The 230,686-nt window shown below is 74.1% G+C and carries 205 protein-coding genes and 4 tRNA genes (2 of these 209 running past the window's edge); 80 read left to right on the top strand and 129 right to left on the bottom strand.

The annotated features are described in order from the left end of the window. On the bottom strand, positions 1–1,162 hold the 5' portion of the coding sequence (locus NP048_RS03540; RefSeq protein WP_372456837.1) for a sensor histidine kinase. The gene continues 59 nt to the left of window position 1, outside the view; 1,162 of the gene's 1,221 nt are visible here — the first part of the coding sequence; its start codon is at positions 1,160–1,162; the stop codon falls past the left edge of the window. A gap of 147 nt (positions 1,163–1,309) precedes the next feature. On the opposite strand from NP048_RS03540, the gene phoU reads away from it, so the two are divergent. After that, positions 1,310–1,984 (top strand): phosphate signaling complex protein PhoU, encoded by a 675-nt coding sequence (gene phoU / locus NP048_RS03535; protein ID WP_227578107.1) that lies wholly within the window; start codon positions 1,310–1,312, stop codon positions 1,982–1,984. A 99-nt stretch (positions 1,985–2,083) separates the two neighbouring features. Here the strand turns inward: phoU and NP048_RS03530 are convergent, their stop codons facing one another. The 4 genes from NP048_RS03530 to NP048_RS03515 form a co-directional block, all read right to left on the bottom strand. Further along, positions 2,084–2,824 carry a phosphoglyceromutase gene (locus NP048_RS03530; protein ID WP_227578106.1) on the bottom strand — a complete coding sequence of 247 codons (741 nt, stop codon included), beginning with the start codon at positions 2,822–2,824 and terminating at the stop codon, positions 2,084–2,086. A 255-nt stretch (positions 2,825–3,079) separates the two neighbouring features. After that, the gene (locus NP048_RS03525; protein ID WP_227578105.1) at positions 3,080–4,414 is read right to left on the bottom strand and encodes a glycosyltransferase; all 1,335 of its coding nucleotides are present in this window, start codon (positions 4,412–4,414) and stop codon (positions 3,080–3,082) included. 82 nt (positions 4,415–4,496) lie between these two features. After that, complete coding sequence (locus NP048_RS03520) at positions 4,497–5,018, bottom strand: pyridoxamine 5'-phosphate oxidase family protein (RefSeq protein ID WP_227578104.1); 522 nt, start codon at positions 5,016–5,018, stop codon at positions 4,497–4,499. A 60-nt stretch (positions 5,019–5,078) separates the two neighbouring features. Then, positions 5,079–5,585 carry a DUF2867 domain-containing protein gene (locus NP048_RS03515; RefSeq protein ID WP_227578103.1) on the bottom strand — a complete coding sequence of 169 codons (507 nt, stop codon included), beginning with the start codon at positions 5,583–5,585 and terminating at the stop codon, positions 5,079–5,081. 51 nt (positions 5,586–5,636) lie between these two features. Here NP048_RS03515 and NP048_RS03510 point away from each other — a divergent pair, with 51 nt between their 5' ends. Continuing rightward, on the top strand, positions 5,637–6,209 hold the full coding sequence (locus NP048_RS03510) for a TetR/AcrR family transcriptional regulator (protein WP_227578102.1): 573 nt from the start codon (positions 5,637–5,639) through the stop codon (positions 6,207–6,209). 89 nt (positions 6,210–6,298) lie between these two features. Here the strand turns inward: NP048_RS03510 and NP048_RS03505 are convergent, their stop codons facing one another. After that, positions 6,299–7,381 carry a lactonase family protein gene (locus tag NP048_RS03505; protein WP_227578101.1) on the bottom strand — a complete coding sequence of 361 codons (1,083 nt, stop codon included), beginning with the start codon at positions 7,379–7,381 and terminating at the stop codon, positions 6,299–6,301. A 125-nt stretch (positions 7,382–7,506) separates the two neighbouring features. Continuing rightward, positions 7,507–8,823, bottom strand: a complete 1,317-nt coding sequence (locus NP048_RS03500; RefSeq protein ID WP_227578100.1) for an ROK family protein — start codon at positions 8,821–8,823, stop codon at positions 7,507–7,509. 99 nt (positions 8,824–8,922) lie between these two features. Here NP048_RS03500 and xylA point away from each other — a divergent pair, with 99 nt between their 5' ends. Both xylA and xylB read left to right on the top strand, forming a co-directional pair. Next, positions 8,923–10,113, top strand: a complete 1,191-nt coding sequence (gene xylA, locus NP048_RS03495; protein WP_227578099.1) for a xylose isomerase — start codon at positions 8,923–8,925, stop codon at positions 10,111–10,113. Between the two features lie 149 nt (positions 10,114–10,262). Next, a complete protein-coding gene (xylB, locus tag NP048_RS03490) occupies positions 10,263–11,702 on the top strand; it encodes a xylulokinase (protein WP_227578098.1) in 1,440 nt (479 codons plus the stop codon). A gap of 312 nt (positions 11,703–12,014) precedes the next feature. On the opposite strand, the gene NP048_RS03485 is transcribed toward xylB, so the two are convergent. From NP048_RS03485 to dacB, 21 genes are all read right to left on the bottom strand, one after another. Next, positions 12,015–12,356 carry a histone-like nucleoid-structuring protein Lsr2 gene (locus NP048_RS03485; protein WP_227578097.1) on the bottom strand — a complete coding sequence of 114 codons (342 nt, stop codon included), beginning with the start codon at positions 12,354–12,356 and terminating at the stop codon, positions 12,015–12,017. 84 nt (positions 12,357–12,440) lie between these two features. Next, positions 12,441–12,605, bottom strand: a complete 165-nt coding sequence (locus NP048_RS03480; protein WP_227578096.1) for a hypothetical protein — start codon at positions 12,603–12,605, stop codon at positions 12,441–12,443. A gap of 21 nt (positions 12,606–12,626) precedes the next feature. Further along, positions 12,627–14,144: a lysine--tRNA ligase gene (gene lysS / locus NP048_RS03475; RefSeq protein ID WP_227578256.1), complete on the bottom strand. Its 1,518-nt coding sequence runs from the start codon at positions 14,142–14,144 to the stop codon at positions 12,627–12,629. 39 nt (positions 14,145–14,183) lie between these two features. Continuing rightward, on the bottom strand, positions 14,184–15,143 hold the full coding sequence (gene nadC, locus NP048_RS03470; RefSeq protein ID WP_255620344.1) for a carboxylating nicotinate-nucleotide diphosphorylase: 960 nt from the start codon (positions 15,141–15,143) through the stop codon (positions 14,184–14,186). 603 nt (positions 15,144–15,746) lie between these two features. Then, the gene (locus NP048_RS03465) at positions 15,747–20,513 is read right to left on the bottom strand and encodes an endo-1,4-beta-xylanase (RefSeq protein ID WP_227578094.1); all 4,767 of its coding nucleotides are present in this window, start codon (positions 20,511–20,513) and stop codon (positions 15,747–15,749) included. 240 nt (positions 20,514–20,753) lie between these two features. Further along, entirely contained in the window at positions 20,754–25,907 is a 5,154-nt protein-coding gene (locus NP048_RS03460) for an endo-1,4-beta-xylanase (protein WP_256769440.1), read from the bottom strand. A 161-nt stretch (positions 25,908–26,068) separates the two neighbouring features. Then, positions 26,069–27,787, bottom strand: a complete 1,719-nt coding sequence (locus NP048_RS03455) for an L-aspartate oxidase (RefSeq protein WP_227578092.1) — start codon at positions 27,785–27,787, stop codon at positions 26,069–26,071. 23 nt (positions 27,788–27,810) lie between these two features. Then, positions 27,811–28,281, bottom strand: a complete 471-nt coding sequence (panD, locus tag NP048_RS03450; protein WP_227578091.1) for an aspartate 1-decarboxylase — start codon at positions 28,279–28,281, stop codon at positions 27,811–27,813. Beyond that, complete coding sequence (panC, locus tag NP048_RS03445) at positions 28,278–29,252, bottom strand: pantoate--beta-alanine ligase (protein ID WP_227578090.1); 975 nt, start codon at positions 29,250–29,252, stop codon at positions 28,278–28,280. Before panC ends, panD begins: the two co-directional genes overlap by 4 nt. Next, positions 29,249–30,295, bottom strand: coding sequence for a Rossmann-like and DUF2520 domain-containing protein (locus tag NP048_RS03440; protein ID WP_227578089.1), 1,047 nt, complete (start codon positions 30,293–30,295; stop codon positions 29,249–29,251). Before NP048_RS03440 ends, panC begins: the two co-directional genes overlap by 4 nt. Then, entirely contained in the window at positions 30,292–31,968 is a 1,677-nt protein-coding gene (locus NP048_RS03435) for a PH domain-containing protein (RefSeq protein WP_227578088.1), read from the bottom strand. Before NP048_RS03435 ends, NP048_RS03440 begins: the two co-directional genes overlap by 4 nt. Then, on the bottom strand, positions 31,965–32,486 hold the full coding sequence (locus NP048_RS03430) for a PH domain-containing protein (protein WP_227578087.1): 522 nt from the start codon (positions 32,484–32,486) through the stop codon (positions 31,965–31,967). The genes NP048_RS03435 and NP048_RS03430 overlap by 4 nt, the downstream gene beginning before the upstream one ends. A gap of 73 nt (positions 32,487–32,559) precedes the next feature. Beyond that, positions 32,560–33,054 (bottom strand): DUF3180 domain-containing protein, encoded by a 495-nt coding sequence (locus NP048_RS03425; protein ID WP_227578086.1) that lies wholly within the window; start codon positions 33,052–33,054, stop codon positions 32,560–32,562. Continuing rightward, complete coding sequence (folK, locus tag NP048_RS03420; protein ID WP_227578085.1) at positions 33,051–34,478, bottom strand: 2-amino-4-hydroxy-6-hydroxymethyldihydropteridine diphosphokinase; 1,428 nt, start codon at positions 34,476–34,478, stop codon at positions 33,051–33,053. Before folK ends, NP048_RS03425 begins: the two co-directional genes overlap by 4 nt. Further along, entirely contained in the window at positions 34,475–35,488 is a 1,014-nt protein-coding gene (gene folP, locus NP048_RS03415) for a dihydropteroate synthase (RefSeq protein ID WP_372456836.1), read from the bottom strand. Before folP ends, folK begins: the two co-directional genes overlap by 4 nt. A gap of 10 nt (positions 35,489–35,498) precedes the next feature. After that, positions 35,499–36,101 carry a GTP cyclohydrolase I FolE gene (gene folE, locus NP048_RS03410; RefSeq protein ID WP_372456842.1) on the bottom strand — a complete coding sequence of 201 codons (603 nt, stop codon included), beginning with the start codon at positions 36,099–36,101 and terminating at the stop codon, positions 35,499–35,501. A gap of 46 nt (positions 36,102–36,147) precedes the next feature. Then, the gene (ftsH, locus tag NP048_RS03405; RefSeq protein WP_227578084.1) at positions 36,148–38,199 is read right to left on the bottom strand and encodes an ATP-dependent zinc metalloprotease FtsH; all 2,052 of its coding nucleotides are present in this window, start codon (positions 38,197–38,199) and stop codon (positions 36,148–36,150) included. A gap of 142 nt (positions 38,200–38,341) precedes the next feature. Continuing rightward, positions 38,342–38,896, bottom strand: coding sequence for a hypoxanthine phosphoribosyltransferase (hpt, locus tag NP048_RS03400; RefSeq protein ID WP_227578083.1), 555 nt, complete (start codon positions 38,894–38,896; stop codon positions 38,342–38,344). Positions 38,897–38,971: 75 nt separating this feature from the next. After that, on the bottom strand, positions 38,972–40,042 hold the full coding sequence (gene tilS / locus NP048_RS03395) for a tRNA lysidine(34) synthetase TilS (protein ID WP_227578082.1): 1,071 nt from the start codon (positions 40,040–40,042) through the stop codon (positions 38,972–38,974). Between the two features lie 10 nt (positions 40,043–40,052). After that, positions 40,053–41,141 carry a zinc-dependent metalloprotease gene (locus NP048_RS03390; protein ID WP_227578081.1) on the bottom strand — a complete coding sequence of 363 codons (1,089 nt, stop codon included), beginning with the start codon at positions 41,139–41,141 and terminating at the stop codon, positions 40,053–40,055. A gap of 78 nt (positions 41,142–41,219) precedes the next feature. Then, positions 41,220–42,632 (bottom strand): D-alanyl-D-alanine carboxypeptidase/D-alanyl-D-alanine endopeptidase, encoded by a 1,413-nt coding sequence (gene dacB / locus NP048_RS03385; RefSeq protein WP_227578080.1) that lies wholly within the window; start codon positions 42,630–42,632, stop codon positions 41,220–41,222. Positions 42,633–42,780: 148 nt separating this feature from the next. Between dacB and NP048_RS03380 the strand changes: the two genes are divergently transcribed. Further along, positions 42,781–43,278 carry an inorganic diphosphatase gene (locus NP048_RS03380; protein ID WP_227578079.1) on the top strand — a complete coding sequence of 166 codons (498 nt, stop codon included), beginning with the start codon at positions 42,781–42,783 and terminating at the stop codon, positions 43,276–43,278. Between the two features lie 82 nt (positions 43,279–43,360). Here NP048_RS03380 and NP048_RS03375 read toward each other — a convergent pair whose 3' ends face one another. Then, positions 43,361–44,224, bottom strand: a complete 864-nt coding sequence (locus tag NP048_RS03375) for a PHP domain-containing protein (protein WP_227578078.1) — start codon at positions 44,222–44,224, stop codon at positions 43,361–43,363. Between the two features lie 68 nt (positions 44,225–44,292). Beyond that, the gene (locus NP048_RS19300) at positions 44,293–45,780 is read right to left on the bottom strand and encodes a C40 family peptidase (RefSeq protein WP_284439720.1); all 1,488 of its coding nucleotides are present in this window, start codon (positions 45,778–45,780) and stop codon (positions 44,293–44,295) included. Between the two features lie 485 nt (positions 45,781–46,265). On the opposite strand from NP048_RS19300, the gene NP048_RS03365 reads away from it, so the two are divergent. The 5 genes from NP048_RS03365 to NP048_RS03345 all read left to right on the top strand — a co-directional run bounded on the left by NP048_RS03365 (position 46,266) and on the right by NP048_RS03345 (position 51,756). Next, positions 46,266–47,585 carry a bifunctional o-acetylhomoserine/o-acetylserine sulfhydrylase gene (locus NP048_RS03365; protein WP_227578077.1) on the top strand — a complete coding sequence of 440 codons (1,320 nt, stop codon included), beginning with the start codon at positions 46,266–46,268 and terminating at the stop codon, positions 47,583–47,585. Positions 47,586–47,624: 39 nt separating this feature from the next. Continuing rightward, positions 47,625–48,935 (top strand): homoserine O-acetyltransferase MetX, encoded by a 1,311-nt coding sequence (metX, locus tag NP048_RS03360; protein WP_372456835.1) that lies wholly within the window; start codon positions 47,625–47,627, stop codon positions 48,933–48,935. A gap of 55 nt (positions 48,936–48,990) precedes the next feature. Then, positions 48,991–49,713, top strand: a complete 723-nt coding sequence (locus NP048_RS03355; RefSeq protein ID WP_227578076.1) for a maleylpyruvate isomerase N-terminal domain-containing protein — start codon at positions 48,991–48,993, stop codon at positions 49,711–49,713. Positions 49,714–49,788: 75 nt separating this feature from the next. Further along, on the top strand, positions 49,789–50,748 hold the full coding sequence (locus tag NP048_RS03350; RefSeq protein WP_227578075.1) for a zinc-binding dehydrogenase: 960 nt from the start codon (positions 49,789–49,791) through the stop codon (positions 50,746–50,748). Between the two features lie 9 nt (positions 50,749–50,757). Beyond that, on the top strand, positions 50,758–51,756 hold the full coding sequence (locus NP048_RS03345; protein ID WP_255620337.1) for an alpha/beta hydrolase: 999 nt from the start codon (positions 50,758–50,760) through the stop codon (positions 51,754–51,756). 21 nt (positions 51,757–51,777) lie between these two features. Here the strand turns inward: NP048_RS03345 and NP048_RS03340 are convergent, their stop codons facing one another. From NP048_RS03340 to NP048_RS03305, 8 genes are all read right to left on the bottom strand, one after another. Then, positions 51,778–53,124, bottom strand: a complete 1,347-nt coding sequence (locus tag NP048_RS03340; RefSeq protein ID WP_227578073.1) for a restriction system modified-DNA reader domain-containing protein — start codon at positions 53,122–53,124, stop codon at positions 51,778–51,780. Positions 53,125–53,401: 277 nt separating this feature from the next. Further along, on the bottom strand, positions 53,402–56,383 hold the full coding sequence (locus NP048_RS03335) for an FAD-binding and (Fe-S)-binding domain-containing protein (RefSeq protein WP_227578072.1): 2,982 nt from the start codon (positions 56,381–56,383) through the stop codon (positions 53,402–53,404). Between the two features lie 79 nt (positions 56,384–56,462). Then, on the bottom strand, positions 56,463–56,699 hold the full coding sequence (locus NP048_RS03330) for a hypothetical protein (RefSeq protein ID WP_227578071.1): 237 nt from the start codon (positions 56,697–56,699) through the stop codon (positions 56,463–56,465). Then, a complete protein-coding gene (gene feoB, locus NP048_RS03325; RefSeq protein WP_227578070.1) occupies positions 56,696–58,687 on the bottom strand; it encodes a ferrous iron transporter B in 1,992 nt (663 codons plus the stop codon). Before feoB ends, NP048_RS03330 begins: the two co-directional genes overlap by 4 nt. Further along, complete coding sequence (locus NP048_RS03320; protein ID WP_227578069.1) at positions 58,684–58,968, bottom strand: FeoA family protein; 285 nt, start codon at positions 58,966–58,968, stop codon at positions 58,684–58,686. The genes feoB and NP048_RS03320 overlap by 4 nt, the downstream gene beginning before the upstream one ends. 83 nt (positions 58,969–59,051) lie before the next feature. After that, positions 59,052–59,492 (bottom strand): OsmC family peroxiredoxin, encoded by a 441-nt coding sequence (locus tag NP048_RS03315; RefSeq protein WP_227578068.1) that lies wholly within the window; start codon positions 59,490–59,492, stop codon positions 59,052–59,054. Between the two features lie 67 nt (positions 59,493–59,559). Beyond that, complete coding sequence (locus NP048_RS03310; RefSeq protein ID WP_227578067.1) at positions 59,560–60,714, bottom strand: AAA family ATPase; 1,155 nt, start codon at positions 60,712–60,714, stop codon at positions 59,560–59,562. Between the two features lie 17 nt (positions 60,715–60,731). After that, complete coding sequence (locus NP048_RS03305) at positions 60,732–61,973, bottom strand: D-alanyl-D-alanine carboxypeptidase family protein (RefSeq protein WP_227578066.1); 1,242 nt, start codon at positions 61,971–61,973, stop codon at positions 60,732–60,734. A 127-nt stretch (positions 61,974–62,100) separates the two neighbouring features. Between NP048_RS03305 and NP048_RS03300 the strand changes: the two genes are divergently transcribed. The 4 genes from NP048_RS03300 to NP048_RS03285 all read left to right on the top strand — a co-directional run bounded on the left by NP048_RS03300 (position 62,101) and on the right by NP048_RS03285 (position 68,648). Beyond that, entirely contained in the window at positions 62,101–62,529 is a 429-nt protein-coding gene (locus tag NP048_RS03300) for a hypothetical protein (protein WP_227578065.1), read from the top strand. Between the two features lie 210 nt (positions 62,530–62,739). Continuing rightward, entirely contained in the window at positions 62,740–66,864 is a 4,125-nt protein-coding gene (locus NP048_RS03295; protein WP_227578064.1) for a S8 family serine peptidase, read from the top strand. 140 nt (positions 66,865–67,004) lie between these two features. Beyond that, positions 67,005–67,979 carry a DUF3806 domain-containing protein gene (locus tag NP048_RS03290; RefSeq protein ID WP_227578063.1) on the top strand — a complete coding sequence of 325 codons (975 nt, stop codon included), beginning with the start codon at positions 67,005–67,007 and terminating at the stop codon, positions 67,977–67,979. A 135-nt stretch (positions 67,980–68,114) separates the two neighbouring features. Beyond that, entirely contained in the window at positions 68,115–68,648 is a 534-nt protein-coding gene (locus NP048_RS03285; RefSeq protein WP_227578062.1) for a hypothetical protein, read from the top strand. Positions 68,649–68,666: 18 nt separating this feature from the next. Here NP048_RS03285 and NP048_RS03280 read toward each other — a convergent pair whose 3' ends face one another. The 6 genes from NP048_RS03280 to NP048_RS03255 form a co-directional block, all read right to left on the bottom strand. Continuing rightward, positions 68,667–69,641: a 5'-3' exonuclease gene (locus tag NP048_RS03280; RefSeq protein WP_227578061.1), complete on the bottom strand. Its 975-nt coding sequence runs from the start codon at positions 69,639–69,641 to the stop codon at positions 68,667–68,669. 140 nt (positions 69,642–69,781) lie between these two features. Next, positions 69,782–71,272 (bottom strand): hypothetical protein, encoded by a 1,491-nt coding sequence (locus tag NP048_RS03275; protein ID WP_227578060.1) that lies wholly within the window; start codon positions 71,270–71,272, stop codon positions 69,782–69,784. 116 nt (positions 71,273–71,388) lie between these two features. After that, positions 71,389–71,976, bottom strand: a complete 588-nt coding sequence (locus NP048_RS03270) for an RNA polymerase sigma factor (RefSeq protein WP_308054113.1) — start codon at positions 71,974–71,976, stop codon at positions 71,389–71,391. 177 nt (positions 71,977–72,153) lie between these two features. Beyond that, positions 72,154–73,785: a chromosome partitioning protein gene (locus tag NP048_RS03265; RefSeq protein WP_227578059.1), complete on the bottom strand. Its 1,632-nt coding sequence runs from the start codon at positions 73,783–73,785 to the stop codon at positions 72,154–72,156. Between the two features lie 164 nt (positions 73,786–73,949). Then, positions 73,950–74,384: an ATP-binding protein gene (locus NP048_RS03260; RefSeq protein WP_227578058.1), complete on the bottom strand. Its 435-nt coding sequence runs from the start codon at positions 74,382–74,384 to the stop codon at positions 73,950–73,952. An 84-nt stretch (positions 74,385–74,468) separates the two neighbouring features. Beyond that, positions 74,469–74,702 (bottom strand): PspC domain-containing protein, encoded by a 234-nt coding sequence (locus NP048_RS03255; protein WP_227578057.1) that lies wholly within the window; start codon positions 74,700–74,702, stop codon positions 74,469–74,471. Positions 74,703–74,881: 179 nt separating this feature from the next. Between NP048_RS03255 and ligD the strand changes: the two genes are divergently transcribed. Together ligD and NP048_RS03245 are read left to right on the top strand one after the other, a co-directional pair. Beyond that, positions 74,882–75,946: a non-homologous end-joining DNA ligase gene (gene ligD / locus NP048_RS03250; RefSeq protein ID WP_227578056.1), complete on the top strand. Its 1,065-nt coding sequence runs from the start codon at positions 74,882–74,884 to the stop codon at positions 75,944–75,946. A 104-nt stretch (positions 75,947–76,050) separates the two neighbouring features. Then, the gene (locus NP048_RS03245) at positions 76,051–77,388 is read left to right on the top strand and encodes a hypothetical protein (RefSeq protein WP_227578055.1); all 1,338 of its coding nucleotides are present in this window, start codon (positions 76,051–76,053) and stop codon (positions 77,386–77,388) included. Positions 77,389–77,506: 118 nt separating this feature from the next. On the opposite strand, the gene NP048_RS03240 is transcribed toward NP048_RS03245, so the two are convergent. The 9 genes from NP048_RS03240 to NP048_RS03200 form a co-directional block, all read right to left on the bottom strand. Then, positions 77,507–78,211 (bottom strand): LiaI-LiaF-like domain-containing protein, encoded by a 705-nt coding sequence (locus NP048_RS03240; RefSeq protein ID WP_227578054.1) that lies wholly within the window; start codon positions 78,209–78,211, stop codon positions 77,507–77,509. A 52-nt stretch (positions 78,212–78,263) separates the two neighbouring features. Then, positions 78,264–78,458, bottom strand: coding sequence for a hypothetical protein (locus NP048_RS03235; RefSeq protein ID WP_227578053.1), 195 nt, complete (start codon positions 78,456–78,458; stop codon positions 78,264–78,266). Positions 78,459–78,711: 253 nt separating this feature from the next. After that, positions 78,712–78,784, bottom strand: a tRNA-Thr gene (locus NP048_RS03230). 78 nt (positions 78,785–78,862) lie between these two features. Continuing rightward, positions 78,863–80,386 (bottom strand): alpha/beta hydrolase, encoded by a 1,524-nt coding sequence (locus tag NP048_RS03225; RefSeq protein WP_227578052.1) that lies wholly within the window; start codon positions 80,384–80,386, stop codon positions 78,863–78,865. A gap of 113 nt (positions 80,387–80,499) precedes the next feature. Continuing rightward, the gene (locus NP048_RS03220; protein WP_227578051.1) at positions 80,500–81,636 is read right to left on the bottom strand and encodes a DNA polymerase III subunit delta'; all 1,137 of its coding nucleotides are present in this window, start codon (positions 81,634–81,636) and stop codon (positions 80,500–80,502) included. Further along, a complete protein-coding gene (gene tmk / locus NP048_RS03215) occupies positions 81,633–82,355 on the bottom strand; it encodes a dTMP kinase (protein WP_372456841.1) in 723 nt (240 codons plus the stop codon). The genes NP048_RS03220 and tmk overlap by 4 nt, the downstream gene beginning before the upstream one ends. 85 nt (positions 82,356–82,440) lie before the next feature. After that, positions 82,441–83,454 carry a Gfo/Idh/MocA family protein gene (locus NP048_RS03210; protein WP_227578050.1) on the bottom strand — a complete coding sequence of 338 codons (1,014 nt, stop codon included), beginning with the start codon at positions 83,452–83,454 and terminating at the stop codon, positions 82,441–82,443. An 84-nt stretch (positions 83,455–83,538) separates the two neighbouring features. Beyond that, the gene (gene topA, locus NP048_RS03205) at positions 83,539–86,271 is read right to left on the bottom strand and encodes a type I DNA topoisomerase (RefSeq protein WP_227578049.1); all 2,733 of its coding nucleotides are present in this window, start codon (positions 86,269–86,271) and stop codon (positions 83,539–83,541) included. Between the two features lie 115 nt (positions 86,272–86,386). Next, positions 86,387–87,349 (bottom strand): phosphatase PAP2 family protein, encoded by a 963-nt coding sequence (locus NP048_RS03200; RefSeq protein ID WP_256769439.1) that lies wholly within the window; start codon positions 87,347–87,349, stop codon positions 86,387–86,389. 100 nt (positions 87,350–87,449) lie between these two features. Here NP048_RS03200 and NP048_RS03195 point away from each other — a divergent pair, with 100 nt between their 5' ends. Next, positions 87,450–88,226, top strand: coding sequence for a response regulator transcription factor (locus tag NP048_RS03195; protein WP_227578047.1), 777 nt, complete (start codon positions 87,450–87,452; stop codon positions 88,224–88,226). Here NP048_RS03195 and NP048_RS03190 read toward each other — a convergent pair. After that, complete coding sequence (locus tag NP048_RS03190) at positions 88,223–89,011, bottom strand: hypothetical protein (RefSeq protein WP_227578046.1); 789 nt, start codon at positions 89,009–89,011, stop codon at positions 88,223–88,225. The genes NP048_RS03195 and NP048_RS03190 overlap by 4 nt on opposite strands. A gap of 122 nt (positions 89,012–89,133) precedes the next feature. Here NP048_RS03190 and radA point away from each other — a divergent pair, with 122 nt between their 5' ends. Then, positions 89,134–90,555, top strand: coding sequence for a DNA repair protein RadA (gene radA, locus NP048_RS03185; protein ID WP_227578045.1), 1,422 nt, complete (start codon positions 89,134–89,136; stop codon positions 90,553–90,555). A 44-nt stretch (positions 90,556–90,599) separates the two neighbouring features. Continuing rightward, positions 90,600–91,676 carry a DNA integrity scanning diadenylate cyclase DisA gene (gene disA, locus NP048_RS03180; RefSeq protein ID WP_227578044.1) on the top strand — a complete coding sequence of 359 codons (1,077 nt, stop codon included), beginning with the start codon at positions 90,600–90,602 and terminating at the stop codon, positions 91,674–91,676. Positions 91,677–91,786: 110 nt separating this feature from the next. On the opposite strand, the gene NP048_RS03175 is transcribed toward disA, so the two are convergent. Then, complete coding sequence (locus NP048_RS03175; protein ID WP_227578043.1) at positions 91,787–92,419, bottom strand: hypothetical protein; 633 nt, start codon at positions 92,417–92,419, stop codon at positions 91,787–91,789. Between the two features lie 287 nt (positions 92,420–92,706). Between NP048_RS03175 and NP048_RS03170 the strand changes: the two genes are divergently transcribed. Then, on the top strand, positions 92,707–93,606 hold the full coding sequence (locus NP048_RS03170) for an HhH-GPD family protein (protein WP_227578249.1): 900 nt from the start codon (positions 92,707–92,709) through the stop codon (positions 93,604–93,606). 59 nt (positions 93,607–93,665) lie between these two features. Here NP048_RS03170 and NP048_RS03165 read toward each other — a convergent pair whose 3' ends face one another. Beyond that, the gene (locus NP048_RS03165) at positions 93,666–94,187 is read right to left on the bottom strand and encodes an amino-acid N-acetyltransferase (protein WP_372456834.1); all 522 of its coding nucleotides are present in this window, start codon (positions 94,185–94,187) and stop codon (positions 93,666–93,668) included. 47 nt (positions 94,188–94,234) lie between these two features. Beyond that, positions 94,235–95,215, bottom strand: a complete 981-nt coding sequence (locus tag NP048_RS03160; RefSeq protein WP_227578041.1) for a sugar-binding transcriptional regulator — start codon at positions 95,213–95,215, stop codon at positions 94,235–94,237. Positions 95,216–95,390: 175 nt separating this feature from the next. Between NP048_RS03160 and NP048_RS03155 the strand changes: the two genes are divergently transcribed. The 4 genes from NP048_RS03155 to NP048_RS03140 all read left to right on the top strand — a co-directional run bounded on the left by NP048_RS03155 (position 95,391) and on the right by NP048_RS03140 (position 102,644). Beyond that, the gene (locus NP048_RS03155; RefSeq protein ID WP_227578040.1) at positions 95,391–97,202 is read left to right on the top strand and encodes a glycerol-3-phosphate dehydrogenase/oxidase; all 1,812 of its coding nucleotides are present in this window, start codon (positions 95,391–95,393) and stop codon (positions 97,200–97,202) included. Positions 97,203–97,313: 111 nt separating this feature from the next. Then, positions 97,314–98,051: an MIP/aquaporin family protein gene (locus NP048_RS03150; protein ID WP_227578039.1), complete on the top strand. Its 738-nt coding sequence runs from the start codon at positions 97,314–97,316 to the stop codon at positions 98,049–98,051. Between the two features lie 41 nt (positions 98,052–98,092). Next, positions 98,093–99,613, top strand: a complete 1,521-nt coding sequence (glpK, locus tag NP048_RS03145; protein WP_227578038.1) for a glycerol kinase GlpK — start codon at positions 98,093–98,095, stop codon at positions 99,611–99,613. A gap of 208 nt (positions 99,614–99,821) precedes the next feature. Next, a complete protein-coding gene (locus NP048_RS03140) occupies positions 99,822–102,644 on the top strand; it encodes a fibronectin type III domain-containing protein (RefSeq protein ID WP_227578037.1) in 2,823 nt (940 codons plus the stop codon). 92 nt (positions 102,645–102,736) lie between these two features. On the opposite strand, the gene NP048_RS03135 is transcribed toward NP048_RS03140, so the two are convergent. The 5 genes from NP048_RS03135 to NP048_RS03115 all read right to left on the bottom strand — a co-directional run bounded on the left by NP048_RS03135 (position 102,737) and on the right by NP048_RS03115 (position 105,906). Then, positions 102,737–103,351, bottom strand: a complete 615-nt coding sequence (locus NP048_RS03135) for an ANTAR domain-containing protein (protein WP_227578036.1) — start codon at positions 103,349–103,351, stop codon at positions 102,737–102,739. Further along, a complete protein-coding gene (locus NP048_RS03130; RefSeq protein ID WP_227578035.1) occupies positions 103,348–103,653 on the bottom strand; it encodes an STAS domain-containing protein in 306 nt (101 codons plus the stop codon). Before NP048_RS03130 ends, NP048_RS03135 begins: the two co-directional genes overlap by 4 nt. 231 nt (positions 103,654–103,884) lie before the next feature. Next, entirely contained in the window at positions 103,885–104,502 is a 618-nt protein-coding gene (locus NP048_RS03125) for a DUF3618 domain-containing protein (RefSeq protein ID WP_227578034.1), read from the bottom strand. Next, positions 104,495–105,058: a phage holin family protein gene (locus NP048_RS03120; protein ID WP_348519184.1), complete on the bottom strand. Its 564-nt coding sequence runs from the start codon at positions 105,056–105,058 to the stop codon at positions 104,495–104,497. The genes NP048_RS03125 and NP048_RS03120 overlap by 8 nt, the downstream gene beginning before the upstream one ends. Next, on the bottom strand, positions 105,055–105,906 hold the full coding sequence (locus NP048_RS03115) for a hypothetical protein (protein ID WP_227578261.1): 852 nt from the start codon (positions 105,904–105,906) through the stop codon (positions 105,055–105,057). The genes NP048_RS03120 and NP048_RS03115 overlap by 4 nt, the downstream gene beginning before the upstream one ends. Before the next feature lie 546 nt (positions 105,907–106,452). Between NP048_RS03115 and NP048_RS03110 the strand changes: the two genes are divergently transcribed. Together NP048_RS03110 and NP048_RS03105 are read left to right on the top strand one after the other, a co-directional pair. Beyond that, on the top strand, positions 106,453–107,601 hold the full coding sequence (locus NP048_RS03110) for a zinc-dependent alcohol dehydrogenase (protein WP_227578033.1): 1,149 nt from the start codon (positions 106,453–106,455) through the stop codon (positions 107,599–107,601). 13 nt (positions 107,602–107,614) lie between these two features. Beyond that, positions 107,615–108,172: a hypothetical protein gene (locus NP048_RS03105; RefSeq protein WP_227578032.1), complete on the top strand. Its 558-nt coding sequence runs from the start codon at positions 107,615–107,617 to the stop codon at positions 108,170–108,172. Between the two features lie 54 nt (positions 108,173–108,226). Here NP048_RS03105 and NP048_RS03100 read toward each other — a convergent pair whose 3' ends face one another. Then, positions 108,227–109,258: a family 43 glycosylhydrolase gene (locus NP048_RS03100; RefSeq protein ID WP_227578031.1), complete on the bottom strand. Its 1,032-nt coding sequence runs from the start codon at positions 109,256–109,258 to the stop codon at positions 108,227–108,229. A gap of 153 nt (positions 109,259–109,411) precedes the next feature. Between NP048_RS03100 and NP048_RS03095 the strand changes: the two genes are divergently transcribed. The 3 genes from NP048_RS03095 to NP048_RS03085 all read left to right on the top strand — a co-directional run bounded on the left by NP048_RS03095 (position 109,412) and on the right by NP048_RS03085 (position 112,342). After that, positions 109,412–110,206: an exodeoxyribonuclease III gene (locus NP048_RS03095; protein ID WP_227578030.1), complete on the top strand. Its 795-nt coding sequence runs from the start codon at positions 109,412–109,414 to the stop codon at positions 110,204–110,206. A 76-nt stretch (positions 110,207–110,282) separates the two neighbouring features. Further along, positions 110,283–111,737 (top strand): DUF4190 domain-containing protein, encoded by a 1,455-nt coding sequence (locus tag NP048_RS03090; RefSeq protein ID WP_227578029.1) that lies wholly within the window; start codon positions 110,283–110,285, stop codon positions 111,735–111,737. 128 nt (positions 111,738–111,865) lie between these two features. Next, entirely contained in the window at positions 111,866–112,342 is a 477-nt protein-coding gene (locus tag NP048_RS03085; RefSeq protein WP_227578028.1) for a septum formation family protein, read from the top strand. Positions 112,343–112,347: 5 nt separating this feature from the next. Here the strand turns inward: NP048_RS03085 and NP048_RS03080 are convergent, their stop codons facing one another. Both NP048_RS03080 and clpB read right to left on the bottom strand, forming a co-directional pair. Continuing rightward, a complete protein-coding gene (locus NP048_RS03080; protein WP_227578027.1) occupies positions 112,348–113,031 on the bottom strand; it encodes a DedA family protein in 684 nt (227 codons plus the stop codon). A gap of 81 nt (positions 113,032–113,112) precedes the next feature. Further along, complete coding sequence (gene clpB / locus NP048_RS03075) at positions 113,113–115,704, bottom strand: ATP-dependent chaperone ClpB (protein WP_227578026.1); 2,592 nt, start codon at positions 115,702–115,704, stop codon at positions 113,113–113,115. A gap of 199 nt (positions 115,705–115,903) precedes the next feature. On the opposite strand from clpB, the gene NP048_RS03070 reads away from it, so the two are divergent. Together NP048_RS03070 and NP048_RS03060 are read left to right on the top strand one after the other, a co-directional pair. Further along, a complete protein-coding gene (locus NP048_RS03070; protein ID WP_227578025.1) occupies positions 115,904–116,560 on the top strand; it encodes a histidine phosphatase family protein in 657 nt (218 codons plus the stop codon). A 34-nt stretch (positions 116,561–116,594) separates the two neighbouring features. Further along, positions 116,595–117,896 (top strand): alpha/beta hydrolase, encoded by a 1,302-nt coding sequence (locus NP048_RS03060; protein ID WP_308054112.1) that lies wholly within the window; start codon positions 116,595–116,597, stop codon positions 117,894–117,896. Here the strand turns inward: NP048_RS03060 and NP048_RS03055 are convergent. Beyond that, on the bottom strand, positions 117,862–118,929 hold the full coding sequence (locus NP048_RS03055) for a cation diffusion facilitator family transporter (RefSeq protein WP_227578024.1): 1,068 nt from the start codon (positions 118,927–118,929) through the stop codon (positions 117,862–117,864). The genes NP048_RS03060 and NP048_RS03055 overlap by 35 nt on opposite strands. Before the next feature lie 110 nt (positions 118,930–119,039). On the opposite strand from NP048_RS03055, the gene NP048_RS03050 reads away from it, so the two are divergent. From NP048_RS03050 to NP048_RS03040, 3 genes are read left to right on the top strand one after another with little or no spacing between them, the layout of a single operon-like run. After that, positions 119,040–119,819 carry a VOC family protein gene (locus NP048_RS03050; protein ID WP_227578023.1) on the top strand — a complete coding sequence of 260 codons (780 nt, stop codon included), beginning with the start codon at positions 119,040–119,042 and terminating at the stop codon, positions 119,817–119,819. 22 nt (positions 119,820–119,841) lie between these two features. Further along, positions 119,842–120,573 carry a tRNA (guanosine(46)-N7)-methyltransferase TrmB gene (trmB, locus tag NP048_RS03045; protein ID WP_227578022.1) on the top strand — a complete coding sequence of 244 codons (732 nt, stop codon included), beginning with the start codon at positions 119,842–119,844 and terminating at the stop codon, positions 120,571–120,573. Beyond that, positions 120,570–121,304, top strand: a complete 735-nt coding sequence (locus NP048_RS03040; protein WP_227578021.1) for a LysR family transcriptional regulator substrate-binding protein — start codon at positions 120,570–120,572, stop codon at positions 121,302–121,304. Before trmB ends, NP048_RS03040 begins: the two co-directional genes overlap by 4 nt. A gap of 106 nt (positions 121,305–121,410) precedes the next feature. Here NP048_RS03040 and NP048_RS03035 read toward each other — a convergent pair whose 3' ends face one another. Next, positions 121,411–122,835, bottom strand: coding sequence for a hypothetical protein (locus NP048_RS03035; protein ID WP_227578020.1), 1,425 nt, complete (start codon positions 122,833–122,835; stop codon positions 121,411–121,413). Positions 122,836–123,162: 327 nt separating this feature from the next. Continuing rightward, a complete protein-coding gene (locus tag NP048_RS03030; RefSeq protein WP_227578019.1) occupies positions 123,163–125,646 on the bottom strand; it encodes a glycogen/starch/alpha-glucan phosphorylase in 2,484 nt (827 codons plus the stop codon). A gap of 174 nt (positions 125,647–125,820) precedes the next feature. Between NP048_RS03030 and NP048_RS03025 the strand changes: the two genes are divergently transcribed. Beyond that, entirely contained in the window at positions 125,821–128,409 is a 2,589-nt protein-coding gene (locus NP048_RS03025) for a helix-turn-helix transcriptional regulator (protein WP_227578018.1), read from the top strand. Here NP048_RS03025 and NP048_RS03020 read toward each other — a convergent pair. The 5 genes from NP048_RS03020 to NP048_RS03000 form a co-directional block, all read right to left on the bottom strand. Then, a complete protein-coding gene (locus NP048_RS03020) occupies positions 128,347–129,012 on the bottom strand; it encodes a signal peptidase I (protein WP_227578017.1) in 666 nt (221 codons plus the stop codon). The genes NP048_RS03025 and NP048_RS03020 overlap by 63 nt on opposite strands. After that, the gene (locus NP048_RS03015; protein ID WP_227578016.1) at positions 129,009–130,568 is read right to left on the bottom strand and encodes a DUF285 domain-containing protein; all 1,560 of its coding nucleotides are present in this window, start codon (positions 130,566–130,568) and stop codon (positions 129,009–129,011) included. The genes NP048_RS03020 and NP048_RS03015 overlap by 4 nt, the downstream gene beginning before the upstream one ends. 122 nt (positions 130,569–130,690) lie before the next feature. Continuing rightward, on the bottom strand, positions 130,691–131,239 hold the full coding sequence (locus NP048_RS03010) for an alternate-type signal peptide domain-containing protein (RefSeq protein ID WP_227578015.1): 549 nt from the start codon (positions 131,237–131,239) through the stop codon (positions 130,691–130,693). A 193-nt stretch (positions 131,240–131,432) separates the two neighbouring features. Next, on the bottom strand, positions 131,433–132,236 hold the full coding sequence (locus tag NP048_RS03005; RefSeq protein WP_227578014.1) for an ABC transporter permease: 804 nt from the start codon (positions 132,234–132,236) through the stop codon (positions 131,433–131,435). After that, positions 132,233–133,204, bottom strand: coding sequence for an ATP-binding cassette domain-containing protein (locus tag NP048_RS03000; protein WP_227578246.1), 972 nt, complete (start codon positions 133,202–133,204; stop codon positions 132,233–132,235). The genes NP048_RS03005 and NP048_RS03000 overlap by 4 nt, the downstream gene beginning before the upstream one ends. Positions 133,205–133,392: 188 nt before the next feature. Between NP048_RS03000 and NP048_RS02995 the strand changes: the two genes are divergently transcribed. Further along, positions 133,393–134,688, top strand: coding sequence for an MFS transporter (locus tag NP048_RS02995; protein ID WP_227578013.1), 1,296 nt, complete (start codon positions 133,393–133,395; stop codon positions 134,686–134,688). Between the two features lie 161 nt (positions 134,689–134,849). On the opposite strand, the gene NP048_RS02990 is transcribed toward NP048_RS02995, so the two are convergent. From NP048_RS02990 to NP048_RS02980, 3 genes are read right to left on the bottom strand one after another with little or no spacing between them, the layout of a single operon-like run. Then, the gene (locus NP048_RS02990; RefSeq protein WP_227578012.1) at positions 134,850–135,302 is read right to left on the bottom strand and encodes a GatB/YqeY domain-containing protein; all 453 of its coding nucleotides are present in this window, start codon (positions 135,300–135,302) and stop codon (positions 134,850–134,852) included. Positions 135,303–135,361: 59 nt separating this feature from the next. Beyond that, the gene (locus NP048_RS02985) at positions 135,362–136,528 is read right to left on the bottom strand and encodes an iron-containing alcohol dehydrogenase (protein ID WP_227578011.1); all 1,167 of its coding nucleotides are present in this window, start codon (positions 136,526–136,528) and stop codon (positions 135,362–135,364) included. A gap of 32 nt (positions 136,529–136,560) precedes the next feature. Then, a complete protein-coding gene (locus NP048_RS02980) occupies positions 136,561–136,908 on the bottom strand; it encodes a UBP-type zinc finger domain-containing protein (protein ID WP_227578010.1) in 348 nt (115 codons plus the stop codon). Positions 136,909–137,134: 226 nt separating this feature from the next. Here NP048_RS02980 and alr point away from each other — a divergent pair, with 226 nt between their 5' ends. The 4 genes from alr (at position 137,135) to NP048_RS02960 (ending at position 140,944) form a co-directional block, all read left to right on the top strand. Then, positions 137,135–138,343 (top strand): alanine racemase, encoded by a 1,209-nt coding sequence (gene alr / locus NP048_RS02975; protein WP_227578009.1) that lies wholly within the window; start codon positions 137,135–137,137, stop codon positions 138,341–138,343. Then, positions 138,340–139,344 (top strand): D-alanine--D-alanine ligase family protein, encoded by a 1,005-nt coding sequence (locus tag NP048_RS02970; protein ID WP_227578008.1) that lies wholly within the window; start codon positions 138,340–138,342, stop codon positions 139,342–139,344. The genes alr and NP048_RS02970 overlap by 4 nt, the downstream gene beginning before the upstream one ends. Continuing rightward, a complete protein-coding gene (locus NP048_RS02965; protein WP_227578007.1) occupies positions 139,341–140,405 on the top strand; it encodes an acyltransferase family protein in 1,065 nt (354 codons plus the stop codon). The genes NP048_RS02970 and NP048_RS02965 overlap by 4 nt, the downstream gene beginning before the upstream one ends. Positions 140,406–140,482: 77 nt before the next feature. Continuing rightward, on the top strand, positions 140,483–140,944 hold the full coding sequence (locus tag NP048_RS02960) for a hypothetical protein (protein ID WP_227578006.1): 462 nt from the start codon (positions 140,483–140,485) through the stop codon (positions 140,942–140,944). Between the two features lie 27 nt (positions 140,945–140,971). Here NP048_RS02960 and NP048_RS02955 read toward each other — a convergent pair whose 3' ends face one another. Both NP048_RS02955 and NP048_RS02950 read right to left on the bottom strand, forming a co-directional pair. After that, positions 140,972–141,220, bottom strand: coding sequence for a hypothetical protein (locus tag NP048_RS02955; RefSeq protein WP_227578005.1), 249 nt, complete (start codon positions 141,218–141,220; stop codon positions 140,972–140,974). A 220-nt stretch (positions 141,221–141,440) separates the two neighbouring features. After that, positions 141,441–141,513, bottom strand: a tRNA-Arg gene (locus tag NP048_RS02950). Positions 141,514–141,882: 369 nt separating this feature from the next. Between NP048_RS02950 and NP048_RS02945 the strand changes: the two genes are divergently transcribed. Continuing rightward, a complete protein-coding gene (locus NP048_RS02945) occupies positions 141,883–142,473 on the top strand; it encodes an SMI1/KNR4 family protein (protein ID WP_227578004.1) in 591 nt (196 codons plus the stop codon). A 21-nt stretch (positions 142,474–142,494) separates the two neighbouring features. On the opposite strand, the gene NP048_RS02940 is transcribed toward NP048_RS02945, so the two are convergent. Beyond that, positions 142,495–145,026 carry a PQQ-dependent sugar dehydrogenase gene (locus tag NP048_RS02940; protein ID WP_227578003.1) on the bottom strand — a complete coding sequence of 844 codons (2,532 nt, stop codon included), beginning with the start codon at positions 145,024–145,026 and terminating at the stop codon, positions 142,495–142,497. Between the two features lie 135 nt (positions 145,027–145,161). Between NP048_RS02940 and NP048_RS02935 the strand changes: the two genes are divergently transcribed. After that, positions 145,162–145,563, top strand: a complete 402-nt coding sequence (locus tag NP048_RS02935) for a GNAT family N-acetyltransferase (protein ID WP_227578002.1) — start codon at positions 145,162–145,164, stop codon at positions 145,561–145,563. A 317-nt stretch (positions 145,564–145,880) separates the two neighbouring features. Here the strand turns inward: NP048_RS02935 and NP048_RS02930 are convergent, their stop codons facing one another. Together NP048_RS02930 and NP048_RS02925 are read right to left on the bottom strand one after the other, a co-directional pair. After that, entirely contained in the window at positions 145,881–146,552 is a 672-nt protein-coding gene (locus tag NP048_RS02930; protein ID WP_227578001.1) for an NAD(P)H-binding protein, read from the bottom strand. 169 nt (positions 146,553–146,721) lie between these two features. Further along, a complete protein-coding gene (locus NP048_RS02925; RefSeq protein WP_227578000.1) occupies positions 146,722–149,682 on the bottom strand; it encodes an ATP-binding protein in 2,961 nt (986 codons plus the stop codon). Between the two features lie 21 nt (positions 149,683–149,703). Between NP048_RS02925 and NP048_RS02920 the strand changes: the two genes are divergently transcribed. Then, entirely contained in the window at positions 149,704–150,588 is an 885-nt protein-coding gene (locus tag NP048_RS02920) for a protein kinase domain-containing protein (RefSeq protein WP_227577999.1), read from the top strand. A gap of 51 nt (positions 150,589–150,639) precedes the next feature. Continuing rightward, positions 150,640–151,206 carry a LamG domain-containing protein gene (locus NP048_RS02915; RefSeq protein WP_227577998.1) on the top strand — a complete coding sequence of 189 codons (567 nt, stop codon included), beginning with the start codon at positions 150,640–150,642 and terminating at the stop codon, positions 151,204–151,206. 140 nt (positions 151,207–151,346) lie between these two features. On the opposite strand, the gene NP048_RS02910 is transcribed toward NP048_RS02915, so the two are convergent. The 7 genes from NP048_RS02910 to NP048_RS02880 all read right to left on the bottom strand — a co-directional run bounded on the left by NP048_RS02910 (position 151,347) and on the right by NP048_RS02880 (position 157,275). Further along, positions 151,347–151,436: transfer RNA gene (locus NP048_RS02910), tRNA-Ser, on the bottom strand. Between the two features lie 74 nt (positions 151,437–151,510). Next, positions 151,511–152,779: a threonine/serine exporter family protein gene (locus NP048_RS02905; protein ID WP_227577997.1), complete on the bottom strand. Its 1,269-nt coding sequence runs from the start codon at positions 152,777–152,779 to the stop codon at positions 151,511–151,513. A 125-nt stretch (positions 152,780–152,904) separates the two neighbouring features. Then, positions 152,905–153,999 (bottom strand): hypothetical protein, encoded by a 1,095-nt coding sequence (locus NP048_RS02900; protein ID WP_227577996.1) that lies wholly within the window; start codon positions 153,997–153,999, stop codon positions 152,905–152,907. Positions 154,000–154,348: 349 nt separating this feature from the next. Beyond that, positions 154,349–154,666 carry a hypothetical protein gene (locus tag NP048_RS02895; protein ID WP_227577995.1) on the bottom strand — a complete coding sequence of 106 codons (318 nt, stop codon included), beginning with the start codon at positions 154,664–154,666 and terminating at the stop codon, positions 154,349–154,351. Position 154,667: 1 nt separating this feature from the next. After that, entirely contained in the window at positions 154,668–155,096 is a 429-nt protein-coding gene (locus tag NP048_RS02890) for an NUDIX hydrolase (protein WP_227577994.1), read from the bottom strand. Positions 155,097–155,107: 11 nt separating this feature from the next. After that, complete coding sequence (locus NP048_RS02885) at positions 155,108–156,535, bottom strand: NAD(P)/FAD-dependent oxidoreductase (protein ID WP_227577993.1); 1,428 nt, start codon at positions 156,533–156,535, stop codon at positions 155,108–155,110. A gap of 131 nt (positions 156,536–156,666) precedes the next feature. Further along, complete coding sequence (locus tag NP048_RS02880; RefSeq protein WP_227577992.1) at positions 156,667–157,275, bottom strand: dihydrofolate reductase family protein; 609 nt, start codon at positions 157,273–157,275, stop codon at positions 156,667–156,669. Positions 157,276–157,385: 110 nt separating this feature from the next. Between NP048_RS02880 and NP048_RS02875 the strand changes: the two genes are divergently transcribed. Next, entirely contained in the window at positions 157,386–158,375 is a 990-nt protein-coding gene (locus NP048_RS02875) for a pirin family protein (RefSeq protein ID WP_227577991.1), read from the top strand. 112 nt (positions 158,376–158,487) lie between these two features. On the opposite strand, the gene NP048_RS02870 is transcribed toward NP048_RS02875, so the two are convergent. Both NP048_RS02870 and NP048_RS02865 read right to left on the bottom strand, forming a co-directional pair. After that, positions 158,488–159,264 (bottom strand): class I SAM-dependent methyltransferase, encoded by a 777-nt coding sequence (locus NP048_RS02870; RefSeq protein ID WP_227577990.1) that lies wholly within the window; start codon positions 159,262–159,264, stop codon positions 158,488–158,490. Between the two features lie 28 nt (positions 159,265–159,292). After that, complete coding sequence (locus NP048_RS02865; protein ID WP_227577989.1) at positions 159,293–159,931, bottom strand: Pr6Pr family membrane protein; 639 nt, start codon at positions 159,929–159,931, stop codon at positions 159,293–159,295. A 113-nt stretch (positions 159,932–160,044) separates the two neighbouring features. On the opposite strand from NP048_RS02865, the gene NP048_RS02860 reads away from it, so the two are divergent. From NP048_RS02860 to NP048_RS02845, 4 genes are all read left to right on the top strand, one after another. Then, a complete protein-coding gene (locus NP048_RS02860; RefSeq protein ID WP_227577988.1) occupies positions 160,045–160,647 on the top strand; it encodes a carboxymuconolactone decarboxylase family protein in 603 nt (200 codons plus the stop codon). A 10-nt stretch (positions 160,648–160,657) separates the two neighbouring features. Next, a complete protein-coding gene (locus NP048_RS02855; protein WP_227577987.1) occupies positions 160,658–161,551 on the top strand; it encodes an RNA polymerase sigma-70 factor in 894 nt (297 codons plus the stop codon). A gap of 56 nt (positions 161,552–161,607) precedes the next feature. Next, entirely contained in the window at positions 161,608–161,826 is a 219-nt protein-coding gene (locus NP048_RS02850; RefSeq protein WP_227577986.1) for an SCO4848 family membrane protein, read from the top strand. Between the two features lie 80 nt (positions 161,827–161,906). Beyond that, entirely contained in the window at positions 161,907–162,662 is a 756-nt protein-coding gene (locus tag NP048_RS02845; protein ID WP_227577985.1) for a DUF5995 family protein, read from the top strand. Here NP048_RS02845 and thiE read toward each other — a convergent pair. Beyond that, a complete protein-coding gene (gene thiE, locus NP048_RS02840) occupies positions 162,622–163,314 on the bottom strand; it encodes a thiamine phosphate synthase (protein WP_227577984.1) in 693 nt (230 codons plus the stop codon). The two genes, NP048_RS02845 and thiE, sit on opposite strands and share 41 nt — an antisense overlap. 115 nt (positions 163,315–163,429) lie before the next feature. Here thiE and thiO point away from each other — a divergent pair, with 115 nt between their 5' ends. Genes thiO through NP048_RS02825 form a run of 3 tightly spaced genes read left to right on the top strand, consistent with a single transcriptional unit; the run spans position 163,430 to position 165,836 of the window. Next, positions 163,430–164,635 (top strand): glycine oxidase ThiO, encoded by a 1,206-nt coding sequence (gene thiO / locus NP048_RS02835; protein ID WP_227577983.1) that lies wholly within the window; start codon positions 163,430–163,432, stop codon positions 164,633–164,635. Further along, positions 164,632–164,943 carry a sulfur carrier protein ThiS gene (gene thiS, locus NP048_RS02830; protein ID WP_227577982.1) on the top strand — a complete coding sequence of 104 codons (312 nt, stop codon included), beginning with the start codon at positions 164,632–164,634 and terminating at the stop codon, positions 164,941–164,943. The genes thiO and thiS overlap by 4 nt, the downstream gene beginning before the upstream one ends. Beyond that, entirely contained in the window at positions 164,940–165,836 is an 897-nt protein-coding gene (locus NP048_RS02825; protein WP_227577981.1) for a thiazole synthase, read from the top strand. The genes thiS and NP048_RS02825 overlap by 4 nt, the downstream gene beginning before the upstream one ends. 15 nt (positions 165,837–165,851) lie before the next feature. Here NP048_RS02825 and NP048_RS02820 read toward each other — a convergent pair whose 3' ends face one another. Continuing rightward, on the bottom strand, positions 165,852–167,066 hold the full coding sequence (locus NP048_RS02820; protein ID WP_227577980.1) for a ThiF family adenylyltransferase: 1,215 nt from the start codon (positions 167,064–167,066) through the stop codon (positions 165,852–165,854). Positions 167,067–167,197: 131 nt separating this feature from the next. Between NP048_RS02820 and NP048_RS02815 the strand changes: the two genes are divergently transcribed. From NP048_RS02815 to NP048_RS02800, 4 genes are all read left to right on the top strand, one after another. Next, positions 167,198–168,217, top strand: coding sequence for a LacI family DNA-binding transcriptional regulator (locus NP048_RS02815; protein ID WP_227577979.1), 1,020 nt, complete (start codon positions 167,198–167,200; stop codon positions 168,215–168,217). A 162-nt stretch (positions 168,218–168,379) separates the two neighbouring features. After that, a complete protein-coding gene (locus NP048_RS02810; protein WP_227577978.1) occupies positions 168,380–169,690 on the top strand; it encodes an ABC transporter substrate-binding protein in 1,311 nt (436 codons plus the stop codon). A gap of 33 nt (positions 169,691–169,723) precedes the next feature. Beyond that, on the top strand, positions 169,724–170,692 hold the full coding sequence (locus NP048_RS02805; RefSeq protein ID WP_227577977.1) for a carbohydrate ABC transporter permease: 969 nt from the start codon (positions 169,724–169,726) through the stop codon (positions 170,690–170,692). Continuing rightward, positions 170,685–171,524, top strand: coding sequence for a carbohydrate ABC transporter permease (locus tag NP048_RS02800; protein WP_227577976.1), 840 nt, complete (start codon positions 170,685–170,687; stop codon positions 171,522–171,524). The genes NP048_RS02805 and NP048_RS02800 overlap by 8 nt, the downstream gene beginning before the upstream one ends. A 63-nt stretch (positions 171,525–171,587) precedes the next feature. Here the strand turns inward: NP048_RS02800 and NP048_RS02795 are convergent, their stop codons facing one another. The 5 genes from NP048_RS02795 to NP048_RS02775 form a co-directional block, all read right to left on the bottom strand. Further along, complete coding sequence (locus NP048_RS02795) at positions 171,588–172,220, bottom strand: hypothetical protein (protein WP_227577975.1); 633 nt, start codon at positions 172,218–172,220, stop codon at positions 171,588–171,590. A 77-nt stretch (positions 172,221–172,297) separates the two neighbouring features. After that, positions 172,298–173,581, bottom strand: a complete 1,284-nt coding sequence (locus tag NP048_RS02790; RefSeq protein WP_227577974.1) for a type II toxin-antitoxin system HipA family toxin — start codon at positions 173,579–173,581, stop codon at positions 172,298–172,300. After that, entirely contained in the window at positions 173,581–173,820 is a 240-nt protein-coding gene (locus NP048_RS02785; RefSeq protein WP_227577973.1) for a helix-turn-helix domain-containing protein, read from the bottom strand. Before NP048_RS02785 ends, NP048_RS02790 begins: the two co-directional genes overlap by 1 nt. A gap of 109 nt (positions 173,821–173,929) precedes the next feature. Next, entirely contained in the window at positions 173,930–174,595 is a 666-nt protein-coding gene (locus NP048_RS02780) for a response regulator (RefSeq protein WP_227577972.1), read from the bottom strand. After that, positions 174,592–175,845: a sensor histidine kinase gene (locus tag NP048_RS02775; RefSeq protein WP_227577971.1), complete on the bottom strand. Its 1,254-nt coding sequence runs from the start codon at positions 175,843–175,845 to the stop codon at positions 174,592–174,594. Before NP048_RS02775 ends, NP048_RS02780 begins: the two co-directional genes overlap by 4 nt. Positions 175,846–176,009: 164 nt before the next feature. On the opposite strand from NP048_RS02775, the gene NP048_RS02770 reads away from it, so the two are divergent. Beyond that, entirely contained in the window at positions 176,010–177,548 is a 1,539-nt protein-coding gene (locus tag NP048_RS02770) for an alpha/beta-hydrolase family protein (protein ID WP_227577970.1), read from the top strand. Positions 177,549–177,827: 279 nt separating this feature from the next. Here NP048_RS02770 and NP048_RS02765 read toward each other — a convergent pair whose 3' ends face one another. Both NP048_RS02765 and NP048_RS02760 read right to left on the bottom strand, forming a co-directional pair. Next, the gene (locus NP048_RS02765; protein WP_227577969.1) at positions 177,828–179,645 is read right to left on the bottom strand and encodes an FUSC family protein; all 1,818 of its coding nucleotides are present in this window, start codon (positions 179,643–179,645) and stop codon (positions 177,828–177,830) included. 190 nt (positions 179,646–179,835) lie between these two features. Further along, complete coding sequence (locus tag NP048_RS02760) at positions 179,836–180,570, bottom strand: hypothetical protein (protein WP_227577968.1); 735 nt, start codon at positions 180,568–180,570, stop codon at positions 179,836–179,838. Positions 180,571–180,864: 294 nt separating this feature from the next. Between NP048_RS02760 and NP048_RS02755 the strand changes: the two genes are divergently transcribed. Next, positions 180,865–181,632, top strand: coding sequence for a lysoplasmalogenase (locus tag NP048_RS02755; RefSeq protein ID WP_227577967.1), 768 nt, complete (start codon positions 180,865–180,867; stop codon positions 181,630–181,632). A 29-nt stretch (positions 181,633–181,661) separates the two neighbouring features. Beyond that, entirely contained in the window at positions 181,662–182,159 is a 498-nt protein-coding gene (locus tag NP048_RS02750; protein ID WP_227578245.1) for a ribonuclease FAU-1 family protein, read from the top strand. 71 nt (positions 182,160–182,230) lie between these two features. On the opposite strand, the gene NP048_RS02745 is transcribed toward NP048_RS02750, so the two are convergent. Both NP048_RS02745 and NP048_RS02740 read right to left on the bottom strand, forming a co-directional pair. Beyond that, positions 182,231–182,470 carry a hypothetical protein gene (locus NP048_RS02745; protein WP_227577966.1) on the bottom strand — a complete coding sequence of 80 codons (240 nt, stop codon included), beginning with the start codon at positions 182,468–182,470 and terminating at the stop codon, positions 182,231–182,233. A gap of 265 nt (positions 182,471–182,735) precedes the next feature. Continuing rightward, positions 182,736–182,825, bottom strand: a tRNA-Ser gene (locus tag NP048_RS02740). Between the two features lie 86 nt (positions 182,826–182,911). Between NP048_RS02740 and NP048_RS02735 the strand changes: the two genes are divergently transcribed. After that, positions 182,912–183,802, top strand: coding sequence for a Sir2 family NAD-dependent protein deacetylase (locus NP048_RS02735; RefSeq protein ID WP_227577965.1), 891 nt, complete (start codon positions 182,912–182,914; stop codon positions 183,800–183,802). A gap of 191 nt (positions 183,803–183,993) precedes the next feature. Here NP048_RS02735 and NP048_RS02730 read toward each other — a convergent pair whose 3' ends face one another. Further along, on the bottom strand, positions 183,994–184,425 hold the full coding sequence (locus tag NP048_RS02730; protein ID WP_227578244.1) for a nucleoside deaminase: 432 nt from the start codon (positions 184,423–184,425) through the stop codon (positions 183,994–183,996). A gap of 352 nt (positions 184,426–184,777) precedes the next feature. Here NP048_RS02730 and upp point away from each other — a divergent pair, with 352 nt between their 5' ends. Further along, entirely contained in the window at positions 184,778–185,413 is a 636-nt protein-coding gene (gene upp, locus NP048_RS02725; protein WP_227577964.1) for a uracil phosphoribosyltransferase, read from the top strand. Positions 185,414–185,804: 391 nt separating this feature from the next. Next, the gene (locus tag NP048_RS02720; protein ID WP_227577963.1) at positions 185,805–186,188 is read left to right on the top strand and encodes a hypothetical protein; all 384 of its coding nucleotides are present in this window, start codon (positions 185,805–185,807) and stop codon (positions 186,186–186,188) included. A 181-nt stretch (positions 186,189–186,369) separates the two neighbouring features. Here NP048_RS02720 and NP048_RS02715 read toward each other — a convergent pair whose 3' ends face one another. Next, positions 186,370–190,317 carry a sigma-70 family RNA polymerase sigma factor gene (locus NP048_RS02715; protein ID WP_227577962.1) on the bottom strand — a complete coding sequence of 1,316 codons (3,948 nt, stop codon included), beginning with the start codon at positions 190,315–190,317 and terminating at the stop codon, positions 186,370–186,372. Between the two features lie 249 nt (positions 190,318–190,566). Here NP048_RS02715 and NP048_RS02710 point away from each other — a divergent pair, with 249 nt between their 5' ends. Both NP048_RS02710 and NP048_RS02705 read left to right on the top strand, forming a co-directional pair. Further along, positions 190,567–191,580 carry a hypothetical protein gene (locus tag NP048_RS02710; protein ID WP_227577961.1) on the top strand — a complete coding sequence of 338 codons (1,014 nt, stop codon included), beginning with the start codon at positions 190,567–190,569 and terminating at the stop codon, positions 191,578–191,580. 78 nt (positions 191,581–191,658) lie between these two features. Further along, positions 191,659–192,411 carry a phosphotransferase family protein gene (locus tag NP048_RS02705; RefSeq protein WP_227577960.1) on the top strand — a complete coding sequence of 251 codons (753 nt, stop codon included), beginning with the start codon at positions 191,659–191,661 and terminating at the stop codon, positions 192,409–192,411. Positions 192,412–192,510: 99 nt separating this feature from the next. On the opposite strand, the gene NP048_RS02700 is transcribed toward NP048_RS02705, so the two are convergent. Next, positions 192,511–192,807 carry a DUF1540 domain-containing protein gene (locus tag NP048_RS02700; RefSeq protein WP_227577959.1) on the bottom strand — a complete coding sequence of 99 codons (297 nt, stop codon included), beginning with the start codon at positions 192,805–192,807 and terminating at the stop codon, positions 192,511–192,513. Positions 192,808–193,077: 270 nt separating this feature from the next. On the opposite strand from NP048_RS02700, the gene NP048_RS02695 reads away from it, so the two are divergent. The 4 genes from NP048_RS02695 to NP048_RS02680 all read left to right on the top strand — a co-directional run bounded on the left by NP048_RS02695 (position 193,078) and on the right by NP048_RS02680 (position 196,054). Next, positions 193,078–193,920, top strand: coding sequence for a DUF4397 domain-containing protein (locus NP048_RS02695; RefSeq protein ID WP_227577958.1), 843 nt, complete (start codon positions 193,078–193,080; stop codon positions 193,918–193,920). A gap of 93 nt (positions 193,921–194,013) precedes the next feature. Further along, positions 194,014–194,670 (top strand): class F sortase, encoded by a 657-nt coding sequence (locus NP048_RS02690; protein ID WP_227577957.1) that lies wholly within the window; start codon positions 194,014–194,016, stop codon positions 194,668–194,670. Positions 194,671–194,727: 57 nt separating this feature from the next. Continuing rightward, positions 194,728–195,300, top strand: coding sequence for an RNA polymerase sigma factor (locus NP048_RS02685; RefSeq protein ID WP_227577956.1), 573 nt, complete (start codon positions 194,728–194,730; stop codon positions 195,298–195,300). Continuing rightward, positions 195,284–196,054: an anti-sigma factor gene (locus NP048_RS02680; protein WP_227577955.1), complete on the top strand. Its 771-nt coding sequence runs from the start codon at positions 195,284–195,286 to the stop codon at positions 196,052–196,054. Before NP048_RS02685 ends, NP048_RS02680 begins: the two co-directional genes overlap by 17 nt. 34 nt (positions 196,055–196,088) lie before the next feature. Here NP048_RS02680 and NP048_RS02675 read toward each other — a convergent pair whose 3' ends face one another. The 5 genes from NP048_RS02675 to NP048_RS02655 all read right to left on the bottom strand — a co-directional run bounded on the left by NP048_RS02675 (position 196,089) and on the right by NP048_RS02655 (position 201,815). Beyond that, positions 196,089–196,547, bottom strand: coding sequence for an arsenate reductase ArsC (locus NP048_RS02675; protein WP_227577954.1), 459 nt, complete (start codon positions 196,545–196,547; stop codon positions 196,089–196,091). 28 nt (positions 196,548–196,575) lie between these two features. Continuing rightward, complete coding sequence (locus NP048_RS02670; protein ID WP_227577953.1) at positions 196,576–196,977, bottom strand: ArsR/SmtB family transcription factor; 402 nt, start codon at positions 196,975–196,977, stop codon at positions 196,576–196,578. Then, positions 196,974–198,071, bottom strand: coding sequence for an ACR3 family arsenite efflux transporter (gene arsB / locus NP048_RS02665; RefSeq protein WP_227577952.1), 1,098 nt, complete (start codon positions 198,069–198,071; stop codon positions 196,974–196,976). The genes NP048_RS02670 and arsB overlap by 4 nt, the downstream gene beginning before the upstream one ends. A 39-nt stretch (positions 198,072–198,110) precedes the next feature. Continuing rightward, on the bottom strand, positions 198,111–199,664 hold the full coding sequence (locus NP048_RS02660; protein WP_227577951.1) for a SulP family inorganic anion transporter: 1,554 nt from the start codon (positions 199,662–199,664) through the stop codon (positions 198,111–198,113). A 189-nt stretch (positions 199,665–199,853) separates the two neighbouring features. Next, a complete protein-coding gene (locus NP048_RS02655; RefSeq protein WP_227577950.1) occupies positions 199,854–201,815 on the bottom strand; it encodes a right-handed parallel beta-helix repeat-containing protein in 1,962 nt (653 codons plus the stop codon). A gap of 233 nt (positions 201,816–202,048) precedes the next feature. On the opposite strand from NP048_RS02655, the gene helR reads away from it, so the two are divergent. Next, entirely contained in the window at positions 202,049–204,229 is a 2,181-nt protein-coding gene (gene helR / locus NP048_RS02650) for an RNA polymerase recycling motor ATPase HelR (protein WP_227577949.1), read from the top strand. Between the two features lie 277 nt (positions 204,230–204,506). Here the strand turns inward: helR and NP048_RS02645 are convergent, their stop codons facing one another. The 4 genes from NP048_RS02645 to NP048_RS02630 all read right to left on the bottom strand — a co-directional run bounded on the left by NP048_RS02645 (position 204,507) and on the right by NP048_RS02630 (position 207,228). Continuing rightward, positions 204,507–204,725, bottom strand: coding sequence for a CDGSH iron-sulfur domain-containing protein (locus NP048_RS02645; RefSeq protein ID WP_227577948.1), 219 nt, complete (start codon positions 204,723–204,725; stop codon positions 204,507–204,509). Next, the gene (locus tag NP048_RS02640; RefSeq protein WP_227577947.1) at positions 204,722–205,696 is read right to left on the bottom strand and encodes a glycosyltransferase family 2 protein; all 975 of its coding nucleotides are present in this window, start codon (positions 205,694–205,696) and stop codon (positions 204,722–204,724) included. Before NP048_RS02640 ends, NP048_RS02645 begins: the two co-directional genes overlap by 4 nt. Next, on the bottom strand, positions 205,693–206,763 hold the full coding sequence (locus NP048_RS02635; RefSeq protein ID WP_227577946.1) for an iron-containing redox enzyme family protein: 1,071 nt from the start codon (positions 206,761–206,763) through the stop codon (positions 205,693–205,695). The genes NP048_RS02640 and NP048_RS02635 overlap by 4 nt, the downstream gene beginning before the upstream one ends. Before the next feature lie 123 nt (positions 206,764–206,886). Further along, complete coding sequence (locus NP048_RS02630; protein ID WP_227577945.1) at positions 206,887–207,228, bottom strand: hypothetical protein; 342 nt, start codon at positions 207,226–207,228, stop codon at positions 206,887–206,889. 402 nt (positions 207,229–207,630) lie between these two features. On the opposite strand from NP048_RS02630, the gene NP048_RS02625 reads away from it, so the two are divergent. Continuing rightward, a complete protein-coding gene (locus NP048_RS02625; RefSeq protein ID WP_227577944.1) occupies positions 207,631–208,890 on the top strand; it encodes a DNA sulfur modification protein DndB in 1,260 nt (419 codons plus the stop codon). A gap of 56 nt (positions 208,891–208,946) precedes the next feature. Here NP048_RS02625 and NP048_RS02620 read toward each other — a convergent pair whose 3' ends face one another. The 4 genes from NP048_RS02620 to NP048_RS02605 all read right to left on the bottom strand — a co-directional run bounded on the left by NP048_RS02620 (position 208,947) and on the right by NP048_RS02605 (position 212,122). Next, positions 208,947–209,387 (bottom strand): cytochrome P450 family protein, encoded by a 441-nt coding sequence (locus NP048_RS02620; RefSeq protein ID WP_256769425.1) that lies wholly within the window; start codon positions 209,385–209,387, stop codon positions 208,947–208,949. Beyond that, entirely contained in the window at positions 209,351–209,785 is a 435-nt protein-coding gene (locus NP048_RS02615) for a hypothetical protein (protein ID WP_256769424.1), read from the bottom strand. The genes NP048_RS02620 and NP048_RS02615 overlap by 37 nt, the downstream gene beginning before the upstream one ends. 144 nt (positions 209,786–209,929) lie before the next feature. Further along, complete coding sequence (locus NP048_RS02610; protein ID WP_227577942.1) at positions 209,930–210,088, bottom strand: hypothetical protein; 159 nt, start codon at positions 210,086–210,088, stop codon at positions 209,930–209,932. Positions 210,089–210,196: 108 nt separating this feature from the next. Then, on the bottom strand, positions 210,197–212,122 hold the full coding sequence (locus tag NP048_RS02605; RefSeq protein ID WP_227577941.1) for an oxidoreductase: 1,926 nt from the start codon (positions 212,120–212,122) through the stop codon (positions 210,197–210,199). Between the two features lie 112 nt (positions 212,123–212,234). On the opposite strand from NP048_RS02605, the gene NP048_RS02600 reads away from it, so the two are divergent. Then, on the top strand, positions 212,235–212,783 hold the full coding sequence (locus tag NP048_RS02600) for a TetR/AcrR family transcriptional regulator (protein WP_227577940.1): 549 nt from the start codon (positions 212,235–212,237) through the stop codon (positions 212,781–212,783). 34 nt (positions 212,784–212,817) lie between these two features. Here the strand turns inward: NP048_RS02600 and NP048_RS02595 are convergent, their stop codons facing one another. Further along, positions 212,818–214,092, bottom strand: coding sequence for a PP2C family protein-serine/threonine phosphatase (locus NP048_RS02595; RefSeq protein WP_227577939.1), 1,275 nt, complete (start codon positions 214,090–214,092; stop codon positions 212,818–212,820). Between the two features lie 54 nt (positions 214,093–214,146). Between NP048_RS02595 and lgt the strand changes: the two genes are divergently transcribed. Next, complete coding sequence (lgt, locus tag NP048_RS02590) at positions 214,147–215,130, top strand: prolipoprotein diacylglyceryl transferase (RefSeq protein WP_227577938.1); 984 nt, start codon at positions 214,147–214,149, stop codon at positions 215,128–215,130. Between the two features lie 10 nt (positions 215,131–215,140). On the opposite strand, the gene NP048_RS02585 is transcribed toward lgt, so the two are convergent. Together NP048_RS02585 and NP048_RS02580 are read right to left on the bottom strand one after the other, a co-directional pair. Continuing rightward, the gene (locus NP048_RS02585; RefSeq protein WP_227577937.1) at positions 215,141–215,776 is read right to left on the bottom strand and encodes a transcriptional regulator; all 636 of its coding nucleotides are present in this window, start codon (positions 215,774–215,776) and stop codon (positions 215,141–215,143) included. Next, on the bottom strand, positions 215,773–216,156 hold the full coding sequence (locus NP048_RS02580) for a DNA-binding protein (protein ID WP_227577936.1): 384 nt from the start codon (positions 216,154–216,156) through the stop codon (positions 215,773–215,775). The genes NP048_RS02585 and NP048_RS02580 overlap by 4 nt, the downstream gene beginning before the upstream one ends. A gap of 56 nt (positions 216,157–216,212) precedes the next feature. Here NP048_RS02580 and NP048_RS02575 point away from each other — a divergent pair, with 56 nt between their 5' ends. The 5 genes from NP048_RS02575 (at position 216,213) to NP048_RS02560 (ending at position 221,574) form a co-directional block, all read left to right on the top strand. After that, positions 216,213–217,400 carry a PEP/pyruvate-binding domain-containing protein gene (locus NP048_RS02575; protein WP_227577935.1) on the top strand — a complete coding sequence of 396 codons (1,188 nt, stop codon included), beginning with the start codon at positions 216,213–216,215 and terminating at the stop codon, positions 217,398–217,400. A gap of 44 nt (positions 217,401–217,444) precedes the next feature. Continuing rightward, entirely contained in the window at positions 217,445–217,633 is a 189-nt protein-coding gene (locus tag NP048_RS19345) for a histidine phosphatase family protein (protein ID WP_308054111.1), read from the top strand. Continuing rightward, entirely contained in the window at positions 217,630–217,839 is a 210-nt protein-coding gene (locus NP048_RS19340; RefSeq protein ID WP_308054110.1) for a histidine phosphatase family protein, read from the top strand. The genes NP048_RS19345 and NP048_RS19340 overlap by 4 nt, the downstream gene beginning before the upstream one ends. Before the next feature lie 238 nt (positions 217,840–218,077). Further along, positions 218,078–219,784, top strand: coding sequence for a glycoside hydrolase family 27 protein (locus tag NP048_RS02565; RefSeq protein WP_227577934.1), 1,707 nt, complete (start codon positions 218,078–218,080; stop codon positions 219,782–219,784). Next, complete coding sequence (locus NP048_RS02560) at positions 219,781–221,574, top strand: family 43 glycosylhydrolase (RefSeq protein ID WP_227577933.1); 1,794 nt, start codon at positions 219,781–219,783, stop codon at positions 221,572–221,574. Before NP048_RS02565 ends, NP048_RS02560 begins: the two co-directional genes overlap by 4 nt. A 208-nt stretch (positions 221,575–221,782) precedes the next feature. Here the strand turns inward: NP048_RS02560 and NP048_RS02555 are convergent, their stop codons facing one another. The 7 genes from NP048_RS02555 to NP048_RS02525 all read right to left on the bottom strand — a co-directional run bounded on the left by NP048_RS02555 (position 221,783) and on the right by NP048_RS02525 (position 227,930). Next, the gene (locus NP048_RS02555; RefSeq protein WP_256769422.1) at positions 221,783–222,232 is read right to left on the bottom strand and encodes a beta-barrel domain-containing protein; all 450 of its coding nucleotides are present in this window, start codon (positions 222,230–222,232) and stop codon (positions 221,783–221,785) included. A 7-nt stretch (positions 222,233–222,239) separates the two neighbouring features. Continuing rightward, the gene (locus tag NP048_RS02550) at positions 222,240–222,710 is read right to left on the bottom strand and encodes a hypothetical protein (protein WP_227577931.1); all 471 of its coding nucleotides are present in this window, start codon (positions 222,708–222,710) and stop codon (positions 222,240–222,242) included. Between the two features lie 950 nt (positions 222,711–223,660). Next, on the bottom strand, positions 223,661–224,125 hold the full coding sequence (locus NP048_RS02545) for a hypothetical protein (protein WP_227577930.1): 465 nt from the start codon (positions 224,123–224,125) through the stop codon (positions 223,661–223,663). A 284-nt stretch (positions 224,126–224,409) separates the two neighbouring features. Beyond that, the gene (locus tag NP048_RS02540) at positions 224,410–224,880 is read right to left on the bottom strand and encodes a hypothetical protein (RefSeq protein ID WP_227577929.1); all 471 of its coding nucleotides are present in this window, start codon (positions 224,878–224,880) and stop codon (positions 224,410–224,412) included. A 284-nt stretch (positions 224,881–225,164) separates the two neighbouring features. After that, a complete protein-coding gene (locus tag NP048_RS19380) occupies positions 225,165–226,748 on the bottom strand; it encodes a hypothetical protein (protein WP_431355885.1) in 1,584 nt (527 codons plus the stop codon). After that, complete coding sequence (locus NP048_RS02530) at positions 226,745–227,215, bottom strand: hypothetical protein (RefSeq protein WP_227577928.1); 471 nt, start codon at positions 227,213–227,215, stop codon at positions 226,745–226,747. Before NP048_RS02530 ends, NP048_RS19380 begins: the two co-directional genes overlap by 4 nt. Before the next feature lie 247 nt (positions 227,216–227,462). Continuing rightward, a complete protein-coding gene (locus tag NP048_RS02525) occupies positions 227,463–227,930 on the bottom strand; it encodes a hypothetical protein (protein ID WP_256769421.1) in 468 nt (155 codons plus the stop codon). 333 nt (positions 227,931–228,263) lie between these two features. On the opposite strand from NP048_RS02525, the gene NP048_RS02520 reads away from it, so the two are divergent. Further along, complete coding sequence (locus NP048_RS02520; protein WP_227577926.1) at positions 228,264–228,635, top strand: cupin domain-containing protein; 372 nt, start codon at positions 228,264–228,266, stop codon at positions 228,633–228,635. Between the two features lie 42 nt (positions 228,636–228,677). Here NP048_RS02520 and NP048_RS02515 read toward each other — a convergent pair whose 3' ends face one another. Further along, positions 228,678–229,349, bottom strand: coding sequence for an alpha/beta fold hydrolase (locus tag NP048_RS02515; RefSeq protein ID WP_227577925.1), 672 nt, complete (start codon positions 229,347–229,349; stop codon positions 228,678–228,680). Positions 229,350–229,559: 210 nt separating this feature from the next. On the opposite strand from NP048_RS02515, the gene NP048_RS02510 reads away from it, so the two are divergent. Further along, positions 229,560–229,802: a helix-turn-helix domain-containing protein gene (locus NP048_RS02510; protein ID WP_227577924.1), complete on the top strand. Its 243-nt coding sequence runs from the start codon at positions 229,560–229,562 to the stop codon at positions 229,800–229,802. Then, positions 229,789–230,394, top strand: a complete 606-nt coding sequence (locus NP048_RS02505; protein WP_227577923.1) for a Clp protease N-terminal domain-containing protein — start codon at positions 229,789–229,791, stop codon at positions 230,392–230,394. The genes NP048_RS02510 and NP048_RS02505 overlap by 14 nt, the downstream gene beginning before the upstream one ends. 88 nt (positions 230,395–230,482) lie before the next feature. Here NP048_RS02505 and NP048_RS02500 read toward each other — a convergent pair whose 3' ends face one another. Next, positions 230,483–230,686, bottom strand: the final stretch of a protein-coding gene (locus tag NP048_RS02500; RefSeq protein WP_227577922.1) for an FAD-binding protein. 1,431 nt of this gene lie beyond the right edge of the window; 204 of the gene's 1,635 nt are visible here — the last part of the coding sequence; its start codon lies off the right edge, out of view; its stop codon occupies positions 230,483–230,485.

Raw genomic sequence — 230,686 nt, 5'->3', positions numbered from 1 at the left:
CGGCTGCGGGGGTGCCGGTGGTGTCGGCGGCGGCGGGCGCGGCGACGGGCAGGCGCAGCGTGAACGTGGACCCGCGGCCCGGCTGCGACCACACGGACACGTCGCCGCCGTGGTCGCCCGCCACGTGCTTGACGATCGACAGGCCCAGGCCCGTCCCGCCGGTGTCGCGCGACCGCGCCGGGTCCACGCGGTAGAACCGCTCGAAGACGCGCTCCTGCTCCGCCTCGGCGATGCCGACGCCCTCGTCGACGACGGCGACCTCCACCAGGTCGCCCCGGCGCCGCACGGCGACGCTGACCCGCGTCCCGTCGGGCGAGTACGCGACCGCGTTGTCGAGCAGGTTGCGCACGGCGGTGACCAGCAGGTTCCGGTCCCCGATGACGACGATGCCACGGTCGCCGCCGGACACCAGGCGCACCGCCTTGGCGTCGGCGGCCGTGCGCGCCCGGTCGACGGCCTCGGCGACCACGTCGTCGACGACGACCTCCTCGGCGTCGTCCAGGGCGCCCGCGACCTGCAGGCGGGAGAGCTCGATGATCTCGTGGACGAGCGCCGAGAGCCGGGACGCCTCGGCACGCATCCGCCCGCTGAACCGCCGCACGGCCTCCGGGTCGTCGGCCGCGTCCTGGACCGTCTCCGCCAGCAGTGACAACGCGCCCACGGGGGTCTTGAGCTCGTGCGACACGTTGACGACGAAGTCGCGGCGGACGGCCTCGAGCCGTCGTGCGTGCGTGAGGTCCTCGGCGAGCAGCAGGAGGTGGTCCGGCGTCACCTGGGCGACGCGCACCTGCAGGAGCAGCCGCGACGGGCCCACGGGGCCCCGGGGCACGTCGAGCTCCTCGTCGCGGATCACGCCGTCGCGTCGGACGTCGACGACCATGTCACGCATCGAGGCGTGCACCAGCTGCCCGTCGCGGACGACGCCGAGCGCGTACGCGGGCGGGCTGGCACGCACCACGCGGTCCTGCGCGTCGAGGACGACCGCGGCCGAGCGCAGCACCGCCAGCGTGCGCACCAGGCCGTCCTCGAGCTCCGGCTCCGCCCGCGGCGGCACCGTGCGCTGCTCCCGCTCGCTCCAGCGGAACGCACCGACCGCGACGGCGCCGACGAGCACGCCGATCAGCCCTGCGACCAGGGGCGCCGCCTCCAGGATCCAGTCCACGGCATCCACAGTAGGCCGCGCGTCCGGGCGCCTTGAGCCGTCGTCGGGCCCGGACGCCCAACGGCCGCCACGTGTTCACCTGCCAGGGGGCAGTCGTTCACCGACGCGTGCGACCGTGGCGGCCGCGACACCGACGAGAGGGAGCACATGCGGGACATCTTCGAGGCCGAGCTCACCCAGCTCGGCCAGGACCTGGTCGCCATGAGCGGCCGCGTCGAGCAGGCCATCAGCAACGCCGGCACCGCGCTGCTGACGGCCGACCTCCAGCTCGCGGAGTCCGTCATCGCCGACGACCTCGCGATCGACGCCCTCGAGCGCGACCTCGACGACCGGTGCGTGCGCCTGCTCGCGCAGCAGCAGCCCGTCGCGACGGACCTGCGGGTCGTCGTCTCGGCGCTGCGCATGAGCGCGTCTCTCGAGCGCATGGGAGACCTCGCCCGGCACGTCGCGCAGGTCGCGCGCGCCCGCTACCCCGTCGTCGCCGTGCCGACGGGCATGGAGGCCACGTTCACGCAGATGCAGGACGCCGCCGTGCGGGTCGCCCGGCGCGTGACCACCCTGCTCGGCACCCGGGACATGGCCCTCGCGGGGTCGATCGAGCAGGACGACGACCTGCTCGACGAGCTGCACGCGAGCACGTTCGCCTCGATGCTGTCCGGCCCGTGGGACCGCTCGGCGCAGGAGACGGTCGACGTCACGCTGCTCGGGCGGTACTACGAGCGGTTCGGCGACCACGGCGTGTCCGTCGCGCGGCGCATGGTCTACCTGGTGACGGGTGACGTGGCCGACGCGCTCGACCCGGCCGCCATGCGCGTGCGCTGACACCCCGATCGCGGGGCCCGTCGTGGTCCCGTGCACGCGAGAGGCGCCCGTCCCGGGGAGGGAGCGGGCGCCTCTCGTCGTTATGCGCGGTGGAGCGGGTCAGCGACCCTGGTTGGCGACCGCGGCGATCGCGGCCCTGGCCGCCTCCGGGTCGAGGTAGGTGCCACCGGCCTTGACCGGCCTCAGGGTCTCCTCGTCCAGCTCGTAGAGCAGCGGGATGCCCGTGGGGATGTTGATGCCGGCGATGGTCTGCTCGTCGATGTCGTCGAGGTACTTGACGATCGAGCGGATCGAGTTGCCGTGCGCGGCGACGAGGACGGTCTTGCCGGCCTTGAGGTCCGGCACGATCTCGGCTTCCCAGTACGGCAGCGCCCGCTCGAGGACCTGCGCGAGCGCCTCGGTGCGCGGGATCGGCTCGCCCGCGTAGCGGGGGTCGGCGTCCTGCGAGTACTCGGAGCCCAGCTCGATCTCCGGCGGCGGGACGTCGTACGAACGGCGCCAGAGCATGAACTGCTCCTCGCCGTACTCCTCGAGGGTCTCCTTCTTGTTCTTGCCCTGCAGGGCGCCGTAGTGGCGCTCGTTGAGACGCCACGACCGCTTCACGGGGATCCAGTGACGGTCCGCGACGTCGAGCGCGAGGTTGGCGGTCGTGATCGCGCGGCGCAGCAGCGACGTGTGCACGACGTCCGGCAGCACGCCCGCGTCGGTCAGCAGCGTGCCGCCACGCTTGGCCTCCTCGACGCCCTTCTCGGACAGGGGCACGTCCACCCAGCCGGTGAACAGGTTCTTGGCGTTCCACTCGCTCTCGCCGTGGCGGAGCAGCACGAGGGTGTAGGTCATGCCCCTCATCCTGCCGCAGCCCCGGGAGACCCGCAGGGACGTCCGTCCCCCGGTCCCCACCCCCAAGTTCGTGAGAGTGCAATCCAGCACCCACCCCAGGTGGTGACAGTGCAATCCAGCACCCTCCCCAGGTGGTGACAGTGCAATCCAGTCACCCTGGCGCCGGCGCGGCGTGTGTCTGCCGCGACTGGATTGCACTCTCACGCCCCGGTGGGGGACTGGATTGCACTCTCACGACCACGGTGGGGGTCGGGGTCAGCGGGTGGGCTCGGCCGCGATCTCGTAGACCTTGAGGACCTGGTCGGCGGCCGTGGGCCACGCGTAGCGCTCGGCCACCTTGCGGGCGCCGACGGCCCAGCGGGCGCGGCGCTCGTCGTCCGCGAGGGCGTCGGCGATCACGTCGGCCCAGTCCCGCGGGTCGTGGCCCGGCACCAGGCGGCCGGAGACGTCGTCGTCGACGACCGTCCGCAGGCCACCGACGTCCGCCGCGATCACGGGCGTGCCGCTGGCCTGCGCCTCGACGGCGACGAGCCCGAAGGACTCCGAGCGCGACGGCATCGCCACGAGGTCGGCCGCGCGGTACCAGGCGACGAGCTCGTCGCGCGGCGCGGGCGGCCGGACCACGACGTCGTCGTCGACGCCGAGGGTGACCGCCAGGGCACGCAGCTCGCGCACCGCGGTCAACCGCCCGGACGGGCCACCGAGCACGACGAGCAGCGGGACCGGGCGGCCGCTCGCGCGCAGCGCGCCGATCGCGCGGACCAGCACGTCCGGCGCCTTGAGCGGCTGGACGCGGCCGGCGAACAGCACCACGGGCCGGTCGGTCGGCAGCCCGAGCCGACGACGGGCCTCGTCGCGCGCTCCCGGAGGGCCGGGACGGAACCGGTCGAGGTCCACCCCGGGCTCGACGACGTGGACCCGCGCGGGGTCGGCCCCGTACAGCTCGACCAGCTCGCGCGCCTCGACCGGGGTCGAGGCGACCAGCGCGTCGGCGTCGGCGACGACCTGCTCCTCACCCACGACGCGCACGCTCGGCTCGGCGGTGTCCCCCGGGCCCAGGCTCGCGTTCTTCACCTTGGCGAGGGTGTGGGCCGTGTGCACGAGCGGCACCTCCCACCGCTGCGCTGCGATCGCCCCGACCTGACCCGACAGCCAGTAGTGCGAGTGCACGACGTCGTACCACCCGGGGCGGCGCGCGGCCTCGGACCGCAGGACACCGGCGGCCATGCCGCACAGCACGCCCGGCAGGTCGTTCTTGTCGAGCGCCTCGAAGGGGCCCGCCGGCACGTGGTGCACGAGCACGGGGGGTGTGACGCCGGGCGGCACGTCGTGGGCGAGCAGGACCTCGCGCGCGTCGTCGGCGGTGAGCGCGCGACCCTGCGCGTCGGTGCCGTCGAGCACGACCGTCTCCGGGGAGTCGGACCGCGTCGCGCGCGTGAACACCTCGACGCGGGCGCCGCGGGCCGCGAGCGCGTGCGCGAGCTCCAGGACGTACACGTTCATGCCCCCGGCATCGCCCGTCCCGGGCTGGTCGAGCGGGGAGGTGTGCACCGAGAGCATGGCGACGCGCGGCGCTCGGTCGGTGGTCACCGGACCATTGTCGCCCGGCACGGTGCCGTGCGCGCCACCGCACCGGGGCGCCGGTCGGCGGCGCGTGCCGTCCGCGGCCGGCTCAGGCCCGGGCGACGGGGACGCGACCCCGCGCACGCTCGGTGTCCGCCATGACGCGCAGCGGGACGCCGAGGCCGTAGGTCACGAAGTCGCCGTGGGGCGTGAGCCGCACCATCACGACGTCCCCGCGCTCGGCGTCCGGCTCGGTCAGCCCGCGCAGCAGGCGCCGGCGCACGTCGTCCGGGGCGTCGCCGACCGGCAGCACCTGAGCGGTCGCGGGGAAGGTGACGGTCGCGGGCGGGATCGGCGCGACCAGCGCGAGCAGCCCGCCACGGCGGACCGGGACCGTGACGGAGACCTCCGGCTGGTGCCGCAGGTGGGTCACCTTCCAGTCCCTCTGCGACGCGGCGAACCACAGGTCGTCGCCGTGCACGGCGGGGGTGACGCCGACGCTGCGGCCCTGCCCGTGCCTGTTGACCATCGCGACGACCATGAACGGCTGGCGGGCCAGCGCGCGCCACACCTGCTCGGTCGTCAGCGAAGGGCGGCCTGCCGCCGGCCGGTCCGTCTCGGGCTGCGGCATCGGGACTCCTCCACGGGTGCGGACGGCCCGGTGACCGTCGGGCGTGACGCTACCCCGGCCTCACCGGGTCACCGACCGGCGCACGGCCGCGCGCACGAGCGCCCGCGTCACGACGGGGTGCGCGAGCCGGACGGGGGCGAAGTAGGCGCGACCGCGCCAGCCGTGCAGCCGGACGGCCGTGACGACGCGCAGCAGGCGGCGCTGCGCGTCGACGCCCACGCCGACCCGGAAGTCCAGGTGGCGGTCGTCGAACGCGAGCAGCGCCTCCTCGCCCTGCACCTCACGCACCACGAACGTGTCGCGGGGCGCGGGTGGCACGCCGAGCGCCCGGACCGCGACCTGGCGCACGGCGAGCAGCGCGAGCACCCAGCGCGGGCCCCGCCGCACGTCGAAGACGGCTCGCGCCCACGCCACCGGGTCGGTGGCCGCACCGGGCGGCAACGGCACGACGAGGGCGTCGCAGTAGTCGGGGCGTGGCAGGTCCCGCAGCGCGAGCGACACGAAGGCGGGTGACGCACCGGGTGCGGGTGGCCGGGCAGGCGGGGCGGTGCCGGCGGGTGGTGTCATGACGGACCTCCGTACGGTGGCGTATGGACATCCGTACGGTAGCGTACGGACGTGCCCCGGTCACCCCGTCCCCCGCGTGTGACGCGCGACCAGTGGGTCGACGCGGCCTCGGAGGCCTTCCGCAGGGACGGCCTCGCAGGCGTGCGCGTCGAGGCCGTCGCACGCGCGCTCGGCGTCACGAAGGGCTCGTTCTACTGGCACTTCGACGACCGCAGCTCGCTGGTCGACGCGGTGGTCGAGCGCTGGGAGGCCGAGCAGACCGAGGAGGTCATCGCCCGCACCGCCGCCGACGGAGACCCGGTCGACCGCCTCGCGGCGCTGTTCACCGAGGTCGCCGCACGTGCCGCCCGCCGGGAGGGCGAGCGGCGGCTCTACCTCGAGGCCGCGGGCGAGGGCGTCCAGGAGGCGGTACGCCGGGTGACGGCGCGCCGCATCGAGCACGTCGCGGCACTGCTCGTCGAGGCGGGCGTCCCCGCGGACGTCGCGCAGCCTCGCGCCGTGATCTCGCTGGCGGCGGCCGTCGGCACCGACCAGCTCGCCGACGCCCTGCCTGCCTCGCAGCACCGCCGGTCGCTCGTCGCTGCCGCGCTCGAGATGGCGCTCGCTCCGCCGCGTCCGACCTGAGCGTACGACCGCCGGCCGCGCAGGCCCCGACGGCGAGGCGCCCGTCGCCGCCGACGAGTCGGGGATCGCCCGGTTGACGCCCGCGGGCGTCAGCGCGGAGCCACCTGGACCACGCACGCCGGTGAGGGCAGCTCCACCCGCGACACCTGCGCGCCGTGCGGGTCGTGCACGACGAGCGCGTGGGCGTCCTGCAGCGCGACGACCGTCCAGCCGTGCACGACCGCGAGGTGGCGCGGCGTCGGACCGCTCAGGGGCTGCGTCCGCGGAGCGCCGAGGGAGCCGTCGGCGTGCACGTCGAACACGCTGAGGACGTCCGGACCCCGCAGACCCAGCGCCCGCACCCCCAGGAGGAGCCGGTCGCCGTCGAGCAGGACGTGCGAGGGCGAGCGTCGCACGCCGTCGGCGGGCTGGCCCTCGGGCACCGCGGGGACGCGCTGCAGCACCGTGCCGGTGGCCGACGCCGCGTCCCAGAGCAGCACGTGGACGCTCGCGTCGAGCTCCCCGACGACGTACAGGTTCGCGCCGTCGGCCGCGAAGGCGACGTGCCGCGGGCCGGTGCCGGGTGCGAGCGTCGCGGCGACGCCGTCGGGCGTGAGCAGGCCGTCGACGCCGCGCGCGTAACGCCGCAGCTCGTCGGTGCCGAGGTCCGCGACGAGGACGTGCCGGCCGTCGGGCGTCAGCGCGACGAAGTGGGCGTGCGGCCCTTCCTGGCGATCGGTGTCCGGGCCGGTGCCGGCGTGGCCGAAGGTCTGCGCCGGCCTGCCGGAGGCGACGACGTCGGGGGCGAACGCGCCGTCGGTCGTCAGGGGCACGACGCCCAGGACGCCGTCGACGTAGTTGGCGACGTAGAGCGTGTCGTCGACGACGAGCAGGTGGCAGGGCGCCACGCCGCCGGACGTGACGGTGGCGTGCGCGGTCAGGCCGCCGTCGTCGTCGACCTCGAAGGCCGTCACCGACCCGGGGTCGCTCTCCCCCACGGCGTACAACCACCGGCCGCCCGGGTGCGTCGCGACGAACGTCGGCGCCGGGGTCTCGACGACCAGCCGCGGCTCGCCCAGGGCGCCGGTCGTCTCGTCGAGGCCGACGCGCCACACCCCCTCGCCCAGCCCGGCCGCGGTGCCGATGCCGGCGTGCGGAAAGGTGCCGATCCACAGGTCTGTCGCAGCGCTCACGCCAGGACACTACGCAACGACCCCCCACCCCGTCCCGACCACCCCTACCCCGACCCGCCGAACACGTACTTCGGCGGCTCATGGCCTCGCAGAAGCCGCCGAAGTGCGGTCTCGGCGACGGGACGTCAGGAGGTGGCCGCGAACCAGGGGGTCGGGTCGGAGACGACCGTGCGCAGGACCGCGAGCGCGCCGCCCGTCATCGCCGGGTAGTCCCCTGCGGCCGAGCGGCGGACGCTCGGGGCGGACCAGTCGGCGAAGATCACACGGTCGGCCAGCGCCTCGCGGACGACGTCCTGCACCTCGTCGAAGACGAGCCCGAACGTCCCGCCGAGCACGACCTCGCTGACGTCCACCACGTTGGCGACGGTCGCGACGGCCAGCCCGAGCCACCGTGCCGCACCCCGCACGGCGTCCCGAGCGCGGGGGTCACCGGCAGCCAGGGCCGCGACGACGTCCGCGAACGGCGCACCGGGTGCCAGCCCGGCCGCCTGGGCGATGGCGTCCTGGCCCGCGCGCTGCTCGAGCGACACGGGGCGTGTGCCGTCCGGGCCGCCGTCGACGACGACGTGCCCGATCTCGCCGCTCCAGCCGTGGCGACCGAGGAAGATCTCGCCGTCGAGCACGAGCGCGCCACCCACGCCCACCTCGCCCGACACGTACAGGAACGAGGGTGCGACCCGTCCGCGGCGCGCATGGGCCTCGGCGCGCGCGGCGAGGTTCGCCTCGTTGGCGACGCGCGGTGGCAGGTCCGCCAGGACGGGGTGCGCCGCGAGCCGGCCGACGACGTCGACGTCGCGCCACCCGAGGTTCGGCGCGTAGCGCAACGGCCCGGTGATGCGGTCGACGAGGCCGGGCACCGCGAGCGCGGTGCCGGCGACGCGCACACCGTCGGCTGCGAGCGACGCCAGGACCGGTGCGGCGAGGTTCGCGAGCCGGTCGAGCACGGCGTCGGGCTCGCTGCCGCGCAGGTCCGCACGCTCGACCGTCTCGACGAGCACACCCCCCGCGAGGTCGACGGCCCGCAGCCCGAGGTAGTCGACGTTGACCTCCATGCCGACGCCGGCGACACGACCGGGCGTGGGCTCCAGCGGCACGGCGGGCCGCCCGGCGCGCGCGACGACGACCGGGTCCAGCTCGCGGACCATGCCGGACTCGATGAGCAGGTCGACCAACCCGGTGACCGTGCCGCGCGCGAGTCCCGTCGACGCGGCGATCTGCGCCCGGGAGGGTGGCGACTGGGCGTCGACGACCTGCGCGAGCGTCACGGACAGGTTGTGGGCGCGCATCTGCGCCTGCCGTGCCGCGCGTCCGCGGTCGGGCACGCGTTCGGCAGCCCGACCCTCGCGTGTCCGCGGGTTGTCGGCGAGAGTGGTGGTACCCCGGGGCGCCGCGAACACGACGGCCTGCGCGGCAGCGCTCGATCCGTCGTCCGTGCTCGGCATGGCTTGACCCTACCGACTCCCGGGGATAAATTCATCCCGAGAACAAAACCCGGTCGCTCGACTGACGCGCGCCCGGTCCCCCTCGACGCGGAGGCCTCCATGGTTCGCAAGCCCACCCCTGAAGACAGGTTCTCCTTCGGTCTCTGGACCGTCGGATGGAACGCTCAGGACCCGTTCGGTGCCGCCACCCGCCCGTGGCTCGACCCGGTCGAGTCCGTGCACAAGCTCGCCGAGCTCGGCGCCTCGCACGTGACCTTCCACGACGACGACGTCGTCCCGTTCGGCTCCTCGGACGCCGAGCGCGAGAAGATCCTCGACCGCTTCCGCGGCGCGCTGGCCGAGACCGGCATCACGGTCGAGATGGTCACGACCAACACGTTCACGCACCCCATCTTCAAGGACGGCGCGTTCACGTCGAACGACCGTCGCGTGCGCCGCTACGCGCTGCGCAAGATCCTGCGCAACGTCGACCTGGCGGCCTCGCTCGACGCCGACACGTTCGTCATGTGGGGCGGCCGCGAGGGCGCCGAGTACGACTCCGCCAAGGACCTGTACGCCGCGCACCAGGCGTACGCCGACGGCATCGACACCGTCGCGGCGTACATCAAGGAGAAGGGCTACGGCCTGCGCATCGCGATCGAGCCCAAGCCCAACGAGCCCCGCGGCGACATCCTGCTCCCGACGATCGGGCACGCGCTCGGCCTCATCGCCAAGCTCGAGCACGGCGACATCGTCGGCCTCAACCCGGAGACGGGCCACGAGCAGATGGCCGGCCTGAACTACACGACCGGTCTCGCGCAGGCGCTGTGGGCGGACAAGCTGTTCCACATCGACCTCAACGGCCAGCGCGGCATCAAGTACGACCAGGACCTGGTCTTCGGCCACGGCGACCTGTTCTCCGCGTTCGCGACGGTCGACCTCGTCGAGAACGGCTTCCCCAGCGGCGGCCCCAAGTACACCGGCCCGGTGCACTTCGACTACAAGCCCTCGCGCACCGAGGACTTCGACGGCGTGTGGGCCTCGGCCGCCGCCAACATGTCGACCTACATCCTCCTCAAGGAGCGGGCGCAGGCGTTCCGCGCCGACCCCGAGGTCCAGGAGGCCATGGAGGCCGCCGGCGTCTTCGAGCTCGCCAAGCCCACGCTGAACGAGGGCGAGTCGCTCGAGGACTTCCTCGCGGACCGCTCCGCGTTCGAGGACTTCGACGTCGAGGGTGTCGCCAAGCGCGGCTACGGCTTCGTCCGCCTCAACCAGCTCGCGGTCGAGCACGCCATGGGCGCGCGCGGCTGATCGACGCACCACCCGACGCCCGGGGAGCCTCGCGCTCCCCGGGCGTCGTCCGTCCCCGGCACCCGACGTCCGAGCGGGCCGCAGGACGCCACCCCTCGGACACCCCACGCCCGGCAGACCCGGGCATCTGGCGCAAGGGAGCACATGCGATGACGCTCGTGGCAGGTGTGGACTCGTCCACGCAGTCGTGCAAGGTGGTCGTGCGGGACGCGCAGACCGGTGCGCTGGTCCGGCAGGGCCGCGCGAAGCACCCGGAGGGCACCGAGGTGCACCCGCACCACTGGTGGGACGCGCTGCAGACGGCCATCGCGGACGCGGGCGGTCTCGACGACGTCGAGGCGATCAGCGTCGGCGGGCAGCAGCACGGCATGGTCGTGCTCGACGCGGACGGCGAGGTCATCCGCGAGGCGCTGCTGTGGAACGACACGCGCTCTGCCCAGGCCGCGCGCGACCTGATCTCCGAGCTCGGTGACGGTGACGCCGCAGCCGGCGCGCAGGCGTGGGCCGACGCGATCGGGTCCGTGCCCGTCGCCTCGCTCACCGTGACCAAGCTGCGGTGGCTGCGCGACAACGAGCCGGAGAACGCCGCACGTGTCGCCGCAGTCGCACTCCCCCACGACTGGCTGACGTGGAAGCTCGCCGGCGGCATGGCCGAGGTCGGGTTCGACGGGCTCGTGACCGACCGGTCCGACGCGTCGGGCACCGGGTACTGGTCGCCGTTCAGCGAGGACTACCGCACCGACCTGCTCGAGCGCGCGCTCGGGAGCGTGCCGCGCCTGCCGCGCGTGCTCGCGGCCAACGAGGCCGGCCCCGTCGCGCCCGCGTTCGCGAAGAAGCCGGTCCTGGGCCCGGGCGCCGGCGACAACGCCGCTGCGGCCCTGGCGCTCGGCCTGCTGCCGGGTGACGTCGCGGTGTCGCTCGGCACCTCGGGCGTGGTCTCGGCCATCGCGTCCTCGCCGATCGCGGACGGCACCGGCCTCGTCACCGGCTTCGCCGACGCGACCGGCTCCTACCTGCCGCTCGCGGTCACGCTCAACGCGTCACGCGTGCTGGACGCGGCCTGCCGGATGCTCGGCGTCGACCACCCGGGGCTCTCGCAGCTCGCGCTGTCGGCCCCCGCAGGTGCCGACGGGCTCGTGCACATCCCCTACCTCGAGGGCGAGCGCACCCCCAACAAGCCGCACTCCACCGGTGCCCTGCACGGCATGCGCCTGGCCAACACGACGCCTGCGCACGTCGCGCGCGCCGCGGTCGAGGGCATGCTGTGCTCGCTCGCCGACGGCATCGACGCGATGCGCGCCGTGGGCGTGCCCGTCGAGCGCGTGTTCCTCATCGGTGGTGGCGCCCAGTCGCAGGCCGTGCGCCAGATCATCCCGTCGATCATGGGGGTCGACGTGCAGGTGCCGACGCCCGGCGAGTACGTCGCCGACGGCGCCGCGCGCCAGGCGGCCTGGGTGCTCTCGGGTGCGGACACGCCCCCGGCGTGGTCGGCGTCCACGGGCGCCGAGGTCATGACCGGCGAGCCGACGCCCGTCGTGCGCGAGCAGTACGCGGCGGCCCGCGACCTCACGGTCGACCGCCCGGCCTGACACGGGACTGGATCGCCCTCTCACCACGAGAGGGCGATTCAGCCCACCCCGGCCTGAGACTGGATCGCACTCTCACCACCAGGGGCAGCACCCCAGGGTCGTGAGAGAGCAATCCAGTACCCACCCCAGGTGGTGACAGAGCAATCCAGTCACGACGCCGGGTCGTGCGAGCGCGATCCAGCCGAACCCCCGCCCCGAGCGCGACTGGATTGCTCTCTCACGGGCGGGGGTGGGACGACGAAAGGGTCGGCACCGTGGTGCCGACCCTTTCGTGTGCGTCACGCCTGTCCGGCGTGACGTATGACGTGTCGCTCAGTGAGCGTCGTCGTACGCCTTCTTGACCTCCGCCGAGATGCGACCCCGCTCGGAGACCTGGAACCCGTTGGCCTTGGCCCACTCGCGGATCTCCTGCGCCTCGTTCGAGCGCGCGGAGCGCGGCGACGAGGACGTGGAGCGTGCCGAGCGACCGGAGGACCGGCCGCTCACCTTGCGTGCGCTGCCGACCCACTGCGCGAGGGCGTCACGCAGCTTGGCTGCGTTGTCCGCCGTGAGGTCGATCTCGTACGTCACGCCGTCGAGCCCGAACGTCACGGTCTCGTCCGCGGACCCGCCGTCGATGTCGTCGACGAGCAGGACCTGCACCTTCTGTGCCATGGAATGCTCCCGGGCATGGGGAAATTGCTGACACGCACACTGTCGCACCGCGTGTTTGTTCGCGTCAAACGGAGCGAAGAATTCTCAGGGTTCCGTGACGTCCGCCCGAGCCTGCTCCGCGTCCATGCGCGCGAGCGCCTGCCGTTCCGACCGGTCGGCGTTGATGATCGCCCGCATGCCGAACCAGAAGATGAGCCCCACGCCGACGGACGGCAGCAACGCCGCCAGAACTGCGCCCCAACCGTTCACGAATCCTCCATCAATGACACGTCAGACCTGCGGCTTCACGAGCGGGAAGACGATCGTGTCACGGATACCGTGACCGGTCATCGCGATGAGCAGGCGGTCGATTCCCATGCCCATGCCCCCCGACGGCGGCATCGCGTGCTCCATGGCGGTGAGGAAGTCCTCGTCGATGCGCATCGCCTCGTCGTCCCCCTTGGCGGCCAGCAGCGCCTGCGCTTCGAAGCGCTCGCGCTGCACGACCGGGTCGACGAGCTCGGAGTACGCGGTGGCGAGCTCCATGCCGCGGACGTACAGGTCCCACTTCTCGACCAGGCCGCGCTCCGTGCGGTGGTCGCGGGTCAGCGGCGACGTCTCCACCGGGAAGTCGCGCACGAACGTCGGCGCCCACAGCGTCGAGCCCACGTGGTGCTCCCACAGCTCCTCGACCATCTTGCCGTGGTTGCGCTGCGAGGGCGCCAGCTCGATCTCCGCGGCGGCCAGCAGGCGCAGGAGGTGCTCGTCGGACGTGTCGTGCGTGATCTCCTCGCCCAGCGCCTCGGAGAGCGAGCCGTACATCGTGAGCGAGGTCCACTCACCGCCCAGGTCGTACTCGGTGCCGTCGGCGAGCGTGACCACCGTCGTGCCGAGAGCGTCCAGCGCAGCGGTTTGCACGAGGTCCTGCGTGAGCGCCGCCATCGTGTCGTAGTCGCCGTAGGCCTCGTACGCCTCGAGCATCGCGAACTCCGGGGAATGCGTCGAGTCGACGCCCTCGTTGCGGAAGTTGCGGTTGATCTCGAAGACCTTCTCGACACCGCCGACGGCCGCGCGCTTGAGGAACAGCTCGGGGGCGATCCGCAGGAACAGCTCCATGTCGAAGGCGTTCATGTGCGTCTCGAACTGCCGCGCGGCCGCACCCTCCGGACGGACCTGAAGCATCGGGGTCTCGAGCTCGAGGAATCCACGCCGGTAGAAGTTCTCCCGCAGCGACCGGACGACCGCGGACCGCAGCCGCACCATCTCGCGCGCTCCCGGTCGCACGATCAGGTCGACATAACGCTGCCGGACGCGGGCCTCCTCGGACATCTCCGTGCCCTCGTACAAGTTCGGCAACGGCCGGATGGCCTTGGCCGCCATACGCCATTCATCAGCCATGACGCTCAGCTCGCCGCGGCGCGACGCGATGACGCGACCGTGCACGAAGACGTGGTCACCGAGGTCGACGTCCGCCTTGAACGCGGCCAGCGCGTCGGCACCGACCTCCTTCTCGCTGAGCATCGCCTGCAGCCGCGTGCCCGCGCCGTCCTGCAGCGTCGCGAACGCGAGCCTGCCCGTGTTCCGCAGGAACACCACGCGCCCGGCGACACCCACGACGTCGTCGGTCTCGGTGCCGGGCTCGAGGTCGGGGTACGTCTCGCGCACCTGCGCGATGGTGTGCGTGCGCGGCACCGACACCGGGTACGCCTCGACGCCCTCCTCGAGCAACCGCTCGCGCTTGGCCTTGCGGACCCGGATCTGCTCGGGGACGTCGTCAGCGGCGGGCTGGGCGACGTCAGGGTCCTGCACGGTTGCGGCGGGCTCGGTCGGTGCGGTCACCCCGTGATTCTACGGGCGCGGGGCAGGCTCCCGGGCGGGCACCGGAACGGCGGAGCGCTCGTCGGCAGAGACGTCGGCGGGGACGTCGGCGGGCGCCATCACGGATCGCGGGTCGAGGTCCAGCGCGACGTCGAGGATGGGTGACGAGTGCGTGAGCGCGCCCACGGACAGGTAGTCGACCCCCGTCAGCGCCACCTCGCGCGCCCGGTCCAGCGTGAGGTTGCCCGTGGCCTCCAGCTCGACGTGACCGGCGCTCCCCTCGCGTGCCCGGACGAGCGCCACCGTCGCCGTGAGCGTCGCGGTGGCCATGTTGTCGAGGAGCAGGAAGTCCGCCCCCGCGTCGAGCGCCTCGTCGGCCTGCTCGGGCCGGTCGACCTCCACCTGGATCGCGACGTCCGGGAACCGCTCGCGCACGGCGCGCACGGCCCCGGCCACCGACCCCGCGGCCACCACGTGGTTGTCCTTGACCATCGCGACGTCGAACAGGCCCATGCGCTTGTTGGTGCCCCCGCCGCACCGCACCGCGTACTTCTCGAGCGCGCGCAGGCCCGGCGTGGTCTTGCGGGTGTCGAGGACGCGCGCGCCGGTGCCGCTGAGGGCCTGCGTCCAGCGGTGGGTGTGCGTCGCGACGCCTGACGCCCGCGAGACGAGGTTGAGCAGCGTGCGCTCGGCGACGAGGAGCACGTGGGTCGGCCCGTCGAGTGTCGCGAGGACGGCACCCGCCTCGACGACGGCCCCGTCGTGCGCGTGCCACGTCACCGTGGCGCGCGGCAGGTCGAGCCGGTCGGCGACCTGGTCGAGCACCTCGGGGACGACCACGAGCCCGGCGATCGCACCGGCCTCGCGCGCCACCACGTCGGCGCGTCCGCGGGCGCGGGCGTCGACGGTGGCCTGGGTCGTGACGTCACGCCCCGGAGCAGGGCCGAGGTCCTCGTCGAGGGCCACCGCGACGAGGCGGGCGATCGCCAGCGGCTCGGGGCCGAGGTCGCCCGGAAGGACGGGGGCCCCCGGCTGCCGGTCGGTGGGGACGTCGTCCGCGCGCTGCAGCTCATCGGTCACGGGCACACGGTAGCCGGGCCGCAGCGACCGCCGCGGCCGGGCACGACAGAGCCCCGCCGGCTGCCAGGGGGGTGCAGCCCGCGGGGCTCTGCGTGGGCCGGGTGAGACGACGTGTCACCCCGGCCCACGGCTGCGATCAGTCCTGCCGCGGCGCGTCCCGCACCCCCGCCAGGGTCGTGCCGCGGCGGTCGGCCACGAGAGCCGTGACCGCTCCGACCTCGAGAGTTTCGAGCACCGTGCGGTGCCGGATCTGACCCATGGACGACGCTCCTTTGCGCACGAAAGTCTCATCGCTCGGTCACCGTATGCGGCGAGCTGCACAGACGCCAGAGGCCCGCGTGACACACGCTCGGATGGGGGCCGATTCGAGACCGACACCTTTCGACGCTAGGCCGTTCGGGTGAACGTGGCGGGCATGACGGGGCCCCGCCGGCTGTCAGGGGGGAACAGCCGGCGGGGCCCGGGGAGGGTCGCCGGTGAGGTGGTGGCCTCACCGGCGACGGGGGCGAGGGATCACCGCCAGACGACCACCGGGACCGCGATCAGGCTGGTCGTCGTGCCTGCGGCGTTGGACAGCTCCACGGTGTACTTGTAGACGCCCTTGGCACGACCCTCGAACCGCGTCCCGGCGTGCTGCGCGTTGCGGCCGTTCGGGGCCAGCGTCTGGGTGTCGACGAGCACACCGTTCTCGTAGAGCTTGTACGTGTCGGCGTTGGTGCCCCACCACATGTGCATGGACACCGTGTAGCTGCCGTTGCCGTCCCAGTTGTCGTGCACGACCACCGGGATCCCGGGGGCCGCCGCCACGACCCGCACGTCCAGCGGCCGGCTCGTGGTCGAGCCGTGCTGGTTGGTCGCCACGACCTCGTACGTGTACGAGCCGTTCACCTTGCCCGTGACCTCGAAGGTCGCGATCTGGGCACCCGGCGTCGCGTCGACGACCCGCTGCGTGGCGATCTGCGTGCCGTTCTCCAGGAGGGTCAGGGTGTGGGCGTTCTGCCCCCACCACACGGACGACTTGATCGTGAACGACCCGTCACCGTCCCAGTTGTCGTGCGACAGCAGAGGCTTGGCGGGTACGCCGGTCGCGGGACCGGGCTCGGGCTCCGCGGACACCAGCTGCACGACGCCCCAGCGGGCGTTCGACTGGTAGCCCGCACCGGTCGGGTCGGCCCAGTTGGTGATGCCCAGGCGTGCACCGCCCGAGGCGTCGTTGACCTGGTAGTCGACACCGTGGAACGTGTTGGTCCCGCCCTCGCCGAGCAGGTCGACGGCGAGCTCGACGAGGTAGCCCTCGTCGGTGCGCGACGTCGCGGTCTGCACGCGAGCCTGCTGCGCGGCCTCGTCCCCGGTCCCGAACGTCACCACGTTCTCCGCGGACACGCGGATCTGCATGTCCTGGGGCCGGTACGTGCCGTTCTTGTAGTTGCCGGCGTCGACGTAGACCTCGATCGAGTCCTGGATCCACGGGTCGGAGCCGGTCACGTCGATGTCGTCGTCGGCGACCTCGGCGAGGATGTAGAGCGTGTCGTCCGCCCACATCGTCCGGACCTCGGCGACCGCCGTGTCCGTGCCCGACACCTGCTTGGCGGTCGTGACGGCCTCCGCGTCGGCCCAGACGTCGTCGACGTCGCCGTCGACCTCCGGTGCCGTCGCGGCCTGCGGGGCCTCGAGGTAGGACAGCGCCTCGACGAAGGTCAGCGTGCCGGTCGCTCCGGCGTTCGCCCACCCCGTGACGTCCTCGCCGTCGACGACCCGCAGGTCGAACGACACGATGCTCCCGACCGCCGCGGCGTCGAGCGGCACGTGCACGACGGCCCGCCAGCCGCCGGTCCGGTCGGCGTCGACGCCTTCGACGTCACCCGACCCGTCGCGGGCGTAGGTGTACGTGGTGTCGCCCACCTGCACCTCGAGGGTGTCGGCGTCCCCGTCGACGTCCGCGAGCACCGTGAGGGTGTCCGCCGTCCAGCGGAGCTGGAACGCGCCCACCTCGCCGATGTCGTGCAGCCGCAGCTGCTGCCACTCGACCGCGGACGTGGCGTCCTCGTCGAGTGCGACCTGACCACCGAAGACAGTGGCCGTGCGGACACGGTCCGGCAGGTCCTGGTCGGCCGCGCCGTAGTACGCCGGCTTGGCCTGCAGGTTGTCGTCGAACAGCAGCGGTGCGCCGTTGTCGTTGACCCAGCTGCGGCCGTCGTTCAGGCCCCACACGGTCACCGAGAACATCGAGTCGGCGTGCGACCGGAAGATGTCGAACGCGTCGCGGTAGAAGTAGCCCTGGTCGATGAGCTTGGCGTCGGTGACCGGCAGGCCGGTGGCGACGTCGAGCTCGGTCACGGCCTGGACGACGTCCAGCGCCTCGAACCGCTCGATCGCGGCCTCGAGCGCCGAGACCGGCAGCGACAGGCTGACGTGGAACTGGTGGCCCACGCCGTCGACCGGCACCCCGCGGGTGAGCAGCCGCTCCACCAGCGCGAAGTAGCGGTCCTGCTTGCCGGACTGCTCGGTGTTGTAGTCGTTGATGAACAGCGCCACCGGACGGTCGGTGCCCGGCGCCGCGTACTCCTCGTTGAACGCCTCGTCGGCGTACTGGAAGGCGAGGTCGATGAAGTCCTCGCCGAGGATGCGGAACCACTCGGAGCGTCGCAGCCCGTCGGGGTTCTCACCGCCGTCGGACACGACCTCGTTGACGACGTCCCACGCGACGAGCGGGTTGGTGTCCGACCCGAACGCGCCGTAGGTGCCGGCCAGGTTCCCGGCGATGTCGAAGATGTGCGTGCGCAGACGCTCACGCAGCACCGTCCGGCCCGCGTCGTCGGCAGCCAGGGGCTCACCCGCCTCGTCCTGGAAGAACCACGCGGGCGTCTGGCTGTGCCACACGAGCACGTGCCCGTAGACCCTCGTGTCCGTCGCGGCGGCGAAGTCCATCAGCGCCGTCGCCTCGGGGTGGACCCGGAAGCCGCCCTCGGCGTCGTACCAGGCCTCGGGCTTCATGTGGTTCTCAGCGGAGATCTGGTTGAAGTGCCGCTGCGTGAGGGTGCCCGGGTCGCCCTGGGTCTCGCGGCTGTCGATCGCGACGCCCATGGGGAACGGCACGGTGTCCTTGAGGGGGGTGATGTCCTGGATCGCGACCGGCGCCGGCGTGCGGAACACGATGTCGTCGACGAGGAACGTCGACGTGTTGCCCGGGTTGCCGCTGTCCCACGCCGTCTCGAAGTAGACCTCGGCGGCCGTCTCGTACGCCGGGATCGAGAACTTGCCCGCGACCCGGGTCCACTCCTCCGTGACCCCCGTGATCGACACGAGGTTCCCGTAGTTGCTGGTCCCGCCGCTCTCGGTGCGGGCGCTGAGCGTCATGTCACCCGGGGTGCCGGCGAACCGGACCCACGCCTCGAACTCGTACGTGGTGCCCGCGGCGAGCAGGCCCGTGACGTCGTACTGCAGGCCCTGCCCCTGGTGGACACGGTCGGAGACCTGTGCGGCGTGCGCCGAGTCGTGGCCGCCCTCGACGACCCCGACCGTCGCGGCACCGTCCTCGGTGGCGCGCGGCGCCCAGCCCTGCAGGGTGCCGTCCTCGAAGTCGAAGGACAGCTCGACACCGGTGCCGTCCACGCCGCCCTGGGGCAGCGTGAAGGTCCAGCCGTCGGCGAGGCGCTCGGTCACGACCGTCTTCGTCGCCGCGACCGACGCGGCACGGTCTCCCCCGCCGTCGTGCACGAGCACGATGCGGCCCGGCTGCATGGCGGTGCGCAGGTTGGCCGTCAGCTCGGCCTCGTCCTGGGTGGCCCAGTCGTTGATCGTGTTGGACACCGCGAGCGGCTGCATGCCGAGCGCGACGGCCACGGGGATCGTCTGGCCCCACGAGCCGTTGGGCGCGCGGAAGTACGGGACCTTGGCCTCGGGGTCGCCGAGTGCCGTCCGGATGATCTCCAGGTTCGCCTTGAGGTCGGCCTCGACCTGCGCCTTGGTGTAGCCGCCCATGTCCGCCCACCCGCTCGAGTGGTTGCACAGGGTGTGCCCCTCGGACACGATCCGGCGCAGCAGGTCCGCGCCACCCGGCGCGGTGACCTGGGAGCCGATGACGCAGAACGTCGCCGGCAGGTCGTTCTCCGCGAGGAAGTCGAGCAGCTCGGTGGTGTCGGCGCCGTTGGGGCCGTCGTCGAAGGTCAGCGCGGCCACGTCGCCGGTGCCGCGTGCGGCGCCGACGGGCGTGCTGGTGGGGTTCACGGCACCGCCGGGGACGAAGCCCTCGAGGTCCGGCACCCAGTCGTCGGTGACGGCGCGGCCGGTGACGACCACGTCGTCGACGAGGAAGCTCGTCGTCGCGCCGGCCGCCTCGAGGTAGAGGTCACCGCCCGTGACGGCGTCGCCACGGGTGTAGGTGCCGGTCAGCTCCACCCACTCCTGGTCGGTGACGGCGACCGCGGGCGCGGCCTGCGTGTAGGCCTCGGGGACCTCGGCGACCGTCGCCTTGACGGTCGTCGCCTCCTCGCCCGGCGCGAGCTTCACCCAGGCGGAGATGTCGTACGTGGCGCCCGCGGCGAACAGCGAGGCGATCGGTGTCGCCGCGCCGTGCCAGTCGGACGTGCGGCCGGACACGAGCATGCTCGCCTCGCCGCCGTGCGCGTCGTCGGTCGTGCGCGCGACCGTGGCGGCGCCGCGGCCGACCCACGGCGCGACGTCCGCCTCGAAGTCGCTGGCCAGGACGACCTCGACCTCGCCGCCGGAGCCCTCGCGCGTGATCTCGATGTCGTCGACGAGGTAGGTGTAGGGCGTGCCTGCCACGGTGCCGGAGAGGTCACCGGTGCCCAGGTAGACGGAGCGCGTCACGTCCTCGGTGGGCGTGTACGTGCCGGTGACCGTCGTCCACGCGTCGTCGCTGATCGTGGTGTCGCCGACCCAGGTGTAGTCCGTGGCGACGACGAAGCGGATGCCTGCCGTGCCCTCGGTGCCCTCGGGGAGCTTCGCGCGCATCGTGAAGGAGTAGGAGACGCCGGCCTCGTACGCGACCTCGGGCGACGAGATGCCGTCGTAGTCGGTCGTGCGGTCGGCGACCTCGAGCGCCTTGCCGCCGTCGGCGTCGACGAACCCGAGGACGGGCTCGCCGCTGCGTGTCCAGTCGCCGGTGGTCTCGTCGTCGAAGTCCACGCCGAGGACCACCTGCGTCTCGGCGGCACCTGCCGTGGAGCCGATCGCCACGAGCGGCGCAGCCACGAGCGCGGCTGCCGCCGCGCCGATACCGATAGTTTCGAGCACCTTGCGGTGCCGGGTCCGACCCATTGACGCTCCCTTGCGCACGGAAAGTCCGATATCGGGACCACCGTACGCACAATGTTGGTCATCCGACCAGCCCGAGAGCCTCCAGGTACACAGATGGATGCAGGATCGAGATCGAAAGTTTCAGCAGGTCACCCCTTCGGGTGTCGTCCAGGCGCGACGAAGCCCCACCGGCAGGAGGGGAACCTACCGGTGGGGCTCCGTGGAGGGCGTCTCGGGATCGGGGCCCCGGGACGCCCCGGGTCAGCGGCCCAGCGTGCGACGCACCTCGGTGACGAGGTGCCCACGACGCCGGACGACGACCAGGACCGTCCCGGTGAGCAGGACCAGCAGGCCCAGCAGACCCAGGCCCAGGCCCGCACCCGTCGTGGCGAGACTGCCGCCCCGGCCCGGGGGCGTCCCCGTGGTGCCGGGCGCTGCGGCCGCCGCGGAGACGGTCAGCGCGCCCTCCGCCAGGACCTCGCCGCCGACCGCCGCGACGATCCGGTAGACCCCCGCGGGGGTGGTCGCCGGGATCGTCACCGTCAGTGACGCCGCACCGTTGCCGGCCACCACGACCGAGCCGAGGAGCGTCGCGCCCGCCGGCGCCACGGCCGCCGCCCCGACACCACCCGCGCCACCCGACGCGTTCGCGCCGTTGCCCATCGCGAGGACGACCTCGTCACCGGGCGTGAAGCCCTCCAGGTCGACCGTGACGGTCCCACCGGCCCTGACGGACGCCAGCGAGAGGCTCAGCTCCGGCGTGGCGTCCTCGTCCGGCGGCGTCAGCGCCGAGACGAGCTGTGCCACACCCCAGCGCTGCGGCGACTGGAAGCCCAGCCCCGTCGGGTCGGCCCACGTGCGCACCGAGGTGCGCGCGCCGGCCACGGCGTCGTTGACCTGGAAGTCCAGGCCGTGGAGCGTGCCCAGCCCGATGTACTGGTCGAGCATGTCGACGGCCGCCTCGACGCGGTAGCCCGTGGCCGTCTGCGCGACCTGCGACTCGACCCGCGCCCGGTGGAAGCCCTCGTCGCCCTGGCCGATCGTGACCTTGTTGGTCGCGTCGATCCGCAGGTGGAGGTCGTCGTACCGGAACGTCTGGTTCTTGAAGTTCCCGGCGTCGAGGAAGATCTCGAGCGAGTCCTTCTCGTGCGGCGCGACCGCCGAGGTGTCCGGGGTCTCGTCGACCACGTCCGCGAGGACGTAGAGCTTCGAGCCCGTCCACATCGTCCGGACCGTGGCGGTCGCCCCGGCCGTACCGCTCACCTGGGTGCGGGTCGAGACCGTCGCGGCCGACCCCCACACGTCGTCCACGGCGCCGTCGATCGTCGGCGCGGACGCCGCCTTCACGACCTCGACCGTCGACAGCGCCTCGACGAGCGACAGCTCGCCCAGGTGACCGGGGGCGTTCCAGCCGACGACGTCGACCCCGTCGAGCACCCGCAGGTCGAAGTCGAGCGTGTCGCCCTGTGCGGCCGTCACCGGCACGTGGACCACGACGCCCCAGCCGCCCGTGCCCTCGGCCACGACACCGTCGAGGTCGCCCGAGCCATCACGCGAGATGCGGTACGTCTCCTCGCCGACCTGCAGCTCGAGGATGTCCCACCGGTCGGCCACCTCGGCGTACACCGAGAGGTGGTCGGTGGCCCAGCGGGCCTGGAACGCAGCCTCGCCGTCGACGTCCAGCAGCGGGAGCTGCTGCCACGCGACGTCGTCGAACGCTGCGTCGTCGAGAGCCACGTCACCGGCGAACACGTTGGCGCTGCGCAGCCGCGCCGGCAGGTCCCCACCGAGGATGCCGTAGTACGCCGGCTTGGCCTGCATGCCCTCGTCGAACGGCAGCGGACCACCGTTGGAGTTGCGCCACGACCGCGTGTCGTACAGACCCCACACGGTGATCGAGAACATCTGCTCCTCGTACCGGTCGAACACCTCGAACGCGTCGCGGTAGTAGTAGCCCTGCTCGATGAACAGCGCCTCCGTCGCGGGCGTGCCCGTGGTGACGTCGAACTCCGTGACCGCCTGCAGCAGCCCCAGGCCCGAGAACCGCTCCAGCGCGGCCTCGAGGAACGACACCGGCAGCGAGAGCGATACGTGGAACTGGTGGCCCACGCCGTCGATCGGGACCTCACGCTCGATGAGGTCCGTGATCAGCCGGTAGTAGCGGTCCTGCTTGCTCTTCAGCTCGCTGTTGTAGTCGTTGATGAACAGCGAGATCCGGTCCGCGCCCGGCTCGAGGTACACCCCGTTGACGTACTCGTCGGCGTACTCGAAGGCACGGTCGACGAACTCCTCACCGAGGTACTTGTACCAGTCGCTGCGGCGCATGCCGTCGTCCGTGTCGTTGTCGGAGATCACCTCGTTGACGACGTCCCAGCCGACGACCGGGTTGGTCGGCGAGCCGAACGCGCCGTACTCGTCGTTGATCCACTTCGCGACGTTCTTGATGTGGGTCTCCATGCGCCCCCGGACGAGCTCGGCGCTCGCGTCGTTCACCGGCAGCGGGTTGCCCGCGTCGTCCTGGAAGAACCAGGCCGGCGTCTGCGCGTGCCACACGAGCACGTGCCCGTAGACCCGCAGGTCGTTGGCAACGGCGAAGTCCATGACCGCCTTGGTGTCCGCGCTCGGCGCGAACGTGCGGCCCTCGTACCAGTTCTCCGGCTTCATCGAGTTCTCGGCCGTGATCTGCTCGAAGTGCTTGGTGAGCAGCTGCGCGGCCGACCGGTACGTCTCGCGACCGTCGATCGCGACACCGAGCGGCACGCCCACCGACTCGAACAGCGGCGCCAGGTCGTCCTGGATCACCGGGTCGGGGCGCATCTGGAACGTGATGTCGTCGACGAGGAACGTCGACGTGTTGCCCGGGTCGTTGTTCGCCCACTTGGTCTCGAAGTAGACCTCCGCGGCGTTCGTGTACGACGGCATCGTGAACTGGCCCGACACCTGCACCCAGTCGTTCGACATCCCCGTCAGGGTCACGAGGTTCGGGTACGACGACGTGCCGGCGTTGACGTGGGCGCTCAGCGTGACGTCACCCGGGGTGCCCTCGAACTTGATCCAGGCCGAGAAGTCGTACGTCGCACCGACCTCGAAGATGCCGGCCACGTTGTGCTGCAGACCCTGGCCCTGGTGGATGCGGTCCGAGACGCGCGCCGCGTACTGCGAGTCGCGGCCCGGCGAGACGACCGTCACCGTGGGCGGACCGCTGCCGTTGTCGCGTCCGGTCCACCCCTGCAGGGTGTTGTCCTCGAAGTCCGCGTCGATGCTGCTCGACGGGACGTACGAGCCGTCCGCGCCACCCGTGGGCAGCGTGAACACCCAGCCGTCGGCGAGCTTCTCGGTGACGACCGTCCTCGTCGCAGCGACGGACGCGGCACGGTTGCCACCGCCGTCGTGCACGAGGACGATCTCGCCGTTCTTCATGGCTGCGCGCAGGTTCGCGGTCAGCGTCGCCTCGTCCAAGGGCTCCCAGTCGGAGATCGTGTTGACGACGCCGAGCGGCTGCATGCCGAGCGCGACGGCGACGGCCGCCGTCTGGCCCCAGCTGCCGTTGGGTGCACGGAAGTACGGGACCGGGGCGTTCGGGTCACCCAGCGCGTTGCGGATGATCGTGAGGTTCGCCTTGAGGTCGGTCTCGACCTGCGCCTTGGTCATGCCGCCCATGTCCGCGTACGTCGTCCCGTGGTTGCACAGCGCGTGCCCCTCGGACACGATCCGCTGCAGCATCGCGGCGCCACCGGACGCCGTGACGTTCTGGCCGATGACGCAGAAGGTCGCGACCAGGTCGTTCGCCGCCAGGAAGTCGAGCAGCGCGGCCGTGTCGGCACCGTTGGGGCCGTCGTCGAACGTCAGCGCCGCGGTGTTCGTGGCGCCCTCGGCCGAGCGGGCCGTGGTGACGGGCGTGGCGGTCGGGCGGACCGCACCGCCGGGCACGAAGCCGTCGAGGTCCGGGACCCAGCCGTCACCGGGGGTGGAGCCGACGGGCGGACCGACGATGGTCACGTCGTCGACGAGGAAGCTCGTCGTGACGCCGGCGGCCTCGAAGTACAGGTCACCACCGGTGACGCCCCCGGCGCGGGTGTACGAGCCGGTGAGGAGCACCCAGGCCGCGTCCGTGACGGTGACGGACGGTGCCGCCTCCACGTAGGAGGTGTCGGTCACGGGTGTCTCGGCGACCGTCATCTTCATGGTCGTCGCCGTCTCGCCCGGGGCCAGCCTGACCCACGCCGAGACGGTGTAGGTGCCGCCGGGGGCGAAGATCGGGTTGATCGGCGTCTGCGCGCCGTGCCAGTTGGCGAGGCGACCCGCGACGAGCATCGCGCCCGTGCCGGTGCGCGCGCTCGTGTCGCGCGTGAGGGTGGCGTTGCGGGGCACCCAGGGCGTCAGGTCGGACTCGAAGTCCGAGCTCAGGACCGTGACCGGGGCGGCGGGCACGGCCGGGGTCGTGCCGTCCGCGCCACGCGTGACCAGGATGTCGTCGACGAGGTACGTGTACCGCACGTCGGGCACGAGGGCGTCGGTCCCGAGGAACATGTCGATGCTCTCGTCGGCCGTCGGCGTGTGCGTCACGCTGACCGTGGTCCAGTCGTCGGCGTCGATCGTGCCCTGGGTGTTCCCGAGCCACGAGTCGGGCCCGACGAACCGGAAGCCGACGGAGCCCGCCGTGCCGGGCGCGAGGCGTGCCCGCGCGGAGATGGTGTACGCGACGCCCGCCTCGAGCGACATCGCGGGAGACCGGATGCCGTCCCAGTTGTTCACACGGTCCGCGACGCTCAGGTACCGGCCGACCGACACCTCGGTGAGGGTCGGGCCACCGTTCTGCGTCCAGCCGTCACGGTCGGCCGTCTGGAAGTCGACGGACGTCAGGACGACCGGCGGCGCACCGTCGACGCCTGCCCGCGTGATCGACAGGTCGTCGACCTCGTACGCATACGGTCCGGCGAGGTTGTCCGTGCCGAGGTTGACCTGACCCGTCCACGCGGTGGCGAAGGTGTTGTCGACCGTGATCGTCGTCCAACCGTTCGCCGTGATCGGGACCTGGGTGTTCCCCATCCACGTGTTGCCGACGAACCGGAAGCCGACAGAGCCGACGGTCCCCGCCGCGAGACGCGCGCGGGCCGAGAAGGTGTAGGTCGCGCCGGCCTCGTACGTCATCTCCGGGGCCCGGATCCCGTCCCAGTCGTTGGCCCGGTCCGAGATCCGCAGGGCCTTCTCGTGCTCGACGGAGAGCGCGGGGTCGCCGTTCCGCGTCCACGGGGACCAGGTGCCGTCCTCGAAGTCGAGGGACAGCACCGGCACCGGCCCGGCGGCTGTCGCGGACGTCAACGTCGTCCCGACCATCGGCGCTGCGACCAGGGCCACGACAGCGGCCGTCACACCGATACTTTCGTACACCTTTCGGCGTCTCTTGACGTGCATCGTCGCTCCCTTGCGCAGCACAGCACCCCGCACGTACGGGGCCGGACCCCCGAACCTACGGAGCCGTGCGGCAAAGCGGCAGACCTGGTCACCCGTTCAGAAGCGCGGGAGTCGTCCGATGTCTTGAGAAAGTTTCGGCCCATGGGAACGTGGCCATCGGACTATCCGACCGGGTGCGGCCCGATCTCGACCGTTCCGTCCGATCCGGAGTTCACTCCGACGCGCACGCGCCATTCCTCCTTGGTGAGCGGGAAGTCGCTCCGCGCGTGCCCCCCGCGCGACTCCTCGCGCGCCAGCGCCGCCAGCGCGAGGACCGTGGCCACCTGGTGCACGTTGGTCGTCTCCCACTCCGCGAGCTGCGGCTCCCCCAGCCGCCGGCCATCGTCGCGACGCTCGTGCGCGTCCGTCGGGATCGCCGCGAGCGTCGCCAGCGACCGCCGCAGTCCGTCGGCGGAGCGCAGCACGCCGGGTCCGTCCGTCGCGGCCCGCTGCACCCGCGCACGCGACGCCGCGGGGACCAGCGCCTCGGGTCCGGGCCGCGGGCTGGGGTCCACGCGCGGCAGGAAGCCGCCCTCGAGTCGGGCCGCGACGTCGCGCGCCGCGCGGTGGGCGAAGACCAGCCCCTCGAGCAGCGAGTTCGACGCCAGGCGGTTGGCGCCGTGCACGCCCGTGCACGCGACCTCCCCCACCGCGTACAGGCCCGTCAGGGAGGAGCGTCCGTCGAGGTCCGTCACCACACCACCGGAGTGGTAGTGCTGCGCGGGCGCCACCGGCACGAGGTCGGTGGCCGGGTCGATGCCGTGCTCCGCCAGGCGCTCGTGGATCGTCGGGAACCGCCGCGCGAAGAAGTCGGCGCCCAGGTGCCGCGCGTCCAGCCACACGTGGTCGGAGCCGGTGGCCGCCGTGCGCCGCACGATCGCGTGCGCCACGACGTCCCGCGGCGCCAGCTCGGCCAGCGGGTGCACGTCCGGCATGAACCGCACGCCGTCGGTGTCGAGCAGCAGCGCGCCCTCGCCGCGCACCGCCTCGCTCACGAGCGTCAGCTGACCCTTCACCCCCGTGCCCAGCCACAGCACCGTCGGGTGGAACTGCACGAACTCGAGGTCACCCAGCAGCGCGCCCGCCCGCAGCGCCGCGGCGATGCCGTCCCCCGTGGCCTGCGCCGGGTTCGTGGACGACCGGTACACCTGGCCGATCCCCCCGGTCGCGAGCACCACCACCGGGGCGAGCGCCGCGCCGACGCCGTCGCGGGACCCCTCCCCGATGACGTGCAGGGTCACCCCGGCCACGGCACCGGGCGCGCCGTCCGCACCCGGTGCGCCCGTCAGGACGTCCAGCACGAGCGCGTGCTCGACGACCTCGATGCCCGGGTCGTCCCGCACCGCCTCGATCTGCGCGACGAGCGCACGGGAGATCTCCGCACCCGTCGCGTCACCGCCCGCGTGCGCGATGCGGTCCGTCAGGTGCCCGCCCTCACGCGTCAGGCTGATCTCGCCGTCCGCGGTCGTGTCGAACACCGCACCGCGTGCCACCAGCTGGCGGACCCGGCGCGGGCCCTCGGTGACCAGGGTCTCCACCGCCCGGGGATCGCACAGCCCACCGCCTGCGGCGAGCGTGTCCTGCAGGTGCGCCGCCGGGGAGTCCGCGGGGTCGAGCGCGGCCGCGATGCCGCCCTGCGCCCACACCGTCGACCCCGAGGACAGCACGCCCTTGGTGACCAGGAGCACACGGCCCACACGCGTGCGCAGCTCGAGTGCGGCCGTCAGCCCGGCGATCCCCGAGCCGACGACGACCGCGTCGGCGTGCACGGTCCACCCCGGCTCCGGGGCCGCGAGACAGGTGGCGAGGCGGACGGACGGCAGGTCGGGCGTCACGAGCACGGACGGACAGTAGCGCGGGGCGGTCAGGACCCCGCGCCGCCGACCGCCTCGCGGCCACGTGCCATCGGGATCCCCGACGCCACCAGGCCGGTGCGCTCGGTCCACCCGTCCGGCACCTGGCCGGGGTCGTCGCCCAGGTCGACGGCCCGGTTGTCCGCGTCGACGAGCACGACGTGCGGCGTGTACGTCCGCGCCTCGGCGTCGGACATCGTGCCGTAGGCGATGACGATCACGACGTCACCGGGGTGCACCAGGTGCGCCGCCGCGCCGTTGACGCAGACCTGACCCTCGCCGGGCTCCCCGGCGATCGCGTACGTCGTCAGGCGGGCGCCGTTGGTGACGTCGACGACGTCGACCTGCTGGCCGGGCAGGATGTCCGCGGCCTCCAGGAGCTCCGCGTCGATCGTGATCGAGCCGACGTAGTGCAGGTCCGCGGCCGTGACGGTCGCGCGGTGCACCTTGCCGGTCATCATCGTGCGCTGCAGCGTCGTCACGCGACACCTCCGTCCGTGAGGTCCGCCGCGGGCGCCGCGGCAGCGACAGGCGCGCCGCGCAGCGTCAGCGGTGCGTTGTCGATGAGCCGCGTCGCACCGACGCGCGCCGCGAGGAGCAGCACGGCGTCCGACGTGCCGGCGTCGGCGGGCGCGAACGTCCCGGCGTCGACGAGCGCGACGTAGTCGACCGCGTCGTCGTCCGACAGTCGCTCGTCGAGCACCGCCCGCGCCGCGGCGACCACCGCAGCAGGTCCCTGCCCGGCCTCCGCGGCCCGCCGTCCGGCGTCCAGGGCCGCCGACAGCCCGAGCGCACGCGCTCGCTCCTCGGCCGTGAGGTAGGCGTTGCGGCTCGACAGCGCGAGCCCGTCCGCCTCCCGCACGGTCGCGTGCACCGCCACGTCCACCGGCACGTCGAGGTCGTGCACCAGACGACGCACCGCGGCGACCTGCTGCGCGTCCTTCTGCCCGAAGACCGCCACGTCGGGGCGCGTCAGGTGCATCAGCTTGAGCACGACCGTCAGCACGCCGTCGAGGTGCCCCGGCCGCGACTCCCCCTCCAGCAGCTCGCCCACGCGCCCCGCGGACACGCGCACCGTGGGTTCGCCGTCGGGGTAGACGACGTCGACCGTCGGGGCGAACACGACGTCCTGCGGGCGCAGCAGGCCGGGGCCGGACAGCAGCGCGAGGTCGCGCTCGAGGTCGCGGGGGTAGCGCGCAAGGTCCTCGGTGGGACCGAACTGCAGCGGGTTGACGAAGATCGTGACGACGACGAGGTCGGCCAGGGACCGCGCGTGCTCGACGAGTGCCAGGTGCCCTGCGTGCAGCGCGCCCATCGTCATGACGACGGCGCGCCGGTACGGCCGCCGCCCGGTGTCCGTCTCGGACCGCGGCAGCGACGAGGCGTCCTGCGCGGCGAGCGCCGCGGCCAGGCTGTCCCGGTCGCGCGCGAGCGCGGGGTGGGTGGTGCTCATGAGTCCTCCTGCGACGGGGTGCCGTCGTCCTCGGCCGGGCCGTCCTGCCCGGGTGGCCCCGCGGGCGGCGTTCCGTGGTCCCCCTGCTGCAACACCGACGGGGTCGTGATGATGCCCGCGAGCGCGTCCAGGACGTGCTGGGCGGCGTCCGCGCGGACCAGCCCGGCGCTCAGCGCACGTGCCGTCGCCGCGCGCGACAACGCACCGTAACCCGTCGGGACGTCCACCGCCCCGCTGGCCGCCCCCATCGCCGCGAGCACCGCGACGTGCTCCGCGACCGTGCCCGCGTCGCCCCGGCGCACCGGGCCGGTCAGTGCGGAGATCGCGCCGGCGCCGCCCTCCCCCGCGGCGTCCTCGGCGCGCAGCGCACCGTCGAGCGCGGCCTCCAGCAGGGGACGCAACACGTGCCCGGGTTCTTCGACGCCCGCCGCCCGCAGTGCCTGCGCCGCCTGGGCCACCAGCACCACCAGGTGGTTCGCGCCGTGCGCGAGCCCCGCGTGGTAGAGCGGGCGCTGGTCCTCCGCGACGACGACGGGCTCACCGCCGATCTCCACGACGAGCGCCTGGCCGATCGGCAGCACCGGGCCGGGCGCCGTGACGGCGAACGCGCAGCCGACGAGGCGCGACAGGTCGAGCGACGTGCCCGTGAACGTCATCGCGGGGTGCAGCGCGAGGGGGATGACGCCCGCGGCGCGAGCCGGGTCGAGGACAGCCGTGCCGAACCGCCCCGACGTGTGCGCGACGATCTGCCCGGCCTGCCAGGCACCGGTGTCCGCGAGGCCGCGGACCAGGGGCGCGAGCACGTCGTCGGGCACCGCGAGCAGCACGAGCTCCGCGCGCCGCACGACCTCCGGCACCTCGAGCACCGGGACCCCCGGCAGCAGCGTGGACGCGCGCTCGCGCGACTCCGCGGACACCGCCGAGACGCCGACGACCGGGTGTCCGGCGCCCCGCAGGGCGCTGCCGAGCACGGCGCCGACACGTCCGGCACCGACGATGCCGACACCCAGGCGCCCCGGCCGGGACGCGGCGTCCGCGCTCACGGCTGCGACTCCCGGGGGTCGGACGCCCGGTCGTCCTGCGGGCCGTCGGGCAGGTTCGTCGGCAGTGCGCCGGGCACGGCCGGCGGCAGCGCGTCGGCGCCCAGTGCGGCGTGCGGCGGCTGGGCGCCCGCCACCTCACCGGCACCACCGATCTTCGCGTCAGCGGCGCGCATCCACAGCTCCGGTCCGGCGACCGCGCGCGCCTCGCGTGCGCGGTGCGACTGCACCTCCAGCAGTGCGGCCGCGACGTGCTGGTCGAGGTGGTCGACGCGCGGCGAGACGGGTCCGGGGGTCGAGTGCGTGACGAACGACGCGAGCTGGAGGCGCCGCTGCAGCGGTCCCTGCTCGAGCCCGATGCTCTGCGTGCGCTCGTGCGGCACGACGACCACGCTGCGCCACCACCGGCCCGACCGCATGATCAGGGCGGTCCGGGTCACCAGGACGCCGTGCCGCCGCCAGCTCAGCGGGTCGAGCCAGCGCGCGCTGCGGGGTGCGGGCGTGAACCCGCCGTCGTCGTCGAGGCCCGTGAGGGCGGCGTCGAGCGTGGCCATCGGGTCGTCGACCCCGAGGTCCGGCAGGACGAGCCACAGGGCGATCCCGGCCTCGGCGCGCGTCGCCACCGGGTGCAGGACGGAACCCTTGTCGATGTCTGCCGTCACGCCGTAGCCGGCGACGTTGATCTGGACGCGCCACCAGTCGGGGCGTCGCCACAGCGGACCCTGGGTGAGGCGCACGGCCTGGACGCGCCCGGGCGGGACGGTCTGCGTGCGGGTCTCCGTCAGGCCGTGCCGCAGCCGGATGCCATCCGGTGACACCGCGGCACGGAACGTGGCGCCGGAGTTGATGCGGCCCCAGACGAACCCACCGGCTCCGAGGGCCGCGGGGACCAGCACGAACATGCCGCCGATGTCCCCGACGACGATGCTCACGACGATCATGACGACGACCCCGACGAGCAGGAACCACGGCGGGACGGACCACAGGATCGACCGGATCAGCCGGGGCATCGGCAGCTCGTAGACCTGGCGCTCGGGGGCGGCCGCGTAGACGGGCGGCAGGGTCGGCGTCGCACCGGCCGTGGCCGGGACCCCGTCCGGACCACCCTGCTGCGGCTGCGACGTGCCGGGCTGCGTGGCACCGTCGGACACCGCCTGCGGACCGACGCCGGCCGCGAGCGCGAGGATCTGCGCACGCAGCGCGGTCGCCTCCGACTCGCGCAGGAACGCGAGCTGCACGGCGGAGCCCGCACCCCCCGCGACCTCGAGGTTGAGCTGCGCGAGCCCCAGGAGCCGCGCGAGCAGCGGCTGGACCACGTCGACGGCCTGCAGCCGGTCGAGCTGCGCCTGCCGCTGCTGCCGGAAGAGCAGACCCGTGCGCAGGTGGACGGCGGTACCCGTGACGGCGTAGCGCATGACCCGCCACGCCAGGGCCGAGTACACGAAGCCCCCGATCCCCACGAGGAGGACGACACCCAGGATCACGAGCCACGCACGGCCCGGCCCGAGCGCGTCGGCCATGTCCCGCAGCATCTCGGACATCTGGAACCCGATGACCGCGATGAACGCGACCAGCACCTTCCAGCCGCGCAGCGCCGGTGTCACCGGGTGCAGCCGACGCCAGTCGTAGCCCTCCTCGTCGACCGGCTGCTGCGCGGGGCCCTGCAGCGTGCTCACAGCCCCGCCAACCGGGCCTCACCGCGCGACGCGAGCCGGTCGCGCAGGCGCGCCGCCTCGGCCGGCGGCAGACCCGGGATCGTCGCGTTGGTGCCGGGCGCCGCGGTGTGCAGCTCCACGGTGGCGATCCCGAAGCGCCGCGCGAGCGGGCCGGAGCTCACGTCGACGAACTGCATGCGGCCGTACGGGACGACGACCAGGGAGCGCAGCATGATGCCGCGACGGACCAGCAGGTCGTCGGCGCGCTCCGCGTAGCGCAGGGCACGCACCTGCCGGCGGACGAGCAGGGCGCTGAACCCGAGCAGCAGGGCGAGCACCGCGGGCGCCGCCCACAGCCACGGCACGTCGACGGCCGCAGCGACGGCCACGGTCGGCGCGAGCAGCACGACGGCCCAGATCGCCAGCACGACCAACCGTGCCGTCGCCAGTCGCGGTGACACCGCGGTCCACTCGACGTCGTGCAGGTCGAACGGGTCGGCACCGGGTGCCGCGTCGTGCGCCTCGGGATTCGTGGTCATGCGCTCATCCTCCCGCACCGGGAGGTGCCTGCGGGTCGGTCGCACGGCCGAGCGCCCGCGCGCAGGCGTGGTGTCAGCCGGCGGTCGGGTCGAGGTCGGCGCCGCGGGCCATCCTGGGCTCCTCCGCGTCGGGCGGGGGGATCCGGCACCAGTGCTCGACGACGAGCCCGACGACCGTCAGGGCGACCGCGCCGAGCACCGCGAGCCCTGCCGCGCCCGCGCGCGACAGGTTGCCCGGCACGTCGGCGTCCGTCAGCAGCGAGAGCGCCTGCCCGCCGTACCACCCGGTGAGCAGCGCGCCCGTGTAGCACGAGGCCTTCGCCAGGACGGCCGTCCGCGCGGCGCGCACGGGGTCCAGCGTCGGCCGCTTGCCGCGCTGGTACTGGCGCACCGCCCAGCCCATGGAGAGCACGACGCCGCCGATCACCAGCTCGACGAGGACGACGAGGCCCGGGACGTCGGGCGGCGTGGCAGCACCCCGCCCGACGATCATCTGCATCACCCACCAGGTGACGGCGGCGACGCCGACCGCGACCAGGACGAGCGTGCGCACGCGGGTCGCGCTCACGGCAGGTGCGCCTCCCCCACGCCGTCCGGCTCCGCGTTGGCCGCGGGCACCGGGGCCGTCAGCCAGTCCAGGGCCATCCAACGCACGCCGTCACGGTCGGGTGCCGTGGCCGCCAGCTGCGCGACGGGTCCGCCGCCCAGGCCCGGCAGGAACGCCTCGGGGTCCACCTGCGCCCAGGGCTGCAGCACGAAGGCGCGCTCGTGCGCCCGGGGGTGCGGCAGCTCGAGGTCGTCCGTGACGGCCTGCGTGGCGCCGTACACCACGATGTCGACGTCGAGGGTGCGCGGCCCCCAGTGCTCGAGCCGCTCGCGTCCGTGCCGCTGCTCGACGGCGTGGACGGCCCGCAGCAGGTCCCGCGGCGCCAGCGTCGTGCGCGTCAGGACGACGGCGTTGAGGTAGTCGGGCTGCTCGGGCCCGACGGCGGCGGTGCGGGCCAGGGGCGAGACGGCCACCACCTCGATGCCGGGGGTCGCGGCGATGTCGGCCACGGCCTGGCGGAGAGTCTCCTGCGCGGGGCCGAGGTTCGCGCCCAGGGCGAGGACCGCTCGGACCGGCTCCGCCGGGGGCTGGTCGAGCGCGTCGAGCACCAGCTCGCCCTCCTCGACGTCGGTGATCGGCGCCATGAGCTCGGTCCGGGCCGGGTCCGGGGCCGCGCTCACCGCGGGCATGACCCCGGTGGGCACCGCGCCGGTGGGCGCAGGCCCGACGACGACGGCGCCGCCGTCGGGGCCCTGGTCGTGACCGAGGCGCGACGCGTCCGGCACCGGGGCGGACGGCGCCCCGAGCGGGGGCGACGGCGGACCCGTCACGGGCTGCGCGGGTGCCGCGAAGGGCGGGAGAGGCGGGGCCGGTGGTGTCGGCGGCACGGGCGCGGCCGCCGGTGCGGGCGGCGCGGCAGGTGCCGGTGCGGCGGCCGCGGGGTCCGACGTGAGCGGCAGCGGAGCGGTGCGCGGACGCAGCCCGGCCTCGACGGGTCGGCGCAGCGGGCCCGTCGCGGGGCGGTACGGCTCGGCAGCGGGCAGCTTGGTGCGGTCACGCCGGATCGACACGACGACGTCGTCGAAGGGCACCGTGATGGGCGCGTGCGGCTTGTGCACGGACACGTCCACCGCCTGCACGTGCGGCAGGGCCAGCACGGTGGCCGCGATCCGCTCTGCGACGGTCTCCACGAGGTCCACGGCCTCACCCGCCAGCACGGCGGCGACGAGCTGTGCCGCAGTGCCGTAGTCGACCGTGTGCGCCAGGTCGTCGCCGGCCGCCGCGCGCCGGGTGTCCATGTGCACCACGACGTCGGCGACGAACGTCTGCCCCTCGCGCCGCTCGTGCTCGAACACCCCGTGGTAGCCCGTGGCGCGGACGCCCGTGAGCCGGATCTGGTCCAGCCGGCGCCCGCTGTCGTCGTGCACGTCGTCCTGCGCGTTCACCGTGCTCCTTCCCGTGCGGCACCCGTCGTCGCGTGCCGAGTCGTCGCGTCCTGCGTCGTGGGTCCTGTCGTCTGTTCCGCGGTCGCGCGGCCCGCCGTCGCGCGACCGGCTACGTCCTGCTGCGCGTCCCGCCACCGGGCGGCGACCCGGACCGCCGCGACCGACGCCCGCACCTCGTGGACGCGCACGGCCCACACCCCCGCGGCCGCGGCCAGCGCCGTCACCGCCGCCGTCGCGTCGTCGCGCGCGGCCGGCGGCGCGGGCGTCCCGTCGGGGCCTGCCATCAGGTGCCCGAGGAACCGCTTCCGGCTCGCGCCCACGAGCACGGGGTAGCCGTCCGCGACGAGCTCCGGCAGGTGCGCCAGCAGCGGCCAGTTGCTCTCCCCGGTCTTGGCGAAGCCGAGGCCCGGGTCCAGCACCACCTGCTCGTCGCGCACCCCCGCACCCCGCAGCACGGCGACCCGCTGCGCGAGCTCGCGGCGCACCTCGGCCACCACGTCGTCGTACGCGTCGTGCGCGTCCATGACGTCGGCGTGCCCGCGCCAGTGCATGGCGACGTACGCGGCACCCGTGCGCGCCACGACGGAGGCCATGTCGGGGTCCGCCAAGCCGCCCGAGACGTCGTTGACGAGGACGGCACCACGGTCCACGGCCTGTGCTGCGACCACCGCGCGCGTGGTGTCGACGCTGACGACCGCGCCGTGCGCGACGAGCTGCTCCACCACCGGCAGCACGCGGGCCAGCTCCTCCTCGACGGGGACGCGCGCCGCGCCGGGCCGGGTCGACTCACCACCCACGTCGAGGAGGTCCGCGCCCTCGTCCAGCAGGCTCAGGCCCCGCTCGACGGCACCCGCGGCGTCGAACCAGCGCCCACCGTCGGAGAACGAGTCCGGCGTGACGTTGACGACGCCCATGACCAGCGTGCGCGCAGGTGCGCGCACCGCGACGGGGAGCGCCGCGAGCCGGGACCCGATCCGGCCCGCACCCCGTGCGCTCACCCGCTCGTCCATGTCGGTCCCGTCAGCGCCCCGTGACCAGGCTCATGGCCTCGGCCCGGGTCGCCACGTCACGCATCTGCCCGCGCACCGCGGACGTCACGGTCCGCGAGCCCGGCTTGCGCACGCCGCGCATCGACATGCACAGGTGCTCGCACTCCACGACGACCAGCACGCCCCTGGGGTTGAGGACCTCGACGAGCGCGTCGGCGACCTGGGCCGTCAGCCGCTCCTGCACCTGCGGGCGACGCGCGTACACGTCGACCAGCCGCGCGAGCTTGGACAGCCCCGTGATGCGGCCGTCCGCGCCCGGGATGTAGCCGACGTGCGCGACGCCGTGGAACGGCACGAGGTGGTGCTCGCACGTGGAGTACACCTCGATGTCACGCACCAGCACCATCTCCTCGTGCCCGAGGTCGAAGGTGGTCGTGAGCACGTCGCGGGCGTCCATCGCCAGCCCCGCGAAGATCTCGCGGTAGGCCCGCGCGACGCGTGCCGGGGTCTCCCGCAGCCCCTCGCGCTCGGGGTCCTCCCCGACCGCCAGCAGCAGCTCGCGCACCGCACGCGCCGCGCGCTCCTCGTCGTACGGGCCCACGGCACGCCCGCTGTGGCCGCGGGTCGCGGAGATCGTGGAGGGCGCACCGACCGGGTCGGGGCTGGTCGCGTCCGTCACGTCAGTGCGGCCCGTCCATGTCCGGCGTGTCCTGCGGCGGGAGCTCGACGACCGCACCGGCCGGGTGCTCCGGGTGCGCCGCCGCGGCCTCGTCCTGCGGGATGACCGGGTGACCGTTCAGCGCCGCCTTCTCGGCCGGGGTCAGGACCGGGCCGCGGTCCGAGACCGCACGCTCGTCGCCGGACAGCCACACGTCGCGCGGCGGCCGCTTGACGACCGGGGCGAAGATCTGGGCGAGCTGCTCCTGGTTCAGCGTCTCCTTCTCCAGCAGCTCGAGCACCAGCGCGTCGAGGACGTCGCGGTACTCGACGAGCACGTCGCGCGCCTCGTCGTGGGCGCGCTCGATGAGCGCGCGCACCTCGACGTCGATGGACGCCGCCACGTCCTCCGAGTAGTCGCGCTGGTGGCCGACGTCGCGCCCGAGGAACATCTCGCTCGACTCCTGGCCCAGCTTGATCGCGCCGATCCGCGCGCTCATGCCGTACTGCGTGACCATCTTGCGGGCCGTCGACGTGGCCTTCTCGATGTCGTTGCTCGCGCCGGTGGTGGGGTCGTGGAACACGAGCTCCTCGGCGACGCGGCCGCCCATGGCGTACGCGAGCTGGTCGAGCAGCTCGTTGCGCGTCGTGGAGTACTTGTCCTCCATCGGCATGACCATCGTGTAGCCCAGGGCGCGCCCGCGCGGCAGGATCGTCACCTTCGTCACCGGGTCGGTGTACCGCATGGCGGCTGCCACCAGGGCGTGACCGCCCTCGTGGTACGCCGTGATCTTGAGCTCCTTGACGTTCATGACGCGCGTGCGCTTCTGCGGGCCGGCGATGACGCGGTCGATCGCCTCGTCCAGCGCCTCGTCGTCGATGACCTGCGCACCGCGGCGCGCGGTGAGCAGCGCCGCCTCGTTCAGGACGTTCGCCAGGTCGGCGCCGCTGAAGCCCGGGGTCCGGCGCGCGACGACCGCGAGGTCGACGCCCGGCGCCATCGGCTTGCCCTGCGAGTGCACGGCGAGGATCCGCTCGCGCCCCTTGAGGTCCGGCGGCTCGACCGCGACCTGGCGGTCGAAGCGGCCCGGGCGCAGGAGCGCGGGGTCGAGGATGTCGGGGCGGTTGGTCGCCGCGATGAGGATGACGTTCGTCTTGACGTCGAAGCCGTCCATCTCGACGAGCATCTGGTTGAGCGTCTGCTCGCGCTCGTCGTGCCCGCCGCCCAGGCCGGCGCCGCGGTGCCGGCCGACCGCGTCGATCTCGTCGACGAAGATGATCGCCGGGCTGTTCTCCTTGGCCTGCTGGAACAGGTCGCGCACGCGGCTCGCGCCGACGCCGACGAACATCTCGACGAAGTCCGAGCCGGAGATCGAGTAGAACGGGACTCCCGCCTCACCCGCGACGGCGCGGGCGAGCAGCGTCTTGCCGGTCCCGGGCGGGCCGTACAGCAGCACGCCCTTGGGGATCTTGGCGCCGACGGCCTGGAACTTGGCCGGCTCGGCGAGGAACTCCTTGATCTCCTGCAGCTCCTCGACGGCCTCGTCGACGCCCGCCACGTCCGCGAACGTGACCTTGGGCGACTCCTTGCTCACGAGCTTCGCCTTGGACTTGCCGAAGCTCATGACCTTCGAGCCGCCGCCCTGCATGTTCGACATCAGGAACCAGAACAGGCCCAGGATGATGATGAACGGCAGCACGAGCGTCAGCAGGCTTCCCCACCACGTCGGCTGCGGGACCTTCGAGGTGAAGCCCTCGGGCGGGTCCGCCGCCGTGATCGCGTCGACCACCTGCGGGCCCTGGGGCGTGACGTAGAAGAAGTAGACCTGCTTGCCCAGGTCGCCCTTCTCGTCCGGGTCGGGGTCGTAGGCCTCGCTCAGCGTGAGGTCGACGCGCTGCGTCCCCTCGGTGACGAGGGCCTGCTCGACCTTGCCCTCCTCGAGCAGCTCGAGTCCGACGGACGTGTCGATCTGCTGCACGGTGGGCATCTGGAGCATGCCGAAGGCCGTCAACGTCAGGGCGACGGCGAGGGCGACCCAGATGAAGGGGCCGCGGAAGAGACGCTTGAAGTTCATGGGCGATCGGGGCGTGGCCCCTCATCCTCCGCTCGACGGGACACTGTCCCTGAAAGTACACGCTGGACCCGTGCACGCCCGGTGGTGTTCGCCCAGGGCACAGGGGCCTGGCCGAGGCGCCCGGGGACCGGGCGCCCCTGCGTCAGGACTGGTAGACGTGCGGCGCGAGCGTCCCGACGAACGGCAGGTTGCGGTAGCGCTCGGCGTAGTCCAGGCCGTACCCCACGACGAACTCCGTCGGGATGTCGAAGCCGACGTACCGCACGGGCACCTCGACCTTGGCGGCCTCCGGCTTGCGCAGCATCGTGGCGATCTCGACCGTCGCCGGCCCGCGCGAGCGCAGGTTCGACAGCAGCCACGACAGCGTCAGCCCCGAGTCGATGATGTCCTCCACGATGAGGACGTGGCGGCCCGTGAGGTCCGTGTCGAGGTCCTTGAGGATCCGCACGACGCCCGACGACTTGGTGCCCGACCCGTAGGACGAGACGGCCATCCAGTCCATCGAGACGTTGCCGCGCAGCCGGCGCGCGAGGTCCGCCATCACCATGACGGCGCCCTTGAGGACGCCGACGAGCAGCAGCGGCTCACCTGCGTAGTCGGCGTCGATCTGCGCCGCCATCTCGTCGAGGCGCGCGTGGAGCTGCTCCTCGGTCAGCAGGACCCGCTCGAGGTCGTCACCCATGTCCGCCGCGTCCACCGCTCACTCCCGGTCGTCGTGCTGGTTCGTCGTGCTCGTCGGGCCACCGGCCCGCGGTCCCCAGGTGGGTTCGCGTCACCCGTCCTCGTCGGCCGCCGCGAACGGCAGGCCGAGGTAGAGCCTGCCACACGCGCGTGACGCGACCCGGCCACCGGGCAGGTGGACGGGACCCTGCCCCCGCCATGCGGTGACCAGTGCCTCCACGGCCAGCACCTGCACGCGCGCGAGCCCGCCCGGCGGGCAGCCGGCGCGGACCGCGGCGTCGTGCAGGGCGCGACGCCGGACCGCAGGGGGGGCCTCGGCGAGCGGCCCGACGTCGAGGACCACGTCACCCGCGCGCTCGCCCGCGGGGGCGTCGCGGACCGCCGCCGCGAGGACCTCGGCGGCTGCCGAGTCCACCGCGTCGGTCGCGTCCGCGAGCGCGTCCGCCGTCCGCGCCAGGGCCTGCGCGACACCCGGCCCGAGGACCTCCTCGAGCACCGGCAGCACCTCGCTGCGCACGCGGGAGCGCAGCGGCAGGTCTTCGCGGGCCACGGCACCTGCGGGCAGCCCCGTGGTCGCCGGGTCGCGGCCGTTGCCCGGGTCGTGCCACGGCACCAGCCCTTGCGCCGCGCACGCGGCCTCGGTGTCCGCGCGCCGGAGCGCCAGCAGGGGACGGCGCAGGCGCCCGCGCACGGGACGCATCCCGGCCAGCGCGCGCTCCCCCGACCCGCGGGCGAGCGCCAGGAGCACCGTCTCGGCCTGGTCGTCGAGCGTGTGGCCCAGGAGCACCGCGTCGGCGTCGAGGTCGTCGGCGACCGCGTCGAGCGCGGCGTAGCGGGCGGTCCGTGCGGCGGCCTCGGGTCCGCCGGCCGTCCCGACGTCGACCCGCACGACGCGCACGGGGTCGAGGCCGAGCGTGCGGCACGTGGCGGCGGCGGCGTCCGCGACGTCGCGCGACGCGGGGTGCAGGCCGTGGTCGACGACCACGGCGCCCGCCCGCCACGGACCGCCCGCCCGCGCCTCCCAGGCGAGGGCGGCCGCGAGCGCAAGGGAGTCCGCACCGCCGGAGCACGCCACGAGCACCGTCGCACCCGGGCCGAGGTCGCCGAGCGCGCGGCGCACGGCCACGCGCATGGCCGCGACGGCAGGCGCCGGCCCGGTCATCCGTGGAGGGTCATCCGTGGACGCGGCGGACCCACGCCTCGGGGTCGCTGATCTCCGCGGCGCTCGGCAGCGTCCCGGGGCCGCTCCACACCGCGTTCAGCCCGTCGAGCCCGACGCGGCCCCGCACGGCCCGCACGAACGTCGCGCCGTCGCGGTACTGCGCGAGCTTGAGGTCCATGCCGAGCACGCGGCGCACGAGCCCCTCCAGGCCCTTCGCCTTCGCGGCGTCGTCGCGTCGCCGCTCGAACGCGCGGCGGATCGACCGGACCGTCGGCACGACCGCGGGACCCACCTCGTCCATCATGACGTCGGCGTGCCCCTCGAGCAGGGCCATGATCGCGCCCACCTCGTCGAACACCTCACGCTGCCGCGGGGTCAGCAGCGACAGCACGCCGCCGTCGCCGTACGTGACGGCGCGCACGACCGCGCCCAGGACGTCGTCGAGCCGGGGCAGGCCGACGGCCTCGTGCTCGCCGTTGGGTGCGAGGTCCGCGAGGTCGGACAGCAGCTCGGCGGACCGCGTGCGCAGGTGGTCGGCGAGCCAGGGGGAGGCAGCGAACTGCAGGGCGTGCGTCTGCTCGTGCAGCGCCACCCACAGCCGGAAGTCGTGCCCGTCGACGCCGAGCTGGCGCTGCGTGGCCAGCACGTTGGGCGCGACCAGCAGGAGCCGTCCGGGCTGCCCGGGCTCCGCCGTGAACGGGTCGTACTGCCCGATGACCTTGCCGGACAGCAGCGCGAGGACGCCCCCGACCTGCGCCGCGGCGGCCAGCCGGGCGGCGTCGGGCACCTCGACGGGGGTGCCGTCGCGGCGGGTCGCCAGCGGCGCGGCCATCTGCGCGAACATCTCGGCGTTCGCGGCGGCCCAGCGCGGCCGGTCGACGACGAGGACGCGGGAGATCGCCGCGGGCTCACGGCCGTCGGCGGGTGTCAGGCCCGTCGCGTCGACCACGTGCCGGGCCGCGACGGCGGCCACCGCGCGCAGGTCGGTGACGAGCTCGACGAGGGTGGCACGGTCGGCGACGGGGCCGGGGGCGGCGACGCGGCCCGCCAGTCGCGCGGCAGCGCGCCAGTCGACGGGTCCGGGGGCGGTGGGCTGCACCGGCACACGGTAACCCGCGCGACGCCCCGGTGCGGGGCGAGGGCGGACGTCGAGGACGTCACGGGTCCTCGCGTGGCGTCAGCGGCAGCCGCAGGCCGCCAGCGCGGCGACGAACCCGTCGATGGCCTGCCGCGGCGCCCACTGCCCGCCCTCGGGCGTCTGGTCGGCCATGACGGCGAACACGAGCTGTCGGCGCTGGGCGTCCAGCACCGTGCCGGCGAGCGACGTGACGCGCGGCAGCGACCCGGTCTTGGCGCGCACCAGCCCCCGGGCGTCGGACTTCGTGTACCGGTCCGACAGGGTCCCCGTCAGGCCCGCCACCGGCATCCCGACGGCGACGTCGCGCAGGACGGGGTGGGCGGGGTCGGTCGTCAGCCGGACGATCTCGGCCAGCAGGGCCGGCGACAGCGACGAGCCCGCACCCAGGCCCGAGGCGTCGGCGAGCCGCGCACCCGTCACGTCGACGCCGAGCGTGGCGACCTGGCGCAGGACCGCCTGCGTGCCGCCCTCGAAGCTGGGTGGCAGGCCGGCGTCGAGCGCGACGAGGCGCGACACGACCTCGGTGATGGAGTTGTCTGACGTCTCGAGGAAGTAGTGCACGACGTCCACGACCGGGGCGGACTCGACACGCGCGAGCTCCGCGCCGTCGCCGGCCGACGGCACGCGCGCCGGGTCGCCCTGCACGCTCACCCCCGCCTCGGCCAGGCGCTTGGCGAAGATCTTCGCGGCCTGGATCGACGGGTCGGCCGACCGCGGCGCGTACTCGCCCTCGCGCAGCCGGCCGACGTCGACCGCGAGCGCCGTGACCGGTGCGACGAACCCCTCGCCCACGTTGGCGGGGTGCCACGCGGGGCTGACGGCGGGACCGGTGAACAGCGAGTCGTCCACGACGAGGCGCACGCTGGTCACGCCCTGCAGCGCGAGCGCCGCGGCGGTGCGGGCCGCGAGGTCCGCCAGGCCGGCCCGCCCGAGCGTCGAGCCGGGGTCGCCGGCGCCCGCCGCGAGCATCATGTCCCCGCCGCCGACGATCGCGATCGTGCCCTCGTCCACGCGCACGACGCGCGTCGCGAGCGTCGCGTCGGGGTCCAGCGCCGTCAGCGCGGCCACGCCCGTGAGGACCTTCGCGGTGGAGGCCGGCACGAGCCCGGCGTCCGCGGCGTGGGCCGCCAGCACCTCGCCGGTCAGCTGGTCCACGACGGTCACGCCCACGCTCGGACCGAGCCGCGGGTCGACCGCGAGCGCGTCGACCAGCGCCTGCACCTGGCCCGCCGCGGGCAGCGGGACCTGCGCGTCCAGGTCCCCCAGGGCGCGCGGCACGGCGGTCGGCTCGACGGCACCGGGTGCCGTCGGGAAGGGCAGGGGGTCGGCGACCGGCGGCGCGAGCGTGACGATCCCGGGCACGACGTCGTAGGCGTCGGCCGTCGCGTAACCGCCCGCTGCGAGCACCACGACGAGCGTCCCGACACCCGCCACCCGTGCCGCTGTGGTCATCGTCACCCGCCTCGTGGTCCCGCGGCCGGTACCGCCGCATCGGTGCGTCAGACTACTGTCCGTCACAGCGGCGCCCGGGGACGACGACGCGCCCACCGGCCGATCGACCCCCACCGCCGACGGGCGGGGACGCGTGGAGGAAAGCACAGTGGAGTTCGACGTCACGATCGAGATCCCCAAGGGACAGCGCAACAAGTACGAGGTGGACCACGCCACGGGGCGCATCCGCCTCGACCGGATGCTCTTCACCTCGACGCGCTACCCGGACGACTACGGGTTCATCGAGGGCACGCTGGGCGAGGACGGCGACCCGCTGGACGCGCTGGTCCTCCTGGAGGAGCCGACGTTCCCCGGGTGCCTGATCCGCTGCCGCGCGCTCGGCATGTTCCGCATGCGCGACGAGGCCGGTGGTGACGACAAGGTGCTGTGCGTCCCGACGGGCGACCAGCGCGCCGCGTGGCGCCAGGACATCGACGACGTGTCCGACTTCCACCGCCTGGAGATCCAGCACTTCTTCGAGGTCTACAAGGACCTCGAGCCCGGCAAGTCCGTCGAGGGCGCGCACTGGACCGGCCGCGCCGAGGCGGAGGCGGAGATCGAGCGCTCGCGCCAGCGTGCGATCGACTCGGGGTACTACCACCACTGACGCTGCCGCACCGGTGTGCGACCCGTGATCGGCACGGCCGTTCGTCGCGGCCGGTGACGGCAGCTGCTGGATCGCACGGGAGCTAGATCGCAGGGGAACGAACCCAGGGCTCCTCAGGCGTGCTCCCGGGGCGGAAGCCGACGTGCTCGAGCATCGCCGCGGCCTCGGGAAAGCCCGACGCGACGGCCTCCGGCGTGTGGGCGTCGCTGCCGAAGGTCACCGCCTTCCCACCCGAGTCGGCCCACCACTGCGGGATCCACGACCCGAGGCGTCGCGTGTTCATCTCGAGCGCACGACCACCCTCGGCGATCGACCGCAGCGCCGCACGGAACCCGTCCTCGAACACGCGCGGGTCGAACGGCCCTGCGGTGGCGACGGGCCACAGGCGGACCGCGTAGTCGATGTGGGTGACGACCTCGAAGGCCTCGGACCCCTCGACCATGGCGGGCACCTGCTCGAGGTAGGCGTTCATGACCTCGGCCGGGTCGTGCGTGCGGAACAACGTGTGAGGCTCTGCCAGGCCGTCGCCGAGGTCGAGCAGGTGCAGCGAGCCCAGAACCCGGTCGACGAGGTCCAGGTCGACGATCCCCGCCGCTCGGTCGCCCCAGAGATGGGGTTGCCCGAGCTCGACACCCGTGTGGATGCGAAGCTCGGGGAACTCGTGTCGCATCCGGTCGACGGCCTCCAGGTAGCCCGCCGCGTCGAAGGGTGCGAACTCGACACGGCCGGCATCGTTCAGCAGGTCCTGCTGATGGGGCATCAGGTCCTGGGGCTCCGCGTGCCACGTGTCAGGGAGGTCCAGGTGCTCGGTGAAGTAGATCGCCGCCAGCCCGATCCTCACGGCCTGCTCGCACGTCGCCCGCATCCGCCCGGCAGCGTGCGACCGAGGTCCTCCTGTGTCCCAGGACCACTCGCTGTGCACGTGGCTGTCAGCCGGCAGCGTCATGCCCCGCATCGTGCCCGACAGGCCTCCCACCGGGCATGCTCCGGCGGCCCGTGCCGCCGGGGGAGAGGTCAGGGCCGCCCGGCGAACGGCATGGTGCTCGACCAGCGCATCGACGTGACCCGCAGGGGCACGCCGGGCTTCGACGCCTCCATGATCTGACCGTTCCCGATCCACATCGCCACGTGGTAGATGCTGTTCGGGTCGTTGGCGTTCTCACCCCAGAACACCAGGTCCCCGGGGCGAAGCTGGTCGTAGCTGATCTTGAGGACCTGCTTGTACTGGTCGCGCGACGTGCGGTTGATGGTCACGCCGGCGGCACGCCAGGCCTGGCTGGTGAGGCCCGAGCAGTCGTAGCCGCTGGGACCCGATCCGCCGTAGACGTACGGCAGGCCGACCTTCGACTGCGCCCAGGCGGCTGCGGCCGCACCCGAGGCGGCGGATCCGCGCGACGTGCCGGTGCCGAGTCCGTAGCCGTTGGACGGGGCGGGAGCGGGCGCAGGAGCCGGAGCGGGGGCCGGTGCAGGTGCCGGTGCGGGTGCGGGGGCCGGTGCGGGGGCAGGAGCCGGCGCAGGGGCAGGAGCGGGAGCAGGAGCAGGTGCGGAGCCACCGCCCGGCGCGGGGGCGGGGGCGGGAGCAGCCCCCCCGCCGCCCTGGCTCGGTGCGGGTGCCCCGCCGGGCGTCGCCGCGGCGGGCGGCTGCGTCCGGTCGGCCTGGGCTGCGGCCTCGACCCGTGCGCGACGCTGGGCGTCGACGGCGTCCTGCCGGGCCCGCTCGACCTCGGCGCTCGTCTGCCGCGCGGCTGCGAGCGCGGCGATCAGCCCGTCGCGCTCGGCCTGGCCGGCAGCGAGGGACGCGTCGGCGTCGGACCGGGTGCGCTCGGCCGCGTCGAGCGCGTCCTGCGCGGCGGCGGCGGCGTCACCCGCGGCCTGCGCGGCGACGGCGGAGCGGCGCTCCATGGTGCTGGCGACGAGCAGCGTCGCCTGGTACTCCTGCACGGCCTCGTCGGCCTTGCCGGTCGCCTGGTTGAGGGCCGTGGTCCGGCGGGCGACGTCCTGGAACCCGTCGGCGGACAGCGCGGCCTGCAGCACGTCGCTCGCCCCGCCGGTGCGGGCGAGCTGGCGGGCGAACGTCACGAGCTTGCGTCGGGCCTCCTCGGCCTGCTCGGCGGCCTCGGCGGAGCGCCCGGCGGCGTCGCGGGCGCGGGTGCGTGCGGCGTCGGCGTCGACGACGGCCTGGGTGTACGACTCGGCGGCGCTCTGGACGGCGATCTCGGCCGACTCGGCGGAGGTGGCGAGCTGGGCGAGCCGGACCTCCATCTGGGCGACCGACTGCTGGGCGCGTCCGACGGCCGCGCGGGCGTCGCGCACCTCGTCCGTCGACGGCGCCGCGGCGGCCGGGGTCACGACCAGCCCGAGGGTCAGCAGCCCGACCGGCAGCACCGCCAGGCCGCGCGGGACCCGCCGCGCGAGGGGTCGACGCGCGGCACGAGCGCACGCCGCGTCGCGCCCTGCCGAGGGGGTCGGTCCGGGCTCGGGTGTCACGCCTGCGTCACGCACCCTGGGCACGCTACCTGTGGGTTTCCCACAAGAGAACACCTGTCACACCCGTCCCAGAAGTCACATCGTTGTGGTTCGGGAGCAACCCGGACAGACCTCCTCGGCCGATCGGGTGAACCGGGGTGCAGCGCGGTCGAGGCCGTGCGTCACGCACCCGCTGCTCCTCCTGCCGAGCGCCGTCGACCCCTGTGCCGAGCGTGCCGACGAGACGAGCGCGTCTTGAATGCTGAGACGGGCGTGTTGAGGAGTGGGACGCGCGTCGTAGTCTCCTGCCATGACCCGTCGAATGTGTCGCTGACCAGCGCACGTTCTCCCCTGCCCGCGAGCAGCTCCCGCCCCCCACGTCGAGGGATGTCGGCACCGCGGCAGGCCAGGGCACGGCACGTGCGCATCCCCCTGACCCCCCGCGGGCGGGCGTCGACGGCGCGCTCCTCGGGACGAGTCCCCCACCCCGACCGACCGGCAGCGCCGGTGAGGAGCACACCATGAGCAACGAGAGCTGGAGCTTCGAGACCCGCCAGATCCACGCGGGCCAGAGCGCCGACGCCACCACGGGGGCGCGCGCCCTGCCGATCTACCAGACGACGTCCTTCGTCTTCGACTCCGCCGAGCAGGCCGCCGACCGGTTCGCGCTCAAGGAGCTCGGGCCGATCTACACGCGCATCGGCAACCCGACCACCGAGGTCGTGGAGAACCGCATCGCCAACCTCGAGGGCGGCGTCGGCGCGCTGCTGCTCGCGTCCGGGCAGGCGGCCTCGACCTTCGCGATCCTCAACGTCGCCGAGGCGGGCGACCACGTCGTCGCCTCCCCCAGCCTGTACGGCGGCACCTACAACCTGCTCAAGCACTCGCTGCCCAAGCTGGGCGTCGAGACGACGTTCGTCACCGACCCGCACGACGCGCAGGCGTGGCGCGACGCGATCCGCCCCAACACCAAGGTCTTCTTCGCCGAGACGATCCCCAACCCGCAGGCCGACGTCCTCGACATCGAGCTGGTCGCGGGCGTCGCGCACGAGCACGGCGTCCCGCTCGTCGTCGACAACACCGTCGCGACCCCGTACCTGATCAACCCGCTGCAGTGGGGTGCCGACGTGGTCGTGCACTCGGCGACCAAGTACCTCGGCGGGCACGGCTCCGCGATCGGCGGCGTCGTCGTCGACGGCGGCACGTTCGACTACGCGCAGCACCCCGAGCGGTTCGCCAACTTCAACACGCCCGACCCGTCGTACAACGGCCTGGTCTTCGCGCGGGACCTCGGCGTCGGTGGCGCGTTCGGCGTGAACCTGTCCTACATCCTCAAGGCGCGCGTGCAGCTGCTGCGCGACCTCGGCGCGGCCATCAGCCCCTTCAACGCGTTCCTCATCGCGCAGGGCATCGAGACCCTGTCGCTGCGCGTCGAGCGGCACGTCGAGAACGCCCAGAAGGTCGCGCAGTGGCTCGAGTCGCGCGACGAGGTCCGCAAGGTCCACTACGCGGGGCTCGAGTCCAGCCCGTGGCACGCCAACCAGCTCAAGTACGCACCGCGCGGCGCCGGCGCCGTCCTGGCCTTCGAGCTCGACGGGGGTGCGGCGGCCGGGCAGGCCTTCGTGTCGGCGCTCGAGCTGCACTCGAACGTCGCCAACATCGGCGACGTGCGCTCCCTGGTCATCCACCCGGCGTCGACGACGCACAGCCAGCTCACGCCCGAGCAGCAGCTGCAGTCGGGCGTCACGCCGGGGCTCGTGCGCCTGGCTGTGGGCATCGAGCACATCGATGACATCCTGGCCGACCTGGACGCCGGCTTCCGCGCCGCCAAGGACGCCTGAGACCCTGCTCCCCGAGCACCGACGGAAGGCATCGGCCCGATGACGCAGCCCGACCCCCGCACCGACGCACCGGACCGCACGCCGCCGCGGCGTGCGATGCCCGGCGCGCAGGACGGTGCGGGGTCGGGCGGCCTCGCGGTCCCGGACCCGCTCGTCGGGCGGCGCGCACGCCGCGGCGCGACGCTCGGCAGCCGCCGCCCGCTGCCGGAGCGGCCGCCCATGCCCGCCAGCGCGGCGTGGCGCGACGGCTCCGACCCCGGCCGCCGGCAGTTCGCCGACCTCGGGCCGCTCAAGCTCGAGTCGGGCGGCCGCCTGCCCCAGGTCCGGCTCGCCTACGAGACGTGGGGCGAGCTCGACGAGGACGGCAGCAACGCGGTCCTCATGCTGCACGCCCTGACGGGCGACTCGCACGTCACCGGCGACGCGGGACCCGGGCACCCGACCCCGGGCTGGTGGCAGTCGATGGTGGGCCCGGGTGCCCCGATCGACACCGACCGCTGGTTCGTCGTCGCGCCCAACGTGCTCGGCGGGTGCCAGGGCTCCACGGGCCCGGCGTCGACCGCGCCCGACGGGCAGCCGTGGGGCAGCCGGTTCCCGCTGCTGACCGTGCGCGACCAGGTCGCTGCCGAGGTGCGCCTCGCCGACCTGCTGGGCATCGACTCGTGGGCGCTGGTCATCGGCGCGTCCATGGGTGGTCACCGCGTCCTGGAGTGGGCCGCCACGGCACCCGACCGGGTCGACGCGATCGCGGCGATCGCGACGTGCGCGCAGACGTCGGGCGACCAGATCGCGGGTTTCCACACGCAGCTCGCCGCGGTCGTCGCCGACCCCCGCTACCGCGACGGCGACTACTACGACGTCCCGGACGGCGAGGGGCCGCACGTGGGCCTGGGCATCGCCCGGCAGATCGCCCACCAGACGTACCGCTCGGCGGTCGAGCTCGACACCCGGTTCGGGCGCATCCCGCAGGGCGCCGAGGACCCGCTGGAGGGCGGGCGGTTCGCGGTGCAGTCGTACCTCGACCACCACGGCGACAAGCTCGCCCGGCGCTTCGACGCCAACAGCTACGTCACGCTCACGCGGACGATGATCACGCACGACCTGGGTCGTGACCGCGGCGGCGTCGAGGCGGCGCTCGCACAGGTGACGGCCCGTGCGCTGGTCATCGCGGTCGACAGCGACAGGCTGTTCACGCCCGAGCAGTCCGAGCGGGTCGTCAGCGCGATCCCCGGGGCACGGGCCGTGCGGTACGTGCACTCCGACTTCGGGCACGACGGCTTCCTCATCGAGGAGGACCAGGTCGGTCGGCACGTCGCGGACTTCCTGCGCGAGGAGGTCCGCCCGCGCTGACCTCCGCAGGGCAGACGCGGGCGCGCCGCCGCGCGGAAAGCGGCACCATGGGCGCATGCCCGTGGACGTCATGACTGCCGCCGCCGCCCTGCGGACCCAGTGGGACCGCCTGCACGACTGGGTCGGCCTCATGGCGGACCCACGTCTGGGCCGCGCGGAGTCGGTGCTCGAGGGCTGGACCATCGTCGAGCTGTGGGCCCACCTGGGCCGCGCGATGGACGCCCTCGCCGTGTGCACGCCGCTGCCGGCCGGCACCGTGCCGCTCACGCTCGCGGAGTACCTCGGCTCGTACCCGCACCGGGCCGCCGACATCGCCGAGACGACGCGGCAGCTCGCCGCCGAGCACGCGGCCGACCCCGTCGGCTACGTGACGGCGTCGGCCCGCGCCGCGTTCGCGACGCTGGACGCCCTCGGCGCGCACGACCCGGTCGTCCAGGCACGACGCGGCCCCGTGCGGCTGTCGACCATGACGCTGTCCCGGGTCCTCGAGCTCGTCGTCCACGGCGACGACCTGTACCGCTCGGTGCGCCGCGCCCGCAGCGCCGACGCCGTCCCCGACCCCGTCGACCCGGCCGCGCTCGAGCTCGTCGCCGACGAGCTGCTCGCGATCGTCCGGGCACGCGGCGGCTGGGACCTCGAGGTCGTGGACGCGCGCCGGTGGCTGCGTCTGGCCGCGGGCCGCGCCCCGTACGACGTCGACGAGCTCGCCCTCGCGCTGCAGGCGCGCTACACGTCGGACGCCGTGCCGGACCTGGGGCGCATGCTCCCGCTCCTCTGAGGCGCCGGTGCCCGACACGGCCTGACCAGCGCGGTCTCCTGTCGTCACGGCCCGCACGGCGGGCTAGCGTGAGGCATGCTCTCCGCGCGCGTCGTGTCCTTCCACCCCGACGACCCGCTGCGAGGGCTCGAGGTCGGCGACGTACCCGAGGCTGCCCCGCCGGACGGGTGGGCGACCGTCGACGTGCGCGCCGCGTCGCTCAACCACCACGACCTGTGGTCGCTGCGCGGCATCGGCCTGCGCAGCGAGCGGCTGCCCATGGTGCTGGGCACCGACGCGGCCGGTGTCGCCGCGGACGGGCGCGAGGTGGTCGTGCACGCGGTCGTCGGCGGCCCCGACGGGCGCGGCGTCCCGGCCGACGAGCCGCGCACGCTGCTGTCCGAGCGCTACCCCGGCACGCTCGCGGAGCGCGTCGCCGTCCCGGCGTGGAACCTCGTCGACAAGCCCACGGAGCTGACGTTCGCCGAGGCCGCGTGCGTCCCCACCGCGTACCTCACGGCGTACCGCATGCTGTTCCGCTCCGGTGCGGCCCAGCCCGGGCAGCGCGTGCTCGTGCAGGGCGCGGGCGGTGGCGTCGCCGTCGCCGCCGTGCAGCTCGGGTCCGCCGCGGGGCTCGAGATGGTCGTCACCGGCCGGGACCCCGCCAAGCGGTTCCGCGCCCTGGGGCTGGGCGCGGCGCAGGCGGTCGAGCCGGGCACTCGCGTGGGCCGGGTCGACGTGGTGCTGGAGACGGTCGGGCGGGCGACGTGGGAGCACTCGGTGCGATCCGTGCGCCCGGGCGGACGGATCGTCGTCGCGGGCCTGACCTCGGGCGACCCGGAGCCGGCGTCGCTGACCAAGGTGTTCTTCCAGGAGATCAGCATCGTCGGCGCGACCATGGGCACGCGGGACGAGCTCGGACAGGTCCTGGCGTTCCTCGCGCGCACGGGCGTCCGGCCGCTCGTCGACTCGACGTACCCGCTCGCACGAGCCGCGGACGGGCTGGCGCGCCTCGCGTCCGGCGCGCACGTCGGCAAGATCGTCGTCGAGGTCTGAGGCGTCGTGCTGCCCGCGCCCCCGGACGCCCCGCCGTGGGACGGTGCGGCCCTGACGACCGACTGGTCGCCCGACGCGCTCGGCGACGGGTTCGAGGCCCGGCGCCTGGACCTCGCCGACGACGACGAGGGCGAGGTCACCGCGACGCTCGTGCGCAGCACGCCGGACCCGGCCGTCCGCCCCGCGCGGGCCGTGCTCTACATCCACGGCTGGTCCGACTACTTCTTCCAGACGCCGCTCGCACGGTTCTGGCAGTCCCAGGGCGCCGCGTTCTACGCGCTCGACCTGCGCAAGTACGGTCGCTCGCTGCGGCCGCACCAGACCCCGGGCTACATCGACGACCTGCGCACCTACGACGAGGAGATCGGTCAGGCGCTCGAGGTGATCCGCTCCGAGCTCGGGTCCGTCGCGCGCGTCATGCTCATGGGCCACTCGACGGGCGGGCTCGTGCTGAGCCTGTGGGTCGCGCGGCACCCCGGGGTCGTGCACGGCCTGGTGCTCAACTCCCCGTGGCTCGAGCTGCAGGGGTCCTCGCTCATGCGGCACCTGTCGGGTCCGGCGATCACGCGGCTCGCGCGGTTCAACCCCAAGGCCGCCCTGCCCAACATCGACCCCGGCTACTACGCGCGGACCATCGCGGCGGGCGGGGAGTGGAAGGTCGACGAGCGCTGGCGGCCCACGCCGTCGTTCCCGGTGCGCGCCGGCTGGCTGCGCGCCGTCTTCACGGGACACGCCACCGTCGCCCGCGGCCTGGGGATCGACGTGCCGATCTTCACCGCGCTGTCCGACCGCAGCCTCATGAGCCCGCGGTGGAGCGAGGAGATGGGCTCGGCCGACATCGTGCTGGACACCGAGGCCATCGCCCGGCGCACCGTGCAGCTCGGGCCGCTCGTGACGACCGTGCGCATCGAGGGGGCGATGCACGACCTGACGCTGTCGGCGCGCCCGGCCCGTGACCGGTTCTACGCCGAGCTCACGCGCTGGCTCGTCGCGTACGGCTGGAGCTGAGCCGCAGGTCGCCCCGGCGGGTCACAGCGCGCCGGTGGCCTCCGAGAGCGTCGGGCCGCCGTCGCCCAGCCGCCACGCCCGCCACCCGTCGACGCCCTCGACGCCGGACACCGTCGCCGCCGCGACGTCCGGGTCGGCCACGACGCGCCCGTCGGGCAGCTCGATCATCCCGTCGGAGCGCAGCAGGGCGGAGAACCGCTGACCGCGGCGCTCGCGCACCCACACGAGCGTCGTCACGGCACGGCGCCGCTTGGCGAGCATCGCGAGCTCGGGGTACGGCCAGTCGGGACGCTGTGGCTGTGTGACGTCGTGGTCGGAGCGCTCCCCCACGGGCTGACCGCGCGGCGGGGTCGGCGCGTCCACGTCGGCCGGGCGCACACCGGCGCCGTCGACGACCGCCGCGCGCAGCCCGGCGACGGGCGTCAGCGTCGGCGGCCCCTCGAGCATCGACGCGGACGGCAGGACAGACGCGTCCCGCGGCCACTCGGTGACGTCGGGCCGGCCGGGGCCACCGTGGCGCGGCGCGTCCGCCGGGGGTTCCGGCGGCTGCGCCGTGGGGCCGGCCGTGCGGAACGGCAGGGGCGTCGGCTCGGTCACGCTCCCGCGCCGCCCGATGGGCGTGGGGGCGGGCGGCTCGGTGCGCTCCGGCGGGGTCACGGCGCGCAGCTCACCGGTCGGCAACGACTTGCCGCGCCCCGACGGCAGCCCGGTGCGGTCCGGCTCGTACGCCATCGCGGTCGCGAACGCTTCGCTCGAGCGCACCAGGCGCAGCGCGGTCGGCTCGACCGTGCGGCGCACCCCCTCGTGCAGGGCCAGCGGGGAGACCTCGAGCAGGCGCCGCTCGTCACCGCGGACGACACCGACCTGCATGACGTCGACCTGGTGCTCGCCGCCGCGCAGGAACCCCAGGGTGTCCGTGGCCTCGGCGGCCACCTCGGAGCACAGCAGCAGGAGCCGCACGCCCGTGCGCCCGCGCCCCGCGGCGGCGCCGAACGGCACGTGCTCACGGAACGCCGCGAAGTCGACGGCGAACCGGCTGGGGTCCACGTGGTAGGCGCGGGCCAGGTCGGCGGTCGTCATGCGGGCCGCCGCACCCCCGTGGCGCAGCGCCGCGACGATCGCGTCGTCGTCCAGCACCTGCGCGACGGCGACCACGACGGGGCGCCCGGCCGCGTCGAGGGCCAGCAGCTCGGGCAGCTCGGCGCGGTCGGACGAGCCGCGTGCGCGCACGACGAACAGCGGCTCGCCTGCGATCGCCGCGAGGTGGTGCGTGACCAGGGCCGTGACCTCCTGCGCGAACGAACCCGCGAGCGGCTGCATCGGCTGGACGAGGCGAGGGCGCCCGTCGTCGAGCTCGAAGATCGGCATGTCGCGTCCGGGCCTTCCTTGCACAAGCGGGGCGGTCGTGACGGTGACACGCCGCAGGCGCGGCGTGTGACACCGCCTGGACACTGTCCCACATCTCGGGCGGCCGGGTCAGCCCGTCAAACGGAGGACGGACAGTCCGTCCCACGTCCTGGTCCCCTGTCCAGAAGATCCCCCCACGGTCGGACGACACCCACCCCACCCCACCCGCCGAACTCACCTTTCGGCGGCTTCTGGAGCTCCGGTCGCCGCCGAAGGACGAGTTCGGCGGCCGGTCGTGTCAGGGGGTGGACGCCGTCCGGCCCGGGAGGCGGGAGGCCAGGAGCTCGGCGAGGTGCACACCCCGCACGTCCGCGAGCTGCTCGGCCTGCGTCCGGCAGGAGTAGCCGTCCGCCAGGTACACGTCACCCGGGGCCGCGGCGCGCAGCGCAGGCAGCAGCGCGTTCTCCGCGACGGCCACCGACACCTCGTAGTGGCCCTTCTCCATGCCGAAGTTGCCCGCCAGGCCGCAGCAGCCCGCGAGCGCGGAGAACGTCGCCCCCGCGTCGGTGAGCAGGCGACGGTCGGCCGTCCACGTCATGACGGAGTAGTGGTGGCAGTGCGGCTGGACGACGGCCGTGACGTCGGACAGGTCGGGGACCTGCCAGCGCTCGCCCGGGCCCACGGGTGCCGGCGCGGTCAGCAGCTCCGCGAGCGTGCGCGTCTCACGCTGCACCGCGACGGCCCGCGGGTCGTCCGGCAGCAGGTCGACGAGGTCGCTGCGCAGCACGGCCGTGCACGACGGCTCCAGCCCGACGATCGGGATGCCGTTGACCGCGAACGGTCCGAGGACCTCCAGCAGGTGCTCGAGCTGGTGGCGGGCGCCGTCGAGCTGGCCCGTGCTGATCCAGGTCAGGCCGCAGCAGGCGTCGTGGTCGGGCACCAGCACCTCGTAGCCCGCGTCGCGCAGCACCGCGACGGCCGCGTGCGCCACCGACGGGGCCAGCGTGTCGCTGAACGAGTCGGTCCACAGCAGCACGGGCGGGCGGGGTGCGGGGGCGCCGGCGTCGTCGGGCATCCCCGCCTCGTCGACCGCGTCGGCGGGCAGCGTCACGGTCGCGGCGTCCCGACGGCCGACGACGCGGACGTCGCCGGACCGCCGTCCCGCCTGCCGTGCCCACGCGCGGAACGGCACGGGCGCGAAGCTCACCATGCGACGACGGGTGTCCATCCCGCCGAGCGCCAGGACGGCCTTCGCGATCGGGCGCACGCCGAGCACCGCGTTCGCGAGCGACGCGAGCCCCGGCACCCCCGTGACGAGCCGGGCCCAGCGCGGCAACCAGCCCAGGGCGTAGTGGTTGACCGGCCGCAGCCGGCCCTTGTAGGTGCGGTGCAGCACCTCGGCCTTGTACTGCGCCATGTCGACGCCCGCGGGGCAGTCCGACGAGCACGCCTTGCAGCTCAGGCACAGGTCGAGGACCTCGTGCACCTCGGGCGAGGACCAGCCGCGGGACACGAGCGTGCCGTTCGCCATCTCCTGCAGCACGCGCGCGCGGCCCCGGGTGGAGTCCTTCTCGTCGTTGGTCGCCAGGTACGACGGGCACATGAAGCCGCCGGTCGCGGTGTTGTCGGCGCGGCACTTGCCGACGCCCACGCACCGGTGCACGGCCGTCGTCATGTCGCCGTCGTCGTGCGTGAACGCGAACCCGCCGGACCCGGCGAGCAGCGGCCGGGCCGCCGGACGCCGCAGGTCCGCGTCGAGCGGTCGGGGGCGCACCAGGACGCCGGGGTTCAGCAGGTCGCGCGGGTCGAACAGGTCCTTGACCGCGCCGAACAGCTCGATCGTGCGCGGCGAGTACATGACGGGCAGCAGCTCCGAGCGGGCGCGTCCGTCGCCGTGCTCGCCCGACAGCGAGCCGCCGTGCCGCGCCACGAGCACGGCGGCGTCCTCCATGAAGGCGCGCAGCGGGTCGCCGGACCGCGTCAGGGGGATGTCGAGGCGCAGGTGGACGCAGCCGTCACCGAAGTGCCCGTACGCCAGGCCGTCGACGCGGTGGTCGGCCATGAGCGCCTCGAGCTCGCGCAGGTACGCGCCGAGCCGCTCGGGCGGCACGGCGGAGTCCTCGAAGCCCGGCCACGCCTGCGCGCCGGACGGGGTCCGCCCGCCCAGACCGGCGCCGTCCTCGCGGATGCGCCACATCGCGGCCGCGTCCGGCCCCGGCGGGAAGATCCCGACGGCGTCGGTGCCCGCGTCGGCCGCGAGCGCGCGGGCCGTCGCCATCGCCTCGTCGAGGGTCGCGCCGCCGACCTCGCACATCATCCAGCCACCGCCGGGCGGCAGGTCGGGGACCGCGGCCGCGCCCTTGACGCGGCGCACCACGTCGACGAGCCGCGAGTCCATGCCCTCGATCGCCAGCGGGGCGTGCGCGAGCAGCGCGGGGACGGCGTCGGCGGCCGTGGGCATGTCCGGGTAGCCGAGCACGACGAGCACGGGCGCCGACGGCACGGGCACGAGGTTCACGGTCGCGCCCAGCAGGGTCACGAGCGTGCCCTCGGTGCCGACGAGCATCTTGGCCAGGTCGGTGCCGTTCTCGGGCGTCAGGTGCTCGAGGGAGTACCCGGACACCTGGCGGCGGAACCGGCCCAGCTCGGTGCGGACCACGTCGAGGTGGCTGCGCACCAGCGCGTCCAGGCCCGGGACGACGTCCAGCGCGCCCGCCCCGGCGCCGGCGGTGAACCGGCGTCCCGTGCCGTCGACGACGTCGAGCTCGACGACGTTGTCCGCCGTGCGCCCGAACGCCACGGCACGCGGCCCGCACGCGTTGTTGCCGATCATGCCGCCGAGGGTCGCGCGCGCCTGCGTCGACGGGTCGGGGCCGAACCGCAGGCCGTGCGGCGCGGCCGCCCGCTGCAGGTGGGACATGATGACGCCGGGCTCGACGCGGGCCGTGCGGGCCTCGGGGTCGATGTCCAGGACCCGGTTCACGTGCCGCGAGAAGTCCAGGACGATGCCCGTGCCGACCGCGTTGCCCGCCACCGACGTGCCGCCGCCCCGGGACGTCAGGGGCGTCCCGGTCTCGCGTGCCACGGACAGCGCCGCGAGCACGTCGTCGGTGTCCTGCGGGAACACGACGACCTGCGGGACCACGCGGTAGTTGGACGCATCGGTGGAGTACTCGGCCCGGCGCCGGGAGGAGTCGTCCACGCTCCCGCGCACGACGGCGCGCAGCGCGTGCGCGATGTCCCGGACGGCGGTCCCGCTCGTGTCGCTCGTCACTGCCACGATGGGCAGTCTCCCACCGACCACCCGGGACCCGCGCACGTGCCCACGTCCTCGACCCCGGGGCGTCGGGCGACCCACGTCACGGCCGGCCCGTCAGGGGGCAGCCGGCGCACGCGGGCGGGCGCGCGTCACGGGGCGGGCAGGTCCCGCACGGGGTGCGACCCAGTGCCGAGGACGACGTCTGGACGAGGCCGACGCGCGCCGCGTGGTCCAGGACCGTCTCGACGAGGCCCACGTCGACGCCCAGCTCGCGCGCGACCGTCGCCGGTCCCGCACCGCGCCCGGCCGCCGCGACGACGTCCGCCAGCAGGCTCACAGCCACACCCCCACCCGGAACACCGCCACGGCCAGCAGCCACGCGACCACCAGCTGGGCACCCACGCACCCGAGCGTCCAGCGCGCCCCGAACAGGCGCCACTGCTCCGCGACGGTCGCCAGGCACGGCGTGTAGGCGAGCACGAAGACCATGAACGCCGCCGCGGCCGCCGCGGCGTGACCACCGGACGAGACCTCGAACGTGGCGCGCAGCCGGTCCCCCAGGTCGCCCGACGCGGCCGGGTCGGCGGGCTCGTCGACCGCGTACGCCTGCGCGAGCGCGCCGACGACGACCTCCTTGGCGACGAATCCCGTCACGAGCGCCGCCGACGCGTGCCAGTCCCCGAACCCGGCGGGCGCCAGGACCGGCGCGACCGTCTGCGCGGCACGGCCGTACAGGGAGTCCGCGACCGGCACGTCTCCCACCGCGTGCCCACCGGCCACCGGCACCGCCAGCGCCACCCACACGACCGTGAGCGTGACGACGACGACCTGACCGGCCTTGGTGAGGAACGAGCGCACCCGCGCCCACGTCGACGCCGCGAGCGCACGCACCCGCGGCCGCTGGTAGGCCGGCAGTGCCAGCACGAGCGGCTCGCGGCGCAGGTCCCGGAACAGCGTCACGCGCAGCAGCAGGCCACCGAGCACGACGAGCGCGACGCTCGCGACGTACATGAGGAAGATCGCGGTGCCCGCCCGCTCGGGGAAGAACACCGACGCCAGCAGCACGTACACGGTCAGGCGTGCGGGGCACGACGTCCACGGCACGAGGAGCCCGACCAGGAGGCGCTGGCGCGCGTGCGGCAGCGTGCGGGTCGCGGCGAGCGCGGGCAGGTTGCAGCCGAAGCCGACGACGAACGGCAGCATCGCACGCCCGTCGAGGCCGATGGCCCGCATCGCGCGGTCGGCGACGAACGCCGCGCGCGCGAGGTAGCCGCAGTCCTCGAGCACGGCGACGGCCAGGAACATCAGCGCCATGAGCGGGACGAACGCCGCGACCGTGCCGACCCCGGCGAGCACACCGTCGACGAGCAGGCCCTCGAGCCAGGCCGGGGCGTGCACGGCACCGAGGGCGGACGTGAGCGCGTCGGCGAGCGCGCCGGTGACGACGCCGTCAACGGCCTCCATCAAAGGGGCGGCGGCCGCGGTCGCGAGCTGGAACAGCGCCCACACGACGGCGAGCAGGACCGGCACGCCCAGCAGCGGGTGCAGCAGGACGCGGTCGACGCGGTCCGACCACGTCCGCACGCCCGTGGGCGGGTGACCGCCCACCGACCGGACCACGGCGTCCACCCACGAGAACAGGGCATCGACGTCGTCGCCCGACGCGTCGCCCGGCTCCTCCGGCAGACGCAGCACGCCGCCCGCCGGACCCGCGGCGAGCGTCGTGACGACGGCGCGCGCGAGGTCGTCGGTGCCGCTCCCGCTGCGCGGGTGGACGGGCACGACCGGCACGCCGAGCCGGTCGGCGAGCGCGCCCGGGTCGATCTCGACGCCCCGCGTGCGTGCCACGTCGAGCATCGTCAGCGCGACCACGACCCGCAGGCCCTGCCGCGCGACCTGGCCCAGCAGGTACAGGGAGCGCGACAGCGCACCGGCCTCGACCAGGACCACCGCGAGGTCCGGACGCCCCAGCGCGCTCTCGCCGGCGACGACGTGGGCGCTGACCTGCTCGTCCGGGGTGCGCGCGAGCAGGCTGTACGCGCCCGGCAGGTCGACCAGCCGCAGCCGGCGGACCGCGTCCGCCGCGGGCATGGCACCAGGTCCGGCGGCGTGCCCGGCGGCGGGTCCGGGCCGCCACGTGCCGGCTTGCAGCTCGACGGTCGTCCCCGGCGCGTTGACGACGCGCTGCCGACCACCCGTGAGCGCGTTGAACAGCGTCGACTTGCCGACGTTGGGGTTGCCGACGAGCACGACGAGCGGCGCGTCGACCGTGGCCGTCGCGCCGCCGGCGGGCGTGCCGTGCGTCGGTGCGTCGTGGCAGCTCATGGCGTTCCGCCCGGCGAGCCCGTCGGGGACGTCGGACCGGCGGCGGGCGCCGCCGGGCCGACCACCGGGGCGACGCGGATGGACGCCGCGGTGCTCGCGTCGACCGCGAACCGGTCCGCGCCGACGCCCACCACGAGCCCGCCGAACGCGCCCCGCTGGGTGACCCGCAGCTCGCCGCCCGGCCGCACGCCCAGCTCCCGCAGCCGCACGCGCGGCCCCTCGTCGAGGTCGACGCTCAGCACGCGGGCGAAGGCGCCGGTCGGCACACTGCTCAGGTCCACGTGGCAAACCTAGACCGAAGGTAAGCCTTACCTCACGGGACCGAGGTCCCCGGCGACGAGCCGGTGGCTCGTGCTGCGGGCCGTCAGGACTCGAGCGCGGCGTCGAGCGTGATCTGCGTGCCCGTCAGGGCCTTGCTCACCGGGCAGCCGGCCTTCGCCGCCTCGGCCGCCTTCTGGAAGCCCGCGGCGTCCAGGCCCTCGACCTCGCCGCGCACCGTCAGCGCGATGCCGGTGATCCGGAAGCCACCCGCGGGGTCCGGGCCCAGGCTGACGTCGGCGGTCACGTCGAGCGCGACGGGCGTGCCGCCGGCCTCGGCGATGTCCGCCGAGAGCTGCATCGCGTAGCAGGACGAGTGCGCCGCGGCGATGAGCTCCTCGGGGCTCGTCGTCCCGCCGGCGTCGTCCGCCGCGCGCTTGGGGAAGGAGACGTCGTACGTGCCGACCTTCGAGCTGGTGAGCTCGACCTGGCCGCCGCCGTCCTGCAGCGTGCCGTTCCAGGCGGTCCGTGCGGTGCGCGTGGGCATGTCCACTCCTCGTACGTCGGTGGGCGGGCGCGGCCTGCGCCCACGTCCGACCCTAGGGGGCACGCCGTCAGCGTGCGCGCTCCAGGTGCGCCGCGACCACGTGCGGCGGGGCCCCGGCGGCCCGCAGCGCCCACGCGGCGCGTGCGTGCAGGGACCGCCGCTGGCCCTCGTCGAGAGCGGCGTACAGCGCGGTGCGCACGAGGTCGTGGCGGAACACGAGCCGGTCGCCGCGGGCGTGCACGACGCCTGCCGCCAGCCCGTGGCGCAGCGTGCGCCAGCACTCCGTGACCGGCTCGCCGGCGAGCGCGGCCAGGTCCCCGACGACGAACGACCCGCCGAGCACCGACGCCTGCGCGAGCATGGTCAGGACCTGCGGGCCGAGGTGCTGCACGTGCGCCCGCCCGACCTCGTCGAGCTCGTCGAGCCAGCCCGTGCCCACGGCCTCGACGACCCCGCCGCTGCGTTCGAGCACCCCGCACGCCTCAGCCGTGCGCATGACGTCGACGACGAGCCGCGGGTTGCCGCCGGTGGTCGCCAGGACGCCGCGCAGCGCCGGGCCGACCCGGGCGTTCAGCAGCCGTTGCGCGAGCTCGACGGTGGCCGCCGGCCCCAGCGGCCGCAGCTCGAGGTAGCGGGCGCCGGCACGCGTCCACCCGGCGACGACGACGTCGAGCTCCGCGCGGTGCGGCACGCCGCGCATCGTCATCACGGTCAGGGCCCGCGGGAGCGCACCCTCACCCGCGAGGGCCGCGAGCAGGTGCAGGGTGCAGGTGTCCGCGAGATGCACGTCCTCGAGCACCAGGACCCACGGCCCCTGCTCACCACGGCGACGCACGAGCGCTGCGAACAGCTCGTCGGCCCGGGCGAACCGCGCGGGTGCGTCGGCACGCTCGGGCGGCAGCACCTCGAGGAGCGCCGCGAGCTCGGCGACGACGGGGCCGGCGTCGTCGCGTCCGCGTGCGGGACCGAGGAGGGCGTCGGTGAGCAACGCGTAGGGCGCCGCCCCCGGCCCGACGGCCCGGCCCAGGCGGACCTCGACGCCGAGGAGCTCGGCGGTGCCCTGCAGCGCCTCGACGAGCCGCGTGCGTCCCACACCTGCCTCGCCCTCCAGCAGGACGGTCGCGCCGCCCCCCGTGGCGACGGACGAGAGGAGCTCGTCGAGGTCGTCGAGCTCCGCCCCGCGTCCGACGAGGGGGCGCGCCGGTGACGTCGGCTCGGTCATGCAGCCGATCGTATGACTCAGCCGACGTACTCCCAGTGCCACGGCTCCGGCTTGCTGCCGCCGGCCTGCGCCCAGCCGGGCAGCGTCCACTGGTACGCGGGGGCGTTCTCGCGCATCCACTGGTGCTGCGCGCTGCCGAAGGTCTGCACGCCGCCGGCGAGGTCGACCGCCACGCCCATGCCGTGGTTCGACGTGCCGGGTGTCGCGCAGAGCCTGCCCTTGGCGGCGCGGCACGCGACCTGGCCGCCGTACGAGCGGTAGGAGTCGGTGACCGCCAGCGGCGTCCCGAACCGTGCGGCGTACGCGGCACCGAGAGCCTCGAGCGCCTCGGCCGCGTCGCAGCGCAGCTGCGCACCGGCGGCGAACGACAGGCCGCACAGGGCCTCGGCGGGCACCTTGCCGTTCTGGTACCCCTGCAGGGACGCCTTCCACGCGGCGCGCCGGGCCGCCTGCTCGGCGGCGACGCGCTCGGCCTCGGCCGCGGCGGCCTGCTCGGCCACCTGCTGGGCCACCCGTGCCGCCTCCGCCTCGGCGCGCTTCTGCTCGGTCGTGGTGAGCACGACCTGCGCGGCCTCGCGGACGCGGTCGAGAGCCTCCCGCAGCGGCGCCGTCGCGGGATCGGTGACGTCGGGGAGCGTCGACCCGGTCAGCACGTCGGCGTCGGACGCCGCCTCGGCAGGCTCCTCCGGCGCGTCGGGGGCGGGCGTCTCGGGCTCGACGGTGGCCGCGTCGGGGGTGAGCGTGCTCGGCGTCTCGGCGTCATCAGTCGTGACGTCCGCGTCGGAGCGCTCGGCGTTGCGGGAGACGGAGCGCTCGCGGGGGACGACCGGCTCGACGTCGGCCTCCGCGATCGCCGCCTGGAGCTCGGCCGTGGCGGCGTCGAGCTCGGCGAGGGCGTCGTCCGGCACGGCGGCCTGCGTGGCCTCGGCCCGGACGCGCGAGACCTCGTCGACGGCGGCCATCGCGTCGTCGACCGCCTCGGCGCGCGACAGCGCCGCCAGGCCCGTCGGGGGGGCGTCGGCGGAGGCCCGCGCCAGGGTGCCCCCGGCGACGACGGATGTGGGGGCGCGCTCGTCCGCCTGGGCGGTCACGACGACGGCGCCCGTGCTCAGCACGAGCCCGAGCGCGACACCCCCCTGGGCGATGCGCCGGGGGACGCGGACGAGACTCAGGGCGCGGGGCATGGACGCCGACGCGGGGGCCGGGGCGGCGTGCCTGCCGCCCGAGCGCCGACGCAGACCGAACTTTCTGTCACTCACGCGAAACACGTTAAGTGTCTCGGACGGACGTCCAGACCACTTGAGGCCTCGAGCGCGCGAAGATGTTGTGCACATCCTGTTACCCAGCCGTCACACAATCGCGTCCCGAGTCGCCTACCCTTGGCCCGTGCCTGCAGACGACGTGCGGCCCGACCCGGTCGGCACCGTCCCCTCGACCCCCGCTCCCCCCACCGGCCTCGACGACCTCTACGACATCGCGCGGCTCGCGCGGCGCCTCGACGTCGAGCACGCCACGATCCGCGTCTGGCTCTCCCGCAAGGTGGCGTGGCTCCCGCAGCCCGACGGGCGGCTCAACGGTGGCGCCGTGTGGCGCGCGTCGACCCTCGAGGGCATCGAGGCCCGCCGGTTCCGGGGTCGACCCGGCCGCAAGCCGCGGTTCACGGCAGCGCCGGCCGCGGCGGACGTCCCACGGACGGGGTCGATCCCGATCGTCACCGCCCGCGTCATCGCCGAGCGCACCGGGGCCGCCGAGGCGACGCCACGCACGTCCGTCCCCACCCCGCCGCACGGCGTGGAGACGCTCGTCCCACGCTGACCACGGACCGCCCCACGGCCCCCGCCGCTGAACCGGGCGAAGCGTGCGAGGCGGATTTTGTGGAGATGACGTGACGAATCGGCTACTGGTCAGTAGCGTGCACCCCGTGCCCGGGCTGTGACAGCAGCCACACCCGGGTATGACGTCCCGGGGGTCCGCCGTCGTGACGCCTGCCCGCACCACTTCGTCCGACCCCCGGGATGAGACCGCATGCCACGTCGTCCGATCTCCGCGCTGACAGCCGTTTCCGTCGTCCTCGCCGGTGCCCTGCTGGGCGCACCCGCAGCCACGGCGGCGCCACCACCCGACGACCTGTCCGGCCTCGCCGTCGCGGGTGACGTCACGATCGACCGGGTCGAGGGCGTCGGCGACGCGCTCGCCGAGGCCGACGGGCACGTCACCGCCTTCGTCGAGCTGACCACCCCGTCCGGCGTCGAGGTCGCCGCCGACGGCGGGAGCCCCGCGCAGGTGCGCGCAGCGGCCGCCGTCACCCAGGCCACGGCCGAGGACGTCGTCCCGGCCGAGGCGTCGCCGAGCACCGTGCAGGCCGCGACCAGCGAGCCGCAGCGGCTCGCGACGACGACCAACCTCGTGTCCGGTGCCCTCGTGCTCGGAGACGCCGCGCAGGTGCGCGCGCTCGCCGACGACCCCGACGTGCGCTCCGTGCGCCTGGTCGCCGAGCGCACCCTCGACAACGCCGCGCAGGTCGAGTTCACGAAGGCCCTCGCGACGTGGCAGAGCACCGGGGTCCTGGGGACCGACGTCACCGTCGGCATCATCGACACCGGCATCGACTACACGCACGCCGACTTCGGCGGCCCCGGCACGGTCGAGGCGTACGAGGCCGCGTACGGCGCGGACGGCACCGGCCCGGTCCCGGCCGACGCGTTCGACCCCACCAAGTACCTCGGCGGCTACGACTTCGCCGGGCGGGACTACGACGCGGGCGGCGAGGCCGCGCAGCGCGTCCCCGCGCCCGACCAGAACCCCATCGACGTGCACGGGCACGGCACGCACGTCGCCGGCACCGCGGCCGGGTACGGCATCACCCCGGACGGCGAGACCTTCGACGGCGACTACACCGCGCTCGCGTCCGTGCTCGACTGGCCCGTCGGGCCCGGTACGGCCCCCGAGGCCGGGCTGTACGCCCTCAAGGTCTTCGGTGACGTCGCCGGCTCGACCGACCTCACGTCGCTCGCGCTGGACTGGGCGGCCGACCCGAACGGCGACGGCGCGTACGACGACCGGATCGACGTGCTCAACCTCTCCCTCGGGGCGGCCGGCGCACCCGCCGACGACCCCGAGTCGGCGCAGGTGGCCGAGCTCACCGCGCTCGGCACGACCGTCGTGCTGTCCGCCGGCAACGAGGGCGACGTCGAGGACATCGGCGGTTCGCCCGGCAACGGCGCCGCAGGCCTGACGGTCGCGTGGTCGGTCGGCAAGGACCTGGCGTTCGACGCGATGGAGGTCGTCGAGGCGTCCGACACCGGCCTCGTCGGGCAGCACGCCGGTCAGAACTCCGTCAGCTACGCCGGCGAGGACGTCACGGCCCCGGTCGCGTACGTCGGTGCGCGGTTCGACGGGTGCACCGCGTTCACGGCCGAGCAGGCCGCAGCCGTCGCCGGCAAGATCGCCTACCTGTGGTGGGACGACGACGACGCGACCCGCGCGTGCGGCTCGGGCCTGCGCTTCAACAACGCGACGGCCGCCGGTGCGGTCGGCGTGCTCCTGCCGACCGAGCTCCCGGTCTTCGCCGCCGGCATCGCCGGCAACACGGCCATCCCGGGCTTCCAGATGACGGCGGCCACCACCGACGCGCTGCTGCCCGAGATCGAGGCCGGCACGCTCGTCGCGCGCATCGACCCCGGGCTGGCCCTCAGCACGCGGCAGGACGTCGCGGCGGACACGCTCAGCCCGTCGTCGTCCCGTGGCGCGCACGGCTCCCTCGGCTGGGGCAAGCCCGACGTGGCGGCACCGGGACAGCAGATCGTGTCCGCGAACGTCGGCACGGGTACCGGAGCCTCGTCGAGCAACGGCACCTCCATGGCGTCGCCGCACGTCGCCGGCATCGCCGCCCTCGTCCGCGAGGCGCACCCGGGCTGGACGGCCGCGCAGATCAAGGCCGCCATCATCAACACCGCGACGCACGACGTCGCCACCGAGCCCGGTGGTGACCTGTTCTACGGACCGGCACGCGTCGGCTCGGGGCGGGTCGACGCGCTCGCAGCGGTCACCAACGAGACGCTGCTCTACAACGCCGAGCAGCCGCAGCAGACGTCCGTGAGCTTCGGCGTCGTGCCGCTCGCCGACAAGCCCGTGACGATCCGCAAGGCCGTCACCGTGCAGAACCTCGGCTCGACCGCCCGCACCTACAGCACGCAGGTCACGTCGAGCACGACGTCCGGCGACGCGACCATCACGGCGGCGCCCGCGAGCCTGCGGGTGCCCGCGGGCGGTACCGGCATCGTCACGCTGACGTTCACGGCCGACCCGGCCACCGTCGCCCGTGACATCGACCCGACGCAGCAGGAGGAGCAGATCTCCGGCACGCTGCGCGAGTACGTGTCCCAGGTGTCCGGCCGGCTCGTCCTCACGTCGGGCGACACCCAGTGGCGCCTGCCGGTGCAGGGCACGCCCCGGCCCACGACCGACATCGAGGCCGCGGACGTCACGTTCCCCGACCCGGCCGCCGGCACCGCCGAGCTCGTCTTCAGCGGGCGCGACACCCCGGCCTCCGGCTGGTACGGCCTGGCCAGCCCGCTGGTGCACGGCGCGGACTCCCCGCGCCTGGAGGCGTTGCCGGCGAACGCCCAGACGTCGCGCTCGACGATCGCGGCCGGTGACATCCGGCACGCCGGGTGGGCGTCGACCGCGCCCGCGGTCGCCGCGGCCGGCGGCGACCCCGCCGTCGACGGCTACCTCGGGGTCGGCATCGCGACCGACGCCGACTGGGCGGTCCTCGGGCACGCGCTGACGCCATGGGTCCTGCTCGACACCGACGGCGACGGCGAGACCGACGTCGTCTCGATCGCGAGCAAGCTCGTCGACACCGACTACTCGGTCGTGGAGACCTACGACTGGGAGACGGGCGACCTGATCACCGGGCCCGAGCTGCTCTACCCCTACGCGGGCGAGATCGAGATGGGCGCGTTCGACAACAGCACGGTCGTCGTCCCCGTCCCGCTCTCGGCGCTGGGCATCGAGCCGGGCACCACGGTGGGCGTCACCGCGCAGATGCGCAGCACGTACGCGTTCCCGGCCGACGGCATCGTGGACGAGGTCGAGTTCACGGTCGACCCCTACAACCCGCCGCTGTGGTTCGAGCAGAACCTCAACGCCGACTTCGTGTCGCAGGCGTTCGACGGTGCCACCGTCGAGGTGCACGGCGGCCCGGGCGCCGCGGACGCGGACATCCTCGTGCTGCACCACCTCAACGCCACGGGCGACCGCGCCCAGGTCGTCGGGGTGGACGTGCCCGAGGCCATCGGGACGACCACGACGCTCGACGTCGAGTCGGCCGGGACCGCCGGCGAGGAGACGCTGCTCCAGATGTCGGTCACGCCGGCGGAGGCCACCGGGACGTTCACGCTGTTCGACGGCGACACGGAGCTCGGCACCACCGAGGTCGTCGACGGCGCGGGCGTCTGGAGCACCACGACGCTGGGTGCCGGCACGCACCGGCTCCGCGCGCAGTACACGCCGGACACCCCGCGGTACGCACCGTCGACGTCCGACGTGGTCGAGACGGTGATCGCGGCGTCGACGTCGACCACGACGCTGCGCGTCACACCGGCAGTCGTCCGGTACGGGCAGCCGGCGACGGCGACCGTCACGGTGAAGGGGAAGAGCTGGGCGCCCTCGGGGACCGTGACGATCCGCGAGCGCGGCAAGGTGCTCGCGACCGCCGAGGTGACGGTCGACGGGCTCACGGGCACCGCGTCCGTCGAGCTGCCGCGCACCCTGGCGACCGGCACCCGTCGGCTCGTGGCGGTGTTCGAGGGCACCACCGACGTCGCACGGTCGGAGGGCACCGCTCAGGTGCGGGTCGTCCCGGGTCAGTCGCAGGTGACGCTCGAGACCCCGACGTGGACCGTGCCGCGGGGCAGCACGCCCACCGTCACCGTCCGCGTGGGCGGCGGCGAGGGCGCACCGGCAGCCACCGGTCGCGTCACCGTGCTGCTCGGCCTGCGGCCCGTGGGCACCTTCCGGTTGGTCGACGGCGCGGCCACCGTGAAGCTGCCGGCCATCCGGACGTCGGGCGTCGTCACGGCGCTCTACGCGGGTGACGGCGGGTACCTGCCGACCGGGACGGCGCACGTCATCCGCATCGGCTGACGTCACCCGTCCCGCGTCGAGCGGGCGTCGCCCGGAGGTCCGTCCGGGCGACGCCCGCTCCGACATGTCAAGGACACGTGCCCGAGCGCCGATGGTGCCGCATGGGACTGGACCGACGGACGCCGCAAGGGAGCGGATCCGTGCTGCCCACACCCCACGGACCGACCGACGGGCCGGTGCCCGCGGAGGCGCAGGACGACGCCGTGGCCGAGGGCAGCACGCCGGACGAGGTGGCGCTCCTGCGCGTCGTCGAGCACCTCGCGGACGTGCCGGACGGCGACCTGGAGCCGGGCGAGCCCGAGCAGGAGGGCGACGCGGACGACGCGGACCAGGACGACGCGGACGAGGACGAGCCGGCCACGGACGACGAGGACGAGGACGAGCCGGCGCAGGACGAGCCGGCCACGGACGACGCGGCAGCGAGCGAGCCAGCCCTGGACGAGCCGGCCACGGACGAGCCGGCAGCGGATGACACCGACGAGCCGGACGCCGACGCAGCCCTCGACGAGGACGCCGACGACGAGGTCACCGACGACGACGCCCCCGACGACGACGCCCCCGAGGTCACCGACGACACCCGGCCGCCGTCCGAGGACGCCGACGCCCGGGACGCGACGGCCGCGATCCCCACCACACCGCCCGCCGCGCCACCCGCGTACGAGCCCGGTCCCGTCGCGGCTGCCCTCTCGGACACCCGCCACCGCATCGACGAGCTCAACCCCGCCGAGCGCCTCTTCCTGGGTCAGCAGCGGGCCCTGGTCACCGGGCTGTGCCCCGGCCCCTGCGACGCAGCGGCCGTCAGCGCGCTCTTCGACCGCGTCCACGCGCAGTGGACGCAGGCGGACGACCGGCCCGACGTGCGCCCCCTGGCGGACGTCTTCGGCGTCGCCCTCGGCGATCTCGTGTGCGCGGAGGTCGACGACCTCGGCTGGGCCACGTGCTCCGACCGCTACGGCACCGAGATCGTCCTCGCCCGGGAGGACCCGGAGGTCCTGGTGTACCCGATCGCGGCCGTCGCCCAGGCATGGGACGACGCCACCCCCGGGTGGTTCCTCCGGCACCTCGAGACGGTCGTCCACGGCATCGCGCGGGGACCCGGCGCGGCCGACGACTGACGCCCTGCGACCCACGGGCCCCGGCCGCCTCACCGTCCCCCCGGAGGCAGCCGGGGCCCGTGCACGTCGGCGGGACGTGGCGCGGACGCCGCGCGTCGGCTCACCCCGGACCCGGAACGTGCCGATACTGGTCCCGTGACGACGTTCGACGACACCGGCATGTTCGACCTGGACGAGCAGTTCCCGGGCGAGCCGGCCCCTCCGCGTCGCGGGCGGGGGGCCGTCGTGCTCGTCGTCGCCGCGGCCCTGGTCGTCGCGGGCGTGGTGTGGCTGCTCGCGGTCCGCGACTCCGAGGGGGCAGCGGCCGACCAGATGACCGTCGATCTCCTGACGCGTCAGGGGGAGCCGACCGACGAGGTGGCCGAGTCGGTCGTCGACGAGACGGGCATCGACCCGACGAGCGCGCGCTTCGCGGTGCGTACCGAGGCCGGCCAGCACTTCGCGGCGCTGCGGTGGGACGGCGACCTGTGCCTCGTCGCCGTGCCCGACGGTGACGTCCCCCGGGTCGCGTGCGTCGCGCCCTCGACGAAGGCGGTCGTCACGCTGTCCGGCGCGGACGGCGCCCGCGTCCGTCTGGGCGCGGACGAGGCCCCCGCACCCGACACGGACGACGGCTGGCGCGCCGCGGGGTCGAACGTGTGGGTGCTCGACGCGCCTGCCGCCGGCTGAGCGGCCTGCGGGTCAGCCTCACCCGTCGGCGGCGTCGGTGAGCACGTCGACGATCCGCCGGACGCTCGAGGACAGGCCCCAGCGCTCCGCCAGGGCGACGAGCGCGTCGGGGTCCGCCGGCACGGTGGGCAGCCGGTCGTCCACGTCCGTGACCGGGGCGTCGGGCGCGACGGTGACGACCCGGGGCGCGACCGCCAGGTAGTCGGCCGCCTCGGTCAGGCGGGTGCGCTGCGTGGCGGTCAGTCCCTTGTCACCCGCGTCGCGCGCCGCCAGGACGCCCTCGAGCGAGCCGTACCGTCGCAGCAGTGCCGCCGCGGTCTTCTCCCCGATGCCCGGCACGCCGGGCAGGCCGTCGCTCGGGTCCCCGCGCAGGACCGCCATGTCGGCGTACGCGCGCCCGGTGGGTACCGCGTAGCGCTCCACGAGGACGCCCTGGTCGACGACCAGCATCTCCTTCACCCCCTTGACGGGGTACAGGACGCGCACCGGCACGTCGTCGTCGACCAGCTGGAACAGGTCCCGGTCGCCGGTCACGACGTCGACGGCAGCGCGCGTACCCGCCGGACGCGCAGCCTCCCGCGCGACCAGCGTGCCGATGACGTCGTCCGCCTCGTACCCCGGCGCTCCCACGCGCGCGATGCCGAGGGCGGCGAGCACCTCGACGATGACCGGCACCTGCGCGCTCAGCGCGTCGGGGACCTCCTCCTCGCCTGTCGTGCCGGGGACCTCACGCGCGACCCGGTGAGCCTTGTACGACGGCACGGCCTCGACGCGGAACGCAGGACGCCAGTCCTCGTCCCAGCACGCGACGAGGCGCGTGGGGTGCCGGTCGGCGACGAGCCGGGCGATCATCTCGAGCAGCCCGCGCACCGCGTTGACGGGTGTGCCGTCGGGCGCGCGCACGGACTCCGGCACCCCGAAGAACGCCCGGAAGTACAGGGACGCGGAGTCGAGCAGCAGCAGACGCCCGGCGGGGCCGGCGGTGGCGGTCATGGGGGCACGCTACCGACATCCGCCCACACGGGTCCCGCAGGTGCGTCCGTGACGTGCGAAGCCGGGTGGCGCCCTCCAGCACCACCCGGCCACGCCTGTGCGCGAGCCCCTGCGACTCGCTGTCCTGTGCAACCCGGACGTCAGGCCGGGTCGAGGTCGAGCTGGTCCTCCACCACGGCGATCACGCTCCACGTGCCGCCGTCCGCGTCCGTGAGCTCCCACGCCGGCACGAGCAGGGTGGCGCCCGTGGGCGTCGTCAGCAGCGTGACGCCGAGACGCGCGCCCGTGATCGTGACGTCCTGCACGGGCCACGCGACCGGGTCCCCGGGTGCCGGGACGGGCGGCACCGTCGGCTCGTCGACTGGCTGCTCCTCCATCGTCACGGCGTCGTCGGCGGCGGCGCCGGCGGCCCTCGCCAGCGGCATCATGCCGCCGTACGACGCCCCGAACCGCGGGTCGTTGAGCCGCTCGACCGCCTCGTCCGCGCTGATGTGGTCGTACGTGCCGAGCTCGACGAGGGTCGCGAGGGGGCCCGACACGGACTGCACCCCGGTGCCCGCAAGCTGCACGGACCAGCCGAGGCCGGTCTGCGTGCCGTCGACCACTTGGGCGCCCGTGACGCTCACGAGCCCCGGCACCCCGGTGTCGTCGGCGACCGTGAGCTCGTACCCCGCGGTGTCGACGCCCAGGCGACCCATCAGGTCGCGCGCCTTCGCGACGGCGGCGTCCCCCGTGGGGGTGGAGGACGGGTCGCAGACGCTGGGATCCGCAGGTGCAGGCTCCCCGGGCGCGTCGGGGGCGGGCACCGGCTCCACGGCGACGTCCGGCTCGATCGTGCCCTGGTCGGCCGCCCCCGTGCCGCTCGTGCACACCGACGGGTCCCACGCCCGGTCGTAGAACCACATGCTCGCCTGCCCGTCGACGCCGACCTGCACGGTGGCGGACAGGCCGTCGTTGGTCCCGACGACCCACTGACCCCACTCCTGGCGCGGCTCACCGGGCACGCCGAGCACCTCGGCGACACGCGCCGCCGTCCCGGCCGTCGCCGCGGACGTCGCGTCGAACGCCCACGCCCGGCCGGAGCCGGCCGCCCCGTCGAGCCCGCTGCCGCTGAACACCGTGCGGCCACCGAACCACCCCGGTGCCACCATGCTGCGCGAGTCGGCCGCCGCCATCTCCTGCCCGGCACCGGGACCCGTGCCGTCCGCACCCTGCAGGGCGATGGGCGGCGCGGCCGGGTCCTGGGTACCCGAGGCGCCGACGGCGTAACCACCGCCGCCGACGAGCGCGACCCCGGCCGCGACCGCGGCGACCTGGAGCCACCGTGCGGCCGGTCGGCGCCGCGCTCGCGCCGCGGCGAGCTCGTCGTCGACCGGCTCGGCCACCGGCGTGCCCGCCGCGAGAGGTGCGCCCGTCGCGTCGGCGAGCCGCGCGCGCAGCCGGGCGCCGTCGGGGACGGCACCGGCAGCCGGGTCGGCGGCACGCACGCGGGCCACGGCAGCGTCGCTCGCCGCGTCGTCGGTCGTGCGCCCGTCGGTCGTGCGCCCGTCGGTCGTGCGCCCGTCGGTCGTGCGCCCGTCGGTCGTGCCGTCGACGGGCGTGCCGTCGTGGGGGTCGCGCGTCTCGTCCATGAGGTCCTCCTGGGGGCGTTCGGGCCCGATCTGTCTCTGCCCCCTCTGTGTGCCGAGCGGGCCGCGTCTTGCAGCTGGCCGCGACGCCGCACCGCGGGACACGCGTGACGGGTGCGTCAGGGGGTGACGCCCACCTCGTCGAACGCCGCGCGCAGCCGCGACCGTGCGCGGGACAGCGCCGCGTCCGCACCTCCCCGTCCGACACCGAGCGCCGCCGCGAGCGCGTCGCCCGCCAGGCCCTCCCACGCGTGCAGCAGCAGGACCTCCCGGTCGCGGGCCGACATCCCGGCCAGCACGGTCCGCACCGTGTCGTCGCGGACCGCCCGCAGCGCCGGGTCGTCGCCGTCGACCCGCTCCGGCACCTCCGCGACCAGCACGGGTCGGCTCTTGCGGCGGTGGTTCGCCACGACGTAGGCCGCGGTCCGGTACAGCCACGGCAGCTCGGCGCCCTCCGGGACGTCCCCGCGGCGGCGCCACGCGACGGTCAGGACGTCGGCCGTGAGGTCCTCGACGTCCGACGGTCCGACCCGGCGTACGACGTACCGGTGCACCGCGGTCGCGTGGTCGTCCACGAGACGCTCGAACCACACCGCGTCGCGCGGCCCGGCGGGCGGACCGGCAGGTGGACCGTCGCCGACCGGCCCGTCCTCGGGTACGCCCGCGGCTGCTCGGTCGTCGGTGTCGTGCTCAGGGTGCGCGGGCACTGCGGCTCCCGGGTCGGCGGACGGACGGGCAGGCAGAGCGGTGCGGGCACCGCCCTCATCCCCTGGTGTCGCGGGCATGGCGAATCTTGCACGCCCCCGCGCACCGGTTCGTCCTGCACGTCAGTGCATCGTCACCGCGTTCTCACCGCGCCGTCGCGACGCCGCGCCGTCAGGCCCTCAGAGCCCGTCCGCGACGATCGCGGTGGCGCGCAACCACGCGTCACGCGTCGCCGGCCGCAGCTGCGCGTGGTCGATCGGGCCGCCCGTCACGAGCGCCTTGTCGTGCGGCACCTCGACGACGGCTCGCGTCAGCGCACCGAAGTGCGAGCGCAGCCGGTGCCGCAGGTCCTTGTCGACCTTCGGCTCGGGGAAGGACAGGATCGTGACGGCCTGCCGCACCAGCTCGTCCTGGCCGGTGGCCCGCAGCGCGTCGAGCGCCCACGCCGCCGACTGGGCGGTGTCCTCGCGCAGCGTCGAGACGACCACGAGCTGGTCGGCCGACTGCACCGCGGCCTGCCAGTTCGAGGCACGCATGTTGTTGCCCGTGTCGACGACGAGCACCCGGTAGAACTGCGTGAGCACGTCGTGCAGCGCGCGGTACGACGCCGCGTCGACGCTCTCGATCGACGCCGCGTTCTCGTCGGACGCGAGCACGTCGAACTGCTCGTCCTGCTGCGTGCGGACGTAGGAGTCCAGGTCGCCGATGCGCAGCGTGCCGCGCTGCGTGAGGTCCGGCAGCGCGTGCAGCAGGTCGACGGCGGTGCGCTGGTGGTCGGCGTGCGAGGAGCGCCAGCCGAGCGTCCCGCGCGTCTCGTTGTTGTCCCAGGCGAGCGTGTAGCCCCCGCGCGCCAGGCCGAAGGTCGAGGCCAGCAGCATCGTCGCGGTCGTCTTGTGGGCACCACCCTTGGGGTTGACCACGACGACCGTGCGCGGACCGTCGAACGTGCGGCGGATCGCGCCCACCTGGGAGCGGCGCGCGCGCTCGGCGGCACCGGGCTGCGGCTTGACCGCGCCGAGCGTCAGGCGACGCACGGTGCGCTGCCAACCGTGCTCCGCGGGGCCCTCGTGGGCGGGGTGGCGGGCCGCCAGCAGGTCGTCGAGCGTCGGCAACGAGCCGGTGTCGGCACGACGCTCGGCCCGGGTCTCGCCCCGCGCCGCGCCGCGGGACTCGGCCGTGGGCGCCGCGGCGACGGGCTCGGGCGCGACGGGCTGCTCCCCCGACGGCACCGGGTCCGCGTCCACGTGCGACGGAACCGCGGGCGGCGCGCCGTGAGGAACCGCGGGCGTGGCGCCGGTGGGAACCGCGGGCGTCGCGCCGGTGGGGACCGCGGGCGTCGCGCCGGTAGGCACGACGGGCGTCGGGGCGGAGAGCGGGTCGGGCTGCGACCACGCCGGGTCGACGACCGGCACGGGCGCGCTCAACGCCGCCAGGTCGGTCTCGTCGGCCTCGTCGACACGACCGTCGGGGTGGATGAGCAGCGCCCACAGACCGTCGGGGTCACGCACCTCGACCGGCAGCGGGCGTCCGGCCTCCGCCGCGAGGGCGGCGATCCGACCCGTGATAGCCGCACCCGCCTCCGCGAGGTCGGCCATCGCGATGCTCTCGCGGACCCCGTCGACGCTGATCTCGCCGGTTCCGTCCTCGCGGACCTCGGCGGAGATCTGCGGCAGGTGGACCGGCCGGTCCGGCCCCTGCGGCGCGGCAGCGACCGCTCCGGTCGTCGGTGCGGTCGACCCGACCGCCGTCGCCTCGACCGCACCGGTCGAGGTACTCGGCTCCATCGCCACGTTGCCGCTCTTGCGCGTCATCTCTGCTCCCTACGTCCTGCCCGGCACGCGACCACCGTCACCGGCACCCCGCAGGCGCGAGCACGCCACATCCCGGACGAACGTATCGCCAGTCCAGCATGCGCGCACAACGGACGTGAGCGGCGGCGTGCCGCAAGCACCTGCAGCTCAGCCCCCAAAGGCCGTCACTCGTCGGTGTCGACCTCGAACCACACGGTCGTGCCGGCGTCCGGCGACTGCGCCGAGCCCCACGCGGTCGACAGCGCGTCGACGAGCGCCATGCCGCGTCCGCTGGCCGCGGTCGGCTCAGGGTGGCGCACCTGCGGGACACCGCCACCGCGGTCGGTGACGGCGACGCGGACGACGGGCCCGTCCACGCGCACCGCCACCCGGACCGGCTCCCCGGCCGGGCCGTGCACGACGGCGTTGGACACCAGCTCACCCGCGAGCAGCTCGATGACCTGGTTGGACGTGCCTCCGACGCCCGCGTCGGCGACCGCGCGCATCACCCAGTGCCGCGCCTGGCGAGGTGCACTGCGCTCGGCGGTCAGGACCACCTCGTCGTCGAGCAGGGGCGGGGGTGTGCCACGGCGGCTGCGAAGGTCACGGACTTCTCCCACGGTCACCAGGGTGCCTGACGCGCGCCGGTCCTGCCGACCGGACCACGACCCGGACACCCGACCTGGACGCGCCACCTGCGACACCTAGGGGGTGCGGACCGGCGGGATCCAGCCCTGGGGCGGCATGCAGATCCACAGGATCGCGTAGATGACGAACGGGCTCCCCGGCAGGACGAGCAGCAGGAGCAGCACGAGGCGCACGATCCAGGTGTCGATCCCGAGCCTCGCCGCCACGCCCGCGCACACCCCGGCCAGCCAGCGCCCGGTCTGCGGCCGTGACAGCCCTGCACGTGCGAACGTCTCGCGTACCGAGTCCATCCGTCCTCCTTGCTCGTCGTTGGGACGATTGTGGCCGTCGGCCGACGCACCCGCCTCCGGGGTGGCCCCCCATCCGTCCCTGATCCGACCCCGAGGTCCGCACGTGGTCTGCTCGCCCGCGCTCCCGGGGCGACGACGGCGGGAAGCGGGTGTCGGCGCTCGGCCCTACGGTGTGAGCCATGGCACAGACCCCCGCGGTGGAGCTGGACGTGCGCGGCCGGACCGTGCGCGTCAGCAGCCCGGACCGCGTCGTGTTCCCGGAGCGCGGGCTGACCAAGCTCGACGTGGTGCGGTACTTCCTCGACGTCGGTGACGGCATCCTCGGTGCGCTGCTGCACCGGCCGACCACCCTCGAGCGCTGGCCGAAGGGCGTGTTCGAGGGCGCGCGGATGGCGACGCGGCAGGACTCGTCGGGGGACGCGTTCTACCAGAAGCGCGTGCCGCAGGGCGCCCCGGGGTACGTGGAGACGTCGAGGATCGCGTTCCCGTCGGGGCGGACGGCCGACGAGGTCGCCCCGACCGAGGTCGCGGTGGTCGTGTGGGCGGCGAACCTGGGCACGCTGACGTTCCACCCGTGGCCCGTGGTCCGCGACGACGTCGAGAACCCCGACCAGGTGCGCATCGACCTCGACCCGCAGCCCGGTACCGACTTCGCCGACGCCGCCCGCGTCGCCCCGCACGTGCGCGAGCTGCTCGCCGAGCACGGCCTGGACGGCTTCCCCAAGACGTCGGGCGGGCGCGGCCTGCACGTCTTCGTCCCGATCGTGCCGGAGTGGTCGTTCACCGACGCCCGCCGGGCCACCATCGCGTTCGGCCGCGAGCTGGAGCGGCGGCTGCCCGACGACGTCACGATGAAGTGGTGGAAGGAGGAGCGCGGGTCGAAGATCTTCGTCGACTACAACCAGATGGCCCGGGACCGCACCATCGCGTCGGCGTACTCCATCCGCTCCAACCCGCGCGCGACCGTGTCCGCACCGCTGACCTGGGACGAGGTGCCGGACGTGCATCCCGACGACTTCGACGTCCTGACGATGCCCGAGCGTTTCGCCACGGTCGGTGACCTCTACGCGCCGCTCGTCGCCCACACCACGCCCCGCTACCGGATCGACTCGCTCCTGGAGCTCGCCGAGCGCCAGGAACGCGACGAGGGCCACGGCGACCTGCCGTACCCGCCGGAGTACCCGAAGATGCCCGGTGAGCCCAAGCGGGTGCAGCCGAGCAAGGACCGCGACCGCCCGCGCTGAGGCGCCCGGGCGCCGCGGCGGCGGAACGGAGGTACGCCCCCGACTCCCGGACATCACACCGCGGAGGGCTCAAGACGCGGGTCGTCCGCGCCGATGAGCCAGGAATGGACAGTCTCTCGCCCGCGCTCGCGGCGAGGTCCGCCGTACCCGCAGCCGCCCCCGCGTTCGCGCGTCCGCTGACACCCGGTGAGTCCGCTCACCTCGACCGGTTGCGGGAGTGGCTGCGCGGGGACGGCACCGACGCGAGCGTCGCCGCCGCCCTCGACGCCCGGTGGGAGCGCCTCCTCGAGACGCACCCCCCGGAGGTCCCCGCACCCGCCGGCGTGGCCGCCGCGATCGGCATCGCCGTCGGCGACCTGCTCGTCGCCTCCGTCGCCGACGCGGTCTGGCAGATGTGCCCCGGACCCGACGGCGCGACCCCCGGCGTGCTGCTGGTCGACCGCCCGCACATGCCGGTCCTGCCGGTGCTCGACGCGCACGCGCGCTGGCGCGTGCGCTCGTCGGCATGGGTCGTCGACTACGTGCAGCGGGCCGCCGCGCACCTGCTGCAGGGCCGGCCGGCCGTGCCGACGCCCCACCGGTCCCCCGACGCGGTCGCCGTCCCCGCGGTGGCGCTCCCGGAGCGGACGGCCGAGCCGACGCACGCGGCAGCCTCGTCGTCCGAGCCCGCAGCCTGGACCCCCAGGTTCGTCGGGGACCCCGCACCCGCACCCGAGCCCGAGCCCGAGCCCGAGCCCGAGCCCGCAGCCTGGACCCCCACCTTCGTCGAGGAGCCCACACCCGAAGCCGCAGCCTGGGCACCGACCTTCGTCGAGGACACCGCACCCGAGCCCGAGCCCGCAGCCTGGACCCCCACGCTCGTCGAGGACACCGCACCCGAGCCCGCAGCCGAGCCCGCAGCCTGGACCCCCACCCTCGTCGAGGAGACGGCGGGCATCGCTGCCACCCCGGAGCCGTACGCCGCCCCGTGGGAGCCGACACCGGAGACGACGGCGTTCCCCACGCCGGGACGTGGCATGCCGGTGACCACGCAGGAGCCGTTGACCCCCGAGGACCTGCCGCACCGCCCCTCGGAGCGGGTGCAGGACCTCGCGCTGCGCGCGCTGGAGCTCGCGCTGGACCGCGCCGTGAGCGACGCCGCCGGCTGCGCACCGTTCGTGCTGGTGCGTGAGCAGCACGACGTCGAGGTGCTCGAGTTCCCGAACACCGACGCGGGCGTCGCCCAGGCGCGTGACGCTGCGCGGGCTGGTGGGTACACCGCAGCCGCGGTCGCGTGGACCAGCCCTGCCGACGCCTCCCGCCCGTACCCGCGGGTCGTGGTCGACGCGTCCTCCGCCGGGCGTCCCGGCATCCGCGTCGCGCACTCGTTCCTGCACGACGAGCGGGGCGGTCACGAGGTCGGTGGGCCGCAGGTCGTGGGTCAGTCCGCACCCGTCCTGTAGGCGGTGCCGGCGGCACGTCTGCACGCGGTGGCCGAGGCGTTCGCCGAGCTGCGGATCGCCGAGGCGCTCGCGTACGTCGGCGGCTGACGGGCGCCCGCGCCGTCAGGACGTCGGTCCGTCAGCGCGCGTCCTGGATGCCGCGCTCGACCCTCTGCTTGCCGTTGCGCACCTCGGCGCCGGCCATGATCGCGACGATGCGGACGTCGAGCACGGGTCCCCCGCCCACGGGCAGCTCGGCCTTGTTCTCCCAGCCGCCGAGCAGCGGCAGGCCCGTGGTGCGGACCTCCCACGTGCGCGGCACCTTGATGTCGACGCCGCCCCAGAACGTGAAGACGTCGATGCGGGCCGACCCCTGGATGTCGGCATCGCGCAGGTCGAGCTCGATGCCGCCCATGATCGCGGTGAGGCTCGCGGAACGGAACTGCTGCGTGCGGGTGCGCCGCTCCGTGCCCCACCAGAACGCGATCGCCGTGACGTGGTCCTCCCGCTCGTTGCGCGCGGCAGCCCCGAAGGTGATGCCGAGCCCGATGAGGATGACCGCGACCGGCCACAGGTATTCCCACAGGCTCACGTCGAGCACGTCGAGCCGGTCGAGCAGCAGCACGACACCGGAGGCCGTGATCACCGCGGGCCCGAACCACGCACGCGGCACCAGCAGCAGCGACGTCACGCCTACGAGCACGACGAGCAGCGGCCACAAGGTGGCGGCGACGGTCCCCAGGTCGACCTCGACGACGCCGGTGCGCTCGAGCAGCAGGACCACCCCGGCGAGAACGACGAGCACCCCCACCAGCACCTGACCGTACGAGCGCCGAGACTCCATGCGATCAACCTAGCGGGGTACCCGACGGGTCCTCAGCAGGCGCACGGGCCGGCTACGACACCGTCGCCGTGGCGGGGTGGTCGAGGCAGGACGTCACCGTCCGTACGCACTGCGGGCACGGCTCGCAGTCCTCGCTGCCCTCGACCTTGTCGAACCAGGCGAGGTTCCGCCCTGCCGGGCAGTCGTCGTCCTCGTGGTAGACGTGCGCCGCGGTGCTGCGCGCGGAGTGGTACGGACGAACCCGCATGTCGGCCTCCTTGCCGAGACGCCATGCCCCGCCATTGGGGCCGTCATCGCAGGTTAGGAGTACCGCGGGGCCCGGACCAGGGACCTCGGTCCGTGGACGTCGGTGCGGGTGAGGCCTCGTCGGGCGACCTCGCGGGCGTCGGCGAGGTCGCCGGGGTGGGATCGGCGTCGTCGCACGCGGAACGCACCTGCCACGGGGACATGACGAAGGCCCCGCACCCGCGTTTCCGCTGGTGACGGGGCCTTCGTGGACGAGCCGCCTTGGGGAATCGAACCCCAGACCTTCTCATTACGAGTGAGACGCTCTGCCGACTGAGCTAAGGCGGCATCACCGTCGGGGCGCGGAGAACCGCGGTCGATCAGCGAGCGCGCCCACTGTACCCGGCGCGCGCCCCGAGTCCAAAGTCAGCAGGTCGTGCCGTCGGCCGGGGGCTCGCCGGTCAGCAGGTACGTGTCCACCGCGTCCTTCACGCACCGGTTGGAGCGGCCGTACGCGGTGTGCCCCTCGCCCTCGTAGGTGAGCAGCACCGCGGACGAGAGCAGCTCCGAGAGCGACTGCGCCCACGCGTACGGCGTCGCCGGGTCGTTGGTGGTGCCGACGACGAGTATCGGCGCGGCGCCCTCCGCGGCGTAGGACTCCAGCGAGCCGACGGCCGGCACCGGCCACTGCGCGCACGACGCACCGCCGTAGGAGAAGAACTGCCCGACCGTCGGGGCGACGGCCGTCACCTCGGCGGCGTCCGCGCGCATGTCGTCGGGGTCTGCCGACGGCCGGTCGTCGAGGCACAGGATCGCGGAGAACGCCTCGTTCTGGTTCGACGCGTACGTGCCGTCCGCCGCACGCCCGTAGTAGCTGTCGGCGAGCTGCAGCAGCACCGAGCCGTCGCCGGCGTCGATCGCCTTGGTCAGCGCCTGCGTGAGCAGGGGCCAGCTCGACTGCGCGTACAGCGCCGCCGCCACACCGCTGAACGCGAGCGACGACGTGAGCTCACGGTCCGTTCCCGTCGGCAGTGGGTTGGCCTGCGTCCGGTCGAACAGGCGCTCGATCTGCGCGAGCCCGGCGTCGACGTCACCGTCGAGCGGGCACGTCGCCGCGGCCTGGCAGTCGGTCACGTAGGCCCGCAGCGCGCTCTCGAACCCCGCGGCCTGGCCGGCTGCGACCTGGCCCGAGTCCAGCGTCGGGTCCAGTGCCCCGTCGAGGACGAACCGGCCGACGCGCTCCGGGAACAGTGCCGCGTACGTCGCGCCCAGCTCGGTCCCGTACGAGAACCCGAGGAACGTCAGTGCCTCGTCACCGAGCGCCGCGCGGAGCACGTCCATGTCGCGGGCCGCGCTGCGCGTGTCGACGTGGCCCAGCAACGGACCGGTGCGGTCCAGGCACGCCTCACCGAACTCACCGTTGCGGGCGACGGCCTCGGCGATGCCCTCGTCGGTCGACCAGTCCGGCACCCACGCCGCGAGCTCGTCGAGCTCGGCCGGGTCCACGCACGTGACGGGCGACGAGTGCTGCACGCCGCGCGGGTCGAAGGCGACCAGGTCGTACGCCGCGAGCACGTCGCGCGACACGATCTGGCGAAAGAAGCCGATCGTGTCGATCGCGGAACGGCCCGGCCCGCCCGGGTTGACCAGCAGCGATCCGACGGGTGACCCACTGGACGCCGGCGCGCGTCGCAGGGCGATCGTGATCGTCTCGCCACCGGGCTCCTCCCAGTCGAGGGGCACCGTCGCGTCGGCGCACTGCTCGTCGCCGCAGGTCGTCCACTCCAGGACCTGGTCGTAGAACCGGGCGAGGGCGGGGTCGGACGTGCTGGACGCCGACGCGCCGGAGGTCGGGGACGAGGCCTGGTGCTTCGGCGCGACGCATCCGGTCAGACCGAGGGCGACGAGCGCGACGAGGGCGCACCGGCGCAGGGAAGGTCGCGTCGGCATGCTCCTACGGTAGTGGTCCGCGACGGCACGTCCGGGCACGACCCGGTCGTGCGCGCAACCGGCCTGCGCCGCATCTGCGACGGCGCACCACCCCCGGGGGCGTGCGCGACGCGTCAGCCCTGCGGCCGCAGGGCGATCGCCATCGCCTCGACGGCCAGGAGAGGGGCCACGTTGCCGGCCAGCCGCGTGCGTGCCTGTCCGACGGCGTCCATACGGCGCAGCGTCTGCTCCGGGGTGCTCCCGGCGGCGAGCGCGCGGACGGCGTCCTCCTGCTCGACGTTGACGAGGTCGACACCGGCATCGAGCTGCACGACGAGCACGTCCCGGTACAGCGAGAGCAGGTCGACCATCGCGCGGTCGAGCACGTCGCGCTGCGCGCGCGTCGCACGGCGCTTCTGCTCCTCCTCGAGCTGCCGGACCTGCGCACGGAGCGACGGCGGCAGGGTGTTCGCCGCCTCGGCCCCCATGCCGCGCAGCAGCTCGTTGCGCTCGGCGGCGTCCCGCTCCTCCGTCGCCGCCTTCGCGTCCGCCTGCGCGGTCTCGACGAGGTCGCCCGCCGCGAGCACCGCGTCGCCGACTCCCCGCACGCGCGACGCGAGCGAGAGCACCGCCGCGCGCCGCTCACGTGCCAGCGGGTCGCGCGCGAGGCGTCGTGCGATCCCGATGTGGCTCTGGGCGGCGCGTGCGGCGACCAGTGCGGTGCGCGGGTCGGCGCCGTCGCGCCGCACGAGCAGCTCCGCGACGGCGTCGACGGGCGGCACGCGCAGGCCCACGGCCCTGCTGCGCGAACGGATGGTCACCAGGACGTCCTCGGGGCCCGGTGCGCACAGCAACCACACCGTGCGCGGCGGGGGCTCCTCGATGGCCTTGAGCAGCACGTTGGCACTCTGGTCGTTGAACCGGTCGGCGTCCTCGACGACGATGACCCGCCAACGGCCCTGCGACGGCGAACGCTGCGCGAGCTCCACGAGCGGGCGCGTGGTGTCGACGCGGATGAAGACGCCCTCGGTCGCGACGAGCGTGACGTCCGGGTGCGCCCCGGACAGCACGGTGGTGCACGCGTGGCACGTGCCGCAGCCTCCGGCCACGCACTGCAGGGCCGCCGCGAACGCGCGTGCCGCGTTGGACCGGCCCGACCCGGGCGGCCCGGTGAGCAGCCACGCGTGGGTCATCGCCGACGGGTCCTCGACCGCCCGACGCAGCACCGCGACGGCAGGCTCCTGCCCGACGAGGTCGTCCCACACGCTCATGCCGCACCACCCGTCGGCACGGCGGGCGTCCCGACGGACCGCTCCGCGGTCGGGGGGGCGGGTGCCGGGGCAGGTACCGCGGCAGGTGCCGCGAGCAGCGGCGCGAGGCGCGCACGGACCTGCGCCGCGACGTCCTCGGCGGGCTGCGACGCGTCGACGACGAGCCACCGGTGCGGCTCCGCGGCGGCGCGGGCCCAGAACGCCTCACGCGTGCGCCGGTGGAACTCGTCGCCCGCCGACTCCAGCCGGTCCGGGTCACCCGTGAGCCGGGCCAGCCCCACGGCGGGGTCCAGGTCGAGCAGGACGGTCAGGTGCGGCAGGAGCCCCTGCACCGCCCACAGCGAGAGCCGCTCCACCTCGTCCGCGCCCAGCCCGCGGCCCGTGCCCTGGTAGGCGACCGAGGAGTCGAGGTAGCGGTCGGTCAGCACCACCGCGCCGCGCTCCAGCGCCGGCCGCACGAGCGACGCGACGTGGTGCGCGCGGTCGGCCGCGTACAGCAGGGCCTCCGTGCGGGGGTCGAGGTCCTCGCCGTGCAGCACCGCGCGCCGCAGCTCGACCCCCAGCGGGGTGCCGCCGGGCTCACGCGTCACGACGACCTCGCGCCCCAGGGCGGCGAGGTGCCGCCCCAGGAGTGCGACCTGCGTGGACTTGCCGACGCCGTCACCGCCCTCGAAGGACACGAACAGGCCGGCCGGCCCCTGATCGGCGACCACGTCGATGACGGGCCCCGGGACGACGGACGCGGGGTCGGTGCTCACGGCGTCAGGCTAACCGCCGCGGCTGACACGTCGGCACCGCGCGACGTCAGGCGGGCTGCTCCCCCGGGTAGACGACCCCGACCTGCCGACGGATCTCGTCCAGCGTCGTCATGACGTCGAGCGTGCCCTGCCACGTCATCAGCGGGCTCTCGGTGTCCCCGGCGGCGACGCGCCGAGCGACCTCCGCGGCCTCGTACTGCAGACCGCGCGCGGCCGGCAGATCGAACGTCCACTGCCGTCCGTCGCGCCGCTCCAGGCGGAACGACGTGGGGCCGTAGAACGGTCCCGCGACGCGGATGTACCCCTCGGTACCCGAGATCGACGACGTCGTCGGCGTCCTGGACCACAGCGTCGTGTTGAGGGTCGCCTGCGTGCCGTTGCCGTAGTCGAGGATCATCGACACCTGCCCGTCGACGCCCGTCTCGGTGAGCTGGCCGAACGCGTGCACACCGGCCGGGACGCCCAGGAAGTCGTGCGCCCACGACACCGGGTAGACGCCCAGGTCCAGCAGCGCGCCGCCCGCGAGCGCGGGGTCGTACAGGCGGCTCGTCGGGTCGAACGGGAAGTGGTGGCCGTGGTCGGCGCGGATGTTGACGATCTCGCCGATCTCGCCCGAGTCGATCACCTGGTGCAGCGCGGCGACGTGCGGCAGGAACCGCGTCCACATCGCCTCCATGACGAAGACGCCGGCCGCACGTGCCGCGTCGAGCACCTCCCGCGCCTCCGCCGTGTTGCGCGCGAACGCCTTCTCGACCAGCACGTGCTTGCCGGCCGCGATCGCGAGCAGCGCGTGCTCACGGTGCTCGGAGTGCGGGGTCGCGACGTACACGACGTCGACCTGCGGGTCCTCGACGAGGTCGCGGTAGCCCACGTGCGTCGTCGGGATGCCGTGCGCGGTGGCGAACCGCTCGGCACGGTCGCGGTGACGCGAGCCGACCGCCACGAGCTGCGCGCGCGTGAACTCACGCACGGAGTTGGCGAACTGGCTGGCGATGCCGCCAGCGCCGATGATGCCCCAGCGGATCGGCGGGGCGGTGCGGGGGTCCTCGGTGCGTGCCATGGCGCCAACCTAGCGCCCGCGGGCGGCACCCGGCGGACCGCGCCCCGCGCGGCACACCGACGGGCGTCTCGTGGTGCCAGGGCGTCAGCGCTTGGCCGGGGCCTTCTTGCGGGTCGTGGCCGGCTTGCGGGCCGGCGTGCGCTTCTTGGCCGGCCCGGCGGCGCGCTTCTCGGCCAGGAGCTCGACGGCCTGCTCCGGCGTGATCGACTCCGGGGTGACGTCGCGCGGGAGGGTGCGGTTCGTCTCCCCGTCGGTCACGTACGCACCGAAGCGGCCGTCCTTGACGACGATCGGCTTGCCGCTCGTCGGGTCGGCACCGAGCTCACGCAGCGGCGGCGTCGCGGTCTGACCACGGCCACGCTTGGGCTGCGCGTAGATCGCGAGCGCCTCGGCGAGCGTGATGTCGAACAGCTGCTCCTCCGACGCGAGGGTCCGCGAGTCCGTGCCCTTCTTCAGGTACGGGCCGTAGCGGCCGTTCTGCGCGGTGATCTCTGCGCCCGACTCGGGGTCGACCCCGACCACCCGCGGCAGCGAGAGCAGCCGCAGCGCGTCGTCGAGGGTGATCGTGGACAACGACATCGACTTGAAGAGCGAGCCCGTCCGCGGCTTCGGCGCGGCCGCCAGCGCCTTCTTGCGCGCCGCGGCGGACAGCCCCGGGTCGAGCTCGGGCTCCGGCAGCACCTCGGTGACGTACGGGCCGTACCGGCCGTTGCGCGCGACGATCTGCGTCCCCGTCGTCGGGTCGGTGCCGAGCACCTTGTCGCCGTCGGGCATGGTCTCCAGGAGCTCGCGCGCCTTCTCGACCGTCAGCTCGTCCGGTGCCATGTCCTCGGGGACCGACGAGCGACGCGGCTCGTCGTCCGGGCCCTCCCCCGGCGCCTCGAGGTACGGCCCGTAGCGCCCGACGCGCAGCGTGATGCCGTCGCCGATGTCGATCGAGTTGACCTCGCGCGCGTCGATCTCGCCGAGGTTGTCGACGAGACCGCGCAGGCCGCCGGTCTCCAGCGAGTCGGACCGGTCACCGAAGTAGAACTCGGTCAGCCAGTCGACGCGGCCCTTCTGACCTGCGGCGATGGCGTCGAGGCTCTCCTCCATGCCGGCCGTGAAGTTGTAGTCCACGAGCCGGTCGAAGTTCTCCTCGAGCAGCCGGGTCACCGCGAACGCGAGCCACGTCGGAACGAGCGCCTGCCCGCGGCTGGTGACGTACCCGCGGTCCTGGATGACGCCGATGGTCGCGGCGTACGTCGAGGGGCGGCCGATGCCGCGCTCCTCGAGCGCCTTGACGAGGGACGCCTCGGTGAAGCGCGGCGGCGGGGACGTACGGTGGCCGTCGGCGGTCAGGTCGGTGCCCGTCACCGGGTCGCCCTGGGCCATCTGCGGCAGACGCGCGTCGTCGGACGCACCGGCCGCGGCCCCGCCCTCCGCCTCGTCGTAGCGGCCGCGGTCGCGCCCCTCCTCGTACGCGGCGAGGAAGCCGCGGAACGTGATGACCGTGCCGGACGCGGAGAACACGGTCTCCACCGGCCCGTCCGGCGTCGTCGCGGTGGCCGCGAGACGCACGGACGCGGTCTGCCCGCGCGCGTCGGCCATCTGCGAGGCGACCGTGCGCTTCCAGATCAGCTCGTACAGCTTGAACTGGTCGCCGGACAGCTCGCGCGCGACCTGGGCCGGGGTGCGGAAGTGGTCACCCGCGGGCCGGATGGCCTCGTGGGCCTCCTGCGCGCCCTTGGCCTTCGACGTGTACAGACGCGGCTTGTCGGGCACGTACTCCGACCCGTACAGCTCGGCGACCTGGCGGCGCGCGGCGTCGATCGCCTGCGTCGACAGCGCGGGCGAGTCGGTCCGCATGTAGGTGATGTAGCCGTTCTCGTACAGCGACTGCGCCGTCCGCATGGCCTGCCGCGAGCTCATGCGCAGCTTGCGGGACGCCTCCTGCTGGAGCGTCGACGTCGTGAACGGTGCGGCGGGCCGACGCGTGTAGGGCTTGGTCTCGAGCGACTGCACCGCGAACGCGGCGCCCTCGAGCCCTGCGACGAGCGCGTTCGCGCGCGCCTCGTCGAGCGTCACGGCGTCGCGCGTCTTCAGCGCGCCCCGGTCGTCGAAGTCCCGGCCGCTGGCGACGCGCGCGCCACCGACGCCCGTCAGGCGCGCCGAGAACTTCGGCTCGGCGGCATCCGCCACGGCGAACGTGCCCGTGACGTCCCAGTAGTCGGCGGCGACGAACGCCATGCGCTCGCGCTCGCGCTCGACGACGAGCCGCGTCGCGACGGACTGCACGCGACCCGCCGACAGGCCCTGGCGGACCTTGCGCCACAGCACCGGGCTGACCTCGTAGCCGTACAGCCGGTCGAGGATGCGGCGGGTCTCCTGCGCGTCCACCAGCCGCTCGTCGAGCTCACGGGTGTTCTCCAGCGCGCGGGCGATCGCCTCGCGCGTGATCTCGTGGAACACCATGCGCTTGACGGGGATCTTCGGCTTCAGCTCGGCCAGCAGGTGCCACGCGATGGCCTCGCCCTCGCGGTCCTCATCGGTGGCGAGGTAGAGCTCGTCGGACTCCTTGAGGAGCTTCTTGAGCTCGGCGACCTTCTTCTTCTTGTCCGCGTCGACGACGTAGTACGGGACGAACCCGTTCTCCACGTCGACCGCGAACTTGCCGTACGGACCCTTCTTCATGTCCGCGGGCAGCTCGGAGGGCTGTGGGAGGTCGCGGATGTGCCCGACGGACGCCTCCACGTCATAACCCTCGCCGAGGTACCCGGCGATCGTGCGCGCCTTCGCGGGGGACTCCACGATGACGAGCTTGCGACCTGCAGACATCTGACCGGCCTTCCGTGCCGTGGGCTGTGGGATGTGTGTGACGACGACGTCGTGGCGAGCGCGGCGGCCCACGACGGCTTGGACCCCACTTCCGAGGGGACTCTACGTCCTGGCGTCAACCCGACGCGGACGGCGTCTCGTCCCGGGAACCGGCCGCGTGCCGCAGCAGGAGCATGAGGGCGAAGGTCAGGCTGCACGCCGCGACGACGCTCGCGACACCCCCACCGTAAGCCAGGAGCTCGCCCTCGCGGCCCGCCGTGCCGGCACGGTAGGCCCAGGTGCGCGCCAGCAGGGCGCCCGCCGCGACCCCGGATGCCACACCCACGACGGCCATCGCGAGCGCCGTCCGCCGCGTACGGACCCACGACCTGTCCGCCGGGTCGACGCGACGCAGCGCGGCCGTGGCCGTCGCGGTCGAGCCGCGGCGCGCCGCCATGGCACCGCACACGAGCGCAGTCCAGCCCAGCACGACGAGCGTGGCGGCGACGACGTCGGACGGCCGGTGCCACTGCCCGACGAGCGTCGAGATGCCCGTCAGGGCGGTGTAACCGACGCCGAGCACCGCGACCAGCGGACGTGCGCGGGGCGGGGCGACGAGCAGGAGCGCGGCGGCCACGGATCCCGCCGCCGTCGTGTGACCGCTCGGCAGCGTGTTGCCGTAGTCCGCGCCGACGCCGAGCAGCGGCCGCTCGAAGACCCACTCCTTGCAGATCCTGGTGGTGAGGTTGGCGCCGCCGACGAGGACCGCGACCTGCACCGCGAGGGACAGCCTGCGCCGCACCAGCGCCACGGCCGCCGCCGTGAGCAGCCCTCCTGCGACGAACCCCACGGACACGACGTCGAGGAGCGGCGAGGCGATGCGCCAGAGGTGGCCCTGCCCGATCGCCGCACCGTCGAGCGCGGCGTCCTCGACGCGCTGCCCTGCCCACGTCTCGACGAACACGCGCCACAGGAGCACCACGCCGACGGCGCAGGCGACGGCCACGGCTGCGCAGACGAGCACGACACCAACCCGCGCACGCGCTCGGCGCGGCGCGGGCGGACCCGGGTCGACCGGGACGGAGGGGCCCTCGTGCACCGTCACACGGTAGGGCACCGGCGGAGCACCCCGGGCCGTTCCCAGTCGACTCACAGGCTCGCCCCAGGGGCGGCCCAGGACGCGTGGCCAGCATGCTCGCATGTCGACGACAGCACCGGCCCGGCCCACGTCGCGCCGACCCGCGCCCCTCACCCGCCCCGACGGCAGCCCCTTGCGGGTCCTCGTCGTCGACGACGGGGCGAAGCTCGGCGAGCTGTTGTGCATGGCGCTGCGTCACGAGGGCTGGCACGCCACGCACGCGCGGTCGGGACGAGCCGCGATCGACCAGGCCCGCACGTCGGCCCCGGACGTCGTGCTGCTCGACACGACCCTGCCGGACCTGTCCGCCCAGGACGTGCTGCGCCGTCTGCGCGCGGCGCAACCGCACGTGCCCGTCCTGCTCCTGACGGGGCGCGACGAGGTCGCGGGCGCCGCGGCCGGCCTCACCACGGGCGACGACGACTACGTGGTCAAGCCGTTCGGCGTCGAGGAGGTCGTCGCGCGGCTGCGCGGCGTGGCAAGGCGCGCAGGAGTCGTCGAGCAGCGCGCGGACGCGGTGCTCGTCGTCGGGGACCTGCGGATGGACGAGGACAGCCACGAGGTGTGGCGGGGCGACGACGCCGTCCGCCTCACCGCCACCGAGTTCAAGCTGCTGCGGTACCTCATGCGCAACCCGCGCCGCGCGCTGAGCAAGCCGCAGATCCTCGACCGGGTGTGGCAGTACGACTTCGGGGGGCAGGCGAACATCGTCGAGCTGTACGTGTCGTACCTGCGCCGCAAGATCGACAAGGGCCGCGAGCCGATGCTGCACACGGTGCGGGGCGTCGGGTACGTGCTGCGGCCGGCGGCCGCAGCCGCCGGCACGCCGGCGCGCTAGAGGCCGTACGCGAGGTAGGCGTCGAGCACGTCCGCGAGCGGGGCCGTCAGCTGGAACACGCCCGTGCCGTTCTGCCACACCGCGACGCCTGTGCCGTCGCCCGCGTCGACCACCGTGAACGTGCCGACCGGCTGGCCGCCGACCACGACGTCACCGGTCTGCGGCAGGTCCACGTCGATGTCGGCGGACTCCGTCGACGTGGGGGCGCCGGTGTCCGGCGCCGCGGCGGGCAGCGTCGAGACGATCTGCTCCAGCAGCGCGGTGGCCTCCTGCGGCGTCTCGAGCTGCGCCGCACGCACGGTGAGCGTGCCGCCGTCCCCGTCGGTGAACGTCTCGGTGTACGCCTCGAGGGCCCCCGCGCCGATCAGCTCGGCGTCGTCCTGCGAGGACTCGAGCGCGTACTGCAGGACCGTGGTCGGCAGCGCCGTCGCGAAGGCGCTCGTCGCCGCCCGGGCAGCGGGTTCGACGCCCGGCGTCGGGGGCGGGAGCAGGACGGTCGACGCGGCGGGTGCCGGCGCGGCGTCGTCATCCGCGCCACGGCCGACGAGGACCCCGACCACGACGCCCACGAGCACCACGGCGGCCACGCCGATCGCCACGGGCACGAGCCACGCGGGCCGACCGCCGTCGTTCCCCTCGCGCTGCGCGACGTCGGTGTCGACCGGCTCGGGTGCACCGTTCGCGACGGGTCCGGGCACGCCGTGCGGGGTCACCGCGGGTCGGTGCGTCGGTCCGGTGGCCTCGGGCCGCTGCTCGGGCTCGCCGGGTCGTCCCAGGTCGCTCATGGTGGGCATCCCCCTCGTGTCGTACGGCCGGCCGCTGCCGGACCACCGGGCAGCCTACCGAGCGACCACCCGCCGGGGCGGCACGGCGCGGGTTGTCGGTGGCGGCACGTACCGTGCGGGACGTGAGCCAGACGACGACACGCCGCCCCCGCGCCGGGGGCGAGCGACCCACCGAACGTCCCGGCTTCCGCTGCACCGAGTGCGGCTGGACGACGAGCAAGTGGGTCGGCCGGTGCGGCGAGTGCCAGGAGTGGGGCTGCGTCGTCGAGGACGCGGGGCCGGGGTCCGGCGGTCCGCGGACGGTCGCGGTCGCCCCCACACGTAACCCGGCGCGTCCCATCGAGGACATCGACGTCGCCGCGGCAGCCGCCCGCCCGACCGGCGTGGACGAGCTCGACCGCGTGCTGGGCGGCGGGCTCGTGCCCGGGGCCGTCGTGCTGCTGGCGGGCGAGCCGGGCGTCGGCAAGTCGACGCTGCTGCTGGACGTGGCCGCACGCGCCGCCCGCACCGGCAGGCGCGTGCTGTACGTGACCGGCGAGGAGTCGGCCGCGCAGGTCCGGCTGCGCGCGGGCCGCATCCACGCGCTCGCGCCGACGCTCCTGCTGGCCGCGGAGACGGACCTCGGCACGGTGCTCGGCCACATCGAGAGCGTCGACCCGGACCTGCTGGTGCTCGACTCGGTGCAGACCTTCACGTCCGCTCAGGTGGAGGGGACGCCCGGCGGCGTCTCGCAGGTGCGGGAGGTGACGGCTGCGCTGATCACCGCCGCGAAGTCCCGGGCGCTGCCCGTCGTGCTCGTCGGGCACGTCACCAAGGACGGGTCCGTCGCGGGGCCGCGGACGCTCGAGCACCTCGTCGACGTCGTCTGCCAGTTCGAGGGCGAGCGGCACTCGCGGCTGCGGCTGCTGCGCGCCACCAAGAACCGGTACGGGCCCACGGACGAGGTCGGCTGCTTCGACCTGTCGGAGCACGGCATCGTGGGGCTGGCCGACCCGTCGGGGCTCTTCACCTCGCGCCTCGTGAGCGACGTGCCGGGTACCTGCCTCACCGTGACCCTCGAGGGCCGGCGACCGCTGGCAGCCGAGGTGCAGGCCCTCGTGGCCCCGAGCGTCGTGCCCAACCCCCGCCGGACGACCAGCGGCGTGGACGGCAGCAGGCTCGCGATGGTGCTGGCGGTCCTGCAGCGCCGGCTCGGCGCGCGCCTCGCCGACCAGGACGTCTACGTCTCGACGGTCGGCGGCGCGCGCGTCGTCGAGCCCGCCGCCGACCTCGCGCTGGCGCTCGCCGCCGTCAGCGGCCGCGAGAACGTCGCCGTCCACGCCGGGCTGGTCGCCGTCGGCGAGGTGGGGCTCGCCGGGGAGATCCGTCCGGTCCCGGGCGTAGGCCGGCGCCTGGCCGAGGCGGCGCGCCTCGGCTGCACGCGCGCGGTCGTGCCGGCCGGCACGCTGGACGAGGTGACGGTGCCCGACGGTCTGCGGGTCGTCGAGGCCCCCGACCTGGCGGCCGCCGTCCTGGCGGGCCTCGCCCCGTCGGGCGACGCGTGAGTGGCGGCTCGGACAACGCCGCGCGCCACCGATACGATTCGTCAGTGCCCCATCCGCACCATCACGATGACCTGCTGAGGTCGACGCTCTTCGCCGTCGCGCCCGGATCCGCGCTGCGCGACGGCCTCGAGCGGATCCTGCGGGGTCGGACAGGCGCGCTCATCGTGCTCGGGATGGACGCCACCGTCGAGTCGTTGTGCTCCGGCGGGTTCGTCCTCGACGTCGAGTTCTCCGCCACCCGCCTGCGCGAGCTCGCGAAGATGGACGGCGCCGTCGTCATCGACCCCGTCCGCGACCGCATCGTCCGGGCCGCCGTGCAGCTGCTGCCCGACCCCTCGATCCAGACGACGGAGTCCGGCACCCGGCACCGCACCGCCGAGCGCGTCGCCAAGCAGACGGGCCTACCGGTGATCTCGGTGTCCGCGTCCATGCGGATCGTCGCGCTGTACGTCGGCGAGCAGCGGTACGTCCTCGAGGACTCCACGACGATCCTGTCGCGCGCCAACCAGGCGCTCGCGACGCTCGAGCGCTACAAGGCACGTCTCGACGAGGTCAGCGGCACGCTGTCCGCCCTCGAGATCGAGGACCTCGTCACGGTGCGTGACGTGTCCGCGGTCGTGCAGCGCCTGGAGATGGTGCGCCGGATCTCCGACGAGATCGCCGGCTACGTCGTCGAGCTCGGCACGGACGGCCGCCTGCTGACCCTCCAGCTCGACGAGCTCGTCGGCGGGGTCGGCACGGAGCGCGAGCTCGTCATCCGCGACTACGTCGACACGTCACGACGCGCGGTCGAGGCCGTTCCCGACGCGCTGGGAGAGCTCGACTCCACCCAGCTGCTCGACATCGCGCACATCGCACGTGTGCTCGGCCTGCCCGGCGGCGGTGAGGAGCTCGACGCGGCCGTCGGACCCCGCGGCTACCGCCTGCTCTCGAAGGTGCCGCGCCTGCCGGGCCCGGTCGTGGACCGGCTCGTCGGGCACTTCGGTGGGCTGCAGAAGCTGCTGGCCGCGACGATCGACGACCTCATGACCGTCGAGGGCGTCGGCGAGCAGCGCGCGCGCTCGGTGCGCGAGGGCCTGTCGCGTCTCGCGGAGTCGAGCATCCTGGAGCGGTACGTCTGACGGCAGGTCTGACCGGCGGTACGTCTGACAGGCGGTACGTCTGACCGGCGGTACGTCTGACCGGCGGTACGTCTGACCGACGTCCGCCAGACAGCAACGCGGCTCCGTCCTCAGCCCAGGCCGAAGACCGCGGGAGGTGACGCCGCACCGCCGACCGTGACGGTGACCGAGTAGGTCCCGGCGCCCGGCGTGGGCAGGTCCCCGGCGCAGCCGGGTGCCGACCGCACCCGGGGCCAGACCAGCTGCGTGGCGTCGGCCTGCTCGCCCGCCAGCAGCAGCGTGCGCGCGTCCGCATCCGCCGGGACGCAGTCGACGCTGGACCACACGCGGTCCTGGCCCGAGGTGATGACGACCTCGCGCTGGGCGTCCCCGGCGTCGACGAGGCAGGGCTCCGGCCCCGAGTTGGTGACCGTGACCTCGAAGGTGGGCTCGACCCCGGCGGGGAACGTCTCCGCGGTCGGCGTGACCGCGAGCGCGAGCTGCGTCGGGGCGCAGTCGGGGACGCCGGCCTCCGCCGTCGGCGTCGGCGTCGGGGTCGGCGCCGCGGCCACGGTGGGTGCGTCCTGCGGCGCGGCGTCGGCCCCACGGCCGGACCACCAGACCACGAGCGCGATGATCAGGAGCAGCGGCAGACCGAGGACGACGAACCGTCGGATCCAGAACACGTGCACGGGCGGCCGCGGCGGCGGCGCCGGTCGTGCGGGCCGGGGTCCGCGGCCCGCCGGGGGCGTCCGGTCGTTCATGCGGGACCTCCGGGTGGGCGTGGCCGGGTGCCCGGCGCGCGCACCACGGTACGAGGCCGACACCGAGCACGCGACGCACGACGCGCCCGCGCACTGCGTGCCGCCCCGAGGGGCGGTGCGCAGCACGTGCGCCGCGCACCGCCGGCTCGCCGTCGCCGACACCGAGTTGGCCCCCGTGACCGGCGACGGCACGATGGGGCGTGCCCACCACGCGCTCCGCCTCCCGGCCCACGCCCGCGTCCGGTGACGCCCGCGCGCGGCACGAGGCCGGCGGGACGTCGGACGCAGTGGCCGGTGCCCGCCAGGACGTCGTCGCCTGGTTCGACGACCACGCGCGGGACCTCCCGTGGCGGGCAGCGGACCGGACCCCGTGGGGCGTGCTGGTCAGCGAGGTGATGCTGCAGCAGACGCCTGTGGTGCGCGTGGAGCCCGCGTGGCGCGCGTGGATGGGCCGGTGGCCGACGCCGGCGGACCTCGCGACCGCGCCCACCGCCGACGTGCTGCGCGCGTGGGACCGGCTCGGGTACCCGCGGCGTGCGCTGCGGCTGCAGGAGTGCGCGCGCGTCGTCGTCGAGCGGCACGGGGGCGACCTGCCCGACGACGAGGCCGCGCTGCTCGCCCTGCCGGGCGTCGGCACGTACACGGCGGCGGCGGTGCGGGCGTTCGCGTTCGGCCGACGCTCCGTGGTGCTCGACACCAACGTGCGGCGCGTCCTCGCGCGGCTCTCCGCTGGCGAGGCCCTGCCGGCGCCGTCGCAGACGGTCGCGGAGAGACGGCTCGCCGCCGCGTGGGTGCCGGACGACGACACCGCGGCCGCCCGCTGGTCGGGCGCGTCGATGGAGCTCGGCGCGCTGGTCTGCACGGCGCGCGCGCCGCGGTGCGACGTGTGTCCCGTGGCGGACCGCTGCCGCTGGCTCGCGGCGGGGCGACCCGCGGACGTGTACGCGCATCGGCGTCGCGCGCAGGCGTGGACGGGCACGGACCGTCAGGCGCGGGGGCGCGTGATGGCGCTGCTGCGCGAGGCGCTGGGGCCGGTCCCCCACGACGCGGTCGCCGCCGTCTGGCCGGACAGCGCGCAGCTCGCGCGCTGCCTGGACGCGCTCGTCGCGGACGGCCTCGTCGTGCGCGAGGACGCGGCGGGCGCCGACCCGGACCCGGACGCGGCGACGTACCGCCTCCCCCACTGACGCGGGCACGCCCCCACTGGCCGCGACCGGGTACCGCGCCCGGTGGGAGGTGCCGGGCGTCAGAGCTCGAGGAGCATGCGGGTGTTCCCCAGCGTGTTGGGCTTCACGCGGGCCAGGTCGAGGAACTCGGCGACGCCGTCGTCGTGGGACCGCAGCAGCTCGGCGTAGACCTCGGGCGGGACGGGTGTGCCGTCGATCTCGCGGAAGCCGTGCCGTGCGAAGAAGTCCACCTCGAACGTCAGGCAGAACACGCGGCGCAGCCCGAGGCGGCGCGCCCGGTCGAGCAGCCCGTCGACGAGCAGGTGCCCGACGGCCCGCCCGCGCACCTCGGGGGCGACCGCGAGGGTGCGGATCTCGGCCAGGTCCTCCCACATGACGTGCAGGGCGCCGCACCCGACCGCGTCACCGCCGCCCGCGGGCCGCGCCACGAGGAACTCCTGGACCGCCTCGTAGTACCCGACCCACTCCTTGGCGAGCAGGATCCGCTCCTGGGCGTACGGCTCGACGAGCCGGCGGATCGCGCGGACGTCGGCAGGCAGTGCGGGTGCGACCTCGACCGCGGCGGGGGTGCTCACGCGCACAACCTACGCACGCACCGGCCCGGCCCGCACGCACCGCCGCCCGCGGGTCAGCGAGGGCGCGCAGACGTGCGGGTGCCGACGACCTCGACGAGCGCGGTCGCCGTCACCTCGTCGACGACGAGGTCCGTCACCACGCGGGCGCGCAGTGCCGCGAGGAGCGGCGCGACCTTGTTGTCACCGGCGACGACGCACACGCGCCGGGGGACGCGCTCGAGCTGCGCGGGCGTGGGGCCGGTGGCGCGGCCGTTGAGCGACACGTCGGCCCAGGACCCGTCGGCGCGCAGGAAGACGGTGCACACGTCACCCACGACGCCGTCGTCGTGCAGGCGGCGCACGTCGCTCTCGTCGAGGTAGCCCGCGGAGTACACGTGCGAGGGCACGGCACCGGCGACGGCACCGACGGAGAAGACCGCGAGGTCGGCGCGCCGCTGCATGTCGAGCACCCGCCGCACGGACCGCTCGCGCCACATGGCGTCCTTGGTGTCGGGGTAGTCGAAGAACGCGGGCACGGAGAAGTGGTGCACGGCGGCGTCGAACGCGCTGCCGAACGACGAGATGAGGTCGGCGGCGTACTCGACGCCGGACGTGCGCATGTTGGCGGCACCGTTGAGCTGGACGACGGCGGAGCCGCGCGTCGGCTTGGGCGCGAGGTAGCGGGAGACCGCGGCGATCGTCGTGCCCCAGGCCACGCCCATGACCATGTCGGAGTCGAACCAGGACCCGATGAGGCGTGCCGCGGTCATCGCGACCTGATCGAGCCGCTCGACGGACCCGGCGGAGTCGGGCACGGGGACGACGTACGTGTCGATGCCGAACGTCGAGGAGATCGAGCGGCCCAGCCCGGGGGCGCGTGTGCTCGACGGGCGAAGCGTGATCTCGACGAGGCCCGTGTCGCGGGCGTGCCGCAGCAGCCGGGAGACGGTGGACCGGGACGTCCCGAGGTGCCGGGCGATCACCTCCATCTTGAGGTCCTGGAGGTAGTACATGGAGGCCGCACGCAGCACGTCCTGCTCCCGCTCCACGAGCACCCCAACGCCGCCTCTCGTCAGCCCCAAGGAAACGTCAACCCGTGCACGTTTGTGCATCCAAGTTGCGCGTCCGTTCTGGACGTGATGACGATAGCGCGACGCACCCGGGGGGCGAGGGCGCCCCTGCCGCCGGACCGCGACCACGAATCGACGGGTTCCACGGAAGGACCGCCACATGAGGACCGCACCGCTGACGGCCCAGGCCCGGCAGGAGTCGCTGGAGGCTCTGCGCCGCAGCTCCGAGCGGGGCCAGGAGCTCGACGTGCTCGTCGTGGGTGGCGGTGTCACGGGTGCGGGGATCGCGCTCGACGCGGTCACCCGCGGGCTGTCCACCGCGATCGTCGAGGGGCAGGACTGGTCCTCGGGCACGTCCAGCCGGTCGAGCAAGCTCGTCCACGGTGGCCTGCGGTACCTGCAGATGCTGGACTTCCACCTGGTCCGCGAGGCGCTCACCGAGCGCGACCTGCTCATCACGCGCCTCGCGCCGCACCTGGTCAAGCCCGTGAGCTTCCTGTACCCGCTCGAGAACCGCGTGTGGGAGCGGGCGTACGTCGGTGCGGGCGTCGCGCTGTACGACACCCTCGCCTCGATGTCCGGCACCCGTCGCGCGATGCCCATCCACCGCCACCTGACCCGCAAGGGCATGGAACGGCTGTTCCCCGACCTGCGGCACGACGCTGCGATCGGCGCCGTGCGGTACTGGGACGCGAGCGTCGACGACGCGCGCCTCGTCGGGACCCTGGTGCGCACGGCCGTCAGCTACGGCGCGCACGCCGCGTCACGCACGCAGGTCGTCGGTCTGCAGACGACGACGGGCGGTGCGGTCACCGGCGCCGAGGTCGTCGACCTCGAGACCGGCGACCGGATCGACGTGCGCGCGCGGCACGTCATCAACGCGACCGGCGTGTGGACCGAGGAGACCGAGTCCCTCGCGGGCAGCGAGGGCGGGCTGCGCGTGCTGGCGTCCAAGGGCATCCACATCGTGGTGCCCCGGGCCCGGATCGAGGGCAACACCGGGCTGATCCTGCAGACCGAGAAGTCGGTCCTGTTCATCATCCCGTGGTCCCGCTACTGGGTGATCGGCACGACCGACACCCCGTGGGAGCAGGAGCTCACGCACCCCGTCGCCACCAGCGCGGACATCGACTACGTCATCGACCACGCGAACCAGGTGCTGTCGCGCCCGATCACGCGGGACGACGTCATCGGGACGTGGGCGGGCCTGCGGCCCCTGCTGCAGCCCGGGACGAAGGAGGGGACGTCGTCGGCGAAGGTGTCGCGCGAGCACACGGTGGCCTCGCCCACGCCCGGGCTGACGGTCGTCGCGGGGGGCAAGCTCACGACGTACCGGGTGATGGCGAAGGACGCGGTCGACTTCGCGCTCGGGTCGCGCGCCACGACGCTGCCGTCGATCACCCATGACGTGCCGCTGGTCGGCGCCGAGGGCCTGCGGGTCGTGCAGCGCCAGGCGCGGGCGACCGGCGCCCGCTACGGCTGGGACCGGCCGCGCCTCGACCACCTGCTGCACCGGTACGGCTCGCTCCTGCAGGAGCTGACCGACCTGTGCGACGAGCGTCCCGAGCTCGCGCAGCCGCTGGAGCACGCCCCGGCGTACATCGGTGCGGAGGTCGTCTACGCCGTGAGCCACGAGGGCGCCCTGCACCTCGACGACGTCCTCATGCACCGGACGCGCCTGAACTACGAGCAGGCCGACAAGGGGACGGGCGCGCTCGAGGAGATCGCGGACCTCGTCGCACCCGTCCTGGGCTGGGACGACGCGACGCGGCGCCGCGAGATCGAGGCCTACCGCGCCCGGGCCGAGGCCGAGGCCGCCGCCGCCGCGGAGCCGGACGACGCCGCCGCGGAGCGCGTGCGCCTGCGTGCAGCGGACGTCGCTCCCCTGCTGCCGCTGGGCACCGACGTGGACCCCGGCACCAAGCCCGGGTCGCCGGCCGGCCGGGGCTCGTCGGGACCCGCCGGTACCTGAGCACCCGGGGGTGCGGACCGCCGCCGTTCCGCACCCCCGGGCGCCGCCTCGCGGCGACGGCTCCACCCGGCGGTGACCTAGCGACAACGACGTCGACGAGAGAGGTCTGAAGTGGACTACACGATCGGTGATGCGTTCTGGTCCGAGGCGATCGGCACCGCGATCCTCATCCTGCTGGGTGCCGGTGTGGTGGCCAACGTCATCCTGCCGCGTACCAAGGGGTTCGGCGGCGGCTGGCTGCTCATCAACTTCGGGTGGGGCCTCGCGGTGTTCGCGGGCGTCTACGCGTCGTTCAAGTCCGGTGCCCACATCAACCCCGCGGTGACGATCGGCATCTGGGCGTCGGGCGCCGAGGAGTTCGCCCCGGGGATCGAGGTCACGGCGGTCAACGGGTTCCTGTACGTCGTCGCGCAGATGCTCGGTGCCGCGGTCGGTGCGCTCCTGGCGTTCCTCGTCTACAAGAAGCACTTCGACGAGGATGCCGACCCCGCCACCAAGCTGGGCGTCTTCTCGACCGGCCCGGAGCTGCGCTCCTACGGCTGGAACTTCCTCACGGAGGTCGTCGCGACGTTCGTGCTCGTCTTCATCGTCCTGGCGTTCGGCGAGACGCCCGCGGAGGTCGGTCCCCTGGCCGTCGCGCTGCTCGTCGTCGGCATCGGCGCGAGCCTCGGTGGCCCGACGGGGTACGCCATCAACCCGGCCCGTGACCTCGGCCCCCGCATCGCGCACGCCCTGCTGCCCATCAAGGGCAAGGGCTCGTCCGACTGGGGCTACTCGTGGGTCCCGATCGCCGGACCGCTGGTCGGCGGCGTGCTCGCCGGGCTCGCCGCCGGCGTGTACATCGGCTGACCGCCCCCATCCCCTGAACCGTCCCGAGAAGAGGCAGACGCATGACCGACACGTTCGTGATGGCGATCGACCAGGGCACGACGTCCACCCGCGCGATGATCTTCGACCACGGCGGCCAGGTCGTGTCCGTGGGGCAGAAGGAGCACGAGCAGATCTTCCCGAAGGCCGGGTGGGTCGAGCACGACGCGAAGGAGATCTGGACCAACACCCGCGAGGTGGTCGGCCAGGCGCTGGGCCGCGCGAGCCTCACGCACGAGGAGATGGCCGCCGTCGGCATCACCAACCAGCGCGAGACGGCGGTCGTGTGGGACCGCGAGACCGGTGAGCCGGTCTACAACGCGATCGTCTGGCAGGACACCCGCACGCAGAAGATCTGCGACGAGCTCGCAGCCCTGGGCGGCGGCACCGAGCGGTACAAGGACCGCGTCGGCCTGCCGCTGGCCACGTACTTCTCCGGCCCCAAGATCCGCTGGATCCTCGACAACGTCGAGGGCGCGCGGGAGAAGGCCGAGGCGGGTCGGCTCGCGTTCGGCAACACCGACTCCTGGATCCTGTGGAACATGACGGGCGGCACCCGCGGCGGGATCCACGTCACGGACCCGACGAACGCGTCCCGCACGATGCTCATGAACATCGACTCGCTCACGTGGAACGAGGAGATCGCGGGCGAGATGGGCATCCCTGTCTCGATGCTGCCGGAGATCCGCTCGTCGTCCGAGGTCTACGGCGAGGGACGCAGGGGCGGTCTGCTGCCGGGCGTGCCGATCGCGGGGATCCTGGGCGACCAGCAGGCCGCGACGTTCGGGCAGGCGTGCTTCGAGGTCGGACAGGCGAAGAACACGTACGGCACGGGCAACTTCATGCTCATCAACACCGGCACCGAGCCCGTCGCCTCCCAGAACGGCCTGCTCACGACCGTCTGCTACAAGATCGGCGACCGCGACACCGTGTACGCGCTGGAGGGCTCGATCGCGGTCACCGGCTCGCTCGTGCAGTGGTTGCGCGACAACCTGGGGATCATCTCGTCGGCGCCGGAGGTCGAGCGGCTGGCGGGTGCCGTCGAGGACAACGGTGGCGTGTACTTCGTGCCCGCGTTCTCCGGGTTGTTCGCGCCCTACTGGCGGGCCGACGCCCGCGGCGCGATCGTCGGGCTGACGCGGTACGTGACCAAGGAGCACATCGCACGGGCCGCGCTGGAGGCCACGGCCTTCCAGACGCGGGAGGTCCTCGACGCCATGAACGCCGACTCCGGCGTCGACCTCACCGAGCTCAAGGTCGACGGCGGCATGGTCGCCAACGAGGCGCTCATGCAGTTCCAGGCCGACATCCTCGGCGTCCCGGTCGTGCGCCCGAAGGTCCCCGAGACCACGGCACTGGGCGCGGCGTACGCGGCGGGCATCGCTGTCGGCTACTGGTCCGGCGAGCAGGACGTCATCGACAACTGGGCGGAGGACAAGCGCTGGGAGCCGGCGATGGACGCCGACGAGCGCGACCGGCAGTACCGGCTGTGGAAGAAGGCCGTCACGAAGTCGTTCGACTGGGTCGACGACGACGTGAGGTAGGCGCGGACGACCGCCGTGCGCGGGGCCGGGGTGCACACCGCACCCCGGCCCCGCGCGTGTCTGGCGCCGGGCGACGCCAGGGCGTACCCCCGTAACCCGGACCCGTGGGACCCAAGTCCCGGCCGCGGGCTCAAGTCCCAGGTCAGAGCGCCGATGAGTTGACGATGGCGCCCGACATGGTCGCGCCCAGAAACGGGAGGCACCCGCCATGCGCGTGCGCAAGCCAGTGGCGACGACAGCGGCGGTCGCCCTCGTCGCAGGGACGATCTGGAGCGCCGCGCCCGCGGCCGCCGCGTCGGCGAGCAACCTGGCGTCCGCGATCCTCACCCCGGCCGCCGCGGCCCACCTCACGGGGTCGACGATCACCACGCCGAGCGACAGCGCGAGCGCGGTGCGCACGGACTCGGTGGCAGGGTTCCCGAGCCGCGCCGGGGGGACGTACGCGGTGCTGTCGACCGGCGACGCCACCGAGCTCACCAGCGCAGGTCAGGGCTTCGAGGCGTCGACCGGGTACTCGTCCTCCGCCACGCGGGGCGGTGCCTTCGACGTGACCACCCTCGAGCTCACGCTGAACGTCCCACAGGGAGCGAACTGCCTGCTCGGGGTCACGTTCCGGTTCCTCTCCGACGAGTTCCCCGATTTCGTCGGGGGTGGCTACAACGACGTGTTCATCGCCGAGGCGGGTGCGACCACGTGGTCGGTCACCGGCGGCACGATCAACGCGCCCGACAACTTCGCGTTCGACAGCGCGGGTCGCTTCATCAGCGTCAACTCGGGGCTGTTCGACGGGAGTTCCGCCACCGCGGAGGCCGTGGGCACGGTCTTCAACGGCGCGACCCCGAAGCTCACGGCCCAGGTGCCGCTGACCGGCGGCACGCAGCAGAAGCTCTTCTTCAGCATCCTCGACCAGGGCGACGCGGAACTCGACTCCGCCGTGATGATCGACCACCTGCGCCTCGGGACGGTCGACGACCCCGCCGACGACTGCCGGCCCGGGGCGACGTCGAACCCCACGGAGATCCTCGTCTCCGCGGCGGCACCGACCCAGGTGGACGTGTCCGGCACCGCCGGGGACACGTACACGGTCCCCGCCTCCGAGGGCATCACGTACTCCGTCGGTGGCACGCCGGTCGCGGCGGGCACCTACCCGGGCACCGGGACCGTCGTCGTGACCGCGCAGGCACAGGCCGGCTACGCCGTGTCCGGCCCGTCGCAGTTCACGCTCGTGTTCTCCGACATCGCCCAGGTCACCGCCACCGAGCCGACGTGGACCGACACGTGGGGCACCGACGAGGACACCTACACGATCCCGTCGGTCACCGGCGTGCGGTACTCCGTCGACGGCGACGTCGTGGCCCCCGGCACCTACCCCGCCACCGGCACGGTCACCGTCGACGCCGCCGCCACCACCGGGTACGACCTGACCGGCGCCACCCGGTTCACCCACACGTTCACCGATATCCGGCAGGTCACCGCCGTCGAGCCGACGTGGACCGACGCATCAGGCACGGACGAGGACACCTACACGATCCCGTCGGTCACCGGCGTGCAGTACTCCGTCGACGGCGAGGCCGTGGCCCCCGGCACCTACCCCGCCACCGGCACGGTCACCGTCGATGCCGCCGCCACCACCGGGTACGGCCTGACCGGCGCCACCCGGTTCACCCACACGTTCACCGACATCACGCACGTGAGCGCGCTCGCGCCGACGGTCGTGGACCAGCCGGGGACAGTGCTCGACCGGGTCACGATCCCGCAGGTCACCGGGGTCGCGTACCTGGTCGACGGTGTGCCGGTCGCGGCGGGGACGCACGCGCTCACCGGGGACGTCCTCGTCACGGCGCAGGCCGCCGATGCGCGCCACGTGCTCGTCGGGACGTCGAGCTTCCCCCTGCACCTGTCGGACGCCGACGTCCCGGGGGCGCCCGTGCTCGTCGCGGAGGCCGGCTCCGGCTCGGTGGCGCTCTCGTGGGCCGAGCCCGCGGGAGACCCGACGGGGTACGAGCTGCAGACCTCGCGCGACGGCACCGTGTGGGCGTCAGCGGGCACCACGACGAGCACCCGCGCGACGCTCGACGCCCTGGTCGACGGGACACCCGTCTCGTTCCGGGTCCGTGGCGTCAACGGGCTCGGTCACGGCGCCTGGAGCGCCCCCGTCACGGCGACACCTGTGAGCCCGCCCGCCGCACCGTCGATCACCCGGGTGCAGCCGGACAACCGCCGGCTGCACGTCACCGTCGCCGCTCCCGCGTCGGACGGCGGCTCGCCGGTGGTCCGCTACGAGCGCACGCTCGACGGCGGGCGGACGTGGGCGGCGGTCGACGGCTCGCCGTTCGAGCTGACCGGACTGGTCAACGGCACGACCTACCGTGTCCAGGTCCGGGCCGTCACCGCGGTCGGTGCCGGTGCGGCGAGCGCGGTGGCCACCGGGACCCCCGTCGCGGCACCCGTGACGGTCCCCGGCGACGACGGCACGCCCGCGCGCCCGCGGGTCGAGCCGGGCGTCGTCCAGGCATGGGCCGGTGGCGCGCCGGCGCCCGTGACCGTCGGGGTGCAGGACGGACGGCGCACGGCCGCCGGGCAGGGCTTCGACGTGACGCTCGGCGGCGTGGACGCGCGGGGCACGCAGCTCCCGGTGGACGCCTCGGGCCGGGTCGTCGTGGACCCCGACGGGTTCGTGTCCGTCAGCGGCGGCGGGTTCGCGCCCGGTGAGGTCGTCGACGTCTGGCTGTTCTCGACGCCCGTCCTGCTCGGGTCGGTGACGGTCCAGGCCGACGGCACGTTCGCCGGTCGGCTGCGGCTGCCCGCAGGCGTGCCCGCAGGCCGGCACACGCTGCAGATCAACGGCACGCGTGCCGACGGGACGCTCGTGAGCGTCGCCGCCGGGGTCCTCGTGGCAGCCGCGGCGGACGAGCCGGACGAGCTCGCCGTGACGGGCGCACCGGCCGGCTCGGGCGCGCTCCTGGCGCTGTGGCTGCTGGTCGCCGGCGCGGGCGCGGTCCTCGTCGCACGCCGCGCGCACCGGGTCTGAGACACGACGCAGGGCCGCCGCGGGAGCTCCGCGGCGGCCCTCGTCATGCAGCCGGGCGGTCTCCCGGCGTCCGCCGGGAGCGGCTGCGGCGTCTACGTGTGCCGGCGCGGGACGAACGGGCGCGACCCCTCGGGCTGCGCTCCGCCGGTGCTCGCCACGACGCGCGCCGCGAGCGCGCTGATCTTCTCGTTGCGGTGCTGCGACGTCACCCGCAGGATCTCGAGCGCCCGGTCGGGCGGGCAGCAGCGCCGGGCCATCACGACGCCGAGCGCCTGGTCGATCACCTCGCGGCTGCGCATCGAGGCCGTCAGGTCGGCGATGTCCTGGCGCAGGTCGGCCAGCGCGACGCGGTCGGCGACCATGCCGGCCAGGACCACCGCTGCCGCACCCACGTCTCCGGTCACGCCTGACCAGTCGACGGCGTCGTGCGTGCGGACGGCGACGCTCGTCAGCACGCCCGTCGTGCCGTGCTGCGCGACCACCACACGGGGCCCCGGCGTGCAGCCGCGGGGCCACCGGACGTCGGGCGCGGCGGCGCCGAGCGTCGACATGAGGTGGTGACGCCGCCCGCGGACCTCGGCCTCGACGCGCACGTCGACGCACTGGCCGAGCCTGCGCTCGACGGCGCTCTGCAGGAGCGTCACGACGGCCGGCACGGCGGGCGAGACGTCGACCGCGCCCGAGGGGCGGTCGGTCCCCGGGGTCACGACGAGACCGACTTGCGGGGCTCGGCGCCGCGCAGGAGACCCGCGAGCTCGAGGGCCGCGAGGACCCGCGCAGCATGCGGCGGCACGTTCTGCAGCACGCAGGGCAGCCCGCGCTGCGAGCACGCCTCCTCGCACTGCACGAGGAGCGCCAGGCCGGGGGCGCCGAGCAGACGCACCTGGGCGAGGTCGAGGGTGACGGGCTCACGGGCGTCGCGGACCTGAGCCAGCGCACGTGCGGCCTCGTCGCGCAGGGAGACATCGATCTCGCCCCGCAGACGCACGAGGAGACCGGTGGAACTCATGCCGACGGCGATGGAGCTGACGGGCATGACATCGCCCCCAGGCGGGTCGGCATGTCGCCCCACGTCCTGAGGCGGCCGTTCACGCCATGGGTTGAACCCGACAACTGTGCGGCGACGCCCCGTACTCCGCCCGTGTCGCACCGATCCGGCCGGACCGACACTGGCGGGGGCACGCGGTCGGCCGGGGGTGGACGCCGCGAACCCGCAGGTCACCCCCGGCCGACCGGTATCTCACTGCTGCGGCGCCTGCCGCACCTCGTGGGCGGAGTCCTGCGCCTGGTCGCGCAGGTCGGTCGCGGCCTGCGCACCGTGCTCCTTGACGTCCGACGCCGCCTGGGTCGCGCGGTCCTTGACGGCCTGCACGGCCTCCTGGGCGGGCTCGCGCAGCCCCTCGGCCATGTGCTGCGCCGCCTCCTTGGCCTGCGGGGCCATGGCCTGGGCCTGCTCCTTGACGGCCTGGGCGGCACGCTGCTCCGGGGCCGACGTCGGCACCAGGGACGACGCCAGCCACCCGACCCCGAACGCGATGAGGCCGGCGGCCAGCGGGTTGCCCTGCGCCTGCTGCACGACAGCCGCGGGCGCGTCCTTCACCCCCTGCGCGACGGAGCCCGCCGCGGACCGGGCCGTGCCGGCCGCACCCCCTGCGGAGGCGCCCGCGGAGTCGCGGGCGTCCGACGCCGTGCCCATCACGCGGTCACGGACCGAACCGACCTTGCTGCGCACCTTGTCGGCCTGGCGGTGCGCGACCTGCCGCGGGTCGAGCGTGTCACCGACCGCGTCCACGTTGGCCGACAGGTCGGCACGCGTCGCCTCGATGCGCTGGCGGATCTCTTCCGGGCTCTCACTCATGGTTGGCCTCCTCGTCACCCTTCAGGGCGTTCGGGATCTTCTTGATGGTCTCGGCGGTGCGGGGCGCACCCTTCACGCGGCGCAGCTCGCCACGTCCGCGCAGGGCGAGGACGGCAGCCACGACCGCCCAGACGACGGCCACGACGACCGCCGCCCAGGCCCGGCCCATGGGCAGCCCCCACCACAGCGCGCAGGACAGGAAGAACAGCACGAAGTACCCGGCCAGGCCGGACCCCGCGAGCATCCCGCTGCCCTTGCCTGCCTGCTTGGCCGAGGCGGTCAGCTCGGCCTTGGCCAGCTCGACCTCCTGCCGGACCAGCAGGGACAGGTCCTCCGTGACGGCACCGATGAGGTCGCCCAGCGACGGGCGCCCGTCGGGCTCGACGTCGGGTGCCGCTGTCCCCAGCGGCGCACCCAGGGGGTCACCGGCCACCCGGGGGCCACCGGCAGCGAGAGGGTCGGCAGCACCGAGAGGGTCGGCGACCGGCGGCGGGAACCCGCTCCCGGCCGGCGCATGCCGGCCGGCAGCGACGGTCGGGTCACCCGGCCCGGTCACGGTCGGTCCTCACGCAGCACGCCGGCCAGCGGGTCGCCGCCCGCCGTGCCCTCCTGGTCCGACGCGGGGACGCGCCCCGACACCGGTGCCACCGGCGCGGACCCGCCGGCCGCGTGCCACGCCTCGTGCTCGGGGTGCGCGGAGGCGCCCGTCAGGCCCGGTCCCGTCGCACCGGCTCCGGTCACACCGGCCCCGGTCGCGCCACCGGACACGCCGGTCGAGCCGGTCACGGTGGGCGTCGCGGGCTCGGTGATGGAGGGCTCGGTCCACGTCGGGACGGGACCCGTCGGGGTCGCAGCGGCCGCCGGCGTCGCGGCGGCGCCCGTGGGGCTGGACGACGCCGTGCGCGGGCTCGCCGGAGGTGCGTCCTTCAGACCACGCGTCACGCGGCCGGCGAGCACGCCGGCGCCCGCGGCGAGCGCCAGGAACACTCCCGGACGCCGCCGTGCGAAGTCGGCGACCTCCTGCAGGACGTCGCCGGGCTCGCGGTCCTCGAGCCACGTCGCGACGCCGCCCGTGCGCTGGGCCACCTGGCGGACGAGGTCCGCACCCAGGCCGCCCTCGTCGGAGCTGTCGGCCATCCGGCCGAACTCGTCGCCCAGGGCCCGCAGGCTGGCCGCAGCGCGGACCTGCTGCTCGGACGCCTGCTCGGTCAGGCCCGTCCGGGCCTCCCCGAACAGGTCGCGCGCCTGCCCGGCGGCCTCGGAGACCACGTCGGACGCTCCGCCCTTGACCTCCTGGTACAGGTCCTGGCCGCTACCCGCGGCGGTGTGGGCGAGGCTCGACGCCTCGTCCTTCGCGGTGCTCGCCGCCGCAGCGGCCGCACCCTTCGTGTCGTGCGTGCTCATCGTCATCTCCACTCACTCGTGAACGTGTCCTTCAACTTCCCGGTGACCTTCTCGACGGGGTTCGGCCGTGGCCGTCGTCCCGTACAGCCGGGGGTACGGCTACGTGGGCGGCGTGGTACGACACCTCGCGGTGCTCCTCGTCCAGCGGGACGCTGCTGGGCACGCGTCCTCGGTGACGCCCACGGGCGCCTTCTCGACCTCCTGGAGCTTGCGGGCGTGGACCGCGTCGGGGCGGTCCGGTGTCGCTCTGTGCTGGAGCTCTTGACTTCGGAAGAACATGGCGCCTCCTCACCCGTATCTCGGGTGCGCGGGAGTGCTGCAGGACTCGGCTGCAGGGCGGGGCCGACGCGCGGCGACGCCCGGCAGGCCGGGATGACACCGACGGGCTTCCTCCGTCGGTGCGAAGAGATCGGGGGCTCGCGAACCCCGCCGCCCTCGACCGTAGGCGCTCGGCGGGGACACCGCACGGCGAGAACGCCCCGCCCCCGAGATGCGCCCGGAGGCAGACCCCCGCACCCTGGTGGCCACCCGAGCGGGAGGACAGCGATGCGAGCGATGGTCTACCGCGGGCCGTACAAGGTCCGCGTCGAGGAGAAGGACATCCCGGCGATCGAGCACCCCAACGACGCCGTCGTCAAGGTCGTGCGAGCCGCCATCTGCGGCTCCGACCTGCACCTTTACCACGGGATGATGCCGGACACCCGCATCGGTCACACCTTCGGCCACGAGTTCGTCGGCGTGGTCGAGAAGGTCGGGCCGTCGGTGCAGAACCTGCAGGTGGGCGACCGGGTGATGGTCCCGTTCAACATCTACTGCGGCTCGTGCTTCTTCTGCGCGCGCGGCCTGTACTCCAACTGCCACAACGTGAACCCGAACGCCACGGCGGTCGGCGGCATCTACGGGTACTCGCACACGACCGGCGGGTACGACGGTGGCCAGGCCGAGTACGTGCGCGTGCCGTTCGCGGACGTCGGTCCGTCGAGGATCCCCGACTGGCTCGACGACGACGACGCCGTGCTGCTCACCGACGCGCTGTCCACCGGCTACTTCGGCGCGCAGCTCGCGGACATCGCCGAGGGCGACACGGTCGTGGTGCTCGGCGCCGGGCCGGTCGGGCTGTACGCGGCCAGGTCGGCGTGGCTCATGGGCGCCGGGCGCGTGATCGTGGTCGACCAGCTCGAGTACCGCCTGGAGAAGGCGCGCGAGTTCGCCTACGCGGAGACGCGCAACTACGCCGAGTTCGACGACATCGTGGTCGAGCTGAAGAAGACGACGGACGGGCTGGGCGCGGACCGCGTCGTCGAGGCCGTCGGCGCGGAGGCGGACGGCAACCTCATGCAGCACGTCACCGGCGCGAAGCTCAAGCTGCAGGGCGGCTCACCGGTCGCGCTGAACTGGGCGATCGACGGGGTGCGCAAGGGCGGGACCGTGTCCGTCCTCGGCGCGTACGGGCCGATCTTCTCCGCCGTGAAGTTCGGTGACGCGGTGAACAAGGGCCTGACGCTGCGCATGAACCAGGCACCGGTCAAGCGGCAGTGGCCTCGGCTGCTGGAGCACATCCAGGCGGGCTACCTCACGCCGAGCGACCTGGTCACGCACCGCATCCCGCTCGAGCACATCGCCGAGGCGTACCACGTGATGTCGTCCAAGCTCGACGGCTGCATCAAGCCCCTGATCATCCCGTCCGAGGACTGAGAGGACCCGCGCCATGCCCTACACCGCAGGCAAGCCCCCGCTCCCCGAGACCCCGGACCAGCTGCGCGCGCGCATCCCCGGCTGGGGCGCCGACCTGGACCCGGCCGACCGTCCGTCGGTCCCGCGCGAGCGGTCCGACCTCGACTCCGGCGCGCACTGGGACTTCCCCGACCGGCAGCCCGAGACGTACCCGCGCGAGAGGTCGATCGAGCACGAGATGCTGCCCCCGGTCTTCGGCACCGCACAGCCGTTGCACGGGCTGTCGGGGAAGATCCGCCGCTACTCCTACGAGCGCTTCAGCGAGGGCCGCGCCGCGCACTGGCTGCTGCTCATCGCCGCCGACCGGGTCGATGCCGGCGGGGCGCACCTGCGCTCGCTGCTGACGCTGCGGCCGGACAACCCGATCACCGAGACGGGGATCCTGGCCGAGCCGCGTCGGCACCCGATCGCGTCGCGGCGCGGGCGGGTCGACGTACGGCACCAGGTCCTCGACCCGCTGATCGTCGGCGGGCCGTGGATCGTCGGTGCCGCCGCGGCGTTCGCGCTGCTGCGCGCCCTGCGGCGGCGCTGAGCCGACCCGGGCCAGGACCGAGCCGGGCGCTGGGCCGGGGTGCCGCGCCCCGACTCAGCGCACCTCGGCCGTCAGCCGCCCGTCGGCGTGCACCGTCAGCGGGGCGATCCGCACGTTGCGCAGGTGGTCGCGACCCGACACCTGCGCGTCGTGGTACAGCAGGTACCAGCGGTCGCCGACCTGCGCGATCGAGCCGTGCGTCGTCCAGCCGGCGACGGGCTCGAGCACGGTGCCGCGGTACGTGAACGGCCCGTACGGGGAGTCCGACGTGGCGTGGACGAGCGTGTGCGTGCTGCCGGTGGAGTAGAGCAGGTGGTAGACGCCGTCGACCCGCGAGACCCAGGGCCCCTCGAAGAACCGGCGGGGGTCGCCCTGCGTCAGCGGTGTCCCGGTCTCGTCGGTGACGAGGACCTCGCGCGTCGGCTCGGCGAGCGCGAGCAGGTCGTCGGTGAGCCGCGCCACGCGGGGGCCGAGCGCCGGGGCGTCGTCCGCCGGGTACGTGTCGACGCCCGTGTACGTGTCGCCGTCCCAGCGCTGCAGCTGACCGCCCTGCAGCCCGCCGACGTACAGGTACGCGCTCTCGTCGTCGTCGACGAGCACCGCGGGGTCGATGCTGCCGATGCCGGCAATCGGCTGGCACTCCGCGACGAACGGTCCGGTCGGCGAGGACGACGTCGCCACGCCGATGCGGAAGACGCCCTCGTGGTCACGCGCGGGAAAGAACAGGTAGTACGTGTCGCCCCGACGTGCGGCGTCCGGCGCCCACATCTGGCGGGCGGCCCACGGCACGTCGTCGACGTGCAGGACCTGGGCGTGCTCGATCGCGGGGCCGGCGAGGTCGCGCAGCTCGATCACGCGGTAGTCGCGCATGTCGTAGTGCCCTCCCTCGTCGCTGTCCGAGGCACCCGTGTCCTCGTCGTGCGACGCGTAGACGTACAGCACGCCGTCCCACACGTGGCCCGACGGGTCGGCCGTGAACACGCCGTCGACCAGCGGCCCGTCGATCAGCGCCACCTCGGGCGCCACGGCATCCGCCGCCGTCGTCGTCCGCGTGACGTCCTCGACGCCGGTCCCTGCTCCGCTCACCACGTGCCGCCCATCTGCTCACCGCTCCCGCGCCCCCGTCGGACACGACGCGACCGCACCTTACCGGGCCGTAGCCTCCGAGTGTTGCGCGCGAGGGCGCGAAACTTGTGGGCCGACCTCGGTCGTCGGTGGGCGCCGGTAGCCTCGGACGCCATGCGCCTCGCGACCTGGAACATCAACTCGATCCGAGCACGGGTGGACCGTGCGGTGGCCTTCCTGGAACGCACGGGGGTCGACGTCCTCGCGCTCCAGGAGACGAAGGTGAAGGACGAGGCGTTCCCGCGCGAGCCGTTCGAGGCCCTCGGTTACGAGGTGGCGACGCACGGGTACTCGCAGTGGAACGGCGTCGCGATCGTCTCCCGCGTCGGCCTGGACGACGTCGAGCGCGGCTTCCCCGGGCAGCCGACCTGGGGCGACCCGGCAGCCGCCGAGGCCCGCGCCATCGGCGCGACCTGCGGCGGTGTGCGCGTGTGGAGCCTGTACGTGCCGAACGGGCGGGAGATCGCCGACCCGCACTACACCTACAAGCTCGACTGGCTCGCCGCGCTGCGCGACGCCGCGCAGGGCTGGCTCACGGCCGACCCGCAGGCGCAGGTCGCGATGGTCGGGGACTGGAACATCGCCCCGCTCGACACCGACGTGTGGGACATCGAGCGGTTCGCCGGCCGCACGCACGTGACCCCCGCGGAGCGGGACGCGTTCGAGGCGATCGCGCACGCCGGCTACACCGAGGTGTCGCGCTTCCACGTGCCTGGCGAGCACACGTACACGTACTGGGACTACCAGCAGCTGCGCTTCCCCCGCAACGAGGGGATGCGCATCGACCTCACGTACGCCAGCCCGGCCCTGGCGGCGCGCGTCAGCGGCGTGCGCATCGAACGTGACGAGCGCAAGGGCAAGCAGCCGTCCGACCACGTGCCCGTGGTGCTCGAGATCGACGCACCGTGACCGTGCGGCGCCGCAGATCGGGCGGTCTCGGCGCCGGGGCTCCGCGAGGCGCCCGCGCTCGGCTAGGTTGCCGTCCATGACGTCGACGCCCGACGACCACGCACCCGAGCCCACCGAGGGCTCGGGCACCGGGTCCGTGCCGGAACCGCCCGCTCCGCAGGGACAGGCGTCGGCGCCCGACCCTGAGGTCCCACCACCCGGCGAGAGCCCCGCACCACCGGCGGTGCCCGACTCCGCCTCGTGGGGGACGTCCGCGTCGCCGGTCTACGGCGGCGGCACCCCGACACCCGCGGCCGGTGACACGCAGCCCCTGGCGACCGGGATGAACGACACCCAGCCCCTGGCGACCGGGATGAACGACACCCAGCCGCTCACGTGGGGCGCGCCGGTCCCGCCCGCGCTCGTCCCCGGTGGCGGCGGGCCCTCCGCGGCACCGGCCGGTGCGCCGACCGGCACGTCCCCCTACGGCGCCCCCGTCGCCGAAGGCCCTCCCGTCCCACCCGCACCCGGCCTGAACGCGTACGGAGCGCCGGCACCCGTGTTCGGGACGCCCCCGGCGCCCGGCGCCGGGCAGCCGCCCTCCTGGGGCCAGCAGCCGTACGGCGCCCCGCAGCCGTACGGCGCCCAGCAGCCTCCTGGAGGCCCGCCCCCGCAGTCCGTGCTCGGCGCACCCGCCTACGGTCCCCCGGGCCAGCCGTACGGCTACGCCCCGGCCGCCCCCACGGACGGGCTCGCGGTCGCGTCGCTGATCACGTCCGTCGGCGGGCTCGTGCTCCTGGCCGGTGCGCCCGGGCCCGTCGGCGTCGGGCTGGGGATCGGTGCGCTCTCGCGCATCCGCCGCACCGGGGCGCGCGGCCGCGGCATGGCGATCGCGGGCATCGTCGTGGGCATCGTCGGGACCGTCGTGGCCACCGTCCTGGTCCTGGCGGTCCTCGCACTCGTCCAGTGGGGCGCGAACACCGCGGAGCAGGCGAACGACGCCCTGAGCGGCCAGGGGCTGAACGAGCTCCTCGAAGGCATGGAGGGTCTCGAGGGCCTCGAGGGCGGCGGCGATGGCAGCGGCGGCAGCGGCACGTCGCCCGAGGACCTCGACCAGCTGCTCGGCGAGCTGCAGAAGCAGCTCGAGGGGCTGGGCGAGGAGCAGCTCGACGTCCTGCCGTCGTACGCGCTCCCCCAGGACGTCGTCGCCGGCACGTGCTGGGAGTCCGTCCCCGAGTACTACGACCTGTCGGACGCCGTGGCCGTCCCGTGCACGCAGGAGCACGAGGCCGAGGTCGTGGCCGTGCTGACCGCGACGGGCGCGCCGGCGACCGACCTCACCGTGGAGGACCCCGTGCTCTCGGCCGCCTACGTCGAGTGCGAGACCGCCGTCGGCGCGATCGACCCCGGGCTCCTGGCGTGGGGCGTGCTCGACGTGTGGCTCCCCCACCCCGACCAGGTGGCCGCAGGCCAGGTCGTCGGGTACTGCGTCTACGAGGACGTCGTCGGCAGCGACACGTCCCTGACGGCACCGTCCGGGATGTCGTCCTGACCTCCGCCGGCGACGCGCGGACGCCCACCGGCGGTGCCGCGGACATCCCCGAGGACCCGAACCCGCCGACGCACTACGCGGCCGGGTGGGAGGCCGCGCGGGCCCAGCGCGCGCGTGCTCGTCGCCGGGTGACCGTCGCGTCCGCCGCGGTCGGCGCCGTCGCCCTGCTCGCGGGCGGGACCGTCCTGGGGACGCGGGCCGTCACCGACGCCCGCAGCCGGCCGCTGGCCGCCGACGTCACCGCGACGACCGAGGCCTATGCCGTGCAGCTCGTCACCGGGTCGTGCCTCGCGGAGCTCCCCGGTGACGGCGAGGTCGGCCGGGTGGAGGTCGTGCCGTGCGCCGAACCACACGCGGCCCAGGTCGTCGCGCAGTACGCGTTCGACCCCGCCGCCGTGTGGCCGGGTCAGGAGGGCGCGCACGCGCGGGTCGCGCGCGCGTGCGTCCTGAACGACGACGAGGTCGCGGCCGGCGTGCGTGTGGTGACGTGGGCCCCGACGGCGGCCGGCTGGGCGGCCGGTGACCGCACGGGCCTGTGCCTCGCGGTGCCGCCGGAACCGGTGACCGGCTCGTTCGTCACGGTGAGCGTGCCTCCCGGGGGGTGAGGTCGTCAGCCCTCCGTGGTGACGCGCGCTGCGCGGCGACGCTCGCCGCGGCTCCCCGTGCGCGTCCACACGAAGCGGAGGAGCACCAGCGTGATGACGGCGTACACGACGCCGTTGAGCACGTCGCTGTAGCGGCCGATGTCGTGCCACTGCGAGCCCAGCACGTACCCGGCCCACACCAGGCCGCCGTTCCACACCAGCGACCCCACCGTCGTGTACAGCGTGAACCGCGCCAGGTTCATGCGCTCCACGCCCGCCGGGATCGAGATGAGGCTGCGGACGACCGGCACGCAGCGCCCGACCAGGACGGCGAGCCCGCCGTGGCGCACGAACCACTGCTCGGCATGGTCCAGGTCCTCGACCTCCATGAGCGGGATGCGCTCCAGCCAGCGCCGCAGGCGGGCGCGCCCGAACCACGCACCCAGCCCGTACAGCATCAGCGCACCGGCGACGGCCCCGATCGTCGCCGCGACGACCGCCCAGCCCAGGGACATCCCGCCCTGCGACGCGACGTACCCCGCGACGGGCAGCACGACCTCGGACGGGATGGGCGGGAACAGGTTCTCGAGGGCGACGAGCATCCCGACGCCGACCGGCCCGAGCGCGTCGATGACCGACACCACCCACCCCGCGAGGCCCGTCAGCTCCGCGTCGGCCGCGGCGGCTGCGGCAGCGGCGAGGACAGGCACGCCATCGGATGCTGCCACGACGTCGGCCGCCCCGCGCGCCGTGATCAGCGTGCGGGGCGGACCGTCCTGCGGTGCGGACCGTCAGCGTTCCGCGCGGACCGTCAGCGCGCCGTCGCCGAGGTCGACGTGCAGGGTGTCGCCGTCGTGGATCTCACCCGCGAGCAGGCCGCGTGCCAACCGGTCGCCGATCTCCTTCTGGACCAGCCGACGCAGCGGGCGGGCGCCGTACGCGGGGTCGTAGCCCTCGAGCGCGAGCCACTCGCGCGCGCCGTCGGACACGTCCAGGGTGAGCCGGCGGTCGGCGAGCCGCCGCCCCAGGGACTCGACCTGCAGGTCGACGATCCGCCCGAGCTCCTCGAGGGTCAGCGCGTCGAAGAGCACGATGTCGTCGAGCCGGTTGAGGAACTCCGGCTTGAACGCCGCCCGCACGGCACCCATGACGGCCTCGCGCTTCGCGGTCTCGTCGAGCGTCGGGTCCACGAGGAACTGCGAGCCGAGGTTCGACGTCAGCACGAGGATGACGTTGCGCATGTCGACGGTGCGGCCCTGGCCGTCGGTCAGGCGGCCGTCGTCGAGCACCTGCAGCAAGATGTCGAACACCTCGGGGTGCGCCTTCTCGACCTCGTCGAGCAGCACCACGGAGTACGGGCGGCGCCGCACGGCCTCGGTGAGCTGCCCGCCCTCCTCGTAGCCGACGTACCCGGGGGGCGCGCCCACGAGCCGCGCGACCGAGTGCTTCTCGGAGTACTCGGACATGTCGATGCGGACCATCGCGCGCTCGTCGTCGAACAGGAAGTCCGCGAGCGCCTTGGCCAGCTCGGTCTTGCCGACACCGGTGGGCCCGAGGAACAGGAACGAGCCGGTGGGGCGGTCGGGGTCGGACACACCGGCGCGGGCGCGACGGACGGCGTCGGACACGGCGGCGACGGCCGCGCGCTGCCCGATGAGGCGCTTGCCCAGCACCTCCTCCATGCGCAGGAGCTTGGCGGTCTCGCCCTCGAGCAGCCGGCCGGCGGGGATGCCGGTCCACGCGGCGACGACCTCGGCGACCTCGTCCGGGCCGACCTTCTCGGCGATCATCGGCGCCTCGGCGACCTCGTCGTCCGAGACCTCGGAGGCCTCCGCGGCGGCGATCTCCTTCTCCACCGCGGGGATCTCGCCGTAGAGCAGCCGCCCGGCGGTGGCGAGGTCCCCCTCGCGCTGGGCGCGGTCGGCGTCGGCCCGCAGCTGGTCGAGGCGCACGCGCAGGTCACCGACCCGGTTGCGGCCGCCCTTCTCCTTCTCCCAGCGGGCGTTGAGCGCGGCGAGCTCCTCGCGACGGTCCGCGAGGTCCGCGCGCAGCCGCGCGAGGCGGTCCTTCGACGCGGGGTCGTCGGCCGTGGCGAGGAACTGCTCCTCCATCTCCAGGCGCGTCACGGCGCGCTGCAGCTCGTCGATCTCGACGGGCGAGGAGTCGAGCTCCATGCGCAGGCGCGACGCGGCCTCGTCGATGAGGTCGATGGCCTTGTCGGGCAGCTGCCGCCCGGTGATGTACCGGTCGGAGAGGGTGGCCGCGGCGACGATCGCGCCGTCGGAGATCTCGACGCGGTGGTGCGCGGCGTACCGCTCGCGCAGGCCGCGCAGGATCGCGATCGTGTCCTCGACGGAGGGCTCCCCGACGAACACCTGCTGGAACCGCCGCTCGAGCGCCGGGTCCTTCTCGATGCGCTCGCGGTACTCGTCGAGCGTGGTGGCGCCGACGAGCCGCAGCTCGCCGCGGGCCAGCATCGGCTTGAGCATGTTGCCCGCGTCCATGGCGCCCTCGCCGCCCGCACCGGCGCCGACGACGGTGTGCAGCTCGTCGATGAAGGTGACGACCTGCCCGTCGGACGCGGTGATCTCGGCCAGGACGGCCTTGAGCCGCTCCTCGAACTCACCGCGGTACTTGGCGCCCGCGACCATCGACGCGAGGTCGAGCGAGACGAGCGTCTTGCCGCGCAGGGACTCGGGGACGTCACCGGCGACGATGCGCTGAGCGAGGCCCTCGACCACGGCGGTCTTGCCGACACCGGGCTCGCCGATGAGCACGGGGTTGTTCTTGGTGCGGCGGGACAGCACCTGAACGACGCGGCGGATCTCGGCGTCGCGGCCGATCACCGGGTCGAGCTTGCCCTCGGCGGCCAGCTTGGTCAGGTCGACGCCGTACTGCTCGAGCGCCTTGTAGGTGCCCTCGGGGTTGGGGCTGGTGACGCGCGCGGACCCGCGCACGTTGGGCAGCGCGGCGAGCAGCGCGTCGCGCGACGCACCGGCGGCGCGCAGCGCGTCGGCCACGCCCGACTGCCCGGCGGCCAGGCCGATGAGCAGGTGCTCGGTGGACACGTAGTCGTCGCCGAGAGCCCGGGCCTCGGCGTTGGCGGCCTCGAGCGCGGCGGCGGCCTGACGCGACGCCGACGGCTGCGCGACGGACGCCCCCGACGACGAGGGCAGCTGGACGAGCATGCCGCGCACGGACCGGCCCAGCGCGGCGCGGTCGGCGCCGACCGCGTCGAGGAGCCCGTTCGCCACCCCGCCCTCCTGCCGGAGCAGCGCGTCCAGGATGTGCGCGGGCTCGAGCTGGGGGTTGCCGGCTGCGGTGGCCGACTGGATGGCATCGCCCAGCGCCTCCTGCGAGCGGGTGGTGAACTTCGCGTCCAACGAAACCTCCGGTGCGTGCGTGCGTGTGTCGCGTGTGATCTGGTCTGTCGATCACAACGGGATCCGAAGTTGAGTCTATTCCGCTCAACTTCATCGGCGCACCCGGCGGAACCGTCACGCCCGCGTCACACCGGCGTCGCCCACCGGACACGTGCCGCTCCTAGCGTCAGGGCGACCACCGAGAGAGAGCAGGGCACCGATGACCCTCACCATGACGCTCGTCCGCCACGGCCGCACCCACTTCAACGCCCGCCGCATCCTGCAGGGCCGTTGTGACTCCCCGCTGACGCGCGACGGCCGCGCCGGCGTCCGCGCCACCGCCCGTCACCTGGCACGCACGCCGTTCACCGCCGCGTGGGCGTCGCCGTCGGGGCGGGCCGTCGCCACCGCCGTCGAGCTGCTGCGCCCCCACCCCGACGTCCCCCTGCGCACCGACCCCGACCTTCGGGAGTACGCCTTCGGCATCTACGAGCAGCGGCCCGAGCGTGTCCTCGACGAGGTCGTCGCGTGGCCGGACCTCGTCACCGACGTCCTGGCCGGGACCCACCCCGGCCTGCCGGGGGGCGAGCCGGGCGCCGACTTCATGGACCGCACGCGCGACGTCTTCGCCCGCATCGCGGACACGCACCGCGACGGGCACGTGCTGGTCGTCGGCCACGGGCTCGCGCTCGGCGCGTACCTGGCGACCGTCGACGAGGTCGGGCTCGTGCCGCTGCCCAACGCGTCGGTCTCGACCGTCGAGGTCGAGCCGGACGGGACCGCCCGCATCACGAGCCTCGCGGTCGACGTCGCCGGGCAGGGGCACGTCGCCGCACGTCCGATGCGCACACCGACGCCCGTGCCGTCCGTCGCCTGACCTCTGCCTGGCCGCGCCCACCCTCCTCGAGCCGGTGCACCTGCACGGCGTCGAGGACACGAGCATCCACCTGACCCTGCCCCCGGAGCGGTGCGCGGAGCTCGTCCGGCTGGGCTGGGCCGAGCCGCACCAGTACGCCGACTTCGGCACCGAGATCATGCTCTACGGCCCGCGCGACGCGGCCGAGCTCGAGCAGGTCGTGTCCGTGGTCGAGGAGAGCCTGGCGTTCGCGCGGACGGGGGCGCCCGACCGCGTCAGACAGCGCCCGCCGCGGTCCTTCGAGCACGTGCGGGCCCCGTGCGAGGATCTGCGCGTGGCCGACGACGACACCCCTGCCCTGCCCGACGGCGCAGTGCGCGACCGGTGGGACGACGAGCGCACCGACGTGCTCGGGGAGCGGTGGCGTGCGCGCACGCTGCACCTGCGGCCCGACGCGGTCGCTCGCCGGACGCACGTCGACCCCGAGGCCACCCTCGTGCGGCGCGTCCCGGACCCCGACGCCCCGCCCACCCGGCGCGCGGTGCTGTACCTGCACGGGTTCGTCGACTACTTCTTCCACCCGCACGTCGGTGACGCGCTGGCCGCGGCCGGGTACGACACGTACGCCCTGGACCTGCGCGACCACGGTCGGTCCATCCGCCCCGGCCGACCGCCCAACGAGACCACCGACCTGGCGACCTACACCGAGGAGATCGACGCCACGGTCCGGCTGCTGCGCGCGGACCACGACGTGGTGGTCCTGCTGGGCCACTCCACCGGCGGGCTGACCGCCGCGCTCTGGGCGGACGCGCGCAGAGGGCAGGGGCTCGTCGACGCCCTCGTCCTCAACTCGCCGTGGCTCGACCTGCGCGGCTCGTGGTTCGAGCAGAACCTGCTGGCGCGCGCGGTCCACGTCGTCGGACGGCCCGCGCCGCGGGTCCCGGTGCGCACCATCGCGCCGCACTACGGCCGGGCGCTGCACCGCGACACGGGCGGCGAGTGGGACTTCGACCTCGCGTGGAAGCCGCACGCCGGGTTCCCGGTGCGCGCCGGGTTCGTCCGCGCCGTGCGCCGGGCACAGATGCGCGTGGCCCGCGGCCTGGGCCTCGACGTCCCGGTGCTCGTGCTCGCGTCCGACGCCGCCGGCCCGCACAAGACGCTGCACGACGCGCTGCTGAGCACCGACTCCGTCCTCGACCCCGCGCAGATCGCGCGCCGCGCCCCGCTGCTGGGCGACGACGTGACCTACCTCGAGATCGCCGGCGGGGCGCACGACCTCGCGCTGTCCACGGCGCCGGTGCGCGAGCGGTACCTGCGGGAGGTCACCGACTTCCTCGCCGCGCGCGTGCCGGGCTGACGTCCGACGGCAGGAGCGACGGCTCCTCGGGCTCGGACAGCGACAGCACCACCCCCACGACACCGGGGATGGCGCGCACCTGGTCCTCGACGAGGGCGAGCTGGTGCGACGCCTCGGCCTCGTCCGGCTCGCCCGCCAGGTCCACCGCGCCCGTGAGGAGCACGCGCCGCGCGCCGGCGATCTCCAGGCGCAGCTTCGTCACGCGCGCGACCTGCGGCATCGCCAGCAGCCGGCGCAGGGCCGCGTCCTGCAGCGCGGGATCGACGGCCTCCCCGACGATGAGCTGCAGGTTGCGCTGGATGAGCACGAACGCGACGAAGCCCAGCAGGAGGCCGACGAGGATCGACCCGACCGCGTCAGGCACCGCTGAGCCCGTCACCTCGTGCGCCGCGATGCCGGCGCCCGCGATGACGATCCCGATGAGCGCCGCGGCGTCCTCGGCGAACACCGCGCGCACCGTGGGATCGGACGTGGCCAGCACCTGCTCCAGGACGCCGCGGTCCCGCTGCCGCGCCTCGGCACGGCTCTGCCGCAGCGCCTGCAGGAACGACACGCCCTCGAGGACCAGCGAGATGCCCAGCACGACGTACGCGACGACGAAGTCCGACGCAGGCTCGGGGTCCGCCAGCTCCTGGATGCCGTGCGTGACCGACACCCCGGCCCCCACCGCGAACAGCCCGATCGCCGCGAACATCGACCACACGTAGACCTCGCGTCCGTACCCGAAGGGGTGCGTCGCGTCGGGGGCACGGTCCGCGCGACGCTGCGCGACGAACAGGAACACCTCATTGCCCGTGTCCGCCCACGAGTGCGCCGCCTCCGCCAGCATGGACGCGGCACCGGTGATCACCGCCGCCGCGGTCTTGGCCACGGCGATCACCACGTTCGCCACGAGCGCGAGGATCACCGTGCGCGTCGACTCGCCCCCGCGCGTCGCCTCGCCCCCGCCCGTCGACTCGCCCCCGCCCGTCGACTCGTCGCGCCCGACGCGCGGCGCGAGCTCGTCGGGTCCGTCCCCCCCGTCAGGTGCCATGGCACCGGACTAGCACGTGCGCCCGCTGTGCGCGATGCGGGCCGTGGTGGTTGGCTGTGCTGGCCCTGCCGCGGACGACGTCCGCACCTCGACCCTCCGGAGGACCTCCCATGACCGTCACCCCGACCCCGTGGCCTGCCGGTGTCCCCGGCTGGGCGGACATCACGGTGACGGACCTCGGGCCGACGCAGCGGTTCTACGGCGGCCTGCTCGGCTGGCACCTGCGGCCCGGGCAGCCCGAGACCGACGGGTACGTCCTGGCGACCGTCGACGGGTACGTCGTCGCGGGGATCCGGGTGTCCGACGTCCCGCAGCCCGCTGCGTGGTGCGTGTACCTCGCGACGGACGACATCGCGGCGAGCGTGGCGACCGCCGTCGGGGCGGGGGCGACCGTCGCGTTGGGGCCGGTGTCCGTGCTCTCCCTGGGCCGCATGGCACTCCTCAGTGACCCGACCGGCGCGCTCGTGGGGCTCTGGGAGGCCGGTGACCACACCGGGTGGGAGCTCACCGACGCCCCCGGGGCGTTCGTGTGGGCCGAGCAGATGTCGCACGACCCGGCCGCGGCACGCCGCTTCTACACCGAGCTGTTCGGCTACGAGCAGCAGGACATGAGCGCGCCGGACTTCACGTACACGTCGCTGTCCGTGGGCGGGACGCCGGCGGCCGGGATCGGTGGGTACGGCCCGGGCGCGGGTGACGTCCCGGCGGCCTGGACCTGGTACCTCGCGGTGCAGGACGCGGACGCGGTCGCTCCCCGGGTCGCCGAGCTGGGCGGGGAGGTCGTCAGCGGTCCCGAGGACACGCCGTACGGGAGGATGCTCCTGGTCCGCGGCCCCGCCGGCGAGGTGCTCGCCCTGCTCCAGGCACCCGAGGAGGACGTCGTCGCCTGATCCGGTGCGTAGGGTGGACGCCGTGCAGTACCCGATCGACGTGTTCACCCATCGTGCGACGCGCGCCCACGACCCGGTGCGCACCTTCAAGTCCCGCCGGTCCCCCCTCGGGGTCGACCGGGTCGACGCGCTCGAACGACTGTTCCCGCGGTGGGGCTTCTCGGTCGACGACCCGAGCGCGCCACCGCCTCGCACGCCCGAGGGCCTGCTCGACACCGTCGCGCTGTTCGGGCGCACGGCGCCGCTCGTCGTCGAGATCGGGTCCGGCATGGGCGACGCGACCGCCGCGATGGCCGCCGCCGACCCCGACCGCGACTGGTTGGCGGTCGAGGCGCACCTGCCCGGCCTGGCGGCACTGCTGCTGCTCATCGAGCGCCACGGCCTGACCAACGTGCGCGTCGCGCACGGCGACGCCCTGCGGCTGCTGCGTGCCGACGTCGCGCCGGGCAGCCTCGACGCGGTGCACGCGTTCTTCCCCGACCCCTGGCCCAAGGTGCGCCACCACAAGCGCCGCCTCGTGCAGCCCGAGCACGTCGCACTGCTGCGCGACCGGCTGCGCGTCGGGGGGACGCTGCACGTCGCGACCGACTGGGCGCCGTACGCCGAGCAGATGCGCGACGTGCTCACCGCCGACCCGGACCTGGCCGGCGGCGTCGTGCCGCGGCCGGCGCACCGGCCCGTCACCCGTTTCGAGCAGCGCGGCCGGGACCTGGGCCACGAGGTCACCGACGTGATCGTGCGGCGCGTCCGATGAGGCTGCTCCTGGTACCCGGCACGAGCCCCGACCGCTGGGCGCGGGTGTGGCGTGAGCGCCTCCCGGACGACCCGCTGGAGGTCGTGCACGCGGGGGCGTCCGATGCGGTCGACGCGGTGCTGCGCGGCGACGTCGACGCGGCCGTGCTGCGACTGCCCCCCGCCGGGGCCGACGCACGACCGTCCGGGCTGCCCGCCACGCCGCCCAGCACCGCGACCGGCTGGGCGGTGGTGCCGCTGTGGACCGAGCAGACCGTCGTCGTCGTGCGCAAGGACCACGTGCTCACCGTCGTCGGCGAGGTCGACGTGCCCGATCTCGCGGGCGAGACGCTGCTCGTCCCCGGTGACGACGTCCTCGGGTGGCAGCCCCCGGAGGTCGAGGTGCTCGACGTGCCCGACGTACCCACCGCCGCGGACCTCGTCGCCAACGGTGCGGGCGTCCTGCTGGTGCCGCACTCCCTCGCGCGGCTGCACGACCGCCGCGGCACCGCGGTGCGGGTCGTCCCCGACGCGCCGGGCTCACCGGTCGTGCTCGTGTGGCGCACGGACACCGAGCACCCGCACGCGCAGGAGCTCGTCGGCATCGTGCGGGGACGCACCGCCGGCAGCTCCCGTGGGGCCGGCACCCAGGCCCCGGCCGCCTCCCCGGCGAAGGCGCCCGCACCGTCGCGCCACGCGGCGCGGACGCCCCGCCCCGCGCCGCGCCGCACCCCGCCGCGCAAGCGGCGCTGAGCCGCCCTCGCGCCGCACGTCCCGGCTCGACGACGCGCCCGGACGCGACGACGCCCGACCGGTCACCGTGAGGTGACCGACCGGGCGTCGTCGAGGTGCTGCTGCGTCAGCTCGCCAGGCGGCGGCGGGCCACGACGAGCGCACCACCGGCCACGACGAGCACCGCGCCTGCGAGGATCCCCGCACGCGGGTCGACACCCGTGACGGCGAGCTGCTGCCCGGCTGCCACGACCTCGACGGACCGCCAGCCGATGAGCGTGCCGTCCGCCTGGTACACCGCGATCCGGTGGGTACCGACCGTGGTGCCCGCCGGGATCGTGACCTTCAGGGTGCCGTCAGCGGCCACCGTGGCCGCACCGAGGTCCGTCGGCACGGAGAACAGGAACGTACGCACCCGGGCACCGGCCGGCAGACCGCCCAGGGTCACCGCCCCACCCTGGTTGACCCGCGCCGGGGCGGTGAAGCCGCCCTGGTTGGCGGCCGTCAGCTGGTCGGCCGACGGCGTCCACGACGTGACGGCCGGGCAGGGACCGGTGAACGCGTTGATGGTCACGGTCCGGTAGATGAAGTAGTCGTCCGCCTGCCAGTCGCCGAGGTCACCGAACTCGCCGTCGACCGTCAGCGCCCAGACCTCGTAGGTGCCGGGTGCGACCGCGACGACGCGCGCCTCACCCTCCTCCGACTCGGCGATGTAGTCCTCGTCCGACTCGCCGTCCGAGCCTGCGACGACGACGGCCCACACGACCGTGCTCGCGGGGCTGATGCCGATGCTGCCGTTGGGGACGACGGTCGTGCCGTTGCACGTCGGCTGGACGATGTCGAGGGCCGGCACCGGGACGGCGCCGGGAGTGGGCGACGCGCTGGGCGCCGGGGTCGACGTGGGGGCCACCGTCGGCGTCGCCGTGGGAGTCGGCGTCGGGGTCGGGGTGGCCGTGACGTCGAACGCGTAGGTCGTGCAGCCGACCGTGAAGCCGTGCACGGTGCCCGCGCCGGTCGCACCCGAGCCGAGCGAGAACCCGACGCCCATGATCATGGCGTCAGGCTCCTGCGCGAGCAGCTCGTTCAGCGTGAACAGCTCGGCGCGCTCGAACCCGCCCACCGGACGCGTGCTCCACCACTGGTCGGCGCCGTAGACGTCCGGCTCGTGGACGAGCGTGCCGGCCCAGGCGCCCTCCAGCGAGAACGACATCGTCAGGCCGGGCAGCTGGCCGCTCGTCGCGGTGTAGTCCAGCGACGGGCTACCGGCCGCGCTGAGCGCGAAGGGCGTGATGCCGTAGTCGGTGAACGCGACGTGGCCGTTGGTCGCGCTGATCGCGACGCCACCGTCGACGATCGCCGCCGTGCCGTTCGTGAGCGTCTTCTCGATGGTCGGGTCGTCGAGGCTCGTGTACGTCGGCCCGGTGACCGTGCCGGTGCATGCGGCCACGGTCGGGGTCTCGGTCACGGCCTGGGCGCCGAGCGAGCCGGCGCCCAGCGCGAGGAACGAGAGCGCGACGACTGCCGCGGCTCGTCGGAACGGGGTGGGGGACACGAGGTGCTCCTTCATGCCCGTCCCTCGCAAAGGAGCCGGGCAGGTTGCTGGTGGCGCTGCACCTCGCAGGGTAGAAGCGGCGTCACCGCAGGTCACCTGGGTGAAAGCACCACGGATCGGGGGTATCGGAGCAACCGGACAGCGCAGACGAGTGAACCTCGTGACGCGCGTCCACGATCGTGATGAACGAGCGGGCGACCCGCGCACGACCAGGTGACCCGGACACGCGGACGCCCGGTCGGTCACCTGAGGTGACCGACCGGGCGTCGGTGAGGGTGCTGCTGTGACGGTGCTGTCGCCCGGCGAGCGAGCGCCAGGACGAGTGCGTCAGCGCGCGACGAGCGGCTGCGAGTGCCAGATGCGGTCGATGTAGTCCCACATCGCGCGGTCGGAGGAGAAGTACCCGGACCGGGCGACGTTGAGGATCGCGGACCGGGTCCACGCCTCGGTGTCCTGGTACGCGGCGTCGACGCGGGCCTGCGCGTCGAGGTACGACTGGAAGTCCGCCAGGACCAGGAACCGGTCCTCGTACAGCAGGTTCGACACGATGGGCTCGAAGACCGTGCGGTCGCCGCCGGCGAACGTGCCGGACGCGATGCGGTCGATCGCCCGGCGCAGCGTCGGGTTCTCCTCGTAGAACTTGGAGGGCTGGTAGCCCGCGGTGACGAGCTCCTCGACCTCCGGCTCGAGCAGCCCGAAGAGGAAGAAGTTCTCGTCGCCGACGAGCTCGCGGATCTCGACGTTCGCGCCGTCGTCCGTGCCGATCGTCAGGGCGCCGTTGAGCGCGAACTTCATGTTGCCGGTGCCGGACGCCTCCTTGCCCGCGAGCGAGATCTGCTCGGACAGGTCGGCCGCCGGGATCAGCGTCTCGGCCAGCGTCACGTTGTAGTTGGGCGGGAACACGACGGTGAGCGCACCCTTGACGCGCGGGTCCTCGTTCACCGTGCGTCCGACGTGGTTGATCAGCGCGATCGTCTGCTTGGCCATCTTGTAGCCAGGCGCAGCCTTGGCACCGAACGCGAACACGCGCGGCGGGATCGACGTCGGGTCCAGCTCGCCGCTGATGATCTGCTCGTAGAGCGACACGATGTGCAGCACCTTGAGCGTCTGACGCTTGTACTCGTGCAGGCGCTTGACCATGACGTCGAGCATCGCGTCAGCGGGCAGCGTGATGCCGTCGCGGCGCTGGAGCAGCACGCTCAGGCGCTGCTTGTTGTGCGCCTTCACCGCGCGGAACTTCTCGCGGAACTCCTGGTCGTCGGCCAACGGCTCCATCTCGCGCAGGCGCGCGAGGTCCGTGATCCAGCCGGGGCCGATCGCGTCGGTGATGAGCTCCGACAGCGCCGGGTTCGCCAGGCGCACGAACCGGCGGGGCGTGACGCCGTTCGTGACGTTGGTGAACTTGTCCGGCCAGTACTCCGAGAAGTCGGGCAGGACCTTGTCGCGCAGCAGCTGCGAGTGCAGCGCGGCGACCCCGTTGACCTTGGAGCCCGCGATGGTCGCGAGGTACGCCATGCGCACCGAGCGCTCGGGGTGCTCGGCGATGATCGACATCCGCCGCAGGCGCAGCTCGTCACCGGGGTAGCGCTGCGCGACCTCGGCGAGGAAGTCGTCGTTGATGCGGTAGATGATCTCGAGGTGGCGCGGCAGCAGCTTGCCCAGCAGCGCGACCGGCCAGACCTCCAGGGCCTCGGGCAGCAGGGTGTGACAGGTGTACGCGAAACACTTCTGGGTCACGGCCCAGGCCTCGTCCCAGTCCCACTTCTTCTCGTCCACGAGGATGCGCATGAGCTCGGGGACCGCGATCACCGGGTGGGTGTCGTTGAGCTGGAAGATGATGCGCTCGGGCAGCCGGTGCAGGTCGAAGTCGTCGGGCAGGACGTTCTCGATGAAGTCACGGATCGAGCAGGCGACGAAGAAGTACTGCTGCTGCAGCCGCAGCTCCTTGCCCTGCGGCGTGGAGTCCTCCGGGTAGAGCACCTTGGAGATGTTCTCCGCGAACGTCTGCGAGCGCACGGCGTCGACGTACTCACCGGAGTTGAAGATCGCGAGGTCGAACGCCTCGGTGGCCTGCGCGCTCCACAGCCGCAGCGTGTTCACGCGGCCGTTCTGGTAACCCGGGACCATGTAGTTGTAGGGCACGCCGAGCACGTCCCACGCGGGGACCCAGCGGCTGCGCTCGACACCGTCGTCGTCCGTGTACCGCTCGGTCGACCCGCCGAAGTGCACGGTCACCGCCGACTCGGGGTGGGGGAACTCCCACGGCGCACCGAGGGTCAGCCACGAGTCGGCCTTCTCGACCTGGAAGCCGTCGACGAACGTCTGGCGGAAGATCCCGTACTCGTAGCGGATGCCGTAGCCGATGCACGGGACGCTCATCGTCGCCAGGGAGTCGACGAAGCACGCAGCGAGGCGCCCGAGGCCGCCGTTGCCGAGGCCGGGCTCGACCTCCTGGTCGCGCAGCGTGGCCAGCTCGATGCCGAGGGAGGCGAGGCCCTCCTCGACGATCTCGGCCATGTCGGTCGCCAGGAGCGCGTTGTCGAGCTGGCGCCCGAGCAGGTACTCCGCCGACAGGTACGCCACCGACTTGGCCTGCGCGTCGCGCTGGCGACGCACCGTCTCGAGCCAGCGCGCCATGAGGTACTCACGGACGGTGCGGGCGAGCGCGAGGTACTGGTCGTTGACGCTGGCGCGCTCCATGGTGACGCCCTGCCCGTAGTGCAGCTCGCGGAGGAACTCCTTGACGAAGCCCTCGACGGAGTGGTGCGGGGCCGTCACCGGCGCACTGTTGTTGGCACGGTTCTCAGTCACTTGCGCAACGGTAGTTCCCTGTTGCCGGTGAATCCAGGCGAGCGCTTGGGCAATCCCCCACGAACTGCCCCAACCGCGTGTCTCACGGCGTGTCTTTGTGCCCTGTCTCACGTGCAGGACCCGGCACCGCGGGTCGATCCGGCAGGAAACGTCCGATCAGGCCATCCTGGGACGATGGGCGAAACCACCCAGCAAGCAGGCACGGTCCAGCTCCACGAGGACGCGCTCGAGGCGGCAGCACGGCACGTCCGGGCGGACAGGGACGTCCTGCTCCTGGGCGACGTCGGCTCCGGCCGCACCACCCTCCTCGCCACGCTCGCGGAACGTCTGCGCGGCACCGGGACCGCCGTCGTCAGCCTCGCCGCCCACCATGGCGCGCGCGACCTGCCCCTCGCCGCGTTCTCCACCCACCCCACGCTGCGCCCCCGCAGCGGCGCCCGGTGGGGCCTCGCCGAGGCCACGACCGCCCTGGCCGAGGCCGTGGGCAGCGGTCAGGCTGCCGTCCTCGTCGACGACGTCCACCTGCTCGACGGCGCGTCGGCCGCGGTGGTCGCCGCGGTCGCGCGACGCCACGCGAGCCGGGTCGCCGTGGTGCTCACCGCACCCTGCGGGACGGACGTGGACGCCGCGGCTCCCGACCTGGTGCGGGACGCCGTCGTCGTCCGGGTCGGCCCCCTGGGCGTCAGCGCGACGTCCGCGCTCCTCGCCGAGCGCCTCGGCGGCCAGGTCGAGGGGCACCTCGCGTCCGTCGTGGCCGGACGCTCCGGCGGCAACCCGCGCGTCGCGGTCGCGCTCGTCCGCGCGGCGGTCGACGCGGGCGTCGTCGCCCGCGTGAGCGGTCGGTGGGCGCAGACGGGCGCCCTGGACATGGTCCGCGCCGACGCCGTCGCTCTCGGGCTCCTCGCCGACCTGTCGGAGACCTCGCGGCGCGGTCTGGAGGTCCTGGCCTGGTTCGGCCTGGTGGACCTCGCCACCGCCCGGCGACTGGTCGGCGCGGACACCCTCGCGGCACTCGACGCCGCCGGGCGGGTCGCCGTCCACGAGGGCGGCCGTGAGCCGACGGTCACGGTGAGCCCGCCCGCGCTCGGGCAGGTGCTGCGCCTGCGGCTGTCGCCCCGCGCCCACGCCGACCTGCGGGCGCTCGCGGACGGGACCCTGGGGACCGGCGTGCTCCCCCCGCCCGCCCTCGCGCTGCCGGCGGGCGTCGACGTGACCGGCGAGGACGCGACGTCCTGGCCGGCGCCGCAGCAGGTCGCCATCCTCACGGAGTCGGTGCGCACGCAGGCCTCGCAGCGGTACCGGGCCTGGCTCGACAAGCGTGACCTGGCGACCGCGCTGTCGCTGCTGCGGCTGCGCCTGCTGGACAACTTCACGTCGATCGACGTGGACGAGATCCTCCAGGGGACGGTCCCCTCCCCCACCGACGACCCCGACGACCTCGGCTCGTACGTGCTGCTGCGTGGCCAGTGGGCCGCGGCCACGGGCGGCACCCTGCGCGACGGGATGACGCACGACCCCGGGCCCACGGGGCGGCTCGTGCTGCCCGAGCTGGAGGACAGGGTCCTCGACGCCCTGGAGCGGCTCTACGCCCTGGAGCCGTCGACGGTGGGCGTCGCCGACCTCGAGGGCGCGCACGTGCCGGCGCCGCTGCGTGACTTCGTGCTCGTCCTGCAGGTGCAGGCTGCCGTCGAGACCGGCGCGCCGGACCGCGCGCTCGAGCTGCTGGACGGCTGGGGTGGCTCGCGGCGTCAGCACGCGATCGGCCACCAGCTCGACGCGCTGCGGGGCGACGCCCTGCTGCTCGCCGGGCAGGTCGACGACGCGATCGACTGGTGGCGCGAGCGGCTCAGCGCGGCGTACGACGACCTCAGCATGCTCGGGGTGCGGCTGGCCGCGCGCGGCCTCGCGACGGGCCTGTTCGTCCAGGGCGACCACGAGGGCGCGCGCCGGACGCTGAGCGTCGTGCTGCAGATGGGGCGGTGCGGTCCCGTCCAGAGCCCGTACGACGAGCGGATCCTCGCGCTCGCGGCGACTCTGCGGGCGCGCCGCGGCGAGACCGACCTCGCGGCCGCCCTGCTCGACGAGCTGCGGGCGACCCCGCGCCCGTACCTGCCGGCGCTCGACTTCGCCTTGCCGTGGGCGACCGCGGAGGTCGCGTACTTCCGGTCCGGGGGCGCCGAGCCGCCCGACGGCGAGCCTCTGTGGGCCGCCGGCGAGGAGCAGCTCGCGGTGGGGCGGCTCGCCAGCGCCGCACTGTGCTGGTCGTTCGCGCCCCTCGAGCTGACCCCGGACCGGCTGGCCCGGCTGGAGGAGCTGTGCGCCCGGACGCGGCTCACGATCGTACGGCCGCTCGTCCACCTGCACCGCACGATCTCGCAGGGGACGAGCACCGAGGTGCTGGCGGCCGTGGCGATGATGCGCGTCCCCGGACCGCTCGTGCACGTCGCGCTCGACGTCGCCCGGCGGCGCGCGGTCGAGGAGGGGCGTGGCGAGCTCACCGAGGAGCAGGTGCGTGCGGTCGCCGGGTCGGCCGTCGCCGAGTCCCTGGGCCGTCCCCAGGCCCGGTCGGCGCCGCTCACAGGGCGGGAGGCGGAGATCGCGGCGCTGGCCCGCGAGGGCCTGAGCAACCGGCAGATCGCCTCCCGCCTCTACCTGTCGGTGCGCACGGTCGAGAGCCACCTCTACCGGGCGATGCAGAAGCTAGGGGTGTCGGACCGGGCCCTGCTCGGCGAGCTCGACGGGGCCGTGGTCGCCACCGGCTGAGACGGCCACGGCGGCCGCCGCTCGACGGCTGCGCCCGGCGCGGTACCAGAGGCTCCCCGCCCAGACGAAGAACCCTCCGGCCACCAGGACGACCCCGACGTGCCGGTCGTCGACGTTGACCGCCGAGTTCACATGCCCGAGGTGGTGCACCACGTACCAGACGCGCGCCCGCACCTGGAAGTCCTGCACCGGCAGGTCCGGTGCGCCGTTGGCGTCGCCCTGCGTCGTGAACGTCACCCCGCCGTCGGTGCGGTGCGTGATCCCCGTGACGCGGTGCGTGATCGCCGTGGGGTCGTCGGGGTTCGGCAGGTAGGTGACGACGTCGCCGATCCGGACGTCGGCCGGGTCCACGGGACGCACCACGACGAGGGACCCGACCGGCAGCGTCGGCTCCATCGAGCCCGACAGCACGGTCAGGGGCACGGCGCCGGCGAGGCGCGGGACGAGGATCGTGACGGCGGCGACGAGCAGGACCACGCCGAGGACGCCGTAGCCCAGGCCGACGCCGACGCTGCGCGCGGTCACGCGCCACCGGCTCTCGGGGCGCACGGTGGCGGGCCGGTCGGGTGCGACGACGGGCTGGACGGGTGCGGTGGTGCTCATCGGTCCTTCTCCTCCTCGCGGAGCGCGACCGGAGGGGTCACGCCGGCGGTGTCGGCGTCCGGGCCCTCGTAGGGCTCGGGGAGCGTGGTGACGTCGGCCGCGGCCGGGTCGTCGGTGGCGTCGTCAGTGGCGGGCTCGTCGGTGACGGGCTCGTCGGTGACGGGCTCGTCGGTGACGTCGGAGCCGTCGTCGGTCGTGGGCTCGTCGCCCGCCTCGTCCTGCAGGGCGGGGTCGTCACCGACGACCGGGGCGTCGAGCACGGCGTCCGCGTCCAGCGCGGGACGGAACTTCGCGGGGATGAGGTAGGTGGTGAGGTTCGGGGCGTCGGCGTTGAAGCCGTCCCAGGCGGTCACGCGGCCGACGTCCCAGCCGGCCACGCTCTGGGCCATCGCCCGGGCACCGCGGAACATGTCGGTCATGTCCTCGACGTTCGAGGTGTTCCAGCCGCCGATCCAGGAGTTGAAGGACGTCGCGCCGTGGAACATCCCCGACATGTCCCGCACCTTGGCGGTGTCCCAGCCACCGACGTAGCCGTTGAAGGACGTCGCGCCGGCGAACATGTGGGACATCGACTCCACGTTCGCGAAGGCCGGGCCGGCGAAGTCCTGCTTGAGGGAGCGGGCGTTGGAGAACATGTGGTCCGTGGTGCGCAGCGTCGACGGGAGCCCGTCGACGCGCAGCAGGTTGATCGCGTTGTGGAAGGCGTACGACGCGTCGACGGTCCCGACGCCCTCCTGCCAGTTCTGCACCTGCACGAGCTCCTGCATGTCCGCGACGCTCTGCGCCGGGGAGCCGAGGCTGCCGACGCGGCCGTTGATCAGCACGGTCGCCTGGCCGGTGCCCGGCGGGTAGGTGTGCGCGTTCCTGCCGGGGACGAGGCGCGTGGTGGCGGCGCCCTCGACCCACTGGATCGTCGCGTCGACGTCGTCGACGTAGAGGACGACCGTGCGGTCGACGCCCTTGGTCAGGTCGTATCCCATGCGCAGCAGACCACCGGCGGCCGGGCCGCGCGTCGTGAGCGTGCCGAGGTCGCGCGACGCCGTGTCCAGCCAGCCGTGGCCGTTGCCGAGCTGCAGGTCCAGGCGCAGGGAGAAGGAGCGGTCGCCCGACGGCAGGCTCGACGCAGCGGCGACGCGCACGGTGACGGGGACGCGCTGCGGCGTGGCGGAGCCGACGACCGGGACGTCGTCCGACGTGATGGTCACCCGCCCCGCGAGGTCGGCGGGCAGGGCAGCGGCGACGTCGGTGCGCAGCGTCGCGCGCAGGTTCTCACCGGTCGCGGTGACGTCGACGGCCGTGCGGTAGAGGACCACCCGGCCGGGCTCGAGGCGCCCGGTCGCGGGGTCGAACGCCGCGCCCGACTCGTGCTGCCACGAGCCCGGGCCGACGGCGTCGATCGTGAGGGCCCCGCTGGCCAGGGTGCCGTCGAGCGGCTCCTGCGCGCGCCACGCCGCGTACGTCGCGGTGCCCGGCAGGGCCAGGACGATCGCCGCCGCGGCGACGGCCGCGAGGAGCGCGGCGCGCAGCGGGCGCAGGGGACGGACGTGGTGTCGCACGGTGCTCAGCTCCTGGGTCGCGGGGATGGGTGGTGAGGTCGGGCGGTGGAGCCGCCGACGGCAGGTGCGCGTTGGGGGGAACGGGCCTGCCGCCGACGGCGGTCGTGGGGTCGCAGCCGGGCTCAGGCCGACGGCGCGACCTGCTGCAGGTTGATGCTCGTGGCGCCGAGGTCGAAGCCCAGGCCCATCTCGCCGGTCGCGGACTCGTCGAACGCGATCGTCACGGTCGCGTCGACGGACGTCGTGCCGGGGCGGAAGCCGTCCGCGGGCACCCCGTCGAGGGTGACGTCGACCGTGATGCTCTCGGAGAGCGAGTCGATCGGCAGGCCGGCCGGCCCGACGACCTGCGGGACGACGACGAGGTTCTCGCCCTCGGCGACCACCGCGATGGTCGAGGTCCCGACGATGACGTCGCCCGGGACCATCTGGAAACCGTCGAGGTCCTCGATGAGGTTCTCGTGGCCGGGCGTCACGTCGTTCCACGTGATGTCGCCGAAGTCGGCGGTGAGCGAACCGGTCTGCAGGCTGCCCTCGCCCAGTGCGCCCTCGGCGTTCCAGAGTGCGAAGGTGCCCATCCCGCCGAGCAGGACAGCGACACCGGCGGCGGCGGCGACGGCACCCTTGACAGCGCCGCGGTGGGTGGTGGTCGTGGAGGTCGTGGTCGCGTTCATGGCTCGTGCCCTTCGTGTCCGTGGTGCCGGGGCGGTTGCTTCCGACACCCAGAACACTGGCAAGGCAGGGGCCACGTAGTGCGGGCGGGGGGTGGCCTGAGTAGGTAGCGCCGACGCCCTGACCTGCGACGACGCTGCACGCCAGGCGCCGATCGCCGTAGTGCGGCGGCTACTGGGGCCTATGCGCGCCGCGTCAGCGCGACGTCTGCCGGTAGCGGGCGATCGCGAGCGGCGCGAACACCACGAGGATCACCACGACGCAGCCGAGCGTGTACAGCACCGGGTGCTGCATCGACCACGCGTCGGGCACCGGGGCACCGGGGTTCGTGTTGCCGAACAGCTCGCGGCACGCCTGCGTGAGCGTCGAGACGGGGTTCCACTCGACGACGCGCTGCAGCGGCTCGGGGAACGAGTCGAGGGGGACGAAGGCGTTGGAGACGAACGTCAGCGGCATGATGACGATGAACGACGCGTTGTTGATGACCTCGACGCTGGGCACCAGCACGCCGACGAGCGCCATGATCCAGCTCACCGCGTACGAGAACGCGAGCAGCAGCCCGAACGCCGCAGCCGCCTCCAGCACCGTGCCGTGCACGCGCCAGCCGACGAGCAGGCCGGTGAGCGCCATGATCACCAGCGACAGCACGTTGTAGACGACGTCCGAGGCCGTGCGCCCCGCGAGCACGGCCGACTGCGACATGGGCAGCGAGCGGAAGCGGTCGAGGATGCCCTTCTGCATGTCCTCGGCGATGCCGGCGCCGGTGAACGTGGCCCCGAACACGACGGTCTGCGCGAAGATCCCCGGGATGAGGAACTCCCGGTAGCTCACGCCGTCGCCGGGGTCGATCGCCCCGCCGAACACGTAGGCGAAGAGCACCACGAACATGATCGGCGAGATGAGGACGGCCACGAGGATCTCGGGGACGCGCAGGATCTTCAGCAGGTTGCGCTTGGCGACGACGTGCGTGTCGACGACCGCGCGGGCGAGCGAGCTCATCGGACCTCCTGGGCGGTGTCGTCGACCTCGGCCGTCCGGCCGGTCAGCGTGAGGAACACGTCGTCGAGGGTCGGCCGGCGCACCCCGGCCTCGAGGACGACGACCCTCTCGGCGTCCAGCCGGTCCAGCGCCTCGCGCAGCGCCCGCGAGCCGTCGTCCACGGCCACCGACAGCGCACGCACGTCGCCGGCGACGTGGACCTCGTCGCCGGACGACACCGCCGCGAGGACCGTGCGGGCCGTCGCGGACCCCGCTGCGTCGGCCAGCAGCACCTCGACGCGCTGCCCTCCGACCTGCGCCTTGAGCTCGTCCGCGGTGCCGCGAGCGATCGCCCGCCCGTGGTCGATCACGACGATCGCGTCCGCGAGACGGTCGGCCTCCTCGAGGTACTGCGTGGTGAGCAGGATCGTCGTGCCCGCGCGTACCAGCTCGGCGATGACGTCCCACATCTGCAGCCTGCTGCGCGGGTCCAGGCCCGTCGTCGGCTCGTCGAGCACCACGACGGGCGGCTCGGCGACCAGCGCGCACGCCAGGTCCAGCCGCCGCCGCATGCCCCCGGAGTACGTCTTCGCGGGTCGGCCGCCCGCCTCCGTCAGGTCGAACGCGTCCAGCAGCGCCCCGGCGCGGGCCCGCGCCCGGCGTCGCGGGAAGCCGTAGAGGCGGCCGATCATCTCGAGGTTCTCCGCCCCCGTGAGGTTCTCGTCGACCGCGGCGTTCTGCCCCGACAGACCGATGCGGCGCCGCACCTGCTCGGGCTCGCGCAGCACGTCGGCGCCGGCGACGTGCGCCGTGCCGCCGTCGGGCCGCAGCAGCGTCGTGAGGATCCGCACGGCCGTCGTCTTGCCCGCGCCGTTGGGCCCCAGCAGCCCCATGACCGTGCCCTCGGGCACCTCCAGGTCCAGCCCGCGCAGCGCCTCGACCTGCCCGTACCGCTTCGTCAGCCCGCTCGCCGTGATCGTCGCCGTCATCGCTCCCCCCGCGTCGTGCGTCGTCACGCCCATTCCGGGATCGTGCACCCGACCACCGACAACCACACCCAAAACGCCGTGACACCGCGTCGCGGCCCGGACGAGCATGGACCCGTCCCGATGAGTCCGGCCCCCGCGTCCGGTCTATCCCGCGACACCTCCCGGACCCACCACCCCCCGAGGCCGCCATGACCACGCCCACCGCACCGACCCGCTGGCGGCGCGACGTCACCGTGTTCCTCACGGGTCAGACGTTCTCGCTGCTCGGCTCGATGCTCGTGCAGTACGCGATCATGTGGCACCTCACGCTCGAGACGCGCTCGGGGACGGTGATGGCCGTGTACGCGGTCGTCGGGTTCCTGCCCCAGGCGGTCGTGTCGGTCTTCGGCGGCGTGTGGGCCGACCGGCTCGACCGCCGCGCGCTGGTCATCGGCGCCGACGCGGCCATCGCCGCGACCACCCTGGCCCTCGCGATCCTCATGCTGTCCGGCTACGACGACCTGTGGATCCTGTACGTGGCCGCCGCGATCCGGTCCGCCGGCGCCGGCATCCAGACGCCCGCCGTCGGGGCCCTCCTCCCCCAGATCGTGCCGCCCGACAAGCTCATGCGCATCAACGGGGTCAACGCCACGATCCAGTCGGCCATGATGCTCGTCGCGCCGGCGCTCGCCGCCGGCCTGTACGCGTGGGCGTCGATCGAGGCGATCTTCTTCGTCGACGTCGTGACCGCGCTCATCGGCATCGGCCTGCTCCTGCTCGTCCCCGTGCCGCGCCTGGTGCGCGGCGACCAGCAGGCGGGCGTGCGCGGCTACCTCGCGGACCTGGCCGACGGCGTCCGGTACGTCGCGACGACGCCGTTCGTGCGGTGGGTCCTGGCGATGTGGGGCGTGGTGTTCGTGCTCATCGTGGCGCCGTCGTTCCTCACGCCGCTGATGGTGGTGCGCTCCTTCGGCGACGAGGTGTGGAAGCTGACGGTCAACGAGCTCGCGTTCAGCGTCGGCATGACGCTCGGCGGCGTGGTCGTCGCGTGGTGGGGCGGCCTGCGCAACCGCGTCCACATGGTCATGGTGACGACCGCCCTGTTCGCGGTGCTCAACGTCGGTCTGGGCCTGTCGACGAACATGTGGGTGTTCTTCGGGTTCATGTTCCTCATCGGCCTGGGCGTGCCCTTCTTCTCGACACCGACCATGACCGTGCTGCAGGAGCGGGTCGAGCCCGAGCGCCTGGGCCGGGTGTTCGGGTTCGTGGGCATCGTCATGGCCGTCGCGATGCCGCTGGGCATGGCGGTGTTCGGTCCGCTCGCCGACCGCTACTCGGTGGAGTCGCTGCTGGTCGCCGCGGGCGCCGCGCTGATGCTCGTCGTGGTCGTCGGCGTCGCGCTGCCGTCAGGACGGCGCGCGATGGCCGAGGCGCAGGCCCCGGATCCCGAACCGGCAGCCCCACCGTCGGACGAGGACCAGCACGTCGGCTCTGACGTCCGCTGACCCCGCCACTGACTGACCGCCCAGCTGACCGCCGAGCTGACGGCCCAGCTGACGGCGAGCTCGACCTTCGGCGGCTTCTCGGCGTTCGAAAGCCGCCAAAGGTCGAGCTCGGCGGATTGGTCGGGGGGTGGGTGTGGGTGGGTCGGGGGTTGATGTGGGGGTCAGCCGGCCAGGCGGGAGCGGACCAGGGCGCTGAGCGCCTTGCCGTCGGCGCGCCCCTGCGCGCGGGCGTTCGCCTCCTTCATGACCGTCCCCATGTCCTTGAGCGACGACGCCCCGGTGTCGGTGACGACCGCGTCGACCAGGGCGGCCAGCTCGTCGTCGCTCAGGCGCGTCGGCAGGTACTCGTCGACGATCTGCGCCTCCGCCGTCTCGGTCGCCGCCCGGTCGGCGGCTCCCGCGTCGGCGTAGATCTGCGCGGACTCGCGGCGCTTCTTCGACTCGCGGGCCAGGACCTTGAGGATCTCGTCCTCGCTGAGCTCGCGTGCGACCGTGCCGGCCTTCTCCTCGTGCCGCACGGCGCCGATGAGCTGGCGCAGGGTGCTGGTGCGCAGGGTGTCGCGCGCCTTGAGGGAGGTCGTCAGGTCGGCGGTCAGTCGGTCGAGGGTGCTCATGGGCCCATCCTCCCCGGTGTTCCGGTGCGGGCGCCCGCTCTTTCCTCCTGGCGGTGCGCTCACCAGGACGCGGCGACGACGTCCGTGAGCTCGGCAGCCGTCAGCGCGACGGGGTTGCCCCGCGTGGACGACGCGGCCAGGGCGTCGGCGACGACGGCAGGGACGTCGGCGGCGTCCAGGCCGAGCGCGCCGAGGCCGGGGGCGCCGATCGCTGCGGTGAGGTCCGCCAGCCACGCGACCGCGTCGTCCGCCCGGGCGCCGGCCCGTCCCGTCAGGGCTGCCGCCGCGTCGTCGTACCGCGCGAGGGCAGGCCCACCCGCGTCCGTGCGCCGCAGCGCCGCGACGTTCGCCGCGGTGGTCGCGGCCAGCACCGCGGCGCACACCTGCCCGTGGGGCGCGCCGAGCCGCCCGCCCAGCGCAGCGGCCAGACCGTGGACGGCACCCAGCTTCGCGTTCGCGAGCGCCATGCCCGACAGCAGGGCCGCGACGGACAGGTCGGTGCGCGCGTCGACGTCGTCGCCGTGCTCGACGGCCCGTCGCAGGCTGCGTCCCGCACGGACGAGGCCCTCACGCGCGAGCGGGTCCGTCAGGGCCGTCGCGTACGGCGTCGTGAACGCCTCGAGGCACTGCGTCAGCGCGTCGGCACCCGACGACGCGGTCAGCGCGGGCGGGCACCCGAGCGTGAGCAGCGGGTCGACCACCGCGACGGCCGGCAGCATCGCGCGCCCGCGCAGGCTGGCCTTCACGCCGCGGTCCGGGACGCGGACCGGCGCGTTGGCGGTGACCTCGGCGCCCGTCCCGGCCGTCGTCGGCACCGCGACGACGGGCAGCGCCACCTCCGCCAGTGGCAACCCCCGCCCGACGACCTCGAGGTGGTCCAGCACGTCCGTGCCACCGGGCGCGAGCACCGCGACGCACTTGGCGAGGTCGAGGACGGACCCACCACCCCAGCCGACGACGACGTCCGGGCGGACGTCCCGCGCGACGGCGACCGCGGCCCGCACGGCGTCGACGTCCGGCTCGCCGCGGTGCCGGTGGACGACCGTGCCGGCCAGGCCGCGGACGTCCGCCGACGGTCCCGCGACGACGAGCACCCGGCTGCCCAGCGCGGCGACGAGGTCCGGCACCTGCGCCGCAGCCCTGGCACCGAGGACGATGCGCCCCACGGTGGCGAACGTGCTGGCGGCGGGCAGGCCGGGACGGGACGGCACCGTGCTGGTCGACATGCTCCGAGGCTAGGGCCCGACGCGACGGGAGGTCACCGGTGCAGCTGCTGGCGCCAGTCCGGCGGGACGCGGCCCTCGGGCCCGGGCGTCGGCTGGTCCAGGGGGTGCGCGAGCGGCGGCGCCAGCTCCGGGCCCTCGGCGTGCGTGCCCGCCTCGTAGTCCCACCACCAGTCCTGCCCCGGCTCGTACGAGCGCATCAGCGGGTGCCCGGTGGCGCGCCAGTGCGCCGTCCCGTGCTGCCCCGGCGAGCTGTCGCAGCAGCCGATGTGCCCGCAGGCGGCGCACCGGCGCAAGGCCACCCACCAGCCGGACTCCTGCTCGCACTCGACGCAGCCGGGACCAGTCGGCGGGATGCTCGGGTCGATCGCGGGAACGTGCATGGTGGTCACCTCCGGGTGCCTGTCCAGTCTGCGCCTGCGCGCGCGGTCCGCATCCGGTGCAGGCCGGGCTCCGGTGCGACGTCCCGTCCTCCCGCGGGGGGACGGGACGTCGCGGCGCGCCCATGCCGTGGGTGGAGCCGGCGACGACGGCGTGCCACCGTGGCCCCCGCACGTCGAGACCCCAGGGGGAGTCGTCGGCCCGACCCCCGGACCTAGCGTCACCGACGTGCCCTCGACCAGCAGCGACGTCCTCCTGCACGACCCCCGGGTCGCGGCCGACCCCGTCGCCGTGGCCCGCACCCGACCCGTCCTCACCGTGCGGCTCGATGCCGTCGCGCACAACACGCGCGTACTGGCCGCGTCCGCACGGCGGCTCATGGCCGTCGTCAAGGCGGACGGGTTCGGGCTCGGCGCGGTCGACGTCGCACGCACCGCGCTCGACAACGGCGCCCAGTCGCTGGGCGTCGCGACGCTGGCCGAGGCCGTCGAGCTGCGCCTGGCGGGTGTCCGCGCACCCCTCCTGAGCTGGCTCGACGCCCCCGGCGCCGACCTGTCCGACGCGGTCCTGCACGGCGTCGACGTCGCGGTGCCGAGCGCCGAACACCTCAAGGCCGCCGCGTGGGCGGCGCGCCGGCTGGACCGCGTCGTCGACGTCCACCTCTACCTGGACTGCGGCACCGCCCGCGACGGCTGCCCACCCGCGCTGTGGCCCGACCTGTGCGCTGCGGCCCGCCGGGCGGAACGCGCCGGGTCGGTCCGGGTCGTCGGCGTCATGGGCCACCTGGCCTGCGCGGCAGGCCTTCACGCCGAGGCCAACGCGGCCGCCACCCGGCGGTTCGTGCGCGGCGTCGAGCACGCGCGAGCCGCGGGGCTGCGGCCCGCGCTGCGCCACCTGGGTTCCACCGCCGCCGTGCTGGGGCTGCCCGCCACGGCCTTCGACATGTCGCGCGTCGGCGCGGGCCTGGTGGGCATCGACACGACCGGCCGGCACCCCGTGCTGCGCGGGGCCGCGCAGGTGACCGCGCCCGTCGTGCAGGTGCGCGACGTCGGCGCCGGTGTCGGCGTGGGGTACGACCACACGTACCGGACGGCCGCACCCACCCGGCTGGCACTGCTGCCCCTGGGGTACGCCGACGGCCTGCCGGTGAGCGCGTCGGGGCGTGCCGAGGTCCTCGTGCACGGTCGGCGTCGTCCGCTCGCCGGGCGCGTCTCGATGGACCAGGTCGTCGTCGACGTGGGCGACCTGCCCGTGCAGCCGGGCGACGTCGTCACCGTCATCGGCACCGACGGCCCGGCGCCCACCCTCACCGACTGGGCCGGCTGGGCGGGCACCCTCCCCCACGAGCTGCTCACCGGCCTGGGGCGCCGGCTCGTGCGCCGCGTCGTCCCCGCACCCCCGTCACCCCCGCCGGCCCTCCCCGAGGAGCACCTGTGACCACGTCCGACCTGCAGCACCGGCCCCCGACCCCGCCGCACGTGCCCGTGTGCCGCGTCGCCCTCGTGGGGGGTGGCGCCAACGCCGAGCACGACGTGTCGCTCGCGAGCGCCGCAGCGGTGCGCGACGCCCTGGCGCCCACGCACGAGGTCGTGGCCCTCACCATCGGCCGGGACGGCACGTGGTCGGGTGAGCACGGCACCCTGTCCTTCGCGGCGGCGGTCGCCGTCGTCGCGACGTGCGACGTGCTGCTGCCCGCGGTGCACGGTCCGCGCGGCGAGGACGGGACGCTCGCGGCCCTGGCCGACCTGGCGGGCGTCGCGTGCGTCGGGTCCGGTGTGCGGGCCGGGGCGCTCGGCATGGACAAGTGGGTGACCAAGCTGGTCGCCGCCGCGGTCGGCGTCGCCGTCGCCGACGGCCGGGTCGTGCGGGACGTCGCCGAGGCGTGCGCGGACCCCCGCCTGCCCGCGGTCGTCAAGCCCGTGGCGTGCGGGTCCAGCCACGGGGTGCGTCGCGTCGACACGCTCACCGAGCTCCGCGAGGCCGTCGCGGCCGCCCTCGAGCTGGACGACCGCGCCCTCGTCGAGGAGGTCGTGGTCGGCCGGGAGATCGACGTCGCGGTCCTGCGCCGCGCCGACGGCACGACCGTGGTCTCCCCGCCGCTGGAGATCGGGCACGCGGGCGCCGTGTTCGACACGGCCACCAAGTACGACGGCACCGCTCGGTTCGTCGTCCCCGCGGCCCTCGACCCCGCGGACGCCGAGCGGCTCGCGGCCGACGCGCGCACCGTCGTCGACGCGCTCGGATGCGAGGGCGTCGCCCGCGTCGACTTCTTCCTCACCGCGGACGGCCCGGTGCTCAACGAGGTCAACACCATGCCGGGGCTCACGGCGCACTCGCAGGTGCCGCAGATGTTCGCCGCGGTCGGCATGACGTACCCCGAGCTGGTCGCCGAGCTCGTGGCACAGGCCCGGGCACGGCACGCGACGCGCGCGTGGTGAGCGCACGCGTCGGCGCGTGGGACGCCCTGCGGGGCGTCGCCATCGCGCTCGTCATGCTGCGGCACGCGTGGCCGGACGTGTTCCCGGGTGCCGGCGTCGTCGGTGTGGTCATGTTCTTCGCGCTGTCCGGGCACCTCATCACCGGTCTGCTCGTGGACGAGGCGGAGGCGACCGGCGGGGTGGACCTGCGCCGGTTCTGGTGGCGGCGGCTGCGCCGTCTGGTGCCGGCGCTCGTCGTGCTCGTCGTCGGGTTCGTCGTCGTCACCCTGACCCTCGACCCGCTCGGGGACGCGGGCACCCTGGGCAGGACGGTCGCGGTGTCCCTCACGTACACGGCGAACGTCCCGTACGTCGGGCTGGTCGGCGTCAGCCCCGCGATCTACCACCTGTGGACCCTGGCCACCGAGGAGCAGTTCTACGTCGTGTGGCCGCTGGTCGTGGTCCTGGCGGTGCGGGCGCGGCGGCTGCGTACCGGCCTGGTGCTCGCGGGGGCCGTGGCCGCGGTGCTGTGCGTGCTGACGGTCGTGTGGTTCCGCGGCGACCCCGACGCGGCGTACCCGCTGGCGACGTCGTGGCTGGGCTGCTTCGTGGTCGGTGCCGCGTCGCGGATCACGCAGGACCGGTGGCCGCCGGCCGCGTCGGGGCCGCACGCGGTGACCGCCGCCGTCACGCTGCTCGCCGCCCTGACGGTCACGGACCTGCGCGGCCACGCCGCGACCTACCTGCTCGCCGGGCCCGCCGTCGCCGTCGCGACCGTCGTGCTGGTGCAGGCCGGGCGGCGGCACGTCGTCGTGCGGCGCCGGTGGCTGCCCCTGGTCGCGCTCGGCACCGTCTCCTACGCCGCCTACCTGTGGAACTACCCGCTGACCCTGTGGCTGCGCCCCGTCCTGGACGACGCGACCGGGCTGGTCGCGCTGCCCGCGACCGTGCTGGCAGCGACGGCGAGCTGGTGGCTGGTGGAGCGGCCCGTGCAGCGGGCCGGCCGGCGACGGGCGGACGGTGGTCGACCCATCCCTGCGGGCAGCGCGACGGTCACGTCGGGCGCGCCGCCCCGGCCCTGACCCTGGGCGCGGCGCTCCTGGCACGCCATGCTGGGGGCGGACGGTCGTGCCACGGCGGCCGCGTCGAAGGGGGAACCATGAGGACGTCGCACGTCACGACCCTGACCACGGTGGCGCTGATGGCGCTGCTCGTCGGCTGCGCGGGGAGCACCGAGCCGGGCGGGAGCGACGAGACCTCGCCGTCGGCCGCGCCGTCCACCACCGAGGCACCCGCCGTCCCGTCGGTCGCCGAGACGTCGTTCCCCGGCGCACCCGGCGACGTCACCGGCGAGGAGGTCGCGGTCGTGGCCGACACCGATCCCCGTCAGGTGCAGGTGGTGACGTACGGCAGCAGCACGTGCCCCGTCCTGCCGACGGCCATCACGTGGGACGACAGCACGGAGGTGCTGAGCATCACGCTGAGCGGGCCCGAGTTGTACGACCGCCCGTGCACCATGGACTTCGTCCCCACGACCAGCGTCGTCGCCCTGCCCGAGGACGCGCCGGACGCCGCCGGGCTGACCGTGGAGGTGGCCGGGCGCAGCCTCGTCGTGGGGTGACGCCCGGCGGCCCAGCGCGGTAGGGGGTCAGGCGAGCACGCGGCGGGCCCGGCGGACCGTGATCTCCTCCTCGCACGCCGTCGCCCACTCGCGGCGCGCGCCGCGCATGGTCGGTACGGGGGCGAGGAACAGCGCCACCACCGTGCCCCGCGCGTAGGCCCCGCGCGGCGGAACGCCGTGCGCGCGCGCCTTGGCGTACGTCTTCCCGAACGCCGCGAGGTGCGCCTCGACGAGCACGCTCAGCGCCCGACGGGCCAGCCCGGGCAACAGCGACATGATGGCTCTCTCCTCCGTCCCGTCCTCTCGACGCCCCCTGATTGCGGAAGCGGAGAGTCTGGCGCTCGCCTCTGTGCACCGGGCGCGCGGGGGCCCGCCGAGGTCGCAGAACTGGTCCACGACTTCATCCGTGCACCTGCCCGCGGCGGAAAGCGGGCGGTGCGCGTGTCGGACGACGAAGGCCCAGCACCGTGGAGGTGCTGGGCCTTCGATCAACCTGCGCGCCCGAAGGGACTCGAACCCCCAACCTTCTGATCCGTAGTCAGATGCTCTATCCATTGAGCTACGGGCGCACGGCCCTCGCGGGCCGACCAGAACGATACAGGCACGAGGCCCGGACCCAAAACGCGATAGGTGCGTCCTCGGACACACCGAGGTCAGGGCGACACCGTCCTCGCTCCGCTACCGGACGGTAGGGGGCCGTTCGGGCTGCGTTTCACCCGCCCACGCTCGGCCGACCGAGTGGCGCGTCACGCTCACCCGGCACGCGAGTGCATCTGTGTGTCACCGTGACCCCCCGCTGCGGGTCCGACGACGTCCCCGCACGTCACGAGCATGAAGGAGGGCACGGTGGTCGGTCGACATGACCGCAGCGAGGCACGAGGAGTGCACACAGGACAGACCTCCAGGACCCGTGCTGTGACTGACGTCGAGGCGAGATCGTGAGCGCACGGGAGGTCCACGACGCCCTGCACGGCTGGGCAGCCCGACTGGTGTCCCTCGGCGCGATCGTCGTCACGCGCCTGCGCCCCGGCGTCACCTGGGCGCAGGCCCAGGACCTCGCGCACGAGCACGGCTACGACCTCACGGAGGAGGTCGCCGCGCTGTGGACGTGGCGCGACGGCGTGGGAGCGCGACCAGGGCAACCGTCCGCGCACTTCGCTCCCGGGCAGGACTTCGCGTCGCTCGACGCCAGCCTGCGGCACTCCCGCGAGTACCTGCGGGCGTCGCAGGCCGAGGTACGCGCCGGCACCGCCGTCGGGACCCCGTGGCAGCCGCACTGGGTCGTCGCGGTGCACGGCCACGCGATGCCGCTCGTCCTCGACGGGTCACGCCCCGGCCCGGACACGTTCCGACACGACCCCGCGGCCGACCCGATCGTCGTCGCCCACTCCACGCTCCCCCAGCGCATCGCCCGGTGGCACGACATGCTCGACACCGGCACGTGGCGCGTCGCCCGCGACGGCACGTGGGACGTCGACCTGTCCCACCTGACCCAGTCGGCACACACACCCCGCACCGACGTCACGTAGGGGCGTCAGCCGCCCGGACCGTCAGCTGCCGGGGCGCAGCCGCGACGCCGGCACGATCTCCTGCGCCTGCGAGCTGCTCGACCAGCGCAGCCGGATCGTCGCGCTGCGCAGGCCGTCGAAGTACTCGAGCCGGATCGGCACGGCCTGACCGGCCCGCAGCGCGATCCTCCCGGTGTCCACCCGTTCAGCGTGGTTGCTCCACTGGTTGATGACGAGCGTCCCGTTGACCCAGAGGCGGACGCCGTCGTCGCTGGTCGTGGAGAACGTGTACGTCTGGGAGTACCGCGGCACGATCGACCCCGTCCACCGGACGGAGAACGTATCGGCACCGATGCCGGCGACCGGCGCCCCTGTCCCCCACCTGAAGTCGATCGTCGGGTCGACGCGCGTGACGCTGGTGCCGGTCAGGTCGGAGTTGTCGAAGTACGTGCCGCGCAGCCCGACCCCCTGCGACGGCGACAGCGACGCCGTGAGGGTCGTCGCGCTCGTGGGCGTCGTCCACGTGCGGGTCGCCGCCGTCGAGCCGTCGGACCAGCGGTCGAACACGTAGGGCACGCCCTGCGCGTCGCTCTGCGCGGGCACACCGAGCTGGAGGTCGAAGCCCGCCCACGAGGTCACCGTCGTCGGCCCGGTGACCGTCTCGCCGTTGACCGTGAGCGTGCGGCCGGCGGGCGACGTGGCGAGCGTGACGGCGACCTTGCGCGGCTGGAGGTCGCGCGTGACGGTCGTCGAGACGCCCTGCGAGTCGGTCGCGGTGAGGCTGACCCGCAGGTAGCTGTTCGCCGCCGCGGCGAGGTCCTCCGGGCCGGGCGCCGTGAACGTCGTGCCCGTCCCGGTGACCGGGCCGAGGAACGGGTGCGTGTGGGCGTCGTGGACACGGATGACGGTCCAGCTCAGACCGCTGCCGGGCAGCGTGCCGTCCTGCGCGTCCGTCGCGCTGCCCGACAGCTGGATCGTCTGGCCGACGCTGAACGTCGCGTCCGCCGCGGGTGACGTGATCGTCGCGACGGGCGCGGTGTTGCCCGAGCTGATCCGCACCGTCACCGGCGAGGACGTCGCGCCCGCCGCGTCGCGGACCTGCAGCGTCGCCGTCCACGAGCCGGCGGCGTACGTGTGCGCGACCGTGGGGGTCGTCGTCGTGGCGTCGGCCGTGCCGTCGCCGAAGCTCCACAGGTACGTCAGCGCGCCGCCGTCGGGGTCGCTGCTGCCCGAGCCGTCGAGCGTCGTGGTGAGCGGCGCGACGCCCGAGGCAGGGCTCGCGGTGACCACGGCCGTCGGCGGGCGGTTGGCGGTGCCCGTGTACGCGATCCGCCGGATCTCGCCGCCGTTCGCGTACGTCGTGTAGTAGAGCGCCTGGCTCCCGGCGTACGGGCCGAACTCCAGGTGCACGGCGCCGCCCAGACCCGTGGCCAGGTCGGTGCGCGTGCCGCCGTTCAGCATCATGATCCGGCCGCACACGTAGTCGGCGAACAGGTAGCCGTCCTCGTACGCGGCGGGCCACACGCCGTTCGGCACGAACGCTCCGCCGGTGATCGACCCGCACCCGGTGGACCGGGTGTAGTCGTGGATCGGGTCGGTCATCCCCGCGGGCAGTGCGGGCCCGCAGTTCGTCGGGGACCCCGTCTGGGCGCAGTGCCCCTCGCGCACCGGCCACCCGTAGTCCGCGCCCGCCGTCCCGAGGTCGATCTCCTCCCACGAGTTCTGGCCGACGTCGTTCACGTGGAACACCGTGCCCGCCGCGTCGGGGTCGAACGCGAACCGGAACGGGTTGCGCAGCCCCCACGCGTACGTCTCCCGGCAGATCGTCCCGGCGGCCACGGGGGCGAGCCGGCAGCTCGCTGTCCCCGTACCCAGGAACGGGTTGCCCGGAGCCGGAGCGCCCGTGGTCCGCTCGACGCGCAGCACCTTGCCGTTGAGGGTGTGGCGGTCCCGCGACGAGTCGTTGACGCCGGCGCACCCGCTGTCACCCGCGTAGTCGCAGCCGCTGTCGCCCGTGGTGACGTACAGGTAGCCGTCCTTGCCGACGTGCAGGTCACCGGCGTTGTGGTTGCCTGCCGAGGAGTAGATGCCGTCGAGCAGGACCGTCTCGCTCGCCGGGTCCACCGTGTTGTCGTCGCGCAGCACGAAGCGTGAGACCCGGTTGGTCGGCGCGCCCGCCGGGTTGGCGCCCTGGCTCGTCGGGCACGACGAGCTCGTGCCGCGGGCCGTGTAGAACAGGTAGATCGCACGCGTCGCGGGGTCCGGGTCGACCGCGACGCCGAGCAGGCCGCGCTCCGAGTTGGTGCACAGCCGGCCGGCGAGGTCGAGCGCCGGGGTCGACAGCAACGAGCCGGCCGCGGTGCGCACCCGCAGGCGTCCGGCCTGCTGCGTCACGAGCATCCGCCCGTCCGCGGTGAACGCGATCGCCGTCGGGTTGTCGACGTCCGCGACCAGCGCGTCCGTGAAGCCCGTGGGGACCGTGGCGGCGGACGCCGGTGGCGACACCACCGCTGTCATGCCCGCTGCGAGCAGCGACCCGACCAGCACCTGCACGACCCGACCCCTGCTGCGCATCGCGATCCCCGTCTTCGTCGACGCTTCCGTGCGTCGAGCATGCACGGGCCCGGGTCGGGACGCAACGGGCAATTCGGATGGCACGTCCGCTCCTCGCGGTCGCACCGACGGGCCGCCATGGGCCACCCTGGGGCCGTGCACACCCCCGACCTGCGCGTCCGCTTCGACGTGGACGACGCCGCCCTGACTCGCCTGCACGCGCGCGCGTTCGGCACCGCGGTACCGAGGGACGAGACGCCGTGGTCGGCGCGCCTCGAGCGGTACGGCGTGAACTGGGTGGGCGCGTTCGTCGACGACCGGCTCGTGGGGTTCGTCCACGCGTGCTGGGACGGTGGCGCGCACGCGTTCCTGCTCGACGCCGTGGTCGACCCCGCGCACCAGGGGCAGGGCACCGGACGTCGGCTCGTCGAACGGCTCGTCGTCGAGGTGCGCGCGGCGGGCTGCGCGTGGCTGCACGTCGACTTCGAGCCGCACCTCGAGGGGTTCTACCGCGCGTGCGGGTTCGGGAGGACGGCGGCGGGGCTGCTGCGGCTCTGACGGCACGCGGCACGGCGGGCCCCCCTGCGGCCGGGACGCGCTCGTACCGCGCGCCGTGTAGAACACGTAGATCGCGCGCGTCGCGGGATCGGGGTCGACCGCGACCCCGAGCAGACCACGCTCCGAGCAGCGCCCCCACCACGACCTGCCCGACCCGACGCATGCAACGCATCGAGCCCCCGGATCCTCGTCGATGCCCTGCGTGGGTCAGAGCATGCCCGCAGACAGATGCGGACGCACCGGGCGAACGGGACGAACACCGCGGAACCGGCCCCGTCGTCACGGAGGTTCCGCACGTCCGGAAGCCCTGGGCGCGGTCAGCCCTCGGGCCACCGACGCGGCCTCAGGTGCGCGAGCACCGCCCAGGCGATCGGGGTCGAGCCCTGGGTGACCTCGAGGATCTGCCGACGGATCCGCGGCTCGTGGAGCAGCGCGGCCAGCGTGGCGGCCACGTCCTGGCGGGGGATCTCGTCGTGCGGCTGCGCCGGGCCCAACGAGATCGTCCCGATCCCGTCGCGGTCGACGAGCAGGGACGGCCGCAGGATCAGCCAGTCCAGGTCGCTCATGCTCACCGTGACGTCGACCAGCTTCTTGACCGCGAAGTAGAACTCCACGTCCTCGCCGAGGTCCTGCCCGCGCCCGGCCTCGGGAAGCACGGACAGCAGCGCAAAGCGGCCCACGCCGGCGAGGCGTGCCGCGTCCAGCGTCTTGACCGCCCCCTCGCCGTCGATGGCCGCCGTGATCTGCCGCGCCCCACCGTTCGACCCCGCAGTGAAGACGACGACGTCCGAGCCGGCGAGGAGCTCCGCCAGCGAGTCGACGGTCAGGTCCGCCAGCTCGCCCACGTGGGCCGCGACCCCCCGCGCCGCGAGCTCTGCTCGCTGCTCGTCCCGACGGACCAGTCCGGCGACGTCGTCGCCCCGCTCGACGAGGTCGCCCGCCAGGAGCCGACCGACGGCCCCGCTGACGCCGATGATGAAGACCTTCATCGGGCCGCGCCTGATCCCACCGTCGGGTCAGCCTGCCCGGGGTGTCGGTAGCGGTCCTGCCGGACGGGATCGTGCTGCGGGTACCGGTGCATGGTGCCAGGCTGGTCCGCGCGACCCGCCCTTCGCATCGGTAGGAGCCACCGATGGTCGGCGGGCCGCGCCCGTCGGATCAGGTGAGCTGGAGCTCGCGGAGCTCGCGGCGCGAGGTGATGCCGAGCTTGCGGAAGATGTTGCGCAGGTGGGCCTCGACGGTCCGTGGGCTGAGGAACAGGCGTGCGCCGACCTCACGGGAGGTGGCCCCGGTGGCCACCAGTCGGGCCACGTGCAGCTCCTGCGTGGTGAGCTCGTCGGTCGGCTGGGCGGCACGCGCGCGTGGGTGCTCCCCCGTCGCGCGGAGCTCGCGGGCGGCCCGGCCGGCGAACGCGTCCGCACCCATGTCGCTGAGCAGCTCGTGGGCCGTGCGGAGCTGGTCCCGGGCATCCCGGCGGCGCCCCTCACGACGCAGCCACTCGCCGTGGACGAGGTGGGCGCGGGCGAGGTAGCCGCGCATCCGGCTCCTCCCGAGGTGCTCGATCGCCGCGCGGTACTGGTCCTCGGCCGCCTGGCCGGTGCTCATGAGCGCCCGGGCGTACGCCTCCAGCCCCAGCGACCAGGGGGTCGGCCTGACGCGCGCCCGGGCGCTGAACTCCTCCATCGCCTGGGTCGCGTCCTCCGGCTGCCCCGAGCGGACGCACGCCTCGATGAGCTCAGTGAGGCTCGAGCCGCTGATCGCGACCTCGGGTGACGTGCACGCCCGGGTCGCCGCCTCCCGCGCCCTCGCATAGCTGCCCATCCCGTTGTGCAGCACCGCCAGCGCGTACTGGGCCTGGGTGGCGTCCGTACCCCTGTCCGGATGGGCGTCGTCCTGGGCGGTGCTCGCGCTGAGCGCGGTGGTCGTGGCGTGGTCGCCGGCCCAGCCGCCCAGGATGACGCGGGCGTGCCGCAGCTCGACCCCACCGGTGGCCTCCATGATCGATGCCGCCTCGGCAGCGAGCTCGTCCGCCCGTGCCAGATCGCCCATCAGGACGGAGGTGATCGACAGGAGGTTCAGCGCGGCCGGGAGCCTGGCCAGCGCACCGCCCTCACGGACCAGCTGGACGTTGCGGGTGGCCACGTCGTGGAGCAGATCGTCGTCGAACAGCCCGACCGCGGTGCGCCCTGCCAGCCACAGCCAGCCGTCGCTGCGAGGATCCCGCCCAGGACCCGCGGACGCGCTCGCGCGAACCGCGTCGACGGCGCTCCACAACCCGCGTGCACCCGCCGCGTACCCCCGCGTCAGGGTCGTCGCGAGGCCGTCGAGGAGCAGGTCCACAGGCCGCGCGGGGACGTCGGCCACAGGAGCGGCCAGGGCCGCCTCGGCGATGTGGGTCACGTCGTCGCTGCCGTTGAGGACGGCGGCATCCAGCGCGTGCAGGAAGGTCTCGCGGGAGAGTGCCGGGGCGAGCGGGGCAAGCATCCGGGCCGCGTCGAGCAGCATGCGAGGGGCGTTCCCGTCCCGTGTCAGGTGGAACGCGACCTGCGCCCGCAGCAGTGCGAGGCGAGCGTGCTGCAGGGCGTCCAACGGGCCGGCCGCGGCGGTCGTCAGCAGCTCCTGTGCCGCTTCGGAGGCACCCGCCTCGTGCTTGGCCTCGGCGCCCTCCAGCGCCCGCCGCGCGCGAGCGGCGGGTTCGGGGGACAGCTCCGCGGCGCGCTGCAGGAACGCGGCCGCGGCGGCCACACCCCCGCGGGCGCGTGCCCGCCCGGCCGAGAGCTCCAACCCTTCCGCAGCCTCCTCGTCGGCTCCGAGCACCGCCTGCGCGCGGTGCCAGGCACAGCGATCCGGGTCGACCTGCGGGTCGGTCGCCTCGGCGAGCGCGGCGTGGGCACGCCGACGGTCCGGCGGCGTGGCCGCCCGGTACACCGCCGACCGCATCAGCGGGTGACGGAACCGGAGCCGCGCGCCGACCTCCAGCAGCCCTGCCTGCTCGGCGGGCATCGCCACCTCGCGGGCGAGGCCCATCAGCCCGACCGCACGCCACAGCAGCGCCGCGTCGCCCGTCGGCTCGGAGGCGACGAGCAGCAGCAGCCGCTGCGTCTCCGGCGGCAGGCTGTCCGAGCGGCGCCGGAAGCTCTCCTCGACGCGGTGCGGGACGTCGAGCACGTCGGGCAGCTCGAACCCGCCGGCGAAGTTCCCGGTGGGAATGCTGCGGGGCAGCTCCAGCAGCGCCAAGGGGTTGCCACGCGCCTCGGCGAGGAACCGTTCGCGTACACCTTCGTCCAGCGGACCGTGCAGGGCGGCACCGAGCAGCGCACGTGCGTCCGCCTCGTCCAGCCGCTCCAGTCGCAGCTCCGGCAGCCCCGCGAACGGAGGACGGTCGCCCGAGCCCTCGCCGGAGTCACGCAACCCGAACACCAGGGCCAACCTCTCGGCCCCGACCCGTCGGGCCACGAAGGCCAGCACCTGCACCGACGCCTCGTCGAGCCACTGCGCGTCGTCGACCAGGCAGAGCAGAGGCGCTTCCTCGGCGGCCTCGGCCAGCAGGTGGAGGATGGCGAGCCCCACCAGGAACCGGTCCGGCGCGGCACCACCGTGGAGTCCGAACGCGACGCCGAGAGCAGCCCGTTGCGGCTCGGGCAGCATGCCGGCGCGGTCCAGCAGGGGGGCGCACAGCTGGTGCAACCCGGCGAACGCGAACTGGGACTCGGACTCGACGCCGACCGAGGTCTCCACCCGGAATCCCGAGGCGACCGCCGTCTGCTGAGCGTGCTGGAGGACGGCGGTCTTCCCGATTCCCGCTTCCCCGCTCACCACGACAGCCCCGCTGTGCCCGGCCCGGGCCAGCGAGAGGAGCTTCTCGACCGCCTCGATCTGCGAGTGCCGGCCCACAAGGTGGGTCAGGTGATTCTCCCGTCCATTACCCCCGACTAGGTAGCCGCCACCGTAGTGGACCCTGACGCGGCGCGCGCCATTCTCCGTGGATTTGTCCGCCGCGGCGGTTCCGTGGCGCCCCGGACGCCCATTCCACCGTGATGACCACCGACGCGACCGCGCGGCCGCCGCTGCGAGTCTGACGACGTGGCCAGAACAGCCATTCCCGGCACGGCCGACCATCAGAAAGGAAGGGACCCCCTCATGAATTCGCCTCGCGTGCTCGGCGGACGCTATGAGCTCCGCGAGGTCCTCGGCCGCGGCGGCATGGCCGTCGTCCACCTCGGCCGTGACCTGCGTCTCGGGCGCCAGGTCGCGGTCAAGGTGCTCCACGCCGACCTGGCGCGTGACCCGCTCGTCCGGTCCAGGTTCCGGCGGGAGGCGCAGACGGTCGCCGCCCTCGACGACCCCCGCATCGTCTCCGTCCATGACGTCGGAGAACACGTCGACGACGGCGGGGTGGGCATTCCGTTCATCGTCATGGAGCACGTCGCCGGCCAGTCGCTGCGCGCACGGCTCCGCGACGGCGCACTCGCGCTGGACGAGGCCGTCGCGCATCAGGTGGGGGTCCTGTCGGCGTTGGAGACCAGCCACCGTGCGGGCGTCATCCACCGCGACATCAAGCCGGCCAACGTCATGGTCACACCCGAGGGCCGGATCAAGGTCGTGGACTTCGGGATCGCGCGGGTCGGAGGCGATCCCGGCAGCACCGCGGACCGGACCGGCGCGCTCCTCGGCACCGCTGCGTACCTCTCCCCCGAACAGGTGCGCGGTGGGACCGCCGACGCCCGGAGCGACCTGTACTCCGCGGGCTGTCTGCTCTACGAGCTGCTGACCGGACGGCCCCCCTTCGTCGGGGACGACGCGGTCGCGGTGGCCTACCAGCACGTGCACGAGAACCCCGTGCCGGTCAGCGCCCATCGCCGCGACGTCGCTCCGGCGCTCGACGCGGTGCTCCGACGGGCCCTCGCCAAGGACCCGGGCACCCGGTTCCCGAGCGCCCGGTCGTTCCGCGAGGCGCTCCTGTCCGCCGCACGGTCCATGACCCCGGCGGACGACGCCGGCACCACGGCGGCCGTGGCCGCCTAGACAACCTCACCCCTGACACACGCACCACCCACCCGAGAGGAAAGACCCGACATGAACCCCATCGAGCAGCTCATCGTCAACATCCAGGAGCTCGTGGCCCAGGTACCCGAGGCCGTCCAGCCGTTCATCATCATGCTCGCCGGCGCGATCCCGATGGTCGAGGGCGAGGGAGGGGCCATCATCGGCGTCGTCGGCGGCATCCATCCCGTCGTCGCGGCCGCCGCGGCAGCCGCGGGCAACTTCCTGTCCGTGCTGCTCGCCGTCGCGCTCACCTCACGCGCCAGAACGGCTGTCGTCGACCGACGTCTGAGCCGGGTCGGGGTCGGCGCAGGCGCCGGACCGGGCATCGACGGGGAGGCGCTCCACGAGACACCCCCCGCGAAGCCGGTGTCGAAGGGGCGTCAGCGCCTCAACGCGTGGCTCGTCCGCTACGGCGTCCCCGGCGCGAGCATCCTCGGCCCGTTCGCCGTCCCCACCCAGATCACGGCGACCGTCCTCGTGGGCGGGGGGACGCCGCGCCGCTGGGTCCTGCTCTGGCAGGCCGTCGCCATCGTCATCTGGACCACCGTCGGCACCGTCTCGGTGTGGGCCGCGCTCACCTACGTCGTCGGGGTCTGAGTCCCGGCTGACCCGCGACCGTGTCCTGCACGCACCCTCGACGCGCCGGTCACAGCACCGGGTTCACCCCGGACGACGGACGCCCCGGACCTGCTCGTCGCAGGTCCGGGGCGTCCCGATGTCCGGGGACATCACACGTGCGGAGACGGTGGGATTTGAACCCACGGAAGGGTTGACCCCTTCACGGCCTTAGCAGGGCCGCGCACTAGACCTGGCTATGCGACGTCTCCAAGACGTGGGCCAATGTACCGGTCGGGGGTCGCGGGACCAAAGCGTGAGGTGGGACGACGATCGACCCCCGAGCTCAGCGCTCGAAGCCCCACTCCCGATCGGTGCACATGCGGGCCACCGCGAGCCCCACGGCGAGCGCCGTGACGACGAGCGCAGCGGACACGCCGTACGTCAGGGCCTCGCTCACGTCGCCGTTGCTCAGGTAGTACACGGCCCGGTACGCGGGCACGCCGGGGACCATGATCGTCACCGCCGGCACGTACACGGTGATGCGCGGGATGTTGAGGCGGGGCGCGATCCACGCGGCGAGCAACCCGACGAGGAACGCCGCCACGGCTGCCGCGGCCTGCGGCGGCCAGTCGAACCGGACGACCGCCTCGATGCGCAGCACGTTGGGGAGCGTCGCGACGCCCGCGGCGACGAACGCCATCCGCCACGGGCTGTTGAACATCAGCGCGAACCCCAGGACGCCGACGAACGACGCGAGCAGCCGCAGCAGCGTCATCGCCGCCGGATCGAGCGCCAGCTCACGCGGCGGGTCCGGGCTCAGGCCGACGACGATCGACACGGCCCAGACGGCGAACGCCGCGGACACGAAGATCATGAGCGCCCAGGTCAGACGCGCCACCCCGGCCGAGAAGTCGAGCTTGGCGAGGTCGAGCGCGCCCGTCGCCAGCGGGAACCCCGGGACGAGGAACAGGGCCGCCGCCACGTACCCGGCCTCGTGGACCCCACCCGTGAGGCCGAGCAGGTGCAGCGCCTGCACGAACCCCAGGTAGGACAGGCTCGCCAGGGTCGCCGCGAGCATCGTGACGCCGAACTGGTTGAAGCCGCGGTGCAGCATGACCCGTCGCAGTGCCTGGCCCAGCCCCGCACCGACGAACGCGCCGAGGACCTCGATCACGCCGCCGTTGTTGAGGAACGCGAACGCCGCGCACGCGATGGCCGCCCACAGCGCGTTCAGTGCCACGGGGTACAGCGGTGGCTTCGCGGTGATCCGGTCGATCTCCGTGGTGAGCTCGTCGACCGTGACGGGCGCACGAGCCTCGACGCGCTGAGCGAGCAGCTCGAGCTCGGCCAGCCGGTCCGTGTTGACGCCGACCGCCCGGACCTCCGTGACCTCGGTGCGGAACGACCGGCCGCGGTGCGACGTCGTCGTGATCTCCGTGAGCGTGACGTGCGCCTGGTGCCGGTCGATGCCCAGCGCCGCGGCGACACGCGCCATCGACGCCTTCACGCGGTACGACCCCGTCCCCGACGCGAGGCTGAGCCGCCCCACACGCAGCACCGCCCCCGAGCGGCGGATCAGCTCGAGCTCGTCGTCGTCAGGTTCGGTCGGCACGAGGCCATCATGTCCGGACGCGGAGGTCGCTTGCAGGACGTCCGCCCCACGGACGGGCCGCGACGAGGGTGTTCGTGGCGCCGGTCACACACCGGCACCGGGGCGGCCCGCGGCGGGTGAGGCGGTCAGGGCAGCTCGTCGGACGCGCGACGCTCCTGGTCACGCGCCCGGTCGGTCGCCTTCGTCGCGCGCTCCAGCTCCCGGGCGGCCGCACGCACCGACTTCTCGTGCTCGCGGGCCCTCGCGCGTGCCGTGACCAGCGCCTCGTCGACGCGGGGCAGCGCGGCGCGGGCGTCGGCGAGCCGTCGGCGGACGTCGGCGAGCGCACGGACGAGCTCCTCCTCAGCCGCGTACGCGTTCGTCGACGCGGTCTGCGCGTCCTCCAGGGCGACGACCGCCTGCTGCTCGGCCGCCGCGCTGTCCTCGTGCCGGGTGCGCGCACGCTCGAGGTCCGCCTCCGCCGCGTCGCGCGCCGCGACGGCCTGCTCGTGCCGCCGCCGCAGCCGTTCGCGCTCCCGCTCCTGCCGTTCGCGCTCGCGCGCCTCGGACGTCGCGCGGGCCGGCGCGCGGGCGGGCGAGGTGGTCGGACCGTCCGCACCGGAGCCACCACCGGGACCTCCCGCACCGGCCGCGCGGGCTCGACCGCGCGCCCCTCCCCCACGCGCACCAGACCGTGAAGCGTTGTTGCCGGAATCCGGCAACAACGCTTCACGCTCCGCCGTGTCGGCCGGGGCGGTCGCGTCGGCCGAGCCGAAGCCCACGTGCTCGGTGCCGTGCGTGAGCGTGCCGGCGGCGACCGCGTCAGCGACGCGCGGGTCCGCGAGCGCGGCGGTGAGCGTCTGCTCGACCTCCTGCGCGGCGGCGGTCGACACCTTCTGCCCGGCGTCGGCGGCCAGCCGCCGGGCCCGCGTGACCAGGCCGGACACGAGCGCGCGCCGCTGCTTGCCGAGCTCGCGCAGCGCCGGCCCGTCGAGCGACCGTTCGGCGTCACGCATGCCCTCACCCAGGTCGCGCAGCGCGTCGGCGAGCGAGGCGTCGTCCCGGACCAGCAGGTTCACCGCCCAGGCGGCGACCGTCGGCTTGCGGAGCGACGCGATGCGCCCGGCGAGCGCCTTGTCCTTCGCCGCCTTCGCGGCCCGGACCGCGGCGTCCCGACGCGCGACGAAGTCGTCCAGCGTCCCGCCGTACAGCTCGTCGACGACGTCGTCCATCCCGGCCACGCCCCCAGCCTGCCGCCCCGGCCCACCCCCGCCCACCCCTCCCAGGCGTGAGAGTGCAATCCAGCACACCCCCCGGGAACTCGATCGCACTCTCACTGCCGAAGGAAGGGGACCGGACGGACACCCCCAGGAACCACCTCCACCTGCCCCACCCCTCCCAGGCGTGAGAGCGCAATCCAGCGCACCCCCCCGGGAACTCGATCGCACTCTCACCCCGACGGGGACCGGACGGACGCCCCGCAGGAACCACCTCCACCTGCCCCACCCCTCCCAGGCGTGAGAGTGCAATCCAGCACACCCGGGGAACTGGATTGCGCTCTCACGCCTGGGAGGTGGGTGGTGGCGCGTTTCAGGGGTGGCGGGAGTGGTGGGGGCGGTGGCCCGCGGGGTACCAGCGGTTGCCGTAGCGGCGGGTCAGGTGGCCGTCCGTGGTCTCGGCGAGCTCGTCGAGGCGTTCGATGACGGCCCACCCGACGCGTCGCGCCGACTGGTCGTCGTCCGCCTCGAACCGCACGGTCACGCGCGCCGCGCCGCGCACCACGCCGACGTCGAACGCCTCGACCGTCGTCAGGGCTCGCGCCGCGGCGACCGCCTCGGGCAGCACGTCGGGGGCGGACGTGCCGGGGCGCAGCAGCCCGACCGACGCCGTGATCCGGTACGACGGCACGTCAGTCCTGCGCGGGCAGGAGGCCGGCGTAGCGTCGCGCGGTGTCGACGAGGCCGACGCGCGGGAGGTGGTCGACCTGGTCCAGCGGGACCCACGCGGCCTCGTCGGTGGACCCGTCGACCTCGTGGGTCAGCTCCCCGCCGACGACGTGCGCGCGGTACAGCACGCGCAGCGCGTGCATGTCAGGGCCGGGGATCAGGCGGTCCACGCTGCGGAACACGACCGAGTCGATGCCGAGCAGCTCATCGATCTCGACGTCGTACCCCGTCTCCTCGCGGACCTCGCGCACCGCGGCGTCGGCCGGGTCCTCGCCGGGGTCGATGCCGCCGCCGGGCATGGACCACCCCGTGTGGCCACCCTCGGACCAGTGCGCGAGGAGCAGGCGCCCCTCGTCGACGACGACGGCGTACGCAGCGACCCGGATGTCCACGGACGAGGACGCTACCGCCCGTCGCCGACGGGCTCGCTCACGTCGTCGCGGAGCACGGTCGGGCGCGGCACGGGCGGCCCGTACCCGCGCACCCGGGCGCGCACCCACCGCCGCACGAGCCGCGGGTGGAACAGGGTCGTGGGCGCACCCTCGAGCTGGTACACGCGGGCGAGCGAGACCTGCGCGGCGGTGTCCCCGTGCGTGCTGAGACGCTCCAGCTCACCGACCCACCGGCCCGCGAGCACCGCCACGGGTGAGCGGGGCCCGGGCAGCCCGAGGAGCGCACGGTCCGCGCCCGTCGCCATCTGCCACGGCGCCTCGCCCGCCTCCACGCACTCACGCACGACGCGCGCCGCCGCGCCGGGTGCTGTCAGCGGCCCGCGCTCGTCGGCGGCGCGCACGGTCTGCGCCATGAGGGCCGCGACCGTCATGCCCTGCCCGTACACGGGGTTGAGCGCGCACAGGGCGTCGCCCACGACGAGCAGCCCGTCGGGCCACGGGTTCACGCGGTCGTAGCGGTGCCGCTGGTTGCCCGTCTGCCGGTGGGTCGCGACGTCGCCCTCCACGTCGCCCGCGGCGACGACGCGCGCCAGGGAGTCGTCCCGGACGTGCCCGAGGAACTCCCGCAGGCCGGGCAGGTCGCGCGGCGGGCGCCGGGCGCCGGCACCGAAGCCGGTGACCGTCCACACGTCGTCCTCGGCCGGCAGCGCCATGCCGCCGATGACACCGGGCGCGGCGAGGATGACGACGCCCTTCGCGGCGACCCGCTCGCGCGGCAGGCGCACCCGCACCGTGGAGTACCCGACGTGCGCGTCGAGCCCCTCGACGGGAGCGTCCGGCAGGCCGAGCGCGTGCAGCCAGCGCGGCAGCCGGGACGCCCGCCCGGACGCGTCGACCACGAGGTCGGCACCCCACGCGTCCGGCTCCGTCGACCGCCCCGCAGGCCCGTCTCTCCAGCCCGCGGGCTCGGTGTCCACCCGCCAGCGCGGGCCGGTCGCGTCGCCGCGGCGCAGCCCGGTGGCCCGGGTCCCGCCCACCACCTGCACGCCCGGCAGCCCCAGGACGCGGGCGCGCAGCACGTGCTCGATCAGCGGCCGGGTGGCCAGCAGGATCTCGAGCTGCCGGCACGGCGGCGACCACCCCAGGACGCCCAACCACGCGAGGTCACCGGTGTCGACGCGCACGGCGCCGGCCGCGCGCAGGTCGGCACCGAAGCCGGGCAGCAGCGCCTCGATCGCGCGCAGCCCGCGGTGCAGCAGCAGGTGCGGCTGGCGGCCCTGCGGCACGCCGGTGCGGGGCTCCGCGGTGTCGGGCAGGTCGTCGCGGTCGAGCAGCGTGAGGTGCCTGCCGTCCCGGGCGAGCGCGGCGGCGGTCAGCAGCCCGGCCACGCTCGCTCCGACGACGACGACGTCCTGGTCCTGCGCCCCCCGGCGGTCCATGTGCCCATCCTGCGTGGCGACGGGGTGCGGTGCCAGGGCTCGGGTGGCCGGATCGTGCGACGGGCGCGGTGGTGCGGGCGCGGGCGACGGGCGCGGGGCGACGGGCGTCGGCTCGGCGCTGGTGTGACGCCTCACGCCTGCGTGAGGTGCTCGGCGGCCTCCTCGTAGCTGCCGCCGTCCGGCAGGTCCGCCGGTGCGTAGATCGCGCGCAGCACGCCGCGCGGTGTCGCCTCGTGGCGCAGCAGCGCGAACGGGCGGATCGTCGGGGCGTCGGTGAACAGCCGCTCGCCGCGGCGCACCGCGACCGGGTGCACCAGCAGGCGCAGCTCGTCGAGGAGCCCCGCGTCGAGGAGCTGCCGCACCACCGACAGCGAGCCCGCGAGCAGCACCTTGCCCACGGCCGGGTCGTCCCGCAGGGCCCGGACGGTGCCGACGACGTCGGCCGTGCGCTCGACGTTGCGCCACCCCAGCTCCTGGTCGCCGCGGGTCGCGACGACCTTGCGCACGTCGCCGAGCTGCCGCGCGAACTGCGCGTCGTCCTCGCCGGCCGCCTCACGGTCGGGCCACGCCCCGGCGAATGAGTCGTACGTGACCCGCCCCAGGACGAGCACGTCGACGTCCTCGTAGTCCTCCGTGACGGCCGCACCCATCTGCTCGTCGAAGTACGGGAAGTGCCAGTCCTCGCTGACCTCGGCGATGCCGTCGAGCGAGATGAACAGGGTGGAGATGACGGTCGCCATGGGTGCCTCCGCAGGTTCGGTGGGTTCTCAGCGTCCAGACCGGCGACGGGTCACGGACTCATCGGGGCGGGCGCCGGGACCCGACGGCGCGTCGCACGTAGCCTGGCGCGGTGACCAACCTCGATCCGCGCCCGGACGAGCAGGTGTGCGTGGCCGGCCCCGCCGCGGACGTCGAGCTCGTCGAGCCGCGCGACGTGCCACTGGGCGGGCCAAGGGCGATGACGGTGCGCCGCACCCTGCCGTCGCGGGCGCGGTCGCTGGTGGGGCCGTTCTGCTTCGCTGACCACTACGGCCCGGACGACGTCGCGGCGACGGGCGGCATGGACGTGCCCCCGCACCCGCACACCGGGTTGCAGACCGTCACCTGGTTGTTCGAGGGCTCGGTGCTGCACCGCGACGCGCTCGGGTCCGAGCAGGTCGTCGTCCCGGGGCAGCTCAACCTCATGACGGCCGGGCGCGGCATCTGCCACAGCGAGGAGGCCACGCCGGCACTGTTCCCCGACCGGCCCGTGCTGCACGGCGTGCAGCTGTGGACGGTGCTGCCGGAGTCGGCACGGCACGGCGAGCGGGCGTTCGACCACGTCGCGGACGTCCCGACCTTCACGCTCGACGGTGCGGTGTTCCGGGTCTTCATGGGCGCGCTGGGCCCGGTCGCGTCACCGGCGCGGGCGTACTCACCGCTCGTCGCGGCGCAGGTCGACGTGCCCGCGGGTACGCGCGTGGCGCTCCCCGTGGACCCGACGTTCGAGCACGGCGTCCTGGTCGACTCGGGTGACCTGCGGTTCGAGGGCCACGACGTCGCCCGGTCGTGGCTCGCGTACGCGCCCCCGGGGCGTGACGTCCTGGTCCTCGAGGCCGGTGACGCGCCCGTGCGCGCTGTGCTCCTGGGCGGCGTGCCGTTCGACGAGCCCGTCCTCATGTGGTGGAACTTCGTCGGCCGGACGCACGACGAGGTCGTCGAGGCGCGCGCGCAGTGGCAGGCGGCCGTCGCGGGCGACGCCGCCGGGCTGGGCCGGTTCGGCGAGGTGCACGGCTACGCGGGACCGCCCCTGCCGGCCCCGGAGCTCCCGAACGTGCGCATGCGCCCTCGCGAGCGCTGACGCCCCGCAAGTGGTCACCCCGGTGACCACCTCCAGGCCCCGCACGCGCCAGATCTGACCACTTCCGGGCAACCCACCCCGCAGCGGTGACTGTCGTCCGGGCCGTCGGGCGTCACGGGTCCCGGACGAGGACCGCCGACAGGTAGCGCGTCGCGCCCGTCGCGAACCGGTCGTGGGTGCGCGTGCCGTCGAGGCCGGCGAAGGGCCGGAACAGTGGCTGCACCGGACGCGGGATCCAGTCCCGCACGAGCGCGGCACGCCGCGCGTCGTCCAGGCGCAGCCCGTGCACCACCTGGGCCGTGATGTCGTCCTCGCGCACCGGCGCGAGCCCGCTGGACCGCAGCTGTGCGCGCGTCGCCGCCACGTCGTCCGCGCCGCGGAAGTCCGCCCACGCGAACGTGCCGCCCGGGCGCAGCACCCGGTGCACCTCGGCGACGAACCGCTCCAGCGACGGGTAGCAGTGCGACGACTCGACGTTGAGCACGACGTCGAACGACGCGTCGTCGAACGGCAGCGCGAGCGCGTCGCCCTGGACGAACCGCAGGCCGGGTCCGCGGCGGTCCCGGCGGCTGAGCGCCACCGCGGAGGCCGCCAGGTCCACGCCCGTGGTCGTCCGCGGCTCCAGGGACCGCGCCACCCACGACGCTCCCCCGCCGCGCCCCGACCCGACCTCCAGGACGTCCGCGCCCGCGACCGCCACGCCGTCCAGGACGTGGGCGTAGAGCCCGATGCCGTACCGGTCCGGCTCGTCGGCGGGGTCGAGGACGAGCGACTGTGTGGCACCGTCGACGCGCGCGAAGCCGTAGTTCATGAACGTCCACGCGGGCTGCCGGACGCGGGCGCCGAGCAGCTCGTAGCACGCACGCCACGCGAGCTGTCGCAGTCCCATCGGGCGAACGTACCGGTCCGGCGTCGGCTCAGACGGCCGCGGGGGCCACCGGGCGGCGGAGGCCGCGCGTCCGGCCGGTGGCCCACACGAGCGCGCCCGCGGCGAGCAGCACGACGACCAGCCCGGCGACGTGCAGGACCAGGGACGGCACGCCCCGGCCGGGGAGCAGGAACCCGTACGGCACCCAGCCGTCGGTGCGCCCTCGCACCACGGCGACCACCAGCCACAGCACCGGGTACGGCAGCACGAGCCACAGCCGCCGCCACGGCAGCGCCGGGCGGTCCACGAGGAGCAGCCAGTCGAGCATCACGGCGCACGGGAACGCGACGTGCAGGACCGCGCTCACCCACGGCGTCGTGCCGCCCTCGCCCGGCACCAGGGTGGCGTAGACGACCGCGACGACGACGAGGCACGTGGTCGCCACGCCCCGCGCGAGCGTGAGCCACAGGGGCACCTGCCGGCCGGCGTGGACCGCCAGCACCACGAGCAGGAGGCCCGCGAGCAGGCTCGTCAGGTTCGTGAAGTAGCCGAGGAAGTCGACGACGCTGCCGCGGCCCGCCGCGCGCTGCTCGGCGTACGAGGCGGCGAGGACGACGAGCACGGATGCCCCGGCCAGGGCCCGGACGGCCGCGGGCAGACGGGCGCCGGGCACCGGGGACGTCGTCACCGTGGCGAGCGTAACGACCGCGCGGGCCCGCCGACACGGCCCGCGGTGTCACACGACGCACCTGTCCGGTGTCTTCATGCCGTACCCGTCACCCGACGACACGAGGAGCAGACATGAACGGCACACCGCGCGTCCCCCCGACCCGGATCACCGGCGCGTACGGCGCGCTCGTCCGGCTCGCCTCCCGCCGGATGCTGGGCCATGTGCCCGACTCGGTCGGCGTGCTGTGGCACCAGCCCGCCGTCATGAAGGACGCCATGCATGCGGGACGCCGCGTCGAGGCCTGGCGCGAGCTCGACCCCGAGCTGGCGACCTACGCCGCGATGTCCGCCGCCGCGACCGTCGGCTGCGAGTTCTGCCTGGACCTGCACCACTTCCTGGCACACCGGCACGGGCTGGACGCCGCGAAGGTGCGCGAGGTGCCGCGGTGGCGGGAGTCGTCCGTGTTCACCCCGCTCGAGCGCCGGGTCATGGAGTACGCGCAGGCCGCGAGCCTGACCCCGCCCGCCGTGACCGACGCCCTGTCCGCGGCGCTGCTGGACGACCTCGGTCCTGCGGCGCTCGTCGAGCTCGCCGCCCGCGTCGCGTTCATGAACATGTCGGCGCGTATGAACATCGCGCTGGGGATCCGCTCCGAGGAGTTCGCCGCGGCGTGCGGCCTGGCGCCGCTCGCCCGTCCGGCCGGCGCCCCGGCCGCGGCCGCGAGGGACCGGTAGGTTGGCGGGGGTGGCCAGCGTCCCGCGCGCCGACGACGACCCGTTCGTCGTCCACCGCCGGCTGCTGTTCACCGTCGCGTACGAGCTGCTGGGCTCCGCGGGTGACGCGGAGGACGTGCTGCAGGAGTCGTGGCTGCGGTGGGCGGCCGTCGACCACTCCCAGGTGCGCGACCCGCGGGCGTACCTCGTGCGCGTCGTGACGCGGCAGTCGCTGAACCACGTGCGCACCGTGGCACGGCGCCGCGAGGAGTACGTCGGCCAGTGGCTCCCCGAGCCGCTGCTCACGGCCCCCGACGTGGCGGACGACGCCGCGCTCGCGGAGAGCCTGTCCGTCGCGATGCTCACGGTGCTGCAGACGCTCCGACCGGCCGAGCGCGTCGTCTTCGTGCTGCACGACGTGTTCGACGTCCCGTACGACGAGATCGCGGAGACGCTCGAGCGGACGCCCGCGGCGGTGCGGCAGGTCGCGCACCGCGCGCGCGAGCACGTGGCCGCCCGGCGACCGCGCGTCCGGACCCTGCGCGTCGAGCACGAGCAGGTCGTGGCGCGGCTGGTCACCGCACTGAACACCGGTGACCTGGACGGGCTCCTGGCCGTTCTCGCGCCGGACGTCGTCTCGGTCACGGACAGCGGGGGCAAGGTCCACGGCGCGGCCAAGCAGCCGGTCGTCGGGGCGCTCCGGCTCGCCCGCTACCTCCTGGGCGGGGTCAAGCGCGCCGGGGGCGCGGTGCGTGGCGTACCGACATGGGTCAACGGCCAGCCCGGCGTCAGGATGGAGCTGGCCGGGCAGCTGGTCGCGGTGGTCGCCGTCACCGTCGTCGACGGGCGGGTGACCCAGGTCCACTCGATCGCGAACCCCGACAAGCTGGGACGGCACGTCGAGGAGACCGACGTGAGCCGGTGAGCAGCTGCGCCCACGACCCGCGGCGCTCCGCCGTCCGCGTGTGCCACGATCGGCCCGTGGAGCTCCCCGTCGTCTGGTCCCTGGTCCTCGTCGTCGCCGGCGCGTGGAACCTCGTCGTGTGGCCGCAGTTCTGGCAGCGGGTCAGCGCCGACCCGCGGGCGCGCGACGCCGACGGCGACGTGACGCGGTTCTTCACGGTGCACCTCGTGCTCGTGGTGGTCTCGCTCGCGCTCGGCATCGCGGTCGGCGCGCTGGGGCTCGTCACGCTCCTGTAGCCCGGGCGCGCAGGCCCCTTCCCCGGCCCGCCCGCCGGAGCGCATCATCGGTGGCGTACCACCGTGGCGGAGGGGGCCTCATGGCGAGCACGCGGGAGCTGGCAGAGCTCGCCGGGGACGCACCGCCGACGTCCATCCCGGAGGTGGTCGCCCGGCTGCAGGCGATCCGTGACCACGCCGGGACCTCGTCGCCGCGCGGTGAGGACGACGGGATCGCTGCGTTCACCACGCTGTACCACGTCATCACCCGGCGGATCCGGGAGATGGTCGAGGACGGCCGGTTCCGGTCCTCGCCGTTCCTGGTGCGCCTGGACCTCGAGTTCGCCGAGAGGTACTTCCAGGCGCTGCGCGACTACGCCGTCGACCCCCGATCGGCGCCCGGGGTGTGGCGCGTGCTGTTCGACAACCGCAGCGACCCCGCCGTGGCACCGGTGAACTTCGCGGTCCTCGGCGTCAACGCCCACATCAACTACGACCTGGCGCACGCGCTGGTCGCCACGTGGCGGACCGTGGCCCCGGACGGCGACGGCAGCGGCTCGGCGCAGTACCGCGACTACCTGCTGGTCAACGACGTGTTCGAGGCCGAGATGGACGGGCTGCGCGAGCAGCTCGGCTCCCTGCTGTCCCGGGGCCCGGACGGCGCTCCGTGGGACGCGGGCGCGAACTGGCTCTCCGACCTCGTGGTCACCTTCACCCGCGACCTGGCGTGGATCGAGGCGACGCGGGTCTGGGAGCAGGGCGCCGGCCCGGAGGTCGTCGCGGAGTCGGAGGGGCGGCTCGACGCGATCGCGACGTTCATCGGCCAGGGCGTCCTGCGGGCTCCCCTGCCGTTCTGAGCGCGTCACGCAGTCGCTCGGCGGCGGCCTGCGGGTCGGGCGCGTGCGTGAGGGCGCGTACCACGACGACCCGGCGCGCGCCCGCGGCGACGACGTCCGGCAGCAGCGCCTCGTCGATCCCGCCGATCGCGAACCAGGGGGTCGTCGGCGCGGTGTCGGCGACCGCGCGGACGGCGGCCAGGCCCACCGGCTCCCGTCCGGGCTTGGTCGGTGTCGCCCGCACGGGCCCGACGCAGAAGTAGTCGACGTCGGGGTCGCCGGCCGCCTCGGCTGCGGCCGCACCGCCGCCCGACGACCGCCCGAGCAGCATCCCGGGCCCGACGAGCTCGCGCGCCACCGCGACCGGCAGGTCGCGCTGCCCGGTGTGCAGCACGTCGGCCCGCAGCGCGCGGGCCAGGTCGGCCCGGTCGTTGACCGCGAAGAGCGCGCCGTGCTGGTGCGCGAGGTCCCGGACGCGGGCACCGGTCGTGAGCTCGTCGACGACGTCGAGGCTGCGGTCGCGCAGCTGCACGACGTCGACGCCCCCGGCGAGCACCGCGTGCAGGAACTGGTCGAGGCCGCCGCTCGCGCGCCGGGCGTCGGTGCACAGGTAGAGACGGGCGTCGGCGAGCCGCGCGCGGCGCTCGGCACGGGCCTGCGAGGCATCGGACATGTCGGGCAGCGTAGTCTGGCCAGCGCACGGGAGCGCCGCACACGAGCGGGGCTGAGAGGGCGTCAGAGCCGACCGTCGAACCTGATCTGGGTCATGCCAGCGAAGGGAGCACCGGGTGCCGCACCCTGCCCATCCCCCACCCGCGGTCCCCGCGCGCGTCGACGTCCTCGTCGTCGGCGGCGGGATCATCGGTCTGACGGCCGCCTGGCGCGCGTCGCTCGCCGGGCTGCACGTCGTCGTCCTCGACCCGGACCCCGGGGGCGGCGCCACGCACGCCGCCGCCGGGATGCTCGCGCCGGTCTCGGAGGCGGAGCACGGGGAGCACGCGCTCGCCCGGGTCAACCTCGCGTCAGCAGGGCTGTGGGCGCCGTTCGCGCGTGAGCTCACGCAGGCGTCCGGCATCGACGTGGGGCTCACCGCGTCCGGCACGCTGAGCGTCGCGTACGACGCGGCGGACGCGCAGCGGTGCCGCGAGCTGCTCGCGCTGCAGCGGTCCTGGGGGCTGGACGTGCACGAGGTCCCGCTCGCGCAGGCCCGCGAGCGCGCGCCGCTGCTCGGGCCGCACGTCGCCGCGGCCACCTGGGCGCCGGGCGAGCAGCACGTCGACCCCCGCGCCGTGGCGTGTGCGCTGCGCGCGGTTCTCGCGGCGGACGCGCGCGCGTCCGTGGTGTCCGCCACCGCGACGAGCCTGCTGCGCGACGCGCGGGGCGACGTCGTGGGCGTCCGGACGGACGACGGCGTGACCCTGCGGGCGGACGTCGTGGTGATCGCCGCCGGGGCGCGCTCCGCGGCCCTGGTGGGCGACGTGCCCGAGGTCGCCGTCCCCGTGCGTCCCGTGGCCGGCACGACGCTGCGGCTCGACGCACGCGCGGCGCCGTGGTTCGCCGACCTGCCCGTCCTGCGCGGCACCGTGCAGCAGCGACCCGTCTACCTGGTCCCGCGCACCGACGGCGAGGTCGTGGTCGGGGCCACGAGCGACGAGGGCGCACCCGCGCACGGCACGCGCGCCGGTGACGTGTTCGCGCTGCTGCGCGACGCCCGAGCGCTCGTCCCGGGGATCGACGAGCTCCCGCTCGTGGACGTCACGACGCGTGCCCGCCCCGCGACGCCCGACCACCTGCCGCTGATCGGGCCGAGCGGCGTGCCCGGCCTCGTCCTGGCGACCGGCCACCACCGCAACGGGGTCCTGCAGACGCCCCTGACGGCGGCGACGCTCGACGCGGTGCTCGCGGGCACCACCCCGCCCGAGGCCGCACGAGCCTGCGACCCGCGGCGCCTGCTCTCACCGACCACCACCGCACCCTCCGGAGGACCCGCATGACCGACACCCGCACACCCCGCGCGGCCGGCGCCCGCGCTGCCGAGACCGCCGACCTGCCTGCCGTGACCACGGACCCCGATCGCTCCGTCACCGTCAACGGCGTCACGCGGCCCTGGACGCAGGACGTGACCGTGGCCGCGCTGGTCGCCGACCTGCTCGGCGACGCTCCCACCCCCGGGACGGCGTGCGCCCCGACCGGCGTCGCCGTGGCCCTCGACGACGCGATCGTGCCCCGCGGGCTGTGGGAGTCCACGCCGGTGCCCGCCGGTGCCCGCGTCGAGGTCGTCACGGCGGTGCAGGGCGGATGAGCGCCCCGACGCCACCCACCGACGCACCCGACGTCACGCCGGGCAGCGCCACCACCGCGACCCGCGAACCCGAGCCGTGGAGCGGCGACGACCCGCTCGTCGTCGCCGGCACCGTCATCGGCCCGCGGCTCGTCCTGGGCACCGGGGGCGCGCCCAACCTCGACCGCCTCGAGGACGCCCTCGTCGCGTCGGGCACGCGCCTGACGACGGTCGCGCTGCGGCGGGTCCGCCCGGGTGGTGAGCAGTCGGTATGGGCGCTGCTGACACGCCTCGGCATCCGCGCGCTGCCCAACACGGCCGGGTGCTTCACGGCGCGCGAGGCCGTGCTGACCGCCGAGCTGGGCCGCGAGGCGTGCGGGACGCCGTGGGTGAAGCTCGAGGTCCTCGCGGACGACGTCACGCTGCTGCCCGAGCCGTTCGGGCTCGTGGAGGCGGCCGACCGCCTGGTGCGCGAGGGCTTCACCGTCCTGCCCTACACGGGCGACGACCCGGTGGTCGCGCGGCGCCTGGAGGACGTGGGGTGCGCGGCCGTCATGCCGCTCGGCTCCCCGATCGGCTCCGGGCTGGGCATCCTGGACCCGCGCAGCATCGAGGCCATCGCGCAGCACGCGCAGGTCCCCGTGATCCTCGACGCGGGTGTGGGCACCGCGTCGGACGCGGCGCTCGCCATGGAGCTCGGGTGCGACGGCGTGCTCGTCGCGTCGGCCGTCACGCGCGCCGCGGACCCGCCGCGCATGGCCCGCGCGATGGCGCTGGCGGTGCAGGCCGGCCGGGCCGCGCGGCTCGCCGGGCGGATCCCGCGGCGCGAGCAGGCGCTCGCGTCGTCCCCGACGGACGGGCTGGTCGGCAGGCCCGGTCAGGGGGCACCGGGCAACCTCGACCTCGCGCTGTGAACGAGGTCGCGCCCGTCAGTACCGGGTGAGCGTCGGGTCCACCTCGTCGACCCACGCCAGCACGCCACCGGCGACCTGCACGACGTTGCTGCGTCCCGCGGCGTGCGCGGCGTCGACGACCCGCTGCGAGCGCGCACCCGACTTGCAGTACACCGCGACGAGCCGGTCGTCGGGCAGGGCCGCGAAGGGGTCCGCGTCCTGAGACCCGGGGCCCAGCAGCCGGCCCGCGGGCACGAGCACGGAGCCCGGGATCGCGACGATGTCGCGCTCGAACTCCTCGCGCACGTCGAGCACGTACGGCGGCGCGGCCGAGTCGAGCAGGTCGCGCAGCTGCAGCGCGGAGATGGCCGCGTCCGCCGAGACCGCGGAGGTCGACGGCACCGCGCAGGCATCGGGGGCCGGCCCCGCGACGTGGGTGACGGGGGCACGCGTCGGGTCGGCGACGACGCGCAGCTCGCGCCACGTCACGTCCGCGGCGTCGTACACCGCGAGCCGGCCCAGCAGCGAACGCCCCGCCCCGGTCACGAGCTTGACCGCCTCGGTCACCATGACCGACCCGATCGTCGCGCACAGCGCCCCGAGGACGCCGCCCTCCGCGCACGTCGGCACCGTGCCGGCGGGCGGGGGCTCGGGAAAGATGTCGCGGTACGTCACCGGCGCGTGGCCCTCGGGCGGCCGCGACCAGAACACGCTGACCTGGCCGCGGAAGCGGTCGAGGGCCCCCCACACGTGCGGCACGCCGGCGATCGCGGTCGCGTCGCTCACGAGGTAGCGGGTGGCGAAGTTGTCGGAGCCGTCGAGCACGAGGTCGTAGCCCGAGACGAGCTCCAGCGCGTTGCCCGCCGTCAGGCGCACGGGGTGGACCTCGACCGTGACGTCCGGGTTCGCGGCCAGCACCGCCTCGCGTGCCGAGTCGACCTTGCGGCGGCCGACGTCGACGGTCCGGTGCAGCACCTGACGCTGCAGGTTGGACTCGTCCACCACGTCGTCGTCGACGACCCCGAGCGTGCCGACGCCCGCGGCGGCGAGGTACAGCAGCGCCGGGCTGCCCAGGCCACCGGCCCCGACGACGAGGACGCGCGCGCGGGCCAGGCGCCGCTGCCCGCTGACGCCGACGCCCGGCAGCGTCAGGTGCCGCGCGTAGCGGGCGAGGCGCGCCGCGTCCAGCGGCGGCCCCTCGGGCACGAGAGGTGGACGCGCCGGCGGCTCGACGGTCGGTGCTGGTGTCACGCGTGTCCCCCTCGACGGCCGGCGGTGCGGTGGCCATTGTGCCGCGAACCGCGCCAACAGCGCGCAGCCCAGCGGCTCGCGGCCATCCACGCGGTCGCTGACTCGACGCACACCCCCGCTACCATCGCCCCATGGCCGAGCGCGTGACCATCGGCGATCTCGCGCGGCGCCTCGGGCTGTCCAAGGCGTCGGTGTCGTACGCGCTCAACGGCCAGCCGGGCGTCAGCGAGCAGACGCGGGAGCGGGTCCTCGCGCTGGCCCGGGAGCTGCAGTGGTACCCCAGCTCGTCGGCGCGCGCGCTGTCGGGTGCCCGGACGGGCGTCGTCGGCCTGGTGCTGTCCCGCGACCCCGACCTGCTCGGCACCGAGCCGTACTACATGCTCGTCCTGTCCGGCATCGAGGCGGCGCTGATCGACGCGGAGTACGGGCTGCTGCTGCGCATGGTCGGCTCCGAGCCAGGCCGTGACCTGCCGGTGTACGAGCGGTGGGCGGGCGAGGGGCGCGTCGACGGCGTCATGCTGTTCGACCAGCGCCGCGACGACCCGCGCATCCCGCTCCTGCGCCGCCTGGGGCTCCCGGCGGTGCTGAACGGCGCAGCGGAGCCCGGGGCCGCGCTGCCGGCCGTCGTCCCCGACGAGCACGGTGACGCGGACCAGGTCGTGGAGCTGCTGCACGGGCTGGGCCACCGGCGGATCGTGCACCTGACGGGCCCGTCGGGCCTGCTGCACGAGGAGCGCCGTGACGGGCTGGTGCGGGCCGCGGCGTCCCGGGCCGGCATGGTCGTCGAGACCCTCGAGGGCGACTACACGATGGGCACGGCCGAGCGGCTGACGACCGAGCGGCTGCGGCGGGGACCCGCCCCGACGGCGTGGGTGGCGTCGAACGACGTGATGGCCCTGGGTGCCGTGCGTGCGGCGGCCCGCGAGGGCGTCGACGTGCCGGGTGACGTGTCGGTGGTGAGCTGGGACGACTCGCTGCTGTGCGAGATCGGGTCACCGCCCATCACCGCGCTCGACCGCCACCCGCGGGACTTCGGCCACCGGTGCGCGCGGGCGCTGCTCGCCGAGATCGCGGGTACCGGCGACGGTGACACCGGACCGCGCCGCAGCGAGCTGCGGGTCCGCGCGAGCACCGGCCCTGCGGCCGCCTGACCAGCAGGAACGCGCGCCATGACGTCGGCTCGCAGTCGGCCCTCCCTCTGACTGCCGTCACGATTTCATCTCGAAGGGTTCCCGTTCGGCCTAACGCCGGTTACGTTGTCTCCGCGAACTGAACCGGTTAGGCAGGACCCGGCACTCGACAAGGGAGTCCCCGTGAAGCTTCGCCACCTCGCAGCAGCGTCCGTCCCCGTCCTGATCCTCACGGCCTGCTCCGGCGGGGGTGGTGGCGGGTCCGCGTCGGGCGACGGCGACGTCACCCTCACCTACTGGGCCAGCAACCAGGGCACCAGCCTCGACAACGACAAGGAGGTCCTGACGCCGGTGCTCGAGGAGTTCACCGAGAAGACGGGCGTCGACGTCGACCTGGAGGTCATCAGCTGGAGCGACCTGCAGACCCGCATCCAGACGGCCGTCACCTCCGGCCAGGCCCCCGACGTCGTCAACATCGGCAACACCTGGGCCGTGTCCCTGCAGGCCACGGGCGCCTTCCTGCCATTCGACGACGCCGCGATGGAGGCTGTCGGCGGGGCCGACAAGTTCGTCGAGACCGCGCTGGAGACCGGCGGCGCGGAGGGCACCGACCCGACGTCCGTGCCGCTGTACGGGTTGGCGTACGGGCTCTACTACAACAAGGCGATGTTCGAGGACGCCGGGCTGCAGCCGCCGACGACCTGGGAGGAGATGGTCTCGGCCGCCCAGGCGCTGACGGACCCGGCCACCGGGGTGCACGGCATGGCGCTGGCGTCGGGCAGCTACACCGAGAACAACCACTTCGCGTTCATCAACGCCACGCAGAACGGCGCCGAGCTGTTCGACGACGACGGCAACCCGACGTTCACCGAGGACGGCGTCGTCGACGGCATCGTGCGCTACCTCGACCTCATGCAGGCCGCCGGGGTCGTCAACCCGTCGAACGCCCAGTACGACAACGCCTCGCTCGCCGTCGCCGACTTCGCCACCGGCAAGGCCGCGATGATCCTCAACCAGAACAACGCCAACGCGACGATCGAGGCCAACGGCATGGCTCCCGACGCGTACGGCGTGGTGCCCTTCCCGGCACCGGCGGACGCGGAGAGCGACGTCGCCAGCCACGTCGCCGGCATCAACATCTCGATCTTCGGCAACACCGAGCACCCGGACGAGGCGCTGCAGCTCGTCGAGCACATGACCAGCGAGGACGTGCAGACGACGCTCGGCAAGCCGTTCTCCTCGCTGCCCGTGCTCAAGGACGCCACAGCCGTCTTCACCGACGACCCCGAGCTGGCCGAGACGTTCACGCAGATCTACAACGAGCGCTCCGCGCCGCTGCCGCTGGTGCCGGCGGAGGACCAGTTCGAGACGACCGTCGGGCAGGCGATGAACAAGATGTTCGCGACCATCGCCACAGGCGGCACGGTCTCGGCCGAGGACGTGCGGGAGGCCATGCAGACCGCACAGGACCAGGTCCAGGCCTCGGTCGGCTGACGTCAACGCCCAGGCGACGCCCGAGGAGACGCCGTGGCCACGACCACGCCCACCGCCCCGCCAGTGCCGGCATCACGCACCGCGCCCCGCCGCCGCACCCGCAAGAGCGGGTGGTGGCTGCCGTACGCGCTGCTGGCACCGGCGGTGCTGCTGGAGCTGCTCATCCACCTGGTGCCGATGCTGACGGGCATCTGGATGAGCTTCATCCAGCTGACCCGCTTCTTCATCCGGGACTGGACATCAGCGCCCTTCGTGGGCCTGCGCAACTACCAGGTCGCCCTCGACCTGGACACCGCGGTCGGGCGGTCGCTGCTCAGCTCGTTCGCGATCACGTGCGCGTACACGGTGCTCGTGGTGGGTACGGCGTGGGCGCTGGGCATGGCCGCAGCCGTCGCGCTGCAGCGCCCGTTCCGCAGCCGCGCGCTGTTCCGCACGCTGTTCCTCGTGCCGTACGCGCTGCCGGTGTACGCCGGGATCGTCACGTGGAACTTCATGCTCCAGCGCGACACGGGCGTCATCAACCACCTGCTGGTCGACGACCTCGGCCTGCTGGCGGACAGGCCGTTCTGGCTCATCGGCGGGCACGCGTTCGCGTCGATCGTCATCGTCGCGATCTGGCGGCTGTGGCCGTTCGCGTTCCTCATGCTGATGGCCGGGCTGCAGTCCGTCCCGGACGACCTGTACGAGGCTGCGGCGATGGACGGGGCGCACGCGTTCCGGTCCTGGTGGTCCATCACCCTGCCGATGCTGCGGCCGGTGAACCTGGTGCTCGTGCTCGTGATGTTCCTGTGGGTGTTCAACGACTTCAACACCCCGTACGTGCTGTTCGGCACGTCGCAGCCGGAGGCCGGCGACCTCATCTCGTTCCACATCTACAACGCCTCGTTCCTCACGTGGAACTTCGGTGCCGGTGCGGCGATGTCGGTGCTGCTGCTGCTCTTCCTGCTGCTCGTGACAGGCATCTACCTGACGGTGCTGAACCGGAGGTCGCGCCTTGCATGAGACCCGGGCCTTCAAGACGTTCCGCGCGGCCGTCGTCGTCGTGCTCGCGGCGGTCACCGCGCTGCCGCTCTACGTGATGGTCACGTCGTCGCTGAAGCCGCTGCAGGACGTACGGGGCGCGTTCTCGTGGTGGCCCAGCACCATCACGTTCCAGCCGTTCGTCGACATGTGGACGACGGTGCCGCTGGCGCGGTACTTCGTGAACAGCCTCGTCGTGTCGAGCGCCGCGACGCTGGCCAGCCTCGCGATCGCCATCTTCGCGTCCTACGCGGTGTCCCGCTACCGGTTCCGCGGCAGGTCGACGTTCACGACCACGGTGCTGTCGACGCAGATGTTCCCCGGCGTGCTGTTCCTGCTGCCGCTGTTCATCATCTTCGTCAACATCGAGCAGCAGACGGGCTTCCAGTTCGTCGGCACGCGCATCGGGCTGATCATCACGTACCTGACGTTCTCGCTGCCGTTCTCCATCTGGATGCTGTCGGGCTACCTCGACAACATCCCGCAGGAGCTGGACGAGGCCGCCCGCGTCGACGGGTGCTCCCCCATCGGTGCGCTGTTCCGCGTCGTGCTCCCCGCCGCCCGGCCCGGGGTCATCGCGGTCGCGATCTACGCGTTCATGACGGCCTGGGGCGAGGTGCTGTTCGCGTCGGTGATGACGACGGAGGCGAACCGCACGCTGGCCGTGGGCATCCGGCAGTACTCGACGCAGACCAACGTCTACTGGAACGAGATCATGGCGGCGTCGCTGGTCGTCAGCATCCCCGTGGTCATCGGGTTCCTGCTGCTGCAGCGGCACTTCGTGGCCGGCCTGACTGCGGGTGCGGTGAAGTGAGGCGGAGCGTCGCACGGCCGCTCGCGTCCGTGGTCGGGACCGGCGGGCCCGTGACCGCGACGTTCATCGGGCAGGGCGTGCTGCGGGCTCGGCTGCCGGAGCCCGCAGCCCGAGGGAGCCGAGCTCGAGGACCGCGAGGGCGCGCACGGTCTCCGGGTCCCGTCGACGCCACCCGTCCGCCGGGTCGTCGCTCACGCGGGCCAGCACCCGCACCGGCTGCGTCGCGAGCGCGCGCAGCGCGAACAGGTCGAGGTCGGCTGCCGAGTCGAGGATGCGCAGCGCCGCACGCGCGCGGCGGACGAACCGGACGCGCAGGAGCAGCCAGACCCCCACGACGAGCACGATCGGGACGGCCGCGAGCAGCAGCCCGAGCAGCAGCGCGAGCTGGGCCGCCCCCTGCTGCACCTCGACCCCCGCGCGGGCGATCGAGTCGGCCGCGCTGCCGGCCGCGGTGAACGGGCCGCGCGCGTCGTCACCGACGAGCGGGACGCGCGCGACGGTGTCCCCGGCGGACGCCAGGCTGTCCGAGAGCGAGGACCCGGCGCTCTCGAGGGTGCGCCCGGGGGCTCCGAGCCGGCCCACCACCTCGTGCACCCACTGCCCCAGGCGGACCCACAGGACCACCCAGACGACGACGAACAGGTCGCCGACGAGCTGACGGGTACGGCGCCACGGGGTCTGTGCGTAGAGGGTCACGCGGGACATCCTGGCGTGCGGGCGGGGACGACGCGCCGTACTGACCCTCCGTGCGTCCCGTCACCGGCCCGTCGGCGTCAGTCCCGCGAGCCGGTGAGGTTGGCATGCAGGGTCGGCAGGTACACCTCCAGGGCCGCAGTCAGCCGTTCACGCAGCATCGCCGCCGAGCCGTCCCAGTCCTCGACCTCGTCCAGGGCCGCCAGCATCGCCGGTGGAGCGATGTCGGCCATCTGCTGGGCGCGCTCGACGACCCGTTCCGCGTCCAGGTCGTTCTCCGCCGCGAACCGGGACCAGTGCTCTCGCGTGACCAGCTCCGCGATGTACTGCCCGTCGACGGACATCGACAGGGTGCGCCCACGCGAGGTCGGGTCGTACGGCAGAGACGTCGAGACGTCGAACAACGGCGCCAGGCGCACGTCGTGTCCGGCCAGGAGCACCGCGTAGTTGCGGGCGTGAGCGTCCGGGGCCGCGATCACGGTGTTGAGGATGAGCCCGTCGACGAACCGGTCCACGTTCGCCCGAGCGGTGCGAGCGGTCGGTGACTGCTCGCGCAGCAGCCGGATGACGTCGCTCGCGCCGGGGCCGCCGTACTCCTGGTACTTCTGCGCCACGCCCAGTGCCTGGCACAGGTCCTCCTGGTGCAGGCGCACCAGGGTGCCGTCGCGCTCGACACGGTCGAACCGGGTGATCACGATGGCCGTCTCGGACTTGAACGACGGGTGCTCGGTGCGTGCGACGTCCACTCCGCACGCGGCGGCCGCACGCATGCTGATGTGCTCGACCAGGGACTGCGCCTTCATCCCGTGCACGCCAGGCTTGAGGATGTGGCTGGTCGGCTCGGACCCGTGGGCCTCGTACCAGTCGTCCCCGATGCGGCGCAGCGCGAACTTCGGCTGGGTGCCGCCGAGGGACCAGTGCTCGTCGGGCATCGACCAGGACGCACCCTCGTCGACCCGCATCACGGCGATTCGCTGCTCGATCTGGCCGGCGCTCTGCGGCACGAGGGCGCCGGTGCGGGCGAGGACCGCCGCGGTGTCAGGAGGCCTGCAGAACTGCACCGCACCGGGGCAGTCCTGGCCGATGACCGCCAGGACGGACAGCGGGTCGAGCCTGTCCGTCCCTGGGTGGCCGCGCTCGATCGCCGTCAGCGCGGCGTCGGACTCCGGCAGCAGACCTCGTAGGAACCGTTCGACCGGCGGGCCGGTGAACGACCCGCCGGCCAGCGGCATGGACAAGGACAGCGGCGTGCGACCGGTGCCGGTCGCATCGTCCAGGTACGTGAACCGCAGGCTGTTGGTGCTGCTGCGGTCGAGGTGACCGATGACTCTGCCGTCGAGGATCACCGCCAGCGGTGCGCTCATCACGGAGCATCCGGCTCGAGGTCGTCGCGGACGGTCAAGGACGCGTCGAGCTCGTCGAGCACCCGCATGACATGACCGATCTCGAGGCCGCGGGTGCGTCCTTGCTCTGCGGCGATGACCCACTGCCGGGACACACCGGCGCGCTGGGCGAGCTCGGCCTGGCTCAGATGCCGACGCTTGCGCAGGCGCCGGAGCGCCTGCCCCAGCTGGGGCAGCGAGCGCGCATTGATCACGTCCACGATGTCAACGTATCCTGACAGGTCGAACGATGTCAACGTACGCCGACATCGCCCTCTACGTCACCGTACGTTGACATGCCTCTGGCCGTCTCGAGGGCGTCCCAGCCCCTCACCCGCCCGGCCGCACCAGGCCCGACTCGTACGCGAGGATCACGGCCTGCGCGCGGTCGCGCAGGCCGCACTTGGCCAGCACGTGGCTGACGTGGGACTTCACGGTCGGCTCGGCGAGGTAGAGCCGCCCCGCGATCTCCTGGTTCGTCAGCCCCTCGGCGATGAGGGAGAGGACCTCGAGCTCGCGCGGTGTCAGCTGCTGCTCGAGCTCGGCCGAGCGCGGGACGGGGGTCTGGCTCGTCTCGAGGTAGGTCGCGATGAGGCGCTTGGTGACCGCGGGGGCCAGCAGCGCGTCGCCGCGAGCGACGACGCGCACGGCCTCGGTGAGCTGCTGGGCGTCGGCGTCCTTGAGCAGGAACCCGCTGGCACCGGCCCGCAGCGCCTCGACCACGTAGTCGTCGAGGTCGAACGTCGTGAGCACCAGCACGTGCACCGAGCCGGGCGGCGACTGCTCGACGATGCGCCGGGTCGCCTCGATCCCGTCCATGCGCGGCATGCGGATGTCCATGAGGACGACGTCGGGCCGCAGTGCGGCGGCCTGCGTCACCGCGGCGACCCCGTCGGCGGCGACGCCCACCACCTCGATCCCGTCCTGGGCGGCGAGCAACGCCGAGAAGCCCTCGCGCACCATCGCCTGGTCGTCCACCACGAGCACGGTGGTCACGCGGTCCCCTCCTTCAGGGGCAGGGTCGCGGCGACGCGGAACCCGCCGTCGGGCGTGGGTCCGGCGGCGACGTCGCCACCGAGCAGGTGCGCACGTTCGCGCATCCCCGCCAGGCCGTGGCCGCCCTCGTCCGGCGCGCCGTCACCGGTCGCGGGGGACGCTACCGGGCTCGTCGGCGGACCGTTGGTGACGACGACCTCGAGCTCGCGCTTCCGGTACGCGACCGCGACGGCGACCACCGCCCCCGGGGCGTGCCGGGCGGCGTTGGCCAGCGACTCCTGCACGATCCGGTACCCGCCGATCTCGAGCGCGGCCGAGAGCGGCCGTCGGCGTCCCGTCACCGTCAGCTCGACCTGGGACCCCGCGGCACGGGCGCTGTCGACCAGCGCCTCGAGCCCGTCGAGCCCGGGCTGCGGCGCCCGCTCGACATCCGCGTCGACGTCGCGCAGGACCGTGAGGATGCCGCGGACGTCGGTGAGCGCGGCGCGCGCCGACCGCGCGATCGAGCCGAACTCCTCGCGCACCGGGTCAGGCACCCCCTCGAGCCGGTAGGGCGCGGTCTCGGCCTGGACCGCGACCATCGACATGTGGTGCGCCACGACGTCGTGCAGCTCCCGGGCGATCCGCGCCCGCTCCTCGAGCACCATGCTCTCCGCCTCACGCGTGAGGCGCGCCTCCCGCTCGCTGGCCGCCTCGGCCCTCGCGCGGGTGCGCTGCCGCCGCGCGTCGACCACGAGCATGAGGAGCGTGAAGACGACGAGGTACAGCACGGCCGCCTCGCCGGTGACCCCGAGCAGCACCAGCACGACCGTCCAGGCCCACCCGGCCCAGCCCAGCGCCCGACGGTGCCGGGCGAGCACCGCCACCCCGGCGATCAGCAGCACGAGCGGCAGCGCGAGCGGCAGGACCGAGACGCTCTCCTCCGCGGCGGGACCGAAGATGATCCACAGCGCCGCGACGGCCGCCGCGAACCGCCACGCGTTGAGGGGTTGCCAACCGAGCAGCGCGACCGTGACGGACACCGCGACGGCCGCCGCCACCGCAGCTCCCATCCCGAGCCCCTCGACGCGGGAGCGGTCGAACGCCATGAACGGGGTGACGACGGCGGCCACCACGGCGATCCAGGGCGTCAGACGGCCCAGCCGCGTCCGCGACGGCTCGGGCTGCTCGTTCGCCCGCAGCGGGGCGAGCAGCCACGCGCCCACGGCACGAGGAGCAGGAAGGGAGCGGCTGCCGGCTGGGATGATCACGCAGTCAGGCTAGTTTTCCGGCGTCGCGCCCGTCCCGCTACCGGGGTACCGGACGCACCCGATCCGTGAGGATGAGACGGGCACCTGGCCTCCCCCCGCAGTGCCGTGCGGTCGCCCTGCCGCAGCACGATGACCTGCACGAACGCGATTCCTAGCGTCGGGGCATGCCCCTCTCGCACCCGCCGCGCCGCCCTCCGGGCACCGCCCGCCGCGCCGCCGTCGTCCGCCTGGCCGTCCTGCTCGCGGCCCTGACCACCGCCGCCTTCACGTCGGCGCCCGGCGTCTCGCGGCCCGGGGCACCGGCGCCCTTCGACGTCCCCGTCGACGCGTTCCGCCAGGCGATGGGCTACGCGCCGACGTCCGCCCCCGGACGGCCCGACGTGCTCCTGAGCCCCGACGCGGAGTGCTCGACGCCGACGGGTGGCACGCCGTTCGGCTTCGACGACGCGTGCCGCGAGCACGACCTCGCGTACGACCTGCTGCGCTACGACCGCGACCGCGGCGCGGTCGTGGACCCGTGGGACCGCTGGTCGGCGGACACGCGCTTCGGCCTGCGGATGGTCGAGCGGTGCACCGAGCAGGTCGTCGTGCTGGCCCCCTGCCTGGCCACCGCCGCCGTCTACCGCGCCGCCGTGGGCGTGAACTCGGTGCGTCAGCTCCACGGGGCACCCGCCGAGGAGACGGGCGTGCAGATCGCGGGCTCGTCCCTCGCGATGGTCGCGCTCGCGGCCCTGCTGCTCGCGCCGGCGACGGCGGCCCGGGCGTTCCGTCGCATGCTGCGCCTCGCCGAGGTGCACCTGACGCCGCCGCCGGCGTGGTCCGGCTGGTCAGGTGCCGCCGGCTCGCTCGTGCGCTGGGCGGACCTGGGGCGAGAGGGACGGCGGCTGCTCACACGACCCCCCGTTGCCGACGGTGCGCTGCGCGTCGTCGTCGGGCTCGAGTCCGCCCGCCGGCTCGACGACCGCGTGGCGCTCGCCCTCGCGGAGGCCGAGCGCGTCAGCGCGTTCACGCGCGGCACGGTGTGCGTCGCGACGCCCACGGGCTCCGGCTGGCTCAACCCCGCCGCGGTCGAGGCCCTCGAGCTGGCGACCGGCGGCGACGTCGCGACCATCACCGTCCCGTACGCGGCCGCGCCGAGCTGGCTCGCCGCGCTCGCCCACCCGGGAGCCCACCGGCGGTCGTCGGTCGCGCTGCTGGCCGCGGTGCACGCGCGGTGGGAGCGGCTCCCGCGCGAGTCACGTCCGCGGCTCGTCGTGCTGGGCGAGAGCCTCGGGGCCAACGGCATGGCGGACGCGTTGCGCCGGCTGCCCCACGTCCGGGCCGACGTGGCCGGCGGGCTGCTGGTGGGCGGCGTGCGGTCGGCGTCCTGGGAGCCCCCGGGGCGGGTGGCGCTCGTCCGGCACGACGACGACCCGGTCGTCCGGCTGGGCCTGCGCACGGTGCACCGGCTACCCGGCGCGGGGCAGGCGCCCGAGGGGCACGGGCACCACTACGGCGCCGAGCTGGGTGCCGCGTGGCGGGAGGACCTCGGTGTCCTCGCTCGCCCGGCGGCCGGGTGCCCGCCCGGCCGGCCGTCTCAGGACGGGGGCCCCGTGGGGGCGCCCAGCGAGGCGTTGACGAGCGGTCCCCACTCGGCGAACGCGGGCACGTCGCGCCAGTACCCGTCGGTGGCGACATCGGTGAACTCGGTGACGTGCGTCTGACCGGTCTCCTTGTCGCGGATCGTGAAGGACCCGGTCCCGTCGGGACGTGCCGAGGTGGTGATCGACAGCGTCGCGTCGAACTCCATGTACTGGGTCTCGTCGTCGGGGTAGATGTACTCCACGGTGACCCACCGCCAGAGCCGGCCGTCGATGACGTCCCAGTCGACCGACCGAGCGGTTTCCCGAGCGCGGTGGCGGGAAGCTTGCCCTGGTTCCCTGCCGCGGCGCGGTCCGCAGTGCCGGCCGTGTGGACCGTCGTCGCCGCGTCCGCGGCCGTCATCAGCGCCCGGCGGGCAGCGTCCGCAGCAGGTACTCCTCGGCCTCGCCGGCCTGCTGCGCCAGGTCCCACAACGTCGAGGACCCCGCGCCGGACGCCTCGGAACCGGCGTCGAGGTGCCCGTCGGGGCTCGTCCGCCCGGCGGAGGTCAGCGCGTGCACGACCCGGTCCAAATCGTCGGGGCTCGGCTGCGCGGCCTGGGCGAGCACGGTCAGGTCGCGCAGCCCGGTGCGCAGCGAGTCGAGCGCGGCGAGCTGCTGGTCGTCGAGCTGGTCGCGGTCCGGCACCAGGTCGTCCTGCAGGCGCACAGCGTCGCGGACCAGCGCGATCTCCTCCGGTCCCTGCTCAGGCGCACCGCTCGACGCACGCAGCGCCTTCGCGGTGGCGTCCGCCGCGGACTCGACGCGTCGCCGCAGGGGCGCGGGCCGGAAGCCCGGGATCACGACGAACCCGAGGACCACTCCGAGCAGCACCGCGCACGCGATCAGCAGGACGTACTGCAGCAGGAGGTCGCCGGCGTTCAGGTCACGGGACACGGAGTTGAAGCCGACGCTGACGACGACCATGCACGCGTTGCCCAGTGCGGGTCGCGTGACGATGTACCACAGGCCCAGGCACAGGGCGACGGCCGCGACGAGGACGAGGTACCGCGACGGGACGACGAGCAGGACCACCGCGACCGTCAGCGCGCCGGCGACCACGCCGACGACCTTGTTCCGCGTCTTGACGACGGTGTCGCTCCAGGTGGCCTGGAGGATGCTGAAGGTGGCGAGCAGAGCGGTCGACACGAGCGGGTCGCCCCGGTCCAGGCGCGACGTGATCAGAAGCATGATCAGCACGGCGAGCGCCGTGCGGAACGCGTGCCGGACCTGCACGGACCGCAACCTCGCGGACGGGTGCAGCACCGCGTCCTCGAGCTGGTGGCGCCGGTCGCGCTCGAGCCGGACCGCCGTCGTGTCGTGCTCCGCGATCGCCTGCTCGACGGCGTCGAGTGCGGCGCCCGCAGCGTCGGGGATCTCGGCGACGGGGATCTCGGCGACGGGCGGCGCCGGCGACGAGGCGGCTGCCGACGACGGGGCTGTGGCGGACGCCGAGGACGGGGCCGTGGCGTGCTCCGGCCGCCCGGGCTTGGCCGTCAGCCGTGCCGCCAGCAGCCGCGCCCGCTCCTCGAGCGCGGCGGCGTCCCCGGGAGCACCCGCCCGCCCCAGGCGTGCGGTGCGCAGCGCGAGGCGGTAGCGCGAGGCAGCCTCGAGGGCGTCCGCGAGCCAGCGCTGCCGACCGTCGGTCAGCCAGGTTCCGAACGCGGTCGCGGTCGCCGCGGTCGGGTCGTCGGCGACGAGCACCGCCGCGACCTGCTCCCGGGTCGGCTTGGACGGGTCGGAGATGCCCATGAGGACGCGCAGCAGGACGGCCACGACGACGCCCGCCACGGCGGCCGCGATGATCTGCCGGTGGTCCGCCCCGCCCTCCGGCGCGTAGCCGTAGCCGAACATCGTCGTCATGCCCAGCCCCAGGCCGGCGGTGCCGAAGCGCGGGCCGATCAGCGGGAGCAGCGCCGCCACGAACGTGAGCAGCACGACGAGCACGATCGCCCAGGGCCGCGAGACCTCCGCGACCAGGCGCGGGACCGCTGCGGCGACGACGAGCAGCGGCCCCATCACGGCCGCGACGCGCAGGTCGGCCCGCAGCGGGCCCCCCATGAACGCGACGAGGGAGAACATGCCGGTCAGGCCGCCGATGATCCCGGCAGGCCCGGCCCCCCAGGCGTCCGCGAGCAGCGCCGAGGGCAGGACGACGATGATCATCAGCACGATGAGCATCGGGCTGCCCTTGGGGCGCGTGCGCGCCTCCGTGCTGTCAGTGCCAGCAGTGCCCCCCACTGTGCCCCCTCGGAGGTTCGGCCACGCTCGATGCTCACGCTAGGGCGGGAGGGGTGGAGCCGCCACAGGCGGGGGCGTCGCCTGTCCGCGCGGTTCGTCGCCCGAGCAGCGGGACTTCACGTGCCGCCCCTCACGGGGACGACGGGCCACCGACCGCGAGGCGGGGGACGTGCGGCCACCCGTGACGATGGGGGCGGGTGGGCCCGACGCCCGCGTGCTCCAGCAGGTCACCGGGGCAGGTGTCCACGGCGAACCAGCCCGTCACGCCGTCGTCGTCCGCGCCGGTCGGCGCCCAGGCGATCGCGACGTGCGTGGTGGCGCGCTCTCGTGGTTCCAGCGGCGGCAGCACCCAGGTCACGCCGTCGGCACCCGCGGTCGCCGAGTACGGGCTCTGTGCAGCGACCGGCACGCCGAAGCGCCATCCCACCTTGCCGGCCCAGGACGCCGGTAGCCCTGAGCCGACCCTCCCGGCCAGAAGCTCGTCGTCCGGACCACCGACCGTCACGATCCACGACGACGACTCCACCTCAGTCGCTTCCAGGCACTCACCGGTGTTCGGGAAGGCGACGTGACCGAGCGGGGTCGCGGCGCGGACGAGCACCGGAGAGGTGGTCCGCTCGGTCAGCACCGACCACACCACACCCCAGCATCCCGACGCCGTGAAGTGCTGGCGGGCGTTCCACGCGTCGTCGTACCGCACGAGGAGCGCCCGCACCTCCAGCCGGGAGTCGGTCCACCAGCGCGACAGCACCGCCCCGGACGGGAGCTCCGCCTGCTGCTCGTGCACCGGCTCGCCCGCCGTGTCCACCTCGATCGAGACGACGACCGGCCCGAGCGGGGTCGACACCTGCAGCACGGCGAGCATGCCGCAGCCTCGCAGCCCGCCCCGGGCGTGCGCCACGGTTATCGCAGTGCCCGCGTCCAGCCGCCACGGCGGCGAGCTGCTTCCTGGGACCGGTCGCGCACCCCCGGCCCCTCGCGGAGCCCGCGAAAGTGACATCGGTGGCGCGCGGGCCGGGTTGACCAGTACGAACGTGGTGACGACCGGGGCGGCAGCGCAGGAGAGGCAGGGGGGCGCGCCGCTAGCATCGGCGCGCCGGGACGACGGGGTCCCGCACTGTCGGTCGCCGGGACACAGTCCGGCGGCGAGGAGGTCGTCGTGAGACGTTCCCTGTCCACAGCCGCGCGTGCCTGGGCCGCGGTCGCCATCGTGCTCCTGCTCGTCCACCTCACCGCCGAGGCGACAGGCGCGCAGGACCTGTCGACCGTGAGCCAGTGGACCCTGATGCCGGCGCTCGCCGCGGTCGTCCTGACCGCCACGCGCAGGCCGCGCAGCCGGCTGGTGACCTGGGTGCTCGTCGCGCTGGGGTTCTCGTGGCTCGGCGACCTGGTGCCGTCGCTCGTCGCCGACGACATCTCCTTCCTGGTGATGGTCGGGTTCTTCCTGCTGGCCCAGGTGGCGTACGTCGTCGCGTTCGCGCCCTTCGTGCGCAGGTCCGTCGTGCACCGGCGTCGGCTCCTGCTGCTGCCGTACGTCGCGGCGCTCGGGACACTGGTCGCCCTGTGCGCACCGCACGCGGGGAGCCTGCTCGTGCCCGTGTGCGTCTACGGCGGGATGCTCACCGCCATGGCCGTGCTCGCGACCGGCCTAGGACGGGTCGCGGCGCTGGGCGGCGCGATCTTCCTGCTGAGCGACGCGCTCATCGCGCTCGAGGCGTTCGTCCCGTCGTGGGACCTGGCGGGTCAGGGGTTCTGGGTGATGCTGACGTACACGGTGGGGCAGGCCCTGCTCGCCGCCGCGGTGCTGCGCCGCGACGCCGCCGAGCGTGCACCGGAGCAGCAGGCGGCGCCGGCGGACGTCGCCCAGGACGAACGGGCTCCTCGCCGTACCGGTCGAGACGACCGAGCGGGGTTACCGCACCACTGACGTGCCGAGAGACTGGCCCCGTGCTGAGGATGTCGAAGCAGAAGGTGTCCCTGGTCGACGGGACCTGCTCGGAGCGGTTCAGCTGGCCGGTCGAGCACCTCGGCCAGGACCAGCACGGCACATGGCTGGGTGCGCGGCGCGGGAACCCGGTCCGTCAGCCCGACGGCCGCCACGAGTCCCAGGAGCACGATGCCGTCTGGCTGGTCACCGAGGGCGCATGGTGGCTGCCCGCCTTCTGGTTCACCGACACGACCGACCTCACCATCGACATCTGCACACCACCGACGCTCGACGGAAGCGTGTGGTCCTTCATCGACCTGGAGCTGGACCTGGTCCGCACCGCCGACGGCCGCGCCGGCATCATCGACCAGGACGAGTTCGACGGGCTGGCCCTGTCCGGGCACCTCACCGACAGCCAGGTGGCGACGGCCACCGAAGTCGCACGAGCGCTGCTGCCTCTCGTGCAGCTGGAGGCGGAGCCCTTCGGTCGAGCGGCGAGGGCGTGGCTGCGGGCGCTCCGCTCCTAGGGCCTGTCCCCCGGTGGTCGCGAACCCGGCCGCGTCCGTATCTGCCGGGACGACGCGCCCTAGTGGGCCGTTCAGTCTGCGGGTGCCCTCCCGAGCGCTCGCGCCAGAAGGTCGACCGGCACCATGCCGCCTGTCTCGGGAGCCGCATCGAGCTCTTCCGCGAGGCACTGGAAGAACGTGTATGCGGTGAACGCGGTCCACTCCTCGGGATGGTCGTAGGCCGAGTCGCGCAGGTCCCAGACCGCGTTGACGAGCTGGTCCTTCGTCTTCGCAGCGGCGAGCCACTGCCGTACAGTCGCGGCGTCGTTCACGCGGTGACCGTACCCCCGGCGCTGGGAGCCTGGTACGCCTTCATCGAGGGTGTGGATACCCCCGAGAGGTTCTACGTGCAGCGCACCTGTACCGCTCCCGGTGTGCGCGTCGTCCGCGACACCTGCACGGCGCTCACGCGGCGACCGAGCTCCGTCAGCAACCGGCGAGTAGGACGGTCAAGCCCCACGACGGTGGAGTTTTCCGGTGCCTAGCGACGACGAAGGGCCCCGAATCCGCAGGTGGCTGCGAACGGGGCCCTTCGACTGGCGGTAGCGGTGGGATTTGAACCCACGGTGGACTTTCACCCACACACGCTTTCGAGGCGTGCTCCTTAGGCCGCTCGGACACGCTACCTCGGGGGGTCACAGTACCCGCTCGGCGCCGTCGGACCCAATCCGTTCCGGCGGCGACCGCGCGCCGGTGCGTCGTACGGTGGAGAGGTGAGCAGGTCCCAGTCCGTCCCCGTGACACAGGGCTCGCTCGCGCACGTCGTCGCTCTGCTGGCGGGGCACCGCCTGACGGTCCTGACGGGGGCGGGCGTGTCCACGGACTCCGGCATCCCCGACTACCGCGGGCCGGACTCTCCCCCGCGCACGCCGATGACGTTCCAGCAGTTCGTCGGCGACGAGACGTTCCGGCGGCACTACTGGGCGCGCAACCACGTCGGCTGGCGGCACGTGCACCGCACGCTGCCGAACGCCGGGCACCGAGCTCTGGCGGCCCTCGAGCACCGGGGCGTCGTGCACGGCGTCATCACCCAGAACGTCGACCTGCTGCACGAGGCCGCAGGGTCTCGCAACGTCATCGACCTGCACGGTCGCTACGACCGCGTCGCGTGCCTGCGGTGCCGGCGCGTGGTGCCGCGCTCCGCGCTCGCGGACCGGCTGGAGGCGCTCAACCCGGGGTTCGTCGAGCGGGTCGGGCAGGTCGCGGACGTCGAGATCGCACCCGACGCCGACGCGGTGGTCGAGCAGACCGCCGACTTCCGGGTGCAGGCGTGCTGGCAGCCGGCCCCCGACGACGCGTCCCGCGAGTGCGGCGGCATCCTCAAGCCGGACATCGTGTACTTCGGGGAGAACGTGCCGCGTGAGCGGGTCGAGCGCGCGTACGCGATGGTCGACGCCGCCGACGCGCTGCTGGTGGCGGGCTCGTCGCTGACCGTCCACTCGGGGCGGCGGTTCGTGCGCCACGCCGCGCAGTCCGGCCGGCCCGTGGTCGTCGTCAACCGCGGCGCGACGCGCGGCGACGCCTACGCCACGATGACGCTCGACGCAGGCACGAGCGAGACCCTCACGGACCTCGCCGAGCTCCTCCCGACCCCCGCCCACTGACGCCCCGCCCTCGTTCACGCACGCCACCCACGTCGAGCGCGGTACTCGACCGCCGAGCGCGGCACTCCGCCGCCGAGCGCGGCACGAACGAGTACCGCGCTCGGCGGGTGTGTACCGCGCTCGGCGGGTGTGTACCGCGCTCGGCGACAGGGTGGGCGCGCGCGGGGGCGGAGGCGGGCGAGGGTGGGTGGTCAGCGGTGAGGGCGGAAGAACTCGCGCAGGAGGGTGGCCGACTCCTCGGCGCGGACACCCGCGACCACCTCCACGCGGTGCAGCGCTCGACGGTCGCGGACCACGTCCCACTGCGACCCGCACGCCCCGGCCTTCTCGTCCCACGCGCCCAGCACCAGACGCGGGACACGCGCCTGCAGCACCGCACCGGCGCACATGAGGCAGGGCTCGAGGGTCACGACGAGCGTGCAGCCGTCCAGTCGCCAGGTCCCCAGGGCGGTCGCTGCTGCGCGCAGCGCCACGACCTCGGCGTGCCCGGTCGGGTCGACGTCGGCCTCCCGCACGTTGCGGCCACGGCCGACGACGGCACCGTCCGGCCCGAGCACCACCGCCCCGACGGGCACGTCGCCGGTGGCCAGCGCGGCACGTGCCTCCTCCAGCGCATGAACCATCGCCGCCTCGTCACCAGGCGTCGCGGCGGGGGACGGCGGACCGACGACGACACGCGGCGCCTCCGCCCCCGGCACGTCCGCGAGCGGCTCCCCCGCTGCCGACAGCAGCGACGACGACACGTCCGACGACGACGGGAAGGGCGGCGGCGACACGACGGGCGCCGTCGACCCACCCGAGCCCGGCTGATCCTTCACGCCCACCTCCCCGATCCGCGACGCACCCCGACCGCGCGCCAGCACCCCCGGAGCCCGACCGCGACCCGTGACCCCGCACGTCGCGCGACGCACGCCATCCGCGCCACGGCGTTCCGTCCCGGGCGACCGGGGGCATCCTCGCACTACCCTGGCAAGCATGCGCCTGCACGTCGCCGACCACCCGCTCGTCGCCCACAAGCTCGCGGTCCTGCGTGACGCGAAGACCCCGAGCCCCACGTTCCGCCAGCTCGTCGACGAGCTGGTGACGCTGCTCGCGTACGAGGCGACGCGTCAGGTGCGCACGCGCGAGGTCGAGGTCGTGACGCCCGTGGCGACGACCACGGGCGTGAAGCTCGCCGACCCGAGCCCCATCGTCGTGCCGATCCTGCGGGCCGGCCTCGGGATGCTCGAGGGCATGACGCGCCTGCTGCCGACGGCCGAGGTCGGCTTCCTCGGTCTGCAGCGCGACGAGGAGACGCTCGAGGCGATCACGTACGCGAACCGCCTGCCCGACGACCTGACGGGTCGCCAGTGCTTCCTCCTGGACCCGATGCTCGCGACGGGCAACACGCTGGTCGCATCCATCGACTACCTCCTGCAGCGCGGCGCGCGTGACGTGACCGCCGTCTGCCTCATCGCGGCGCCGGAGGGCATCCGGGTCGTCGAGGAGTTCGTCGGAGACCGCGCGGACGTGCAGGTCGTGGTCGCGTCCGTCGACGAACGCCTGAACGAGAAGGCGTACATCGTCCCCGGCCTGGGTGACGCGGGAGACCGGCTGTACGGCATCGTCTGACCTCCGAGCGCAGGGGCGCAGTCCCTCCGACCGGCGGACGGCTCGGCTGTGGGCCGTCCTGCCCCGGTGAGGATGGTCGGTGCGCTCACCCGCTGGACATCCGGCGGGTGTGTCCGGTACGGATCTTCGACGCATAGGGCCACCTCACACGCGTGGAAGCGATCCCAAGGCCTGAGACGTCGCGAGTAACCCCTTGGGGTGAACCGGGGCGTCGTGTCACGATCGTCCGGTGAGTTCCGAGACGTCCCCTGTGCGCACCCGCGTCGTCGACTGCGCGCATGCGTTCGGGTGGTACCCGAGCTGCTGTCGGTCCTGACCCGCCCCGACCCCAGCGCGTCCGTCCACCGACCGCCGCAGGCCCGCCGCCGGTCACCCGAACTCGGAGACTCCCATGACCTCACCCGCACGGCTGCGTCGCCCACGCGCCGCCCACCGTCCCGTCCCTGTCGCGCCCGTGCCGCCGCACGGACCGCGCGCGGGCTTCGTGCTCTACGTGAGCCTGCCCGAGGAGACCGTCGCCGAACCCGGCGACCTCGACGCCCCTCGCCGGCCCACGGCCCACGAGATCGCCGAGACGGCCGACCTCCTGCGCGAGCTCGCACAGGAGGCGCTGCCCGGGTCCGAGACGTTCGCGGCGCTGTCGCTCGTCCCGGGAACGACCGGCGAGGTCCGTCGCTTCGGTGACCGCCTGCCCCACCTACGGCTGCTCGACCCGGTGGACGACTCCCCGGCGGGCACCCCTGACGTCCTCAGCGGCTCGGGGGACGCCCGCTGAGGACACGCGCTGCCGAGCCGACGCAACGGGATCGGGGGACCCCGTCCGGCTCGGCAGCGCACCTTTCCCCGCCCGCGCGGACCGCGGCACGCACCCCGGCTCCGGGGGCCCGCTCCGGCGGATGACGTGCAGGCGTCACCGTCAACCGGACGGCGTCACCGTCAGGAGCTCGGCGTCACCGTCAGCTCGACGGCGTCACCGACAGCGGCGCCTGCGCGGTGCGCACGGTGACCACGCCGATCAGGTACTGGTCCCCCGTCGTGCTCGCCGTCAGCGTGCCGACACCTGACGGCAGCGCGACCTCGGCGAACCCCTTGGCGTCGACACCGAGGGAGTTGGGGTAGGCCCAGCCGGTCGCCGTGGAGTCGAACGCGTTGTCGGCGGACCCGCGGTCGACGACGGCGGCCCCGTCCCACCGCAGCGGTCGCAGCGGCCCGACCTCGGAGAGCGTCAGCCTGTCACCGGTGTTGCCGCGGTCGCCGTCCCACGCGACGACGCCGATGCGGGTGCGCGCACCGGGCTCGCCGACGAACGCGAACGCCGGCGCCGGTGCGGACGCCCCGATCCACGCGCCCCCCTGGTGGACGGTCACCGACGCCGCCCCCACCGCACCCGGGGCCGCGGGCGTGCCGTGGACGACCACGAGCGACCAGCCGGCGTAGTAGCTCGGGTCCAGGTCCGTGCGTCCGACGCTGACGGCGGCGTCGGCGAGCGCCCACGCCCCGCCGCCGCCGCGTGCCACCAGGTCGGTCACCTCGACGGCGGCCTGGTAGTACCGGCGACCACTCGAGTCGGACACGTCCGTCACCGAGCCGGCGGTCACGTGGCTCCACGTCCCGTCGGGGGCCCGCAGGCGGGCGGTGTCGCGCGGCCCGCTCCAGACGTCGCGGGGGCCGATGACGCCGGACCAGTACAGGCCGGCCCAGACGACCGGGCGGGAGTCGGGCACGTCGAGGTACGTCTCGGAGGACACCCGGATCCTCGGGCGGGCGCCGTCCGGCGGCGCCTGGTCGATCGGGCGCATGTCGAGCCCGTTGTTGTCGCTGTCGCGGTTCGCGGCGGAGCACTGCTGCGCGTACGAGTCGACGCACAGGAGCAGCGGAGCGCCGACCTCGACGACCTCGAGATCACCCACCCCGGACCACACGGGCGTGAGGTTGGCGGACGACACGACGACCTGCGTCGACGCCGTCACCGGCCGCGCACCCGCCGCGGTCACGAGCACGTCGACCGTGCCCCGCACGGCACCTGCGGCGCGGAATCGGATCTCCACCGGGAGCGTCCCGCCGGCGGGCACCTCACCCAGCGCGCACGTCACCGTGCGACCGTTTCCGGTGCAGGCCTCGGTGCGGCTGCCGGTGGCGGTCTGGTCGATCGTGACCCCGGGCGGCAGGGTCACGACGGCGCGCACGTCGGCGGCGGCCGCGGCCGGGCGGCCGTCGTCGCGCTGTCCCGCGACCTGCACGACGAACGCGAGCGTGCCGCCGTGCGTCGTGTCGACGACCGCAGTGGCACCCGCCACGGACAGGACCGGCTCGACCGCGGTCAGCGTGACCGCGCGCGACGCGACGGCCACGTCCGCGTCGGGGTGCGCGAGGCCGACGGTCACGGCACCGAGCGGCCCGACGGTCCCGACCGGCACCTCCACCGAGGTCGTGAGGGTCCCGCGTGCGCCGGGGCCGAGGTCGGCGGCGCAGGTGGCCGTGCTGCCGTCACCGGAGCACGTCCAGCCGTCGCCGGCGGCCGGGGCGAGCGTCGCACCCGCCGGGGCCGTCAGGGTCACGGCGGTCCCGGGGGCGGCCAGGTCGCCGTCGTTGGCGACCGTGACGGCGATCGCCGCGGGCGTCCCGGGCGCCACGTCCAGCGACTCGGGCGCCTGGGCCGAGAGGATCGCGGGCCGCACGAGCCGGTAGCTCACGTCCCGCGTCTCGACCGGCCGGTACGCGGACGGCGTGAGCCGCACGTGCATGGACCCTTCGCCGGTGGCGGTCCCGCTCGCGGTCGTGAGCACGAGGTCGAGCGTCGAGGCGGTGAACGCCGCGAGCGCGCGGTGGCGACAGGTGACGACGTCGTCGCCGGACGTGCACGACCACGGCGCCGTGCCTCTCGCGGACACACCGGCCGGGAGGCTGAGCTCCACGACGGCGGGAACCTCACCGGTCAGGGCGGTGCCGCCCGCGTTGCGCACCGGCACCTGCAGGACCTGCGAGCGCCCCGTGACGAGCTGCACGTCGGTCGGCGGCTGCGCACCGAACGTGAGGCGCGCGAGCGACGGCGCGACGCGCACGTGGATCGGCGCCGGCTCCCACGCGCCGCCGTCCCCGGAGATCCGCAGGCGGACCTCCTCGTCACCGGACGCGTTGTAGGACTCGTCGACCGCGACCGTCAGGGACAGGACCGCCTCCTGCCCGGGCGCCAGCTCGGTCAACGTGCAGGTCGCGGCGCGATCGTCGGCGCTCGTGACGCACGACCAGGCGGTGGCGTCCGCGGGCGAGAAGCCGAAACCGGCCACCGCGAGCGCGTCCCCCGTCAGCGTCACGCCGGACGGCAGCGAGACGTCGGCGACGAGCGCTCCGGCGGGCTGTCCGCCGGCGTTGCTCACGGTGAGCGTGATGGCCTGCCCCGCGACCCCCGCGATCAGCTCGATGCCGCCCTCGGGTGCCGCGACCACGACGTCCGCGGGCGCGGGTGGGGGGTCGGTGGTCGGCGTGGGCTCGACCGTCGGCTCGATGATCGGTTCGGTCGTCGGTGCCGCGCTCGGCACGTCGGTCGGACCGACGACCGGCGCGACGACGGGTCCCGGAGCACGGGGACCCGCGGGCGCCCTGCCGGGTGTCACGTCCTCGTCGGTCTCGGGCAGCGCGGCCGCGTCGTCGTCCTGCTCGGGCAGGGCCGTCGGGGAGGGCTCCGCGTTGCTCGACGGTGTCGCCTCCGCGGAGGGCGTGGCTCCCCCGGTCTGCGAGGCGCCGGACACGTCGGGCGTCGGCTCGGCGACGACGTCGTCGGGTCCCCCCAGCAGCTGGGCCGCACCGACGATCACGACGGCGACCACCGCGACCACCGCGACCGCGGCGGCGATCGCACCCGCGGAGACGCCCGCGAACACCCCGGCGACCCCCGTCGCCGTGCCTGCGGCGGCCGTGCCTGCAGCGGCCGTCCCCACAGCCGTGCTGCCCACGGCCGCGCCGGTGCCCGTCGCTGCCGCAGCGCCCCCGCCCGCGGCGCCCGTGCCACCGGCCGCCCCCGCGCCGGTCCCGCCGGACGCCGCGGCGCCGCCCTGCTGGGTGAGCGCAGCGGCTCCGGCCGCCAGGCCACCGCCGACGGGCAGCTCGTGCGCGAGCGCACCGAGACCGAGCAGACCCAGGACGAGCGGGGCGACGACGGCCCGCATCCCGTGGTTGACGTCTCCCAGCTCCAGGACGAGCGCGCGGCAGTCGCCGCACTCGTCGAGGTGCCCCTCGACCTGCCGCGTGTCGCGCGCACCGAGCCCGCCGCGCACGTGCGAGCCGAGCTTGCCCGCCACGGCGCGGCAGCCCTCGTCCAGCGGGTCCTGCAGATGCTGCTGCAGGTAGGCCTGCCGCAGACCCTCGCGCGCGCGGTAGGCGAGCGCGGCCGTGCTGTTCGCCGTGAGACCGACGATCGGCGCGATCTCGGCGGGCGTCAGCCCCTCGACCTCGCTGTGCCACAGGACCTCGCGCCACCGCTCGGGAAGGGAGCGGAAGGCCCGCGCGACGACGCTGCGCTCGAAGCCGGCGAGCGTGGGCTCCTCGGCCGTCTCGACGGGCGTCGACGCGATCTCCAGGACCGCCACGTCGTCCGTGGGCTGCGTGCGGCGTCCGGCGGTGCGGTGCACGGTCGCGACGCGGCGCACGACGGTGAACAGGTAGGCCCGGAAGGCGCTCTCGGGGCCGCCGCCGCCGAGCAGCGCGCGGTGCACGTTGGCGAACGCGTCGGCGACGACGTCCTCGGCGTCGGGCGCGGAGTCGCTGTACTGACGGGCGACGACGAGGGCGGCACCGGCGTGGCGCTCGTAGAGCCGACCGTATGCCGCGGCGTCACCCTCGCGGGTGGCGCGCAGCAGCTCGGCGTCACCCTCGATGACGTCGAAGTCGCTCCCGCCTGTGGCCACGCCACCTTTCCCGTCAGATCGCCGTCGGGCCGCGTCCCGGGCGACCTCGCTGTGACAGCCTGCCATATCCGACCGATGGGATGAACAGGGCGAGCCGCCGGGTTCTGCAGGCCGCGTGACACGGCTGCCCAGGTCGCAGGCCCTCAACGGGTGCGCTCGGCCGGTGGCACCCGGGTGATCCGGAGGGCCGACCGGGTGAAACTCTGCGTACCCGCGTCATGATCCCACCGGCAAGCGCTCTCTACCCGTGTGACGACCAACATCGACAACGACGGGCACGCGCTCCCCCAGGGCCTGCGTGAGCGCTGGCGCGAGGAGAGCGTCGCGTCGGTCTGGCGCCGTCCCTCCGACTGGTACCACCCGGCCGTGGACGCGGTCGCCGTCGCGGTGCTCGCTGACTGCGACGTCTCGACGGCGGCGTTCGAGCTGGGCCGTGCCCGCGGCGAGCACGGCGTGGGTGTCGGCGAGGCGCTCGACGACCTCGTCTGCCTGTACCGCTCGACGGGACGCGCCATGCCGCCGCTGGACGCGGTCCGCGCCCTCAACGAGGGCTGGGCGGACGCGCAGGCGGTGCTCGTGACGACGGGCGCGTGCGTGGACCCCGAGACCGGACTGCCCACGCAGCAGTACCTGGCGGTGCGGCTCGCCGAGGCGTACCTCCAGGCCGAGCAGGACGACGTCGACCCGGCGCTCCGGCACGGGCTGACCGTGGTCGACGTGGCCGCCGGTCACGTCACGGGCCTCCTGCGGGCGGCGCGCTCCGCGGCGGTGGGTGCGGCGCTGCGCGAGGTGTTCGGGTCCGGGCACCCGATGGCGACGCTCGGCGGTGGCGTGTTCGTCGTGCTGACCCGCACCGACGACGACGTCGACGGCCAGGTGGCCGACCTGCGCGCGGACATCGCGCGGCGCTGCGGGGACGTCGACGTGCGCGTCTCGGTCCGGCAGCCGGTGCGCGTGTGGGTGGAGCCGTTGCCGGAGACGCACGCCGAGGCCGTGCAGCGCCTGTCCCACGTGTCACGACCCGAGCCGTGGGTGGGCATCCCCCGCCCCGCCGGGCCCGCGGACCCGCCCGCCGCGAAGGCCCCGAGCCGCAGCGGCCCCGACGCCCCCGGGCACCTGGGGCCCACGCTGCCGCCCGGCGTCCTCGACGCCGACCGGTGGCCGTACGGGTCGACGGAGCCGGGGACGTCCGGCCACGGCCGGCACGTCGACCGCGACCGGACGTCCGACGACCCGGCGGAGGACACCGGCCCGACGACCTGAGCCCGTCGGGTCCGTCCCACCGAGATCGCCCTCGGGCATCCCTCGCAGATCGGGGAGATCGGCGTTAACGTCGATCTCATGCACCCCGGTGACGTGGCCCCGCACGCCTACGCGCCATCGGACGACGCCCCGGGCCACCTGCTCACCTCCGGCACCTCGGCCGACGTGTACGCGATCGACGACGAGCGGGTGCTCCGGCGCTACCGCGAAGGGCGTGACGCGGCACCCGAGGTCGACCTGCTGCGGCACGTGCGCTCGCACGACTTCCCCGCACCCGACGTGCTCCGCGCCGGCGGCCCCGACATCGTCATGACCCGGATGCACGGACCGACGCTGCTGCAGGCGCTCGCTGCGGGCGAGTTCTCGCTCCCCGACGCCGCCCACGTGCTGGCGGACCTGCACGCGATGCTCCACGCCGTCCCCGCGCCGCAGTCGTGGCAGGTGCCGCGCGACCGCGACTGGCCGCAGCTCGGTGGTGGGCCCGTCGTCGTGCACCTCGACCTGCACCCGGGCAACGTCGTGCTGACGGAGCAGGGCCCGATGCTCGTCGACTGGGCGAACGCGGCGACGGGGACGCCCGAGCTGGACGTCGCGGTGACGGCGGTCCTGATCGCCGAGGTCGCGGTCGACGCGGGCGGCGACTACTCGCAGGCGGCGCGCGCGGTCGTCGCGGCGTTCCTGCACGCGAGCGACGTCTCGCCCCTGACCGCGCTCGACGACGCGGTCGCCCTGCGGTCGGGAGCCCCGGGGCTGCTGCCCGGCGAGCGCGAGCTCGTCCCGCAGGCGGGCGCCCTGGTCCGCACGATGCTCGCGCTCACCGAGCGCCGCTGAGACGTCGCCGCACGACACCTCGTCGGCACGGCAGCGACCAGGTGCGGGGGTACGGCGACGGCCGCGCACCCGTGGGTGGCGCGGCCGGCGGCCGAGGCGTCAGCGCGACGTGTAGGTCAGGCAGTCGGCGATGTCGTGGCCGGCGCCGATCCGCACGGACGGCGCGGCGCACTCGAGGTGCGAGTTGTGCGAGCAGTCCTGCCGCTGGCAGGCGCCCACGTGCGAGACGACGCGGTCGAGCCCGCCCTTGACGCCCAGCGGGATGAACGTGGCGCACTGCGCGTCGCCCGCGCCGCCGATCGTCACGGCGGCGGCGTGGCAGGACGAGTGGTCGTTGTAGGAACAGCCGGCGACCGAGCACTCGGCCACGGCGGGGAGCTCTGCGAGGGTGCTCATGGGGACCTCCGGGGGCTGGGACGTGGGGCGTGGAACTCCGACGCTAGACCCGCCGAGGCGCGCCCGCCACCAAGGAAGGGCTTGCTTACCCGCAGGTCAGAGGCTCTTTTTACGCAATGCTGGTGTTGCGCAAGCCCGTCCGCGCAGGTCACCGCGCAGGCGCCACGGAAGAAAGTTCGTCGCAGGTGCATCCGGATCCACCCCTGCGAGGGAAGTAGGGGTGTCAGCACGTCCTCGCCCGCAACGCGGGCCCCATGGAAGGACCCTCCGATGCGCGCACGACTTCTCACCGGCACCGCTGCCGGTGCCCTGGCCCTCGGTCTCGTCGCCTCGTTCGCGGCGCTCCCCGCCTCCGCCGCCACAGGCAGCTCCGCCAAGCTCTCGGTGCTGCACGGCGTGCCCGACCTCACCGTCGACGTGTGGGTGAACGGCGAGCGCACGCTCGACGACTTCACGCCCGGCACGCTCGCCGGCCCGCTGGACCTGCCCGCCGGCACGTACAGCGTCGCCATCACGGCGGCCGACGCGGCCGACGCGTCCTCCCCGGCCATCGGCCCGGTCGACCTCACCCTCGAGGGCGGCGGCAACTACACGGCCGTCGCGCACCTCGACACCGCCGGCTCGCCGACCGCGACGCTCTTCACCAACGACACCAAGCCGACCGCCGCCGGGCAGGGCCGTCTCACGGTCCGCCACGTCGCCGCGGCACCGGCCGTCGACGTCCTCGCCGGCGGCACCGCCGTGGTGAAGAACCTGACGAACCCGAACGAGCAGACGCTCGACCTGCCGGCCGGCACGGTCTCGGCGACGGTCGTCGCGGCGGGCACCACCGAGCCGGCCCTGCTCGGCCCGGCGGACGTCCCCGTCACCGAGGGCGCCCTGACGATCGTCTACGCGTGGGGCTCGGCCGAGGCGGGCAACCTCGCGCTCGCGACGCAGACCGTCACCGGTCTGCACTCGGACCCCGCAGGCGTGCAGGCAGGTCAGGTCGGTCTCGCCGCCGACAGCTCCCCGGTCCTGCCGGTCGCGCTGACCATGCTCGCCGCCGCCGGGCTCACCGGTCTGGCCGTGGCCGGACGCCAGGTGGCCCAGCGGGCCACGACGCGTCGCTGATCCCTGTCGGCGAGACGCACCGTGAGGCGTGACGTGCCCGGCGACCGACCTGCACCAGCGGGTCGGCCGCCGGGCGCGCCCGCCCGCCACCGCGTGCGAGGCCCGCACGCGGTGGCGCTGGCGGCGCTGGTCGCCCTGACCACCGCGTGCGGGTCGACCGCGACCGCCGACGCTCCGCCGTCGTCCTCGGCCCCCGCCGCGACGGCGTCACCGACCACACCTCCGGGGCCCGCGGTCCCGGACGTGCCGGTCGCCGACGCGGGCCTCGGCTCGCTGCCCGCACCGGCACCCGCACCCGTACGGCTCGTCATCCCGGACCTGGGGCTCGACATGCCGATCGACGCCGTGGGAGTCGAGGAGGACGGGACGATGGAGATCCCGCAGGACGCGGACCGTGCCGGGTGGTACCGCTACGGGCCGGCCCCGGCGTCGCCGGAGGGGGCGACCGTCGTGGCTGCGCACGTGGACTCCTGGACCACCGGCATCGGTCCGTTCTCACGGTTGCGGGACGTGCCCGCGGGGGCGCGGGTGGAGGTGACGACCTCGGACGGCGTGGTGCATGCGTACGTCGTCCGGGACGTCACCCAGGTGCCGAAGAGCGACGCCCCCGTCGAGCAGTGGTTCGACCGGACGGGAGCGCCGAGAATCGTGCTGGTGACGTGTGGAGGGGCGTTCGACCGCGAAGTCGGGCACTATGCCGACAACGTCGCGGTGACAGCAGACCCCGTCGTGGACGCCGCAGGTGGGTGAGCGGCGTGGCGCGCACGACGTGGGGGCCGTCCCGTGGCGGTGACGGAAGGAGCGTGGGTGAGCACGTCGGCCACCGTGCCCGACGACGTGGAGGCGCTCGGTCGCGCCTTCGCGTCGGGCGACGAGGCTGCCGTCGGCGAGGCCTACCGCCGGTGGTCGACCCTGGTGCACACCGTCGCCGTGCGCTCGCTCGGCAACGCGTCGGAGGCCGAGGACGTCACCCAGCAGGTGTTCGTCGAGGCGTGGCGTGGCCGGGCGCGGTTCGACGCGGACCGCGCCCGGCTGCCCGCCTGGCTGCTAGGGATCGCCAAGCACGCGGTCGCGGACGCGCACGAGCGGCGGACGCGCGACCGTCGGCTGCGCGAGCAGCCGCAGGTGGTCCCGGACCCGGACCGCGTGCCGACCGTGACGCTCGACGAGCGGGTCGTCGAACGCGTGGTCGTGGCGGACGCCCTGGACGACCTGGGCGACCCGCAGCGCACGATCCTGCGAATGGCGTTCTACGACGACCTCACGCACGACCAGATCGCCGCGAGAATGGGACTGCCGCTCGGGACGGTCAAGAGTCACGTGCGACGTAGCCTGGCGCGCCTGCGGACCCGATGGGAGGTGGATGGTGCTGTCCGATGACCTGCACGTGGACGACGAGACCCTCGCCCTCCTCGCCCTCGGTGAGCCGGTGGGCGAGGCCGCGGACCTCGACCACGTCGCCACCTGCCCTCGCTGCTCGCAGGAGGTCGCGGCGCTGCGCGGCGTCGTCGACCTGGCCCGTGAGTCCGGCCCGGAGCCGCATCTCGTGGCCCCCGCGCCGCAGGTCTGGGACCGGGTCGCAGCCGAGCTCGACCTCGGTGAGCGCGCGCACGCCGCGGCGCGCGGCGAGCTGACGGTCCGCCCCGCCGACCCCGCGCCCGGCTCCTCCGGCGCGACCGTCACGCCGCTGGCCCCCCGCCGTCGCATGCGCAGCGCGTGGCTCGCGGTGGCCGCCGCCGCGGGTCTGGTCGTCGGCGGCGCCGGCGCGACCGCGTGGTTCCAGCTGCGCGCCGACCCCTCGACGGTCGTCGCGAGCGCCGTCCTCGAGCCGCTGCCCGGCTGGACCCCCGGCGGCACCGCCGAGGTGCGCACCGCCCGTGACGGCTCGCGCACGCTCGTGGTCGACCTGGACGACGCCCCCGCGGGTGAGGGGTTCCTCGAGGTGTGGCTGCTCAAGCCGGACGTGTCGGGGCTCGTGAGCCTCGGCACGCTCGACGGCACGAGCGGCGAGTTCGCGCTGCCGCCCGGGCTGGACCTCGCGGAGTTCCCCGTGGTGGACGTCAGCGACGAGCCGCTCGACGGCGAGCCGGCGCACTCCGGGGTGTCGGTGGCGCGGGGTGCGCTGGAGGCGTGAGCGTGTGGGCCGTCCGGCCCCGCAGCGGCTCGTCTCAGGCGGTACCGGCCGCCGTCCCGACAGGGCCCACGCCCAGCTCGTCGAGCAGCGCCAGCACGCGGGTGCGGATCTCGTCGCGGATCGGGCGGACCGCCTCGATGCCCTGACCTGCGGGGTCGTCGAGCTGCCAGTCCTCGTACCGCGTGCCGGGGTAGAACGGGCACGCGTCGCCGCAGCCCATCGTCACGACGACGTCGGAGGCCTGGACCGCCTCGGGGGTCAGGACCTTGGGCTGCTCGGCACGGATGTCGACGCCCACCTCCGCCATCGCCTCGACCGCGACGGGGTTGATCCGCTCGGCGGGCATCGAGCCGGCGGACCGGACCTCGACGGCGCCATCGGAGAGGTGACGCACCCAGCCGGCGGCCATCTGGGAGCGGCCGGCGTTGTGGACGCAGACGAAGAGGACGCTGGGAGCCGGCCGGGTCGTGGGCTGGGCGCTCTGGTGGGTCATGGTGGTCCTCCGGTCGAGGGCGGTCACGTCAGTGGGTCGTGGGTTCCGGGGTCGTGCCGAGGACAGCGGGGACGAACGCGTCGAGCAGCGTCGCGAGGGCGTCGCGCAGCGCGGGCTCGACGCGGTAGTAGACCCACGTCCCACGCCGCTGCGACGTCAGCACCCCGACGTCCTTGAGGACCTTGAGGTGGTGCGAGACCGTGGGCTGGGAGACGTCGGCGACGGACGCGATGTCGCACACGCACGCCTCCCCCGTCGCGCTGGTGGCGACGAACGAGAGCATCCGCAGGCGTAGCGGGTCGCCGAGCGCCTTGAGCACGGGGGCGAGCTGGGCGGCAGCGTCCGCACCCAGGGCGTGGGCGTCGGCGGCCGGGGTGCAGGCGGCCGGGGTGCAGGCGGCTGCGTCGACGGCGGGAGCGGACGGGCTCATGAGCGGACCTCCTGGACGGCACGGGCGGGCGCCGCGCCGTCGGTGGAGAACCAGCGGCGGCGCGCCCACAGCGACACGTAGACGAGCCCGACGAGCACGGGGACCTCGATGAGCGGACCGACGACCCCGGCGAGCGCCTGCCCCGACGTCGCCCCGAACGTGCCGATGGCCACGGCGATCGCGAGCTCGAAGTTGTTGCCCGCGGCGGTGAACGCCAGCGTCGTCGAGCGCGCGTACCCCAGCCCGAGCGTGCGGCCGGCGGCCAGGCCGACGCCCCACATCACGGCGAAGTAGGCCAGGAGCGGCACGGCGATCCGTGCGACGTCGAGGGGGTGGCGGGTCACGGCGTCACCCTGGAGCGCGAACAGCAGGACGATCGTGAACAGCAGGCCGTACAGCGCCCACGGCCCGATCCGCGGGACGAACCGCTCCTCGTACCACGCGCGCCCGCGCCTCCGCTCGCCGATGCGGCGCGACGCGAAGCCGGCCGCCAGGGGGACGCCGAGGAAGACCAGGACGTTGACGGCGATCTGCCCGACCGACACGTCGAGCCCCTGGGTGTCGAGCCCCAGCCACCCCGGGAGCACGGTCAGGTAGAACCAGCCGAGCAGCGCGAACGCGACGACCTGGAAGACGGAGTTGATGGCGACGAGCACGGCGGCGGCCTCGCGGTCGCCGCAGGCCAGGTCGTTCCAGATGACGACCATCGCGATGCAGCGCGCCAGGCCGACGATGATCAGACCCGTCCGGTACTCGGGCAGGTCCGCGAGGAAGACCCACGCGAGGACGAACATCAGCGCGGGCCCCACCAACCAGTTCAGCACCAGCGAGCTGACGAGCAAGCGCTTGTCGCCGGTGACGGCGGTGAGCCGGTCGTAGCGGACCTTGGCCAGGACCGGGTACATCATCACGAGCAGCCCGAGGCCGATCGGCAACGAGATGCCCGCGACCTCGAGGCGGGCCAGCACGTCCGCCAGCACCGGCACGAACCGGCCGAGGGCCAGGCCGCCGACCATCGCGAGCCCGATCCAGGCGGGGAGCCAGCGGTCGAGGGTGGAGAGACGGGGGGCCGCGGCCGCAGCCTGGTTCGACATGCGTCGATATTGACAGATGTCGAATCAGTGAGGCAACCGTCAGTGGCCCGCGCCGAGGTTCCCCGCGAGCCTGTCGTGCCGCTGCGCGCTGTCGGCGTTCATGCCGACGATCGTCACGCGCTTGCCCTTGGTCGCGTACTTGTGCCGGATCGCGTCGAGCGTGGCGACCGTGGACGCGTCCCACACGTGCGCCCTCGACATGTCGATGACGACGTCCTGCGGGTCCCCGGCGTAGTCGAACTGGTAGACGAGGTCGTTGGACGACGCGAAGAACAGCTCCCCCTCGACGGCGTACACGCGCTGCCCGTCGTCGTCGCTCGCGTCGAGGCGCGTGACCGTCGTGAAGTGCGCGACGCGGCGCGCGAACAGCACGATCGCGACCAGGACACCGGCCCCGACGCCGTACGCGAGGTTGTGCGTCGTCACGGTGACGACGACGGTCGTGAGCATCACGGTCGTCTCGGAGCGCGGCATCCGGCGCAGCGTGCGCGGGTGGACCGAGTGCCAGTCGAACGCGCCGACCGACACCATGATCATCACCGCGACCAGCGCCGCCATCGGCACGACCGCGACGACGTCGCCCAGCCCCACGACCAGGACCAGCAGGAACACCCCCGCCAGGAACGTGGAGATACGGGTGCGCGCCCCGGAGATCTTCACGTTCATCATCGTCTGGCCGATCACCGCGCAGCCGCCCATGCCGCCGAAGAACCCGGTGACGATGTTGGCGCCGCCCTGCCCCCACGCCTCGCGGGTCTTGTTCGAGTGGGTGTCGGTGATGTCGTCGACGAGCTTGGCCGTCAGCAGCGACTCCAGCAGGCCGACGAGTGCGACCGCGAGCGCGTACGGCGCGATGATCCGGAGCGTCTCCAGGGTGAGCGGGACGTGCGGGATCAGCAGGCTCGGCAGGGACTCGGGCAGCGCGCCCTCGTCCCCGACGGTCGGGACCTTGATGGCGCCGAGCACGGTCGCGGCGGTGAGCAGGACGACGGCGACGAGCGGGGCGGGAACGGCCGTGGTCCAGCGCGGCAGCAGCACGATGACGACGATGCCGACCGCGACCAGCGGGTAGACGAGGAACGGGACGCCCGTCAGGTGCGGCACCTGCGACATGAACACGAGGATCGCCAGGGCGTTGACGAACCCGACCATGACGGACCGCGGCACGAACCGCATGAGCCGGGCCACGCCCAGGAGCCCCAGCACCACCTGGATCACGCCGGCGAGGACGATGGTCGCCATCAGGAAGTCGACGCCGTACCGCGGGGCGACGGGCGCGACGACGAGCGCGACGGCGCCGGTCGCGGCGGAGATCATCGCGGGACGACCGCCGAGGAACGCGATGGTCACGGCCATCGTGAACGACGCGAACAGCCCGACGCGGGGGTCGACGCCCGCGATCACCGAGAACGCGATCGCCTCGGGGATGAGCGCGAGCGCGACGACGAGCCCGGCGAGAGCCTCGGTGCGCAGGCGGCGCGGTGAGCGCAACGCCGCCAGGACGGAGTGGGAGTCGTCGGCCTCGGGCGGGCCTGGCGCCTCGACCGGTGCGGGCGCGGGGTCGGGCAGGGAGGGGTGCTGCTCGTCGGGCATGCGGGCGTTCCGTTCGGGGGGGGAAGGCGCCGCGCGGCCGGACGGGGGTCGGCAGCCGCAGCGCCCCGCCACGCTAACCGATCACGAGGATTCCCCCGCGCCTCGCCCGACCCCCACCCCCTGGCTCGCGAGACCGAGGAATCGGGGACGCCAGTCCCCTGATTCCTCGGTCTGGCGAGCCAGGTGCTTCTAGAGGAGGCGCACGCGGGCGTTGGTCAGGCCGCCCGTCAGCGGCCCCGCCGGGCGCGGGCCGTCGAGCGGCTCGCCCTGCAGGTCGGTGCCGAAGCTCGACGGGCGGCCGTCGGCGTCCTCGAACTCGGCGCCGACCAGACGCGTGGGCGGCAGGTCCGCGCCCGTGATCGCGTCGAGCACGGCGGCGTCCGCGCCGGGCACGTCGACCTCGAGCCACACCTCGTCGCCGTGCGTGACGACCTCCACGTGCGCCGGGCCGTCGAGCACGAGCGGGTCGGACTCCACGTCCGCCGGACGAGCGCCACCGACGAACACGTTGCCGCGCGACACGTACGGCTGCACGCGGCTGCCGAACCGGTTGTGGTCACCGTCCCAGCGGTCCCCCATCTCGGTGAGGTACTGCTCGAGGGACGTCGGGTAGCCGTCGTACGCGGCTGTACCCGTCTGCGACCCGATGCGGCCCCACGACTCCGCGGCGTACGCCACGTCGAGGTCGCCCCCGGCGAACACGTTGCCGATCCAGCGGTCGTCGCCGGTGAGGATGATCGCGTACCCCGCCACCTGGGTGGAGTGCGCCCGGTGGTACGGCGTCGCGCGGTCGAGCATCTGCTTGAGGTTGACCGTGCCGCACAGCAGGTTGCGCACGTACGCGCCGCCCTGGCTGTGGTTCTCGACCGAGACGGGCGACGTCAGCACGTTGTGGTCGACGACGTACGGGCCGTGGCTGACCTCGATGAACAGGTCACGGCTGTTGGCCCACAGCACGTTGCGCGTGATGCGCGTGCCCTGCGTCTGCCAGTCCAGCCAGATGCCCAGCGAGCAGTCGTGGATGCGGTTGCCCGCGATGACGACGTCGATCGGCGCGTGCAGCTTGATGCCCGCGATCTCGTGGCCGTAGAACGCGCGGTCGTTGGCGATGTCGTGGATGTGGTTGTCCTCGATGCGCGAGAACACGCAGCCCAGGTGCCCGACGACCGCGTTCTGGCCGCAGTGGTGGATGTGGTTGCGGCGCACGACGTGCGAGCCGATGTGCTCCTTGTCCCAGCCGATCTGCCGGGCCGAGAACACGGACTCCAGCTGGTACTGGTAGCCGGGCTTGTCGCCGCGGTCGGACGCGTAGTTGTCCCCCGTCGACGCCTCCTTGCCGAGCGAGACCGCCGAGCACGTCGCGTCGTGGATGTCGTTGTCCTCGATGACCCAGCCGCGCGCCCAGTTGGGGCCGATCAGGCCGGGCTGGTTCGCCGTCGGGGGCGCCCACTGCGTGGCGGCCTGGCACAGCTCGAAGCCGCGGACGGTGATGAAGTCGACGTGGTGGTCGGTCGGCCAGAAGACCGTGGGGCGCACGTTGATCTCGGTCAGCGCCGCGTTGGGGTCGGCGTCGCCGAAGCTCGCGTGGATCGTCGTGGCGTCGGGGCCGACCTCGGCGCGCCAGACGCGCGGCGTCCAGTCGGGGTCGGGGACGGGGACGGTCGTGCCCGTCCAGTCGTCCGTGATCTCGGTGCGACGCGGCGCATTCGCGACGGCGTCGACGCTCGCGACCTCACCCAGACGACGACCGTCGAGGTACACGGCACCGAGGTGCTGCTTCGGGTCGTCGCGACCCGGCCGGACCATCCAGTCGCCGTCGACCTCGACCGCGAACGGGTTGACCTCACCGAACAACGCGTTCGGCACCTCGGCGCGCCACACGCCGCCGCCGACGGGCTCCCAGCCGGTGACCTGCTCGGAGCCCGTGATGCGCACGTGCTCGCCGGGGGCGGCCTGGTAGGTGATGCGGCGCTCGTCGCTGCGACCGCCGCGGCGGGGGCGCACCCACTCGCGGTAGGTGCCGGCGTGGACGGTGACCGTGTCACCGGCACGTGCGAGCTGGGCGGCCCGGTCGATGGTGCGCAGCGGGGCGTCCTGCGTGCCGACGGCGTCGTCGGACCCGCGGACGGAGACATGGAGAACGTGTGCCATGACGAGACCCTACGTGGGGCGGCCGGGACGGATCGACCTCGGCGAGCGCGGCGCGCGGCGACGGCGTGCCTTGCACCGTCGGGGCCGTCCGGGACTCCGGGGACGGGCCGTCATCTCCCTCTTCACCGTACAGCGCAGGAGGGCGCTTGCGGCAAGGGCCCCGCGAGGGCGCATGATCGTGGCCGTGCCGCGCTCGCCCGCGGCGACCCCGCCTCTCGCCGAGGAGCACTGCCGTGCCCGGACCCCGTCCTGCCCTGCCCACGTCCGCCTTCGCCCTGCCCACGTCCGCCTTCGCCCTGCCCGCCGCCCGCGCCGCCAAGGCCGACCCGGCGCTCGTCGCACGCGACGAGCAGCTGTTCGCCGCGCTGGGCGCGACGCTCGACGCCCAGGTCGCGGACCTGCGGGAGCGTGTCGAGCGGCTGCGTCGCGCGCCGGGCGGTCACGGGCAGGCGGCACTGGACCGTGACCAGGACATCCACCGCCTCAGCGGGCGGCTGCGGCTGCTGGAGCGGTTCGGGCTCGACCTGTGCCTGGGGCGCATGGTCCTCGAGGACAGCCCCGAGCCCGTCTACGTCGGACGCCTGGGCCTGACGACGAGCACGGGTGAGCGGCTGCTCGTCGACTGGCGCTCGCCCGCGGCCGAGCCGTACTTCGCGGCGACGCTCGCGCACCCGATGGGCCTGGTCAGCCGGCGGCGCTACCGCTGGACCGAGGGTCGCGTCACGGACTACTGGGACGAGGTCTTCACGCCCGAGGGGTACGACCAGGCCGCCGCGCTCGACGACCAGTCCGCGTTCATCGCGAGCCTCGGCGCGAGCCGGTCGGCGCACATGCGCGACGTGCTGGGCACGCTGCAGGCCGACCAGGACGCGATCATCCGGGCGGCGTCGCGCACACCGCTCGTCGTCGACGGCGGGCCCGGCACCGGCAAGACCGTCGTCGCCGTGCACCGCGCCGCGTACCTGCTGCACTCCGACCCGCGCCTGCGGGACCGGCACGGGCGCGTGCTGCTCGTCGGGCCGCACCGGCAGTACCTGTCCTACGTCGCCGACGCGCTGCCGGGGCTGGGCGAGGAGGGCGTGCTGACGTGCACGGTGCGGGACATGGTGCCGGAGGGTGCGACGGCGACGCCGGAGACGGACCCGCGGGTCGCGCGCCTGAAGGCGTCCGTGGGCATGGTGCGGGCGATCGAGCCGGCCGTGCGCTTCTCGGAGCGCCCGCCGACGCAGGGCATGCGTCTGATGACGCCCTGGGGCGAGGTGTCGTTGAGCGCCGACGACTGGGCCGACGCCTTCGACGCCCCCGACCCCGGCACCCCGCACAACGAGGCGCGCGACCAGGCGTGGGAGGCGCTCGTCGAGATCATCACCGACGGGCTGCCGGACGACGTCCCTGTCGACCAGCTGCGTCGCGCGCTCACCCGTGACGCCGAGCTGACCAGCACGTTCACTCGCTGCTGGCCCATCATCGAGGCCGCCGACCTCGTCGCGGACCTGTGGTCCGTGCCCGCGTACCTGCGGCTGTGCGCGCCGTGGCTCACGCCGGACGAGGTGCGCCTGCTGCAGCGCGACGACCCGCGCGCGTGGACCGAGGCGGACCTGCCGCTGCTCGACGCGGCCCGTCGGCGCCTCGGCGACCCCGCGGAGTCGCGGCGGCGACGTCGGCGCGGTGCCCAGGTCGCCGCCGAGCGGGAGTACATGTCGCACGTCGTCGACAACCTCGTCGCCGGTGACGACTCCACGCTGGGCGTCATGCACATGCTGGGCGGTGAGGACATGCGCAGCGCCCTGGTCGACGAGGCGGGGCTGCCGAGCGCGGACCCGGACCTGCTCGCCGGGCCGTTCGCGCACGTCGTCGTCGACGAGGCGCAGGAGCTCACCGACGCGCAGTGGCAGATGCTGCTGACCCGGTGCCCGTCGCGCAGCGTGACGATCGTCGGGGACCGCGCGCAGGCGCGGCACGGCTTCCCCGAGTCGTGGACGGAGCGGCTCGAGCGCGTCGGGCTGCGGGGCGTCGACGTGTCGTCGTTGCGCATCAACTACCGGACGCCCGTCGAGGTCATGACGGAGGCGGAGCCGGTGATCCGTGCGGCGGTGCCGGACGCGAACGTGCCCACGTCGGTCCGGTCGACCGGGCTGCCGGTCGTCCACGGCGCGCGCGCCGACCTGGCGTCGGTCGTCGAGGACTGGCTCGCGACGCACGAGGGCGTCGCGTGCGTCATCGGCGACCCGACGTTCCCGGCGGGGCCGCGCGTGCGGTCGCTGACGCCCCAGACGGCGAAGGGGCTGGAGTTCGACCTGGTCGTGCTGGTCGAGCCCGACCAGTTCGGCGACGGCATCGAGGGCGCGGTCGACCGGTACGTCGCGATGACCCGCACGACGCAGCAGCTCGTGGTCCTGACCGCCCGTAGGTGAGCCCCTGGGGTGGTGCGGGTGACCCCCCAGGGTGCGCGAGAGAGCAATCCAGCACCCGTCATCCCCGCAGGAGGGCCATCCGGCCGTGACTGGATTGCACTCTCACCACCTGGGGTGGTGCGGGTGACCCCCCAGGGTGCGCGAGAGAGCAATCCAGCACCCGACATCCCCGCAGCAGGGCCATCCGGCCGTGACTGGATTGCACTCTCACCACCTGGGGTGGTGAGTCCACCTGGGGTGGTGAGTCCACCTGGGGTGGTGACTCCACCTGGGGTGGTCAGTCCCCTGTCCGGAAGCCGTTGACCTTGTGCGTGCCGTCGCACCACGGCGGCGTGCCGGTCCCGCCGCAGCGGCACAGCGCGACCGTCCGCCGACGCGGGGTGACGGCGTTGCCGTCGGCGTCCACGACCTCGACGGGCCCCCGGACCAGCAGCGGGCCGTCGGGGCACGGCGTGATCCGCACCGGGCCGCGCGGGCGGTCGTCGCGGCCGGTCATGCCGCGAGCCCGACCGCGCGACGCAGGCGACGGCGCGGGGTCGCCGCCGCCCGGAGTCGCACACCGGCGTAGGGCACGCCGCCCGCGGCCCGGTACCCGAGCGCGAGCCACGCGCACACCGCGCGCTCCCCCAGCCACACCGGCGCCCACAGCGCGGCCGACGCCGGGTAGGCCCGGGCGCCGCCACCGCGTCGTCGTCCCACCTCGGCGAGCAGGACACTCGCGGCAGCGACGGCCGCCGCCGTCCGGCGACAACGACCCCGCAGCGACGCAGCCACGAGCAGCGGCACCACGGCCAGCTCCACCAGCAGCCGCCCCGGCTGGGCGTGGCTGTCGTACGCCTGCCGGACGCGCTGCCGCCAGAAGTGCCGGACGGTCGGCGGACGGCGGCGCACCAGCAGGTCCCGCGCGACGCGCTCGCGCCCACCGCGCGCCCGCACGGTCCGCACGAGCTCGAGGTTCTCGAACAGCACGTCGGCCGCGTAGCCGTGCGGCGGCAGCGCGGTGCGCCGCACGACGAGCGTCCCGGGCCAGTCGCCGCCGACCGCACGGTTGAGCAGCGAACGCCCGGTGTCCCAGCGGGCGTGCCACGGCCGGGGGTCGAAGACGTTCTGCGGACGCACCAGGTCGGCGTGGTCGAGCATCGCCAGCGCGCGGTCGAGCGTGGCCCGCTCCCAGCGGACGTCGTCGTCCGCGACGACGACGCTCGGGGCGTCGGACACCTCGAGGCCGCGCCGGACCCCCAGGACCTTGCCGTTGCAGCCAGGCTGCGGTGCGGGCGCGTCGACGTGGCGCACGTCGTCCGGCAGGGCACGCGCGTTGGCGGCTCCCACCGGCTCCGGCGACCCGTCGACCACGACCACGGCGAGCTCGCGCACGAGACCCCGCAGGTAGGCCAGCGCCTCGGCGTCGAGCGGGGTGGCGCTGCGCAGCGGCAGGACGTAGACCGCGTCCGGGTGGCGCGGGGTCATCGCAGCGGCTGCCGGAGCGACGGCTCGCCGGCCTCCCAGCGGTCCAGCACGTGCTGCGCCCACATGCCGTCGAGCGCCAGGCAGACCGCCGCGCCCCACACGACGTCGCCCCCGAGCGTCGGCTCCTGCTCCACGAGCCGGCCCGCCATGTCCCGCCCGGCGATCTGCTCGTGCACGGCGTCGGCCTCGACGTGCTCGTCGAAGTACTCGGTGACGTCCTGCCCCAGGCCGACGCGGCGCATGCCGTTGCCGTACAGGCGGTTGGGGATGGACGACGTCATCTCGAACGCCGCGAGGTGCCCCACGATCGCGCCGAGCAGCCGGCGGTGCAGGCCGAGCATCGACATGACGTTCGGGTGTGCCAGCGTGATCGCCGGGACGTGGTCGACGTACCGGCCGTACGTGTCGTCCAGGCCGAGGCCACGCATGGCCTGCGCGAACAGCGCCGCGTGCTGTCGCTCGGGGTCACCCGCGCCGTACTCGTCGGACTGGATCTCCATGAGCGCGACCTTGGGCGCCCCGCCCAGCCGCGGCACCGCCCACGTGTGCGGGTCGGCCTCCTTGAGCTGGTAGACCGAGCGGTGCACGACGAACTCCTCGATCTGCTCGCGCTCCGCGCGCCGCGCGATCCAGCGGGACATGCTCGGCCCGTCATCGGAGGACGTGAGGTCGAACAGCGTCTTCGCGACCGCGGCTGCCGACGTGTCGACCGGCACCGCGACGGTGACGCGCTCGCGCAGCTCGGCCTCGACGGCACGCTCGAGGGCCGCGCGTGCGGCGAGGACATCGGGCTGCCACTCCCAGTCGTCGTCGACGCCGTCGAGCCCGCGGTAGTGCAGCTCGTACATGCAGGTGAGCGCGAGCTGCACGTCGTCGTGCTCGAGCCACGAGCCGGTCGGCGCGGCGAGGACGCCGGCGGCCTCGTCGCGCAGGATGCCGGGGTCCGCCGTGCCGGTGAGCGCGCGCAGCAGTGCGTCGCTCAGGGGGCCGCGCGGGGTCGGGAGCGGCATCGGCGACTGGGGCCGTGCCGCGGTGAGGGGTGCCGGGGACGGCAGCTGGGTGGTCATCATTCCTCCTGCGCAGGTCAGCGCCCTGCTCGAACGCCCGCTCATGGTGACCCGGCCCCCGGCGACCCGCCACCCGGGGGCGTCACCCGTCCGCGACGGGCACGCCCCCGGGCAGCGGGAGCGTCAGAGCGGGTGCGCGGCCAGCCGGACGGCCGTGTGCGCGAGCGACCTGGGCAGCGGGTCGTGGCCCAGCCCGGGGTGGCTCACCGGGTCCCAGCGCGCCGCCCGCACGAGCGCGGTGAGCAGGTGCGACGTGACGTGCAGGACGACGTCGCCTGCAGGACGAGGTGCGCGGCGGCGCCGCCCGCGACGACGGGCACGCCACCTACGACTGCGCCGAGCAGCGACAGCCGACGAGCTCGAAGCCAGGGGCATCGCGGCCGACGTCGTCGCGACCCGCATGCGCGCCGATGTCAGCCAGGCGAAGAAGCGGTAGAGCAGCGCGCGCCACAGCGACGAGGTCACTCAGGGCAGGCCGCAACCATGGCCGAGGCAAGCAAGCAGGGCAGGCCGCAACCATGGCCGAGGCAAGCAAGCAGGGCAGGCCGCGACCATGGCCGAGGCAAGCAAGCAGGGCAGGCCGCAACCATGGCCGAGGCAAGCAAGCAGGGCAGGCCGCGACCATGGCCGAGGCAAGCAAGCAGGGCAGGCCGCAACCATGGCCGAGGCAAGCAAGCGCAGCGCGGGGGGGTGCAGCTGTGAACCGGAAGGTGCCTGCGCCACGAGGAGGCGAGCCAGCGCCACGGAGAAGCGAGTTAGACCAGCGATAGGTGAGTTAACCCTCGATTACGTTGGATGTCTTGCAAGTAAGCCAGGCAACTGATAGCTTCCTTACTCGACAGATAATCCATCTAACTAGGAGATAACATGGCTACCCAGCTCGACCTCACCGGCTACTCGAACGACAAGACCGTCATGGCGCAGCGGTTCCGCCGCGGAGCCCACTGGGTCTACACGATCGCGCTCCCGCTGCACCTCGTGCCCTCCCACCTGCCGGTGCCCGACCCGGATAACAAGCTTCCTGGTAACCGTCGAGTCGAACGTCGGCGTGCTCAGAAGTTCGGTGACTACTGGCGGACCAAGGACCAGCGCGTCGCGCCGCCCCTGCTGCTCGACACCACGTACCCCCTGAGCGACCCGGGGAACTTCGACGTCAAGTTCGAGGTCGCAGGTGTCGAAGTAGGGATCCTCAAGCTCCCCCACAACATGGCGGCCGAGGTCGACATCCTCGACGGCCAGCACCGGACCCTCGGCTGGACCCTCGCCCTGCAGGACATCGCAGACGAGCTCAAGCGGGCCCGCACCTCCCTCCTGGGCAGCAAGAACGCCGAGGACGAGGTCGGCATCCAGACGTGGCAGAAGAAGGTCGACCAGCTGACGGCCGAGCAGAAGCGCTTCTCCACCGAGTACGCGACCCTCGAGATCCTCGAAGGCGTGACCGAGGACGACCACAAGCAGCTCTTCACCGACATCGCGGTCAACGCCAAGGGCATCACCAAGTCCATCACCACGTCCTTCGACCGCCGGAACAAGCTCAACCGCGTCGCCATGGACGTCGCCGAGTCCATCGACCTCCTCGACGGGCGGGTCGACTACGAGAAGGACCGCGTCACCGGCAAGAACGAGAACCTCATCTCGGCCATCAACCTGGCTGACATCGTCCGACACGTGGCTGTCGGCATCGACGGACGCATGACCACCGGCCGTGAGAGCCGGATGAAGGACAGCGCGATCGCCGAGATGACTGAGCTGTTCTTCCAGGCGCTGGAGGCCAGTTTCGACGAGATCGAGCGGCTCGCGAAGGACGAGATCGACCCGACCGAGCTGCGGAGCACGAGCCTGCTCGGCTCGATCACCATCCTGCGGGTCCTCGCCGGCGCCTACCACGTCCTCGCCGTCGACATCACCGACGACTCCTACCCGCACGTCACCCAGGCCGGCGACCAGCGTGCGCGGAAGCTGTTCGCGAGCCTGAACGGTCACATGGGCTTCCCCATCGAGACGGGATGGTTCGAGACCGGCTACTTCGCCGATGCAGACGCCAAGGCCCCGTCGTCGCGCGCCCAGGACCTCAAGGGGCTGGCGAACGAAATCGCCAAGTGGGCCGACGACGGCGCCCCCTTCTGAGCTCTCGCTTGAACAGTGCCCCGCCGCGGCGTCTGCTGCGGCGGGGCACTGTCTGCTCAGAGGGTCAGAGCGTTCCGTGCTGGCAACCCGGCCCTACCGGCGGCGCGCTCGAGGCAGCGGGGTACACCGTCGAGGTCATCGACGTCGAGGTGCCCTACGAGCTGTCCCAGGAGCGCATCGCCGGCCCCGTCCCGGCCGTGGCCCGCGAGCGAGCCCGGCGGGGCAGCCAGGACGTGGTCGTGCAGGCGGCGCAGGAAGGCCGCGCGGCGGTGCTTCGCGACGGGCACGAAGCCCGCCCAGTTCCCGCGACCGCGCAGTGCCAGCAGCTCGTCCGTCAGACGCGCGTCGTGCCGCGCCCCCGGGCCGAGCGTGACCTCGCGGACCGTGCCCCACAGCAGGTCGTCGAAGCCGAGGTCGTCGTGCCGCAGCGCGCGGTCGACGATCCACGCGGCGTCGGACGTCAGGGTCGCGTCGAAGACCGGCGCCGCGCGGTGCACCGGTCGCCCGGTGTCCAGCGCGGCCTCGTTCCACGCGCGGCGCGGCGGCCGTGCGGGCGTCGCGCTGACGAGCACGCCGTCGGGCTGGAAGTGGTGCAGCGCACGCGCTTCTCCAGCGACGCCGGCGTGAACGGCTCGGGCGACGCGTCGAGGAGCGCGCGACCGTCGTCGACGTGCAGCGGCACGAGCATCGTCCGGGGCCCGATGTGCACGAGCACCGGGCGGCGGTCGTAGCGCTGCGCGAGGTCCCTCAGCACAGCGACGCCGCGGTCGTCCGCGTGCACGCGGTCGGCCAGCGGGGTCAGCCGCGGGCGGCGCAGGATCGCGCCCGACGCCACCAGCGGCGCGAGGACCACCCAGAGGACCTGCGCGGTGTCCGCGGCTCCCAGGGGGACCACGTCACGCGGGCTCGCGTGGGCGGTCAGGGCGCGTCCTCGCCGTCGGGCGCGTTCCCCTCGTGGTCGCCGGGGATCGGGTCGGGACCGACGCCGAGGGAGGGCAGGTCGGGCTGCTTCTCGTCGAAGCTGTCGGGCAGCTGCTCGCTATGCGTCGCCCCGGGGGTTGAGGTTGGCCGCCTCGGCGTCGGTGTCCGCGTCGGCCTCCGGGTCACCGGACGCGGCGTCGCCCGTGCGCGGGTTGAGGTTGGCGGGGTCGGCGTCAGGGTCCTGGTTCGGGTCGTAGCCCGTGGTCTCTTCGCTCATGGGCCCACGTTCGCACCGGTGGCGCGGGTCCGCATGCCCAGAGCCCGCGCGACCGAGGGCGGCGACGGGACCCGGCCCTCACCCTGCCGGGCCCCGCCGCCTGGGCCGTCAGATCGCGGCGCCTGCGGCGTACCCGGCGTGGACCGCGTCGCCGACCTTCGAGGGCTGCACGCAGTCACCCACGACGTACGTGGCCGGCCCGTCCGCGAGCGCGTCGGGCAGCGCACGGTCCGGGCGGACGCCGAACGCGAGCAGTGCCGTGTCGGCGGTCAGCTCGACGGGGCCGTCGGGCCCCTCGCACACGACCGCGTCGTCACGGATCGCGGTCACGCGGTGCCCGGTGAGCACGCGCGCGCCGACCTCCGCCAGCCGTCGCAGCAGCGCGACGCGGTTGTGGACCACCATGTCGGACGCGATCTGCGGGTCGGCCTCGACGATCGTCACGTCGTGCCCGGCCAGCGCGAGCTCGAGGGCCGCGTCGGCACCGGACAGGCCGCCGCCGCACACCACGACCCGCGGGCCGACGTGCGCACCGCGGTGGAAGTCGAGCACCTGGACCGCGGACAGCCCGTCCGCACCGGGCACGGGCGGCGCCCACGGCGTCGACCCGGTCGCGACGACGACGGCGTCGGCGCCGGTGACCTCGGGGGCGTCCGCGGCGACCTCGTGGTCGAGGTGGACCTGCACCCCCAGGCGCGCCATCTCGACCTCCCACCAGTCGACCATCCGGTGCAGCTCGCGCTTGAACTCCGGGGTGGCGGCGGGCTCCAGGACGCCGCCGAGCCGCGTCCCGCGCTCGTAGAGGTCGACCGTGTGCCCGCGCTCCGCCGCGACGCGCGCGGCCTCCAGCCCGGCGGGCCCTCCGCCGATGACGGTCACCTTGCGGACCACCGGCGTCGGCAGCAGCACCCGGGTCGCCTCCTGCGCGGCCTCGGGGTTGACGGAGCAGCCGAGCGCCTTGCCGGCCACGACGTTGCCGATGCACATCTCGTTGCAGCGGATGCAGGGGCGCACCTGCTCGGGCCGGCCCTCGGCGACCTTGCGGACGAGGTCCGGGTCGGCGATGACCATGCGGCCGAACCCGACGAAGTCCGCGGTGCCGTCGGCCAGGGCCTGCTCGGCCAGGTCCGGCGTGAGGTTGCCGTTGACCGCGACGGGGATGCGCAGCACCGGCTTCACGACCTCGGCGTCGGGCAGGTACACGCCGTCACCCATGTAGTACGACGGGAACGCGTGGTCGATGGCCTCGTACGAGCCTGCGTCGACGAGCAGCACGTCGAGACCCGCGTCCTGCAGGACGACGGCGAGCTCGCGCGCCTCCTCGGGGGTGCGCCCGCCGGGGAACCCCTGCCGGACGCTGATGCGCATGGACAGCGGGAAGTCGGCGCCGCCCTCCTCGCGCACGATGCGGATCATCTCGGTGGCGAACGTCGCCCGCCCGCGCACGTCGCCGCCGAACCGGTCGGTGCGGGTGTTCCACGCGGCGGACAGGAACTGGTCCGTGAGGTAGCCGGTGTGGCCGTGCAGGTCGATGCCGTCGAACCCGCACTCCAGGGCGCGGCGGGTCGCGGCGCGGAACCGGTCGAGGATGTCCTCGACCTGCTCGAGGCTCAGTGCACGGCAGCGGACGCTCGGGTCCATGAGGGTGGGGCAGTCGGACGCCGAGAACGGTGCGCCGCCGTCGGGGCCGGCGGGCATGATCCGCCCGAGCCCCGGGGTGAGGTTGGCGCTGATGAGGCCGCCGGCGCGGTGCACCTCGGTCACGGCGTCGCGCAGGGGCGCGACGTGCCGGTCGTGCGTGAGGCTGATGGTCGAGCCCGTGGGAAGGTCGTAGACGTCCTGCGTCTGGATGGACTCGGTGATGAGCAGGCCGATGCCGCCACGGGCGCGGGCCACGAGGTAGGCGACCCCCGCGTCGGAGATGGTGCCGTCGGCGTTGGCGGTGTGGGTGCCCATGGGTGGCATGTAGGTGCGGTTGGGCAGCTCGAGGGAACCCCAGCGAGCGGGTTCGAGCATGCGGGCGTGGCGGGTCACGGTGGTCTCCGATCGGGGCGGACGTGAAAACGGACACCTGCGTCCGTTTCTGGTTCGAGTATCCCGACGCCCGCCCGCGGGCCCGGAGGATCTACGTCCTAGACTCCGGAAGGTGACCTCCGCGCGCCGGGACGCCGCGCGCAACCGCGCCGCCGTGATCGCCGCGGCCGAGCGCGTCTTCGCGACCCAGGGCCTGACCGCCCCGCTGAGCGAGGTCGCCCGCGAGGCCGGGGTGGGCCGTGCGACCGTCTACCGACACTTCCCGGACCGCAACGCGCTGGCTGCCGCGCTGTACGGCCACCACCTCGACGACGCGGAAGCGCTGGCCGCCGCACGGGCAGGGCAGCCCGGCGCCTTCGCCGCCGTCGTGCGCCGCATCGCCGAGGGTCAGCACCGGCTCACGGGATTGTTCCCCCTCATGCGGTCCGCACCCGACGCCGCCGGGCACCTCGACGCCCTGGGCGAGCGCATCGCCACCATCGTCACCGGGCCGCTGGCCGACGCGATCCGACTCGGGGAGGTCTCACCCGACGTCACCGTGGCCGACGTGCACCTCGTCCTCACCATGGTCGAGGGCCTGCTGACGTCGCACGACGACGACGAGCGTGCCGCGGCGCTCGACCGCGGCCTGACGATCGCGCTGGCAGGACTGCGCCCCTGAGGCACGCGGCCGATCGCCGGGTTCCCCGACGCGTCTACCGCGCCTCGTCCGACCCGTGGTGGGTCCTGCGGCGCGTGGTGCCGCCGTGCCACTCGAGCAGCAGGAGTGCGGCGTCGTCCTGCACCTCGGCACCGACGGTCTCGAGGAACGTGCGGGAGATGTCCTGCGCGACGTTGCGGGGGTGCCGGTCGGCGGTGTCACGCAACGCGGCGGGCAGGTCGAACGCGGCGGCGCTGCGCTCCAGCATGCCGTCGGTCATCAGCAGGAGCCGGTCGCCCGGGCACATCTCGATCTCCTGGGCCTGGAACTCGTGCGGCCGCATGCCGAGCAGCGGGTTGTTGGCCGGCGCCACGCTCGTGACCTGACCGTCGTGGAGCAGGAGCCCGCCGGGGTGGCCCGCGTTGATGATCCGGACGACGGTGCAGTCGTCGTCACCGTCGTCACCGTCGTCACCGTCGTCACCGTCGTCGCCGCCCGCGGACCTCAGGTCGATCTCGAGCAGGATCCCGGTGACGTAGCTGCCGCCGTCGGGGCGCCCGTGGTCGATGAGGGCCTCGTTGGCGGCGCGCGCCTGCGCGATCAGGTCGGCGCCCTGCCGGCGGGCGTTGCGCAGCGCGTTCACCGCGAGGGTCGCGACCAGAGCGGCGTTGAGGTCGTGCCCCGTGGCGTCGGTCAGCGTGGCGATCAGCCGGTCCCCGGACGCGACGTAGTCGAAGGTGTCGCCCGCGGCGCTCGCGGACGGTTCGAGCCAACCGGCGATCGTGAAGGACCCGCCCTCGCACACGAAGCCGAGCGGGAGCAGCCGGCGTTGGACCTCACGGGCCAGGGTGAAGTCGGCCGATCGCATGGCCGTCTCGTAGGTGTCGGTGTGGCGCTGGTTGGCCACCACCACGTAGGCCAGGGCATGGGCCACCGCCGCGAGCTGCTCGACCCATGCGGGGTCGAGGTCCCCGTCCCCGGCGTCGGCGTCCGCCGCGGCACCCTGCGGCGGCAGCTTCACCGCCAGGACCCCCAGCGCGTCGCCCCGCACGGTGACGGGCGCGTAGACGCATCGGTTCTCCGCGTCGTGCACGATCCTCTGCCCGCGCCAAGCGCGTCCCGGCTCCGTGTCGTCGAGCGAGAAGCGCGTGTCGGGGGCTGCGTGGTCGATCAGGGTGTTCCCCGCCGCGTCGGCGATCAGGAACGTGGCCGACTCCACACCGAGGCTCCGGCGCAACGCGTCCGAGGCGGCTGACATCGCCTCGGCCGGGGAGACGTCCTCCGCGGCCGTGAGCAGAGCCGAGATGTCGACAGGCGAATGGAGCGTCACGGCGTAAACGGTGCCACGCCGCCGCGCGGGCCGCGCGTGGGAGATGCTGAGGGCATGCACCTCGGCATTCCCAGCCCCGACCTCGCGTGGTCCGGGATCTCCCTCGGCCCCCTGACGCTCCACACCTACGCATTGTGCCTGCTCGCCGGCATGGCGGCTGCGGTGTGGCTCACGTCCCGGCGCCTGACCGCACGCGGCGGGCCGGAGGGCGCGGTCGTCGACATCGCGATCTGGGCGATCCCGTGCGGCATCGTCGGAGCCCGGATCTACCACGTGCTGACGCACTGGGGCGACTACGTCGGGCCCGGCAAGGACCTCATCGAGGTCCTGTACATCTGGAACGGCGGCATCGCGATCCTCGGGTCCCTGATCGGCGGGACCATCGGTGCGGCCATCGGTTGCCGACGGGTCGGTGTCCGGCTGCTGTCGTTCGCCGACGCGCTCGCGCCCGCCATGCTGCTGGCGCAGGCCATCGGGCGCCTCGGCAACTGGTTCAACCACGAGCTGTTCGGCAGCCCCACGACGCTGCCGTGGGGCCTGGAGATCCCCGCGAGCAACGGCGCGTTCCCGCCCGGGCTGCCCCCGGACACCCTGTTCCACCCGCTGTTCCTCTACGAGATGCTCTGGAACCTGCTGGGGATCGCAGTGATCCTGTGGCTCGAACGGCGGTTCGCGCTGCGCTGGGGCCGCGCGTTCGGCGTCTACCTCATCTGGTACGGCGCGGGCCGCGTGTGGCTCGAGCTGCTGCGCATCGACCCGTCGAGCGTGACGCCGCTGGGGCTGCCCGCGAACGTGTGGGGCGCGCTCGCCGCAGTCGCGGTGGGTGTGGCGCTCGTCGTCGTCCAGGGACGGCGACACCCCGAGCCGGAGACGTCGGTGCTGGTGGACGGGTCGGTGACGGCGGAGGCCTCGGCGGAGACGACGACGGTGGACGCGTCGACGGTCGACGAGGCCGCGGTCGACGAGGCCGCGGTCGACGAGGCCGCGGTCGACGAGGCCGCGGTCGACCGGTCGGCGACGGCGGACGGCCGCCCCTGACCGTGCCGGCTCACGCCTCCGCGTGCCGGCCGGTGCCGAGTGTCGCGACGAGGTCCTCGTGGAGCTCGAACCAGACCCGGTGGCACGAGTCGACGTCGGTGCCGTCGACCCACCGGGCCTCCCCCGCGGCCGCGCGCCGAAGGGCCGCGCCGTACCGCTCGTCGTAGCCGGCGAAGCGCGCCAGGACACCGGCGAGCCGCTCGGCGAGCGGTGCCAGGCCCGTCCCGACGGCGGCGAGGTCCGCGAGGACCCGGGCGTCCCACGCGGGGTCCGTGTGGTCGTTGGTGGTGAGCCGGTCGGCGGGGGACGGGCGCAGCTGCCAGTCGGTGCAGGCCTGGCGCAGCCGCGCGTTGAGGGGCAGGAACGCCGCGTGGACGTCGCGGACGGCGGCCCGGGCGCCGGTGCGGTCCAGCTCGTCCGCGAGCAGCGCCTCGTCGCGCGCCCGGCCTGACTCGGTGAGGGACCAGCCGCGCAGGTCCGCGAACTGCGCGTGGGACACCCACCCGTACGCCTGGGCGTCGAGCAGCAGCTCCGCGGTCGCCGCGGGGTCGAGCGTGAAGCGGCGGGCCACGGCCGGGGTGTCGGCGAACCCGAGGAGGCGCACCGCGTGCAGCGCCAGCAGGTCGGCGGCCGAGGGCTGCGTCATGCGTCGGCCCGCCGCGCGGTCAGCCGCACGTAGTGCTGCTGGCACGCCTGCGGGGAGTTGAAGCCCATGGCCTGCGCCATCTGCGCCCACGTCAGGCCGGCGCTGCGCGCGACGAACAGCAGGCCGTCCTCCAGACCCTCGACCTCGGCGCGGGCCGCGGGCAGCAGCGCGAGGGCGCTGAGCACGTCCTCGGGCGCCAGGTCCGACGAGCGGTGCAGGGCGTACTGCACGAGGTCCACGGCCGACGGCGGGACGGGTGCCGGGCGCCAGGGCCGGTCGGCGAGCGCGTCGGCGCCGAGCTCGAGCAGGCGCCGGCGCGCGTCGACCTCGCGCTGCGCCTGCGCACGGTCCTCGCGGGCGACGTCGTCCTTGCTGTCCATGCGTCGATCGTGCATAGTCAACAGAACGTTGTCAATGGAACGTTGAAGGAGCGCCGGTGCTCATACCGCTCGCGGACGCCACGGCCGCGACCTGCGGCGCGAAGGCCGGCACCCTCGGCCGGCTCGTCCGGGCGCGCCTGACCGTGCCGGACGGGTTCGTCGTGCCGTTCGCCGTCCACCGCGCCGCCCCGCACGGCGAGCCTCCCGACGACCTCCGCGACCACCTCGCACGGTCCCTCGCGACCCTCGGTGACGTGCCGGTCGCGGTGCGCTCGTCGGCCGCGGACGAGGACGGCCTGCACGCGTCGGCCGCAGGGCAGCACGAGACGGTGCTCGCGGTGCAGGGCGCCGACACGGTCGCCGCTGCGGTCCGCACCTGCTGGGCGTCGCTCGGCTCGACGCGCGCTCTCGCCTACCGCGACGCGACCGCGGACGGGACGGCCGGGAAGCCGACGATGGGCGTCCTCGTGCAGCGCCTGGTCGAGGCCGACGTCTCCGGTGTGATGTTCACGGCCCCCGACGCCGTCACCGTCATCGAGGCGTCCTGGGGGCTGGGCACGAGCGTGGTCGGCGGCACGGTGACGCCCGACACGTACCGCGTCGCCACCGACGGGATGGTGACCTGCGCGGTCGCGGACAAGCGCACCCGCGTGGACAGGGACGGGACGCGCGTCGTGACGAGGGACGTCCCCGAGCCGGACCGCACGCGCCCGACGCTCGCCGACGACGAGGCGCGCAGGCTCGCACGGCTCGGACGACGCATCACCGACGTCCTCGGTGGTGCGCAGGACATCGAGTGGGCGGTCGCGGGAGGGGCGACGTGGGTGCTCCAGGCGCGCCCGGTCACCGCACCGCCGCCCGGGCGGCCTTCCGGTGACGAGCACGGCGCGCCGCCCGCGCACGGCGCCCCGCACGTCGGCCCCGGCACGCTCGTGGGGACCCCCGGCAGCCGCGGCACCGCGACGGGCCCCGCACGCGTCGTGCGCGGCCCGGGCGACTTCGCCCGCGTGCGACCGGGCGACGTCCTGGTGTGCCCGTGGACCGACCCGGCGTGGACCCCGCTGCTGCGTCTCGCCGCCGGTGTCGTCACCGAGACCGGCGGGGTGCTGTCGCACGCCGCGATCGTCGCGCGCGAACGCGGCATCCCCGCCGTGCTGGGCGTGGCCGGCGCGATGTCGACCCTCGCCGATGGCGTCACGCTCACCGTCGACGGGGACGGCGGCACCGTCACGACGAGCGCGTGACCACGAGCACCGTCGTCCCCACCACCAGCACCTGAGGAGCCCGCATGGCCGTCCGCCACCTGTACCTCGCGCGGCACGGCGCGGCCGACGCCTTCGGCGAGCTCACTGCCGTGGGACGTCGGCAGGCGGACCTGCTGGGCGCGCGCCTCGCGCACCTGCCGCTCGACGCCGTGCGGCACTCCCCGCTGCCGCGGGCTGCCGCGAGCGCGTCGACACCCACGAGCTGCTCGTGACCCACGCCTATCCGATCGCGTGGCTGGTGCGGCACGCCCTCGACGCACCGGAGGCGCGGTGGCTCGGCCTGGAGAGCGCGAACGCCGCCCTCACGGCGATCGAGTACCGGCCGGGCGTCCCGCCGACGCTCGTGCTGTACAACGACATGGGCCACCTCCCGGCGGACCTGCGGTGGACGGGGTTCCGGCGGGCGACCGCACCCTGACCGGTCGGGCACACGGTCCCCGCTGTCGAAGCGTTTCACCGCTGGACCGGCTGGGCCGCGTGCGTACTCTCGACGAGCACGTTGTGAACGTTCACGGCGGGGCGCCCAGCCCTCCGCACCGGATCCTCGGCCGACTCCCTGCGAGAGTCGGGCGCGCCCGCCGTGACGCCCCGCCGGACACCGACGTCCGCCGGGTCGGTCCGGCCCGCGCTCGGGCCACGTCCGCGAGGAGACCTCCGTGTCCCGCAGCCGTCCACGCTCCAGGCTCCACACGTTCGCGCTCGCCCTCGTCCTGCTGGTGTCGCCCGTCGTGGGCCTCGCCGCACCCGCCGCCGCGGCGCCCGCCCCCACCGTGGACGAGCCCGCGCCCCTGCCACCGCTCGGCTGGAACAGCTGGAACACCTTCTACTGCAACATCAACGAGCAGATGATCCGCCAGGCGGCGGACGCGATGGTCAGCTCCGGCATGGCCGCCGCCGGCTACCAGTACGTCGTCGTCGACGACTGCTGGATGCAGGACACCCGCGACGGCTCAGGCAACCTGCGGGCCAACACCTCGCGCTTCCCGTCCGGCATGAAGGCCCTCGGCGACTACATCCACTCCAAGGGCCTGAAGTTCGGGCTCTACCACGCCCCGCGCGAGAAGACGTGCGACCAGTACTTCAACAACCGCCCCGGGACGTCGTCCAACGGTTACGAGACGCGCGACGCCCAGCTGTTCGCGTCGTGGGGCGTCGACTACGTCAAGCACGACTGGTGCGACCCGCGCGGCAACGTGCAGGAGCAGGTGACGCTGTTCCAGCGGTTCGGCGACGCGCTCAAGGCGACCGGCCGCCCGATCGTCTACTCGATCAACCCCAACAGCGCGCACGACAACACCGCCCCGACGTACTCCGGCTGGGGCGCGTTCGCGGACATGTGGCGCACGTCCGAGGACCTCAAGGACGCGTGGTCGACCGGCTGCCCGCCGTCGGACCAGTGGTGCTTCGTCGGCATCACCGAGGCCCTCGACATCATCGAGCCGATGCGCGAGTGGACGAAGCCGGGTCAGTACAACGACCCCGACATGCTGATGGTCGGCGTCCGCAACACCCTGTCGCCCACCGAGAACCGCGCACACATGAGCATGTGGGCGATGCTGTCCGCGCCGCTCATCGCCGGCAACGACATCCGGAACATGAGCGCCGACGTCCGCAACATCCTCACCAACCGCGACGTGCTCGCGATCGACCAGGACCCGCTCGTGCGCCAGGCCGACCGGGTGCGCGACGACGGCGACGCCGAGGTGTGGGTCAAGCCCCTGGCCGACGGGTCCGCGGCCGTGGCGCTGCTCAACCGCGGCGGCAGCGCCCGGACGATCTCCGCGAGCCTCACCGAGGCGGGACTGCCGACGGGCACGGCGACGTTCCGGGAGCTGTGGACGGGCGCGTCCGGCCAGACCGGCGACCGGATCACCGCGACGGTTCCGGCGCACGGCGTCGCGCTCTACCGCATCACCCCCGGCGGGACGGGCCCCGACCCGACGGCGTCGCCCACGCCGACGCCGACGCCCACGCAGCAGCCCGGCACCGCCACGACGCTCGTCAGTGCGTCGTCCGGCCGCTGCCTGGACGCCCCGAACGGCGCGACGACCAACGGCACCAAGCCCGTGATCTGGGACTGCCACGGCGGGGCCAACCAGCGCTGGGAGGCCACGGGCGCGCAGCTGCGCGTGCTGGGCCGCTGCCTGGACGCGGCACCCGGTGCCGCGGCCGGCAGCGCCGTGCAGCTGTGGGACTGCCACGGCGGCACCAACCAGCAGTGGACGTTCCAGTCGAACGGCACGATCCGCGGCGTCGCGTCCGGCCTGTGCCTCGACGTCGACCGCAACCTCACCGCCAACAACACCGCAGTGCTGCTGTGGCACTGCTCCGGCGCGGCCAACCAGACGTGGAGCCGGCGATGACCCGCCGGTGGCGCGTGGCGGCGCTGGCGGTCGCAGCCCTGCTCACGCCCGTCGCCCTCGCCGTCCCGGCGCAGGCGGACAACCCGATCGTCCAGACGATCTACACGGCCGACCCGGCCCCGCTGGTGCATGACGGCCGGCTCTACGTCTACACGACCCACGACGAGGACGGCTCGACCTGGTTCACCATGAAGGACTGGCGGGTCTGGTCGACGACCGACATGGCGAACTGGACCGACCACGGCTCCCCCATGAGCCTGGCGACGTTCTCGTGGGCGCAGTCCGACGCCTGGGCGGGGCAGGTGGTCGAGCGGGACGGACGGTTCTACTTCTACGTGCCGGTCGTCAAGCGCGGCGGCGGCAACGCCATCGGCGTCGGGGTGTCGGACAGCCCCACCGGGCCGTTCCGCGACGCGATCGGGCGGCCCCTGGTCGACAACGCCGAGATCGACCCGAGCGTGATGATCGACGACGACGGCCAGGCGTACCTCTACTACGGCAACCCGAACCTCTGGTACGTCAAGCTCAACCGCGACATGGTGTCGCTGGCCGGCAGCCCCGCCCGGATCCCGCTGACGACGGCGGGGTTCGGCACCCGCCCGGGCAACGTCGCGCAGCGGCCCACCCTCTACGAGGAGGGCCCGTGGGTCTACCAGCGCAACGGCACGTACTACAACGTCTTCGCGGCGGCGTGCTGCAGCGAGTTCATCGGCTACTCGACGGCACCCGGACCGACCGGCCCGTGGACGTACCGCGGCGTCGTCATGCCCACGCAGGGCGGCAGCTTCACCAACCACCCGGGGGTCGTCGACTACCGGGGCAGGTCGTACTTCTTCTACCACAACGGTGCGCTGCCGGGCGGGGGCGGGTTCACGCGCTCGGTCGCCGTCGAGCAGTTCACCTACGGCGCCGACGGGTCCATCCCGACGCTGTCCATGACGAGCGCCGGCCCGCCGCAGATCGAGCCGCTCGACCCCTACGTGACGCAGCAGGCCGAGACGAGCGCGTGGGCCAGCGGCGTCGAGACCGAGCGCGCCACCGAGGGCGGCATGAACGTCGGGTGGATCGACGACGGGGACTGGCTGAAGGTCAAGGGCGTCGGGTTCGGCACCGGCGCGGCGACGTTCAGCGCACGCGTCGCGTCGGCCACGAGCGGCGGACGCATCGAGGTCCGGCTCGACAGCACGACCGGCCCGCTGGCCGGCACGTGCACCGTGCCGGGAACGGGCGGGTGGCAGACGTGGACGACCGTGAGCTGCGGCGTCACCGGCGCCACGGGGACGCGGGACCTGTACCTGCGGTTCGCCGGGTCCGGCGGCAGCCTGTTCAACCTGACCAGCTGGCAGTTCGCCCGCGGGGGTGGCACGACGCCCACGGACGTCCGCGTCGTCAACCGGGCCAGCGGCAAGGTCATGGACGTCCAGGCCCCCAACCGCGACGACCTCGCGGTGGTCGGTCAGTGGGCGAGCAACGGCCAGCCGTGGCAGCGCTGGCACGTCGTCGACGCGGGCGGCGGGTACGTGACGCTGCGCAGCGTGCACAGCGGCAAGTGCCTCGACGTCAGCGGTGCGTCGACGGCGGACGGCGCCCGGCTCATCCAGTACACGTGCCACGACGGCGCCAACCAGCAGTTCCAGTGGCGACCCACGGGTGACGGCTACGACCAGCTGGTCAACCGCAGCAGCGGCCGCTGCGTGGGCGTCGTCGGGGCGTCGACGGCGGACGGCGCGGCGCTCGAGCAGCGCACGTGCACGTCGGCGGCAACGTCCCAGTGGAGCCGCGAGTCCTGACGCCACGGCCCGCGCGAGGTCGGCGGCTCCCGGAGGCCTCGGGGCCGCCGACGTCGTGTGCTGGAGAGGTGTCGGTGCGCGGTCGTTCGGCGGCAGCGAGCGGCACGACGCAGAGGGGCCGCCCCTGGGGTTCGAAGGTGCGCAGCAGGGGTACGGCGTCAGCTACTTGCTCGTCAGCGGCGGCCCGGGGAAGGAACCGCCTCTCGCCTCACTCCTCCTTGAGCGCCCGGGCCAGCTGGTCCGACATGGGCTTGAGCAGGTAGGACAGGACGGTCCGTCGCCCCATCTGCAGCTGCGCCTCGACCGGCATGCCGGCGACGAACGCCTCGCGCAGGGATCCCGGCGCGTCGTCGTCGACGGACAGCCGCGCGACGTAGTTCGTCTCCCCTGTCGACGGGTCGACCGACGGCGCCGCCGAGACCGTCGTCACGACCCCCCAGACCTCAGGTGTCGTCTCGGCGTCCACGCTTGCGAGGGTCGTCCCGCTGCCCCTGACCAGGTCGAGCCACACGAGAGCCTCGGACGCGCTGAGCTGCTGACCGGCTGCGACGCGAGAGTCGAGCCATGAGAGCAGGCCGCCACTCTCGGCTACCTGCTCTGCCACGACAGGGCGGATCGCGTCCATCTCGACTTCCATGATGAATGCGTCATGGTTCACGACCTGCTCAGTCATTGGTCTCACCATCCGTGGGAACGCCGTCGCGGTAACCGAAATCTGCCAACCCGTAGATCGGGCAGTCTCCGGAGATCAGCCTGACGCGTAGACCGGGGGCTGGCGCCCCCAATTGCGCGGCCCTAGCGGTCAGGAAGGCGAGCACAGCCTCGGACGCGAGTTCCTCGATTGCGAATCTCTCCTCTGGGTCGTCGAAAGAGTGAGCCTGGATCCCGTGGGTGAAAGCCGCCGTGTGGCTGTGCCCGAAAATCGTTATCTGGTGCACCGGTACGCCCTGTTCCTCAACGAACGGATCCAGTTCGAACGGGATCCTCGCGCCTCGCACGCACAGCAGGAAGACGCGGTGCCCGGTGGGGCCGTTCGTCCCCAGCCCCCGCAGCCATACGTCACGATCGTGGTCGACGACATACCACACTCTCGTGAGGGAGGTCAGCTCAGGCGGCATCACTTCGTAACGGAACATCTCGACTCCTCGACGTGGCCGACAGCGTGAGGGACGCGCCCCTGCACAGACTGCCCAAGCGGCGCGCGAAAGGTAGCGTGACCTGCCCTAGGACCCGCAAGCCAGTCGCCTGTCGTCCCGCCAGACAAGACGCCCACCGCTCACGAAACGCCCACCAGTCGCAACGGGGCAGCCGGCCGCAGGGCTGAGCCTGGGACGTCGGAGCGACCAGTGGCCGCCGAGCCTCCTCACCCGGCCGGGGGAGTCCCGTCGCCGTGCCCGGAGTCGTGACGCGGGTGCGCGGTGTGCCGACCAGCGACGCGCCGCGCTCGGGCACCCCGGAGTTCGCGTCGGACCCGTCCTCGACACCGGGTAGGCGATGCTGTCCCCGTGCGGATCACGACGCTCGGGGCGCTGACCGTCGACGGTCGAGCCGTACGCGGCGACCGCCTCGTCGCGCTCCCGGACGCGCCCGACCTCGCCCCGTCCTCCGACAGAGTGGCGGGCTCGTAGAGGAAGTCGGAGAGGAAATCCTTGACCTGCTGGGCCGAGCCATCCGTCGACGCGAAGGCCAGACGGCGCGCCGCGTTGTTGAAGGCCGTGCTGGCGAGGAGCTGTCCCACGTGCGAGTGATCGATGATCCTCACGGTGTCGACGTTGTGTTCGCCGATGGCGGCCGCACTGCCGCCGGCGGTACCGGCGCTGTAGAGGATCGTGACACTCGGGGCGGAGCTCCCCTTCCAGGGCGCCACTGACGTCGCGTCCGCCAGCATCGTCAGGTTCTGAGCGGTGAGTGGCTGCGGCCCGCTACTCGCGAGGTCGAGCCAGGCGAGCGCCTCACTCGCACTCAGCTGCGTCCCCGAGGCGGCGCGCTGCTGGAGTCACTGGGTCGCACCGCCGGCCGCTTGGATCTGCTCCGCGATGACGGCCGAACAACATCGATCTCGAGCTGGAGGAACAGCGCGTCGGTCTCAGCCATTCGAGTCACCGCCCGTGGAGAGCTCCGTGCCGTAGCCGAAGTCGGCAAGGACGTGGACTGGAGCATGACGACCGGGAAGCCTGACGCGATGCTGTTCGGGCGGCAGCCCATAATGCGTCCGCTCTCCCGCGCGGTATGCGAGCAGCGCCTCGGCGGCGAGCTCCTCCAGCGCGACGCGCTCGTCCTCGTCCGGGAACGTCTGCCACGGGATGCCGTGCGCGAACCTCGCCTGGTGGCTGGCACCGAACGTCTGCATCTGCTCGACCAGGGCGCCTTCGTCCGTGTCGGAGACCTCGAAGGCGATCATCTTGCCGCGGACGGACAGGGCATAGACCCTGTCGCCACTCGGGCCGCTCGTGCCCAGGCTGCGCAGCCACACGTCCCGGTCGCGATCCACTACGTACCAGTCGTTGCTGAACACGGTCAACTCTGGTGGCGTCTTCTCGTAACGGAACATCGCGTCTCCTCGACATGGCCACCCGCCCGGCGGGACAGTCACCCGCGTGGCGCGCGAAAGCTAGCGTGACCTGCCCTAGTACCTGCAAGCCGGACGCTTACCGGTCCCATCAGACAAGACGGACAGCCGTCCAACTGGTCTTCACTCGCGCTGAGTTGCGACCCTGACGTGGCGCGTTGCGCCAGCCACTGGGCTGCGCCTCCTGCCTGTGCGATCTCTCGGCGACGACTGGCCGGAGCGCGGCCACCTCAGCCTCGAGCACGACCTGGTCGTCGGCCGGAAGGTCAGTCGTTGATCGCACCGTCTGTCGAGACTCCGCCGTCATACCCGAAGTCGGTCAGGTTGTACACCGGCTGGTCACCGGCGGAGAGCGCCACGCGATGGCCCTCGGAGGTCCGGCCGAACCTGGCGCGCTGACCCGCGTGGTACACGAGCAGGGCTTCAGCTGCGAGTTCCTGCAGGGCGAACGTCTCGTCGGGGTCGGGGACGTCCTGCACCCGGATGCCGTGCGCGAACTCTGCCTGGTAGCTGCGGCCGAAGGTCGTGATCTGGTGCACCACGAGACCGTCGGTGACACCGTCGTTGGCTACCTCGAAGGCGATCTTGCGGCCTCGGACGCACAGGGCGAACACCAGGTCACCCCGCGGACCGTTCGACCCCAGGCTCTCCATCCAGACGTCCCGCTCGCGGTCCACGACGTACCACGAGTGCGAGTCGTAGGTCAGATCCGGCGGCATCTTCTCGAAACGGAACATCTCGACTCCTCGACGTGGCCCACAGCTTCGGGGCGCGCACGCGCGCAGACCACCCGGACGGCGGGCGAAAAGTAGCGTGAGCTGCCGAGGACCTGCGAGCCGGACGTCTGCCGGTCCCATCAGACAGGACGGATACCGTCCAGATGCCCGCGAGCATCAGCCGCTGGCCGCACCGGCCCCGCGATCCCGGCCGCCGGGGCTCGCGCTGCGCTTCTTCCGGGCCCGACATGCACGTCGCCCGGGCGAGGTCGCTGAGATTGTCGGCGGTCACCTGCCAGGGGCTGCTATGAGCCAGGTCGAGCCAGGCCACCGCCTCGCTCGCGCTGAGCTGAGAACTCGTCTACAGCCCGCTCAGCGTCGTTCTCGCTGTCGAATGGGAACGCCGTCGGGGTATCCGAAGTCGACAAGCTGGTGCACGGGGCCTCGTCCTTGCCGCTGAACGCGTACTCGCCGACGCCGTGCATGAACGAGGCTGTGTGGCTGGTGCCGAACGTGGTGATCTGGTGCACTCGCGTGCCGTCGACCTCGACAGAAGGGTCAACCTCGAAGGGAATCCTCGAGCCACGGAAGCACAACGCGAACACACGGTGTCCACGCGGACCGTTCGTCCCCAGGTCCTCCAGCCACACATCTCGGTCGTGGTCGACGACGTACCACGCATTCGAGCGGTAGGTCAGCTCCGACGGCATGCGTTCGTAACGGAACATCGCGACTCCTTGACATCGGCCTGCACCCCTGGGCCCCCGGTCGCGTGCGACGCACCACCGCGGCGGCCGCAAGCTAGCGCATCCCGGCGTCAGTGGTGCGTCGGGCGCGGACGGCGCCCGCCTCATCCAGTACACCTGCCACGGCGGCACCAACCAGCAGTTCACGTGGCGGTCGGGCGACGGGTACGAGCAGCTGGTGACCCGCAGCGGGAAGTGCGTGGGCGTGGTCGGCGGCTCGACGGCCGACGGCGCGGCGCTCGAGCAGCGCACGTGCACGTCGGCAGGCACGTTCCAGTGGAGCCGGGCGGCCTGACGACGGGTAGGTGCGGGTGCGCGAACCCCTCCCTTCACTCCTCCTTGAGCGCCCGGGCACTCGAACTGGGACGTGATCGCGTTGGACGCGAAGTTGGTCGCGTCCAGGGCCGCGGTGTGCGCCTCGATCCAGGTGGCTCCCCGGGCCAGCGCGGTGTCCCGCACCTCGACGAGGACGCTCCGGGAGACGCCGTTGATCGTGTCGACGTTCGGGTTGTCGAGGACGCCTTCGAGCTCCGTGACGGCGAAGGTGCGGTCGTTCAGTGACGTCGGCGTCAGGGTGATGACGTGGCCGCGCGTCTCCGCGGCGAACCGGGCGGACGCCTGGTCCCAGAGACCGCCCTCGGTACGCGTGCCGTCAACGGAGAGCGTCGCGGCCTCGAAGAGGAAGTTGTCCACCTGGGCCGGCACCGTCGGTCCCGTGCCGTTGTAGGTCGCGGCGATCGCGTCCTCGAGCGCCTCATGCATCTCGTCGCTCGACAGGAGCTGGCCGACGTGGGAGTTGTCGATGATCCTGACCGCGTCCGGGTTGTTCCTGGCCAAGGCTGTGGCCGTACCCCAGGCGGTGCCGTTGCTGTAGAGCACCGTCACCGGTGCGTTCGCGCTACCCTGCCACGGCCCCGCGGACGTCGCCCGCGCCAGGGCCGCGAGATGGTCCGTCGTCAGCGCCGTACCACTCTGACCTGCCACGTCCAGCCACGCCAGGGCCTCTCCCACGCTGAGCGAACGGCCGTCGGCGACGGACTTCTGCAGCCACTGGACCACGCCCCCGGCGTCGAGGACCTCGTCCACCAGGATCCCGCGGGCGGCGTAGGACTCCGCCAGGAGAACGGGACTCGTCGTCGTCATCGGTGGTCGACCTCCGCAGGAACCCCATCGGCATATCCGAAGTCGGACAGACGACGGACGCCGGCCTTGCGGGCACTGAGCCTGACCTGCAGGTCACCCGGGTCGTACCCTCTCCGGTGGGCCGCCGCGACCAGGAACGCGAGCATCCCCTCGACCGCCAGCTCCTCGAGCGCGAGCGCCACCTCCGGGTCCTCCGGAACGCGGTAGGGCTCGATGCCGTTCGAGTTCTGCGCCTTGAAGCTGTACCCGAACGAGGAGACCTCGTACATCTCGACACCGTCGAGGACGGCTCGGGTGTCTACCTCGAACGGCACCTTCGTCCCCCGCACGCAGAGCGCGAACACCCGGTGACCCTCCGGGCCGTTCGTGCCGAGGCTCTCCAGCCAGACGTCACGCTCTCGGTCGACCACGTACCAGGCGGCGCTCCGCCAGGTCAGGTCCGACGGCATGCGTTCGTAACGGAACATCGCGACTCCTCGACATCGGCCTGCACCCCTGGACCCCCGGTCGCGTGCGACGCACCACCGCGGCGGGCGCAAAATAGCGCATCCCGGCTGGTGGCGGGCGGGTTCGACGATTCACTCTTCTGAGGCGATACGGGCACTCGCCACCGCGCCACACCCTCGGACGACCCGCTGAGGTCAGGCGCGGACAGCGCCATCCCGAGGGCGCCGGCGGTTCCGTTGCCTCAGCGATGCCGCGGCCGACCACCCGTCACCCGACGCCGTCACGCCGCTCGACGTCCGTGGGGATCCCGCCGGCGTAGCCGTAGTCGGCAAGGCGGCGCACGGGAACGCCCGGGACGTTCAGCTGCACCTGCAGGTCGCCGGGGTCGTACCCCATCCGGTCGGCCTCCGCGACCATGAACGCGAGCATCCCCTCGACCGCCAGCTCCTGGAGCACGAGCGCGTCGGCCTCGGGTACCGGGTACGGCTCCCACGGCTCGATACCGTGCGAGACCTGCGCCTTGCGGCTGAACCCGAACGAGGTCACCTGGTGCATGCGGACGCCGCCCACGTCGCCCCGCGGGTCCACCTCGAAGGGGAGCTTCCTCCCGCCGACGCAGACCGCGAGCACCCGGTGCCCGACCGGGCCGTTCGTGCCGAGGCTCTCCAGCCAGACGTCACGCTCGCGGTCCACCACGTACCAGGCGGCGCTGCGCCAGGTCAGGTTTGACGGCATGCGTTCGTAACGGAACATCGCGACTCCTCGACATCGGCCTGCGCCCCTGGGCCCCCGGTCGCGTGCGACGCACCACCGCGGCGGTCGCAAATTAGCGCATCCCGGCTGGTAGCGGGCGGGTCTCGACGATTCACTTTCCGAGACGAGACGGGCACGTCGTCACCGCGCCACACCCCGGACGACCTGCTGACGTCAGGTGCGGACAACGCCATCCCGAGGGTGTCCGCGGTTCGTTGCCTCAGTGATGCCGCCATCACTCGATGCCGTGTCCGGACCGAGTCGTACGGTGGGACCGACACCGACGTCGACCGGTACACACCGCAGGGGGCCGGCATGGATGCGGACGACGACACCGTCAGCCCGAGAGTGATACCTGCCGACGCGCTGCGCCTCCCCGGGAGCCGCACGCTGCGGTTCGAGGGCGTGCACCACGGGTCCGGCGTGAGCTTCTTCCTCGTCACCAACAGCCCTGGTCAGGGGCCGGGGTTGCACCGGCACCCGTACACCGAGACGTGGTCCGTGCTCGAGGGTCGGGCGACGATCCGCATCGGCGAGCACGAGGTCGTCGCGCGGGTCGGTGACACCGCCGTCGTGCCGCCCGACACCTGGCACCGCTTCACCAACACCGGCGACGGCGACCTGCGGATGATCTGCATCCACGCGTCGCCCGTGATGATCCAGGAGAACGCCGACGACGCACGCTGAGCCAGATCGCGGTGCGACCGGCCGTCGTGGGCGCGCCGCCGCTCAGCGACCCCAGTGGTCCCGCAGCACGTCCAGGGCCTGTGGGTCGTCCTGGACGCGGTGGCCGTGACCCTCGAGGGTCACGTGCCGGGCACCCCGGGCGACCAGGGCCGCGGCGGTCTGCTCGTAGAGGGGGCTCCACCCGCCCGTGACGACGAGCGTCCCGACCGGCAGGCTCTGCTCGACCCGCAGCCCGACGCCCCAGGGCGGACGGAGTGCGCGCAGACGGGAGACGCGCGCGAACAGCTCCTCCTCCGGGACGTCCGGGGGCTCCATCCCCATCCCCTTCGCGAACACTCGCGAGAACTCACGCGCCGACACGGACGGGTCGGCGGCGACCTCGAACGCGGGCGCCATCGCCGCGATGTGCTCCTCGACGGCCGGATTCCCCCGCGCCAGGTCGAAGCACGCCGGCTCCAGGAGCGCCAGCGACCGCACGAGTCCGGGCTCGGTCTGGGCCGCCAGCACCGCGGCGTTCGCGCCGTACGAGTGGGCGACGACGTGCCCCCCGCCGCGTGCCCGGAGCCACTCCAGCAGACGTCCGGCGTCCCGAGCGGCGTCGTCGGCAACGCCCTCTCGCGTCAGGAACAGCCAGCCGGGCTCTGCCGCCTCCGCCTGCTGCGGCCAGCTCGCGGCTCCCGCTCGGCCCGATCCGTGGACGAACACGACATCCATGGCGGGCATGATGCCGCACTCCCGGCGCCCGCGCGGCACCGGCGGCCTACGGTCGGGTCCCCTCCCGGCGACCCACCCCTTTGGCGGCTTCTGGACCCTCAGAAGCCGCCAAAGGGGTCGTTCGAAGAGAGTGACCGCCGTCCGGATGGCGTCCCGCTCCGGTGTCAGATTGAGTTGACATCTGCACGATGTCAGACCAGGCTGACACCCATGGACCTCAGGCAGGTGGAAGCAGCGGCGTCGACGGACGACCCCCGGGACGGGCTGCGGACGGTCCTCGCGCTGCACCGCCTGGCGGACAGACTCGAGGACCTGCACGTGGCGCGCGCGCGGGAGCAGGGGATGTCCTGGGCGGACATCGCCACGGAGCTCCAGGTGACCCGCCAGACCGTCCACAAGAAGCACACCCGACCGCGCGGCGCACGCAGATGGAGCAACGATGCTGATCTATGACGACACGTTCGCCGCGGCGATGACGGCGACGCAGGCCGAGGCGACCGCCCTGGGCGCGCGCGCCTACGGCTCCGAGCACGTGCTGCTCGGCCTGCTCGTCGCCGATGACGAGCTGACGCGTCAGGTCGTCGGGTCGTTCCCCGCTCTGACGCCCGCAGCCGTGCGGGCGGCCGTGCACGGCGCCCTGGACGACGCGCCGCACCTGGCCCGGCTGGGCCTCGCCGCCCCCGACCCGACGGGGAGCACGGGGGCGATGGCGGGACGTCCGCCACGCCCCAAGCACCTGCCCGAGCTGCAGTCGGCGCTGAACCAGGCGTCGGCGAAGTGGGCCCACCTGCGCAAGACCGGCGCCGTGCCGAAGGAGGGCAAGGTGGGCAGCACGGTGCTGTGGCTCGCCGTCCTGGAGCTGCCCGCACGCTCGCCGCACCTGCTGCGCGCGATGGGGATCGACCCCGACGGCGTGCGCGCGGCGGTCCTGTCCGCAGCCGTGCCGGCCGGCACCGAGGCACCCGCGTGGCCGGCCGAGGCCCCGACCGGCCCTTTCACGCGTCTCGTCCACCGGTTCTTCGGGCGGACGAACGTCGCGAACTGAGTCGCACGGCTCGCCGCCGTCGCCCTCGACCACCACGCAGGAGTGAGGGCGTGGGCCGCACCGGCCCACGCCCTCACCCTCGAACACGTCAGCTGCGGGACGCCATGTCCCTGGCTGCCACCAGACCGAAGACGACCGCGGGACCGATCGTCGACCCCGGGCCGGGGTACGTGCGACCCATGACCGACGCCGACACGTTGCCCGCGGCGTACAGGCCCTCGATCACCGAGCCGTCCGCCCGCAGCGCCCGCGCCCGCTCGTCCGTGACGATGCCGCCCTTGGTGCCCAGGTC

It is taken from the genome of Cellulomonas xiejunii (genome assembly GCF_024508315.1).
Taxonomy (GTDB): domain Bacteria; phylum Actinomycetota; class Actinomycetes; order Actinomycetales; family Cellulomonadaceae; genus Cellulomonas; species Cellulomonas xiejunii.
Note: the sequence above shows the minus strand (reverse complement) of the source record. Positions and strands in the feature narration are given on the sequence as shown.

Bases quoted from the DNA above. Each gene is read 5' to 3' on its own strand.
- phoU (WP_227578107.1), top strand. From the start codon at position 1,310: ATGCGGGACATCTTCGAGGCCGAGCTCACCCAGCTCGGCCAGGACCTG.
- NP048_RS03530 (WP_227578106.1), bottom strand. From the start codon at position 2,824: ATGACCTACACCCTCGTGCTGCTCCGCCACGGCGAGAGCGAGTGGAAC.
- NP048_RS03520 (WP_227578104.1), bottom strand. From the start codon at position 5,018: ATGCCGCAGCCCGAGACGGACCGGCCGGCGGCAGGCCGCCCTTCGCTG.
- NP048_RS03515 (WP_227578103.1), bottom strand. From the start codon at position 5,585: ATGACACCACCCGCCGGCACCGCCCCGCCTGCCCGGCCACCCGCACCC.
- NP048_RS03500 (WP_227578100.1), bottom strand. From the start codon at position 8,823: ATGCCGAGCACGGACGACGGATCGAGCGCTGCCGCGCAGGCCGTCGTG.
- xylA (WP_227578099.1), top strand. From the start codon at position 8,923: ATGGTTCGCAAGCCCACCCCTGAAGACAGGTTCTCCTTCGGTCTCTGG.
- xylB (WP_227578098.1), top strand. From the start codon at position 10,263: ATGACGCTCGTGGCAGGTGTGGACTCGTCCACGCAGTCGTGCAAGGTG.
- NP048_RS03485 (WP_227578097.1), bottom strand. From the start codon at position 12,356: ATGGCACAGAAGGTGCAGGTCCTGCTCGTCGACGACATCGACGGCGGG.
- NP048_RS03465 (WP_227578094.1), bottom strand. From the start codon at position 20,513: ATGGGTCGGACCCGGCACCGCAAGGTGCTCGAAACTATCGGTATCGGC.
- NP048_RS03460 (WP_256769440.1), bottom strand. From the start codon at position 25,907: ATGCACGTCAAGAGACGCCGAAAGGTGTACGAAAGTATCGGTGTGACG.
- panC (WP_227578090.1), bottom strand. From the start codon at position 29,252: ATGAGCACCACCCACCCCGCGCTCGCGCGCGACCGGGACAGCCTGGCC.
- NP048_RS03430 (WP_227578087.1), bottom strand. From the start codon at position 32,486: ATGACCACGAATCCCGAGGCGCACGACGCGGCACCCGGTGCCGACCCG.
- folP (WP_372456836.1), bottom strand. From the start codon at position 35,488: ATGGACGAGCGGGTGAGCGCACGGGGTGCGGGCCGGATCGGGTCCCGG.
- ftsH (WP_227578084.1), bottom strand. From the start codon at position 38,199: ATGAACTTCAAGCGTCTCTTCCGCGGCCCCTTCATCTGGGTCGCCCTC.
- tilS (WP_227578082.1), bottom strand. From the start codon at position 40,042: ATGACCGGGCCGGCGCCTGCCGTCGCGGCCATGCGCGTGGCCGTGCGC.
- dacB (WP_227578080.1), bottom strand. From the start codon at position 42,632: ATGACCACAGCGGCACGGGTGGCGGGTGTCGGGACGCTCGTCGTGGTG.
- NP048_RS03375 (WP_227578078.1), bottom strand. From the start codon at position 44,224: ATGACGCTGCCGGCTGACAGCCACGTGCACAGCGAGTGGTCCTGGGAC.
- NP048_RS03365 (WP_227578077.1), top strand. From the start codon at position 46,266: ATGAGCAACGAGAGCTGGAGCTTCGAGACCCGCCAGATCCACGCGGGC.
- metX (WP_372456835.1), top strand. From the start codon at position 47,625: ATGACGCAGCCCGACCCCCGCACCGACGCACCGGACCGCACGCCGCCG.
- NP048_RS03355 (WP_227578076.1), top strand. From the start codon at position 48,991: ATGCCCGTGGACGTCATGACTGCCGCCGCCGCCCTGCGGACCCAGTGG.
- NP048_RS03350 (WP_227578075.1), top strand. From the start codon at position 49,789: ATGCTCTCCGCGCGCGTCGTGTCCTTCCACCCCGACGACCCGCTGCGA.
- NP048_RS03340 (WP_227578073.1), bottom strand. From the start codon at position 53,124: ATGCCGATCTTCGAGCTCGACGACGGGCGCCCTCGCCTCGTCCAGCCG.
- feoB (WP_227578070.1), bottom strand. From the start codon at position 58,687: ATGAGCTGCCACGACGCACCGACGCACGGCACGCCCGCCGGCGGCGCG.
- NP048_RS03315 (WP_227578068.1), bottom strand. From the start codon at position 59,492: ATGCCCACGCGCACCGCACGGACCGCCTGGAACGGCACGCTGCAGGAC.
- NP048_RS03310 (WP_227578067.1), bottom strand. From the start codon at position 60,714: ATGACCGAGCCGACGTCACCGGCGCGCCCCCTCGTCGGACGCGGGGCG.
- NP048_RS03295 (WP_227578064.1), top strand. From the start codon at position 62,740: ATGCCACGTCGTCCGATCTCCGCGCTGACAGCCGTTTCCGTCGTCCTC.
- NP048_RS03280 (WP_227578061.1), bottom strand. From the start codon at position 69,641: ATGACCGCCACCGCCGGCCCCGCCGGGCGTCTGCTGCTGCTCGACTCC.
- NP048_RS03275 (WP_227578060.1), bottom strand. From the start codon at position 71,272: ATGGACGAGACGCGCGACCCCCACGACGGCACGCCCGTCGACGGCACG.
- NP048_RS03265 (WP_227578059.1), bottom strand. From the start codon at position 73,785: ATGACGCGCAAGAGCGGCAACGTGGCGATGGAGCCGAGTACCTCGACC.
- NP048_RS03255 (WP_227578057.1), bottom strand. From the start codon at position 74,702: ATGGACTCGGTACGCGAGACGTTCGCACGTGCAGGGCTGTCACGGCCG.
- ligD (WP_227578056.1), top strand. From the start codon at position 74,882: ATGGCACAGACCCCCGCGGTGGAGCTGGACGTGCGCGGCCGGACCGTG.
- NP048_RS03245 (WP_227578055.1), top strand. From the start codon at position 76,051: ATGGACAGTCTCTCGCCCGCGCTCGCGGCGAGGTCCGCCGTACCCGCA.
- NP048_RS03240 (WP_227578054.1), bottom strand. From the start codon at position 78,211: ATGGAGTCTCGGCGCTCGTACGGTCAGGTGCTGGTGGGGGTGCTCGTC.
- NP048_RS03235 (WP_227578053.1), bottom strand. From the start codon at position 78,458: ATGCGGGTTCGTCCGTACCACTCCGCGCGCAGCACCGCGGCGCACGTC.
- NP048_RS03225 (WP_227578052.1), bottom strand. From the start codon at position 80,386: ATGCCGACGCGACCTTCCCTGCGCCGGTGCGCCCTCGTCGCGCTCGTC.
- NP048_RS03220 (WP_227578051.1), bottom strand. From the start codon at position 81,636: ATGAGCGTGTGGGACGACCTCGTCGGGCAGGAGCCTGCCGTCGCGGTG.
- NP048_RS03210 (WP_227578050.1), bottom strand. From the start codon at position 83,454: ATGGCACGCACCGAGGACCCCCGCACCGCCCCGCCGATCCGCTGGGGC.
- topA (WP_227578049.1), bottom strand. From the start codon at position 86,271: ATGTCTGCAGGTCGCAAGCTCGTCATCGTGGAGTCCCCCGCGAAGGCG.
- NP048_RS03195 (WP_227578047.1), top strand. From the start codon at position 87,450: ATGTCGACGACAGCACCGGCCCGGCCCACGTCGCGCCGACCCGCGCCC.
- NP048_RS03190 (WP_227578046.1), bottom strand. From the start codon at position 89,011: ATGAGCGACCTGGGACGACCCGGCGAGCCCGAGCAGCGGCCCGAGGCC.
- NP048_RS03175 (WP_227578043.1), bottom strand. From the start codon at position 92,419: ATGAACGACCGGACGCCCCCGGCGGGCCGCGGACCCCGGCCCGCACGA.
- NP048_RS03155 (WP_227578040.1), top strand. From the start codon at position 95,391: ATGAGGACCGCACCGCTGACGGCCCAGGCCCGGCAGGAGTCGCTGGAG.
- glpK (WP_227578038.1), top strand. From the start codon at position 98,093: ATGACCGACACGTTCGTGATGGCGATCGACCAGGGCACGACGTCCACC.
- NP048_RS03140 (WP_227578037.1), top strand. From the start codon at position 99,822: ATGCGCGTGCGCAAGCCAGTGGCGACGACAGCGGCGGTCGCCCTCGTC.
- NP048_RS03130 (WP_227578035.1), bottom strand. From the start codon at position 103,653: ATGAGTTCCACCGGTCTCCTCGTGCGTCTGCGGGGCGAGATCGATGTC.
- NP048_RS03125 (WP_227578034.1), bottom strand. From the start codon at position 104,502: ATGAGTGAGAGCCCGGAAGAGATCCGCCAGCGCATCGAGGCGACGCGT.
- NP048_RS03115 (WP_227578261.1), bottom strand. From the start codon at position 105,906: ATGAGCACGCACGACACGAAGGGTGCGGCCGCTGCGGCGGCGAGCACC.
- NP048_RS03110 (WP_227578033.1), top strand. From the start codon at position 106,453: ATGCGAGCGATGGTCTACCGCGGGCCGTACAAGGTCCGCGTCGAGGAG.
- NP048_RS03105 (WP_227578032.1), top strand. From the start codon at position 107,615: ATGCCCTACACCGCAGGCAAGCCCCCGCTCCCCGAGACCCCGGACCAG.
- NP048_RS03095 (WP_227578030.1), top strand. From the start codon at position 109,412: ATGCGCCTCGCGACCTGGAACATCAACTCGATCCGAGCACGGGTGGAC.
- NP048_RS03090 (WP_227578029.1), top strand. From the start codon at position 110,283: ATGACGTCGACGCCCGACGACCACGCACCCGAGCCCACCGAGGGCTCG.
- NP048_RS03070 (WP_227578025.1), top strand. From the start codon at position 115,904: ATGACCCTCACCATGACGCTCGTCCGCCACGGCCGCACCCACTTCAAC.
- NP048_RS03055 (WP_227578024.1), bottom strand. From the start codon at position 118,929: ATGGCACCTGACGGGGGGGACGGACCCGACGAGCTCGCGCCGCGCGTC.
- NP048_RS03050 (WP_227578023.1), top strand. From the start codon at position 119,040: ATGACCGTCACCCCGACCCCGTGGCCTGCCGGTGTCCCCGGCTGGGCG.
- NP048_RS03040 (WP_227578021.1), top strand. From the start codon at position 120,570: ATGAGGCTGCTCCTGGTACCCGGCACGAGCCCCGACCGCTGGGCGCGG.
- NP048_RS03025 (WP_227578018.1), top strand. From the start codon at position 125,821: ATGGGCGAAACCACCCAGCAAGCAGGCACGGTCCAGCTCCACGAGGAC.
- NP048_RS03020 (WP_227578017.1), bottom strand. From the start codon at position 129,012: ATGAGCACCACCGCACCCGTCCAGCCCGTCGTCGCACCCGACCGGCCC.
- NP048_RS03010 (WP_227578015.1), bottom strand. From the start codon at position 131,239: ATGAACGCGACCACGACCTCCACGACCACCACCCACCGCGGCGCTGTC.
- NP048_RS03005 (WP_227578014.1), bottom strand. From the start codon at position 132,236: ATGAGCTCGCTCGCCCGCGCGGTCGTCGACACGCACGTCGTCGCCAAG.
- NP048_RS03000 (WP_227578246.1), bottom strand. From the start codon at position 133,204: ATGACGGCGACGATCACGGCGAGCGGGCTGACGAAGCGGTACGGGCAG.
- NP048_RS02995 (WP_227578013.1), top strand. From the start codon at position 133,393: ATGACCACGCCCACCGCACCGACCCGCTGGCGGCGCGACGTCACCGTG.
- NP048_RS02990 (WP_227578012.1), bottom strand. From the start codon at position 135,302: ATGAGCACCCTCGACCGACTGACCGCCGACCTGACGACCTCCCTCAAG.
- NP048_RS02985 (WP_227578011.1), bottom strand. From the start codon at position 136,528: ATGTCGACCAGCACGGTGCCGTCCCGTCCCGGCCTGCCCGCCGCCAGC.
- NP048_RS02980 (WP_227578010.1), bottom strand. From the start codon at position 136,908: ATGCACGTTCCCGCGATCGACCCGAGCATCCCGCCGACTGGTCCCGGC.
- NP048_RS02960 (WP_227578006.1), top strand. From the start codon at position 140,483: ATGAGGACGTCGCACGTCACGACCCTGACCACGGTGGCGCTGATGGCG.
- NP048_RS02955 (WP_227578005.1), bottom strand. From the start codon at position 141,220: ATGTCGCTGTTGCCCGGGCTGGCCCGTCGGGCGCTGAGCGTGCTCGTC.
- NP048_RS02940 (WP_227578003.1), bottom strand. From the start codon at position 145,026: ATGCGCAGCAGGGGTCGGGTCGTGCAGGTGCTGGTCGGGTCGCTGCTC.
- NP048_RS02930 (WP_227578001.1), bottom strand. From the start codon at position 146,552: ATGAAGGTCTTCATCATCGGCGTCAGCGGGGCCGTCGGTCGGCTCCTG.
- NP048_RS02925 (WP_227578000.1), bottom strand. From the start codon at position 149,682: ATGGTCGGCCGTGCCGGGAATGGCTGTTCTGGCCACGTCGTCAGACTC.
- NP048_RS02920 (WP_227577999.1), top strand. From the start codon at position 149,704: ATGAATTCGCCTCGCGTGCTCGGCGGACGCTATGAGCTCCGCGAGGTC.
- NP048_RS02915 (WP_227577998.1), top strand. From the start codon at position 150,640: ATGAACCCCATCGAGCAGCTCATCGTCAACATCCAGGAGCTCGTGGCC.
- NP048_RS02885 (WP_227577993.1), bottom strand. From the start codon at position 156,535: ATGGACCGCCGGGGGGCGCAGGACCAGGACGTCGTCGTCGTCGGAGCG.
- NP048_RS02880 (WP_227577992.1), bottom strand. From the start codon at position 157,275: ATGGCGACCGTCATCTCCACCCTGTTCATCTCGCTCGACGGCATCGCC.
- NP048_RS02870 (WP_227577990.1), bottom strand. From the start codon at position 159,264: ATGGGACTGCGACAGCTCGCGTGGCGTGCGTGCTACGAGCTGCTCGGC.
- NP048_RS02860 (WP_227577988.1), top strand. From the start codon at position 160,045: ATGAACGGCACACCGCGCGTCCCCCCGACCCGGATCACCGGCGCGTAC.
- NP048_RS02845 (WP_227577985.1), top strand. From the start codon at position 161,907: ATGGCGAGCACGCGGGAGCTGGCAGAGCTCGCCGGGGACGCACCGCCG.
- thiE (WP_227577984.1), bottom strand. From the start codon at position 163,314: ATGTCCGATGCCTCGCAGGCCCGTGCCGAGCGCCGCGCGCGGCTCGCC.
- thiS (WP_227577982.1), top strand. From the start codon at position 164,632: ATGACCGACACCCGCACACCCCGCGCGGCCGGCGCCCGCGCTGCCGAG.
- NP048_RS02825 (WP_227577981.1), top strand. From the start codon at position 164,940: ATGAGCGCCCCGACGCCACCCACCGACGCACCCGACGTCACGCCGGGC.
- NP048_RS02815 (WP_227577979.1), top strand. From the start codon at position 167,198: ATGGCCGAGCGCGTGACCATCGGCGATCTCGCGCGGCGCCTCGGGCTG.
- NP048_RS02790 (WP_227577974.1), bottom strand. From the start codon at position 173,581: ATGAGCGCACCGCTGGCGGTGATCCTCGACGGCAGAGTCATCGGTCAC.
- NP048_RS02770 (WP_227577970.1), top strand. From the start codon at position 176,010: ATGCCCCTCTCGCACCCGCCGCGCCGCCCTCCGGGCACCGCCCGCCGC.
- NP048_RS02765 (WP_227577969.1), bottom strand. From the start codon at position 179,645: ATGCTCATCGTGCTGATGATCATCGTCGTCCTGCCCTCGGCGCTGCTC.
- NP048_RS02760 (WP_227577968.1), bottom strand. From the start codon at position 180,570: ATGCTCGCCGTGCTGCAGGTGTCGACCCCGCTCGGGCCGGTCGTCGTC.
- NP048_RS02750 (WP_227578245.1), top strand. From the start codon at position 181,662: ATGTCGAAGCAGAAGGTGTCCCTGGTCGACGGGACCTGCTCGGAGCGG.
- NP048_RS02730 (WP_227578244.1), bottom strand. From the start codon at position 184,425: ATGGTTCATGCGCTGGAGGAGGCACGTGCCGCGCTGGCCACCGGCGAC.
- upp (WP_227577964.1), top strand. From the start codon at position 184,778: ATGCGCCTGCACGTCGCCGACCACCCGCTCGTCGCCCACAAGCTCGCG.
- NP048_RS02720 (WP_227577963.1), top strand. From the start codon at position 185,805: ATGACCTCACCCGCACGGCTGCGTCGCCCACGCGCCGCCCACCGTCCC.
- NP048_RS02705 (WP_227577960.1), top strand. From the start codon at position 191,659: ATGCACCCCGGTGACGTGGCCCCGCACGCCTACGCGCCATCGGACGAC.
- NP048_RS02700 (WP_227577959.1), bottom strand. From the start codon at position 192,807: ATGAGCACCCTCGCAGAGCTCCCCGCCGTGGCCGAGTGCTCGGTCGCC.
- NP048_RS02695 (WP_227577958.1), top strand. From the start codon at position 193,078: ATGCGCGCACGACTTCTCACCGGCACCGCTGCCGGTGCCCTGGCCCTC.
- NP048_RS02680 (WP_227577955.1), top strand. From the start codon at position 195,284: ATGGTGCTGTCCGATGACCTGCACGTGGACGACGAGACCCTCGCCCTC.
- NP048_RS02675 (WP_227577954.1), bottom strand. From the start codon at position 196,547: ATGACCCACCAGAGCGCCCAGCCCACGACCCGGCCGGCTCCCAGCGTC.
- NP048_RS02670 (WP_227577953.1), bottom strand. From the start codon at position 196,977: ATGAGCCCGTCCGCTCCCGCCGTCGACGCAGCCGCCTGCACCCCGGCC.
- arsB (WP_227577952.1), bottom strand. From the start codon at position 198,071: ATGTCGAACCAGGCTGCGGCCGCGGCCCCCCGTCTCTCCACCCTCGAC.
- NP048_RS02660 (WP_227577951.1), bottom strand. From the start codon at position 199,664: ATGCCCGACGAGCAGCACCCCTCCCTGCCCGACCCCGCGCCCGCACCG.
- NP048_RS02655 (WP_227577950.1), bottom strand. From the start codon at position 201,815: ATGGCACACGTTCTCCATGTCTCCGTCCGCGGGTCCGACGACGCCGTC.
- NP048_RS02645 (WP_227577948.1), bottom strand. From the start codon at position 204,725: ATGACCGGCCGCGACGACCGCCCGCGCGGCCCGGTGCGGATCACGCCG.
- NP048_RS02640 (WP_227577947.1), bottom strand. From the start codon at position 205,696: ATGACCCCGCGCCACCCGGACGCGGTCTACGTCCTGCCGCTGCGCAGC.
- NP048_RS02635 (WP_227577946.1), bottom strand. From the start codon at position 206,763: ATGACCACCCAGCTGCCGTCCCCGGCACCCCTCACCGCGGCACGGCCC.
- NP048_RS02625 (WP_227577944.1), top strand. From the start codon at position 207,631: ATGGCTACCCAGCTCGACCTCACCGGCTACTCGAACGACAAGACCGTC.
- NP048_RS02610 (WP_227577942.1), bottom strand. From the start codon at position 210,088: ATGAGCGAAGAGACCACGGGCTACGACCCGAACCAGGACCCTGACGCC.
- lgt (WP_227577938.1), top strand. From the start codon at position 214,147: ATGCACCTCGGCATTCCCAGCCCCGACCTCGCGTGGTCCGGGATCTCC.
- NP048_RS02585 (WP_227577937.1), bottom strand. From the start codon at position 215,776: ATGACGCAGCCCTCGGCCGCCGACCTGCTGGCGCTGCACGCGGTGCGC.
- NP048_RS02580 (WP_227577936.1), bottom strand. From the start codon at position 216,156: ATGGACAGCAAGGACGACGTCGCCCGCGAGGACCGTGCGCAGGCGCAG.
- NP048_RS19345 (WP_308054111.1), top strand. From the start codon at position 217,445: ATGGCCGTCCGCCACCTGTACCTCGCGCGGCACGGCGCGGCCGACGCC.
- NP048_RS02560 (WP_227577933.1), top strand. From the start codon at position 219,781: ATGACCCGCCGGTGGCGCGTGGCGGCGCTGGCGGTCGCAGCCCTGCTC.
- NP048_RS02550 (WP_227577931.1), bottom strand. From the start codon at position 222,710: ATGTTCCGTTACGAAGTGATGCCGCCTGAGCTGACCTCCCTCACGAGA.
- NP048_RS02545 (WP_227577930.1), bottom strand. From the start codon at position 224,125: ATGTTCCGTTACGAGAAGACGCCACCAGAGTTGACCGTGTTCAGCAAC.
- NP048_RS02540 (WP_227577929.1), bottom strand. From the start codon at position 224,880: ATGTTCCGTTTCGAGAAGATGCCGCCGGATCTGACCTACGACTCGCAC.
- NP048_RS19380 (WP_431355885.1), bottom strand. From the start codon at position 226,748: ATGACGACGACGAGTCCCGTTCTCCTGGCGGAGTCCTACGCCGCCCGC.
- NP048_RS02530 (WP_227577928.1), bottom strand. From the start codon at position 227,215: ATGTTCCGTTACGAACGCATGCCGTCGGACCTGACCTGGCGGAGCGCC.
- NP048_RS02525 (WP_256769421.1), bottom strand. From the start codon at position 227,930: ATGCCGTCAAACCTGACCTGGCGCAGCGCCGCCTGGTACGTGGTGGAC.
- NP048_RS02520 (WP_227577926.1), top strand. From the start codon at position 228,264: ATGGATGCGGACGACGACACCGTCAGCCCGAGAGTGATACCTGCCGAC.
- NP048_RS02515 (WP_227577925.1), bottom strand. From the start codon at position 229,349: ATGGATGTCGTGTTCGTCCACGGATCGGGCCGAGCGGGAGCCGCGAGC.
- NP048_RS02510 (WP_227577924.1), top strand. From the start codon at position 229,560: ATGGACCTCAGGCAGGTGGAAGCAGCGGCGTCGACGGACGACCCCCGG.
- NP048_RS02505 (WP_227577923.1), top strand. From the start codon at position 229,789: ATGCTGATCTATGACGACACGTTCGCCGCGGCGATGACGGCGACGCAG.